This is a genomic window from Mycolicibacterium holsaticum DSM 44478 = JCM 12374 (genome assembly GCF_019645835.1).
Taxonomy (GTDB): domain Bacteria; phylum Actinomycetota; class Actinomycetes; order Mycobacteriales; family Mycobacteriaceae; genus Mycobacterium; species Mycobacterium holsaticum.
This window is the reverse complement of record NZ_CP080998.1, coordinates 285,222-511,365: the sequence shown is the minus strand read 5'-3', so window position 1 is coordinate 511,365 and position 226,144 is coordinate 285,222. Positions and strand designations below refer to the sequence as shown.

220 protein-coding genes, 6 tRNA genes, 1 other RNA gene and 2 pseudogenes (2 of these 229 only partly in view) are annotated in these 226,144 nt (G+C 67.8%); 101 read left to right on the top strand and 128 right to left on the bottom strand.

All coding sequences use genetic code 11. From position 1 onward, the window contains the following. The 4 genes from ponA2 to K3U96_RS02505 all read left to right on the top strand — a co-directional run. Positions 1 to 2,358, top strand: the 3' portion of a protein-coding gene (ponA2, locus tag K3U96_RS02520; RefSeq protein WP_220691970.1) for a transglycosylase/D,D-transpeptidase PonA2. It extends 102 nt beyond the left edge of the window; only the last 2,358 of its 2,460 coding nucleotides appear in the window; its start codon lies beyond the left edge, outside the window; the stop codon is at positions 2,356 to 2,358. Between the two features lie 74 nt (positions 2,359 to 2,432). Next, positions 2,433 to 3,401 carry a metallophosphoesterase gene (locus K3U96_RS02515; RefSeq protein WP_220691969.1) on the top strand — a complete coding sequence of 323 codons (969 nt, stop codon included), beginning with the start codon at positions 2,433 to 2,435 and terminating at the stop codon, positions 3,399 to 3,401. Positions 3,402 to 3,469: 68 nt separating this feature from the next. Next, positions 3,470 to 4,564 (top strand): L-cysteine desulfhydrase Cds1, encoded by a 1,095-nt coding sequence (cds1, locus tag K3U96_RS02510; RefSeq protein WP_220691968.1) that lies wholly within the window; start codon positions 3,470 to 3,472, stop codon positions 4,562 to 4,564. Positions 4,565 to 4,848: 284 nt separating this feature from the next. Then, positions 4,849 to 4,922 (top strand) — tRNA-Pro (locus tag K3U96_RS02505). 42 nt (positions 4,923 to 4,964) lie between these two features. Here K3U96_RS02505 and K3U96_RS02500 read toward each other — a convergent pair. From K3U96_RS02500 to K3U96_RS02415, 18 genes are all read right to left on the bottom strand, one after another. Further along, a complete protein-coding gene (locus K3U96_RS02500; RefSeq protein ID WP_220691967.1) occupies positions 4,965 to 5,582 on the bottom strand; it encodes a hypothetical protein in 618 nt (205 codons plus the stop codon). Positions 5,583 to 5,713: 131 nt separating this feature from the next. Further along, positions 5,714 to 6,313, bottom strand: a complete 600-nt coding sequence (locus K3U96_RS02495) for a sigma-70 family RNA polymerase sigma factor (protein ID WP_220691966.1) — start codon at positions 6,311 to 6,313, stop codon at positions 5,714 to 5,716. Positions 6,314 to 6,365: 52 nt separating this feature from the next. Beyond that, entirely contained in the window at positions 6,366 to 6,866 is a 501-nt protein-coding gene (locus K3U96_RS02490; RefSeq protein WP_220691965.1) for a DoxX family membrane protein, read from the bottom strand. Beyond that, positions 6,863 to 7,135: a DUF6510 family protein gene (locus tag K3U96_RS02485; protein ID WP_220691964.1), complete on the bottom strand. Its 273-nt coding sequence runs from the start codon at positions 7,133 to 7,135 to the stop codon at positions 6,863 to 6,865. Before K3U96_RS02485 ends, K3U96_RS02490 begins: the two co-directional genes overlap by 4 nt. A 17-nt stretch (positions 7,136 to 7,152) precedes the next feature. Then, positions 7,153 to 7,890, bottom strand: a complete 738-nt coding sequence (locus tag K3U96_RS02480) for a ferredoxin reductase (protein WP_220691963.1) — start codon at positions 7,888 to 7,890, stop codon at positions 7,153 to 7,155. Positions 7,891 to 7,893: 3 nt separating this feature from the next. After that, complete coding sequence (locus tag K3U96_RS02475) at positions 7,894 to 8,493, bottom strand: molybdopterin-dependent oxidoreductase (RefSeq protein WP_220691962.1); 600 nt, start codon at positions 8,491 to 8,493, stop codon at positions 7,894 to 7,896. A 40-nt stretch (positions 8,494 to 8,533) separates the two neighbouring features. Further along, positions 8,534 to 10,264 (bottom strand): aa3-type cytochrome oxidase subunit I, encoded by a 1,731-nt coding sequence (ctaD, locus tag K3U96_RS02470; protein WP_220691961.1) that lies wholly within the window; start codon positions 10,262 to 10,264, stop codon positions 8,534 to 8,536. Continuing rightward, on the bottom strand, positions 10,261 to 11,406 hold the full coding sequence (gene tal / locus K3U96_RS02465) for a transaldolase (protein WP_220691960.1): 1,146 nt from the start codon (positions 11,404 to 11,406) through the stop codon (positions 10,261 to 10,263). The genes ctaD and tal overlap by 4 nt, the downstream gene beginning before the upstream one ends. Further along, positions 11,403 to 11,558 (bottom strand): hypothetical protein, encoded by a 156-nt coding sequence (locus tag K3U96_RS02460; protein WP_220691959.1) that lies wholly within the window; start codon positions 11,556 to 11,558, stop codon positions 11,403 to 11,405. The genes tal and K3U96_RS02460 overlap by 4 nt, the downstream gene beginning before the upstream one ends. Further along, entirely contained in the window at positions 11,551 to 12,096 is a 546-nt protein-coding gene (gene msrA / locus K3U96_RS02455) for a peptide-methionine (S)-S-oxide reductase MsrA (protein WP_220691958.1), read from the bottom strand. The genes K3U96_RS02460 and msrA overlap by 8 nt, the downstream gene beginning before the upstream one ends. Beyond that, positions 12,093 to 12,572, bottom strand: a complete 480-nt coding sequence (gene msrB, locus K3U96_RS02450) for a peptide-methionine (R)-S-oxide reductase MsrB (RefSeq protein ID WP_220691957.1) — start codon at positions 12,570 to 12,572, stop codon at positions 12,093 to 12,095. Before msrB ends, msrA begins: the two co-directional genes overlap by 4 nt. A gap of 34 nt (positions 12,573 to 12,606) precedes the next feature. Further along, positions 12,607 to 13,383 carry an SDR family NAD(P)-dependent oxidoreductase gene (locus tag K3U96_RS02445; protein WP_220691956.1) on the bottom strand — a complete coding sequence of 259 codons (777 nt, stop codon included), beginning with the start codon at positions 13,381 to 13,383 and terminating at the stop codon, positions 12,607 to 12,609. Positions 13,384 to 13,571: 188 nt separating this feature from the next. Continuing rightward, positions 13,572 to 14,027, bottom strand: a complete 456-nt coding sequence (locus tag K3U96_RS02440; protein WP_220691955.1) for a DUF5709 domain-containing protein — start codon at positions 14,025 to 14,027, stop codon at positions 13,572 to 13,574. 82 nt (positions 14,028 to 14,109) lie between these two features. Then, positions 14,110 to 15,099 carry an NAD(P)/FAD-dependent oxidoreductase gene (locus tag K3U96_RS02435; RefSeq protein ID WP_220691954.1) on the bottom strand — a complete coding sequence of 330 codons (990 nt, stop codon included), beginning with the start codon at positions 15,097 to 15,099 and terminating at the stop codon, positions 14,110 to 14,112. Next, positions 15,099 to 15,563 carry a hypothetical protein gene (locus K3U96_RS02430; protein WP_220691953.1) on the bottom strand — a complete coding sequence of 155 codons (465 nt, stop codon included), beginning with the start codon at positions 15,561 to 15,563 and terminating at the stop codon, positions 15,099 to 15,101. Before K3U96_RS02430 ends, K3U96_RS02435 begins: the two co-directional genes overlap by 1 nt. Positions 15,564 to 16,190: 627 nt before the next feature. Further along, the gene (locus tag K3U96_RS02425; RefSeq protein WP_220691952.1) at positions 16,191 to 18,482 is read right to left on the bottom strand and encodes a winged helix-turn-helix domain-containing protein; all 2,292 of its coding nucleotides are present in this window, start codon (positions 18,480 to 18,482) and stop codon (positions 16,191 to 16,193) included. A 323-nt stretch (positions 18,483 to 18,805) separates the two neighbouring features. Then, positions 18,806 to 18,958 carry a hypothetical protein gene (locus K3U96_RS02420; protein WP_220693715.1) on the bottom strand — a complete coding sequence of 51 codons (153 nt, stop codon included), beginning with the start codon at positions 18,956 to 18,958 and terminating at the stop codon, positions 18,806 to 18,808. Between the two features lie 74 nt (positions 18,959 to 19,032). Next, positions 19,033 to 21,819 carry an ATP-binding protein gene (locus K3U96_RS02415; RefSeq protein WP_220691951.1) on the bottom strand — a complete coding sequence of 929 codons (2,787 nt, stop codon included), beginning with the start codon at positions 21,817 to 21,819 and terminating at the stop codon, positions 19,033 to 19,035. A gap of 346 nt (positions 21,820 to 22,165) precedes the next feature. Between K3U96_RS02415 and K3U96_RS02410 the strand changes: the two genes are divergently transcribed. The 5 genes from K3U96_RS02410 to K3U96_RS02390 all read left to right on the top strand — a co-directional run bounded on the left by K3U96_RS02410 (position 22,166) and on the right by K3U96_RS02390 (position 27,009). Then, positions 22,166 to 23,953, top strand: coding sequence for a sigma-54-dependent Fis family transcriptional regulator (locus tag K3U96_RS02410; RefSeq protein ID WP_220691950.1), 1,788 nt, complete (start codon positions 22,166 to 22,168; stop codon positions 23,951 to 23,953). 166 nt (positions 23,954 to 24,119) lie between these two features. Beyond that, a complete protein-coding gene (locus K3U96_RS02405; protein WP_220691949.1) occupies positions 24,120 to 24,491 on the top strand; it encodes a hypothetical protein in 372 nt (123 codons plus the stop codon). A gap of 205 nt (positions 24,492 to 24,696) precedes the next feature. Further along, the gene (locus K3U96_RS02400) at positions 24,697 to 26,178 is read left to right on the top strand and encodes an NAD(P)/FAD-dependent oxidoreductase (RefSeq protein WP_220691948.1); all 1,482 of its coding nucleotides are present in this window, start codon (positions 24,697 to 24,699) and stop codon (positions 26,176 to 26,178) included. A 48-nt stretch (positions 26,179 to 26,226) separates the two neighbouring features. After that, entirely contained in the window at positions 26,227 to 26,460 is a 234-nt protein-coding gene (locus K3U96_RS02395) for a DUF8691 family protein (protein WP_220691947.1), read from the top strand. An 87-nt stretch (positions 26,461 to 26,547) separates the two neighbouring features. Beyond that, positions 26,548 to 27,009: an OsmC family protein gene (locus K3U96_RS02390; RefSeq protein ID WP_220691946.1), complete on the top strand. Its 462-nt coding sequence runs from the start codon at positions 26,548 to 26,550 to the stop codon at positions 27,007 to 27,009. Positions 27,010 to 27,015: 6 nt separating this feature from the next. Here K3U96_RS02390 and K3U96_RS02385 read toward each other — a convergent pair whose 3' ends face one another. From K3U96_RS02385 to K3U96_RS02375, 3 genes are all read right to left on the bottom strand, one after another. Further along, positions 27,016 to 27,624 carry a GNAT family N-acetyltransferase gene (locus tag K3U96_RS02385; protein WP_220691945.1) on the bottom strand — a complete coding sequence of 203 codons (609 nt, stop codon included), beginning with the start codon at positions 27,622 to 27,624 and terminating at the stop codon, positions 27,016 to 27,018. A gap of 107 nt (positions 27,625 to 27,731) precedes the next feature. Further along, positions 27,732 to 29,141, bottom strand: a complete 1,410-nt coding sequence (lpdA, locus tag K3U96_RS02380) for a dihydrolipoyl dehydrogenase (RefSeq protein ID WP_220691944.1) — start codon at positions 29,139 to 29,141, stop codon at positions 27,732 to 27,734. 72 nt (positions 29,142 to 29,213) lie between these two features. After that, on the bottom strand, positions 29,214 to 29,744 hold the full coding sequence (locus K3U96_RS02375; RefSeq protein ID WP_372514902.1) for a YkgB family protein: 531 nt from the start codon (positions 29,742 to 29,744) through the stop codon (positions 29,214 to 29,216). Between the two features lie 360 nt (positions 29,745 to 30,104). Between K3U96_RS02375 and K3U96_RS02370 the strand changes: the two genes are divergently transcribed. Genes K3U96_RS02370 through K3U96_RS02360 form a run of 3 tightly spaced genes read left to right on the top strand, consistent with a single transcriptional unit; the run spans position 30,105 to position 31,703 of the window. After that, a complete protein-coding gene (locus K3U96_RS02370; RefSeq protein WP_220691943.1) occupies positions 30,105 to 30,347 on the top strand; it encodes a DUF8691 family protein in 243 nt (80 codons plus the stop codon). Next, complete coding sequence (locus K3U96_RS02365) at positions 30,347 to 31,267, top strand: NADP-dependent oxidoreductase (protein ID WP_220691942.1); 921 nt, start codon at positions 30,347 to 30,349, stop codon at positions 31,265 to 31,267. Before K3U96_RS02370 ends, K3U96_RS02365 begins: the two co-directional genes overlap by 1 nt. 31 nt (positions 31,268 to 31,298) lie before the next feature. Next, positions 31,299 to 31,703 (top strand): cupin domain-containing protein, encoded by a 405-nt coding sequence (locus K3U96_RS02360; RefSeq protein ID WP_230982341.1) that lies wholly within the window; start codon positions 31,299 to 31,301, stop codon positions 31,701 to 31,703. 34 nt (positions 31,704 to 31,737) lie between these two features. On the opposite strand, the gene K3U96_RS02355 is transcribed toward K3U96_RS02360, so the two are convergent. After that, a complete protein-coding gene (locus K3U96_RS02355; RefSeq protein ID WP_220691940.1) occupies positions 31,738 to 31,983 on the bottom strand; it encodes a hypothetical protein in 246 nt (81 codons plus the stop codon). Positions 31,984 to 32,098: 115 nt separating this feature from the next. Between K3U96_RS02355 and K3U96_RS02350 the strand changes: the two genes are divergently transcribed. Then, positions 32,099 to 33,112, top strand: coding sequence for an iron-containing redox enzyme family protein (locus tag K3U96_RS02350; protein ID WP_220693366.1), 1,014 nt, complete (start codon positions 32,099 to 32,101; stop codon positions 33,110 to 33,112). On the opposite strand, the gene K3U96_RS02345 is transcribed toward K3U96_RS02350, so the two are convergent. After that, positions 33,092 to 33,322 carry a CDGSH iron-sulfur domain-containing protein gene (locus K3U96_RS02345; protein ID WP_220691939.1) on the bottom strand — a complete coding sequence of 77 codons (231 nt, stop codon included), beginning with the start codon at positions 33,320 to 33,322 and terminating at the stop codon, positions 33,092 to 33,094. The two genes, K3U96_RS02350 and K3U96_RS02345, sit on opposite strands and share 21 nt — an antisense overlap. Beyond that, entirely contained in the window at positions 33,319 to 34,008 is a 690-nt protein-coding gene (locus K3U96_RS02340; protein WP_220691938.1) for a HemK2/MTQ2 family protein methyltransferase, read from the bottom strand. Before K3U96_RS02340 ends, K3U96_RS02345 begins: the two co-directional genes overlap by 4 nt. Before the next feature lie 116 nt (positions 34,009 to 34,124). Between K3U96_RS02340 and K3U96_RS02335 the strand changes: the two genes are divergently transcribed. Continuing rightward, on the top strand, positions 34,125 to 34,796 hold the full coding sequence (locus K3U96_RS02335; RefSeq protein ID WP_220691937.1) for a phosphodiesterase: 672 nt from the start codon (positions 34,125 to 34,127) through the stop codon (positions 34,794 to 34,796). A 6-nt stretch (positions 34,797 to 34,802) separates the two neighbouring features. On the opposite strand, the gene K3U96_RS02330 is transcribed toward K3U96_RS02335, so the two are convergent. After that, positions 34,803 to 34,955 (bottom strand): hypothetical protein, encoded by a 153-nt coding sequence (locus tag K3U96_RS02330; RefSeq protein ID WP_165614106.1) that lies wholly within the window; start codon positions 34,953 to 34,955, stop codon positions 34,803 to 34,805. A gap of 129 nt (positions 34,956 to 35,084) precedes the next feature. Between K3U96_RS02330 and K3U96_RS02325 the strand changes: the two are divergent. Next, positions 35,085 to 35,483: pseudogene (locus K3U96_RS02325) on the top strand (hemerythrin domain-containing protein); the annotation flags it as partial. Positions 35,484 to 35,531: 48 nt separating this feature from the next. On the opposite strand, the gene K3U96_RS02320 reads toward K3U96_RS02325, so the two are convergent. The 3 genes from K3U96_RS02320 to K3U96_RS02310 form a co-directional block, all read right to left on the bottom strand. Then, positions 35,532 to 36,425, bottom strand: coding sequence for a manganese catalase family protein (locus K3U96_RS02320; protein ID WP_220691936.1), 894 nt, complete (start codon positions 36,423 to 36,425; stop codon positions 35,532 to 35,534). A 68-nt stretch (positions 36,426 to 36,493) separates the two neighbouring features. Beyond that, positions 36,494 to 37,480 (bottom strand): LLM class F420-dependent oxidoreductase, encoded by a 987-nt coding sequence (locus K3U96_RS02315; protein ID WP_220691935.1) that lies wholly within the window; start codon positions 37,478 to 37,480, stop codon positions 36,494 to 36,496. A 38-nt stretch (positions 37,481 to 37,518) separates the two neighbouring features. Continuing rightward, positions 37,519 to 37,992 carry a GatB/YqeY domain-containing protein gene (locus tag K3U96_RS02310; protein WP_069404549.1) on the bottom strand — a complete coding sequence of 158 codons (474 nt, stop codon included), beginning with the start codon at positions 37,990 to 37,992 and terminating at the stop codon, positions 37,519 to 37,521. Positions 37,993 to 38,071: 79 nt separating this feature from the next. On the opposite strand from K3U96_RS02310, the gene K3U96_RS02305 reads away from it, so the two are divergent. From K3U96_RS02305 to K3U96_RS02285, 5 genes are read left to right on the top strand one after another with little or no spacing between them, the layout of a single operon-like run. Further along, positions 38,072 to 39,280, top strand: a complete 1,209-nt coding sequence (locus tag K3U96_RS02305) for an ABC transporter ATP-binding protein (RefSeq protein WP_220691934.1) — start codon at positions 38,072 to 38,074, stop codon at positions 39,278 to 39,280. 1 nt (position 39,281) lies between these two features. Further along, complete coding sequence (locus K3U96_RS02300; protein WP_220691933.1) at positions 39,282 to 39,938, top strand: DUF4129 domain-containing protein; 657 nt, start codon at positions 39,282 to 39,284, stop codon at positions 39,936 to 39,938. Continuing rightward, positions 39,935 to 41,092, top strand: a complete 1,158-nt coding sequence (locus tag K3U96_RS02295) for a DUF4350 domain-containing protein (protein ID WP_220691932.1) — start codon at positions 39,935 to 39,937, stop codon at positions 41,090 to 41,092. Before K3U96_RS02300 ends, K3U96_RS02295 begins: the two co-directional genes overlap by 4 nt. After that, on the top strand, positions 41,089 to 42,063 hold the full coding sequence (locus K3U96_RS02290; RefSeq protein WP_069404552.1) for an AAA family ATPase: 975 nt from the start codon (positions 41,089 to 41,091) through the stop codon (positions 42,061 to 42,063). Before K3U96_RS02295 ends, K3U96_RS02290 begins: the two co-directional genes overlap by 4 nt. Next, positions 42,063 to 43,385, top strand: coding sequence for a DUF58 domain-containing protein (locus K3U96_RS02285; protein WP_220691931.1), 1,323 nt, complete (start codon positions 42,063 to 42,065; stop codon positions 43,383 to 43,385). The genes K3U96_RS02290 and K3U96_RS02285 overlap by 1 nt, the downstream gene beginning before the upstream one ends. Before the next feature lie 73 nt (positions 43,386 to 43,458). Here K3U96_RS02285 and K3U96_RS02280 read toward each other — a convergent pair whose 3' ends face one another. After that, positions 43,459 to 44,451 (bottom strand): stage II sporulation protein M, encoded by a 993-nt coding sequence (locus tag K3U96_RS02280; RefSeq protein WP_069404554.1) that lies wholly within the window; start codon positions 44,449 to 44,451, stop codon positions 43,459 to 43,461. Positions 44,452 to 44,479: 28 nt separating this feature from the next. On the opposite strand from K3U96_RS02280, the gene K3U96_RS02275 reads away from it, so the two are divergent. Beyond that, positions 44,480 to 45,328 (top strand): RDD family protein, encoded by an 849-nt coding sequence (locus tag K3U96_RS02275; RefSeq protein ID WP_220691930.1) that lies wholly within the window; start codon positions 44,480 to 44,482, stop codon positions 45,326 to 45,328. Between the two features lie 9 nt (positions 45,329 to 45,337). On the opposite strand, the gene K3U96_RS02270 is transcribed toward K3U96_RS02275, so the two are convergent. Next, complete coding sequence (locus K3U96_RS02270) at positions 45,338 to 46,669, bottom strand: carotenoid oxygenase family protein (RefSeq protein WP_220691929.1); 1,332 nt, start codon at positions 46,667 to 46,669, stop codon at positions 45,338 to 45,340. A gap of 78 nt (positions 46,670 to 46,747) precedes the next feature. Between K3U96_RS02270 and K3U96_RS02265 the strand changes: the two genes are divergently transcribed. Both K3U96_RS02265 and K3U96_RS02260 read left to right on the top strand, forming a co-directional pair. Then, positions 46,748 to 47,275, top strand: coding sequence for a PadR family transcriptional regulator (locus K3U96_RS02265; RefSeq protein ID WP_220691928.1), 528 nt, complete (start codon positions 46,748 to 46,750; stop codon positions 47,273 to 47,275). A gap of 17 nt (positions 47,276 to 47,292) precedes the next feature. Then, on the top strand, positions 47,293 to 48,129 hold the full coding sequence (locus K3U96_RS02260) for an oxidoreductase (RefSeq protein WP_069407419.1): 837 nt from the start codon (positions 47,293 to 47,295) through the stop codon (positions 48,127 to 48,129). Between the two features lie 45 nt (positions 48,130 to 48,174). Here K3U96_RS02260 and glpK read toward each other — a convergent pair whose 3' ends face one another. Next, positions 48,175 to 49,692, bottom strand: a complete 1,518-nt coding sequence (glpK, locus tag K3U96_RS02255; protein WP_220693365.1) for a glycerol kinase GlpK — start codon at positions 49,690 to 49,692, stop codon at positions 48,175 to 48,177. Between the two features lie 51 nt (positions 49,693 to 49,743). Between glpK and K3U96_RS02250 the strand changes: the two genes are divergently transcribed. After that, the gene (locus K3U96_RS02250) at positions 49,744 to 50,514 is read left to right on the top strand and encodes a class I SAM-dependent methyltransferase (RefSeq protein ID WP_220691927.1); all 771 of its coding nucleotides are present in this window, start codon (positions 49,744 to 49,746) and stop codon (positions 50,512 to 50,514) included. 141 nt (positions 50,515 to 50,655) lie between these two features. Here K3U96_RS02250 and K3U96_RS02245 read toward each other — a convergent pair whose 3' ends face one another. Together K3U96_RS02245 and K3U96_RS02240 are read right to left on the bottom strand one after the other, a co-directional pair. Continuing rightward, entirely contained in the window at positions 50,656 to 51,819 is a 1,164-nt protein-coding gene (locus K3U96_RS02245; RefSeq protein ID WP_220691926.1) for an acyltransferase family protein, read from the bottom strand. A gap of 104 nt (positions 51,820 to 51,923) precedes the next feature. Next, positions 51,924 to 52,025, bottom strand: a pseudogene (locus tag K3U96_RS02240) (MBL fold metallo-hydrolase); the annotation flags it as partial. Positions 52,026 to 52,102: 77 nt separating this feature from the next. On the opposite strand from K3U96_RS02240, the gene K3U96_RS02235 reads away from it, so the two are divergent. Beyond that, on the top strand, positions 52,103 to 53,578 hold the full coding sequence (locus K3U96_RS02235; RefSeq protein WP_220691925.1) for a glutamate-cysteine ligase family protein: 1,476 nt from the start codon (positions 52,103 to 52,105) through the stop codon (positions 53,576 to 53,578). On the opposite strand, the gene egtE is transcribed toward K3U96_RS02235, so the two are convergent. The 9 genes from egtE to K3U96_RS02190 all read right to left on the bottom strand — a co-directional run bounded on the left by egtE (position 53,575) and on the right by K3U96_RS02190 (position 62,122). Further along, a complete protein-coding gene (egtE, locus tag K3U96_RS02230; RefSeq protein ID WP_220691924.1) occupies positions 53,575 to 54,699 on the bottom strand; it encodes an ergothioneine biosynthesis PLP-dependent enzyme EgtE in 1,125 nt (374 codons plus the stop codon). The genes K3U96_RS02235 and egtE overlap by 4 nt on opposite strands. Beyond that, on the bottom strand, positions 54,696 to 55,661 hold the full coding sequence (gene egtD, locus K3U96_RS02225) for an L-histidine N(alpha)-methyltransferase (RefSeq protein ID WP_220691923.1): 966 nt from the start codon (positions 55,659 to 55,661) through the stop codon (positions 54,696 to 54,698). The genes egtE and egtD overlap by 4 nt, the downstream gene beginning before the upstream one ends. After that, positions 55,658 to 56,365 carry an ergothioneine biosynthesis protein EgtC gene (gene egtC, locus K3U96_RS02220; protein ID WP_069407411.1) on the bottom strand — a complete coding sequence of 236 codons (708 nt, stop codon included), beginning with the start codon at positions 56,363 to 56,365 and terminating at the stop codon, positions 55,658 to 55,660. The genes egtD and egtC overlap by 4 nt, the downstream gene beginning before the upstream one ends. After that, positions 56,365 to 57,666: an ergothioneine biosynthesis protein EgtB gene (gene egtB, locus K3U96_RS02215; protein WP_220691922.1), complete on the bottom strand. Its 1,302-nt coding sequence runs from the start codon at positions 57,664 to 57,666 to the stop codon at positions 56,365 to 56,367. The genes egtC and egtB overlap by 1 nt, the downstream gene beginning before the upstream one ends. Then, on the bottom strand, positions 57,663 to 58,940 hold the full coding sequence (gene egtA / locus K3U96_RS02210) for an ergothioneine biosynthesis glutamate--cysteine ligase EgtA (RefSeq protein ID WP_220691921.1): 1,278 nt from the start codon (positions 58,938 to 58,940) through the stop codon (positions 57,663 to 57,665). Before egtA ends, egtB begins: the two co-directional genes overlap by 4 nt. Positions 58,941 to 59,053: 113 nt before the next feature. Next, a complete protein-coding gene (locus K3U96_RS02205; RefSeq protein WP_220691920.1) occupies positions 59,054 to 59,692 on the bottom strand; it encodes a sensor domain-containing protein in 639 nt (212 codons plus the stop codon). After that, the gene (locus K3U96_RS02200; protein WP_205871006.1) at positions 59,692 to 60,120 is read right to left on the bottom strand and encodes an organic hydroperoxide resistance protein; all 429 of its coding nucleotides are present in this window, start codon (positions 60,118 to 60,120) and stop codon (positions 59,692 to 59,694) included. Before K3U96_RS02200 ends, K3U96_RS02205 begins: the two co-directional genes overlap by 1 nt. Positions 60,121 to 60,170: 50 nt before the next feature. Then, on the bottom strand, positions 60,171 to 61,619 hold the full coding sequence (locus K3U96_RS02195; protein ID WP_220691919.1) for a catalase: 1,449 nt from the start codon (positions 61,617 to 61,619) through the stop codon (positions 60,171 to 60,173). 143 nt (positions 61,620 to 61,762) lie between these two features. Continuing rightward, complete coding sequence (locus K3U96_RS02190; protein WP_220691918.1) at positions 61,763 to 62,122, bottom strand: hypothetical protein; 360 nt, start codon at positions 62,120 to 62,122, stop codon at positions 61,763 to 61,765. 149 nt (positions 62,123 to 62,271) lie between these two features. Here K3U96_RS02190 and K3U96_RS02185 point away from each other — a divergent pair, with 149 nt between their 5' ends. Together K3U96_RS02185 and K3U96_RS02180 are read left to right on the top strand one after the other, a co-directional pair. Then, on the top strand, positions 62,272 to 63,492 hold the full coding sequence (locus tag K3U96_RS02185; protein ID WP_220691917.1) for an oxygenase MpaB family protein: 1,221 nt from the start codon (positions 62,272 to 62,274) through the stop codon (positions 63,490 to 63,492). Between the two features lie 47 nt (positions 63,493 to 63,539). Further along, positions 63,540 to 64,256: a spermine/spermidine synthase domain-containing protein gene (locus K3U96_RS02180; protein ID WP_220691916.1), complete on the top strand. Its 717-nt coding sequence runs from the start codon at positions 63,540 to 63,542 to the stop codon at positions 64,254 to 64,256. 4 nt (positions 64,257 to 64,260) lie between these two features. Here the strand turns inward: K3U96_RS02180 and K3U96_RS02175 are convergent, their stop codons facing one another. The 5 genes from K3U96_RS02175 to K3U96_RS02155 form a co-directional block, all read right to left on the bottom strand. Continuing rightward, positions 64,261 to 65,376 carry a DUF4185 domain-containing protein gene (locus K3U96_RS02175; protein ID WP_372514911.1) on the bottom strand — a complete coding sequence of 372 codons (1,116 nt, stop codon included), beginning with the start codon at positions 65,374 to 65,376 and terminating at the stop codon, positions 64,261 to 64,263. Between the two features lie 65 nt (positions 65,377 to 65,441). Beyond that, the gene (locus K3U96_RS02170; RefSeq protein WP_220691914.1) at positions 65,442 to 66,488 is read right to left on the bottom strand and encodes an aspartate-semialdehyde dehydrogenase; all 1,047 of its coding nucleotides are present in this window, start codon (positions 66,486 to 66,488) and stop codon (positions 65,442 to 65,444) included. Between the two features lie 32 nt (positions 66,489 to 66,520). Then, positions 66,521 to 67,786, bottom strand: coding sequence for an aspartate kinase (locus K3U96_RS02165; protein ID WP_069404957.1), 1,266 nt, complete (start codon positions 67,784 to 67,786; stop codon positions 66,521 to 66,523). Positions 67,787 to 67,893: 107 nt separating this feature from the next. Further along, a complete protein-coding gene (locus K3U96_RS02160) occupies positions 67,894 to 68,877 on the bottom strand; it encodes a bile salt hydrolase (protein ID WP_220691913.1) in 984 nt (327 codons plus the stop codon). Positions 68,878 to 68,900: 23 nt separating this feature from the next. Beyond that, positions 68,901 to 69,356 carry a hypothetical protein gene (locus K3U96_RS02155; protein ID WP_230982339.1) on the bottom strand — a complete coding sequence of 152 codons (456 nt, stop codon included), beginning with the start codon at positions 69,354 to 69,356 and terminating at the stop codon, positions 68,901 to 68,903. Positions 69,357 to 69,554: 198 nt separating this feature from the next. Here K3U96_RS02155 and leuA point away from each other — a divergent pair, with 198 nt between their 5' ends. Both leuA and K3U96_RS02145 read left to right on the top strand, forming a co-directional pair. Then, on the top strand, positions 69,555 to 71,417 hold the full coding sequence (leuA, locus tag K3U96_RS02150; protein ID WP_220691912.1) for a 2-isopropylmalate synthase: 1,863 nt from the start codon (positions 69,555 to 69,557) through the stop codon (positions 71,415 to 71,417). A gap of 85 nt (positions 71,418 to 71,502) precedes the next feature. After that, entirely contained in the window at positions 71,503 to 71,760 is a 258-nt protein-coding gene (locus tag K3U96_RS02145; RefSeq protein ID WP_069404961.1) for a hypothetical protein, read from the top strand. Positions 71,761 to 71,768: 8 nt separating this feature from the next. On the opposite strand, the gene K3U96_RS02140 is transcribed toward K3U96_RS02145, so the two are convergent. Next, positions 71,769 to 72,788 carry a DEDDh family exonuclease gene (locus tag K3U96_RS02140; protein ID WP_230982338.1) on the bottom strand — a complete coding sequence of 340 codons (1,020 nt, stop codon included), beginning with the start codon at positions 72,786 to 72,788 and terminating at the stop codon, positions 71,769 to 71,771. A 100-nt stretch (positions 72,789 to 72,888) separates the two neighbouring features. Here K3U96_RS02140 and K3U96_RS02135 point away from each other — a divergent pair, with 100 nt between their 5' ends. Together K3U96_RS02135 and K3U96_RS02130 are read left to right on the top strand one after the other, a co-directional pair. Beyond that, positions 72,889 to 74,181: a Mur ligase family protein gene (locus K3U96_RS02135; protein WP_220691910.1), complete on the top strand. Its 1,293-nt coding sequence runs from the start codon at positions 72,889 to 72,891 to the stop codon at positions 74,179 to 74,181. Then, the gene (locus tag K3U96_RS02130; RefSeq protein ID WP_220691909.1) at positions 74,174 to 74,890 is read left to right on the top strand and encodes a type 1 glutamine amidotransferase; all 717 of its coding nucleotides are present in this window, start codon (positions 74,174 to 74,176) and stop codon (positions 74,888 to 74,890) included. Before K3U96_RS02135 ends, K3U96_RS02130 begins: the two co-directional genes overlap by 8 nt. 28 nt (positions 74,891 to 74,918) lie before the next feature. Here K3U96_RS02130 and K3U96_RS02125 read toward each other — a convergent pair whose 3' ends face one another. The 3 genes from K3U96_RS02125 to K3U96_RS02115 all read right to left on the bottom strand — a co-directional run bounded on the left by K3U96_RS02125 (position 74,919) and on the right by K3U96_RS02115 (position 76,877). Further along, positions 74,919 to 75,785: a type IV toxin-antitoxin system AbiEi family antitoxin gene (locus K3U96_RS02125; RefSeq protein WP_220691908.1), complete on the bottom strand. Its 867-nt coding sequence runs from the start codon at positions 75,783 to 75,785 to the stop codon at positions 74,919 to 74,921. A 147-nt stretch (positions 75,786 to 75,932) separates the two neighbouring features. Next, positions 75,933 to 76,544, bottom strand: a complete 612-nt coding sequence (gene recR / locus K3U96_RS02120) for a recombination mediator RecR (protein WP_069404966.1) — start codon at positions 76,542 to 76,544, stop codon at positions 75,933 to 75,935. Further along, on the bottom strand, positions 76,545 to 76,877 hold the full coding sequence (locus K3U96_RS02115) for a YbaB/EbfC family nucleoid-associated protein (protein ID WP_069404980.1): 333 nt from the start codon (positions 76,875 to 76,877) through the stop codon (positions 76,545 to 76,547). 114 nt (positions 76,878 to 76,991) lie between these two features. On the opposite strand from K3U96_RS02115, the gene K3U96_RS02110 reads away from it, so the two are divergent. Next, positions 76,992 to 77,741 (top strand): Rv3717 family N-acetylmuramoyl-L-alanine amidase, encoded by a 750-nt coding sequence (locus K3U96_RS02110; RefSeq protein ID WP_069404981.1) that lies wholly within the window; start codon positions 76,992 to 76,994, stop codon positions 77,739 to 77,741. Between the two features lie 88 nt (positions 77,742 to 77,829). Here the strand turns inward: K3U96_RS02110 and K3U96_RS02105 are convergent, their stop codons facing one another. Beyond that, entirely contained in the window at positions 77,830 to 78,270 is a 441-nt protein-coding gene (locus K3U96_RS02105) for an SRPBCC family protein (protein WP_069404967.1), read from the bottom strand. Between the two features lie 61 nt (positions 78,271 to 78,331). On the opposite strand from K3U96_RS02105, the gene K3U96_RS02100 reads away from it, so the two are divergent. Then, complete coding sequence (locus tag K3U96_RS02100; RefSeq protein ID WP_220691907.1) at positions 78,332 to 79,729, top strand: FAD-binding oxidoreductase; 1,398 nt, start codon at positions 78,332 to 78,334, stop codon at positions 79,727 to 79,729. Beyond that, positions 79,726 to 81,039, top strand: coding sequence for a class I SAM-dependent methyltransferase (locus K3U96_RS02095; protein ID WP_220691906.1), 1,314 nt, complete (start codon positions 79,726 to 79,728; stop codon positions 81,037 to 81,039). Before K3U96_RS02100 ends, K3U96_RS02095 begins: the two co-directional genes overlap by 4 nt. Before the next feature lie 28 nt (positions 81,040 to 81,067). On the opposite strand, the gene K3U96_RS02090 is transcribed toward K3U96_RS02095, so the two are convergent. The 3 genes from K3U96_RS02090 to ffs all read right to left on the bottom strand — a co-directional run bounded on the left by K3U96_RS02090 (position 81,068) and on the right by ffs (position 84,357). Next, on the bottom strand, positions 81,068 to 82,921 hold the full coding sequence (locus K3U96_RS02090) for a DNA polymerase III subunits gamma/tau (RefSeq protein ID WP_220691905.1): 1,854 nt from the start codon (positions 82,919 to 82,921) through the stop codon (positions 81,068 to 81,070). Between the two features lie 10 nt (positions 82,922 to 82,931). Beyond that, positions 82,932 to 84,221: an aspartate aminotransferase type Ic gene (locus K3U96_RS02085; RefSeq protein ID WP_069404971.1), complete on the bottom strand. Its 1,290-nt coding sequence runs from the start codon at positions 84,219 to 84,221 to the stop codon at positions 82,932 to 82,934. Between the two features lie 41 nt (positions 84,222 to 84,262). After that, an RNA gene (ffs, locus tag K3U96_RS02080) (signal recognition particle sRNA small type) lies at positions 84,263 to 84,357 on the bottom strand. Positions 84,358 to 84,425: 68 nt separating this feature from the next. Between ffs and K3U96_RS02075 the strand changes: the two genes are divergently transcribed. The 3 genes from K3U96_RS02075 (at position 84,426) to K3U96_RS02065 (ending at position 86,485) form a co-directional block, all read left to right on the top strand. Further along, positions 84,426 to 84,511 (top strand) — tRNA-Ser (locus tag K3U96_RS02075). Positions 84,512 to 84,591: 80 nt separating this feature from the next. Beyond that, entirely contained in the window at positions 84,592 to 85,431 is an 840-nt protein-coding gene (lucA, locus tag K3U96_RS02070) for a lipid uptake coordinator LucA (protein WP_220691904.1), read from the top strand. A 28-nt stretch (positions 85,432 to 85,459) separates the two neighbouring features. Continuing rightward, entirely contained in the window at positions 85,460 to 86,485 is a 1,026-nt protein-coding gene (locus tag K3U96_RS02065; RefSeq protein WP_220691903.1) for a S1C family serine protease, read from the top strand. A gap of 10 nt (positions 86,486 to 86,495) precedes the next feature. Here the strand turns inward: K3U96_RS02065 and K3U96_RS02060 are convergent, their stop codons facing one another. Beyond that, positions 86,496 to 87,164, bottom strand: a complete 669-nt coding sequence (locus tag K3U96_RS02060; protein ID WP_069404974.1) for a TetR/AcrR family transcriptional regulator — start codon at positions 87,162 to 87,164, stop codon at positions 86,496 to 86,498. A gap of 87 nt (positions 87,165 to 87,251) precedes the next feature. On the opposite strand from K3U96_RS02060, the gene K3U96_RS02055 reads away from it, so the two are divergent. Then, a complete protein-coding gene (locus K3U96_RS02055) occupies positions 87,252 to 88,319 on the top strand; it encodes an NAD(P)H-dependent amine dehydrogenase family protein (protein ID WP_069404975.1) in 1,068 nt (355 codons plus the stop codon). Here K3U96_RS02055 and lipL read toward each other — a convergent pair. From lipL to K3U96_RS02030, 5 genes are read right to left on the bottom strand one after another with little or no spacing between them, the layout of a single operon-like run. Next, positions 88,316 to 89,593 carry an esterase/beta-lactamase LipL gene (lipL, locus tag K3U96_RS02050; protein ID WP_220691902.1) on the bottom strand — a complete coding sequence of 426 codons (1,278 nt, stop codon included), beginning with the start codon at positions 89,591 to 89,593 and terminating at the stop codon, positions 88,316 to 88,318. The two genes, K3U96_RS02055 and lipL, sit on opposite strands and share 4 nt — an antisense overlap. Before the next feature lie 51 nt (positions 89,594 to 89,644). Next, positions 89,645 to 90,091 carry a hypothetical protein gene (locus K3U96_RS02045; protein WP_069404982.1) on the bottom strand — a complete coding sequence of 149 codons (447 nt, stop codon included), beginning with the start codon at positions 90,089 to 90,091 and terminating at the stop codon, positions 89,645 to 89,647. 33 nt (positions 90,092 to 90,124) lie between these two features. Beyond that, the gene (locus tag K3U96_RS02040; protein WP_220691901.1) at positions 90,125 to 91,180 is read right to left on the bottom strand and encodes a DNA polymerase domain-containing protein; all 1,056 of its coding nucleotides are present in this window, start codon (positions 91,178 to 91,180) and stop codon (positions 90,125 to 90,127) included. Position 91,181: 1 nt separating this feature from the next. Then, entirely contained in the window at positions 91,182 to 92,234 is a 1,053-nt protein-coding gene (locus K3U96_RS02035; RefSeq protein WP_220693364.1) for an ATP-dependent DNA ligase, read from the bottom strand. A 30-nt stretch (positions 92,235 to 92,264) separates the two neighbouring features. Then, a complete protein-coding gene (locus K3U96_RS02030; protein ID WP_220691900.1) occupies positions 92,265 to 92,891 on the bottom strand; it encodes a TetR/AcrR family transcriptional regulator in 627 nt (208 codons plus the stop codon). A gap of 84 nt (positions 92,892 to 92,975) precedes the next feature. Here K3U96_RS02030 and K3U96_RS02025 point away from each other — a divergent pair, with 84 nt between their 5' ends. From K3U96_RS02025 to K3U96_RS02010, 4 genes are all read left to right on the top strand, one after another. Then, positions 92,976 to 93,593 carry a VOC family protein gene (locus K3U96_RS02025; protein WP_220691899.1) on the top strand — a complete coding sequence of 206 codons (618 nt, stop codon included), beginning with the start codon at positions 92,976 to 92,978 and terminating at the stop codon, positions 93,591 to 93,593. Next, positions 93,590 to 94,006, top strand: a complete 417-nt coding sequence (locus K3U96_RS02020; protein WP_069408121.1) for a DUF1801 domain-containing protein — start codon at positions 93,590 to 93,592, stop codon at positions 94,004 to 94,006. Before K3U96_RS02025 ends, K3U96_RS02020 begins: the two co-directional genes overlap by 4 nt. 94 nt (positions 94,007 to 94,100) lie before the next feature. Continuing rightward, entirely contained in the window at positions 94,101 to 95,165 is a 1,065-nt protein-coding gene (locus K3U96_RS02015; RefSeq protein ID WP_220691898.1) for an ATP-dependent DNA ligase, read from the top strand. A gap of 59 nt (positions 95,166 to 95,224) precedes the next feature. Continuing rightward, on the top strand, positions 95,225 to 95,650 hold the full coding sequence (locus tag K3U96_RS02010) for a hypothetical protein (protein ID WP_220691897.1): 426 nt from the start codon (positions 95,225 to 95,227) through the stop codon (positions 95,648 to 95,650). Here the strand turns inward: K3U96_RS02010 and K3U96_RS02005 are convergent. From K3U96_RS02005 to K3U96_RS01980, 6 genes are all read right to left on the bottom strand, one after another. After that, positions 95,647 to 96,276: a TetR/AcrR family transcriptional regulator gene (locus tag K3U96_RS02005; protein WP_220691896.1), complete on the bottom strand. Its 630-nt coding sequence runs from the start codon at positions 96,274 to 96,276 to the stop codon at positions 95,647 to 95,649. The genes K3U96_RS02010 and K3U96_RS02005 overlap by 4 nt on opposite strands. 18 nt (positions 96,277 to 96,294) lie before the next feature. Next, entirely contained in the window at positions 96,295 to 99,168 is a 2,874-nt protein-coding gene (locus tag K3U96_RS02000) for an MMPL/RND family transporter (RefSeq protein WP_220691895.1), read from the bottom strand. After that, positions 99,165 to 99,599: an MmpS family transport accessory protein gene (locus K3U96_RS01995; RefSeq protein WP_230982337.1), complete on the bottom strand. Its 435-nt coding sequence runs from the start codon at positions 99,597 to 99,599 to the stop codon at positions 99,165 to 99,167. Before K3U96_RS01995 ends, K3U96_RS02000 begins: the two co-directional genes overlap by 4 nt. Positions 99,600 to 99,773: 174 nt before the next feature. Beyond that, the gene (locus K3U96_RS01990; RefSeq protein WP_220691894.1) at positions 99,774 to 100,271 is read right to left on the bottom strand and encodes a DUF3830 family protein; all 498 of its coding nucleotides are present in this window, start codon (positions 100,269 to 100,271) and stop codon (positions 99,774 to 99,776) included. Continuing rightward, a complete protein-coding gene (locus K3U96_RS01985; protein WP_220691893.1) occupies positions 100,268 to 101,680 on the bottom strand; it encodes an amidase in 1,413 nt (470 codons plus the stop codon). The genes K3U96_RS01990 and K3U96_RS01985 overlap by 4 nt, the downstream gene beginning before the upstream one ends. Beyond that, on the bottom strand, positions 101,677 to 102,744 hold the full coding sequence (locus K3U96_RS01980; protein WP_372514905.1) for a D-2-hydroxyacid dehydrogenase: 1,068 nt from the start codon (positions 102,742 to 102,744) through the stop codon (positions 101,677 to 101,679). Before K3U96_RS01980 ends, K3U96_RS01985 begins: the two co-directional genes overlap by 4 nt. 78 nt (positions 102,745 to 102,822) lie before the next feature. Between K3U96_RS01980 and K3U96_RS01975 the strand changes: the two genes are divergently transcribed. The 3 genes from K3U96_RS01975 (at position 102,823) to K3U96_RS01965 (ending at position 105,020) form a co-directional block, all read left to right on the top strand. Next, positions 102,823 to 103,560, top strand: a complete 738-nt coding sequence (locus K3U96_RS01975; protein ID WP_205870931.1) for a maleate cis-trans isomerase family protein — start codon at positions 102,823 to 102,825, stop codon at positions 103,558 to 103,560. Between the two features lie 90 nt (positions 103,561 to 103,650). Further along, complete coding sequence (locus K3U96_RS01970) at positions 103,651 to 104,370, top strand: maleate cis-trans isomerase family protein (protein WP_220691892.1); 720 nt, start codon at positions 103,651 to 103,653, stop codon at positions 104,368 to 104,370. Continuing rightward, positions 104,367 to 105,020, top strand: coding sequence for a GntR family transcriptional regulator (locus K3U96_RS01965; RefSeq protein ID WP_220691891.1), 654 nt, complete (start codon positions 104,367 to 104,369; stop codon positions 105,018 to 105,020). Before K3U96_RS01970 ends, K3U96_RS01965 begins: the two co-directional genes overlap by 4 nt. 3 nt (positions 105,021 to 105,023) lie before the next feature. Here K3U96_RS01965 and K3U96_RS01960 read toward each other — a convergent pair whose 3' ends face one another. Then, positions 105,024 to 106,484 (bottom strand): NAD-dependent succinate-semialdehyde dehydrogenase, encoded by a 1,461-nt coding sequence (locus K3U96_RS01960; protein WP_069403426.1) that lies wholly within the window; start codon positions 106,482 to 106,484, stop codon positions 105,024 to 105,026. Positions 106,485 to 106,556: 72 nt separating this feature from the next. Here K3U96_RS01960 and K3U96_RS01955 point away from each other — a divergent pair, with 72 nt between their 5' ends. Next, positions 106,557 to 107,807, top strand: a complete 1,251-nt coding sequence (locus K3U96_RS01955; protein WP_220691890.1) for an aspartate aminotransferase family protein — start codon at positions 106,557 to 106,559, stop codon at positions 107,805 to 107,807. Position 107,808: 1 nt separating this feature from the next. Here K3U96_RS01955 and K3U96_RS01950 read toward each other — a convergent pair whose 3' ends face one another. Continuing rightward, entirely contained in the window at positions 107,809 to 109,209 is a 1,401-nt protein-coding gene (locus K3U96_RS01950; protein WP_069403424.1) for an MFS transporter, read from the bottom strand. Positions 109,210 to 109,435: 226 nt separating this feature from the next. Between K3U96_RS01950 and gluQRS the strand changes: the two genes are divergently transcribed. Then, positions 109,436 to 110,311, top strand: a complete 876-nt coding sequence (gluQRS, locus tag K3U96_RS01945; protein WP_220691889.1) for a tRNA glutamyl-Q(34) synthetase GluQRS — start codon at positions 109,436 to 109,438, stop codon at positions 110,309 to 110,311. Positions 110,312 to 110,330: 19 nt separating this feature from the next. On the opposite strand, the gene K3U96_RS01940 is transcribed toward gluQRS, so the two are convergent. Together K3U96_RS01940 and tgt are read right to left on the bottom strand one after the other, a co-directional pair. Beyond that, positions 110,331 to 111,536: a saccharopine dehydrogenase family protein gene (locus K3U96_RS01940; protein ID WP_220691888.1), complete on the bottom strand. Its 1,206-nt coding sequence runs from the start codon at positions 111,534 to 111,536 to the stop codon at positions 110,331 to 110,333. Positions 111,537 to 111,580: 44 nt separating this feature from the next. Continuing rightward, complete coding sequence (gene tgt, locus K3U96_RS01935) at positions 111,581 to 112,864, bottom strand: tRNA guanosine(34) transglycosylase Tgt (protein WP_220691887.1); 1,284 nt, start codon at positions 112,862 to 112,864, stop codon at positions 111,581 to 111,583. 17 nt (positions 112,865 to 112,881) lie between these two features. Here tgt and K3U96_RS01930 point away from each other — a divergent pair, with 17 nt between their 5' ends. Further along, positions 112,882 to 113,313, top strand: a complete 432-nt coding sequence (locus K3U96_RS01930) for a lipoprotein LpqH (protein WP_220691886.1) — start codon at positions 112,882 to 112,884, stop codon at positions 113,311 to 113,313. 159 nt (positions 113,314 to 113,472) lie between these two features. Next, positions 113,473 to 113,937 (top strand): lipoprotein LpqH, encoded by a 465-nt coding sequence (locus K3U96_RS01925; protein WP_069403419.1) that lies wholly within the window; start codon positions 113,473 to 113,475, stop codon positions 113,935 to 113,937. Between the two features lie 51 nt (positions 113,938 to 113,988). On the opposite strand, the gene K3U96_RS01920 is transcribed toward K3U96_RS01925, so the two are convergent. Beyond that, a complete protein-coding gene (locus K3U96_RS01920; protein WP_220691885.1) occupies positions 113,989 to 114,333 on the bottom strand; it encodes a DUF732 domain-containing protein in 345 nt (114 codons plus the stop codon). Between the two features lie 55 nt (positions 114,334 to 114,388). On the opposite strand from K3U96_RS01920, the gene K3U96_RS01915 reads away from it, so the two are divergent. Continuing rightward, complete coding sequence (locus K3U96_RS01915) at positions 114,389 to 114,754, top strand: hypothetical protein (protein ID WP_069403417.1); 366 nt, start codon at positions 114,389 to 114,391, stop codon at positions 114,752 to 114,754. 3 nt (positions 114,755 to 114,757) lie between these two features. On the opposite strand, the gene proS is transcribed toward K3U96_RS01915, so the two are convergent. Then, entirely contained in the window at positions 114,758 to 116,164 is a 1,407-nt protein-coding gene (proS, locus tag K3U96_RS01910; RefSeq protein WP_220691884.1) for a proline--tRNA ligase, read from the bottom strand. Between the two features lie 109 nt (positions 116,165 to 116,273). Here proS and K3U96_RS01905 point away from each other — a divergent pair, with 109 nt between their 5' ends. Further along, the gene (locus tag K3U96_RS01905; protein WP_220691883.1) at positions 116,274 to 116,732 is read left to right on the top strand and encodes an ATP-binding protein; all 459 of its coding nucleotides are present in this window, start codon (positions 116,274 to 116,276) and stop codon (positions 116,730 to 116,732) included. On the opposite strand, the gene K3U96_RS01900 is transcribed toward K3U96_RS01905, so the two are convergent. The 6 genes from K3U96_RS01900 to K3U96_RS01875 form a co-directional block, all read right to left on the bottom strand. Then, entirely contained in the window at positions 116,705 to 117,148 is a 444-nt protein-coding gene (locus tag K3U96_RS01900) for a response regulator (protein WP_069403414.1), read from the bottom strand. The two genes, K3U96_RS01905 and K3U96_RS01900, sit on opposite strands and share 28 nt — an antisense overlap. Beyond that, positions 117,145 to 118,716, bottom strand: a complete 1,572-nt coding sequence (locus K3U96_RS01895; protein ID WP_220691882.1) for a sensor histidine kinase — start codon at positions 118,714 to 118,716, stop codon at positions 117,145 to 117,147. The genes K3U96_RS01900 and K3U96_RS01895 overlap by 4 nt, the downstream gene beginning before the upstream one ends. Then, positions 118,716 to 119,930 (bottom strand): PP2C family protein-serine/threonine phosphatase, encoded by a 1,215-nt coding sequence (locus tag K3U96_RS01890; protein WP_372514907.1) that lies wholly within the window; start codon positions 119,928 to 119,930, stop codon positions 118,716 to 118,718. The genes K3U96_RS01895 and K3U96_RS01890 overlap by 1 nt, the downstream gene beginning before the upstream one ends. Positions 119,931 to 120,063: 133 nt before the next feature. Beyond that, positions 120,064 to 120,154 (bottom strand) — tRNA-Ser (locus K3U96_RS01885). A gap of 67 nt (positions 120,155 to 120,221) precedes the next feature. Next, positions 120,222 to 120,698: a nucleoside deaminase gene (locus tag K3U96_RS01880; protein WP_220691881.1), complete on the bottom strand. Its 477-nt coding sequence runs from the start codon at positions 120,696 to 120,698 to the stop codon at positions 120,222 to 120,224. Positions 120,699 to 120,752: 54 nt separating this feature from the next. After that, positions 120,753 to 121,271 (bottom strand): tRNA adenosine deaminase-associated protein, encoded by a 519-nt coding sequence (locus K3U96_RS01875; RefSeq protein WP_069403410.1) that lies wholly within the window; start codon positions 121,269 to 121,271, stop codon positions 120,753 to 120,755. Positions 121,272 to 121,365: 94 nt separating this feature from the next. On the opposite strand from K3U96_RS01875, the gene K3U96_RS01870 reads away from it, so the two are divergent. Next, entirely contained in the window at positions 121,366 to 122,346 is a 981-nt protein-coding gene (locus K3U96_RS01870) for a prephenate dehydrogenase (protein WP_230982335.1), read from the top strand. Here the strand turns inward: K3U96_RS01870 and K3U96_RS01865 are convergent. From K3U96_RS01865 to K3U96_RS01845, 5 genes are read right to left on the bottom strand one after another with little or no spacing between them, the layout of a single operon-like run. Continuing rightward, positions 122,288 to 122,839 carry a putative glycolipid-binding domain-containing protein gene (locus K3U96_RS01865; RefSeq protein WP_205871074.1) on the bottom strand — a complete coding sequence of 184 codons (552 nt, stop codon included), beginning with the start codon at positions 122,837 to 122,839 and terminating at the stop codon, positions 122,288 to 122,290. The two genes, K3U96_RS01870 and K3U96_RS01865, sit on opposite strands and share 59 nt — an antisense overlap. A 44-nt stretch (positions 122,840 to 122,883) precedes the next feature. Next, positions 122,884 to 123,678, bottom strand: coding sequence for an ABC transporter permease (locus tag K3U96_RS01860; RefSeq protein WP_220693361.1), 795 nt, complete (start codon positions 123,676 to 123,678; stop codon positions 122,884 to 122,886). A 5-nt stretch (positions 123,679 to 123,683) separates the two neighbouring features. Beyond that, the gene (locus K3U96_RS01855; RefSeq protein ID WP_069406544.1) at positions 123,684 to 124,358 is read right to left on the bottom strand and encodes an ABC transporter permease; all 675 of its coding nucleotides are present in this window, start codon (positions 124,356 to 124,358) and stop codon (positions 123,684 to 123,686) included. Beyond that, positions 124,358 to 125,455 carry an ABC transporter ATP-binding protein gene (locus K3U96_RS01850; protein WP_220691879.1) on the bottom strand — a complete coding sequence of 366 codons (1,098 nt, stop codon included), beginning with the start codon at positions 125,453 to 125,455 and terminating at the stop codon, positions 124,358 to 124,360. The genes K3U96_RS01855 and K3U96_RS01850 overlap by 1 nt, the downstream gene beginning before the upstream one ends. Beyond that, positions 125,452 to 126,402, bottom strand: a complete 951-nt coding sequence (locus K3U96_RS01845) for an ABC transporter substrate-binding protein (protein ID WP_220691878.1) — start codon at positions 126,400 to 126,402, stop codon at positions 125,452 to 125,454. The genes K3U96_RS01850 and K3U96_RS01845 overlap by 4 nt, the downstream gene beginning before the upstream one ends. 84 nt (positions 126,403 to 126,486) lie before the next feature. On the opposite strand from K3U96_RS01845, the gene K3U96_RS01840 reads away from it, so the two are divergent. Then, positions 126,487 to 126,861 (top strand): LapA family protein, encoded by a 375-nt coding sequence (locus tag K3U96_RS01840; RefSeq protein WP_069406547.1) that lies wholly within the window; start codon positions 126,487 to 126,489, stop codon positions 126,859 to 126,861. A 184-nt stretch (positions 126,862 to 127,045) separates the two neighbouring features. Here K3U96_RS01840 and K3U96_RS01835 read toward each other — a convergent pair whose 3' ends face one another. Together K3U96_RS01835 and K3U96_RS01830 are read right to left on the bottom strand one after the other, a co-directional pair. Further along, positions 127,046 to 128,071, bottom strand: coding sequence for a phosphotransferase family protein (locus K3U96_RS01835; RefSeq protein ID WP_220691877.1), 1,026 nt, complete (start codon positions 128,069 to 128,071; stop codon positions 127,046 to 127,048). A 44-nt stretch (positions 128,072 to 128,115) separates the two neighbouring features. Further along, positions 128,116 to 128,724 (bottom strand): histidine phosphatase family protein, encoded by a 609-nt coding sequence (locus K3U96_RS01830; protein WP_220691876.1) that lies wholly within the window; start codon positions 128,722 to 128,724, stop codon positions 128,116 to 128,118. A 17-nt stretch (positions 128,725 to 128,741) separates the two neighbouring features. On the opposite strand from K3U96_RS01830, the gene K3U96_RS01825 reads away from it, so the two are divergent. Beyond that, complete coding sequence (locus K3U96_RS01825; RefSeq protein WP_220691875.1) at positions 128,742 to 129,515, top strand: SDR family NAD(P)-dependent oxidoreductase; 774 nt, start codon at positions 128,742 to 128,744, stop codon at positions 129,513 to 129,515. An 8-nt stretch (positions 129,516 to 129,523) separates the two neighbouring features. Here the strand turns inward: K3U96_RS01825 and K3U96_RS01820 are convergent, their stop codons facing one another. Then, a complete protein-coding gene (locus tag K3U96_RS01820; RefSeq protein WP_220691874.1) occupies positions 129,524 to 131,401 on the bottom strand; it encodes an alkyl/aryl-sulfatase in 1,878 nt (625 codons plus the stop codon). 51 nt (positions 131,402 to 131,452) lie between these two features. On the opposite strand from K3U96_RS01820, the gene K3U96_RS01815 reads away from it, so the two are divergent. Then, the gene (locus K3U96_RS01815; RefSeq protein ID WP_220691873.1) at positions 131,453 to 131,998 is read left to right on the top strand and encodes a cupin domain-containing protein; all 546 of its coding nucleotides are present in this window, start codon (positions 131,453 to 131,455) and stop codon (positions 131,996 to 131,998) included. Positions 131,999 to 132,004: 6 nt separating this feature from the next. Here K3U96_RS01815 and K3U96_RS01810 read toward each other — a convergent pair whose 3' ends face one another. The 6 genes from K3U96_RS01810 to K3U96_RS01785 form a co-directional block, all read right to left on the bottom strand. Continuing rightward, positions 132,005 to 132,418: an MmcQ/YjbR family DNA-binding protein gene (locus K3U96_RS01810; RefSeq protein ID WP_069405172.1), complete on the bottom strand. Its 414-nt coding sequence runs from the start codon at positions 132,416 to 132,418 to the stop codon at positions 132,005 to 132,007. Then, entirely contained in the window at positions 132,411 to 132,914 is a 504-nt protein-coding gene (locus tag K3U96_RS01805; RefSeq protein ID WP_220691872.1) for a metallophosphoesterase family protein, read from the bottom strand. Before K3U96_RS01805 ends, K3U96_RS01810 begins: the two co-directional genes overlap by 8 nt. A gap of 9 nt (positions 132,915 to 132,923) precedes the next feature. Next, positions 132,924 to 133,901 (bottom strand): IS481 family transposase, encoded by a 978-nt coding sequence (locus K3U96_RS01800; protein WP_220693360.1) that lies wholly within the window; start codon positions 133,899 to 133,901, stop codon positions 132,924 to 132,926. A gap of 105 nt (positions 133,902 to 134,006) precedes the next feature. Next, a complete protein-coding gene (locus K3U96_RS01795; RefSeq protein ID WP_069405174.1) occupies positions 134,007 to 135,017 on the bottom strand; it encodes a prenyltransferase in 1,011 nt (336 codons plus the stop codon). Between the two features lie 92 nt (positions 135,018 to 135,109). Beyond that, positions 135,110 to 135,182 (bottom strand) — tRNA-Arg (locus tag K3U96_RS01790). Positions 135,183 to 135,199: 17 nt separating this feature from the next. Beyond that, positions 135,200 to 135,288, bottom strand: a tRNA-Ser gene (locus K3U96_RS01785). Positions 135,289 to 135,371: 83 nt separating this feature from the next. Between K3U96_RS01785 and hisC the strand changes: the two genes are divergently transcribed. Then, positions 135,372 to 136,427 (top strand): histidinol-phosphate transaminase, encoded by a 1,056-nt coding sequence (gene hisC / locus K3U96_RS01780; RefSeq protein WP_220691871.1) that lies wholly within the window; start codon positions 135,372 to 135,374, stop codon positions 136,425 to 136,427. Positions 136,428 to 136,436: 9 nt separating this feature from the next. On the opposite strand, the gene K3U96_RS01775 is transcribed toward hisC, so the two are convergent. Beyond that, the gene (locus K3U96_RS01775) at positions 136,437 to 137,018 is read right to left on the bottom strand and encodes a TIGR03086 family metal-binding protein (RefSeq protein ID WP_220691870.1); all 582 of its coding nucleotides are present in this window, start codon (positions 137,016 to 137,018) and stop codon (positions 136,437 to 136,439) included. 41 nt (positions 137,019 to 137,059) lie between these two features. On the opposite strand from K3U96_RS01775, the gene K3U96_RS01770 reads away from it, so the two are divergent. Both K3U96_RS01770 and K3U96_RS01765 read left to right on the top strand, forming a co-directional pair. After that, positions 137,060 to 137,494, top strand: a complete 435-nt coding sequence (locus tag K3U96_RS01770) for a hypothetical protein (RefSeq protein WP_069407961.1) — start codon at positions 137,060 to 137,062, stop codon at positions 137,492 to 137,494. A gap of 19 nt (positions 137,495 to 137,513) precedes the next feature. Continuing rightward, on the top strand, positions 137,514 to 138,338 hold the full coding sequence (locus K3U96_RS01765) for a crotonase/enoyl-CoA hydratase family protein (protein ID WP_069407960.1): 825 nt from the start codon (positions 137,514 to 137,516) through the stop codon (positions 138,336 to 138,338). A 1-nt stretch (position 138,339) separates the two neighbouring features. On the opposite strand, the gene K3U96_RS01760 is transcribed toward K3U96_RS01765, so the two are convergent. From K3U96_RS01760 to K3U96_RS01745, 4 genes are all read right to left on the bottom strand, one after another. Further along, the gene (locus tag K3U96_RS01760) at positions 138,340 to 139,251 is read right to left on the bottom strand and encodes an NAD-dependent epimerase/dehydratase family protein (RefSeq protein WP_220691869.1); all 912 of its coding nucleotides are present in this window, start codon (positions 139,249 to 139,251) and stop codon (positions 138,340 to 138,342) included. Beyond that, positions 139,251 to 139,661 carry a hypothetical protein gene (locus tag K3U96_RS01755; RefSeq protein ID WP_220691868.1) on the bottom strand — a complete coding sequence of 137 codons (411 nt, stop codon included), beginning with the start codon at positions 139,659 to 139,661 and terminating at the stop codon, positions 139,251 to 139,253. Before K3U96_RS01755 ends, K3U96_RS01760 begins: the two co-directional genes overlap by 1 nt. Before the next feature lie 112 nt (positions 139,662 to 139,773). Then, positions 139,774 to 139,860: transfer RNA gene (locus tag K3U96_RS01750), tRNA-Ser, on the bottom strand. Positions 139,861 to 139,882: 22 nt separating this feature from the next. Beyond that, positions 139,883 to 140,395: a MarR family winged helix-turn-helix transcriptional regulator gene (locus K3U96_RS01745; protein WP_220691867.1), complete on the bottom strand. Its 513-nt coding sequence runs from the start codon at positions 140,393 to 140,395 to the stop codon at positions 139,883 to 139,885. A 78-nt stretch (positions 140,396 to 140,473) separates the two neighbouring features. Between K3U96_RS01745 and K3U96_RS01740 the strand changes: the two genes are divergently transcribed. Next, on the top strand, positions 140,474 to 141,460 hold the full coding sequence (locus K3U96_RS01740) for an NAD(P)H-quinone oxidoreductase (RefSeq protein WP_220691866.1): 987 nt from the start codon (positions 140,474 to 140,476) through the stop codon (positions 141,458 to 141,460). On the opposite strand, the gene K3U96_RS01735 is transcribed toward K3U96_RS01740, so the two are convergent. Beyond that, positions 141,452 to 142,648, bottom strand: coding sequence for a cysteine desulfurase-like protein (locus K3U96_RS01735; RefSeq protein ID WP_220691865.1), 1,197 nt, complete (start codon positions 142,646 to 142,648; stop codon positions 141,452 to 141,454). The two genes, K3U96_RS01740 and K3U96_RS01735, sit on opposite strands and share 9 nt — an antisense overlap. A 367-nt stretch (positions 142,649 to 143,015) precedes the next feature. On the opposite strand from K3U96_RS01735, the gene K3U96_RS01730 reads away from it, so the two are divergent. From K3U96_RS01730 to wzm, 4 genes are read left to right on the top strand one after another with little or no spacing between them, the layout of a single operon-like run. Continuing rightward, positions 143,016 to 143,522, top strand: a complete 507-nt coding sequence (locus tag K3U96_RS01730) for a bacterial proteasome activator family protein (protein ID WP_220691864.1) — start codon at positions 143,016 to 143,018, stop codon at positions 143,520 to 143,522. 9 nt (positions 143,523 to 143,531) lie between these two features. Continuing rightward, positions 143,532 to 144,323, top strand: coding sequence for a galactan export ABC transporter ATP-binding subunit Wzt/RfbE (gene wzt, locus K3U96_RS01725; RefSeq protein ID WP_069407782.1), 792 nt, complete (start codon positions 143,532 to 143,534; stop codon positions 144,321 to 144,323). Further along, complete coding sequence (gene glfT1 / locus K3U96_RS01720) at positions 144,320 to 145,306, top strand: galactofuranosyltransferase GlfT1 (protein ID WP_220691863.1); 987 nt, start codon at positions 144,320 to 144,322, stop codon at positions 145,304 to 145,306. Before wzt ends, glfT1 begins: the two co-directional genes overlap by 4 nt. Next, a complete protein-coding gene (gene wzm, locus K3U96_RS01715; protein ID WP_069407784.1) occupies positions 145,303 to 146,133 on the top strand; it encodes a galactan export ABC transporter permease subunit Wzm/RfbD in 831 nt (276 codons plus the stop codon). Before glfT1 ends, wzm begins: the two co-directional genes overlap by 4 nt. A gap of 53 nt (positions 146,134 to 146,186) precedes the next feature. Here wzm and K3U96_RS01710 read toward each other — a convergent pair whose 3' ends face one another. After that, complete coding sequence (locus K3U96_RS01710; RefSeq protein WP_220691862.1) at positions 146,187 to 146,645, bottom strand: carboxymuconolactone decarboxylase family protein; 459 nt, start codon at positions 146,643 to 146,645, stop codon at positions 146,187 to 146,189. A 49-nt stretch (positions 146,646 to 146,694) separates the two neighbouring features. Here K3U96_RS01710 and pdxR point away from each other — a divergent pair, with 49 nt between their 5' ends. The 12 genes from pdxR (at position 146,695) to K3U96_RS01650 (ending at position 166,476) form a co-directional block, all read left to right on the top strand. Further along, positions 146,695 to 148,113 (top strand): MocR-like pyridoxine biosynthesis transcription factor PdxR, encoded by a 1,419-nt coding sequence (pdxR, locus tag K3U96_RS01705; protein ID WP_230982333.1) that lies wholly within the window; start codon positions 146,695 to 146,697, stop codon positions 148,111 to 148,113. 42 nt (positions 148,114 to 148,155) lie between these two features. Next, entirely contained in the window at positions 148,156 to 148,551 is a 396-nt protein-coding gene (locus K3U96_RS01700) for a GtrA family protein (RefSeq protein WP_069407789.1), read from the top strand. 115 nt (positions 148,552 to 148,666) lie between these two features. Further along, entirely contained in the window at positions 148,667 to 150,028 is a 1,362-nt protein-coding gene (gene dprE1 / locus K3U96_RS01695; protein ID WP_069407787.1) for a decaprenylphosphoryl-beta-D-ribose oxidase, read from the top strand. A 13-nt stretch (positions 150,029 to 150,041) separates the two neighbouring features. Further along, the gene (gene dprE2 / locus K3U96_RS01690; RefSeq protein WP_069407788.1) at positions 150,042 to 150,824 is read left to right on the top strand and encodes a decaprenylphospho-beta-D-erythro-pentofuranosid-2-ulose 2-reductase; all 783 of its coding nucleotides are present in this window, start codon (positions 150,042 to 150,044) and stop codon (positions 150,822 to 150,824) included. Continuing rightward, complete coding sequence (locus K3U96_RS01685; RefSeq protein WP_220691860.1) at positions 150,824 to 152,749, top strand: galactan 5-O-arabinofuranosyltransferase; 1,926 nt, start codon at positions 150,824 to 150,826, stop codon at positions 152,747 to 152,749. The genes dprE2 and K3U96_RS01685 overlap by 1 nt, the downstream gene beginning before the upstream one ends. Next, a complete protein-coding gene (locus tag K3U96_RS01680) occupies positions 152,746 to 155,952 on the top strand; it encodes an arabinosyltransferase domain-containing protein (protein ID WP_220691859.1) in 3,207 nt (1,068 codons plus the stop codon). The genes K3U96_RS01685 and K3U96_RS01680 overlap by 4 nt, the downstream gene beginning before the upstream one ends. A gap of 48 nt (positions 155,953 to 156,000) precedes the next feature. Next, positions 156,001 to 159,288: an arabinosyltransferase domain-containing protein gene (locus K3U96_RS01675; RefSeq protein ID WP_220691858.1), complete on the top strand. Its 3,288-nt coding sequence runs from the start codon at positions 156,001 to 156,003 to the stop codon at positions 159,286 to 159,288. Between the two features lie 8 nt (positions 159,289 to 159,296). Next, positions 159,297 to 162,515 (top strand): arabinosyltransferase domain-containing protein, encoded by a 3,219-nt coding sequence (locus tag K3U96_RS01670; RefSeq protein ID WP_230982332.1) that lies wholly within the window; start codon positions 159,297 to 159,299, stop codon positions 162,513 to 162,515. A gap of 89 nt (positions 162,516 to 162,604) precedes the next feature. Beyond that, positions 162,605 to 163,513: an MBL fold metallo-hydrolase gene (locus K3U96_RS01665; RefSeq protein WP_069407929.1), complete on the top strand. Its 909-nt coding sequence runs from the start codon at positions 162,605 to 162,607 to the stop codon at positions 163,511 to 163,513. Between the two features lie 139 nt (positions 163,514 to 163,652). Continuing rightward, the gene (gene folE / locus K3U96_RS01660; RefSeq protein WP_069407930.1) at positions 163,653 to 164,276 is read left to right on the top strand and encodes a GTP cyclohydrolase I FolE; all 624 of its coding nucleotides are present in this window, start codon (positions 163,653 to 163,655) and stop codon (positions 164,274 to 164,276) included. A gap of 5 nt (positions 164,277 to 164,281) precedes the next feature. Continuing rightward, positions 164,282 to 165,724 (top strand): DHA2 family efflux MFS transporter permease subunit, encoded by a 1,443-nt coding sequence (locus K3U96_RS01655; RefSeq protein ID WP_230982331.1) that lies wholly within the window; start codon positions 164,282 to 164,284, stop codon positions 165,722 to 165,724. Then, positions 165,721 to 166,476 carry a dihydrofolate reductase family protein gene (locus K3U96_RS01650; RefSeq protein WP_220691856.1) on the top strand — a complete coding sequence of 252 codons (756 nt, stop codon included), beginning with the start codon at positions 165,721 to 165,723 and terminating at the stop codon, positions 166,474 to 166,476. Before K3U96_RS01655 ends, K3U96_RS01650 begins: the two co-directional genes overlap by 4 nt. 12 nt (positions 166,477 to 166,488) lie before the next feature. Here K3U96_RS01650 and K3U96_RS01645 read toward each other — a convergent pair whose 3' ends face one another. The 13 genes from K3U96_RS01645 to glf all read right to left on the bottom strand — a co-directional run bounded on the left by K3U96_RS01645 (position 166,489) and on the right by glf (position 187,310). Beyond that, positions 166,489 to 168,063, bottom strand: a complete 1,575-nt coding sequence (locus tag K3U96_RS01645) for an acyl-CoA carboxylase subunit beta (RefSeq protein WP_220691855.1) — start codon at positions 168,061 to 168,063, stop codon at positions 166,489 to 166,491. Beyond that, complete coding sequence (gene pks13 / locus K3U96_RS01640) at positions 168,060 to 173,543, bottom strand: polyketide synthase Pks13 (RefSeq protein WP_220691854.1); 5,484 nt, start codon at positions 173,541 to 173,543, stop codon at positions 168,060 to 168,062. The genes K3U96_RS01645 and pks13 overlap by 4 nt, the downstream gene beginning before the upstream one ends. Before the next feature lie 19 nt (positions 173,544 to 173,562). Next, entirely contained in the window at positions 173,563 to 175,452 is a 1,890-nt protein-coding gene (fadD32, locus tag K3U96_RS01635; protein ID WP_069406279.1) for a long-chain-fatty-acid--AMP ligase FadD32, read from the bottom strand. Positions 175,453 to 175,660: 208 nt separating this feature from the next. Further along, complete coding sequence (gene culp6 / locus K3U96_RS01630; protein ID WP_220691853.1) at positions 175,661 to 176,668, bottom strand: carboxylesterase Culp6; 1,008 nt, start codon at positions 176,666 to 176,668, stop codon at positions 175,661 to 175,663. A gap of 19 nt (positions 176,669 to 176,687) precedes the next feature. Continuing rightward, complete coding sequence (locus tag K3U96_RS01625; protein WP_069406277.1) at positions 176,688 to 177,107, bottom strand: DUF732 domain-containing protein; 420 nt, start codon at positions 177,105 to 177,107, stop codon at positions 176,688 to 176,690. Positions 177,108 to 177,217: 110 nt separating this feature from the next. Beyond that, positions 177,218 to 178,105 carry an alpha/beta hydrolase-fold protein gene (locus K3U96_RS01620; protein WP_069406276.1) on the bottom strand — a complete coding sequence of 296 codons (888 nt, stop codon included), beginning with the start codon at positions 178,103 to 178,105 and terminating at the stop codon, positions 177,218 to 177,220. 142 nt (positions 178,106 to 178,247) lie between these two features. After that, complete coding sequence (locus K3U96_RS01615) at positions 178,248 to 179,309, bottom strand: esterase family protein (protein ID WP_069406275.1); 1,062 nt, start codon at positions 179,307 to 179,309, stop codon at positions 178,248 to 178,250. Positions 179,310 to 179,438: 129 nt separating this feature from the next. Beyond that, on the bottom strand, positions 179,439 to 180,503 hold the full coding sequence (locus K3U96_RS01610; protein ID WP_220691852.1) for an alpha/beta hydrolase: 1,065 nt from the start codon (positions 180,501 to 180,503) through the stop codon (positions 179,439 to 179,441). Positions 180,504 to 180,599: 96 nt separating this feature from the next. Continuing rightward, positions 180,600 to 182,672 (bottom strand): terminal beta-(1->2)-arabinofuranosyltransferase, encoded by a 2,073-nt coding sequence (gene aftB, locus K3U96_RS01605; protein ID WP_069406273.1) that lies wholly within the window; start codon positions 182,670 to 182,672, stop codon positions 180,600 to 180,602. Continuing rightward, positions 182,650 to 183,612: a decaprenyl-phosphate phosphoribosyltransferase gene (locus tag K3U96_RS01600; RefSeq protein ID WP_069406272.1), complete on the bottom strand. Its 963-nt coding sequence runs from the start codon at positions 183,610 to 183,612 to the stop codon at positions 182,650 to 182,652. Before K3U96_RS01600 ends, aftB begins: the two co-directional genes overlap by 23 nt. Then, positions 183,609 to 184,133, bottom strand: coding sequence for a phosphatase PAP2 family protein (locus tag K3U96_RS01595; RefSeq protein ID WP_220691851.1), 525 nt, complete (start codon positions 184,131 to 184,133; stop codon positions 183,609 to 183,611). The genes K3U96_RS01600 and K3U96_RS01595 overlap by 4 nt, the downstream gene beginning before the upstream one ends. After that, positions 184,126 to 186,048 carry a glycosyltransferase gene (locus K3U96_RS01590; protein WP_069406270.1) on the bottom strand — a complete coding sequence of 641 codons (1,923 nt, stop codon included), beginning with the start codon at positions 186,046 to 186,048 and terminating at the stop codon, positions 184,126 to 184,128. The genes K3U96_RS01595 and K3U96_RS01590 overlap by 8 nt, the downstream gene beginning before the upstream one ends. Beyond that, positions 186,045 to 187,310 carry a UDP-galactopyranose mutase gene (glf, locus tag K3U96_RS01585; protein ID WP_110917360.1) on the bottom strand — a complete coding sequence of 422 codons (1,266 nt, stop codon included), beginning with the start codon at positions 187,308 to 187,310 and terminating at the stop codon, positions 186,045 to 186,047. Before glf ends, K3U96_RS01590 begins: the two co-directional genes overlap by 4 nt. Before the next feature lie 219 nt (positions 187,311 to 187,529). On the opposite strand from glf, the gene K3U96_RS01580 reads away from it, so the two are divergent. The 3 genes from K3U96_RS01580 to gjpA all read left to right on the top strand — a co-directional run bounded on the left by K3U96_RS01580 (position 187,530) and on the right by gjpA (position 191,902). Then, complete coding sequence (locus tag K3U96_RS01580) at positions 187,530 to 188,450, top strand: hypothetical protein (protein ID WP_220691850.1); 921 nt, start codon at positions 187,530 to 187,532, stop codon at positions 188,448 to 188,450. Between the two features lie 145 nt (positions 188,451 to 188,595). Further along, on the top strand, positions 188,596 to 190,209 hold the full coding sequence (locus K3U96_RS01575; RefSeq protein WP_275085688.1) for an N-acetylmuramoyl-L-alanine amidase: 1,614 nt from the start codon (positions 188,596 to 188,598) through the stop codon (positions 190,207 to 190,209). 202 nt (positions 190,210 to 190,411) lie between these two features. Next, complete coding sequence (gjpA, locus tag K3U96_RS01570; RefSeq protein WP_220691848.1) at positions 190,412 to 191,902, top strand: outer membrane porin GjpA; 1,491 nt, start codon at positions 190,412 to 190,414, stop codon at positions 191,900 to 191,902. 121 nt (positions 191,903 to 192,023) lie between these two features. Here gjpA and K3U96_RS01565 read toward each other — a convergent pair whose 3' ends face one another. From K3U96_RS01565 to K3U96_RS01555, 3 genes are read right to left on the bottom strand one after another with little or no spacing between them, the layout of a single operon-like run. Further along, positions 192,024 to 192,842, bottom strand: coding sequence for a Cof-type HAD-IIB family hydrolase (locus tag K3U96_RS01565; RefSeq protein ID WP_069403528.1), 819 nt, complete (start codon positions 192,840 to 192,842; stop codon positions 192,024 to 192,026). Continuing rightward, positions 192,839 to 193,606 (bottom strand): lysophospholipid acyltransferase family protein, encoded by a 768-nt coding sequence (locus K3U96_RS01560; RefSeq protein ID WP_220691847.1) that lies wholly within the window; start codon positions 193,604 to 193,606, stop codon positions 192,839 to 192,841. Before K3U96_RS01560 ends, K3U96_RS01565 begins: the two co-directional genes overlap by 4 nt. Continuing rightward, a complete protein-coding gene (locus K3U96_RS01555) occupies positions 193,606 to 194,382 on the bottom strand; it encodes a lysophospholipid acyltransferase family protein (protein WP_069403526.1) in 777 nt (258 codons plus the stop codon). The genes K3U96_RS01560 and K3U96_RS01555 overlap by 1 nt, the downstream gene beginning before the upstream one ends. 94 nt (positions 194,383 to 194,476) lie before the next feature. Between K3U96_RS01555 and K3U96_RS01550 the strand changes: the two genes are divergently transcribed. The 3 genes from K3U96_RS01550 (at position 194,477) to K3U96_RS01540 (ending at position 197,158) form a co-directional block, all read left to right on the top strand. Further along, entirely contained in the window at positions 194,477 to 196,039 is a 1,563-nt protein-coding gene (locus K3U96_RS01550) for an MBL fold metallo-hydrolase (RefSeq protein WP_220691846.1), read from the top strand. Next, a complete protein-coding gene (locus K3U96_RS01545) occupies positions 196,036 to 196,371 on the top strand; it encodes a PH domain-containing protein (protein ID WP_069403525.1) in 336 nt (111 codons plus the stop codon). Before K3U96_RS01550 ends, K3U96_RS01545 begins: the two co-directional genes overlap by 4 nt. A 100-nt stretch (positions 196,372 to 196,471) precedes the next feature. After that, the gene (locus K3U96_RS01540) at positions 196,472 to 197,158 is read left to right on the top strand and encodes a hemerythrin domain-containing protein (protein ID WP_220691845.1); all 687 of its coding nucleotides are present in this window, start codon (positions 196,472 to 196,474) and stop codon (positions 197,156 to 197,158) included. Positions 197,159 to 197,161: 3 nt separating this feature from the next. Here K3U96_RS01540 and K3U96_RS01535 read toward each other — a convergent pair whose 3' ends face one another. After that, a complete protein-coding gene (locus K3U96_RS01535) occupies positions 197,162 to 200,461 on the bottom strand; it encodes an ATP-binding protein (protein ID WP_220691844.1) in 3,300 nt (1,099 codons plus the stop codon). Positions 200,462 to 200,473: 12 nt separating this feature from the next. Beyond that, positions 200,474 to 201,733 (bottom strand): serine--tRNA ligase, encoded by a 1,260-nt coding sequence (gene serS / locus K3U96_RS01530; protein WP_220691843.1) that lies wholly within the window; start codon positions 201,731 to 201,733, stop codon positions 200,474 to 200,476. Positions 201,734 to 201,878: 145 nt separating this feature from the next. Between serS and K3U96_RS01525 the strand changes: the two genes are divergently transcribed. From K3U96_RS01525 to K3U96_RS01515, 3 genes are read left to right on the top strand one after another with little or no spacing between them, the layout of a single operon-like run. Continuing rightward, a complete protein-coding gene (locus tag K3U96_RS01525) occupies positions 201,879 to 203,288 on the top strand; it encodes a septum formation family protein (protein WP_220691842.1) in 1,410 nt (469 codons plus the stop codon). Between the two features lie 4 nt (positions 203,289 to 203,292). Then, positions 203,293 to 203,643 carry a metallopeptidase family protein gene (locus K3U96_RS01520; RefSeq protein ID WP_069403520.1) on the top strand — a complete coding sequence of 117 codons (351 nt, stop codon included), beginning with the start codon at positions 203,293 to 203,295 and terminating at the stop codon, positions 203,641 to 203,643. A gap of 49 nt (positions 203,644 to 203,692) precedes the next feature. Continuing rightward, entirely contained in the window at positions 203,693 to 203,887 is a 195-nt protein-coding gene (locus K3U96_RS01515; RefSeq protein WP_069403519.1) for a hypothetical protein, read from the top strand. On the opposite strand, the gene K3U96_RS01510 is transcribed toward K3U96_RS01515, so the two are convergent. Together K3U96_RS01510 and pheA are read right to left on the bottom strand one after the other, a co-directional pair. Then, positions 203,867 to 204,559 (bottom strand): histidine phosphatase family protein, encoded by a 693-nt coding sequence (locus K3U96_RS01510; protein ID WP_220691841.1) that lies wholly within the window; start codon positions 204,557 to 204,559, stop codon positions 203,867 to 203,869. The genes K3U96_RS01515 and K3U96_RS01510 overlap by 21 nt on opposite strands. Beyond that, positions 204,556 to 205,482: a prephenate dehydratase gene (pheA, locus tag K3U96_RS01505; protein ID WP_069403517.1), complete on the bottom strand. Its 927-nt coding sequence runs from the start codon at positions 205,480 to 205,482 to the stop codon at positions 204,556 to 204,558. The genes K3U96_RS01510 and pheA overlap by 4 nt, the downstream gene beginning before the upstream one ends. A gap of 107 nt (positions 205,483 to 205,589) precedes the next feature. On the opposite strand from pheA, the gene K3U96_RS01500 reads away from it, so the two are divergent. The 3 genes from K3U96_RS01500 (at position 205,590) to K3U96_RS01490 (ending at position 208,425) form a co-directional block, all read left to right on the top strand. Next, a complete protein-coding gene (locus tag K3U96_RS01500; protein ID WP_220691840.1) occupies positions 205,590 to 206,396 on the top strand; it encodes a DUF2470 domain-containing protein in 807 nt (268 codons plus the stop codon). Positions 206,397 to 206,426: 30 nt separating this feature from the next. Next, on the top strand, positions 206,427 to 207,194 hold the full coding sequence (locus K3U96_RS01495) for a CPBP family intramembrane glutamic endopeptidase (protein ID WP_220691839.1): 768 nt from the start codon (positions 206,427 to 206,429) through the stop codon (positions 207,192 to 207,194). Positions 207,195 to 207,411: 217 nt separating this feature from the next. Next, positions 207,412 to 208,425: an LCP family protein gene (locus tag K3U96_RS01490; RefSeq protein ID WP_265415459.1), complete on the top strand. Its 1,014-nt coding sequence runs from the start codon at positions 207,412 to 207,414 to the stop codon at positions 208,423 to 208,425. On the opposite strand, the gene K3U96_RS01485 is transcribed toward K3U96_RS01490, so the two are convergent. Together K3U96_RS01485 and K3U96_RS01480 are read right to left on the bottom strand one after the other, a co-directional pair. Beyond that, entirely contained in the window at positions 208,422 to 209,273 is an 852-nt protein-coding gene (locus tag K3U96_RS01485) for a glycerophosphodiester phosphodiesterase (protein ID WP_069403514.1), read from the bottom strand. The two genes, K3U96_RS01490 and K3U96_RS01485, sit on opposite strands and share 4 nt — an antisense overlap. Next, positions 209,270 to 210,292 (bottom strand): DUF4328 domain-containing protein, encoded by a 1,023-nt coding sequence (locus tag K3U96_RS01480; protein WP_220691838.1) that lies wholly within the window; start codon positions 210,290 to 210,292, stop codon positions 209,270 to 209,272. The genes K3U96_RS01485 and K3U96_RS01480 overlap by 4 nt, the downstream gene beginning before the upstream one ends. A 390-nt stretch (positions 210,293 to 210,682) precedes the next feature. On the opposite strand from K3U96_RS01480, the gene K3U96_RS01475 reads away from it, so the two are divergent. Further along, positions 210,683 to 210,841, top strand: coding sequence for a hypothetical protein (locus K3U96_RS01475; RefSeq protein WP_165614081.1), 159 nt, complete (start codon positions 210,683 to 210,685; stop codon positions 210,839 to 210,841). Between the two features lie 70 nt (positions 210,842 to 210,911). On the opposite strand, the gene sodN is transcribed toward K3U96_RS01475, so the two are convergent. Then, positions 210,912 to 211,334, bottom strand: coding sequence for a superoxide dismutase, Ni (sodN, locus tag K3U96_RS01470; RefSeq protein WP_069403512.1), 423 nt, complete (start codon positions 211,332 to 211,334; stop codon positions 210,912 to 210,914). Between the two features lie 23 nt (positions 211,335 to 211,357). Between sodN and K3U96_RS01465 the strand changes: the two genes are divergently transcribed. From K3U96_RS01465 to K3U96_RS01450, 4 genes are all read left to right on the top strand, one after another. Continuing rightward, the gene (locus K3U96_RS01465; RefSeq protein WP_069403511.1) at positions 211,358 to 211,699 is read left to right on the top strand and encodes a S24/S26 family peptidase; all 342 of its coding nucleotides are present in this window, start codon (positions 211,358 to 211,360) and stop codon (positions 211,697 to 211,699) included. Positions 211,700 to 211,769: 70 nt separating this feature from the next. Then, the gene (locus tag K3U96_RS01460; RefSeq protein WP_069403510.1) at positions 211,770 to 212,303 is read left to right on the top strand and encodes a peptidase; all 534 of its coding nucleotides are present in this window, start codon (positions 211,770 to 211,772) and stop codon (positions 212,301 to 212,303) included. A 266-nt stretch (positions 212,304 to 212,569) separates the two neighbouring features. Then, positions 212,570 to 213,265, top strand: a complete 696-nt coding sequence (locus K3U96_RS01455; RefSeq protein ID WP_220691837.1) for a TMEM165/GDT1 family protein — start codon at positions 212,570 to 212,572, stop codon at positions 213,263 to 213,265. A 335-nt stretch (positions 213,266 to 213,600) separates the two neighbouring features. Further along, on the top strand, positions 213,601 to 213,999 hold the full coding sequence (locus K3U96_RS01450) for a helix-turn-helix domain-containing protein (protein ID WP_069403535.1): 399 nt from the start codon (positions 213,601 to 213,603) through the stop codon (positions 213,997 to 213,999). Between the two features lie 46 nt (positions 214,000 to 214,045). Here the strand turns inward: K3U96_RS01450 and K3U96_RS01445 are convergent, their stop codons facing one another. After that, the gene (locus tag K3U96_RS01445) at positions 214,046 to 215,239 is read right to left on the bottom strand and encodes a hypothetical protein (RefSeq protein WP_220691836.1); all 1,194 of its coding nucleotides are present in this window, start codon (positions 215,237 to 215,239) and stop codon (positions 214,046 to 214,048) included. Continuing rightward, positions 215,236 to 215,727, bottom strand: coding sequence for an ImmA/IrrE family metallo-endopeptidase (locus K3U96_RS01440; RefSeq protein ID WP_069403507.1), 492 nt, complete (start codon positions 215,725 to 215,727; stop codon positions 215,236 to 215,238). Before K3U96_RS01440 ends, K3U96_RS01445 begins: the two co-directional genes overlap by 4 nt. A 209-nt stretch (positions 215,728 to 215,936) precedes the next feature. On the opposite strand from K3U96_RS01440, the gene K3U96_RS01435 reads away from it, so the two are divergent. The 7 genes from K3U96_RS01435 to rraA all read left to right on the top strand — a co-directional run bounded on the left by K3U96_RS01435 (position 215,937) and on the right by rraA (position 220,293). Further along, positions 215,937 to 216,593, top strand: a complete 657-nt coding sequence (locus tag K3U96_RS01435) for a DUF6474 family protein (RefSeq protein ID WP_220691835.1) — start codon at positions 215,937 to 215,939, stop codon at positions 216,591 to 216,593. 1 nt (position 216,594) lies between these two features. Next, positions 216,595 to 217,137, top strand: a complete 543-nt coding sequence (locus tag K3U96_RS01430; RefSeq protein ID WP_308206804.1) for a hypothetical protein — start codon at positions 216,595 to 216,597, stop codon at positions 217,135 to 217,137. Between the two features lie 39 nt (positions 217,138 to 217,176). Beyond that, positions 217,177 to 217,806, top strand: a complete 630-nt coding sequence (locus tag K3U96_RS01425; protein ID WP_220691834.1) for a YcnI family copper-binding membrane protein — start codon at positions 217,177 to 217,179, stop codon at positions 217,804 to 217,806. After that, entirely contained in the window at positions 217,803 to 218,312 is a 510-nt protein-coding gene (locus K3U96_RS01420) for a copper resistance CopC family protein (protein WP_220691833.1), read from the top strand. Before K3U96_RS01425 ends, K3U96_RS01420 begins: the two co-directional genes overlap by 4 nt. Further along, complete coding sequence (locus K3U96_RS01415; RefSeq protein ID WP_069403503.1) at positions 218,288 to 219,232, top strand: CopD family protein; 945 nt, start codon at positions 218,288 to 218,290, stop codon at positions 219,230 to 219,232. Before K3U96_RS01420 ends, K3U96_RS01415 begins: the two co-directional genes overlap by 25 nt. A gap of 90 nt (positions 219,233 to 219,322) precedes the next feature. Next, positions 219,323 to 219,817: a hypothetical protein gene (locus tag K3U96_RS27020; protein ID WP_220691832.1), complete on the top strand. Its 495-nt coding sequence runs from the start codon at positions 219,323 to 219,325 to the stop codon at positions 219,815 to 219,817. Next, positions 219,814 to 220,293 carry a ribonuclease E activity regulator RraA gene (gene rraA, locus K3U96_RS01405; protein ID WP_220691831.1) on the top strand — a complete coding sequence of 160 codons (480 nt, stop codon included), beginning with the start codon at positions 219,814 to 219,816 and terminating at the stop codon, positions 220,291 to 220,293. The genes K3U96_RS27020 and rraA overlap by 4 nt, the downstream gene beginning before the upstream one ends. A gap of 23 nt (positions 220,294 to 220,316) precedes the next feature. Here rraA and K3U96_RS01400 read toward each other — a convergent pair whose 3' ends face one another. Next, complete coding sequence (locus K3U96_RS01400; RefSeq protein ID WP_220691830.1) at positions 220,317 to 221,786, bottom strand: flavin-containing monooxygenase; 1,470 nt, start codon at positions 221,784 to 221,786, stop codon at positions 220,317 to 220,319. Positions 221,787 to 221,862: 76 nt separating this feature from the next. Here K3U96_RS01400 and K3U96_RS01395 point away from each other — a divergent pair, with 76 nt between their 5' ends. Together K3U96_RS01395 and dinB are read left to right on the top strand one after the other, a co-directional pair. Next, a complete protein-coding gene (locus K3U96_RS01395; protein ID WP_220691829.1) occupies positions 221,863 to 222,510 on the top strand; it encodes a TetR/AcrR family transcriptional regulator in 648 nt (215 codons plus the stop codon). Between the two features lie 30 nt (positions 222,511 to 222,540). Continuing rightward, a complete protein-coding gene (gene dinB / locus K3U96_RS01390; protein ID WP_069403498.1) occupies positions 222,541 to 223,755 on the top strand; it encodes a DNA polymerase IV in 1,215 nt (404 codons plus the stop codon). Here the strand turns inward: dinB and K3U96_RS01385 are convergent. Further along, positions 223,752 to 224,183: a hypothetical protein gene (locus K3U96_RS01385; RefSeq protein ID WP_069403497.1), complete on the bottom strand. Its 432-nt coding sequence runs from the start codon at positions 224,181 to 224,183 to the stop codon at positions 223,752 to 223,754. The genes dinB and K3U96_RS01385 overlap by 4 nt on opposite strands. Positions 224,184 to 224,241: 58 nt before the next feature. Beyond that, positions 224,242 to 226,144, bottom strand: the 3' end of a protein-coding gene (locus K3U96_RS01380) for an Ig-like domain-containing protein (protein ID WP_220691828.1). It continues 3,323 nt past the right edge of the window; 1,903 of the gene's 5,226 nt are visible here — the last part of the coding sequence; the start codon falls outside the window, past its right edge; the stop codon is at positions 224,242 to 224,244.

The following is a 226,144-nucleotide window of genomic DNA, read 5'->3' as shown; positions in this document are numbered from 1 at the left end:
CCCGTGGTCGGCGGCATCGGTCTGGTCTCGAACCGGGCCTCCGATGTGGTGGCCAACGGATCGGCACAGTTGGTCGAGGGTGAGGTCCCCCAGGTGTCGACGATGGTCGACGCCAAGGGCAACGTCATCGCGTGGCTGTACTCGCAGCGCCGCTTCGAGGTGTCCAGCGAGGACATCGCCAACACCATGAAGCTGGCGATCGTGTCCATCGAGGACAAACGGTTTGCCGAGCACAACGGCGTGGACTGGCAGGGCACCCTGACGGGCCTCTCGGGTTATCTCTCCGGAAACCTCGACACCCGCGGCGGTTCGACGATCGAGCAGCAGTACGTGAAGAACTACCAGCTGTTGGTGATCGCGCAGACCGAGGCCGAACGCCGCGCGGCCATCGAGACCACCCCGGCGCGCAAGCTGCGCGAGATCCGGATGGCGTTGACGCTGGACAAGACGTTCACCAAGCCCGAGATCCTGACCCGCTACCTGAACCTGGTGTCGTTCGGCAACGGGGCGTTCGGTGTCCAGGACGCCGCACAGACCTACTTCGGCGTCGACGCCTCCGACCTGGACTGGGAGCAGGCGGCGCTGCTGGCCGGGCTGGTCCAGTCGACCAGCACGTTGAACCCGTACACCAACCCCGACGGCGCGCTGGCCCGACGCAACGTCGTGCTCGACACGATGATCGAGAACATCCCCGAAGAGGCCGCCGCGTTGCGGGCGGCCAAGGAGAAACCCCTGGGCATCCTGCCGCAGCCCAAGGAACTGCCGCGCGGCTGCATCGCCGCCGGTGACCGCGCGTTTTTCTGCGACTACGCGCTGGAGTACCTGGCCCGGGCGGGCATCAGCAAGGAGCAGGTCGCCAAGGGCGGCTACCTCATCAAAACCACGCTCGATCCCGACATCCAGGCGCCGGTGAAGGCAGCGGTCAACCAGTTCGCCGATCCCGAACGCGCCGGTGTCGCCAGCGTGATGAGCGTGATCCGGCCGGGCAAGGAGTCCCACCCGGTGCTGGCCATGGCCAGTAGCCGGACCTACGGCCTGAACACCGACGCCGAGGAGACCATGCAGCCGCAGCCGTTCTCCCTGGTCGGCGACGGTGCCGGGTCGATCTTCAAGGTCTTCACCGTCGCCGCCGCGATGGAGATGGGCATGGGCATCAACGCGCAACTGGACGCACCGGCCCGGTTCCAGGCCAAGGGCCTGGGGACCGGCGGGGCCAGGGGCTGCCCGCCGGCGACATGGTGCGTGGAGAACGCGGGCAACTACCGCGGCAGCATGAACGTGACGGACGCGCTGGCCACCTCCCCCAACACCGCCTTCGCCAAGCTGATCTCGCAGATCGGGGTGCCGCGGGCGGTCGACATGGCCGTCAAGCTGGGCCTGCGGTCCTACGCGCTGCCCGGCACCGCGCGTGATTACGACCCCGAAAGCAACGAGAGCCTCGCCGATTTCGTCAAGCGGCAGAACATCGGGTCGTTCACCCTGGGGCCCATCGAGGTCAACCCGCTGGAGTTGTCGAACGTCGCCGCGACCCTGGCCTCCGGCGGGATGTGGTGCCCGCCGAACCCGATCGCCGAGGTCGTCGACCGGCACGGTGAGCAGGTGTCGGTGACCACCGAGACATGCGAGCAGGTGGTGCCCGACGGGCTGGCCAACACCCTGGCCAACGCGTTGAGCAAGGACGACCAGGGCGCGGGCACCGCGGCGGGCGCCGCGGGCTCGGTGGGCTGGAACCTGCCGATGTCGGGTAAGACCGGCACCACCGAGGCGCACCGCTCGTCGGGCTTCCTCGGCTTCACCAACCATCTGGCCGGCGCCAACTACATCTACGACGATTCGTCGTCACCGGGCTCGCTGTGTTCGTTCCCGCTGCGCAAATGCGGCGGTGACGGCAACCTCTACGGCGGCAACGAGCCCGCACGGACGTGGTTCGCGGCGATGAAACCGATCGCCACCATCTTCGGCGACGTCAACCTGCCCCCGACCGATCCGCGCTACGTCGACGGCGCGCCCGGATCCAGGGTGCCCAGCGTGGCGGGCCTGTCCCAGGACACCGCCCGGCAGCGGCTGCGCGACGCGGGTTTCCAGGTCGCCAACGACGCGACGCCGGTGAACAGTTCGTCGTCGTACGGCACGGTGGTCGGCACGTCGCCCGCGGGGCAGACGGTGCCGGGTTCGATCATCACCCTGCAAATCTCCAACGGCATTCCCCCGGCCCCACCGCCCGCACCTGAGGGCCCGCCGGGCATTCCGGGGTTGCCGGTGCCGGTCGGCGAGACCGTGGTGCAGATTCCGGGTCTGCCGCCGATCACGGTTCCCGTGCTCGGCCCGCCGCCTCCGGCACCGCCGCCACCACGGTGAGCACGGCTGTGCGGTTGCCCACGCCATGCTGTGGAAAGCGGTAACCGCAGGCAACTGGCAGTAGGCTCACATGCATGCCCGCTCGTTCCCCCCATTCGACGACCCTGAAGAACACCGCCGCGGTGACCGCGGGTGCGTTGGCAGCCGGCATCGCGTACGCCTCGGTCATCGAACGCAACGCCTTCGTGCTGCGCGAGGTGACCATGCCGGTGCTCTCGCCGGGGACGTCGCCGCTGAAGGTGCTGCACATCAGCGACATCCACATGCGGCCCGGCCAGCGCCGCAAGCAGGCGTGGCTGCGCGAACTGGTGGCGCTGGAACCGGACCTGGTGGTCAACACCGGCGACAACCTGGCTCACCCGAAGGCCGTTCCGGCCGTGGTGCAGTCGCTGACCGAACTGCTCGCCGTGCCCGGGGTGTTCATCTTCGGCAGCAACGACTACTTCGGCCCGCGCCCGAAGAACCCGCTGAACTACCTGGCCAAGCCCGGCCACCGGGTGCACGGCGAGCCGCTGCCCTGGCAGGATCTGCGGGCGGCGTTCTCCGAACGCGGCTGGCTGGACCTGACCCACAACCGCCGCGAGTTCACCGTCAACGGGCTGCGGATCGCCGCCGCTGGTGTCGATGACCCGCACCTGTCGCGGGACCGGTACGAGACGATCGCCGGCCCAGCGCCCGCCGCGGCCGATCTGAAGCTGGGGCTGACGCATTCGCCCGAGCCGCGGGTGCTCGACCGCTTCGCCGCCGACGGCTATCAGCTGGTGATGGCCGGCCACACCCACGGCGGGCAGCTGTGCCTGCCGTTCTACGGCGCCCTGGTCACCAACTGCGACCTGGACCGGTCGCGGGCCAAGGGGCCGTCGCGGTGGGGTGCACGCATGCAGCTGCACGTATCGGCGGGTATCGGCACGTCACCGTATGCGCCGCTGAGGTTCTGCTGCCGCCCGGAGGCCACGCTGCTCACGCTGGTGCCTGCGCCGACCGGCGGCCGCGACGTGGGCAGCCGGATGGGCCAGTCCCATCCGAGCGTGTCCGTGCGGTGAGCCTTGCCGAGTGTCAGCGTGACGCACGCGCTTCGGCCACCGGCGTGGCCTGACCCGACACTCGACCGATGACCGTCTCGGCCCGGGACCGACCACGCGGGTGGGTCGACAACGCCGTGCGGCTGATCGAGGCCGACGCGCGGCGCAGCGCCGACACGCACCTGCTGCGTTATCCGCTGCCGTCGGCGTGGCGTGACGGCTGCGACGTGCACCTGTACCTGAAAGACGAGTCCACCCACATCACCGGGAGCCTCAAGCACCGGCTCGCGCGGTCGCTGTTCCTGTACGGGTTGTGCAACGGCTGGATCGACGAGAACACCACGATCATCGAGGCGTCGTCGGGGTCGACGGCGGTGTCGGAAGCCTACTTCGCCGCGCTGCTGGGTCTGCCGTTCATCGCGGTGATGCCGGCCTCGACCAGTGCGAGCAAGATCGCTCTCATCGAATCCCAAGGCGGGCGTTGTCATTTCGTGGCCGAGTCGGCGCAGATGTATGAGGAGGCCGAGCGACTCGCCGCGCAGACCGGCGGTCACTTCCTCGACCAGTTCACCAACGCCGAGCGGGCCACCGATTGGCGTGGCAACAACAACATCGCCGAGTCGATCTTCGACCAGATGCGCGACGAGACGCACCCGATCCCGGAGTGGATCGTCGTCGGTGCGGGTACCGGCGGAACCAGCGCGACGATCGGCCGCTTCATCCGCTACCGCCGCCACGCCACCCGGTTGTGCGTGGTGGACCCGGAGAACTCGGCGTTCTTCCCGTCGTATGCGGAGGGCCGCGGGGACGTGGTGACCGGAATGTCCTCGCGCATCGAAGGCATCGGCAGACCGCGGGTCGAGCCGTCGTTCCTGCCCGACGTGGTCGATCGGATGGTCATGGTTCCCGACGCGGCTTCGGTGGCCGCCGCGCGTCATGCCAGCGCGGTGCTGGGCCGCCGGGTGGGCCCGTCGACCGGGACCAACCTCTGGGGCTCGTTCGGGTTATTGGCGGAAATGCTGGCCGAGGGCCGCAGCGGTTCGGTGGTGACCCTGCTGGCTGACAGCGGGGATCGCTACGCCGACACCTACTTCTGCGACGAGTGGCTGACCAGCCAGGGGCTGGACCCCTCGGACGCGGCGTCGCTGCTGGTGGACTTCGAGCGCTCAGGTCGCTGGCCCTGATCGTCGGACCGGCTGACCAGCGGGCCTTCTGAAGTCAGGAACAGCCACAGCGCGGCCAGGGCGAAAAAGCCCACGTAGATGGATGCGCCTAAAACGGTCATCGCATGCCTCGCTTCTTTGTCTCTGTCGTTAGTGTGCATAACGCCACCGACAACGACATCCATCCCGCGGCGTGTCGCGGCCCCCACACTTGGCCCGCCCTGTCGCGGAAATCCGGGCCCGCCGGCAGGGGTGAGCGTTTGGCTTCGCACCCCACCGGTGCGATACGCTGTCGTGGCTTCACGCGGGGTGTGGCGCAGCTTGGTAGCGCGCTTCGTTCGGGACGAAGAGGTCGTGGGTTCGAATCCCGCCACCCCGACATATGTGATCTCAGGTGAGACGCCTGGCTGGTTATCCAGCCCTACGCAACTTGCAACTTCGCCACCTGGTCGTTGAAGGCTTTCACCACGGCGTCGACCATGCCGGGGGTCAGGTTCCCGTCGGGCTGCCAGTACAGCGCACGCACCAAGACACCGCGGTAGAGCCCGGCGGCTACAACCGAGGGATTTATCGGCGGTGGCGAATTCAGGCGCATCGCGACGGCCCAGTCGGGTAGGTCCGCCGCGTCCACCCGTTCGGCAGTCGCCGTCACGGAGTTGGCGGTGTCGACGATGGTCCCGCACTTGTTCACGATGCCGGCCAGGTCGGGGCGTTCGGGCGTCAGCAGAACGTCGACCGTCATCGTCCATTGGTCTCCGCCGGCCACGGCCTGACCGATCTCGGTGAAGGGCACCTGCCCGATGAGGGCAGAGCATTCTGGTGGCTGCGACGGTATCGCGGACCGTTCGAAGCGGGAGACCCCGCTGCTGAACTGGCCGTCTTGCACGGGTGGAAACGCCGTCTCATCAACCAGCATGGCGTCGGTCAGGGTAGTGATATCCGGCTTGCCGACGGCCTGGCGGGCAGGCTGGCCGACGCCGGGTGAGGAACAGCCGAGCGTGCCTCCTGCGGCAACCGCGACCACGAGTCCTGATGTCATCCACTGCCGAAGCCCCATGCGTCCCCCACGAGAAAACAAGCCCCGCCGCCGAACAACGGGCGGTTCGCCCAGTGAACAACACCGCCGACGCCGGTGGTCGCATTTCCTTGCGAACGCGCGTGTCCTGGCGCTCAGGCCCCGTCGTGCTGGCTGGCTTGCAGAAGGGTTCGCAACCGTTCACGGCCCCGGTGCAGACGTGACATGACGGTGCCCTCGCAGCACGCCATAATCTCGGCGATCTCTCGGCAACGGAAGCCCGCGACGTCGCGGTAATAGATCGCCAGTTGGAACTGCAGCGGCAACGTCGCCAACGCGGCGGCGATCTCGCTATCGCCCAACAACTCCAGTGCATCCAGTTCGGCCGATCGTGCCCCGTGTGAGGTGTGTCGGTCCTGGGCGGCCAGTTGTCGGTCGGTGATGTGGTCGCTGAGGTACTCGCTCGGTCGGTGTTGCGCACGGCGCAAACCGTTGATGTACGTGTTGGTCATGATGCGAAACAGCCATCCCCGAATGTTGGTGCCATCGGCGAAGGTGTGGAATCCGGAGTAAGCCCTCAGCATGGTTTCCTGCACCAGGTCTTCGGCGTCCACGGCGCTGCCGGTCATTCGGCGGGCGCGGCTGTGGAGATGGCTCATATGTGGCAGCGCGTCGTTGACGAACCGTGCCGTGAGCTCTGGATCACGCGATGCCAGCGGCGATTTCCATTTCGCTTGTGCGTCAACATTTGCCATGGACACATGCTGGCGCTGTTCGGGGTGAGTTGTCGTCGTCCGGTCTGTCGATTCACCCGGGTGAATCCGCGCCGACGGGTGTGCGCCCGCTTACGAGCAAACGGTCGAGACTGAAGGTGTGGCTCGCCGGCGGCGTCAGCGTGAGCAGTAGCGCCGCCGCGGCAGCAGTGAAAACCGATGCGCTCAGTGGGGTCTCGAAGCCGGAAAAGACGAACATTGACACGGCGAACACAAGCAGCGTCGCAGCGCTGCCGAGTGCCGCCCACCGAATCTTCACCCCGACGAGCAGGGTGACGCCCAGCAGAACCTCGATGACGGTAACGCCCCAGGCCGTAGCAGTGACCGATGCGGTAGGCAAATACGGGGCAAGGGTCTGCACATACCGGGTGAACGCGTCGAAGTTTCCCCAGCCGACCTGGTTGGTCCCGGCGTCTCCCCAAAGCCCGAAGCGATCGGCTACGGCCGACAGGAACCCCGCTGCGAGCGCTAGTCGTGCGAAAACGGTTGCTGCTGTGCAGATCATCGACCTGGTGCCATTGAAGGGCTCGGTCACCGGGCTGGCAGGGGGATGCGCCAAGACTGGGTGCCTCGCAGGTCCAGCCACACCACGGTCGGGGTCTGCACTAACCGGGCCAGTATGTGCTCGCAGCCTGGGCAGCGCGCCACGATGCCGGGAGCACGTTCATAGACGTGGCTTTCGGCGAAGGCTGCGGCGCGACCGCAGCCTTCGCACGTCAGCATCGCGGTGGTGACGTCGAAGCCCAGGATGTCGGTGAAGGCTGCCGCGACGGCGTTACCGTCGACGTGTATTGGTGCGGTCATTGCTCGTACTCCTTCGATCAGCCACTTGGCCCGAACCGCTCGGTCCTGATGACCGATGGTGAATACCCCTGCCCGATGAGCTTGTTGGTCACCGCCTCCACGAAACCTGTTGGGCCGCAGATGTAGGCGCGCACATCTTTGGGTGGTGCCCACCCGGGCACCACCAGGTCACCAACATCCACACGGCGCGGCGGTCTGGCTGCCGGCGGCGATATCCGGGTGTAGACGACGGCGACCTGCAGCCAGTCACAGTCACGTTCGAGCTCGGCCAACTCCTTGGCGTAGTACACATCGGCGGGCGTGCGCACCGAATAGACCAGCCGGAACTCGGCGCTACCTACCGATATCCGTTGCCGCAGCATGGCCATCAGCGGCACGATGCCCGATCCTCCCGCGACCAACAGCACCCGGTCCTCCTCAGCAGGCCGCCAGACAAACCAGCCGCCGATGGGGCCACGGAGTTCGATCATGTCGCCGGGACGCATTCCCATGAGATAGGGCGACACCTCCCCGTCGGTGATCTGCTGCACGGTGATCTCGATGCGCTGGTAATCAGCCGGTCTGCCAAGCGAATAGCTACGTTGCGCGCTGTACCCGTCCTCGGCGGTCAGCTTCAGGTCGATGTGCTGGCCGGCCAGGTGACCGCCCCAGCCGGGTACGGAAAGCCCGATCGTGCGCGCGGATTCGGTCTCGGGTGTGGAGTCCACCACCCGCGCGACCCGCCACTGCAGCTTCGGTGCCAACGCGTCGTCCACGAGTCAGTCTCCGGAGTAGCGTTGTTCCCGCCACGGGTCGCCGTAGTTGTGGTAACCGAGGTGCTCCCAGAATCCGGCGGTGTCGCTGTCGTGCAGCTCGATGGAGCGCACCCACTTCGCGGATTTCCAGAAGTAGAGGTGAGGCACCAGCAGGCGCGCCGGTCCGCCATGGATGGGCGCCAGCGGTTCGCCGTCGAAGCCGTAGACGATCCAGGCTTTACCGCCGGTGAGGTCGGCCACGGGGATGTTGGTGGTGTATCCGCCGTAGGAGCCGACCAGTGCGAAGTCGGCTACGGTGTCGATTGATTCGAAAAGCGTGTCGAGCGCGACGCCTTCCCAGTGAGTGTCCAGCTTGGACCAACTGGTGACGCAGTGGATGTCGACGGTGATGTGCTCGCTGGGGAGTTCCTGAAGCTGGGACCACGTCCAGCCGTGTTGGGCCCCTATCTCGTTTCGGATGGTGAATCGCCAGTCGTCGAGTTCGATGCTCGGCGTCGGTCCTGCTTGCAGGACCGGGAAGTCCGCGGTCAGATGTTGGCCCGGGGGCAGCTCGCGGGGTGATTCGTCGCTTCGCCTGCGAAACCCCTTGTTGACGATGGTCATTGGCGCTCCTTGTTGTAGTGATGAGCTATGCGTAGGTATTTCAGGTGAGCGCCGCGTCATCGTGATGCGGCTCGCCGCGACCGAGGCGGACGTGGGATTCGGCGCGTAGCCGCTCGATCATGTGGGGGTAGTGCAGTTCGAACGCGGGCCGTTCCGAACGGATCCGCGGCAGTTCGGTGAAGTTGTGCCGCGGCGGCGGGCTCGATGTCGCCCACTCCAGCGAGTTGCCGTAACCCCACGGATCGTCGACGAGCACCGGTTCCCCGTAGCGCCAGCTCTTGAACACATTCCACCCGAACGGCAGCACCGACACCCCCAGGATGAACGCACCGATCGTGGAGGCCACGTTGAGCGTGGTGAACCCGTCGGAGGGCAGATAGTCGGCGTAGCGGCGCGACATGCCGGCCGCGCCGAGCCAGTGCTGCACCAAGAACGTGGTGTGAAAGCCGATCAGGGTCAGCCAGAAGTGCAGCTTGCCCAACCGCTCATCCAATAGCCGTCCGGTCAGCTTGGGGAACCAGAAATACACCCCGCCGTACGTGGCGAACACGATCGTGCCGAACAGCACGTAGTGGAAGTGCGCCACCACGAAATAGGAGTCAGTGACGTGGAAGTCGACCGGTGGGGACGCCAGCAGCACGCCGGACAGACCACCGAGCAGGAACGTCACCAGAAACCCGACCGAGAACAGCATCGGCGTCTCGAACGTCAACTGGCCCCGCCACATGGTGCCGATCCAGTTGACGAACTTGATCCCGGTGGGCACCGCGATCATGAACGTCATGAACGAAAAGAACGGCAGCAGCACCGCACCGGTGGCATACAGGTGGTGCGCCCACACCGCGATCGACAGCGCCGCGATGCTGATGGTGGCGTACACCATCGTGATGTAGCCGAACACCGGCTTGCGGCTGAAGACCGGGATGATCTCGGTCACGATGCCGAAGAACGGCAACGCGATGATGTACACCTCGGGATGGCCGAAGAACCAGAACAGATGCTCCCACAGCATGGTCCCGCCGTTGGCCGGGTCGAACACGTGGGTGCCCAGGTGGCGTTCGGCGGCCAGCCCGAACAGCCCAGAGGTCAGCAACGGGAACGCGACCAGCACGATCACGCTGGTGACCAGGATGTTCCAGGTGAAGATCGGTAACCGGAACATCGTCATTCCCGGGGCGCGCATGCACACCACCGTGGTGATCATGTTGACCGCGCCCAGAATGGTGCCCAGGCCGCCCACGATCAGACCCAGAATCCACAGATCCCCGCCCGCGCCCGGGGAGTGCATCGCGGTCGACAGCGGGGTGTAGGCGGTCCAGCCGAAGTCCGCAGGCCCGCCGGGGGCAGCGAACCCGCCCAGCGCGATCAGTGCGCCGAACAGGAACAGCCAGAACGACAAGGCATTCAGGCGCGGAAAGGCCACATCGGGGGCGCCGATCTGCAGCGGCAGCACGAGATTGGCGAACCCGAACACGATCGGGGTGGCGTAGAACAGCAGCATCACCGTGCCGTGCATGGTGAACAGCTGGTTGTACTGCTCATTGGACAAGAACTGCAGCCCCGGCGCGGCCAGCTCGGTACGGATCAACAGCGCCATCAGCCCGCCGATGAAGAAAAAGGCGAAACAGGCAACGCAGTACATCATGCCGATCAGCTTGTGATCGGTGGTCGTCAACAACTTGTAGAGCAGCGTGCCCTTGGGGCCCAGCCGGGCCGGGAACGGACGCTGCGGCGGCCGTAATGCTCCGATAGCGGGCGCGTGCGCGGTCAACGGTCCGGTTCCCCTTCGGGCGTGTGGGGTTGGGCGGCCTGTGCTGATGTGGAGTAGGCGTCGAGCAGTTCGCCCCATGCGGTGGCGAACTTGGCGACGCCGTCGTTTTCGAGCATCGCGAAGACATCGGCGAGGTCGACGCCGACCGCGCTGACGGCGTCGAGCACCGCCTGGGCGTGCCCGGCGGTGCCGGTGACGGAGTCACCGCCGATGACGCCGTGCTCAGCGAACGCCTCCAGGGTGTGCTCCGGAATGGTGCTCACCGTGTTTGGTGCGACCAGCGCGGTGATGTACATCGTGTCGGGGTACGCAGGGTTTTTCACCCCGGTGGATGCCCACAGCGGCCGCTGCACGTGGGCGCCACTGTAACTTAGTGCGGCATAACGTTGTCCGGCTTCGAACACGTTCTGGTATGCCGCGTACGCCAGGCGAGCGTTCGCGATCGCCGCCTGCCCCCGCAGGGCCCTCGCCGCGTCGGTACCGACCTCCGCCAGCCGCCGATCGACTTCGGTGTCGACCCTGGAAACGAACAGCGAAGCCACCGAGTGGATTGCGCTGAGGTCGCGACCGGCGCGTTGCGCGGCTTCCAGGCCGGCCAGATAAGCCGCCATCGCCTGGCGGTGGCGTTCGACGGAGAAGATGAGCGTCACGTTGACCGAAATACCTTCGGCCACTGTGGCGGTGATCGCCGACATCCCGGCCGTCGTGGCGGGAATCTTGATGAACAGGTTGGGTCGGTCGACGATCTTCCACAGCTCGACGGCCTGGTCGACCGTCGCGTCGGTGTCATAGGCCAGCCGCGGATCAACCTCGATCGATACGCGCCCGTCCACGCCGCCGGAGGCTTCCCACTGCGGGCGCAGCACGTCGCAGGCCGCGCGCACGTCGTCGGTGATGATGGTGCGGATCGCCGACTCGTCGTCGGCGCCGCGTTCGGCGAGTTCAGTGAGTTGCGGCGTGTAGGCCGTGCCGTGGGAGATCGCGTGTTGGAAAATCGTCGGGTTCGTGGTGACGCCGACGACGCTTCGGGTGTCGATCAACTGCTGCAGGTTGCCCGATGTCAGGCGGTCACGGGACAGATCGTCCAGCCACACCGACACCCCCGCCGCCGACAGCGCGCTCAAGGCCGGGTTCTGCGTCATCGCCGAGTTCCCTGCGGTTGACGTCCGCGAGCCCAGAAGTGCACCGCGAACGTCGCGACGACCAGTCCGATAACCGGCAGGTACGCGGCGGTGAGCATCTGCCGGTCGCGCGCCGGTATGCGACCCCGCCGAGCATCGGGGTGTTCAATCATGGCGGCTCCCCTCAAGCGTCGGCTGCGGGTCACCAGATCGGCTGGGGACAGCGAGTTTCCACTCCGGTCGCACGTAGTGGCAGGTGTATCCGCCGGGGTAGCGCTGCAGGTAGTCCTGGTGTTCTGGTTCGGCTTCCCAGAAGGCACCGGCCGGCGTCACCTCGGTGACGACCGCGGCGGGCCACAACCCGGAGGCGTCGACGTCGGCGATCGTGTCGAGCGCGATGCGCTTCTGCTCGTCATCGAGGTAGAAGATGGCCGACCGGTAGCTGCTACCGATGTCGTTGCCCTGACGGTTTCTCGTCGTCGGGTCATGGATCTGGAAGAAGAACTCCAGCAGCGCGCGGTAATCGGTTTGCGCTGGGTCGTAGGTGATTTCGACCGCCTCGGCGTGACCCGGATGATTCCGATAGGTCGGGTGGTCGTTGTGGCCGCCGGTATAGCCGACGCGGGTGGAGATCACTCCGGGCAGCGCCCGGATGAGGTCTTGGACGCCCCAGAAGCATCCGCCGGCCAGGATCGCGGTATCGGTGTTCATCGCAGCGGCTCCGTGAGTTCGGATCCGTCTGCGGTTTCGAACAGGTGTAGATACTTTCCGTACCCCTCGGCCTCGAGGTCGTCACGGTGAACGAAGCGCAGCGCCGCGGAATTGATGCAATAGCGCAGACCGCCGTCGGCGGCGGGCCCGTCGGTGAAAACGTGCCCGAGGTGGCTGTCACCGTGTCGCGAGCGCACTTCGGTACGCACCATCATGTGGCTGCGATCCGACTTCTCGACGATGTGTTCGCCGTCGAGAGGCCTGGTGAAACTCGGCCAGCCGGTACCGCTTTCGAACTTGTCGACCGAAGCGAACAGCGGCTCACCGGACACCACGTCGACGTAGATGCCGGGCTCGTGGTTGTCGAGGTATTGGCCGGTGAAGGGTCGCTCGGTGCCGCTTCGCTGGGTGACGTTGTACTGCTCGGGGGTCAACGCGTCGATCGCGGCCGGGTTCTTGTGGTAGTCGTGGCTCATTGATGCTCCTTGTGTGGTGAGTGCGCGAGCGGGTTCAGTTGCGGCCGGCCATGATGCCGCCGTCGACGTTGAGAATGGCGCCGGTGATCCAGCCGGCGTTCTCGGAGAGCAGGAACGTGATGGCGTTGGCCACGTCGGTCGGTGTGCCGACCCGACCCAGCGGGTGCAGCGGCGCGAACGTCTTCAGCGTGGCGTCGATCTCTTCTTTTGGGATAAACCGTTCGTAAAGCGGGGTTTTCACCACCGCTGGCGCGACGGCATTGACGCGGATCTGGTGGTCGGCCAGTTCGATCGCGAGGTTGTGGGTGAGGGCGTGCAGTCCGGCCTTTTGCATGGAGTAGACCGAGGACGGTGTCAGGCCGATGGCCTGATGCGCCCACATGGAGCCGATATTGACGATCGAGCCACCGGCACCGTTGGCGATCATGCCCGTGACCACCGTCTGGGTCAGGAAGAACAGCGCGTAGTTCAACTCTTGATACGAGTCGTAGACCTGGGCGTCGTAGTCCAGGAACGGTGTGGGGACGAAGAAACCGGCGGCGTTGACCATCAGCGTTGCGTCGCCGTGGTGCTCGGCCAACGTGTTCTGAACTTCGGTGACCACAGACCGGTCGGTCAGTTCGGCAGCGATGCCCCAGGCTTTCCCACCGCGGTCAGTCAGTTCGGCCACGGTGTTGTCCACACGATTCTTCGACCGTCCGATGACCACCGCGCTGCCACCACGGTCGACGACATCGAGTGCGGCTCGGCGTCCCATCCCGGCGCTACCGCCGACGACGACGATCTTCTTACCGTCGAACTGTGCATCCATACGGTGATCTGCCTTTCCCGAATCTCTTCAGCGGGTCTCCCGCGCTGAATGTTTGGCTGTACGGTCGGAAGTCAGCCTGGCCCGCCCACGGGTGAGCTGTCTTCACCCCGCGACACCATTCACCCGGGTGAGGGCGCAGCCCACGCAGTGTTCATCGATTGTTTGCGCTGAGCGGCTTTCCGAGGCGGTCACCACAGTTCCCACCGCCGGCTGGCGATGGTGTCCTCGTCGGCGATGACATGTATCGCCGCCTCCTCTGCCGACGCGGCTCCGCCGTCGATCCCCACATCGTGGGCGCGGTAATCAGACGTGGGATCGGTGGGGTCCAGGCCGACGGCGACAAGCCGCCCGGCGCGGTCGTCACCGACCTGGTCATCGACGGGCTCACCGTCGCTGTCAGCGCTGTCACCGATCCCGTCGCCGTCCCACCGATCGGTCACGTCGGGCACCTCGCGGGCCAACCGGCGCGCCAGGCTTTCATGGACGCGCGCTTCGTTGGCGGTCAGTCCCCAGCTGCCCAGTTCCCTCGGGCTTTCCGGGGGTGAATAGCCTTCGTCCAGGTCGATACCCGTCTGTTCTGAGTCAAGGCTTTCTTCTGGTTCAAGCAGATGGGCGGTGACGTCATCGAACTCAGAATTCTCCATCAGTGCAAACTCCGTTCCCTGCCGGCTTGTCTCGGTGAAAAAGGATGCCGCGCAACGGGGCGAGCCGTCCTCGCCCATCGAGTCATTCACCCGGGTGAGACGCACGCGGTCCTGACGACGAGGACAGTGGCTGTCGCAGCGTGGATCGAGCGAGCCAGCGCTGCGCGTCGAGCGCGGCTCGGCATCCGCTGGCCGCGGCGGTGACCGCTTGGCGGTACCGGCGGTCGACCAGGTCGCCGGCGGCGAAGACCCCATCGACGCTGGTCTGGGTGCCCTCGTCGCGGGTCACGACATAACCGCGGGCGTCGAGATCGACCAGTCCCACCAACAGATCGGATCGAGGGGCCTGACCGACGGCCACGAATACCGCGGCCAGGCCAATGTCGTACTCGACCGCGGTGCGCAGCGTGCGTAGCCGCAGACCGGTGACGCGGTGCCTGCCCGTGACCGCGAGCACTTCGGTAGATACCCGGACAGCCACATTGGGCGCAGCGCGTAGCCGGTCGACCATCGCAGCCGATGCGCGCAGGCGGGGTCGATGGTGGATGACGGTCACGCGGCGGGCCAACTGCGCCAGAAACAGGGCCTCCTCGAGCGCGCCGTCTCCCCCGCCCACGACGGCGACCTCGCAGCCGGCGAACCGGTGCCCGTCACGTTTGGCGCTGGCGCTGACGCCAAAGCCGCGCAGTTCTCGTTCGCCGGGCACGTTGAGCGCCCGGTCGAGGCCGCCCATCGCAAGGATCAGCGCGGAACTTCGGCGTATCTGCTGGTCGACCACGACCGCCTTGACCGCACCGTCGAGGTCGAATCCGTGTGCGTCACCGGCGTGGAAAGCCGCGCCGAACCGGTGCGCTTGTGCGCGCATCGCGCTGGCCAGGTCGGGCCCGCGCACGGGCTGCGGAAAGCCGGGGTAATTGGCCATCGGTCCTGCCGCCATGAGGGCACCACCGCACAGTTGGCCTTCGACGACCAGGGTGTCGAGTCCGGCTCGCGCGGCGTAGATCGCCGCGGTGTAGCCGGCCGGTCCTGACCCGACGATCATGGCGTCATGAACCCGCCCGGACACCTGCATCAAGGCGTAACGCTGTGCGCTGGCATAGCGGTGCTGTGTGGTTTGACGCGGTGCACCTGTGGGGAGCACGAGGCAATTGGTTCGAGTTGACGCGCCCGAATCTCGGCAAGTTGTGTCCGCAGCCGCGGTTCCTCAGGGCTGCCGACATACCCGGCCAGCCAGCGGCTGAGCGCATCGAGTACGTTCTCTGGCAATGTCATCCGGCAGGACGGAACCGCGTCGAGGATCCGGTTGATCACGAGATGGTATTCCTGGCAGCCTAATTCGACGAACGTCATGGTGCGGTCATGACCTGTCAGACAGTGAGCCGCCGTATCGGCGAGTAACCACGCCATATCAGCGTCGGAGACGATGGCCGGTTTGACCGTTGCCGATCGGCGGCCAACGGCGGACCCGGGTGTCTCCCGACGCATGCCGTGGGTATGCAGCCACGAGTTCATCCCGGCGGCCCACGTGTTCGGCATCAGAGGGTCACCACGGCTTGCAGGATGTCGGATACGTTTTCAAGCGTTCTGCCACACGATGGACATCGAGCGACCCGTTTGAACAGTCGCCGAAGAGCCGTCGGCTGTATCTCTTCGGCCACGCACTGCGCCGTGTACTCCAACGCATCTAGGTGATCCGCGCACACGAAACCGCAGGCGTTGCCGTACGCGTCGCAGTCGAAACGCCGGCAGTGCCCGACCATGTGGAATTCCACGTACGCCGCAACCGACAGATCGCAGCGGAACCCGTTGTCGAGAAATCCGAGCTCGCATTGCGCGGCACGTTCATCGCGCTCTACCGCGGCGCAAACAGCGCTGGGGCTATTCATTAGCAGAGCCCTGTTCGACGTTCGCACCGGCGCGGCGATCCGGTCTTAGCTTGTGAACCCATGTCCTGATTCCTTCCCGCACTTGACGAATCGCGACGGATGCGTCGTCGTGGTGTGCGGCAGCCATGCGCTTGTTGTGCGAATCTGGCGACGAGTAGGCCCACGGCTGCTTCCGCCAGACTTCCGGCGAACGGGGTGACCGGTCATCACCCTTAGCGCCTGTTCACCCGGGTGATCGGTGTGAAATTCGTGCCGCGGCGTGGTGGGATCGAGATGGTCAGAGCAGGCCGAGCTCGCGAGCGCGGGCCACCGCCGCACTGCGGGTCTCGACGCCCAGTTTGCGGTACAGCGCGCGTTGGTGGGTTTTGACGGTGTTCAGGGAGACATAGAGCCGCTGGCCGATCTCACGGCGCGACAATCGGGTGGCCAGCAGCCGCAGGACCTCGTGTTCTTTGGCGGTGAGCTCGTCGGTGTACGTGTCCACCCGGCTGCGGGGACGCACCGCGACGGCCTTGCTGGGCCGGGCCGCGATGAGCAAGGTCTGTGCCGCCCCGGCGTCTGCGCACCCTTGCAGCAGCACGCCCGCCTCGTCCCGGTTGGCCACCGCGGTGTCGTGTTCGCCGAGGTCCTCCAGGATCTTGGCGCTGACCAGCAGGGCCTTGGCGACTTCGAGGATTCCTGCGCTCTTACGGGCCAGGCTGACGGCGAGCCGGGCCGCGTCCGCGGCCGCAGCCCTGTCGCCGCGCACCTCGAGGACGGTCGCTGCGGCCAGCGGCACCATCGCATTGACGAAGTGTTCGTTGAGGATGTGGTCGCCGTCCGTCGGGTCAGACCCGAAAGCGGTGGCCAGGCGTATCTGGCGCTCGGCATCGGTGAGCTGACCGGATTCGGCCGCGATCAACGCGAGGTAACCCAACGCATAGCTCCTGCGGCGCCGGTCGCCGAACTTTTCGGCCAGCGCTACGGCTTGCCGGAAGGTCGCTTTCGCCTCATCGATGCTGCCCGAGAAGTACAGCGCGGAACCATAGACCGAGCAGGCAGCCGACTGGGCCTGCCCTGCGTCGTCGAAGTCGAGGGTGATCGCACGGCCAGCCGCCTGGAGCGCCGCGGCGAGGTCACCGGTCTTGAACGCGTGGGTCTCGCGCAGTGCGACAAGCTGAGCGTCGAGGCTGGGATACTCCATGTCGGCCGCCGCGGACCCGGCTTCGACCGTCTCAATCCACGAGCGCGCGTCGTCGAACTGGTTGACGGTCAACGCGATCCAGGCCCGGGCCGCGCTCAGGCGCGGATCTCGTGACACGGTCTCGCCGGGAAGGAGGTCGAGCCATCCGGAGATGGTGGACAGGCCCCCGCCGTTGAATTCGTTGACCCAGTCCGCGGCGATCAGATCCGCAGTGCGCTCGGTGTCGCCGGCCGCGGCCAGGTGGCGCACCGCCTCATCGACGAGATCCTCTGCCTCAAACCAGTCCGCGGCCCGCCGGTGCAGACCTGCGACCAGTTCGGGCTCGCTGCGATGTAGCTCGGCGCGCAGCAACTCCCCGAACAGGTGGTGATACCGGTACCAGTGACGCGACATGTCCAGCGGTACCAAGAACAGGTTCTCGCGGTCAAGCTTCTCCAAAATCTGTGCCGACCCGCTGCGTTGCAGCATCGCGTCACACAACGGACCGCTGAGTCTTTTCGAGACCGAAGTGCGTAGCAAAAACTCACGCATTTGCGGTGATTGGCCGTTGAGCACCTCGGCCATCAGATAGTCGACGATATGACGGTTATCGCCGGCGAACGTCCTGATGAACTCCGCGGGATCAGATCGGCCGGTAAGTGAGAGCGCAGCAAGGTAGAGGCCCGCAGCCCACCCTTCCGTCCGCTGTTGCAGCAGGTGAACGTCTTCGTCGGCCAGGTCCAACCCGAGCACGCTGTTGAGAAGTTGGGCTGCCTCATCTGCCCCGAAACACAGGTCTTGGCTTCGTATTTCGGCAAGATCGCCGCTGGCCCGCAACCGGGCCAACGGTAACGCCGGATCCGAGCGGGTGGCCAACACCAGGTGCAGATTGGCCGGCATCCGGCTGATGAAGAGTGCCATCTGCTCATGAACCGCTGCGTTGACCACGAGGTGGTAGTCATCGAGGACCAGGACCATCCGGCTGGCGAATGTGTCCAGATCGTTGAGCAGCCTGGGCAGGACGATCTGGAGAAGGTCGGCGCCCATCGTCAGGAGATCGACTGCGCGGGTCCCCACGCCCGGGCTGATCTTCTGCAGTGCCGCGATCACGTACATCCAGAACCACACCGGGTCGTTGTCCGAAGAATCCAGCGACAGCCAGCCGAATCGCCCGTCGGCGTCGGAGTCGGACACCCACTGCGCCAGCAAGGTCGTCTTGCCCCAGCCCGCGGGCGCGCTCAACAGCGTCAGTTTTTGGCGGCGCCCCGCCGACAGGACGGCGAGCAGGGCAGACCGGCGGACGAGCGCGCTTCCCACCGTGGGGACGTGCAGTTTGGTCGCAAGCAGAACTGCGCGCTCAGCGCCGTCTCCGGCACTGTCGTCGCTACGTCCGTCTGAGCTGACCACTGTTGAAATTGAATCAAATGCGTGCTGCGCGGTCGTCGCATGCGTATGCGTGCGTTGCTCCTGTGGGCCGGCCGGCCCGTATCCAGCCAACGGGCCACAGTGTTTCTCGTGGGCCGCGCTCATCCGGTGCGCAATCACCGTCTTCCTCCTCTTCGTCCCGTCGATGCATTGGCTCCTGCAACGACTTCTGCAACCCATGACACCGCCGCGCGGGCCTGGTGAACGTCTCAACGTGAGGTGAGTGGTCGTCTCAAAGTGAGACGTCGTGGGGCGTGGTGGGCCGGCCCGTCGTCGCCTTCGGGTAGCAGCCGAAGCCAGCACAGTCATGGCCGGCGCGACACCAGCGCGTACCCGCCGACGGCGAACACCACCGGCATCATGATCAGCATTCCGAGCACCGTGTTCATCGCCGTTCTTTCCGTTGTGCGGTTGCTCTGGGGCGCCGGTTCGGGCTTGGCGAGGAGTCCAAAGCTCACCGACTACGTTGCCGCGCCGGCATCGCCGCCACCATCGCCCAGCGGATGATCTCTAAGGGCGAACCGGTGTATGCCTAGGTGCCCATGTGCTGTCGCAGTTGTGCCCGCGAACTGATCCCGAGCTTGCCGAAGGCATGGTGGATATGTGTTTTCACCGTGTGCGGGGAGAGGTGCAGTTGCTGCGCGACGGAACGGTTGGTCGCGCCTTCGGCGATCAGGCTGATCACCTTGAGTTCGGCATCGGTGAGGCTCTCCCAACCCGTTCTCGCCCTCGGGCGCATGACAATGCGCCGCTCCACACCCAACCGGCGCAGCGCGCGGCCGACGCGGCGGGCATCGGCGATCGCCTCGCAGTCGGTGTAGGTGTCGAATGCCGCGTTCAACTGGTCGAGCGCCTCAGCGTTGCGTCGTGCACGACCGAACTCGATACCGGCGGCCTCGGCAGCGCTTGCGTAAAGAAGTGGCCGCGAGGACGAGTGAAGCGCGCGCGCCGACGCGGCCAACGCATCGTTATCGCGCTCGAGTAGGCCGCGGATGTGCCGCGCGACTGTCGCGAATAGCAGAACTGCCGGCCGCTCGTGCTCGAGCACGTCGACGGCATCCAGGAGACGCGCACGCAGGCCGGCATCACCCGCAGCTGACGCCACCCTTGCGGTCAAGGCCAGCTGATCCAGGACGGTCGGCAAGATTGGTGTCACAAGTAGCGGGATATCACCACCCAGCCACCGCGCCGCTTCGTGAATGTCGTCGCGCTGCCACGCCGCCAGCCCCAGCACCCCCGCCGCCCCGCGGCGCACGGCAGGCGAACCGTTGGAGTAGGCATCACGCGCTTCACTCACCGTCTCCAGCAACAACGTTCGGTCGTCGGTGTGCGCCGCCACCTCTGCCAGGGTGAACATGCGCATCGCCGTTACAAAGGTCGAGCCCGTTCGCTCCGGCGTCGGCAGCTTCTCGGTGATGGCGCGCGCAGCCGACAACCGGCCCGCAGCCACCTGCACCACCCCCGATGTCAGAGCCCAGATATGCAACGCCATGCCATCGCGTTCCCGTTGCGATTTCTCTGTGCAGGTCGCGATCAGGGCCGCAGCATCGTCCAACCGGCCCACCACGGCAAGCAGGTTGGCCAGGTGGCACGTGGCGAGGTTATGTGCCGTCATATCACCGGCAGGGGTCAGGCGTTGGAGTTCCTGAACACGACGCAGGGCGCGGGCTGGATACCCGTTCGCGCAGTCGAGGCAGGCAAGGGCTACTCCGGACAGCATGGTCGACTCGGGATCGCCTGAGGAGGCGGCGGCCGCCGCCTCCCTGGCTGCCGCGATGTCGTGTCCCTGTTGGCCATACATCGCCATGTTGTATGCCAGCCAAGCCCGATGGCGCGCCTGGGTGACATCACTGAGGTGAGGCAACTGAAGCGCGCGGCGGTTGTCCTCGATGTGTTGCGTTGTGGTATCGGTGATTGGCGTCCGGAGCCGGAGCAGTATTTCGGCTTCTTCTTCGGGGGCCAGCACGGCAGAAAGTGTGGTGCTGGCCAACCTTTCCGCCTCCTCGTACCGCGTGGCCCGATTTAGCAGCACGATCGTTTCCGTCACGAGTGGCGCGCGTCCTGAGTCCTGTGCGGGCTGGAGCTCTAACGCACGTTTGCTCAAATCCGACGCAGCGCTCGGATCGCTATAAGCCAGAGACCGTGCGGCGTCACGGAGTGCGGCAACCGCGGCTTGATCGCCGACCTCAGCGCTACGGGCGAGCTGGGTTGCGACCTCCTCGGGCGCCGCGCCCATCTCCAGCATCACGGTCGCCGATTGCCGCTCCATCGCTCGGCGCAGCGACTGGGGTAGAGATTGTCGTGTCGCTTCGCGCAGTAGATCGTGGCGAAACCTCATCTCGTCACCGTCTTCGATGAGCAGGTCGGCGCGGACTGCCTCTTCTACAGCCGATACCAGCGCGGCCGGTGGACGTTCCAGCATCGCGGCGAGCAGCCGGGCCGAGAACCGGTCCGGCAGCACTGCCGCTATCCGCACAACTTGGCTCGCCGGGTTGGAGAGCTGGTCAAGTCGTTGCTGCATGGTGTCGGTGAGCCGTCGCGGCAATTTGTCGCCCGTGGCGACCGCGCGGCCGCCGCTGATCTCGAGCCGGCCCTCCTCGTCGAGTCCGCGTAGCAGCTCCGCCAGCAGGAACGGGTTGCCGTGCGCCTTGTCGGCCAGGCTCAACAGCGACGCGTCGGCGTTGGACCGCACGGCGTCCTGCACGATGTCGGCGATCGCGCTCGGTGTCATGGCCCTCAACCGCAGAAACGTGGCCTCCTCGCGCTCCAGCGAATTCAACGTCTCGCGGACGGCCGGCCCTCCGGCGCCGGTGCGCACGGTAAGCACCCACAGCACCGGCGTTTCGGGCCGTGCGTCGGCCAGCGACCGTAGAGCAAGCAGGGTGGCGTTGTCGGCCCAGTGGATGTCCTCGAGGACGATCACCAGGGGTTTTCGGGACGCGGCCGCGTGTATGGCGGTCTGCAGATCGCGCACCACCCAGTACCGAAGATCAGCCGAGCCGCCCAAGCGGCGCAACGCCTCCGCATCGCCGACCGGGGGATCGGCGCGCAGGGTCGCCATGAACAGCGAGAAGAACGGCACCGTCTGCTGGTACTCGAACGCCTCACCGAATAGTGGCCGCACACCTGCCTTTTCGGCTTGCGCCAGCACCTCGGTCAACAAGCGGCTCTTCCCGATCCCCGGCGGTCCCTCGATGACCAGCACGCCCCCGCGCCCGCCGGCGACCGCCGCGACCAGCGCGCAGATCACGTTCACCTCGTCCGCGCGCCCCCGAATCGGAGGGATGCGAACCTTTCCTGACGCTCTCGCGGTGATCACCCGAAACACCGCCCGCCGACTGGCAGTCCCACCAACGGTTCAGAGATCTCCTCGTGAAGCGCGCTCACCAGGTGCCCGACCACGGTGTTTCTCCTCTTCGCTTCAACCATCGACTGTCCTCTGCGACGTATGACACCGCCTCGCGCGCGAGGTGAACGTCTCAATGTGAGACGCGCGGCCGACCCGCCGGCGCTTTCCCTGGCCGGTTACTGGCAAATGGGTTGGTTCGCCTCACCACCGATGACGCCGCGCGGGGGGTAAAGTCGAAAAACGCTCAGGTCACCCGAGACGGGGAGGGGTTGCCCGCCGGCATTCGCAGCAGAGCCGGCGCCGAGGTAGTGAGACGATGAGTTCGCAGGCCAGCGACTTGGTCGAAGTCGAGCGGGCCAGGGAAAAATTCCTGTCCGCGGGGATCCTTGACGCCGGCGAGTCGATGGATGCCGGCGTTCTGCCCGCCAATATCGTGGAGTCCTGGCGTCGGTCCCAGTTCCTGCGCGTATGCCCTGACCGGGTCGAACTGCCCTACGTGGGCGAACCCGACAAGGATTCACGGTTGGCCTGTGCGGCCGCTCCGGTGCTGCAGAGTGTCACCGACGATCTGGCTGCGCAGGCGGTCAGCGTCGTCTTGACATCCACCAACGGTGTGGTCCTCGAACGGAGCGCCGCAGAAGTGTCCATCCTTCACGCGCTGGACAAGGTCGGTCTCGCACCGGGCTACAGCTTGGCGGAAGACGTGGCGGGCACCAACGGGATTGGCACGACGTTGGAGACTGCGCAGCCCGCCTTCATCCGCGGAGGTGAGCACTACGTTGCGATGTTCACCGGATTCACGTGTGCGGGGGCGCCGATCCGGGACCCCGTGACGGGCAGGCTGATCGGTGCGCTCAATTTGAGTTGTCTCGCCAGGCAATCAGATCCGGTGTTGCAAGCGTTGGCTACCAGCGCCGGTCGCCAGATCGAGGACCGTATGCGGGAGGTGGCGCGCGAGACAGAGACCGCGCTGTTGGAGGCATACCTGCGGCAGACGCGACGATCGTCTCGCGGCGTGCTCGCGATGGGCGGCGACGTGGTGTTGATCAACCCCTACCTACGTCGGGTACTCGACGGTAACGAGCAGGCCGCGCTGGTCGAGCACGGCGCCGATCTGCTGACCTCCACGCTGTCGCGCGCCGCCCTTGCGGTGCTGCCGAGCGGGCGCATCGCCAAGCTCACCGCCGCTGATCGCACGACGCTGCGCGACGGGCGCGCCAACGTCGTGTTCCACGTCGACCTTTCCGCCGAAGCCGGCTCGCCCACTTCACGAGCCGGCCACCCGGCACGCACTCACATCCCTGGGCTGGCAGGTCGCAGCGTCGCATGGCTGCGCTGCTGCGAGCAGGTGCGGCGATGCTGTCAGAACCAGGACTGGGTGATTGTGGAAGGAGAAAAGGGATCCGGTCGCTCGCGGCTGGCTCAGGCGGTGGGACAGCACGTCAAGCCGGGCCGAACCGTTCGGGTCATGCGCGCCGGGACGTTCCCCAACGCGGCCAGTTTCGTCGCCGAACTGGCCGCCCAGTCCTGCGACCAGGACTTCGCGGTGGTGATCGCCGACGTGGACGACATCGACAAGGACACGCTCGAGCCGATCACGTCGATGCTGGCCGCGCGCGCTGGCCACGGCTGGATCGCGGCTACCACCAGCGGCGCGACGCCCGCGGCGGCAATCACGAAACTATTGCTGCCATTGTTCACCCACACCGTCAGGGTGCCTGCGCTGCGACACCGCATCGAGGACCTCGAAGAACTCGTGCCGCTGCTGCTGCGCGACATCAGCCGGGGTGCTGATGTCAAGATGGCTCCCGAAGCCATGCACCAGCTCAGCAGGCTGCCGTGGCCGGGCAACGTCGCCCAGCTTCGGCGGGTGCTGACCGAAACCGTTGCCCGCCAACGATCCGGCGTCATCAACGCGGACATGTTGCCGCCGGAGTGCCGCTCCGTCACGCGGCGCAAGCTGAGTCAAATGGAAGCCCTGGAGCGCGACGCGATCGTCCGGAGCCTGCGGGACAATGGCGGAAACAAGCAAGACGCGGCGCGCACCCTGGGAATGTCACGCGCCACCATCTACCGCAAGATCAACGACTACGGCATCGCATGACCTCTCGTGCCGGTCCGATGGGGCGATCGGCTGTGCTCACGGCCGTCTCGCCGCAATCACCCGGGTGAATCGGCGCTGCGGGCGATGACAGCTGTCCCGATCCTGGACAGGGTAGAGCCCACGCGCCATTAGGCGGGGTCACCCGCAACCTGACAGGAGAGAACAGATGGGCATCAAAAGCTTTCGCGAGGTCGTCGACATCCTCGACGCGGCCGTCAATGGTCCAGAAACTGAGGTGGGCCCCCCGCACTACGCATTCTGGCGCGGTGTCACCCGGGACGAATTCGTCGCTACCAAGTTGCTCGGACGGCCGATCCTGGTGCGCGGCGATGGAGCGCACTCGAATTTGATCTTGTCCTTGAAAGGCGAGCCGCCCTTCGGCTCCGGTCCCGATGCCGAGATCCCTCGCATGCCAGTTGGTTTCGACCCCATCCCGGAAGACTCCATCCGGTTGATCGAGCGGTGGATCGACGACGGCTGCCCAGACGAGTCAGATGTCCCCGAAACCGCGAAGCAGGTCCACCAACGTCAGGCCTGATCTCACCGACAGCGGTGTTTGCCGTCGTCGTTGTGAGCTGGACGCGGCGAAGCAATGACTCCTCGGTGCACCCCGGACACATTTCACCCGGGTGATCCCGATGCGCGGGTGATGTCAAGACCCCCTGCCCGACGTCAGGCTCGATTCACGCAGCTAGCCGCGCGCCGCAGGGTCGTTTCCTCGACCCGCGACCAAAGGAGATCACATGCGTCCAATCCGAACACATGCTGGTTCGGTCACCAACCACCGCGAGGGCCCGGCGTCGCAACCGCCCTCAATCGTCATCGTCGGCAGCGGATTCGCCGGTTTTGAGTGTGCGCGACACCTCAGCAAGCTGCTGCAGCGGCACCGCTCGGATGCCACGATCACCTTGGTCTCGCCCGTCGACTACCTGCTGTACACCCCTCTGCTGCCCGACGTCGCAGGTGGAGCGATCGACCCACGATTCGCCACGGTGCCGTTGATCGACATCCTGCCGGGAGTTCGGTTGCTGCGGGCCTACGTCGACTCGGCGGACTTGTCCGCTCGTTCGCTGCAATGTCGCGACCAGGAGGGTACCTGTCACGTGTTGTCCTGGGATCGGCTGGTTTTGACACCCGGTTCGATCAGCCGCCTGTTCGACATTCCCGGACTGGCCGAGCACGCGCGCGGCCTCAAGTCGACTGCGCAGGCGCTCTTCCTCCGAGACCACATCCTCGAGCAGTTCGAACTGTCGCGCACGGACAGTGACCACGAGCGCGCAGCGGCGCGCAGAACCGTCGTGGTCTTCGGATCCTCCTACTCCGGAACCGAACTCATCGCTCAGCTCTGCGCGTTGGCCGCGATGGCCGCGCGCCATTTCAAGTTCGAACCCGGCGAAGTCCGGTTGATACTCGTCGAACGCTCGGGACGGCTGATGCCCGAACTCGGCCCCGAGTTGGCGGCCCGAGCCGAGCGGGTGCTGCGGCGCCGGGGCGTACAGGTCGTGGTCGGCGTGACCCTTTCCCGGGTGGCGGCCGATCACGTCATCCTCAGCGACGGAACCCGCATCGGGACCTACACCGTCGCCTGGGTGACCGGCGTGGTCGCGAACCCACTTATCGCGTCGCTGGGGCTGCCCACCGAGAAGGGCCGACTCAAAGTCGGAGCAGATCTACAGGTGCCCGGTTTCGCCGGTGTCTACGCAGGCGGTGACGCCGCGGCGGTGCCCGATTCCACCAACCCGGGAAAGATCACGCCCCCGACAGCCCAACACGCCAACCGGCAGGGCAAGGTTCTGGCCCGAAACGTCGCCGCCAGCCTCGGCTACGGTCGCGCGGCCGAATACCGACACCGCGATCTGGGCACCGTCGTCGACCTCGGGCCCGGGTTCGCTGTGGCGAATCCACTGAATATTCAGCTTTCGGGATTCGCCGCCAAGTTCGTGACCCGGCTCTACCACCTGTATGCGATCCCGCGAAACGCCAACCGATGGGCCGTCGCACTGGGGTACCTCACCAACGCGTTGTTCGGTCGCCCGCTGGTATCGATCGGGTTTGCACAATCCTCGTTGGCACGGTTCTCGGTCAGCGAAGAATTCATGTCGGCATCCGCCATGATGCACGCCAGTGACGCAGAAATGTATGCCGACGAACTGCGCTACCAGAAAGCCTCCCCGGGGCCGACTGCGGTGCGGCCGGACAGCGACCGGCAGGATGAAAGCCAATAGCTGAGCCGCCGCCGAACACCGTGCCGGCCACCGAGGGTTGAGCGAAGCATGGTTTACGAGATCTGTGTCCGGGGCCGCTTGACCGAGCGGCTGTCGACAGCACTTGGGGGCATGACCCTGCACGCCAGCGACGGCGACTCCGTCTTCACCGGAGAGATCACCTGCCAATCGCAGCTGTACGGCCTCCTCGAACGACTGCGCGACCTCGGCATCGAGCTGATCAGCGTACAGCCGCAGCCCGAGGCCGATCGTCTGGCTGAAACGGATGCGCCGATGCGCTGACTCGGGTTCGTCGGGGGACCGGCCCGGTGTGCAACCCTTCAGAGACGGCCCCACTATTCGAGGTTCACATCACCAGGGAGAATGGCCATGGCAACACACGAGAACGGCTCTGACACAGCGCAGTCCGAGGGCACCGTGACCGTCGCAGAAGCCGGATCTGGCACCTACACACAGCAGATCGACGCCGGACACCACCGGATTTTCGCTGACGAGCCGCGCCCGATCGGCGACGACGCGGGTCCGACACCCTACGATCTATTGTTGGCCGCGCTCGGCGCATGTACGTCGATGACGGTCCGCATGTACGCCGCCCGCAAGGGCTGGCCACTTGAACAAGTTCGCGTGACGTTGCGGCACAGCCGTATCCACGCCAAAGACTGTGCGGAATGCGAAACCACCACCGGACTGATCGACCATATCGATCGGGATATCGAACTCGTCGGCGCCCTGGACGACGAGCAACGACAACGGCTGCTCCGCATCGCCGAACGTTGCCCTGTTCACCAGACCTTGACCTCGGAGGTCAACATCGCAACATCGTTGCGGTGACCCGGGCTACGTTGTCGGCTCCGTGACATCGGCGCAGGCCGGCTCCGGAAGATCCAGATCCGCCTTCCTCAGTCGATAGACGTGCAGGGATAACCCGTAGTACTTGGTGGTTTCGCCGACCCATTCCATCCCCACGCGCCGTGCCGTGGCCACCGCACGGCGATTGTCGGGCCGCACGACCGCGAACACCTCACTGAGGCCGGCGTTTTCAAACGCCTGGTGTGCGACTGCGTGACCGGCCTCCGCGCCGTACCCATGACCCCACATCGCCGGGGCGATCTGCCAACCGATCTCGAGGTCGCTACAGCCCGGTGGCAGCGGCAGCAGCGCCACTCCCCCGAGCACCTGTCCAGATCGCTTGTCGGTGATCGCCCACCGACCCAACGGCAGCCCGGCCGCGTCGCTTTCTGCCATCCAGGCGCTCAACATGCGTCGCATGTCGCCGCGATCGACCGGGCCGGGCAGTGCCGGGCACAACCAGCGGGCTACCTCGTCGACGCCATATATTGCGCACGCGGCGATATCGTCGTCAAGGCGCCATGGCCGCAGCAGCAGTCGGCGGGTCCGTATATGTCGTGACACGGGGTCGATGTCGACGTGACGATGCTCAACCATGCCGAGCCGCCAATGCGATCAACGGTTTTGGTTGCTCCGGGTTGTTGTCGTTTACCGGTGACACAGCTCCTCCTTGATTCGCTGTCTGATCGCGTGCCGAGGTCGCCCTACAGGTTGATGGCCCCCTCGGTCAGGGCGTGGAAGCATTCCTGGAGCCCTTCACCGAGGGTGGGATGGGTGTGTACGTTTCGTGCCAGTTCGGTGACGGTGAGATCCCACAGCCGGGCCAGCGTCAACTCGGGGAGGAGTTCACTGACCTCGCTGCCCACCAGATGCGCGCCCAGCAGCTCACCGTGTTCGTCGTCGGCGATCATCTTGATGAAACCGCCGCGCTCTCCGAGGCCGTGCGCTTTGGCGCTGGCCCGCATCGGGAAAGTGGCGACCCGGATGCGGTGACCTGCCGCACGGGCCTGCTCTTCGGTGAGCCCGAAGCTGGCGACTTGCGGCTGGCAGAACGTCACTCGCGGCATCATCGGGTAGTCCAAGGGCATTGTCTGCACGTTGCCGATGGTTTCGGCGGCCACCACGCCTTGTGCGGACGCGACGTGGGCGAGTTGCACTTTGGCGGTCACGTCGCCGACGGCGTAGATATGCGGGGCGGACGTACGCATGTAGTCGTCGATGTCGACAGCGCCGGCCGCGGTGACACGCACTCCAGCGACATCGAGACCGATTCCTTCGACGTTGGGACAGAACCCGATACAGATGAACGCCCGCGCAGCCTTGGTGGTGGCGTACGTGCCGTCAACGCCGGTGTAGCTGACGGTGACGCACTCACCGTGGTCGGTGACGGTGGCCACACGGGTGGACGTGTGAATGGTTATCCCGCGCCGCCGAAAGTGCCGCTGTAGCTCAGCTGACACAGCGGCGTCCTCGTTGGGAAGGGCGCGGTCGGCGAATTCCAGGATCTCGACGCGTACGCCGTAACTGTGCAGGATGTAGGCGAACTCCATACCGATGCCACCCGCGCCGATGATCACGATGGACTCGGGCAGATCGGCGCGCAGAATCTGCTGTTCATAGGTGACGATGTTGTCGCTGAGGACAACGCCGGGCAGCATCCGCACGCGTGACCCCGTCGCGATGACAGCGTGGTCGAAGCTCAGGACCCTTTTGCCTCCGTCACGCAGGTCTATTTCGATCCGGTGCGGGCTGATGAAACGGCCGTGGCCGTCGATCTCGGTGATGTTGTTCTTGCGCATCAGGAAGTGCACTCCGCGGACCCGGGCCTCGGCGACTTCGCGGCTGCGTGAAACGGCGCGCGCATAGTCGAGGCTGATGTGACCGGAAATGCCGAAGAGGGCGGGCTGCTGGGTGACGATGGCGGCGATTTCGGCGTTGCGCAGCAGCGCTTTTGACGGGACACACCCGGTGTTGAGACAGACCCCGCCCCAGTAGCGCTCCTCCACTATCCCGACGGTCATGCCGAGTTGGGCGGCGCGGATAGCCGCGACATATCCACCGGAGCCGCCACCGACGACGATGAGGTCGTAATGGTCTGACGCTGACGGTGTCATGTCAGGCCCTGCGCTGCCCTTGTGTGCGGCAGGAGGAGCGCATGGACGCCGTCCTCTTCGTCGTACGCGGCATCAGCGGGAGATGCCGGCATGTTCGGCGGTGGTGGTTTTCTGTCGGCGTGCTGCCTCGAACGCGTCGGCGAGCAACCACAGCGACAGGCCGAACAGTGCGATGTCTTTCATCAGGAACTGGCCGTTGGCCGACAGGATAGGGAAGCCGCCTGCGGACGCTTCACCGATGCCGGGGGTGGTGATCATGGTGCTCAGGGTGGTCAAGAAGAACAGCGATGCGATCAGGCCGCCGAGTACCGATGCCTTGGGGTACCAGGGTTTGACGGCGAGCAGCGCCGCGGTGATCAGCTCCACCGGTCCCAGGAGCCGACCGAAGGCGCTGATCGAGATGATGTCGTAGATCCAGCTCATGAAGGGGCTGTTGGCGACCAGTGGCGAGATGCCGTGGGATTCGTAGTAGGTGAATTTCATCAGGCCGAACCAGGCGATGACGATGACCAGGCAATAACGGGCGACCAGCGCCGCGATCGTCGTGGTCCGGGAGCCGGTGGACGCGTCGGCCATCGTGCCGGTGCCCAGGTTGCGTGACATGGGGTCTCCGTTCGTGTCTCGATGTCGCCGTGGGCTCTGTCAACGATTCAGTCCATGGCGGCGTGGATCAGCGACCACTATCTGGCCGCGCCGGGTGAGTTGTCGTCATCCGGGCGCCGAATTCACCCGGGTGAGGGATCAGGCGAGAAGTGCTCTGTGGCACGGTTTCTCGCCGACCCGTACTCTCGGTCACACAGGCAGGGGACGCGCTTGGCGATCCCGCGCGTGAGTCTGAGGCCGAGACCGCGGGCCGCTGCCCCACCGGCCGGGCTCCTCACCCGGGTGAATCAGCCGTCGGGTGATGACACCTCACCCCACCGCCGTACATGCTCTCTGCAGCAGATGGCGAGCGGAGGATCGATGCAACCCACGATGTACTGGATCTGCATTCGCGGCGGGCCCACCGAGCGCCTCGAGTCCGCATTCGAAGGAATGCGTCTTGAGACCAGCGCGACAGAAACCGTGTTCACGGGTCTGATCCGGGACCAGTCACAACTGCACGGACTCCTCGACCGGGTCCGTGACCTGGGGCTGGAGCTCGTCAGCGCACGTCCGCAACCCCCTGCGGACCTGGCAACCAACAACCCTAGGAAGGACGTCTGATGCGAGCCATCGCTGTTTCAGATCGTGACGCCGGAGTCGCCGGCCTGTCGCTGACCGACCTGCCCTATCCCCAGACCGGCGAGAACGACGTCGTCGTTCAGGTGCACGCCGCAGGCTTCACGCCCGGTGAGCTTGACTGGCCGCACACGTGGATCGACCGCGCGGGCCGCGACCGCACCCCCAGCGTGCCCGGCCACGAGTTATCGGGCGTCGTGGTCGAGTTGGGATACGGCACCACCGGTCTGAGCATCGGGCAGCGGGTGTTCGGGCTGGCCGACTGGGCCCGCAACGGCTCGCTGGCCGAGTACACCGCGGTGGAAGCCCGCAACCTCGCACCGCTGCCGATCGACATCGACCACACCATGGCCGCCGCCTTGCCGATCTCGGGTTTGACCGCCTGGCAGGGCCTGTTCGATCACGGCCGCCTCGCCACCGGGCAAACGGTCCTGATCCACGGCGCGGCCGGTGCCGTCGGGTCGGTCGCGGTGCAGCTCGCGCGTGAGGTCGGCGCCCGCGTCATCGGCACCGGCCGCGGCGCACATCGGGACCGTGCGGCCGCGCTCGGCGTTCACACCTTCTTGGACCTGGAGACCGAAAACCTGGAGGACGCCGGAGAAGTCGACCTCGTGTTCGACGTGCTCGGCGGCGAGGTCCTCGCCCGCTCGGCGGCGCTGGTACGCGCGGGCGGCACACTGGTCACCGTCGCCGAGCCCTCAGAAACGCGGCCGCGCGACGGGCGGACAGTATTCTTCGTCGTGGAGGCCGACCGCGCCCAGCTCACCGAACTGGCCGCGCGAGTACGCGATGGACGCCTCACACCGCCGGTCAGCGCCGTGTTGCCATTGGCCGAAGCCCCCGCGGCGTTCGCTCCGGCCAAACGTGTCCCCGGCAAGACGATCCTGCGCGTAACCGAAGGCTGAACCAGTGTCGCTGAGAATATTCATCGTCGCAATGACGGCCGCCGCGATGGTCACGCCTGCGGCCCACGCAGAGCCGACATCGCAGAATTCAGACCCAAATGTGTTGGTCGACACCGTTTTCAACGAACCCACCAATGTGGCGGGCAAATCGCTTGAAGCAGTGCGGGTCAGCTATCCGCCAGGCGCCAAGAGCCCGGCTCATCACCACGCGAAGTCGGCGTTCATCATGGCCTACGTGCTTTCCGGAGCGATCCGCAGCCAGGTCGACGGCGAGCCGGCGCGGGTCTATCACGCCGGTGAAACGTGGCGAGAGGCCCCGGGCGCGCACCACGCGGTCAGTGAAAACGCCAGTGCCACCGAACCCGCGGAACTGCTCGCGGTCTTCCTGCTCGACACCGGAGACAACCCACTCACCACCGATGACATCCCCCGCTAGAGAATCGGGCTCCGGGGAAAAGCAGTCGGGACGCCTATGCGAGCACGCCGATCTCCGGTGTCGTCTTTCCACCGACCTTGGTCAACACGACGATGGAACTGGCTTCCACCACGCCGACGAGCAGCAGCGGCCACAGCGCACCACCGATGACACTGACCCCCAGCGCGGGGGGCGGCGCTGTCCCGCGTTCAGCCAGCCGCTTTGCTGCAAGGTACAGCCCGAGCGTGACGACGACCCAGCCGCAGAAATAGACCGCCAGAAGCACATCCAGCTCGAACATCTTCCCATCCCCTCGACCCGCGGCCAGTGCAAGTCGGCTACCCGGTCACTTGCGTCTTTAAACGGGTTTGACCGGCGGCGATGCGGGGAATGAAAGGGCCGTGACCACGTCTTCCATGCCTTCGGTCTTTGTCGAACCTGCGCTGCCCCAGGCCGTCGGGCCGCTGTCCGCCACGATCATCGACCTGCTGCGCCGGGACCGGCCCGCGCTGCACGTGCGGCCGATCGACGTGCCGGTCGCCGAGGCCGCACCGTACGGGCTGGACATGCAACTGGCACTGTATGTCTGCTACGAGTTGCACTACCGCGGCTTCGCCGGGGTCAGCCCGCGTTGGGAGTGGAATCCCTCGCTGCTACATCTGCGTGGCCGCCTCGAAGAGGCGTTCCTCGGCGCGGTGCGCCAGGACGTCGGCCCCATTTCGGCCGACGACACCGCCGCGGCCGAGATGGACAAGCTGTCGGTCGAACCGGTCGACGGTGACGGCCCGTCCTACTACCTGCGCGACAAGGGCACCTGGGAGCAGATGCAGGAGTACTTCGTGCACCGCTCGGTCTACCACCTCAAAGAGGGCGATCCGCACGCATGGGCGATCCCCCGGCTGGCCGGCCACGCCAAGGCGGCCTTCGTCGCGGTCGAATTCGACGAATTCGGCGGCGGCCGTGGCGATCACGTCCATCAGCACCTGTACGCCGAGCTGATGGATGCCGCGGGTCTGGACCGGGCGTACCTCGGTTACCTCGACACGGTTTCGGCCGAAGCCCTGGCCGCAGTCAACCTGATGTCGCTGTTCGGGTTGCACCGCGAACTACGCGGGGCGACGATCGGGCATTTCGCGGCCACGGAGATCACGTCTTCACCGGGTTCGCGACGGCTGGTGCAGGCCCTCGAGCGGATGGGCGCTCCCGAACCGTGTGTGGCTTTCTACCAGGAGCACGTGGTGGCCGATGCCGTTCACGAGCAGGTGGTGCGCACCGACGTGGTCGGCGATCTCGTCGCCGGCGAACCACAGCTGGAACGCGATGTCGTGTTCGGGATGCGGGCATGCGAGGTCGTGGAGGAACGGCTGGCCAACCACCTGATGGAGTGCTGGACCGATGACCGTTCGTCGCTACGCCGACCGCTTGTCTGACGACTTGGTGGGCGACTCGGCGCGGCGCCGGCACCGGTGGCTGGTGTCGCACAGCGGGTAGTTCTTGCTGCGCTTGCACGCACAGATCGCGACCATGAACCGGTCGGATTCCACCACGCTGCCGTCGGGCATCTCGATGCGCACCGGGCCCTGCACCAGCACCGGACCTGATGGCACGATCCGCACCGTGCGCGGCTGCGCGTCGCTCATGGCTTGTCAGCCCGGATGACGACGAGCTCCTCTTCACGGCGACCCGGGTCGAGGCGGCCGGTGTGCTCCAACCATTCGGCCCGTGACGTGAGCACGGGACCAAACGGAATCCATTGGTAGGCGACGATTTCGGCATCCAGGCCGGCGGCTGCCAGCGCACCCAGCGTCTGGCGCGGGCTGGCGAACTCCGACTGCACGACCAGGAACGAACCACCGTCGGCGAGCAGCGCAGGCACCGCCGCGCACAGCGGATCCAGGACAAGGCGCCCGTCGAAACCGGCATCCCAGGCCCTGGCCGGCCCGACGTGTGACGGCACCGCGCCGTCGAGGCTCGGGTCGTGCGGCACGTACGGCGGATTGCAGATCACCAGGTCATACGGCCCGAACTCGACCGCACGCGCCCACGAGCCCAGGTGCACGTCGACGTCGACGCCCGCGGCTGCAGCGTTGGTGCGCGCGCAATGCACCGCACGCGGACAGATATCGAAGGCGGTGACCACCTGAGCGTCCTGCTCGCAGGCCGCGATGGCTGCCACCCCCGAGCCGGTGCACAGGTCGGCGACCCGCTGCCCCAGCGCCAGGCCGGTTTTCTCCATGACATCAATGAGCAGTTGGGAGTCCTCTTGCGGGGCGTAGACACCCTCGGCGACGACCGGGCTACTCAGGTCGGTGTACGCGGTAGTCACATCGGCCTTTCGACAAAGTTCGCTGCGGCGTCGCAGCACTAGCGGTGAATTAATGCCCTGTCTGGGGCCGGTTAAAACCCGGTTTTGTCCCCGCACCGCGCGGGCACACCATCTGCGTGCGTACTTCTGACATCGCCGCGTTACCGGTCCGGCTCGGGGCGGCCCTTCGCGGCCGCCGGTTGTTCCACCCCAACGGCGTGATGGCCGAGGGTCTTCTCGAGCGAATCGCCCCGGAGGGCGAGGGCCTGCCGATGACATCGTGCGACGTGATCGGCAGGGTGTCCAAGGGCGTCGGTTTGCCCGGCGCGCTGCCCGACGTCGCGGGCCTGGCGTGGCGGATGCCGCCGCCGCAGGATCTGCGCGGTTGCGGGCCGTGGGATGTGCTGTTGGCCTCGACCGTGGCCAACAGCCGCATCGTGCTCTCGCCGGTGACCGCGTGGCAGGGCGCGACGTTTTCGAGCCTGATGCCGCTGCAATACCAGGATTCGGCGTGGTGGGTGCGGGCACGTCTAACCACCGAGTTCGAAGGGCGTGGCTTGTCGCTGGACACGATCAGTGAGCAAATCGATTCGGACGGACTGGTTTTCGATATCGACCAGGCCGCGGGCACCGGCGAGTTCAGGCCGCTGGCACGGCTGACGCTTCGGCACGCCGACCCGAGCAGCGACGACGTCGCGTTCGATCCCACGATGCACAGCGACCCCGACGTCACGCTGCTTCCCCGCTGGCTCGGGGAGTTTCGGCGCGCGGCCTACCGGCGTAGCCGCCAGGGCCGCGACGCGCAGTGACGACGCTCAGGCGGTGGGTTCCTCACCGGATTCGGCGACGTCCGGCGCGTTTTCGCGAGTAGCCATACCGCCTTCGCCGCCTTCGTCTTTCGGGCCTGGCCGACCGCCCTTGGGCTCGTCGGCGCCTTCGTCGTCGTAAATCCCTTTTCCGCGCGGCATCGAAGTCCTTTCCTCATCGGTCGAACTACCCGCCGCGGGGCTGTTTCAACCGCCTGGCCCCGGGTATGCGCAGCGGACTGTGACTCTCGAAAGGCAAGAGGCAAAAGATGGACGCACTGACGTTTCTGCGACGCGCTGGAAGACGGTGACGAACTTGCCGACAAGGCGGTCGACCAGGAGCAGGCCGGCAAGGAACTTCTGCAACGCCTCGAGGACGGCAAGCCCGGTCAGCAGGACTACCACCAGGCGCTGCAGGAGTTCGTCAAGCTCGGACGTGAGCACATCCGTTACGAGCAGGAGGTGGTGTGGCCGAAGTTCGAGGCCGCGGTGAGCCGCGAAGATCGCGAAAAGCTCGGCGACAAACTGGAAGCGGCCAAGAAGGTGGCGCCGACGCGCCCACACCCGGACACCCCCGCCAATCCGATCGTGCAGAAGACGATGGGAATGGGCGCTGCGATGGTCGACCACATCCGCGACGCCGCCAGCGGCCGGGAAGCCGAGAACCCGCCCGACCCCCAGATCAAGTAGAGACGTGAAAAGGCCGGTGCCCGTTGGGCACCGGCCTTTCACCGTCGGTCAGGAAGTCGCTGTGTGTTGCTCGTGGGTGAACGGCTTCTCGCTTTGCACCGCGGGCTGACCCTCAGGGCACCGCTGGTCGCCCTTGTTCTCCCGCTTCTTGGTGCCGAGCCACTGGTCCTCCGGCTTCTCCACGTACTCCCATTTCATGCCCTCTGGCCACGGTCCCTGGCCCTCGTTCCACTGTCCGCGTACCGAGCCCGCGCCGTTGGACATGTTGAAGGCCACGTTCTGGAAGCGGTCGTCGCCGGGCAGCTGCCCGGGCGGGAAGTTCACCGGCAGTTCGTTGAGCGCGGCGGTGAACTGCTGGAAGTGGGCGACCTCCCGTGTCATCAGGAACGTCAGAGTGTCCTGCACACCGGGGTCGTCGGTGAACTGCTTGAGGTACTCGTAGACGATCTTCGCGCGCGATTCGGCCGCCAGGTTGCTGCGCAAATCGACGGTGGGATCTCCGTTGGCGTTGACGAAGGTGCCCTGCCACGGGACACCGGCGGAATCCTTCACGTCGGGTCCTCCTCCGCTGAGCGTGAAGAACAGCGGGTTGACCGCGACGCTGTGGATGATCTCGTCGCGACCGTCGCGGCTGGCCACCGCGGGCATCCAGTCACAGCGTTCGTTGGCCATCTTCAGGTCGTCGTTGAGGCCGTCGAGCAACATCGTGATCATCGAACCGACCATTTCCAGGTGGCTGAACTCCTCGGTGGCGATGTCCATGAACAGGTCGTACATCTTCGGGTTCTTCTGGCGCAGCACGAACGCCTGGGTGAAGTACTGCATCGCGGCCTTGAGTTCGCCATTGGCGCCGCCGAACTGCTCCTGGAGCAGCGTCGCGAAGCGAGGGTCTGGCCTTTCGACCCGAACCTCGAATTGGAGATCTTTGTTGTGTACGAACATGGGCGCCTCCCGGCTTGTGGATGTTCAGGTCGGGCCCGGGTACCCCGGGCCGACCCAGCCAAACAGGCTCAGCCCGATGCGTTTCGCAACTTTTCCAGCAGCGGTCCGGCCGCCTCTGTGAGGAACAGGTCCTGGTTCTCGTCGCCGATCTGCACCATCGCGATGTCGGTGAATCCGGCCTCCCAGTACTTGCTCACCGCGTCGACGATCGCGTCGAGATCCGGTCCGCACGGCATCGATTCGGCGACGTCCCCGGGCCGCACGAACTGCGTCGCACCGTCGAACCCGGCCGTCGTCGGCAGATCGGAGTTCACCGCCCAGCCCCCGGCGAACCAGCGGAACTGGTCGTGGGCGCGCTGCACGGCCGCGTCGCGGTCGGGATCCCAGCAGATCGGGATCTGCCCGACGACGCGCACGTCGCCTGGCAGGCCGGTGGCGCGCCGGGCGTCGTGCCAGGCGTCGACGAGGTCTTTGTTGGGTTCGACCGCGATCAGATGGTCGGCCAGCGGGGCGAACGTCTCCACGGACCGCTCGCCGGAGACGGCGGCGGCGATGCCCACCGGTGTGTCGGGCACGTCCCACAACCGCGCCGAGTCGACCTCGAAGTACTCCCCTTTCCAGTCGACCATCTCACCGGTGAACAGTTCCCGGATGATCTGAATGGCCTCGCGCAGCATTTCCTGGCGTCGGGCCACCGTCGGCCAGCGTTTGCCGACCACGTGCTCGTTGAGGTTCTCCCCGGTGCCCAGCCCGAGGGTGAACCGCCCGTCGGCGAGGATCTGCAGCGTGGCGGCCTTCTGCGCGACGATGGCGGGGTGGTAGCGCATCGTCGGGCAGGTGACGTAGGTGAACAACTCCACCTTCTCGGTGGCGTGCGCGACGGCACCGAGCACCGACCACGCGTACGGCGCGTGGCCCTGCGAGGACAGCCACGGGAAGTAGTGATCGGAGCTCACTTCGAAGTCGAAACCGGCATGTTCCGCCGAAACGGCGTAGTGGACAAGCTCTTTGGGACCGCTTTGTTCTGTCAACAGGGTGTATCCGAACCGCGTCATGACATAACGGGTACCCGGTGGACCAACCGGAAAACGGGCTACAGCCTGGCTTTGACCGCCGCCGAGAGCCGCGCGCCGTCGGCCTTACCCGCGGCGATGGCCGTCGCGGCCTTCATGACCTGGCCCATCTGTTTCATGGTGGGCCGCTCCCCGATGGCCTCGGCGACCTGCGCGATCGCGGTGTCGGCGACGTCGGCCAGTTCGGCCTCGGTGAGCGGGGTGGGCAGATACTCGTCGATGACCCGCGCCTCGGCGTGTTCGTTGGCGGCCAGTTCACCACGCCCGTTCTGGGTGTAGATCTCGGCGGCTTCACCACGCGTCTTGGACTCTTTGGCGAGCACCTTGAGCACCTCGTCGTCGGTCAACTCCCGCGCCTGTTTGCCCGCCACCTCCTCTTTTCCGATCGCCGCGAGCACCATCCGCAGCGTCGCGGTGCGCAGTTTGTCCTGTGCCTTCATCGCGGCCGTCAGGTCCGCACGCAACCGATTCTTCAGCGAGGGGCTTTCCGGCATGGGCCAAACCTACGCCGGATGGCTGGCCGACGCCCCGACGACGTTGTCAATTCGCGCCTCGGCCGACAGGATGGTGGCCATGAGTACCGATGCCGGTGGTTTCGCCATGCCTGGCCCACCGGCTCCGGGTTACCAGGGGTCCGGCTATCCCCCGCCCGGATATCCGCCGCCGGGTTACCCGCCGCCGGGCTATCCCCCTCCCCCCGGCTACCCGCCGCCCTACGGTGGCCCGCCCGGATATCCGCCGCCGGGTTACGGCCCGGCGGGTTACGGCCCGGCGGGTTACGGCCCGCCAGGTTACGGCCCGCCGCCCCCGCTCAAGCCCGGCGTCATTCCACTGCGGCCGCTGACCCTTGCCGACATCTTCAACGGCGCCATCACCTATATCCGCGCCAATCCCAAGGCCACCCTCGGTCTGACCACCGTGGTGGTGGTGATAACCCAACTGCTCGCCCTGGCGCTGTCGGTGGGTCCACTCGCCGTCGCGGGGAAACTCAATCCGACACTGAGCGGCGAAGAAGTGTCGACCGACTTGCTGCTCGGTTCGACGTTGTCGAGCGTCGCCGGGGGCGTTGCCACCGGGTTGTCGGCGATCCTGCTCAGCGGCCTGCTCACCGTCGTCGTGGGCCGTGCGGTGTTCGGCGCGGGCATCACCATCGGTCAAGCCTGGCAACGACTTCGGGGACGGCTGTGGGCGTTGATCGGCTTCTCGGTGCTCGAAGTGCTGGGCGCCGTCTTGTTGATCGCCGCGGTGGTGGGGATCATCGCCTGGATCGGCTACGCGGTCGGCGGCCCGGCGGCGGTCGTGCTGGGCGTCCCATTGGTGTTCGCGCTCATAGCGGCGCTGATCTACCTCGGCACCATGCTGACCTTCGTGCCCGCGATCATCGTGCTGGAGCGCTACGGCGTCGTCGCGGCCGTCCTGCGGTCGTTTCGGTTGGTCAAGCCGAACTTCTGGCGGGTGCTGGGCATCCGGCTGCTGGCCACCGTCGTCGCCCAGATGATCGCCGTGGCAGTCACGGTCCCGTTCAGTGTCGGCGGTCAAATGCTCATGATGGCTGCCTCGTCCACGGCGATGGCATTGATCGCGTTGGTGCTGCTGTCCGTCGGCGGCGCGATCAGCCAAATCATCACCGCGCCGTTCAACGCCGGCGTGGTGGTGCTGCAGTACACCGACAGCCGGATCCGTACCGAGGCGTTCGATCTGGTGTTGCAGACCGGCGCCGGCTACGGCCCCGGCGCCCCACCCGAGTCGACCGACCATCTGTGGCTGACCGGCCAGAACTGACGTGCCGACAATAGACATCGACCGCGATGCGGCCCACGAAGCCGCGCAGCGCGAACTCGCAAAGCCCATCTATCCCAAGGCCTCACTGTCCGAGCGCCTGGGCGACTGGTTCAACGATCTGCTGAACCGGTTGGTCAGCGACGCCTCGTCGATACCGGGTGGCTGGTTGACGATCACCGTCCTTGCCATCCTGCTGGCGGTGGCGGTGATCGTCGCGGTGCGGATCCTGCGGCGCACCATGCGCACTGCCCGCGGCGGCGACTACGCGGTGCTTGCAGAGCACGACCTGAGCGCGGCCCAGCACCGGGCCACGGCCGAACAGTTTGCCGCCGCGCGCAATTGGGCCCCGGCGATCCGTCACCGGGTGCGTGCCGTCGCGCGTCAACTCGAGGAATCAGAGGTGCTCGACCCGGTCCCCGGCCGAACGGCCACCGAACTCGCCCGTGATGCCGGCCGGGCGCTACCGGAGCTCGCCGACGAACTGCGCACCGCCGCAACCGCCTTCAACGACGTCACCTATGGCGAGCGACCGGGAACCGAGGACGCCTACCAGGCGACCGTCGACCTGGACAACCGGCTCAGACGCGTCCGACCCGCGTCAGGCGCCGACGGGCCGGCGACGCCGACAACCTCCGACAGCTGGGCGGAGGTGCGATGACCACCGGCCGGGCCGGGACCGATACCGCGGTGGCGCCGACGGTGCGCCAACGGTTGCGCAATGCCCGGTGGGTGGTGGTCGCGCTCCTGGTCATCGTCGCCCTCGCGCTGCTGACCACGTATCTGACCACCCCGACACCGGGTGGGCGGATGGATCCCACGTCCACATCGGCCGACGGCGCGCGGGCCTTGGTCACCCTGGTGCGCGAACGCGGTGTCGACGTCGTCGAGGCATCCGACATCGCCGCGGTGGAAGCCGCGGCCCGGCCCGACACGCTGATCGTGGTAGTGCAGACCTATTTCCTGGTCGACAGCGACATCCTGCACCGGCTGGCCGACCTCCCCGGCGATCGGCTTGTCGTCCAACCGATATCGCGGACCCGCGAGGTCCTGGCTCCGCAGGTCGAACGCAGCGGAACGACGGACTACGGCAGCGATCAGCCCGACTGCGACCTGCGGGAGGCCACCCGCGCCGGGGCAGCGCAGTTCGGCATCAGCGATACCTACGACGCGTCCGGCGACGTCGCGGTGACCCGGTGCTACGACGGCGCGCTGGTGCGCTACACCGACGACGGACGCGACATCACCGTGGTCAGCACCGCCGACTTCATGACCAACTCGCAGCTGCTCAAAGAAGGCAACGCCGCGCTGGCGATGAACCTCGTCGGCACCAATCCGCGGATGATCTGGTATGCCCCGCAGCACCCCGAAGGTGAATCCGACGGGGCAGCATCGATTTTCGACCTGATCCCGGACCGGGTGAACTGGATCGTATGGCAGCTGTGCCTGGTCGTGGTGCTGCTCGCGTTCTGGAGGGGCCGGCGCATCGGCCCGTTGGTCGCGGAGAAACTGCCTGTGGTGGTGCGCGCCTCAGAGACCGTCGAAGGCCTCGGCAGGCTGTACCGCTCGACGCGTTCGCGGGACCGCGCCGCCGAAGCGCTGCGAACGGCCACCCTGCAGCGGGTCGTGCCCCGGCTCGGTCTCGCCCACGAAGCCGATCCGCCCGCGGTCGTGCAGACCATCGCCGAACGCTGCGCGCTGGCACCGCAGTCCGTCGCGCACACGCTGTTCGGGCCGCCACCGGCCGACGACACCAACCTGGTAAACCTCGCTCGTGAACTCGACAACATCGAAAGGCAGGTCGCACAGTCGTGACTCAGCCAGCTAGCCCGACGGCCGCATCCGAACAAGCACGCAACGCGCTGCTGGCGCTGCGCACGGAGATCGCCAAGGCCGTCGTCGGGCAGGACGCCGTCGTCAGCGGACTGGTCATCGCGCTGCTGTGCCGCGGGCACGTGCTGCTCGAAGGGGTGCCCGGCGTCGCCAAGACCCTGTTGGTGCGCACCCTCGCGTCGGCCCTGCAGCTCGACTTCAAACGCCTTCAGTTCACCCCGGACCTGATGCCCGGTGACGTGACGGGTTCACTCGTATACGACGCCCGCACCGCCGAATTCGAGTTCCACTCCGGGCCGGTGTTCACCAACCTGTTGTTGGCCGACGAGATCAACCGGACCCCGCCCAAGACCCAGGCCGCCCTGCTGGAGGCCATGGAGGAACGTCAGGTCAGCGTCGAAGGCCAAGCCCGGCCGCTGCCCGACCCGTTCATCGTCGCGGCCACGCAGAACCCGATCGAGTACGAGGGCACCTACCAGCTGCCCGAGGCGCAGCTCGACCGGTTCCTGCTCAAGCTCAACGTTCCGCTGCCCGGCCGTGAACAGGAGATCGCGATCTTGGACCGGCATGCCCGCGGTTTCGACCCGCGCGACCTGTCCGCGGTGCGCCCCGTCGCCGGTGCCGCTGATCTGCGCGCCGGGCGCGAAGCGGTGCAGCAGGTGCTGGTGGCCGATGAGGTGCTCGGTTACATCGTCGACATCGCGGCGGCGACAAGGCATTCACCGTCGCTACAGCTGGGCGTGTCACCGCGCGGCGCGACGGCGCTTCTGGCGACCGCTCGGTCGTGGGCCTGGCTGTCCGGGCGCAACTACGTGACGCCCGACGACGTGAAGGCGATGGCACGGTCGACGCTGCGGCACCGGATCCAGCTGCGCCCGGAGGCCGAACTCGAGGGCGCAAGCCCCGACGGTGTGCTGGACGGCATCCTGGCAGCCGTGCCGGTACCGCGCTAGTGGTTCTCACCGGCCGCGCCGGCCTGGTCGCACTTCTCTTGGTTCTGCCGATCGCATTTTCCCCGTGGCCGGCAGCGACTTTCGTGGTACTGCTGACCGCGTTGGTCTTGGCGGTGGGGATCGACGTCGCGCTGGCGGGCAGCCCGCGTCGACTGCGCTTCGAACGGTCCGGCGATGCGGCGGCGAGGTTGGGTCAGTCGGTGGACGCCGTATTGCTGGTCGAGAACCTCGGCGGGCGCCGGCTGCGTGGTGCGATCCGCGACGCGTGGCCCCCGAGCGGGCGCGCACACCCCCGCGCCCATGCTGTGGATGTGGCGGCGGGGCAACGGGTTCGGCTCACCACGACACTGACACCGGTGCGTCGCGGCGATCAGAATTCGGATCTGGTCACCGCGCGCTCGGTGGGACCGCTGGGGCTGGCGGGCAGACAGGGGTCGCACCGGGTGCCCGGGCAGATCCGGATCCTGCCGCCGTTCCTTTCACGCAAGCACCTCCCGTCGCGGCTGGCCAGGCTTCGTGAGTTGGAAGGCAACACCCCGGTGCTGATCCGCGGGCAGGGCACCGAGTTCGACTCGCTGCGTGAGTATGTCATCGGCGACGACGTCCGCTCGATCGACTGGCGGGCCACGGCCCGGCGCGCCGACGTGGTGGTGCGCACCTGGCGCCCGGAGCGCGACCAGCGGGTGGTCATCGTGCTCGACACCGGACGCACGTCGGCCGGCCGCGTCGGGGTGGACCCGACCGCGAACGATCCCGCGGGCTGGCCCCGGCTGGACTGGTTCATGGATGCCGCGCTTCTGTTGGCGGCGTTGGCTTCTCGGGCTGGTGACCACGTCGACTTCCTGGCCCACGACCGGGTGACCCGCGCCGGTGTCTTCAACGCGTCGCGCACCGAACTGCTCGCCCAATTGGTCGAGGCGATGGCCCCGCTGGAGCCGGCCCTGGTCGAATCCGACGCTCGGGCAATGGTTTCAGCGGTACAGCGACGGGTACGCCGTCGTGCCTTCGTGGTGTTGCTTACCGATCTCAACGCCTCGGCGCTCGACGAGGGGTTAATGGGCATCCTGCCGCAGTTGGCGGTCAAACACGAGGTGCTTCTCGCCGCGGTGGCCGATCCGCGGGTGGAGAAGCTGGCGGCCGGACGTGCCGACGCAGCGCAGGTGTACGACGCGGCTGCCGCGGAGCGGGCCCGCAACGACCGGCGCTCGATCGCGGCCCGGCTGCGGCGCACCGGCGTGGACGTCGTCGATGCACCTCCCGAGGACCTGGCACCGGCGCTGGCCGACCACTACCTCGCGATGAAGGCCGCGGGCCGCCTGTAACCCTTCTCGGCGAGCAGACACAAAGTCGCGTGCGCCCGCTGCAGAACGTGCGATATCGCTTCTGCACGCGCGACTAGCGGATGGGGACGACGTCGGGGGCGTCCTCGAGGTCACCGGTCTCGCCGGCGCGTGCGGCCTTTCGACCGAAATGGACGATGTAGGCCAGGAACGCGACTTCGACTGCGATCCCGATGCCGACACGGGCGAACGTCGGCAGCGGCGAGGGTGTCACCACCGCTTCGACCAGCCCGGCGACCAGCAGCACGGCCACCAGACCGACGGCTGCCGCACCGACCGCGCGGCCCTGTTCGGCCAGCACCTGCGACCGGGGCCGGTTACCAGGAGCCACCACCGACCAACCCAGCCGCATCCCGACGGCCCCGGCCAGAAACACCGCGGTGAGTTCGATCAACCCGTGGGGCGTGATGAGCCCGAGGAAGATGTCACCCTTGCCCGCCCCGAACATCATGCCGGCGGCCATCCCGAGGTTGGCGGCGTTCTGGAACAGGATATAGGGAATCGGGATGCCGAGAAGGATTGCAAACGCTATGCACTGCACGGCAATCCATGCGTTGTTCACCCACACCTGCAGCGCGAACGAGCCGGCCGGGTTCTCGCTGTAGTACGCCGCGAAGTCGTTGTTGACCAGTTGCTCGATCTCACTCGGCGTTCCGATGGTGGCCCGAACTTCGGGGCTGCCGGCCACCCAGACCGCGATCACCGCGGCGACGATGAAAAAGGTCACCGCGGTGGCCAGCCACCAGCGCCACGACCGGTAAGCCACCACCGGGAACGACACCGTCCAGAACCGGGCGAACTCGCGCCACAGCGGTGCGTGCGCGCCCGTGACCACCGACCTGGCCCGCGCCACCAGGCTCGACAGCCGCCCGATGAGCACCGCGTCGTTGGAGGCGGTCCGCACCATCGACAGATGCGTCGACACCCGCTGGTAGAGGTCGACCAATTCGTCGACCTCGGCGCCTGTCAGCTTGCGACGCCGCTTGACCAGTTGCTCGAGCCGGGCCCACGTCGGGCGGTGCGCCTGGACGAACGCGTCGACATCCACACCGCGAATCCTAGTAGCGTTGCCAATTATGGTCGGCCAGCAACAACCCGTCGTCGTCACCGGCGATGCCGTGGTCCTCGACGTTCAGATCGCCCAGCTACCGGTCCGGGTGGCATCGGCGCTCATCGACCTGACAGTCGTCGTGATCCTCTACATCACCGGTGTGGTGCTGTGGGCCACCACGGTGGACCGGTTCGACCCGGCGTTGTCGGGCGCGGTGCTGATCATCTTCACGGTGCTCACGCTGGTGGGCTACCCGTTGGCCTGGGAGACCGCGACGCGCGGTCGCTCGCTGGGCAAGCTGGCGATGGGGCTGCGGGTGGTGTCCGACGACGGCGGTCCGGAGCGTTTCCGCCAGGCGCTGTTTCGAGCATTGTCCGGTGTGATCGAGATCTGGATGCTCACCGGCGGCCCGGCGGTGATCTGTAGCCTGTTGTCGCCCAAGGGCAAGCGGATCGGCGACATCTTCGCGGGCACCGTCGTGGTCAGCGAACGCGCAGCGCGGCTAGCACCGCCGGCGGTGATGCCGCCTCACCTGGCGTGGTGGGCGTCGTCGCTGCAGTTGTCCGGCCTGCGCCCCGACCAGGCCGAGCTGGCCCGCCAGTTCCTCAGCCGCGCACCACAATTGAACCCGACGGTGCGCGACCAGATGGCCTACCGGATCGCCGGTGACGTCGTCGCGCAGATTTCTCCGCCGCCGCCGCCCGGAACGCCCCCGCAGCTGGTGCTGGCCGCGGTGCTCGCCGAACGGCATCGCCGCGAGCTGGCCAGACTGCAGCCGTCGGCGCCCGCTGCACACCCGCAGTGGCCCGGTCAGCAACCGCCACCTGCGCCGCCGTCGTCGCCGCCGCCCGGCGGGTTGACGCCGCCCAGCTAGCGCCCACACTCACAGGGCTGCGCTGATCCAGTTGCCGTGGAAGCCGAACGGAACCCGCTGTGGCAGCTTGATTCTGGCGACGGGCGCTCCGGTGAAATCGGTCGCGTCGATGATGACGAGGTCGCTGCCGTCGCGCGCCGGATCGTAGACGTAGCCCACGTACCAGCCGCTGCTCTCGTCGGCAGGGCCTGACGTCGACGGTACGAACACCGCCTCACCGGGAACGCCGGGCGTTTCGGCGGTGCCGAAGGCGTGTTCGACGGCGTCGCCGGTGCTCAGGTCGTGGCGCACCAGCCGGTTATCGCCGACCGAGACCGCATAGCGGGCCGGCAGCGTGGCCAGGCGGTCGTCGATGCGGGGAAATTCCACGGCGCGGTCGTCGAGCTGGCGCTCGGTGACGGCGCCGGCCGACAGGTCGATGGTCCACCTCCACAGCACGCCTTCGGCGTCGAACCCGCCGTTGTCGCGCCACAACTCGGGATAGCGCACCGCGGTCAACTCGATTCTGCCGGCCGTGTCGAAGGCGTTGGCGACGTGGAACACGTAGCAGGGGTCGATGTCGAACCAGCGCACCTCGCCATGCGGATCGTCGCGGCGCAGCACCCCGAAGCGGGCGCCGTAGTTGTCGTCCCAGCGGTAGGGCATGTCGGTTTCGGCCTTGATCGCGATGTCGAGGTTGAACACGATCGGCAGATCCATGAACACGACGTAGTTGGCGGTCACCGCGAAGTCGTGCATCATCGTCAGCGCAGGCACGTCCAGCGGCCGGTTGACGGTCAGCTCACCGTCAGCGTCGGCCCGGTGGTAGGTGACGTGCGGCGCGAAAATGTTGCCGTAGCCGAAGAAGTGCATTTCCCCGGTCGTCGGGCAAATCTTCGGGTGCGCGGTCATCGAGTCGACCAGCTTGCCGCCGAAGTCGTAGGCCCCCAACGTTTCCAGGTCGTTGGTGATCTCGTAGGGCAACGACGATTCGACCAGCGCCAGCGTCTTGCCCGCGTGGTTGACGACATGGGTGTTGGCCACACTCGAGCGCAGGTTGCGGGTGCCGTCGGCGTTGTAGACCGGAAAGTCGTTCTCGAAGCTGTCGGTACGCACCCAGCGGTTGCGATACCAGGCAGCGCGGCCGCCTTCGATCCGGATGCCGTGGATCATCCCGTCACCGGCGAACCAGTGGGCCGTGGCCTGCCGCGGGTTGGGCCCGTTACGCAGGTACCAGCCGTCGAGTTCGGGCGGGATGGCCCCTTCGACGGGCAGGTCGAATTCGGCGAGCTCATCGGGGACGGGTGCGTAGTTGCCCCGCAGGAAGAACTGGTCGGTCGAGGCCTCTGAGGTGTCGGTCATCTGCATCTCCTAACGCGCGACGGGGTCTACGTTCACATGTCTGTAGTGACATGTCAATAGTGGAGGTACTATCGCTTCGTGAGCCTGCGGATTGCGGCGTTGGGACTGCTGGCCCAGCAGCCTGGCAGCGGATATGACCTGCTGCGACTCTTCGAAGAGTCGATGGCGAACGTGTGGCCGGCCACCCAGAGCCAGCTCTACGGCGAGCTCAACAAGCTCGCCGCCACCGGGCTCATCGAGGTGTCCGACATCGGTCCGCGCGGGCGCAAGGAGTACCGCATCACCGCCGCCGGCCGCGAGGAGCTGCGCCGCTGGGTGACCAACCCGCAGGACGATCCACCGTTTCGCAGCGCCGCGTTGCTGCGGGTGTTCTTGCTCGGGGAGATCCCGCCGGAGCAGGCGCGCGCACAGTTGAGCGCGCTGGCCGATAACGCGGCCACCGAGATCAAGCGACTGGAAGAACTTCGGGACTCCGTCGACTGGGGTGAGGACGACGCATCGTTCTATTCGTACGCCGCCCTGGAATACGGCTTGCGCACCCACGAAATGCAGAAGCAATGGGCGCAATCGGTGATCGAGGCGTTGGACCGACGGCAGACCCGCTGAGGCGGTAAGCATGAAGTATGCAGACATTTCCGCTGGGCTCGTTCCATGTCGGTCGCGTCGGCTTCGGTGCGATGCAACTTCCCGGGCCGGGAGTCCTCGGCCCACCACGCGACCGCGATCAGGCGCTTGCCGTGCTGCGGCACGCAATCGAGTTGGGCATCAACCACATCGACACCGCACAGTTCTACGGACCCGACGTGGCCAACGAGCTGATCCGCGAGGCACTGCACCCGTACCCCGCCGGTCTCGCGCTGGTCAGCAAGGTCGGCGCGCGTCGTGACGACGCCGGAGCGTGGCTGCCCGCACAGGAGCCCGACGAGCTGCGCGCCGACATCGAGAAGAACCTCGCAACGCTGGGCACCGACCGCCTCGCCGCGGTCAACCTGCGCGTGCACGACCTCGAAACCGACCCCAACTCGAGGGCGCCACTGAACCGCGAGTTGTTCACCCGGCAACTCGACACCATGATCAAGGCTCGCGACGAAGGCCTGATCGGCGGAATCGGGTTGAGCAGCATCACAACTGAGCACCTGAGCATCGCGTTGGACCGCACCGAGATCGTATGCGTGCAGAACCCCTACAACTACGTCGACCGCAGCTCGCAGCCGGTGCTCGACGCGTGCACCGAGCGCGACATCGCGTTCGTGTCGTTCTTCACGCTGGGCTCGGGGTTTTTCGCCGACAACCCCGTGCTCGGGCACCCGGATATCAAGGCTGAAGCCGAGCGTCTCGGCTGTTCGCCCGCCCAGGCCGCGCTGGCGTGGGCGTTGTCGGTCGCGCCGAACGTGTTGGTGATACCCGGCACGTCGTCGGTGCGTCACCTCGAGGAGAACACGGCCGTCGCCAACATGTGATTTCGGTGTACTTGGTCACGCTGAGCGTGACGAACTACACCGAAATCACTCGACGTCCACCCAGTCCAGCGTGCGCTGCACCGCTTTCTGCCACCCGGCATAGCCCTCGGCGCGCTGCTCGTCGCTCCATGCCGGCGTCCAGCGCTTGTCCTCCTGCCAGTTGGACCGCAGGTCGTCGAGGTTCTCCCAGAACCCGACGGCCAGACCGGCGGCGTAGGCGGCGCCCAGCGCCGTCGTCTCGGCGATGACGGGTTTGACGACGTCGACGCCGAGCACGTCGGCCTGGATCTGCATGCACAGATCGTTGGCGGTGATGCCGCCGTCGACCTTGAGCACCTCCATGTGCACGCCGGAGTCGGCTTCCATCGCGTCGACGACGTCGCGGCTCTGGTAGCAGATCGCCTCCAGCGTCGCGCGGGCCAGGTGCGCGTTGGTGTTGTACCGCGACAGCCCGACGATCGCGCCGCGGGCATCCGAGCGCCAGTACGGCGCGAACAGCCCGGAGAAGGCCGGCACGAAGTACACCCCGCCGTTGTCGGGCACCTGACGGGCCAGCGCCTCGCTCTGGGCGGCGCCGCTGATGATGCCGAGCTGGTCACGCAGCCACTGCACCGCCGACCCGGTGACCGCGATCGAACCCTCAAGGGCGTAAACGGGTTTCGCGTCGCCGAACTGGTAACACAGCGTGGTCAGCAGGCCGTTCTCGGAGCGCACGATCTTCTCACCGGTGTTGAGCAGCAGGAAATTGCCTGTGCCGTAGGTGTTCTTGGCCTCACCGGCATCGAGGCAGACCTGCCCGACCATCGCGGCCTGTTGATCGCCGAGGATGCCGGTCAACGGCACCTGACCGGCGACCGGGCCGTCGTCTCGGGTGATGCCGAACGACTCCGGGCACGACGACGGCCGGATCTGAGGCAGCATCTGACGCGGAATCCCGAAGAACGACAACAGTTCGTCGTCCCAGTCGAGGGTTTCCAGGTTCATCAGCATGGTGCGGCTGGCGTTGGTCACATCGGTGGCGTGCACGCCGCCGCGGGTGCCACCCGTGAGGTTCCACAGCACCCAGGTGTCCGGGGTGCCGAACAGCGCATCGCCGTTCTCGGCGTCGCGACGCACTCCGTCGACGTTGTCGAGGATCCACTGCACCTTGCCGCCGGAGAAGTACGTGGCGGGCGGGAGCCCTGCCTTGCGGCGGATCACGTCACCGCGGCCGTCGCGCTCCAGGGCCGAGGCGATGCGGTCGGTGCGGGTGTCCTGCCACACGATCGCGTTGTAATACGGTCGCCCGGTGCGCCGGTTCCACACCAGCGACGTCTCGCGCTGGTTGGTGATGCCCAGCGCCGCCAGATCGGTCGCCGACAGGTTCGTCTTGTTCAGCGCCGACATGATCACCGCCGCCGTCCGTTCCCAGATTTCGACCGGGTTGTGCTCGACCCAGCCGGCCTTGGGCAGGATCTGCTCATGTTCGAGCTGGTGGCGGCCGATCTCGGCGCCGCCGTGGTCGAAGATCATGCAGCGGGTGCTGGTGGTGCCCTGGTCGATGGCGGCGACAAACTCAGCCAACGTCATGCTCCTCTCGGTCCACCTGGTTGAGGGCGGTCGCAATCGTCCATCATGGTCTACATGACCCGTTCAGTCGCCGACATCGCCCGCATGCCACGCGGCGGCCCGGACGCGTCGTGTGTGGATCGGCTCCTTCAGACCGACCGGCTGGAATACCTCGACCGCGACACCGCCGCAGGTACCGCCGGTGAGGCCCGCAAGCGCGATGTCATCAAGGCGTTGGAGTGGACGGGCCAATTCTTCGGTGAGACCGAGCATTTCGCCCGGCTGGCCCTCGAGGAGGTCGCCGACGTGGCCGATCCGAAGATCCTCGAACTCGGCGCCGGGCACGGCGGGCTGTCCCGCAAACTGCTCGAGTGGCATCCCACGGCCGACGTGACGGTCAGCGATGTGGACGCGGTGTCGGTGAAAGCGCTGGCGGCGGGTGATCTGGGCGCGCACCCGCGGGCGTCCGTGCGCCAGCTGGACGCCACCGACATCGACGCGCCCGACCGCCAGTTCGATCTGGCGGTGTTCGCCCTGTCCTTTCACCATCTGTCGCCGCCGCAGGCGGCGCTGGCGTTCGCCGAAGGCACCCGGGTCGCGGACAAGCTGCTGATCATTGACCTGCCACGGCCCCCGTCGCCGCTGCATCTGCTCCGGCTCGCCGTGATGTTGCCGTTGGCGCCGCTGGTGCCGTTCCTGCACGACGGGGTGATCAGCTCGTTGCGCTGTTACAGCCCGTCGGCGCTACGCGCTCTGGCGGCGCATGCCGACCCGGGGATCGAGGTGCAACTGCGCGGCGGGTTGATGAGCCCGCAGATTGTGGTTGCCCGTCGTTGATCGCCGCGAGTGCTCGACGTAGGCGCCCACCACCGCATGCAGGATGTCGTACACCTGCGGATGCGCCGCAAGGTAGGTCAGCACTGCCCGTCGCGCTGTGGTCACAGCCCGGGAGTTCCCGGCCGGCGGCGGTTTAAACCGTCACCGGCGGGCCCGTGGCCTGGTCAGCCGGTGCAGCAGCCACGCGACCGGGATGGTGAACGCCAGCGTCGCGGCGAACAGCCCCGTCACCGAACCCGTGTAGACGGGCCAGCGCAGCACCGCCACCATCACGATCTCCATCACGATGACGTGCACCAGGAAGATCTCGTAGGAGATTTCGCCCAGCCACACCATCACCCGGCTGCCCATCACCCGCTCGTAGCGGCTCTGCCGGTCGACCTGTTGCCCGCTGAGCGCCAGGGGCGCGACCACCAACGTGGCGATCGCGGCGTAGAACAGCACCTTCGCCACGTCCTGACCCAAATCCAATGCGGGAGCATCGGTTCGGCCGGCGATCGGCGTCGCCACCACCAGGTAGGACACCACGGCCACCGGCAGCGCTGCGACCGCGTAGCACCGGGCCCCGGTGACCGCCAACACGGCAAGGACCATGCCGCCGACAAACCACACCAGGTAGTGCGGCAGCCACAGCCCCGCCCCGTTGGGCAACCAGTCGGTGGTGTGTATGACGACCAGCCACAGCGGGCTCAGCGCGCCCAGTGCGGCCAGGCCGATCAACAGCAGCCCGGGCCGCCACCGGCGCCGGCACAGCGCCACCAACAGTAGGTAGGCGAGCAGCGGCAGCGCGGCGTAGAACGCCACCTCGACAGCCAGGCTCCACATCTGCGTCAGGCCCTGATGCATGTAGGCGGTCAGGTAGTTGCCGCTGTAGATCTGCGTCAGGGTCAGGTTGCGGAGCAGCCCGTGCCAGGTGTGGCCGGGGTTGGGTGCGATCGCGCGAAATTCGTAGACCACGTATGCGATCAGCACCGTCACCACGTAGGCCGGCATGATGCGCCGCACCCGGTTGCGCGCGTAACGGGTCGCCGACGGTGGGCTGGTTCCTGCGGCCGCCGCACGCACCCACCCGCCGAACAGCAGAAACCCCGACAGCACAAAGAAGATCGCGACGCCGATCTCCATGCGCGCGAACACCAAACCGACGTATCCGCGGTTGTAGGTGCCGGTCCCGTAGGCGGCGTGGGTTGCCATGACCAGCAGGGCCGCCACAGCGCGCACGCCGGTGAGCGAGGCGACGCGGTCGACGCTGGCTACCTGCTCCAGCCCGCCCTGTTCGACGTCGTCAATCGCCGGCCCGCTCACCCGGCCAGTATGCGGAAACTCCGCTGCGGTGCTGCGGCCTTCGGCGGGTTTCCGCGGCTTTCCGCCCTGGGCGCGGCAGCGTCAGCCGTTCGGCGAGGTCGGCGCCGCTGGCCCGCGTGCGGGAAGTTGGGGTCGGTCAGCAAGGTGATCTCGCCCGCGGCGATCAGCGTGGTCGCGTTGCCGATGAAGGCCACGGTGATGTCCACGCCCAGGGCCTACCCCGCCCGGCGCGGTTCACGCGTGATACTTGCGCAAGCGTCACCGACGCTGAACCATCGGCGGTGTGGGCGAAGACCTGAAGCAGACCGAGTTCAGCCGCGCGCACCGGCGGGAGTACCGGCGCAAGGTGCAGCAGTGCCTCGACATCTTCGAAACCATGCTCAACCAATCCAGTTTCGAGTTCGAGCGCCCGTTGACGGGCATGGAGATCGAGTGCAACCTGGTCGACTCCGCATATCAGCCCGCGATGACCAACCAGGAAGTCCTCGAGGCGATCGCCGATCCCGCGTACCAGACCGAATTGGGTGCCTACAACATCGAATTCAACGTTCCGCCGCGGCGGTTGCCGGGCCGGGCGGCGCTCGAGCTGGAGAACGACGTGCGGGCCAGCCTCAACGCCGCCGAGCAGAAAGCCAACGACCACGACGCGCACATCGTGATGGTCGGCATCCTGCCCACACTGATGCCCGAACATCTGTCGGGCAGGTGGATGAGCGAATCGACCCGTTATCAAGCGCTCAACGATTCCATCTTCACCGCGCGCGGCGAGGACATCCTCATCGACATCACCGGCCCGGAGCGGTTGAGCCTGCAGACCGAGTCGATCGCCCCGGAGTCGGCGTGCACCAGCATGCAACTGCATCTTCAGGTCTCCCCCGCCGAGTTCGCGCAGAACTGGAACGCCGCACAGGTGCTGGCAGGCCCGCAGCTGGCGCTGGGCGCCAACTCCCCGTACTTCTTCGGCCACCAGCTGTGGTCAGAGACCCGCATCGAACTGTTCGCGCAGGCCACCGACACCCGTCCCGACGAACTCAAGGCGCAGGGGGTACGGCCCCGGGTGTGGTTCGGCGAGCGCTGGATCACCTCGATCTTCGACCTGTTCGAGGAGAACGTGCGCTACTTCCCCTCGCTGCTGCCTGAGCTGTCCGACGAAGACCCCGCCGACGAACTCGCCCGGGGACGCACCCCGCGGCTGGCCGAGCTGCGGCTGCACAACGGCACCATCTACCGCTGGAACCGGCCGGTGTACGACGTGGTGGACGGCCGTCCGCATCTGCGCGTGGAAAACCGGGTGCTGCCGGCCGGACCGACCGTCGTCGACATGATGGCCAACGCCGCGTTCTACTACGGTACGCTGCGCACCCTGTCCGAAGAGGACCGCCCGCTGTGGACGAAGATGAGTTTCGCTGCGGCCCAACACAATTTCCAGGAGTCGGCGCGCAACGGCATGGACGCGCGGCTGTACTGGCCCGGGCTGGGCGAGGTGACGCCCGACGAACTGGTGCTGCGTCAACTGCTGCCGATGGCCGACGAGGGTCTGCGCCGCTGGCAGGTGGCCGGCGAGGTGCGCGACCGCTACCTCGGGGTGATCGAGGGCCGCGCCAAGACCGGCCGTAACGGGTCGGCCTGGCAGGTGGCCACCGTGGGGGCCCTGCAGGAGCGCGGGCTCAGCCGGCCCAACGCGCTGGCTGAGATGCTGCGGCTGTACTGCGAGCGCATGCACAGCAACGAGCCGGTGCATACCTGGGACGCGCCCTAGACGTCGGCGGTCGCGGCTGCCAGCGCCTCCGCGAACTGCGCGAGCTCATCGGAAGTCGCGTCGACGTGCGGTGAGACCCGCAGCACCGGGGTCGTCATCTCGAACGGCGCACGCTGCACCTCGGCATATGTGGTGACCACAGCCCGGTGCGCGATGAGCCAGGCCCGCACCTTCTGCGGGTCGGCCCCCTCGGTGGGTGCCAGGGTGGTGATCGCGGTCGGCTCGTCGAGCGCTTCGACCACCCGCCACCCCGTCACGTCGCTGAGCGCCTCCCGGGTGCACCGGCCGACTTCGGCGAGCCGGGCGCGCACCTGTTCGGGGCCGGCCGCCAGGTGTTCGCCGACGGCAACCGAAAACCCCACGCGGGCAGCGACATTGGCCTCACCGTGTTCGAGGAGCTGGGTCACCGCCAGCGGCAGGTTCCAGTCCGGTGGTGGCAGCCGCGGCCGGAGGCGCTGCACCAGATCGGGGTGCACAGCCAGCACACCGACACCGCGCGGGCCTGCGAGCCATTTGCGCGACGAGCCGTACACCGCTGCGGGGCGCACCGCGCAGTCGAGGTGACCGAGGGCCTGCGCGGCGTCCACGACCAGCGGAACACCGAGGGTCCGGCACACGTCGGCCAGCCCCGCCAGCGGCTGCGCCAGGCCACGGTGGCTGGCCAGCGCGGTCAGGTGCACGACGGCAGGCGGATCGGCGACCAGTTGGCGGGCGGCGGCGTCGACGTCGAGGCGCCCGTCACCGTCGACGGGAAGGGCCCGCACGGCAAAACCGTTCGCGGCCATGATTGCCAGGTTGGGCCCGTACTCCCCGGGCAGGCAGGCCAGCGTGCGCTCACCCGGCCAGCTGGACAGCAGCAGATCGAGCGCGTGGTTGGCGCCGGTGGTGAAGACGACGTGGTCGGCGGCCAGACCGGTCAGGGCGGCGACGGCGGCGCGTCCGGCGTCCAGCACCGGTGCCGCCGCGTCGACGGCGACGTATCCGCCGACCTCGGCTTCGTGGCGTGCGTGTTGCGTCGTGGCGTCGATGACCGCGAAGCTCTGCCGTGAACACGCCGCGCTGTCCAGATGCAGCCCGGCGACCTTGGGGCGCGCCGACCGCCACTGCTCGCCGAGGCTCATTTCGCCGAGAGCGACAGGCCGAAGTCACCTGCGGGATCGGTCCACCAATGGGTGCGCCGCAGGCCCGCGGCGGCCAGTTCCGCGGTGACCCCGTCCGGGCGGAACTTGCACGAGACCTCGGTGAGCATCTCTTCACCGTCGGCGAAGTCGACCGCCAGATCCAGGTCGCGCACATGCACCCGCTGCGGACCGCGGGCCCTTAGCCACATCTCGATGCGCTGCTCGGCGCAGTTCCACCGCGCGACGTGGTCGAACGCCTCCAGGTCGAAGTCGGCGTCCAGTTCGCGGTTGACGACCGCCAGCACGTTGCGGTTGAACCGTGCCGTCACCCCGACGCTGTCATCGTAGGCGCGGACCAGGCGCTCGGGGTCCTTCACCAGATCGGTGCCCAGCAGCAGGGTGTCGCCGGGTCGCATCGTCTGCGCGAGCGCGGCCAGGAACTGGGCGCGCGGTTGCGGTGTCAGGTTGCCGATCGTCGAGCCGAGGAAGGCCACCAGGCGCCGACCGACCCGGGGGATCTCGCCGAGGTGCTCCTCGAAGTCGCCGCACACCGCGTCGACCTCGACACCCGGGTATTCGTGCTGGATCGCTGTCCCCGCGGCGCTGAGCACCCCGGCGTCCACGTCGAACGGGATGAACCGTCGCAGGGTGCCGTTGTCGCGCAACGCGTCCAGCAGCATGCGGGTCTTCTCGGAGGTTCCGCTGCCCAGCTCCACCAGGGTGTCGGCATCGGAGGCCTCGGCGATTTCGGCGGACCGGGTCCGCAGGATCTGCGCTTCGGTGCGGGTCGGGTAGTACTCGGGTAGCCGGGTGATCTGGTCGAACAGGTCGCTGCCGACCGAGTCGTAGAACCACTTGGGCGGCAAAGCTTTCGGTGTCTGCGCCAGGCCGTCGAGGACGTCGCGGCGCAGCGCCCGCGCGGCCGAGTTGGCCGGCAGGTGGTTCGACAGCGAGACGGTCATGACGATCCTTTCAGCGGGATCAGCTCGACGTCAGCGCTGCCGACGACGGATACCAGGTGACGATCGGGCAGCTCGCGCCAGCGCGGGTCGTCGTCGTAGGGTTCGCTGGCCAGCACGGTGCCGTCGTCGCGGCGCAACACCGACAGCGTGTCGCCCCATGTGGTGGCGATCAGCTGAGAACCGTTGCCGGCCAGGATGTTCAGCCGTGCGTTGGGGTCTGCCGAGGCGACCCCGGCGACGGTGTCGGCGAGGCGGTCCAGGCCGCGTTCGAAGATCAGCGCGGCGAGCAACGCGCTGTCGTTGGTGGACTCGGCGCGCGTCGACAACGGCAGCACGGCCCGGTCGACCAGCCCGTTGTGCGACAGCAGCCATCGCCCGTCGGTGAACGGCGCGGACGCGCTCGCCTCGATCGGCATGCCGACGCTGGCCGACCGCACGGCCGCGACGATGCAGCCGCCGCGCAGCGCGGGCGCCACCGACGCGAACGACGCGTCACCCCACAGCGGCGTGGCGCTGCGCCACCGGCGGGGCGTGCCGTCGGGCACATCGGAGGAGAAGAACCCGACACCCCACCCGTCGGCGTTCATCAGGCCGTGCTTCTGGCGCCGCGGCGCATACGACTGCACCACAAGGCCGTTGGCGGGCTCCAGCACCAGCGAGGCCACCGATACCGGGTCACCGAGCCAGCCGAGGTGCCTGCACATCAGGCTTGACCCTCCTCAACGGACCAGGCCAGGCGCACACCCGAGAAGATCTGGCGCCGGATCGGGTGATCCCAGTTGCGGAAGCTGGGCCGCAAGATGTTGGCCGCCACCGCCCACGACCCGCCGCGCAGCACCTTGTAGTCGCCGGCCCCGACACCTTCGAAGAACGGCTGCGAGTAGCGCTGGTAGATCATCGGCGTGAAGCCCGGCCACGGCCGCAGCGGCGAGGCGGTCCACTCCCACACGTCACCGAGTAGTTGTTCGGCGCCGTAGGCCGACGCCCCCGCGGGGTACGCCCCGACCGGGGCGGGCCGCAGCGCGTCGCCGCCGAGGTTGACCAGGTGCGCCGTCGGTTCCGATGCGCCCCACGGGTAGCGCCGGCGCGCGCCTGCCCCGGGATCCCACGCGCAGGCTTTCTCCCACTCCAGTTCGGTGGGTAGCCGGGCGCCTGCCCACGCCGCGTACGCCTCGGCTTCGAAGTACGTGACGTGCTGGACGGGTTCCTCGGCGGGGATGTCCTCGACGTGGCCGAACCGGATGCGGGTGCCGTCGGGGTTCCAGAACTGCGGCGCGGTCAGCCCGGCCGCTAGGCGGTGCGACCAGCCGGCCTGCGACCACCACCGCGGTTGGTGATAGCCGCCGCCGTCGACGAACTGACGCCACTCTCCGTTGGTGACCGGGACTCGGCCGATGCGAAACGACGGGATGTCGACGACGTGTGCGGGGCGCTCGTTGTCCAGCGAGTGCGGTTCGGTTGCCGCGTCGACGCCGAGCACGAACTCGCCGCCGGGCACCAGCACCGAGGTGCCCGCAACGCCGGGGCGACCGGCGGGCAGCGCTGCGCCGCCGTCGAGAAGGGGCGGTCCGACCCGCAGGTTCAACGCCTGCAGCATGGTCTCGTCGTGCTGGTTCTCGTGGCTGATCACCAGGCCGAAGTTGAACGCCGAACCGTCTTCGGGCAGGGCGTCGAGCACATCGAGCGCCTTGTTGCGCACCGTGCTGCAGTAGGAGCGGGCGTCGGTCGGCGGCAACAGCGGAAGCTCGGCGCGGCTGGCGCGGGAGTGCACGAACGCGTCGTAGAGACGTTCCACGTCGGGGGCCAGCATGCCCGGCCGGTCGGGGTTGCCGTCGCGCAACAGCCACAGCTCTTCCTGCTGGCCGATGTGCGCGAGGTCCCACACCAGCGGGCTCATCAACGGGTGGTACTGGCGGCCGAGTTCGGCGTCGTCGAAATCGACCAGCCGCAGCGTGCGGTCCCTGGCGGCGGTCAGTTCACGCGCGAGATCCTCGCGTACCGTCACGTCCCTCCTTGCGCCAGTTGCGTGACCACGGGTGCGATCCCGTGTGCGACGACCCGGTCGGCGAAGTCGTCCGCCGGAGCCCTGCCCTGTTCGACCGAACGCATCAACCGCTGCATCGATTCCTCGAGTTCGGCGGGCGCGCGTTCGGCGGCGGCCTGTACGCACCGCACGGCGGCCCGCTGCAGGCGTAGATCACCGAGGCCGAGGTGCGCCGCGCGATCCCACGCGGTGGCGACCGGTTCGGTGACCTCCGCGGCGACGTCGGCGGCCGCGGGATCGTCGAGCAGCGTGACGAGCGTGAACACCACGGCAGGCCACACCGCGTCGGGCACGCTGTCCAAATAGCGGATCTCCAGCCATCCGCGGGGCCGTACCGGAGGGAACAGCGTGGTCAGGTGGTAGTCGAGGTCGGCCTCGGTGGGTCGGCGGTCGCCGAGCATCACCCGTCCGTCGGCCCACTCGGCGAACGGCACCCACTGGGTCACCGGGACGACCTGCGGCGTGGTCAGCAGCATCACCGGCGCCTTGAGCGCATACCGCGCCCAGTCGCTGGCCGGGTCGTCACCGCGTGCGCCCAGCACCGGGCCGCAGCGCGCGGAGTCCAGCTGGCTCCACACGCGTTGGCGCGCCGAACGCCAGCCGCAGAACTTGCCGCCGAGCAGCGGTGAGTTGGCGGCGACGGCGACCATCGTCGGGCCGAGCGCATGCGCGAGGCGCACCCGCTCCGCCCAGCCGCCCTGCGGCCCGGCGTCGAGGTTGATCTGCACCGACGCCGTCGACGTCATCATGGCCGCGCCGGCCGCACCCGTGTGATCGGCGTGAAAGAACGTTTCCATGGCGGCGTAGCGCGGCCCGGGGTTGACCCGTTCGGCAGGTCGCAGCGGGTCGGCGCCGAGCAGGACCAGCCCGAGCCCCGCGCGGGCGAACGCGTCGCGCAGCACGGCGCGGTCGGCCGTCATCGCGGCGATGGCAGGCAGCGGCCCGTCGGCCGGCGGACCGGACAATTCGACGGCGCCGCCGGGTTCCACGGTCACCGCGCTGCCGCCCGGCAGCGGTGGAAGACCGGCGATGACGGCGCTCAGCTCGGCCCAGCCCGGCCGTCGCATCGGATCGGTCAGATCAAAGCAGTGCGCCTCGACCTCCAGGCCGACCCGGCCGATCTCACCGTCGCGCAGGCAGCTGGCCCCAACGTGCACCGCAGCGCGTTTTGCGCTGGTCAGCTCCGGCGACTGCGTGCGCGCGTCTCCTCTCGCGGACGTGATGGTCAAGGTCATTTCCCATCCCCTTCCGGGTCCGGCGCGATCGCGGCCTTCACACCATCTTGGGGGAGTGCACTGACAATTCCCGAGCCCTTTTTTGGGAACCAGCGGTTAACCCGGGCGCGGCATTATTGGCCGAGCGTGTTCTGCATCGCCCCGGCCAGCACATTCACCGCGGGACCGCCGTTGCCGGCTTGGCACACTTTCGCCTGTAGCAAAACATTTTCCCGCTTGCGGGTGGTGACAAAGCAGCGTCGGTCGGTGCCGGCTTCCTGTTTGACCCAGTCCGCGTCGGTCGCGGTGGTGGCCCCACCGGTGAACGTCCACACCTGCGTGGTGCGGTTGTCGAGGTGCATCGCGGTGGTCTGGCCGTTGCAGCCGGCGGTGCGGTCGACGACCCGGCGGAAGGCACGCTCGGCGGCGTCGGTGTCGGCGTACACCCCCACCGCCTGTTTGACGAAGTGGGTCTGATCGTCGGGCGCGGTCTGGGCCACCGCGCCGTTGAACGACGCCAGATCGGGGTCGGCGTAGACGTCGGGCAGCCCGATGTCGGCCCAGTTGTTGCAGGCCGGGTTGTCGACGTAGAAGGACTGGAACGGATCGGCGAAGGTCCACTCGAACCGCATCGTGGTGCCGACGATGTTGCCGACCGACCCCTTGGGTAGCACCGCGTAATTGACGACGCCCGGGTCGGACGGACGCGCACCGGCCGGCGCCGCCAACGTCAGACCCACGAGGGCGACGCCGACGGCGGCGGCGATCCGCATCAGACCTTCGCCGACAGCTTGACGTCGATGTTGCCGCGGGTGGCCTTGGAGTACGGGCACACCTGATGTGCGTTGTTCATCAGGTCGTCGGCGGCGCTCTGCTCGAGGCCGGGCAGATAACCGATCAGGTGGGCGTTGATGCCGAAGCCGCCCTCGGGGTCCTTGCCGAAACTGACCTGCGCGGTGATGGCGGTCGCATCGTCGAGCTTGATGTCGTTGTTCTTGGCCACCAACCGCAGCGCGCCGAGGAAGCAGGCGGCGTAACCGGCCGAGAACAACTCCTCGGGGTTGGTACCTTCGCCGCTGCCGCCCATTTCCTTCGGGTGGTTGGTGTTCAGGTCGATCTTGCCGGTCGACGACTTCACGTGGCCTTCGCGGCCGCCGCCGGTCGCCGTGGATTCCTGGGTGAATACGACTTCGATGCTCATGGCTCTGATCATGCCAGCCAAGCCGGGAACGGCAAGACCGCCGTCCGCGATCACCCGCCCTTGGCGCGCACCCCCTCTTCGACCCGCTTCCCCAGATCCGGGTCCACCCGCGTCCAGTACTCGAAGACCCGCGACAGCACGGGTTCCCGAACACCGTCCGAGACATGGCCGATGATGTTGTGCGCCAAGCGTTCCCGAGCGTCGTCGTCGAGCACCTCGCGCACCAGTGTCCCGGCCTGACCCCAGTCGTCATCGTCTGGTCGCAGGGTGTAAGCCGTGCGCACCATGTCGCCGTCGGACATCCAGTGCACCTCGGCGGCGCGTTTGGCATCGGCCGCCGGACCGCCCATCGAGTTCGGCGCGTACACCGGGTCGGTGACGTTGTGGATGCGCATCGCGCCGTCCTTGGTGTACGCGCGCACCTCGTTCCTGGGTTCGTTGACCGGTATCTGCTTGTAGTTGACCCCGAGCCGGGCGCGGTGCGCGTCGGCGTAGGAGAACCCGCGGGCGATCAGCATCTTGTCGGGGCTCAGCCCGGTTCCGGGCACGAGGTTGTTCGGCTCGAACGCCACCTGCTCCATCTCGGTGTGGTAGTCGGTGACGTTGCGGTTCAGCGTCATCTTGCCGACCTCGTGCAGCGGGTAGTCGCCGTGCGGCCAGACCTTCGTCAGGTCGAACGGGTTGAACCGGTAGGTCTTGGCCTCCTCGAACGGCATGACCTGCACATGCAGCGTCCAGCTGGGGAAGTTGCCGTCTTCGATCGAGGAGTAGAGGTCGCGCTGGTGGTAGTCGCTGTCCTCCCCGGCGAGGCGGTCGGCATCCTCCTGGGTGAGGAAATCGATGCCCTGGTCGGTCTTGAAGTGGTACTTCACCCAGAACAACTCGCCGGCCGCGTTGAGCCAGCTGTAGGTGTGGCTGGAGTAGCCGTTCATGTGCCGCCAGGTCTTCGGGATACCGCGGTCCCCCATCAACCAGGTGACCTGATGGGCACTTTCAGGTGAGAGGGTCCAGAAGTCCCACTGCATGTTGTGGTCGCGCAGATTGTTGGCCTGCAAGCGCTTCTGGCTGCGGATGAAGTGCTGGAACTTCATCGGGTCCCGCATGAAGAACACCGGGGTGTTGTTGCAGACGAGGTCGAAGATGCCGTCGTCGGTGTAGAACTTCAGCGCGAAGCCGCGCGGGTCGCGCCAGGTGTCTGGGCTGCCGCGCTCGCCCGCGACGGTGGAGAACCGCGCGATCATCTCGGTTTTGGCCCCCGGCTGGAACATCGCCGCCGACGTGAACTGGCTGACGTCCTGGGTCACCTCGAAACGACCGAACGCACCGCCACCCTTGGCGTGCGGCTGACGTTCGGGTATGCGTTCCCGGTTGAAGTTGGCCATCTGCTCGATCAGGTAGTGGTCCTGGAGCAGGATCGGGCCGTCGGGACCGACCGTGAGCGAGTGCTCGAGACTGGGGACAGGGTTGCCCGCGTCGTTGGTCGTGTAGTTCTCGGTCATCTGGGCTCATCTCCTCGGCTGGCGGCAACTGGCTGAGCCGCCTACGAAGCGGAGTCCCCCGATGGGGACCGGTTCCAAACGTCAGATGACGGCGCCGGACCCGCGTTCTGGGCCCAGCCAGAACGCGGGGCCTGGCATCGGGGTCAGGGCCGCGCGGGAGCCGTCGTCGGCGCTTCAGGTGATCCGGGCGCCTGCGGCGGCGCCATCGGACCGCCCGGCGGGCGTTGAAACTGACCTCGCGGACCCATCGGGGACATCGGCGGCGGTCCGCGATGGAAGATCGCCGCGTCACGGTCGCCGTGATGGCCGCCCCGGTGGGCGCCGCCGGAGTGCGCGCCGAGCACGAAGCCGGAGAAGAAGATCACCGCGACGATGAAGACGATGCCTGCGATGATGCCGACGACGGCGGCTGCCGAGGTGAGCCGGTTGCGCCGCGGTTCATGCGCCGGGGGTTGCGGCGGCGCAACAGGGGTGGTCGGGATTTCAGATGTTGGTTCGGTCATGACATCGATCATCTCCCCGGGTGTTCTGTGCCGGTCATGTCACGGCTATGAATCCGCTGTGAAAGGCCACTTTTGACATCGCTGCGGCCGCCGCTTAGATTTTTGACTATAAGCGTTGTCAGAATTCGCTCGAAGGGGTTGCAGAGGCGATGAACAGGCCGATCCCGACGCGTCATCCGGACCGTCCCCGACCGGTGCCGGCCGCGATCAGGCTGATGGCCACCGCGATGGGCATCAGCGCGCCGACCCAGGAGCAGTGGCGCAGGTTGGGTGAGCGGCTGACGGTCGGCGACGAGCCGATGGACCGTCTCGTCGAGTGGATGTGCGGCGTGGGCCTCAAAGAGACGCGGCCGCTCTTCGACCGTGCGCTCGCCGAGGGCATCGACGCGGTGTCCGACGCACCCGAACCGCTGGTCGAGTTCTTCCGAGATGCCGAAACGGTGCCCCCGTGGGTCGACCGCACGATGCTGGAGCGCGGTCAGCGCGCCTTGCGCCGCGGTGGCGCCGACGGGATGTACATCGCCCGCGACGTGTCGCTGCTGGGCGGCTACCAGTTCTCCGGCTTCAACAAGACGCTGCTGCGCACCGGCGCGCTGGAGAAGGGGTCCAACAAGCGCTTCGCCGAAACCATGCAGTGGGCGATGGATGTCATCGCCGAAGGCGGTCTGGAGGTGCTGGGCTCGGGTTATCAGTCGACGCTGCGGGTTCGGTTCATCCATTCGCTGGTACGCAGGCATGTGGGCGCGATGCCGGATTGGCGCGCCGACGAGTGGGGGGTGCCGGTCAACCAGACCGACATGGCGGCGACGCTCGTCGGGGCGCTGGTCGCCCCGTCCGTCGGCGTGGCCGGCATGGGAGTTGTGTTGCGGCCCAAGGACTATGCCGCCGTCGCGCACCTGACTCGCTATGTCGGCTGGCTGATGGGCGTCGAAGACGAGTGGCTGCCGCGCGACTTCCGCGACAGCATCCGGGTGCTGTACCACACGCTGGGCGCACTGGCCGAGCCCGACGAATCGTCGAAACAGTTGGCGATGCCGATGATCGACGACCCGCTGATCTGGCACTACGACACGATGGCGGCGCTCCGGCGTCGCTTCGCCCGCGCGCAGCATCTCTCGGTGACCAGCGGGTTCCTCGGCCCGCGCACCATGGCCGCGTTGGGTCTGCCGCGTTACGTGCCGCCGTGGTATCCGCTGCTGCGACTGCCGGTGAACCTGGCCCGCAGCGTGACCGCCGTCGTCCGTCGCGACGGCATCGCCCGTGCGGCCAAGCGCGGTGACCGTGAACAGAAGGCGTTGATGCGCACGATCATCGGCGATAGCGGCGCCACCATCGGCGAGTCCGCCCGACACGTCAGCAGCGTCGCCTGACCGAACGCGGGTGTCGCTGCCCGTCCCGGTCAGCTAACGTCGCCTCGATGAGCGCACGCTTCGAGGAGTTGGGGTGGCGGCAGACGCCGATGGGTGTCATCAGCCTGCGACGTCGCTTCGATCTGACCGTGCGCGCCGACGTGTACGAGGTCAAACTCGACGACGAGCACGTGATGTCGAGCCTGTTCACCGTCGCCGAACGCGAGTTGGCGCGGCTGGGTCTGGCGCGGACCCCCGGAACCGGTCTCGACGTGGTCATCGGCGGGCTGGGGCTCGGATACACCGCCCGAGAAACGTTGGCGGACAGCCGGGTTCGATCGATCACGGTGGTCGAGTACTCAGATGCGGTCATCGACTGGCACCAGCGCGACCTGCTACCCGATACGGTCGGCCTCGCCGCCGACCCGCGCGTCACGCTGGTGTGCGCGGACTTCTTCGCCGCCGCAACGGATGCGGCCGGATTCGATCCCGAACGTCCGGGCCGGACCTACGATGCGATCCTGTTGGACATCGACCACTCGCCGCGTCACGTGCTGCACGATCCGCACTCCGCCTTCTACACCGTCGGCGGCCTGCGGGCGGCGTCGGCACATCTGTCCCCTGGCGGGGTGTTCGCGATGTGGTCCGACGACGCACCCGACGACGAGTTCGGCTCCGTCCTCGAATCGGTCTTCACCGACGTTGCGGCCCAGCAGATCTGGTTCGACAACCCGATTACCCGGGGCCGGTCGGCGGCCACCGTTTATCTCGGCACCCGAACGTGAGCGCTCACGGCTTGTACGGGTTGACCGCGAACTGGATCACCCGGTACGGCGCGCCGCCGCGCGGTCCGGTGTTCCACTGGCTGACGAACACCCGCACCTCGTCGATCGTGGAACCCGGCGAGATGTAGCCGCCGTAGGGCTGGGCGAGCCGGTTGTTCTCCGGTGGCCCAAGGTTTTCCACGGGGGTGGGCCAGTCGGTGGCCACGACGACCGTCGTCACCGGCGCGGCGCCAAGGGCCGCGGGGTCGTTGGCGACGCGCACCTCCATGTTGCCGGTGGTGGCGTTGAAATACGACAGCACCGTCTTGCCGTCGATCTGACGGATGCTCATCTCGCCGACGTGGTCGGACCACAACGGGGTGGGCGGATGTCCCCAGCCCAGCGTCGACGACCAGCCCTGCCAGCTGTCCCGGTCGGTGAAATCCTGTGGGGCGACGCGGTAGAGCACCACGGGTCCGGTGCGGTCGAAGTTGTTGGCGACGATGTAGACGAAGCCGCGCGGCGAGTCCGGCCGCGGGATCGGATCGTAGTATCCGCTGATCTGCGACTGTCGCCACTGTTGGTAGTCCGCCGGTCGCTGCGAGCCCGGCACCGTCTGCCAATTGCCGCGCCCTGGTTCGGCTTTCACCAGCCGCGACGTCTGCGGATCCAGGTCGCGCACCGTGGTCACCAGCATGTAGTTCTCGCGGTTGATCTGCACGACCCCGGCAGGCAACTGTGAGGCGCCCGGCGGGGTGGGATCGGCCAGCAGCGGCTTGTCGATGCCGGTCACGCCGTCGTATCGCACACCGCCCTGGTCGTTGATCGATGCGGTGTCGACGTGCAGCGCGATCGGCGAGTACCAGCCGCCGTAGCCGACGCCCTGGCCCGCGAAACTATCACCGCACACCTGCAGGATGCCGCTGGGGAACTCCATGAACTCGCACAGGTCGGTCGCACCGATACCGTAATCCCCTGTGGGCGTGCCGGTTCCAGCCGTCGGGCCGATGCGGATCACCTGTCCGGGAGCCAGCGGCGGCAGCACCGGGTCGGGGATGGGCGCCGGCTGGGCGACGGCGCCCGGGGCGGCCAGCACGCCAGCCGCCAGCGCCCCTGCAGCCAGCGCCGAGATCGACGAGATGGCGAAAACTACTCGCACTTTCCCGCCCGAATGTCCCTTTCGGCGCATGGGAGCGGTGCGCAACGTCAGAGCTCGGCGGCCAGCAACTCGGCGATCTGGATCGTGTTGAGAGCCGCGCCTTTTCGCAGGTTGTCACCCGAGACGAACAACGCAAGCCCCCGCCCGTCGGGCACGCCGGGATCCTGGCGGATACGCCCGACCAACGTGTCGTCGATACCGGCTGCAGCCAGCGGCGTGGGCACGTCGACCAGCTTCACCCCCGGCGCTTCGGACAGCAGCTGTGAGGCGCGCTGCACCGAAAGCGGCTGGGAGAACTCCACGTTGATCGACAGCGAGTGCCCGGTGTACACCGGCACCCGCACGCACGTGCCGCTCACCGCGAGGTCGGGGATGCCGAGGATCTTGCGGCTCTCGTTGCGCAGCTTCTGGTCTTCGTCGGTCTCACCGGAGCCGTCGTCGACATAGGAACCCGCCAGCGCGACCACATTGAACGCGATCGGCGCGACGTACTTGTCCGGCGCCGGGAAGTCCACCGCGCCGCCGTCGTGCACCAGGTCGCGGCTGCCGGCGATGACGGCCTGCGCCTGACCGTAGAGTTCCTCGACACCGGCCAGCCCGCTGCCCGACACCGCCTGATACGTCGAGGCGATCATCCGCACCAGACCGGCTTCGTCGTGCAACGGCTTGAGCACCGGCATCGCGGCCATCGTCGTGCAGTTCGGGTTGGCGATGATGCCCTTCGGCAGGCTGCGCGCGCGCCCGGCGACCTCACGCGCGAAGTTGACCTCGCTGACCACCAGCGGCACGTCGGGGTCCTTGCGCCAGGCCGACGAGTTGTCGATGACGACGGCGCCGGCCTGCGCGAATCGCGGCGCCTGCACCCGCGACATCGTGGCCCCCGCGGAGAACAGCGCGATGTCCAGCCCGGACGGATCTGCCGTCGCGGCGTCCTCGACCTCGATCTCCTGGCCGCGGAACGGCAGCTTCTTACCCTGCGAGCGCGCCGAGGCGAAGAACCGCACGCTGGTCGCGGGAAAATCGCGCTGCTCCAGCAGGGTGCGCATGACCTGGCCGACCTGGCCCGTCGCGCCGACCACACCGATCGCCACCATTTATCTCTCCCGTCGCTGCGCTCGCCCCACGGTTACCGCCCCGTTCCCGCGTAGACCATGGCCTGCTCATCGCCGCCCAGCCCGAACGCCTCGTGCAGCGCCGACACCGCCTTGTCCAGTTCGGTGTCCTTGATCAGCACCGAGATGCGGATCTCAGAGGTGGAGATCAGATCGATGTTGACGCCGACCTCGGCGAGCGTCTCGCAGAACTTCGCGGTCACCCCGGGATGGCTCTTCATCCCGGCGCCGACCAGCGAGACCTTGCCGATGTGGTCGTCGTAGAGGACCTTGGTGAACCCGATCTCCTTCTGCAGCGCGGCCAGCGTCTCCACCGCGGTGGGCCCGTTGTCGCGCGGACAGGTGAACGTGATGTCGGTCTTGCCGTCCTCGACCTTGGAGATGTTCTGCAGCACCATATCGATGTTGATGTCGGCGTCGGCGACGGCGCGGAACACCTTGGCGGCGTAGCCGGGTACGTCGGGGATGCCGACGACGGTCACCTTGGCCTCACTGCGGTCGTGAGCGACTCCGGTCAGGATGGCGTCTTCCATGGCAATGTCCTCTATCGATCCGGTCACCAGCGTGCCGGGTTTGTCCGAGTACGACGACCGGACGTGGATGGGAACGTTGTAGCGACGGGCGTATTCCACGCAGCGCAGCATGAGCACCTTGGCCCCGCACGCCGCCATCTCGAGCATCTCCTCGAAGCTGACCTGGTCGAGGTGGCGGGCGTTGGACACGATGCGCGGGTCGGCGGTGAAGATGCCGTCGACGTCGCTGTAGATCTCGCACACGTCGGCGTCCAGCGCCGCGGCCAGCGCGACGGCGGTGGTGTCCGAGCCGCCGCGGCCCAGCGTGGTGACGTCCTTGCTGTCCTGGCTGACGCCCTGGAACCCGGCGACCAGCACGATGTAGCCCTCGTCGAGCGCATCGCGCAGCCGGCCCGGCGTGACCTCGATGATCTTGGCCTTGCCGTGGACGCTGGTGGTGATCACCCCGGCCTGCGATCCGGTGAACGAGCGGGCCTGCGCGCCCAGCGAGTCGATGGCCATCGCGACCAGCGCGTTGGAGATCCGCTCCCCCGCGGTCAGCAGCATGTCCATCTCGCGCGCCGGCGGCGCCGGGCACACTTGCCGGGCCAGATCCAGCAGGTCATCGGTGGTGTCACCCATCGCCGAGCACACCACGACGACGTCGTTGCCGGCCTTCCTGGTCTCCACGATGCGCTCGGCGACGCGACGGATCCGCTCGGCGTCCGACAACGAGGATCCGCCGTATTTCTGTACGACGAGCGCCACTGAACAAGCCTTTCGAAGTTCGGGGGAGGTTCTCACCCAGGATAAGGGGTGCGTCGCATCCGTTTTGTGCCCCGGTAGCGGCGCCGACTCTAGCCCCGGCAAGGGCGCTACGCCACGGACAGGAACGTGAACGGCTCAGCCTGCGCGAACCCGGCGCTGGTGTCCCCGGCGTACACGGTTTTCTCGGCGTCACCGAGGTTCAGCCGCTTCGCCGGCGCCCCCTCGGAGAAGTCGAGGTTGGCCAGGTCGACCCAGAACGTGTTGGGCGAGAGCGCGGACTCGAAGAAGTAGCGCAGCGACGTGTGGTCCACGGCGGTGCGCCACCGCGTCGAGGAGATGTTGGGTTCGTCGGCGGTGGTGATGCCGTAGGGGACCGAGACGTTGCGCACCACGCTCAACACCACCGCGACCGCCTCGAGCGGATCGGCGGTCTTGGGCACCGCGTCGATGTAGAACGCCGCCCGCACGAACCGGTCGGCGGCGCGGTTGGTGCCGGGCAGCATCACCGTTCCACCGATCTGCTGCCAGTACTCGGTGATCGCGAGCTGCTTGGAGAAGATCGGCGAATTCGTCATCACCTGATATTGGCGACCGTGATGGATGACCTGTTCACCGTCGATGTACTCGACGATCGCGCTGTCCCCGCTGGCATCCGAGATGGCCAGGTGCAGGGTGGCCAGCCGGTTTTGGCCCGGCACTTCAGCCGTCACCACCCGCAGCGGGGTGGCCGTCAGCGCGGCGACGGCCTCGGCCACGGTGGCGAAGTTGTCAAGGACGTACTGCGCCCACAACGACAGCGCGACGGCGGGCCGGTCCCCGGTGTTGGCCGGGTACTGCGATTCGGCCAGCCACAGCAGGTTGGCGGCCAGCCCAGCCTCGTTGACGCCGTCGGTAGTGCAGATGTCGTATCCGGTGGCCACCACGCTGCCGTACTTCGCCGTCCACGCCGCCGAATCGGGACCCGCCTGCCCGGTGCGCTTCACCCCGCGGGGCAGCGCCCACAAATTGGTGCCGATCTCGAACTTCCAATCCATCGACCGGCCCGTGACGATCCGTTCACCGGTACCGAGGTAGACCACACGAGTGCACATAGGCATCAACCCTATGGGCCGGGTCAACCTCCGCAAACCTCCGACAGATGCGCGAGTTTCTGGCTGATCTGCGCGTTGATCGCGGCCATTTCGAAATACGTCGGCGGCGCCGGGGCGCCGGGCGCGCGCGATTCGGCCTCTGCGCGCACCTTGGACATCTTCCCGACGAACTCGTTGGCGAGGCTGGCCAACTGTGAGCTTGTCCACTCCAGGTCGGGTGCGCTTCGGCTGACCTTCTGCGCCCGTTCGGCCAGCCCGTCGGCCCACGCCCGGTACGCGGTCTCTTCTGCCAGCGTGGGCAGGCCGTCGCCCTCGGCGGATTTGGATTCGATGAGGGCGGCCTGAGACTGGTTGTACTCCAACAACTCTCGCACCGCATCGCACTCCTGCGGCGGTCGGTTGAACATGCTGTAGACGAGGGCCCCGATGACGATGACCACGATCACGATGGCGATCCACCATCGCCGATCAACTCTCACCGCCAGAACTCTAACCATCCCCTGCGCGGCGGGGCACCACCACGGGTTTTCTCTGCACCCTCGAGCTTGATAGAGTGGCCGGGTGCAGCGGGTGCTCCTTCTCGGCAGCCGCGACGGGGTCTGATCCAGACCGGCTTCCCGTCGCGGGTGTTCGACGATGCGCCGGTCGACTTCTACTCATAGCCCGGAGCACCCAAAGTGACTACTTTCTCGAAATCTTCTTCTGATTCGCCTGACGCGTTCGCTTGGACGTCTGAGGCACGCACCATCACCACGCCCGCAGGCCCGCCCCACCCCGCACAGCCCGGCTGGAACACCCAGCGCGGCTCGTCGATGCCGGTGCATCGGTACCGCAGCTTCGCCGACGAGGTGCCCGGCGGGAGCCCGACGTCAAGCCCGGCGTCGATTCCGTTTGACCGCACTTGGCCCGACCGGGTCATCGACACCGCGCCGATGTGGTGTGCGGTGGACCTGCGCGACGGCAACCAGGCGCTGATCGACCCGATGAGCCCGGCCCGCAAACGCCGCATGTTCGACCTGCTGGTGCGGATGGGCTACAAGGAGATCGAGGTCGGTTTCCCGGCGGCCAGCCAGACCGACTTCGACTTCGTCCGCGAGATCATCGAGCAGGGCGCGATTCCCGACGACGTCACCATCCAGGTGCTCACGCAGTGTCGCCCGGAGCTGATCGAGCGGACGTTCCAGGCGTGCGAGGGCGCACCGCGCGCGATCGTGCACTTCTACAACTCGACGTCGATCCTGCAACGGCGGGTGGTATTCAAGGGCGACCGGGAGGCCGTCAAAGCCATCGCCGTCGACGGCGCGCGCATGTGCGTCGAGGAAGCCAAGAAGTACCCCGGCACCCAGTGGCGATTCGAATACTCGCCGGAGTCCTACACCGGCACCGAGTTGGTGTACGCCAAAGAGGTCTGCGACGCGGTCAGCGACGTCGTCGACCCGACGCCGGAGTGGCCGCTGATCGTCAACCTGCCCGCCACCGTAGAGATGGCCACCCCGAACGTGTACGCCGACTCGATCGAGTGGATGAGCCGCAACCTGAACCGGCGCGACAGCATCGTGCTGTCGTTGCACCCGCACAACGACCGCGGAACCGCCGTCGCCGCAGCGGAATTGGGCTATGCGGCTGGCGCGGACCGGATCGAGGGCTGCCTGTTCGGCAACGGCGAACGAACCGGCAACGTGTGCATCGTGACGCTGGGCATGAACCTGTTCTCCCGTGGCGTCGATCCGCAGATCGACTTCTCCAACATCGACGAGATCCGCCGCACGGTCGAGTACTGCAACCAGCTGCCGGTGCCCGAGCGTCACCCCTACGGCGGTGACCTGGTCTACACCGCGTTCTCCGGCAGCCATCAGGACGCCATCAACAAGGGCCTGGACGCGATGAAGGTGGCCGCCGACGATGCCGACGCCGACGTCGACGATCTGCTGTGGCAGGTGCCCTACCTGCCGATCGATCCGCGTGACGTCGGGCGCACCTACGAAGCTGTGATCCGGGTGAACTCGCAGTCCGGCAAGGGCGGGGTGGCCTACATCATGAAGGCCGACCACGGCCTGGCGCTGCCGCGGCGGCTGCAGATCGAGTTCTCCCAGGCGATCCAGAAGATCACCGACGGCGAGGGCGGCGAGGTGTCGCCGAAGGAGATGTGGGACGTCTTCTACGAGGAGTACCTGGCGCCGGTGCGGCCGCTGGAGCGGATCCGCCAGAAGGTGACCGCCGCCGAGGTCGACGGCGGCACCGACACGGTGGAGGCCGTGGTCGCGCTCGACGGTGTGGAGCACGAGATCGTCGGCGCGGGCAACGGTCCGCTGGCGGCGTTCGTCGACGCGCTGGGCGCGATCGGTATCGAGGTCAACGTGCTGGACTACTCCGAGCACGCGATGTCCTCCGGCGAAGAAGCCAAGGCCGCCGCGTACGTCGAGGCGTCGATTGACGGCAAGACGGTCTGGGGCGTGGGGATGGCGACGTCGATCACGGTCGCCTCGCTTCGCGCCGTGGTGTCGGCAGTGAACCGGGCCGCGCGCACCACGCAATCCTGAAAACCTCCACACGCTCTGTTGCCGGACCGTAATCTGCACTTCTTGCTGATAGAAGTTGCCAGGGAAAACAAACAGAGAGTGGCCGGTGAAGAAATTGCTTACGGCTGGCACGTTGGTGCTGGGCACGGTGACGGGTACCGCCGTCGCGTATGCCGACGACATCGTGCTCGGTGATGAGAACGGCGTGGCGTGGAGTTGGGCCACCGAAGCCGACTGCATGCGCGACGGACCGGATATGGCGCTCGACAACGCCGCGGACGAGGCGCGGTACCGCTACTGGTACTGCTCTATCGGCGATGACGGGCTGTGGTATCTGCACAACACCGACACGCCCACTGGTTAGCCTGCGGTTCAGAACAGCGCGAACTGCTCGCCGGCTGCCCTGGTGTCGCTGAATTCCTCGATGCCGGTTCCGGCGATGACGGCGTCGAGGTAGCTCAGGAACTCGGTGTCGCCGAGCAGCGGAACGCCCAGTTCGGTGGCCTGGTAGCCCTTGCCGTGCTCGGGTGCGGGTTCGTTGCAGATCATCAGCGACGTCTCGACGTCAACGGTGTCGGTGTAGGCCAGCCCGGCATGCAGGATCCGCTCGATGAGCTCTTCGTGGGTGCGTTCCACCTCGGCTGACAACGCGACGCGCATACCCGCCACCAGCGGCCTGCCGCGCACGTAACGGCCCGGGTTGAGATTGGCACACGGCAGCCGGGAGGCCAGCATCTTCAGCGGGCGCAGTTCGTCGTGGGTGACCTGGCCGTTCGGCCAGCGTCGCCGTGTCACCGGGCGCACCGGCAGCCACACCTTGCGTTCGCGCGCCCGCATCAGCACGGGCTTGAGGATCTGGGCGAGCACCAGCGCATCGTCGAGCGCATCGTGCGGCTTCATCTGCGTGACGCCCCAGTGCGCGGCCAGGGTCTCCAGCCGCAGGTTCTCGGTGCCCAGGTCGAGGCGGCGCGCCAACTCCACGGTGCACATCACCGTGTCGGTCGGCAGTTCCTCGCTGACCAACTCGGCCTCGGCGGCCAGAAACGAGTAGTCGAAACCGACGTTGTGGGCGACCAGGGTGCGACCGTCGAGCAGGTCGATCAGGGCGCCGACGATGTCACCGAAACAGGGCTGGCCGACCAGCATCTCGGCGGTCAGGCCGTGCACGTGGGTGGGGCCCGGATCGACGCCGGGGTTGAGCAGGCTGTAGAGGCTCTGCTCGACGTTGCCGTCGTCGCCGAGGGCGAGGGCGGCGATGCTGACGATACGAGCCTGGCCGGGGCGGAAACCCGTGGTCTCCACGTCGACGACCGCCCAGCCGGCACCGGCCTCGTGTGCCGGTCGGCCCCAGGAGCCGCCCGGCCGGCGACATCCAGCATCAGCGTGGCTCACGATTCGAGGATGGCACGGTAGTCCGACAAACCAGGGACCTCGCTGGATCGCTGCGCAGCGTGTCGTGCCCCACTTTGTGAGCCCTTTTAGACTGCCGGGAGTGGTCACCATACGAGGACGCGTCGCGCTGGCGGCCGGTGCCGCGGCGCGCTGGGCGTCGCGGGTCACCGGGCGCGGTGCGGGCGCGATGATCGGTGGCCTCGTCGCCCTGGCCCTGGACAAGTCGCTGCTCGGCCAGCTCGGCCAGGGCCGTCGCACCGTGGTGGTGACCGGAACGAACGGCAAGTCCACCACCACCCGGATGATCGCCGCAGCGCTGCGCACGGTCGACGCCGTCGCGACCAACGACACCGGCGCGAACATGGACGCCGGCTTGGTGGCCGCGCTGGCCGCAGCCCGCGACGCGCCGCTGGCCGCGCTGGAGGTCGACGAGATGCACGTGCCGCATGTGGCCGACGCCGTCGACCCGCAGGTGGTCGTGCTGCTGAACCTGTCCCGCGACCAGCTGGACCGCGTCGGGGAGATCAACCACATCGAACGCACGTTGCGCGCCGGCCTGGCGCGCCATCCGTCGGCGGTGGTGGTGGCCAATTGCGACGACGTGTTGATGACCTCGGCGGCCTACGACAGTCCACACGTGGTGTGGGTGGCCGCAGGCGGGGGCTGGGCCAACGATTCGGTGAGCTGTCCGCGTTCCGGTGAGGTCATCGTGCGCGACGGCTCGCACTGGTATTCCAGCGGAACCGATTTCAAACGGCCCGACCCGCAGTGGTGGTTCGACGAGACGAACCTCTACGGCCCAGAAGGCATCACGATTCCGATGACGCTGGCGCTACCCGGGTCGGTCAACCGCGGAAACGCCGCGCACGCGGTGGCGACGGCGGTGACCATGGGCGCAGATCCGGTTGTGGCGGTGGCTGCGGTGTCGACGGTCGACGAGGTGGCGGGACGTTACCGCACCGTGCGGCTCGGCGAGCACACCGTGCGGGTGCTGTTGGCCAAGAACCCCGCCGGGTGGCAGGAGGCGTTGTCGATGGTCGACAAACACGGTGCGGGCGTGGTGATTTCGGTCAACGGTCAGGTCCCCGACGGGGAAGATCTGTCCTGGCTGTGGGATGTGCGTTTCGAACATTTCGACGACACCCATGTGGTGGCGGCCGGTGAACGTGGCACCGATCTGGCGGTGCGGCTCGGATACGCACGCGTCGAGCACACGCTGGTACATGACACCGTCGCCGCGATCGCGTCGTGCCCGCCGGGGCACGTCGAGGTGATCGCGAACTACACCGCGTTCCTGCAGTTGAACCGGGCATTGGAGCGTCGTGGTCCCAGGGGGCAGGAGCGTTGGGCCCACGTCCGCAGGACAGGGGACGACCGGGGGGAAAATGGCTGAATCGAGGGTGCGGATCGGGTTGGTGCTGCCCGACGTGATGGGCACCTACGGTGACGGCGGCAATGCGGTGGTGCTGCGGGAGCGGTTGCGGCTGCGTGGTTTTGACGTCGAGATCGTCGAGATCACGTTGGCCGATCCGGTGCCCGCGGAGCTGGACCTGTACACGCTGGGCGGTGCCGAAGACTACGCTCAGCGGCTGGCCACCAAGCACCTGTTGCGCTATCCCGGTTTGCAGCAAGCGGTTTCCCGTGGTGCGCCGGTGGTGGCGATCTGTGCGGCCATCCAGGTGCTGGGGCACTGGTATGAGACGTCGTCGGGTGAGCGGGTAGAGGGGGTGGGGCTGCTGGATGTGACGACGTCACCGCAGGCCACCAGGACGATCGGCGAGGTGGTGTCGCAGCCGCTGCTGCCGGAGTTGTCCGAGCGGCTCACCGGATTCGAAAACCACAGGGGCGGAACCGTTTTAGGGTCGTCGGCCCGGCCGCTCGCACGGGTGGTCAGCGGGGCGGGCAACCGGGACGGCGACGGGATCGACGGCGCGGTGCAGGGCAGCGTCGTCGCGACCTATCTGCACGGACCGTGCCTGGCGCGCAATCCGCAGCTCGCGGACTACCTGTTGTCCCGTGTCGTCGGCGAACTGGGGCCGTTGGAGCTCAGCGAGGTCGAGCAGCTGCGGAAGGAACGGCTGGCCGCACCCCGCCGCGCCTAGGCGCGAGTGCGCTTGGGAGGCGGCAGTGTCACGGATATCGAGGCGGGGACGTCGGCCGCCAACCGCGGGACACCATCGCGTCCCAGGCCCGTTTGATGATCGCGCCGTCGCGGTCCTCCTTGATCACCTGATCGACGATCCAGCCGAGACCCCTCGCTTGCCGCAAAGCACGAATGTCTTTCGCATATTGCCGACGAGCGCGATGCTGATCCCCGTCGTACTCGGACACCACCATGTAGTCGTCCCAACCCATGTCGGCCCAGCGGATGACTTGGGCATTCGCGCCGACAATCGGAATCTGCGTGGCGGGCTTGGGCAATCCCGCATCGATGTACAAGAGCCGAAGCCAGGTCTCCCTTGGCGAGGCCGCCCCGCCATCGACGAGCGGTAGCGCGATACGCAACGCTTTGAGGCCGCGCGCACCGCAGTAGCGTTTGGCAAGTAGCAATACGTCCTCGGTGGAAAACGGTGCGGCCCGTGTCAGCGCATCGAGTCTGGCGACCGCCTGACCTCTGGGGAGATATCGGCCTAGGTCGAATGCCGTTCGCGCAGGTGTGGTCACAGGTAACCCCGCGATTTTGGTGATTTCATCAGGCGCCACCGTCTCGTTGCGCACCACAAGTCCCTGCTGGGGGCGTAGACGTGGCGATATCAGCTCGATCGGCGTATCGACGTCCACCCATGAAGCACCGTGCAGAGCCGACGCCGCGACGCCGGAGATGACGCCTTTACGATGCGATCGCAGCCATGCGCCCCTTATCCGATCTCGCAACGCGAGTTCGGAGTCCTTCGAGATGTACACATCGCGGAAGACCGTCCGATACCACCGACGCAGTTGGTGCTCGGTGAGCTCGCCTTTTGCGAGGGCTTCGCTGCCCAGAAAGACGTCCCCCATGGGCGAATACTGCATCCGCGCACCGACACGTTCGCGAGATGTACGTTAACGAGGAAAAGTGCGAGAGGCGGCCGCGCTAACGTACGTTTCGCGGAAAACACGCGAAACACGCGGAAACCCGCGGACCCCTGCGGAAACCCGCCGGCGCTAGGCCATCGCGCGGCGGCCTGCCAGCGCCCGGCCCAGCGTCAGTTCGTCGGCGAACTCCAGATCGCCGCCCATCGGCAGGCCCGACGCGATCCGCGTCACCGTCAGCCCCGGGATATCGCGCAGCATCCGCACCAGATACGTCGCGGTGGCCTCACCCTCGGTGTTGGGGTCCGTCGCAATGATCACCTCGGTGATGTCGACGCCGTCGACGCGTTCACCGATCCTGTTGAGCAGCTCACGAATCCGCAGTTGCTCCGGCCCGACACCCGACAGCGGATCCAACGCCCCGCCGAGCACGTGGTAGCGGCCACGGAACTCCCGGGTGCGTTCGACGGCCTGCACGTCCTTGGGCTCCTCGACCACGCACACCACCGAGCCGTCACGGCGGGCATCCGAGCAGATCCGGCACCGGTCGTCGTCGGACACGTTGCCGCACACCGCGCAATGTTTCACACCGTCGCGCACCTTCGACAACGCCGCGGTCAACCGGTCGATGTCTGGCGGCTCGACCGACAGCAAGTGAAACGCGATCCGCTGCGCACTCTTCGGCCCGATACCGGGCAGCTTGCCGAGCTCGTCGATCAGATCCTGGACGGGGCCTTCGAACAATTACATTCCCGGCAGACCGAGGTCACCCATGCCGCCGGCGAGCGGCCCCAGCCGATCGTGGGCCAGGATGGTGACCTGCTTGGCCGCGTCGGCGATGGCGCCGACGACGAGGTCTTGCAGAGTTTCGGGATCCGCCGGATCGATCACCTTCGGATCGATCGCCACCGCGACCACCTCGCCGCTGCCCCTCATCGTGACTTGGACCAGCCCGCCGCCGGCCTGGCCGTGCACCTGCGCATTGGCCAGCGCCTCCTGCGCCTCCATCAGCTGCTGCTGCACCTGCTGCGCCTGGGCGAGCAGTGCCGACATGTCGGGCTGGCCTCCGGGCTGCATGCCTCCGGGTTGCATGACGGTCCCCTTGCGTATTGGTATCGACTTGGTTGCTGTCGCCCGCATGGGGCGGTTTGGCCTTTCAGCGTAGTCGCGCTCGAGGCTACGGTGACGCCCGTGCCTGCCCGCCTGCGTGTCGGCGCCGCCGTGGCCGCCGGTCTGATCGTCGCCGCGTCGACGCTCATCATCCCTGCCAGTGAAGTCCGCGCCGCTCCGTCCAACATCGCCGGGAAGATCGTGTTCCTCGATCCCGGCCACAACGGCGCCAACGACGACTCGATCGGCCGCCAGGTGCCGACCGGCCGCGGCGGCACCAAGGACTGCCAGGCCAGCGGCACGTCGACCGACGACGGCTACGCCGAACACACCTTCGCCTGGGACACCACCCTGCGCATCCGCCAGGCGCTGACCAAGCTCGGTGTGCGCACCGCGATGTCCCGCGGCAACGACGACGCGCTCGGCCCGTGCGTCGACGAACGCGCCGCGCTGGCCAACTCGCTCAAACCCAATGCGATCGTGAGCATCCACGCCGACGGCGGACCGCCGACGGGCCGCGGGTTCCACGTGCTGTACTCGTCACCGCCGCTCAACGAAGCGCAGGCCGGCCCGTCGCCGCGGTTCGCGCAGATCATGCGTGACCAGCTCAAGACCTCCGGCTTCGTGCCCGCTACCTATATCGGCTCGGCCGGGCTCAATCCGCGCTCGGACATCGCGGGCCTGAACCTCGCGCAATACCCGTCCATCCTGGTCGAGTTGGGCAACATGAAGAACCCGGTCGACTCGGCGCTGATGAAGACGCCCGAAGGGCGGCAGAAGTACGCCGACGCCGTGGTGCGCGGCATCGCGGGATTCTTGGCCACCAGCTAGCGCCTGCCCGGCTCCCCAGCCCGCCGAGGTCGACGTCTTGGCGGATTTCACGCACTTTTCGTGCGAAATGTCCCTTTGGGCGAAACTTCTATCCGCGCTCGAGGTGGGTTTTGAGATTGCCCAGCACCTCGTCCTGGATCTTGCGCAGGCCCAGCGGTGCGAACGTCTTCTCGAAGAAACCCCCGATGCCGCCCGCACCCTGCCAAGACGTCTTGACGGTGACCGACGAACCGGCACCCGCCGGTGAGACGGTCCAGTTCGTGATCATCGACGAGTTGGCGTCCTTCTCGATCACGGTGTGCCCCGCGACGTCGACGTTGGCCTTGACGTCACGCACCCGCGACTTGGTGGCCTGCAGTTTCCACGACGCGACCGTGCCCGCGCCCTGCCCGCCCTCGAGCACCCGGTAGTCCCGATAGTGCGCGGACAGGATCTTGGGGCGCACGGTCGAATAATCGGCGATCGCGGCCAACACCGTCTCCGTCGGCGCGTCGATCAAGACCGTGCTGGATGCGCTGACCTGTGCCATCTGACTCTCCTGGTTTCGCTGTGCGGTCGCATCGGCCGCGGACGCGGACTAGCGTATATCCGTGTCTGCTGACAAGACCGACGCACGTTCTGCTCACGTGGCGGGGGTCCAGCGGCTTCTGGCCAGCTACCGGGCGATCCCGCCGGACGCCACCGTACGTCTTGCCAAACCGACCTCGAATTTGTTCCGGGCGCGCGCCAAGACCACGGCCAAAGGACTGGACGTGTCGGGTTTGACCGGCGTGATCGACGTCGACCCCGACGCCCGCACCGCCGACGTCGCGGGCATGTGCACCTACGAGGACCTGGTCGCGGCCACGCTGCCGTACGGGCTCTCGCCGCTGGTGGTGCCGCAGCTCAAGACGATCACGCTGGGCGGGGCGGTCACCGGGCTGGGTATCGAGTCGGCATCGTTCCGCAACGGGCTGCCGCACGAGTCCGTGCTGGAAATGGACATCCTGACCGGTGCCGGTGAGGTCCTCACCGCGTCGCCGCAACGGCATGAGGAACTGTACCGAGCATTCCCGAACTCCTATGGCACGCTTGGCTATTCGGTGCGGCTCAAAATCGAGCTGGAAAGTGTCAAACCGTTCGTCGCGCTCCGGCACCTGCGTTTTCACACGCTTGAGGACCTGGTCGCCGCGATGGACCGCATCATCGAGACCCGCGGCCACGACGGGACGCCGGTGGACTACCTCGACGGTGTGGTGTTCTCCGCCGGCGAAAGCTATCTGACGCTGGGCACCCAGACCTCGACCCCGGGACCGGTCAGCGACTACACCGGCCAGCAGATCTACTACCGCTCCATCCAGCACCCCGGTGAGGGTGCCGAGAAGCACGACCGGCTCACCATCCACGACTACCTGTGGCGGTGGGACACCGACTGGTTCTGGTGTTCTCGGGCATTCGGAGCGCAGGATGCGCGGATCCGCCGGTTCTGGCCTCGACGCTACCGGCGCAGCAGCTTCTACTGGAAGCTCATCGCGTACGACCGGCGCTACAACATCGCCGACCGCATCGAAGCACGCAACGGTCGTCCGCCGCGCGAACGGGTCGTCCAGGACATCGAGGTGCCGATCGTACGCACCGCCGAGTTCCTGCACTGGTTCCTGGACAACGTTCCGATCGAGCCGATCTGGTTGTGTCCCTTACGACTTCGCGGCGACCAGACCTCCGGCAACACCTGGCCGCTGTACCCGATCCAGCCCAACCACACCTACGTCAACGTCGGCTTCTGGTCGTCGGTGCCGATCGGCCCGCAGGAGGGTCACACCAACCGGCTGATCGAACGCAAGGTCAGCGAACTCCACGGGCACAAGTCGCTGTATTCCGATGCGTATTACAGCCGTGAGGAGTTTGACGACCTGTACGGCGGTGAAACCTACAAAACGGTCAAGAAGAGCTACGATCCCGACTCACGTCTCCTCGACCTGTATGCGAAGGCGGTGCAACGACGATGACGACGTACAAAGATCACCCGACTCACACCTCCAACCGCAAGCTCACGCTCGCCGAGATACTGGAAATCCTCGCCGGCGGCCAATTGCCGCTCCGGTTCAGCGCCTACGACGGCAGCACGGCCGGACCCCAGGACGCATCGCTGGGCCTGGAGCTGCTCTCACCGCGCGGCACAACCTATCTGGCGACCGCACCCGGCGATCTCGGCCTGGCCCGCGCATATGTGTCCGGTGACCTGGAGGTCCGCGGTGTGCATCCGGGCGACCCCTACGAACTGCTCACGGCGCTCGCGGACAAGATGGACTTCAAGAGGCCGTCGCCGCGGGTGCTGGCCAACATCGTGCGGTCGTTGGGCTTCGAGCACCTCAAGCCGATCGCTCCGCCCCCACAGGAGGCGCTGCCGCGGTGGCGTCGTATCGCAGAAGGGTTGCGGCACAGCAAAACCCGTGACGCCGAGGCGATCCATCACCACTACGACGTGTCCAACAGGTTCTACGAGTGGGTGCTCGGCCCGTCGATGACCTACACCTGCGCGTGCTACCCGCACGCCGGCGCGACGCTGGAGGAAGCCCAGGACAACAAGTACCGGCTGGTATTCGACAAGCTGCGCCTGAAGCCCGGTGACCGGTTGCTCGACGTGGGCTGCGGCTGGGGCGGCATGGTGCGCTACGCGGCGCGCCACGGCGTGTCCGCCATCGGCGTCACCCTGTCCAAAGAACAGGCGATGTGGGCGCAGAAGGCCATCGCCGAGGAAGGGCTGAGCGACCTCGCCGAGGTCCGCCACGGTGATTACCGCGACGTGCGCGAATCCGGCTTCGACGCGGTGTCCTCGATCGGGCTGACCGAGCACATCGGCGTGCACAACTACCCGGCATACTTCCGGTTCCTGCGGTCCAAGATGCGCACCGGCGGCCTGCTGCTGAACCACTGCATCACCCGCCCGGACAACAGGTCCGCACCGACCGCAGGCGGTTTTATCGACCGCTACGTCTTCCCCGACGGGGAGCTCACCGGTTCGGGCCGCATCATCACCGAAGCCCAGGACGTCGGTCTCGAGGTGGTGCACGAGGAGAACCTGCGCAACCACTACGCGCTCACGCTGCGCGACTGGTGCCGCAACCTCGTCGAGCGCTGGGACGAGGCCGTCGCCGAGGTCGGCCTGCCCACCGCCAAGGTGTGGGGCCTGTACATGGCCGGCTCCCGGCTGGGCTTCGAGACCAACGTGGTTCAACTGCACCAGGTGCTGGCGGTCAAGCTGGACGACCACGGCGACGACGGCGGCCTCCCACTGCGTCCGTGGTGGACGGCGTAGCCGGCGTCAGCTCCGGCCTGGCCGAACGCTAGCCGTCGATCCGGCGCGCGCCCAGTTCGGTCTGCAACAACTCGAGCGCGGCTTCCTCGGGGTCGCGACGCGGCGTCTCGGTGGTGTCGGCGCTGGCCTCGGCCAGCATGCTCTCCTCGTCGTCATTACGCTGCGCAGGCGCCGGGGATGCTGCGTCGGATCTGGCCGCCGCGGGCGGCGGCGCCGCGGCTCCCGCTTCGCACCGGATCTTCCAGTCCACTCCGAGGACATCCTTGAGCGCTTCGCGGATGATCTCTGAATTCCGCTGCTCGACAAGACGTTTCGCCAACGGTGCGGACGGGTGACTGAGCACGAGGGTGTCGCCTTCGACGGCGAGCACCGTGGCGCCATCCAGCATGACGTCGGTCGGACGCCGAAGGTTGCGGACCTTGTCCCGCACCGTCGTCCACACCCGGCGCACCGCGGCGGCGTCCAGACCGGTGGCCGCCGGCGGTGGGGCCGCCACGACCGGGTCTGACGGCGGGCGCACCGGGGGCGGCGCGGGGGGCGCCGACGCGGGCGCCGGCGCGGGAACCGCCGTGGGCGCAGGCTCCGGTGCGGCTGCGGGTTCTGGTGCCGGTGCGGGTTCTCCCGCGGGCTCCGGTGCGGATGGCTGCGCGGTGTGGCTCTTGCGCACGAACTGCTTGGGCGCCGGCGAGCCCACCGCATCCGAGTCCGGTATCGACACGTCCAGGCGCTTCTCGATGCGCTCAACGCGTTGCAGCAGAGCCGATTCCGTGTCGGCGGCCGACGGAAGCAGCAGCCGTGCGCACACCACCTCGAGCAGCAGCCGCGGCGCGGTGGCACCGCGCATCTCCCCCAGCCCGGCGTGCACCACCTCGGCGTAGCGGGTCAGCGTCGCGGTGCCGATCCGCTCAGCCTGCTCGCGCATCCGGTCCAGCACGTCCTCGGGCCCGTCGACCACGCCGCGGGCGACCGCGTCGGGCACGGCCTGCAACACGATCAGATCGCGGAAGCGCTCCAGCAGGTCGTTGGCGAAGCGGCGGGGGTCGTGCCCGGCGTCGATCACCGCCTCGACGGCACCGAACAGCGCCGCGGCGTCGCCGGCGGCCAACGCGTCGACCGCGACGTCGATGAGCGCGACGTCCGTCGCGCCCAGCAGCGCCAACGCCCGCGGATAGGTGATGTGGTTTCCGGTCGCGCCTGATTCGGATCCGGCCAACAGCTGATCCAGCACCGACAACGTGTCGCGTGGTGACCCGCCGCCCGCCCGGATGACCAGCGGATAGACGGCGTCGTCGACCTGGACCTGCTCCTGCGCACAGATCCGCTCGATCAGCCCCCGCATGATCCTCGGCGCCAGCAGCCGGAACGGATAGTGATGGGTGCGCGAACGGATGGTCGGCAGCACCTTTTCCGGTTCGGTGGTGGCGAACACGAAAATCAGGTGGTCGGGCGGTTCCTCGACGATCTTCAGCAGCGCGTTGAAGCCCGCGGTGGTGACCATGTGCGCCTCGTCGACGATGAAGATGCGGTAGCGCGACTGCGCGGGGGCGTAGAACGCGCGGTCGCGCAACTCACGGGTGTCGTCGACCCCGCCGTGGCTGGCCGCGTCGAGTTCGACGACGTCGACGCTGCCCGGACCGTTCGGTGCGAGCGCCACGCACGAGTCGCACACCCCGCACGGTGTCGGGGTCGGGCCCTGCGCACAGTTCAGCGAGCGGGCCAGGATGCGCGCCGACGACGTCTTGCCGCAGCCCCGCGGCCCCGAGAACAGATAGGCGTGGTTGATGCGCCCGGCCGTCAGCGCCGTGCACAGCGGCTCGGTGACGTGCTCCTGGCCGACGACCTCGGCGAAGGTCGCGGGTCGGTACTTGCGGTAGAGCGCCACGCTTCGCAGGCTACCGAGCCGCGGCGACAAGCGCCTCGGTGGCCGCCAACAGCACGCAGGTGGCCAGGCCGTCCATCGCCTCGCGCAACTCCGGCTCGGCGGGGAACGTCGGCGCGATCCGAATGTTTTTGTCGTCCGGATCTTTTCGATACGGGAACGTGGCACCGGCCTCGGTCACGGCGATACCCGCGTCCTTGGCCAGCGCGACGGTGCGACGAGCCGTGCCGGGCAGCACGTCCAGGCTGATGAAGTAGCCGCCCCTGGGCTCGGTCCACGATGCGATCTTCGACTCCCCCAGCCGGTCCTCGAGGATCTCCAGCACGGCGGCGAACTTCGGGGCGAGCAACTGCTGATGGCGCTGCATCTGCAGCCGCACCCCGTCGGCGTCGCCGAAGAAGCGCAGATGCCGCAACTGGTTCACCTTGTCGGGGCCGATGGACTTCTTCTCCGAGTACTGCAGATACCAGGCGATATTGCCCAGCGAGCCGCCGAAGAAGCTGACCCCGGCGCCCGCGAACGTGATCTTGCTGGTCGACGCGAACACCAGCGGGCGGTTCGGGTTGCCCGCGGCCTCGGCCAGGCCCAGCACGTCGATGTTGCGCTCGAAGTCGTGGGTCAATGTGTGCACCGCATACGCGTTATCCCACATCAACCGGAAATCGGTTGCCGCCGTGCGCATCTGGACCAGTCGGCGCACCGTCTCCCAGGAATACGTCACGCCGGTCGGGTTGGCGTAGACCGGCACACACCACATGCCCTTGATCGCCGGGTCGGCGGCAACCAGCTCCTCGATCAGGTCGACGTCCGGGCCGTCCTCGTTCATCGGCACGGTGATCATCTCGATGCCCAGGGTCTCGCAGATCGCGAAGTGCCGGTCATAGCCCGGTGCCGGGCAGAGGAACTTGACCACCGGTTCGGCGGCCCACGGCCGCGGCGAGTCCACACCGCCGTGCAGCATCGAGAACACCACGACGTCGTGCATCAGTTCCAGGCTGGCGTTGTTGCCCGCGATCAGGTTGGGCACGCCGATGCCGAGCAGCTCGCCGAAGATCGCCCGCAGTTCGGGCAGCCCGTGCAGCCCGCCGTAGTTGCGGGTGTCGGTGCCGTTGGAATCCCGGAAGGCGTCGGGCCCCGACCCGGGCAGCTCCAGCAGGGCGTTGGACAGATCGAGCTGCGCAGCAGACGGCTTGCCGCGGGTCAGGTCCAGCTTGAGACCCTTGGCCTGCAGCTCGGCGTAGTTGCGCTGCTGCTGCTCATGCTGTGCGGCCAGCTCGTCACGGCCGAGCGACTGAAACGACACCGTGCGCCTTTCACTTCGAGCCATGGACAGAGTGTGGAAAAAGAAGGGGACCCCGCGCACCCGCCAGAGCCCATTGACCCTTGCTGCCTTCCGGCCCTGGGGGAGTTCACAGGATGGACGCCACGCGGGGTCCGAGGCGAGTCTAATACCACTGCCCCGAACAACATGGCGGCCATATCAGCCAGGTCGGTTACCATGGCCCGCGGAGGATTCGCCTAGTGGCCTATGGCGCTCGCCTGGAACGCGGGTTGGGTTAATAGCCCTCGCGGGTTCAAATCCCGCATCCTCCGCAGCGGACCGGGGTGCGACCGTTCGGTCGCACCCCGGCCACAACAACACCGATCAGCGCTCCCGAGCGCGTAGGAGGGGCATGAGCCGCACCATCGCGGTGATCTGGCACGCGTCGTTCTCTCTCATCGCCGGTGTGCTGTATTTCTTCTTCGTGCTGCCGCGGTGGTGGGAGCTGATGGGTACCACCTCGCACACACTGGGCACAGTGCTGCGCATCGTGGTCGGCGTGCTCATCGCCCTGGCGGCGCTGCCTGCGGTGTTCGAGGGATTGCGTACCAAAAAGCCCGAGTTGCGCACGCCGCAGTTGGCGTTGCGGCTGCGGACCTGGGCCGCCGTGCTGCACGTGGTGGCCGGGGTGCTGATCCTCGGCGCGGCGATCAGCGAGATCTGGCTTTCGCTGGACACCGCCGGCCAGTGGCTGTTCGGCATCTACGGCGCCGCGGCCGCCATCGCGTTGCTGGGTATCTTCGCCTTCTACCTGGCCTACGTGGCCGAGCTGCCGCCGCCGCCGCCGAAACCGCTGAAGGCCAAGAAGCAAGGCCGGCGCCGCGGCCGCAAGAAAGCCGGCGAGGCCGAAACTGAGGCCGACGCCGACGCCCAGGCCGATACTGACGCCGACGCCCAGTCCGATACTCAGGCCGACGTTGAGGCCACCGAACCGGCTGGGGACACGTCCGAGGACGCCGCCGAGGACACCGCTGGCGATGCACCCGCCGAAGTCACCGCAGAAGAGCCGGCCGCCGAGGAGTCCGGCGAGGACAGGTCCGCCGCAGACGAAGCGTCACCGGGCGACGACGACGAGTCCGCGCAAGACCCGTCCACCAACGGCAAACTGCGCAACAGACGCCCTTCTGGCAAATCCGAACCGACCCGTCGGCGGCGCAGGCGGCTGCGCGGCGGCGTGGCACTCGACGATTAGCGGGGCACTTTTCGGGCAATATGGGCGCATGGGCAAATACCACGTCCGCCGCCCGCTGCCGGTGCTGCTGGTTGCGTTTGCCGCGATCCTGGCGCTGGTGACGCCGCTGAGCCCGGCGACGTCCGTGGCCGCGCCCGCCGATCCCCTCGCCGCAGCGGCCCAGGTCGAACCGGCCGTCGTGCGCATCGACACCGAGATCGACTACCAGAACGCGATCGGCAACGGCACCGGGATCGTGCTCGACCCCGACGGTCAGGTGCTGACCAACTTCCATGTCGTCTCCGGGGCCGACCGCATCAACGCTTCCGTCGCCGGCCGCACCTACCCCGCCGAACTGGTGGGCTACGACCGCGGCCGCGACATCGCGGTGCTGCAACTGATCGGTGCGATGGGTCTGCCACCCGCACCGATCGGTGACTCCGCGGCGCTGGTCAGCGGTGAGCCCGTCGTCGCGCTGGGCAATGCGCAGGGCACCAACCAGCCGTTGACCCGCGAGGTCGGCACCGTCACCGGCTTCGGTCGCACCGTCAACGCCGAGGACACGCTCACCGGAAGCAAGGACGAACTCAGCGGTCTGATCGAGTTCGCGGCGCCCGTCGTCGCGGGCGACTCCGGCGGACCCGTGGTGAACGGAGCCGGCCAGGTCGTCGGCATCACGACGGCGGCGTCGGTGAACTATGTGCTCGGACCCGGCGGCGAAGGCTACGCGATCCCGATCAACGATGCGATGGCCATCGCCAACCAGATCCGCGCCCGGGTCCCCTCTGACAACGTGCACATCGGGCCCCCGGTCCTGCTCGGCGTCGGCGTGCGGACCGCGCAGCGCGGCCCCGGGGTGTTCATCGCCGAGGTGCTGCGCGGCGGACCCGCCGAGCGTGCGGGGCTGGTCGACGGCGACATCCTGCTCGTCCTCGACGGTGTCTCGCTGGACTCGGCCACCACCTTGACCTATGTGCTCGACCGGCACTACCCCGGTGACGTCCTCGACCTCACCTGGCTGGACCGCAACGGCCAGCAACGCACCGGAAAGGTCGCGCTGACCCCGACCCTCTGAGCGGGCCCGCTCACTGGCTTTCGACGGCTTCCAGGATCCGTTCCACCCCGGCGATCAGCAGTCCCAGCTCGAAGTCGAACTGGGTTTCGGCGTCGCGACCCGTCCGCTGCGCCGCCTCGAGCACCCGACGCAGCGCCGGATAGGTGTCCAACGGTTGATTCTCCAGCGCGGCGGCCGTCTCGGCCCGGTGATGATGCACGCCCGCCGCGGTCTGAACCGCACCGCTCTGCGCGGCGGACTGCGCGATGTTGGACGCCGCGGTCAACGCGAGGCGCGCGCTGTCGGGGTCAAGGCCCGCGGCGAGCAGTGTGTCTAGCAGCCGGTCAGCCAGAAACAGCGCCGCATCCGCGCTCAGCCCCCGCAACTGCGTGAAGTCGGTGGCCATCCCGACCTGGATCAGCGCGTCCCGAAACGCGACCGCGTAGGCCCGCAGCACCACACGCCAGTCGCCGTCGACCGGCAACTCGACGTGGTCGAGTTCACGTTCGAACCGGTCGAGCAACACCAGCGTGAGCAGTCCCTCCCGATCGCCGACGTAGTAGTGCAGCGCCTTGCGGGTCACGCCGAGTTCGTCCGCGACGGCCTGCATGGTCAGGTCTTGGGTCCCAAGGCTACGGGCCACCAAGACGATCTTCTGGCGGCTGATCCGTGGCGGTCGCCCCCTGGCTCGAGCGCTCATCTCAGCAGCCTAAGCGGTATGACGATGATTTTCGCCGCTCGGTAAAAAACGCTGCGTCGGAGCACCCGCCAACCTTATGCTGTGCAAGTGCCAAACACTTCTTATCGCGTCGTCCAGTGGACCAGCGGCAACGTCGGCAAAAGTTCGGTCGCCGCGATCGCCAAGAACCCGAACTATGAACTTGTCGGCCTGTACGCGTGGTCGGGCGACAAGGCCGGCCAGGATGCCGGCGCGCTCGTCGGCATCGAGCCCCTCGGGGTCAAGGCCACCAACGACGTCGACGCGCTGCTCGCGCTGAAGCCCGACGTCGTGGTCTACAACCCGATGTGGATCGACGTCGACGAGCTCGTGCGCATCCTGTCGGCGGGGATCAACGTGGTGTCCTCCGCGTCGTTCATCACCGGACACAATCTGGCCGCCGACCGTGACCGGCTCGAAAAGGCATGCAAGGCGGGCGGCGCGACGCTGTTCGGGTCCGGTGTCAGCCCGGGTTTCGCCGAACTGCTTGCCATCGTCGCGGCCACGGCGTGCGACCGCGTCGACAAGATCACCATCGCCGAATCGGCTGACACCACGCTCTACGACTCCCCCGACACCGAGCGGCCCGTCGGTTTCGGCACCGCGATCGACGATCCGGGGTTGGCGCCGATGGCCGCCAACGGAACCGCGGTGTTCGCCGAGGCCGTCCAACTGGTCGCCGACTCGCTGGGTGTCGAGCTCGACGAGATCAAGTGCGTCGCCGAGTACGCGCAGACCACCGAGGACCTGGTGATGGCTTCATGGACCATCCCGGCCGGTCACGTGGCGGGCGTCTTCGCCAGCTGGCAGGGCCTGGTCGACGGCAGAGCCATCATCGAGATCAGCGTGCGGTGGAAGAAGGGCCAGACGCTCGAACCCGACTGGGAGATCGACGGCGACGGCTGGAAGATCACCATCGACGGGCGTCCCACGGTCAACATGTCGGTCGGTTTCTTGCCGCCTCAGGACATGATCGAACAGGCCAAGACCATCGAGGACTTCTTCGAGCTCGGCCACATCATGACGGCGATGCCGCCGATCCACGCAATCCCGGCCGTCGTCGCCGCCGCACCCGGGATCGCGACCTACAACGACCTGCCGCTACCGCAAGCACGCGGCGTCGTCCCGGCGAACTAAGGTCGGCCACTGGCCTTGGCCACCGAATCACGGTAGCGCGCACCGTATTTCGGCACCGCGGTGGGGCCGGCGTGCCGGGCGGCGTTGGTCGCGTTGCGCAGCGGTCGGGCCAGACCCGCGAACGACGCCATGTCGAACACCATCGGCGTCAGCAGCCGGTTGTGCACGAAGGCGAACGCGCTGCCGCTCTGCGGGTCGGCCCAGCCGAGCGTTCCACCGAGACCGATGTGACCGAATCCCTTGAGCAGACCGGGAATCGGTGATTCGTGGTAGCCGAGGTGAAAGGGCATCGGAACGCCGACGTTCAGATCCGGCCACGGCTTGGGCTTGCCGATCAGCCCGCGAGTCAACTCCTCGGACAAGAACTGCGTACCCTCGATGCGGCCGCGATTGGCGATCGCCGCGTACATCTTGGCCAGTGCCCGCGCGGTCACCACGCCGTTCGCGGCGGGCACTTCGCCGTCGAGGAACGGGATATCGCCCTGGACAAAGGACTTGATGCCGGGGAAGAACATCGCCCCGAATGCTCCGGAAAGCGGCAGCCCGGCCACCCTGGGTGCGACGAAGTTGAACACCGGGTTGGCCCGGCTGCCCTGCGGCGCCAGGATCTGGGCCACCTTGGTGGGCGCGTCGGCCGGCGGACGACCCAGGTGCAGTCCGTCGGTGTTGAGCGGGCGCGCCACCTCCTCGCGGATCAACTCACGCATGCCGCGTCCGGTCACCGCGCGGGCCAGGCCGGACAGCAGCCAACCGTAGGTCAGCGCATGGTAGGCCGGCCTGCCGCGCAGGTAATCGGGCGAGGCCGCGGCGAGCTTGGCCTCCATCACCTCGCGGTCCAACAACTCGTCTTTGGTGAGGCCGCCGGGCAGGTGGGATAGCCCGGCGCGGTGGCGCAACACGTCGCGCACGGTGATGTCGCCCTTGTTGTTGGCGCCGAACGCCGGCCAGTACGTCGCGACCGGCTCGTCGTAGTCCAGCAGCCCCCGGTCGGCGAGCCGGTGGATGACGGTGGCCGTCACCCCCTTGGTCGCCGAGAACACCATCGCGCCGGTATCCGCCGTCCACAACCGCTCACCAGTGCGGTCGGACCAGCCCGTCCAGATGTCCACGACGGGTCGGCCGTCGATGTAGACCGCCAACGCCCCGCCCCCGAACCGTCGACCGGGAAACATCCCGGCGAAAACCCGCACCACGGTTCCGAACCGATGGTCCGCAGCGCCCGCCACACCGCGCGGCAGCCCCTCGTTGGCCCGCAGCAGTGCCGCCTTCGTCATAGCGCTAACAATGCGTCGAAGACGGCACCACCGACGCCGAACCGCGAAAATTCAGCCGGTCACTTGCAGGACGTGGGCGTTGAGCTGCGCTGCCGGAGGCCCTTCCAGCGTCACGTCCTTGAGGATCTTGGCCTGGTCCTTGTGCACGGTGAACTCGCCCTTCTGAGGCTCATTTCCGCCGATCACCTCGTAGAACACCGTGAACGGCGTCTCGGGCAGCGGATGCAGGCCAATGTATTTCGGCTGGATCGTGTACTTGTATGTGCAGCCTGCGCCGGGTTGGCACTGTTGGTCGGTGACGACCACCTCGACGTTGAACTCCACCGGTGTGGGCATTTTCGGCGCCGGCGGGGCGAGCGTGGTGCGGGGCGCGGCCTGCGACGCCGGTGTCGAGGACATGTCGCCGGTGATCACCACCGCCGCGATGCCGATGCCACCGGCGACCATCGCCACCAGGGCCAGCGCGGCGAGCCACTTGCGAAGCGCCGAAACCGTCATGTGCATAGCAAACCTTGTGCGGTGAGGTCGCGTCTAGCCGCCCTTGATCGGGTTGCCGTGCTCGTCCCAGTGGGCCGCGACTTTCTTGCTGGGCTGGACCCGCGGGGGCTCGCCGGGCATTTTCGGATAGCTCGGCGGATAGGGCAGGTCGCCGAGACCGCGTTCTTCGTCGGCCTCGACCATCTCCAGCAGTGGTTTGAGCGATTGCGCCTTCTTGTCGATGTCGGCCCACGGGTCGTCGCGTTCAGACACCAGCTTGGGCACGGTGGACATCGTGTAATCGTCGGGATCGGCGCCGCGCAGATCCTCCCACGCCAGCGGGGTGGACACCGTCGCGATTGGCGTCTTGCGCACCGAGTACGCCGACGCGAAGGTGCGGTCGCGGGCATTCTGGTTGTAATCGATGAAGATTCGTTTACCGCGCTCCTCTTTCCACCACGACGTCGTAACCGCGTCTGGTGCGCGTCGCTCCACCTCGCGGGCCAACGCGATCCCCGCGCGCCGCACCGCGATGAAGTCCCAGTCCGGTTTGATCCGCAGGAACACGTGCACGCCCCGGCCGCCCGACGTCTTGGGATATCCGACCATCCCGAGCTCGTCGAGCAGCGGCTTGAGCACGTCCACCGCCACCGATGCGGCTTCGGCGAAACCCGTGCCCGGCTGCGGATCCAGGTCGACGCGCAGTTCGTCGGGGTGTTCGGTGTCCGGACACCGTACCTGCCAGGGGTGCAGGGTGATCGTGCTCATCTGCGCGGCCCAGATGATCGCCGACGGGTGGGTGATCTTCAACGCCTCCGCGGTGCGCCCGGAGGGGAACGTGACGACGCACGTCTGCAGATAGTCGGGATGTTTCTGCGGCACCCGCTTCTGGTAGATCTCCTCACCGTCGATGCCGTCGGGGAAGCGCTGCAGGTGCGTCGGCCGGTCCCTCAGCGCCGCCAGCATCGGACCGCCGGCGACGGCCAGGTAGTAGTCGACCAGCGTGCGTTTGGTCCCCTTTTTGCCCAGCTTCGGGAAGTACGTCTTGTCGGGGCTGGTCAGCCGGACCTTCACTCCGTCGACGTCAAGTTCCTCTGCCGCAGTTGCCATGTCAAGCCTCCAGGACGTCGTACAGGTCGTAGTTGATCGGCACGTCGAGCTGATCGAACGTGCAACTGCGCGGATCGCGGTCTGGACGCCAGCAGCGGAACTTCACGGCGTGGCGAAACCTCCTGCCCGCCTCGGTGCTTCCCTCCATTTGGTCATAGGCCACCTCGCACACCTTCTCCGGCCGTACTGGAATCCAGCGTTTATCGGCTGCGGAGTTCCACCGGCTCGGATCACCTTCACGCAGGTCGTCGCCTTCGCGTAGAGGTTCCAGGTCGGCCAACAGTTTGAGCCTGTCCTTGGCGGTGAAAGACGCTGCGCCACCGACCATCTGCAGTTCGCCGTCGTCGCGGTACAGCCCCAGCAGGATCGATCCGATACCCTCGCCGCTTTTGTGGATCCGGTAGCCCATCGCCACGCAGTCGGCGTCGCGGGCGTACTTGACCTTGACCATCTCCCGTTTACCCGGCAGGTACGGGCCGTCCAACCGCTTGGCGATGACACCGTCCAGGCCCGCGCCCTCGAACTCCTCGAGCCAGCGCCCGCCGAGCTTCGGGTCCTCGGTGGTGCCGGTGACGTGGCACCACTGCTTGGTGTGCACCGCTTCTGAGAGCGCCGCACGGCGCACCCGGAACGGCTCCTTCATCAGCGACGCGTCGCCGGTGGCCAGCGCGTCAAAGCCGATGAAGTGCGCCGGAGTCTGCGCAGCGAGCATCGTGATGCGGCTGACCGCGGGATGCACGCGCTGCGACAGCGATTCCCAGTCCAGCCGGGTCCGGCCGTCGATCTCGCGGGGCACGACGATCTCGCCGTCAAGAACGCACCGATCCACCAGTTCGTCGCGCAGCGCCTCGATCAGCTCCGGGAAGTAGCGGCCGAGGTCCTTGCCGTTGCGCGAAAGCAGCACCACGTCGTCGCCGTCGCGGAAGACCAGCGCCCGGAAGCCGTCCCACTTGGGTTCGTAGGACCAGACCCCGGCCTCGTCGGGAACTTTGGCCTGCGCTTTGGCCAGCATCGGCTCGATCGGCGGCAGCACGGGGAGGTCCACAGGTTCCATACTCACGTAGACCGCCCACGCCGAGCAATGTCATCGCGCGAGGAGTCCCTCGACGAGCAACTGGCTGAGCCAGCGCTCGTAGCGCTTCGGCGACCAGTTCCTGTCGATGACGAGTAGCCGGTAGACCTCCGGAGACATCAGCGCATAAATGCTGTCGGCGGCATCGCTCTCCCGAAGACCCGGGCGCAACGCGCCGGCCCGGGCCAGCGATCGCGCCAGGTGCCCCTGTCCGGCGCGGCGTTGACGATTGAGCTCCTCCAGCAGCGCGGCGGCATCGCTGTCCGAACTCGCCGCGCCGACGAGGATGCGGTAGACCGCCGCGGTGCGCGAGTTCACCTCCGATGCGATCTTCACAAAGCCTGCCACCTGCTTTTCCGGGTCCGGATCGGCGAGCAGTGTTTGAACCCGCGGGCGTTGCGGCAACGCAACAGGTTGGTCGTCGCCAGCGATCGACACGTCGAGGATGGCCTTGAGGATGCCGCGCTTGGACGAAAAGAGCCGGTACACGGTGGCCTGCGGCACGTCCGCAGCGCTGCTGATGGCCTCGATCGTCGTCGCCGCGTAACCCCGTTCGGCGAACAGCGTGCGGGCCGCGCCGATGACGGCGGCCCGCGCTAGTCGGGTTCTCGCCTGGCCAGGCCGTCCGGTGCTCGCCACGGATTGAGTCTATCCCTCTCAAATCGAGAGTGCTACTCTCACTTTGAATAGGAACTGTGAGACACACCGGAAGGACCAATTGCCATGACCGGCATCGAAACTGTCATTCTCGAAGCGCCCGACCCGGCGGGCGTCGAGGCGTTCGTCGCGGCCGCCTTCGGTCCAGAACTGCCGGTGCGCGCGCGACCCGGTGAGGCAGCGACGACGGGGTTTCGCGGGTTCACGCTGTCACTGGTGGTGTCACGGCCGTCCACCGTCGACGCGTTCGTCGAGGCAGCCCTGAAGGCAGGCGGGAGCGAACTGACGCCGCCCAAGAAATCGCTGTGGGGCTACGGTGGCGGCGTGACCGGACCCGACGGAACGATCTGGACGGTCGCGTCGTCGTCGAGGAAGGACCGCGACCCCAAGGCCGATCAGCGGGTCCATCAGATCGAGGAGTTCGTGCTCCAGTTGGGCGTCGACGACGTCGCGGCCAGCAAGCGCTTCTACGTCGAACGCGGACTGCAGGTGGCGAAAAGCTTTGGCCGTAAGTATGTTTCGTTCGCTACTGGTCCGATCACCCTGGCGCTGCTGAGTCGCCGTGCGCTGGCCAAGAACGCCGGAGTGTCCGCGGACGGCACAGGGTCGCACCGCATCGTCGTCAGCAGTCCGGCCGGCACCTTCACCGATCCCGACGGGTTCACCTGGGAGACAGCCCGATGACCGAACACAAGAAGCCCAAACTGTTGTCCGGCGGTAATCCGCAGATCCCCAAGGGTGAGGGAAACGGGCCCGTGCAGGATTACATCGCGGCCATGCCCGGCTGGAAACGCGACGTGGGCGAACGGCTCGACGGGCTGATCGACCGCGCGATCCCTGACGTACACAAGGCCGTGAAATGGAATCAGCCGTTCTACGGACGCCGCGATGAGGGCTGGTTCCTGTCGTTTCGCTGCTACACCAACTACGTGCAGATCGCGTTCTTCAAGGGTGCATCGCTGGATCCTGTGCCGCCGAAGGCCTCCAAGCACGACGAGGTGCGTTACCTCGACATCCGTGAGGACGACGAACTCGACCAAGACCAACTCCGCTCGTGGTTCCAGCAGGCCAGCCGGCTGCCCGGCGAGAAAATGTGACGACCGGACCGCCTCGAGTGCGCGATTGGGCAGCCAAAGCGGCGGAAACGGCCTGCACAAGTTCGGCCTCGGGGCGTAACGCCACAATGAACTGATGGACCTGCCCGTGATGCCGCCGCTGCGCCCGATGCTGGCCAAATCGGTCGCCGCGATCCCACCCGGTGCCTCGTACGAGCCGAAATGGGATGGCTTCCGGTCGATCTGCTTCCGCGACGGCGACGAGGTCGAGTTCGGCAGCCGCAACGAGCGGCCGATGACCCGCTACTTTCCCGAACTGGTCGCCGCGGCCGATGCCGAACTGCCAGATCGGTGCATCGTCGACGGCGAGATCGTCGTCGCCACCGACCACGGTCTGGACTTCGAGGCGCTGCAGCAGCGCATCCACCCGGCGGCCAGCCGCGTCAACATGCTGGCCGAGCAGACACCGGCGTCGTTCATCGCGTTCGACCTGCTCGCCCTGGGCGACGACGACTACACCGGGCGTCCGTTCACCGAACGTCGCGCCGCACTCGTCGAAGCTCTCGCGCGCTCGGGCCCGTCGTTTCACGTGACGCCGGCGACCACCGACGTGACAACCGCCCACCGGTGGTTCGACGAGTTCGAGGGTGCCGGCCTCGACGGGGTGATCGCCAAACCGCTGACGCTGACTTACCAGCCGGACAAGCGCGTGATGTTCAAGATCAAGCACGAGCGCACCGCGGATTGCGTCGTCGCCGGATACCGGCTACACAAGTCGGGTGCCGACGCCATCGGCTCGCTGCTGCTCGGCCTGTACCACGACGACGGCACGCTGGCCTCTGTCGGCGTGATCGGCGCGTTCCCGATGGCCACCCGGCGGCAGTTGTTCACCGAATTACAGCCGCTGGTCACCACATTCGACGGACATCCCTGGGACTGGGCCGCGCACCTGGGCGGTGACCGCACCCCGCGCCGCAACGAGGGCTCACGCTGGAACGCCGGCAAAGACCTGTCGTTTGTGCCGCTGCGCCCCGAGCGGGTGGTCGAAGTCCGCTACGACCACATGGAAGGTCAGCGGTTCCGGCACACCGCCCAGTTCAACCGCTGGCGGCCCGACCGCGACCCGCGCTCGTGCACTTACGAGCAGCTCGAGCAGCCGGTCTCGTTCAAACTGCGTGACATCGTGCCGGGGCTGGGCTGAGCGACGGACTTTTCGGCAACTCGGCGATGCCCGCGGCCCGGACGTGTGATGCTGCCTTCATGGTGATCACACGCGCGACGGTTGCCGCGGTGGCGCTCATGGGCGCCGCCGCCGGACTGGCCGGCCCGGCATGGGCCGATGGGCGACTCGACGGCGAGTACCGGTTCATCAACGGCGCGACGATGAACACGTGGGCGATCACCACCCAGTGCAACCCCGAAGATTTTTGTGGCGGAACGGTTTCGAGCTCTACCGGGTTGATCGCTCAGATCAGTAAGCAGACGGACGGCCCGTGGCTCATCGAGCGCCACGACGTCTTCAACGGACGGTTGTGCGGTGACGGCAGCACCGGCCCGGCCGATCTGACGTACTCGTTTGATCCGGCGAGTTTGACGGGAACTCTGCGCTACACGTGGAAACCCGGAACCTGCAACGACCCCAACCCCGGGCAGAGCGAGGAACCGATAAGCCTTCAACTGCTTTAGTCAGCGTCTTCTGGCACCGCCAGGTGGTTGATCGCCGGCATCACCAGGGTGTCGATCACCTGGCGGACGAAGGCCGCGTCGACACGCTGCCCACGCACCACCTGCAGCAGGCTCATGGCGGTGGTGATGTCGGCAATGAACGACCAGTCGCGGTCGCGGGCGATCTCACCGCGGTTGGCCGCTTGAGTCAGGATCGCCGAGAAGACCCGTCGTCCCCGAAACAACATCAGATCGTCGAGCGCCGCCGCCAGCTCAGGGTCTTTCGCGGCCTCCAGCGCGACTCGCAGGATCAGGTCCGTGGACACCAGCGAGTCGTCGTTTCGCTTGACGCGTCCGACGACGGCGTCCAAATCGCCGCTGAGGCTTCCGGTGTCGGGCGCATCGTTTTCGAGGAGATCGGGCCGCCAGTAGACGAGGGCGTCGGCGATCAACGCCGCCTTCGACGACCAGCGTCGGTAGATCGCGGCCTTGCCGACGCCGGCGCGCTCGGCGATGTCGTTCATGTTCGTGGCGTCGTAGCCGTGCTCGGTCAGCGCCGCCAACGCCGCGTCGAGGATCGCGGGATCACGGGATCGGTCCAAGCGCCCCTCGGTGCGCTGGCGCAGTTTCGACTCTGAAGCTGCCACGACGACGAGTCTAGGTTTTCACGGGATCGCCGGCTGCGCGATGGGTGCGGTATCGACCTGCTGCTGACGGTGCAGGCGATAGCGGTCGATGATCTGGAACGTGTTCAACGGCCACCAGAACCAACGGCCCAGCGCCGCGGCGATCGACGGGGTCATGAACGACCGTACGATCAGCGTGTCGATCAGCAGCCCGATCCCGATGGTCATCCCCAGCTGGCCGATCACCCGTAGATCGCTGACGATCATCGACATCATCGTGAACGCGAACACCAATCCGGCGGCGGTCACCACGCGCCCGGTTGCGCCCATCCCGCGGATGATGCCGGTATTCAGCCCGGCGTGGATCTCCTCTTTGAGCCGAGACACCACCAACAGGTTGTAGTCCGAACCGACGGCCAACAAGATCACCACCGACAGCGGCATCACGATCCACTGCACACCCAGACCCAGGATGTCCTGCCACAGAAGGACCGACAGCCCGCAGGCGGTGCCCAAGGATGCGGCGACAGTGCCGACGATGACCAATGCGGCGACGACGCTGCGGGTGATCAGCAGCATGATCGCGAAGATCAGGATCATCGAGGCGATGACGGCGATCGTCAAATCGACGACGACACCGTTCTGCATGTCGTTGTAGAGCGACGCGGTGCCGGCCAAGGACACCTTCGCGTTCTCCAGCGGGGTGCCCTTGACCGCGTCGGCGACGGTGTCCTTGATCCCTGCTACGTGATCGATGCCCTCCACCGATGCGGGATCGCCCTGGTGGGTGATGATCATCCGGACCGCCTTGCCATCCGGTGACACGAACATCTTGAGTCCCCGCTCGAAGTCCGGGTTTTGGAAGACTTCCGGCGGCAGATAGAACGAGTCGTCGTTCTTGGCCTGGTCGAAGTACAGGCCCATCTCCGTAGCGCCCTGCGCAAGCTCTTGAGAATGCGCCTGGATGCCCGCCATCGTGCTGTGCGTGGACAGCATGAAGTTGCGCATCGTCTTCATCGACTCGATTGTCGGCGGGATCGTCGCCAGCATCTGCGGCATCAGCTGATCCAGTTGGTCGAGGTCACCGGTGATGCCCTGCAGTTTGTCGGCCAGTTGGTCGATCCCGTCGATGGAGTCGAATATCGACCTCAAAGACCAGCAGATCGGAATGTCGAAGCAGTGCGGTTCCCAGTAGAAGTAGTTGCGAAGCGGGCGGAAGAAGTCGTCGAAATTGGCAATGCTGTCGCGTAATTGGTTGGTGGTATCCACCATGTCGTGGGTCCGGCCGACCATGTCGTGAGTGGTAGCGGTGATCTGTTGCATGAGGTTGAACATGCGCTCGAGGTTGGCGATGGTGGCGCCCAGTTCGTCGGCCTGCTCGAGCATCTGGGCGGTGTTGTCGTTCATCACCTTGGCGGTCTGCAGCGTTCCGGAGTTCTGCATCGCGATCTGGAAAGGGATGGAGCTGTGCTCGATCGGGGCACCGAGCGGTCGGGTGATGGTCTGTACCCGCTCGATACCGCGTAAGTGGAAGACGCTCTTGGCCACCCGGTCGATGACCAGCATGTCGGCCGGGTCGCGCAGGTCGTGGTCGGCTTCGAGCATGAGCAACTCGGGGTTCATCCGGGCTTCGGAGAAGTGCCGTTGCGCCGCCGCCATCGAGACGTTGGCGGGCATGTCGGCGGGGGTGAACTTGTCGTCGTTGTACTGCGGGATGTAGGTCAGCAGGCTGACGAAGCCGATGATGGCGATCAGGGCGGCGACGGTGATGATCGGTTTGGGCCAGCGCACCACGGCCGTGCCGACTTTGCGCCAACCGCGCGTGGACAGTTCACGCTTGGGATCGAACAGGCCGAACCGCGAGCCGGTCACCAGAATCGCGGGCGCCAGCGTCAGCGCCGCGGACACGATGACCAGGAGCGCTATCGCACACGGCAACGCCATGGTCTGGAAATACGGCAGCGTGGTCATGGTCAGGCACAGACACGCACCTGCGATGGTGAGACCAGACCCGAGGATGACGTGTGAAACCCCTTGGTATGCGGTGTAGTACGCCTCTTCCCGGTTGAGGCCGGTGGCCCGCGCCTCGTGGTAACGCCCCAGCAGGAAGATGACGTAGTCGGTGCCTGCGGCGATGGACAGCATCGTGACCATGCTCACCGCGTAGGGGGTCAGACCGATCAGGTCGAGGTTGCCTGCGGTGGCGGTGACCCCTTGGGCGGCAAAGAGTTCAATGCCCACGATGAGCAGTGCGAGCACCGTGGTCACGATCGAGCGATACACCAGCAGCAGCATCAGCAGGATGACGACGATGGACACCAGCGCCATCGTCGCCATGCTCTTGTGCCCGGCGATACTGGTGTCGACGTTGAGCACCGTGTTGCCCGCGACGTAGGCCTTCACCCCCGGCGGCGCCTGCACCGATGCGACGATGTCGCGCACCGCGGCCACCGACTCGTGGCTGGGCGTCGTGCCCTGCGCGCCTTCGAGAAAGACCTGAACGTAGGCGGCCTTGCCGTCCGGGCTCTGTGAGCCCGCAGCCGTCAGCGGGTCACTCCAGAAGTCCTGGGTGAACTGGACGTGGGCGCCGTCGGCCTTCAGCTTGGCCACGATCTGGTCGTAGTACTCGTGGGCGCTGTCGCCGAGCTTGTCCTGGCCTTCCAGCACCACCATCGCCGTGGAGTCCGAGTCGAATTCCTTGAACACCGCTCCGATATTCATCATCGATTGGAAGGCGGGTGAACGCTGCGGGGCCAGCGACACCGAGTGGGCGTCGGCGACGGTGTCCAGGGACGGGGTGAGCGCACCGAGGACGACCGCGAGAAGCACCCAAAACAGGATGATCGGCAGCGCCATGGTCCGCACCACCCGGGCGACCAGTGGGCGGCCCGGCTTGGAACGTGTTGTGCTCATACGGACTTCACCAGGCAGTAGACGAACGGCTGAAATTCGTCGCTGCTGCGGTCGTCGCGTACCTGACCGTCGACCACGACGCGGCAGCGCAGTTTGTCGACGTCGGAGTCGCCCTGCGCGACGATGTTGGCCGACATCGAGGGCAGCGTCGTCACGATGGTGAACGACCACGGCAGGGTGGCTGCGTCGATGCGGTGCGGCTGACCGTTTTCGTCCAGGTAGTCGAGATCGACGTGGCCGGCGGGCCCGGTCACCTCGTACGTGATGTGCTTGGGATTGAACGGTTCGGTCAGCCCGGAGTTCGTGTCGGCGGCCGTGGCCGCCTGCCCGGTCGCGACCGTGTCACGGATGCGAACCACGGCGTATGCGCCGATCATCACCACGCATACCAGCAGCAGCGGCATCCATGCCCTTGCCAACAGTCGGAGCACCTATCCGCCGCCTCCAGTCCTGCGCCCATCGGCGGAACCCGAGTTCCGTCACGGCAACGGGAGAACTTTACCTCTCCGGAAGGCCGGTCCGTTCACCGGGTTTTGCTGCCGCGAGTGTGCAGTCTGATACGCCGGGCACGGCGCGTCGCGTATGAAACCGCACACTCGGCGAAGTCAAGCGCGGGCGAAGCTCAGCGTCTCGCCGCGCACCCCACCCATCCACAGGTCCTGGCAGGCGGCGGCCATCTCGTCGAGGCCGTCGATCACCGCGCCGAACACGTTGCCGGGCACCCAACCCTGGTCGCCGTTGATCAGTAAGTTGTTGCGCCCGTAGAACAACGCGAGGTCGACGATCGCACCGGTGGTCCCGGTGCCGGTGGTGTTCTCGTAGCCGTAGGCGGGGTTGCCGAGTTGGTCCGAGTCGAACGAGAACCAGCACAGGTCACCGGGAATCGGTGTCACCGTGGTGTTCTCCCGGCCGGGGTCGACGGACGCGAACTCCGGTAGCAGCGTGTAGATCTCGTTGCGCGCGTACTTGCCGTGGTACACCTGCGCGCAGACCGGCAGCGCGTTCCACACCGCCGCGCAGGTGCGCGGCGCGGCGTCGTCGAGCAGCCGGGCCACACAGCTGACGCCGCGCTTGTCCAGGGACACCGTGATCAGCCTGCTCATCGAACTCCTTGTGCGATCAGTTCCGGGGTGCGCCGGTGCCAGTCGGTGGCCGCCTCGTACGCGCGCCCGACGCGCAGCACCCTCGCATCGGCATGCCGGGGTCCCACGATCTGCAGCCCGACCGGTAGCCCGGCCGAGGTGAAGCCGCACGGCACGCTGAGCGCGGGCTGCTGGGTCATGTTGAACGGATAGGTGTACGGCGTCCAGCTGGCCCAGTCCGGCGACGGCCAACCGTCGGGCACATCGCAGCCTGCGGTGAAGGCGGGCAGCGGCAGAGTCGGTGTGACCAGCACGTCATAGCTCTGGTGGAACCGGCCCATCAGCTCGCCCAGGTGCATGCGCACCGCCGTCGCGTCCAGGTAGTCCGACGCCGAAAAGCCCGCTCCGGTCGCGGCGATGCGGCGCAGCCCAGGATCCACCCGATCCGCCCACGCGCCGTCGAGTTCGCCGTAGGCCGACAGCACCTTGGCCGAGCCCGAGAACCACAACACCTGAAAGGCGTCCAGCGGGTCGGCGAACCCGGGGTCGACCTGCTCGACGTGGGCGCCCGCGTCGGCCAGCACGGCCACCGCCGCCCGGACGGCGGCGTCGACCTCGGGGTCGTTGCGCACGAAGCCAAGGTTCAGGGAGAACGCGACGCGCAGACCCGCGACACCGTCGTCAAGGCCGTCCAGATACGACGACGACGGGGTCGGCATCGCCGCCCAGTCCCGCGGGTCGAATCCGGTGATCACATCCATCAGCGCCGCGGTGTCGGCCACGGTCCTGGTCATCGGGCCGGGGTGGGCCAGGGTGCCGAACGGGCTCGGCGGATAGTGCGGGATCAGCCCGTAGGTCGGCTTCAGCGCGACCGTCCCGGTGAACGCCGCCGGGATGCGCACCGATCCGCCGGCATCGGTGCCGACCGACCACGCCCCCATGCCCAGCCCGACGGCCGCCGCGCTGCCGCCGCTGGATCCGCCCGCGGTCTTGGTGGGATCCCACGGGTTGCCGGTCGCCCCGTACCGCGGTGAGTCGGTGACGCCCTTCCACGAGTACTCCGGCGTCGTCGTCTTGCCGAGCAGCACGGCACCGGTTTCGCGCAACCGCGCGACGCTCGGCGCGTCCTCGTCCCACGGGCCGGCGCCGTCGATGAGCCAGCTGCCGCGCAGGGTCGGCCAGCCGCGCGTCCACAGCGCGTCCTTGATCGACGTCGGCACCCCGTCGCCGGGGCCGAGGGGCTCTCCGGCATACCAGCGCGCCTCCGACGCCGTGGCCGCAGCCATCGCCGCCTCGGCGTCCACCAGCACGAACGCATTCACCGCGTCATCGTGAGATTCGATGGCGGACAACGCTTCTCGGGTGGCCTCCACCGGGGAGATCGTCTTGGCGCGGTATCCCTGCACCAGCTCGACAGCGGTCGGGATCATCGCGCATCACCTGAACCTGATGTCGCCGGCCTTCCGGCTCCGGAGGGCACGTAGCCGAGTTTCTTGTCCACCACGTTTTCCAGCGGCTCGCCGGCCAGCCAGCGCCGCAGGTTCTGCCCGAACTGCTCGGCCAGCGTGTCGCGCCAGCCGGCCACGTCACCGGACATGTGGGGGGTGATGGTCAGGTGAGGGGCGTCCCACAGCGGATGGTCGGGTGGCAGCGGCTCGGTGTCGAACACGTCGAGCGTCGCGCCGCCGATCGCGCCCTGCCTCAGCGCGTCGAGCAGGGCCGACTCGACCACCATCGGGCCGCGGGCGATGTTCACCAGGTGCGCGTCGGGCTTCATCGCGGCCAGCACCGCCGCGTCGACCAGCCCGCGCGTCGAGTCGGTCAGCGGCGCCGCGAGCACCAGGTGATCGCACCAGCCGACGTCGGCGGCCAGGTTCGCGCTCGCCACCACGTCGCCGAAGTCGGGGTCGTCGGCGGCGGCGACGCGGCCCGCGCCACGCACCTGCATACCCGCCGCGCGCAACAGCCGCGCGATCGCGCGGCCGATGGCGCCGGTGCCGACGACGAGGGCACGGGTCCCGGCGATGCCGCGGGTTTCCCGGTGGCGCCAGCGCCGGTCGTGCTGCAGCGCGAAGCTGGTGCGGCTGTCCTTGGCGTGCGCGAGGACCGCGCCGAGCACGTACTCGGCGATCGGACGGTCGAAGACACCGCGCGCGTTGGTGACCACGACATCGGAGTCGCGAAGTTCGTCAAACAGCAGCGTGTCGACGCCGGCGGCGGTGACGTGAATCCACTCCAGCGTGCCCGCGTGCGCCCACACCTGGCGCACCGCGGTGGAGAAGTAGTCCCACAGCAGCAGGACCCGTGCCCCCTCGATGGCCTCGGTGAGGTCGGCGGTGGTGCAGAACCGGACCTCGACGGGCAGCTCGCCCAGACCCGGGGGGCGATCGGATTCATCGGCGCACAACACCGCGAGCACGGGCGGATCGGGTCTGACCTGCCCGGATGAGCCGACCCGCAGACCGGTCGGGTCGCTCTCGCGGGGGGTCGGCACGCCCCGAAGGCTAAGGACACGCCGTATGATTGTCAACAATCTATTGCCGGTTTGCCTATCTGGCCTCACACTGTGGAAATGACGCTCGGGGATCTGGTGCCGCCCCCACCATTGCAGCAGGTCGGCGTGGGTGTTGTGACGCCCTATGACTTCGCCCTGGACCGCGAATTGTGGCGCTGGGTGCCCGACGACGTCAGCCTCTACGTGACCCGGCTGCGGTACGCCCCGCTGCCGGTGACCGTCGACATGGCGGTGCACGTCTCGGACGCCGACAACGTCGTCGCCGGTGCCGCCAACGTGCTGGCGGTCGCGCCGCTGGTGACCGCCTACGCGTGTACGGCGGGCAGCTTCGTCAAGGGGATGGCCGGCGAGGCCGCGCTGGTCGCGGCGATGCAGGCCGCCGGTGCGCCCGCCGCGGTGACGACGAGCGGTTCCATGCTCGCCGCGCTGCGGCACCTGGGCGTGCACCGCGTCGCCACCGTCACCCCCTACACCGCGGATCTGACCATCGGGCTGACGAGCTACCTGATGGAGGCCGGCCTGGAGGTGGTCTCGACATCCGGGCTCGGGCTGACCTCCCACATCTGGGCGGTGCCGTACGAGCAGACCGCCGAGCTGGTCCGCAGCACCGACGTCCCCGAGGCCGAGGCCATCGTCGTCAGCTGCACGAACCTGCCCACCTACGACCTGATCGCCAGGTTGGAAGCCGAGCTGCACAAACCGGTCGTCACCGCGAACCAGGTGACGATGTGGGCGGCGCTGCGCGTGGCCGGCCGCAAAGCCGTGGGCCCGGGCCAGCGCCTCATTGAGACGTAACGAATCCGCCTCGAAGCAGCAGCGGGCAAAGAACGAGCAAGGCCGGTTGTTAACATTGTCGACAATCTGCCCATCGACGGAGGGGCTCGTATGGCGACGGTAGGACTGCTCTATCCCGGGCACAGCGCCGAAGACGACTTCGAAACGCTGGTGGCTCTGGCGGGTGATGTGCACCTGCCGGTGGTCATCACCTCCGTCGGCGAGGACGCCCACCGGGTCGATGCGCTGCTGGACCTCGGCAGCACCGAACGCCTCGCTGACGGGGTCAGGCAACTCGCCACCTCGCACCCGCAGGCGGTGATGTGGGCGTGCACGTCGGGCAGTTTCGTGTTCGGCCCTGACGGCGCGCGCCATCAGGCCGCGAAAGTCGCTGCGGCGGCGGGTGTTCCGGCGTCGTCGACGTCGATCGCGTTCGTCGACGTGCTGCGTCACCTGCACATCCGGCGGGTCGCTGTCGCCGCGTCGTATCCGCACGACGTCGCCGAGCACTTTGTGGGGTTCCTGGCCGCCGACGGCGTCGACGTCGTGGCGATGGGCAGCCACGGCATCGTCACCGCCGCCGAGGTCGGCACCCTGGCGCCGCAGCGGGTGGTCGACATGGTCACGGCGGCCGATCATCCCGACGCGCAGGCCGTGCTCGTCCCCGACACCGCGATGCACACGCTGGGCATCATCGATCGCCTCGAGGCCGCCGTCGGCAAGCCGGTGCTGACCGCCAACCAGGTCACGGTGTGGAAGGGCCTGCAGCTGATCGGCCGGACGCCGGTGATTCCCGGGATGGGCCGGCTGTTCCAGGAGGAGATGCAGTGACCGAGTTCATCGCACCCGTCGAACAGGAGTCCACGCCCAGCATCGTCGCCGACAAGCTGCGCCAGGCCATCGCGCATGGCGAGCTGGCGCCGGGCACGCAGCTGGGCGAGGCGGAGTTGGCCCGCAAGCTCGGCGTCAGCCGCGGGCCGCTGCGCGAAGGCATGCAACGCCTGACCCAGGAGGGGCTGCTCATCGCGATCCGCAACCGCGGTGTGTTCGTCATCGACATGACCCCCGACGAGGCCTCCGACATGTACCTGGCCCGTGAGGCGATCGAACGCGCCGCCACCCGACGGATCCTGCAGCGCGACTACGCCGCCGCCGGTGACGAGCTGCTGGCCATCGTCGAGGAGATGGCCGAGGCCACCGACGTCGACGAGGGCAGCGAGGCCGATATCCGTTTCCACGAACGGCTCGTCGAGCTGGCCGACAGCCCCCGGTTGTCGCGGATGCACCAGACCTACCTCGTCGAGACGAGGATGTGTGTGCACGCGCTGGCCGACACCTACGACAACCCCACCGACCGGGTGATGGAGCACCAGGCGCTGGCCAGCGCGATCCGGGCGGGCGACGTGCAGCTGTCCGACAAGCTGCTGATCGCGCACATGGAGGACGCGATCGACCGCCTGATCGAGCGGCTGGCCCGGTAGTCGCTACGTCAGGGCGATACCGATGTACTTGGTCTCCAGGAACTCGTCGATCCCCACGGCCCCGCCCTCGCGGCCGAGCCCGGACTGCTTGACGCCGCCGAACGGTGCTGCGGGGTTGGACACCACACCCTGGTTCAACCCGACCATCCCGGTCTCCAGCGCCTCGGCGACCCGCAGGGCGCGCCGCAGGTCGTTGGTGAACACGTAGGCCACCAGACCGTATTCGGTGTCGTTGGCGGCGGCGATCACCTCCTGCTCGGTTTCGAACGGGGTGAGCGGGGCGACGGGGCCGAAGATCTCCTCACCGGCCATCTTCGCGTCGCGCGCGACGTGGGTGAGCACGGTCGGCGGATAGAAGAAGCCGGCCCCGCCCGTCGGCGACCCGCCGGTGAGCACCCGCGCGCCGCGCCCGACCGCGTCGTCGACCAGGGCCGCCACCTTGCGCAGCGCGGCCGCGTCGATCAGCGGGCCGACCTGCACTCCGTCGTCGGTGCCACATCCCACGGTCAGCGCGGCCATGCGTTCGGCCAGGCGCCGGCCGAACTCGTCGATGACCGACGCGTGCACGTAGATCCGGTTGGCCGCCGTGCAGGCCTCGCCCATATTGCGCATCTTGGCCGCGATGGCGCCGTCGACGGCTTCGTCGAGGTCGGCGTCGGCGAACACGAGAAACGGGGCGTTGCCGCCGAGTTCCAGCGAGGTCCGCAGCACCTTCTGGGCACACTGTTCGAGCAGCACCCGGCCCACCCGCGTCGACCCGGTGAACGACAGTTTGCGGGCCAGCCCGGAGCGGATCATCGGCTCCATGACCGCACCGGCGCGCGCCGTCGTCACGCAGTTGACCGCACCGGCCGGCACGCCGGCCTCCTCGAGGATTCCCATCAGCGCCAGCATCGACAGCGGCGTCTGATGCGCGGGTTTGATCACGCTGGTGCAGCCCGCGGCGATCGCGGGTCCTAGCTTCCTGGTGCCCATCGCCATCGGGAAGTTCCACGGGGTGACGAGCAGGCACGGCCCGACGGGCTGGCGGGCAACCAGGAACCGGGAACCCCCGGCAGGGGCGGTCTGATAGCCGCCGTCGATGCGGGTGGCCTCCTCGGCGAAGTGCCGGAAAAACTCTGCGGCGTAAGCAATTTCACCACGTGACTCGGCCAGCGGTTTGCCCATCTCCAGCGTCATCAACCGCGCGAGGTCGTCGACGGCCGCATGCAGCAGTTCGAAGGCGGCCATCAGCATGTCGGCGCGCGCCCGCGGCGGCGTCGCGGCGAACTCCGCCTGGGCGTCGACCGCGGCCTGCAGCGCGGCCATGCCGTCGGCGGGGTTTGCGTCGGCCACCGCGCAGAGCACCTCGCCGGTGGCGGGGTCGATGACGTCGAAGGTGGCGCGCCCTGCGGCGTCGACCCATTTGCCGTCGATGAACAGTCGCTTGTCGACGGCGTCGATCACGGTTTGCAGCGCGGTCACGCGATTCCCTTTCGCCAATGCCACCCGGCGGATAGTCTGATTGTCGACAATCTACCGGTAAGGGGCGCGCTCGTGGCAGAACTCTCGCAAATCCTCAGGCAGGCCACCGGCGTGCTGGCCGCGCGCGGTGCGGGCGTGCAACTGTTCGACGAGCAGGAGCGCCGCTATCTGGACTTCACCGCCGGTATCGGCGTGACCAGCACCGGCCACTGCCATCCGCGGGTGGTGGAGGCCGCCCAACGCCAGGTCGCCACGTTGATCCACGGTCAGTACACGACCGTGCTGCACCGGCCGCTGCTCACCCTCGTCGAACGGTTGGGTGAGGTGCTGCCGCCGGGCCTGGACCGGGTGTTCTTCGCCAACTCGGGCAGCGAGGCAATCGAGGCGGCGCTGCGGCTGTCCCGGCAGGCCACCGGCCGGCCCAACGTCATCGTGTTCCACGGCGGTTTCCACGGCCGCACCGTGGCCGCGGCGTCGATGACCACGTCGGGCACCAAGTTCCGGTCCGGTTTCGCGCCGCTGATGGCCGGTGTGCACGTGGCGCCGTTTCCCGACCCGGGCCACTACGGCTGGCCCGTCGAGCAGGCGACCGACTTCGCGCTTTCCCAACTCGACTACGTGTTGCAGACGTTGAGCGCACCCGCCGACACGGCCGCGTTCTTCGTCGAACCGGTCCTCGGTGAGGGCGGCTACGTCCCGGCCAACGAGCGTTTCTTCGCCGGTCTGCGCGAGCGCGCGGACGCCTACGGCATCCTGCTGGTGGTCGACGAGGTGCAGACCGGGTTCGGCCGCACCGGCCGGTTCTGGGGCGGTGAGCACTTCGACGCCCACCCCGACGTCGTCGTCACCGCGAAGGGGCTGGCGTCGGGCTTCCCGCTGTCGGGCATCGCCGCGCCGTCGGCGCTGATGGACAAGGCGTGGCCCGGTTCGCAGGGCGGCACCTACGGGGCCAACGCCGTGGCGTGCGCGGCGGCGGTGGCGACCCTGGACGTGATCGCCGACGAACGCCTGGTGCAGAACGCGGCCGAGCGCGGCGAGCAGTTGCGGGAGGCGTTGCGCACCGTCGCGGACAAGTACGACGCGATCACCGACGTGCGCGGGCTGGGCCTGATGATCGGCGTCGAATTCCGCGACGGCGCAGGCCGACCCGACGGCACGACGGCGGTGGCCGTGCAGCAGGAGGCCGCCCGGCGTGGCCTGCTGCTGCTGACGTGCGGCGCGTGGGGCCAGGTGGTGCGGTTCATTCCGGCGTTGGTGGTGTCGGCCGACGAGGTCGACGAGGCGGCGGGTGTGTGGTCCGACGCTGTGAGCGCGGTCCTCTAGCTCAGGTGCGGGTGAGTTCGCGGTCGTAGTCCACCGGCGGTGGCGCCTCGGGGGTGCCGGGGATCTCGGTACCGCCGATCGGGCAGCGCGCGGTCTCGGGCAGCTTGAGCAGCGCGAGCACCCCGATCAGGCAGGCCGCCATCATGTAGAACGCGGGCATCAGGTTGTTGCCGGTTTGCACGACCATCCAGTCGTTGAACGCCGGCGCGGTGCCACCGAAGATCGACGTCGACACGTTGTAGGCGATGGCGAACCCGGCATAGCGCACCTGGGTCGGGAACATCGCGGGGAACGTCGCCGAGATCGTCGCCAGCTGCGGCACGTACAGCAGGCCCAGCACGGCAAAGCCGATGACCGCGCCGAGCACGCCGGTGGACATCAGCATGAACATCGGCACGACCATCACCAGCAGGCCCACCAGCGAGATCCACCACAGCGGTTTTCGGCCGAACCGGTCCGAGGCCAGCCCGGCGAACGGCAGGAGCACCATCATCGAGATCATCCCGATGATCGGCACGATCAGCGACATGTCGGTGGACAGGCCGATCGCGGTCTCCAGATAGGTCGGCATGTACGTCAGCAGCGTGTAGTTGACGACGTTGAGCGCCACCACCAGCCCGCCCAGCCGCACAATCGGGCCCCAGTATTGGACGAGCAGGTCCTTGAACTCGGTCCCGATCCCCTTCTCTTCCCTGCCTGCGGCCTCCAGCTCTTTGAAGACCGGCGTCTCTTCCAGCCGGGTGCGCAGGTAGAGGCCGATGAGCCCGAGCGGGGCGGCGATCAGGAACGGCAGCCGCCAGCCCCAGGTGCCCATCTGGTCATCGTTGAGCACCAGCGAGAAGCCCAGCATCAGCAGTGCGCCCGCGGAGAAACCGGCGAGCGTGCCGAACTCCAGGAAGCTGCCGAGCAGCCCGCGTCGGCGCGCAGGGGCGTACTCGGCCATGAACGTGGCGGCGCCGCCGTATTCGCCGCCGGTGGAGAAGCCCTGGATCATCCGCAGCAGCACCATCAGCGCCGGCGCCCACATCCCGATCGCGGCGTACGTCGGCACCAGCCCGACGCACAGCGTGGCGCCCGCCATCAGCAGGATGGTGATCGCCAGCACCTGCTTGCGACCGAACCGGTCGCCGAGCGGTCCCCAGAAGAACCCGCCGAGGGGGCGCACGAGGAACGACACCGCGAACGTCATCAGCGCGAGCAGCGTCGCGGTGGCGCCGTCGCCGGGGAAGATCGCCGCGGAGATGTAGGTGACGCCGTAGGCGTAGAGGCCGTAGTCGAACCACTCGGTCGCGTTGCCGATGGCCGAGGCCGCGATGGCCTTTCGGACGATGGCGGGCGGCTGGTCCTTTTCGGCGGCTTGCTGCGGCGGATGCGCGGAGGATTCGGCTTCTCGGGCGTCCATGAGCTCTCTCGTCTCCGTCGACACGGCTCCCGGTGCACTACTTCGGCAAAGGCTGGCTTCGTCGCACACCGCAGGGCCAGGCCGTTGTTTTGTTGGCTGTCCATCGCTGGACGTCAATCGTTCATACCCCAATTGCACGCGCGTCACTCCCGTTACGCCGACGAAAGCAAAGATTGCTTCTCCGCACGGACGCTTGGGGCCTGGCGCATCTGGATAGATTGCACGGATGACCGCAGGCAGGTTCGCCCCGAGCCCGTCGGCCGACCTGCACATCGGCAACCTGCGCACCGCGGTGCTCGCCTGGTTGTTCGCGCGCTCCACCGCGCGCCGCTTCGTGATGCGGGTGGAGGATCTCGACGACCGGACTTTCGCCGACATCGCCGAACGGCAGCTGTCGGACCTAGCCGCGATCGGGGTGACCTGGGACGGTCCGGCCGAGTGGCAGTCCGCGCACGCACAGCGCTACGACGCCGTCGTCGCCGAGCTGGACGCTCGCGACTTGCTGTACGAATGTTATTGCAGCAGAAACGATATCGCTCAGGCACCGCGCGCTCCGCACGCACCCCAGGGCGCCTATCCCGGCACCTGCCGCGACCTCACCGATGCGCAGCGACGGCAGCGACGCGACGAGACCGGCCGACCGCCGGCGCTGCGGCTGCGCACCGACGAGATCACCTACACCGTCGAAGACGTGCTGCACGGGCGCTACACCGGCATCGTCGACGACTTCGTGGTGCGGCGCGGGGACGGCGTCGCGGCCTACAACCTGGCCGTGGTGGTCGACGACGCCGCGCAGGGTATCGATCAGGTGGTGCGCGGCGACGACCTGTTGTCGTCATCCCCGCGGCAGGCGTATCTGGCCCGGCTGCTCGGGTATCCCGAGCCGACGTACGCCCATGTGCCGCTGGTGCTCAACGAGGACGGGGCGCGGCTGGCCAAGCGCGACGGCGCGGTGACGCTGGCCGAGATCGGCGTGCCGCGCGCGCTGGCTGCGATCGCGGCGTCGTTGGGCTGGCCGACGGCGACGGACCTCGACTCGCTACTGGAAGTGTTCGATCCGGCCCGGTTGCCGCGGCATCCGTGGATCTACCGCCCCTCCTGAGGAGTCGGCGCGCCGCGTCTCAGAGTTCCTGTTGTCCCCACGGTGAGCCGTAGGCCGTCAGCAACTCCAGAAACGGCGCCGCGTCGAACGCCTCGGGCCCGAGCACACCGCTGCCACCCCAGGTGCCGTCGGCCAGAAGTTCAAGGGCAACAACGGGATTGATCGCGGTCTGCCAGACCACACACTGGTGGCCGTACTCGGCCATCGACCATTCGTTGTCGACGACGTGGTACAGGTAGGTCGATCGGGGGTTGCCGTCCCTGCCGGTGCCGGTCACCCACAGCCCCGCACACGTCTTGCCGCGCATCTTGGGGCCGAGCGCGGCCGGGTCGGGCAGGCAGGCGGCCACCACGTCGCGCGGGCTGACCTCGACCGGACCGACCTTCACTGTCTCGGTACGGTCCAGGCCGAGCTTGTGCAGTGTTTTGAGCACGCCGATGAACTCCTCGCCGAGGCCGTACTTGAACGTCGCGCGTCGGCATTTGACCCAGCGCGGCATCAGCAGCACCTCCTCGTGCTCGACGTTGACGCATTCGACGGGCCCGATGCCGTCGGGAAAGTCGAAAACCTCTGGCTCACTGAAGGGTTCGGTGGTGAACCAGCCGCGGTCGGCTTCCCAGATGACCGGTGGGTTCAGGCATTCCTCGATGGTGGTCCAGATCGAGAACGACGGCGCGAAGTCGTAGCCGGCTACGGTCAGGTTCGACCCGTCCCGGGTGCCCAGTTCGTCGATGTCGGTGAACAGATGATCGGCGGCGTATCGCGCGAACACGTCCGAGAGGCCGGGCTCCACGCCGATCCCGACGAGGGCGAGCCGGTCCGCGTCGCGCCACTGGGCGTCCTGGGCGAACTGCGCGTCGCCGAGTTTGACGCCGGTCTTTTCGAACGGCCGCTCGGGATGGCGTTGCGAGAGGCTCATCGCCATGTCGAGGTAGTGCGCGCCGCCGGCCAGCGCTCCGGTGAAGATCGGCAGCACGAACCTCGGGTCGACGGCGTTCATCACGTGGGTGATGTCATGGCCCCGCACGAGTTCGGTCACCGCGTCCGCGGACGACGCGTCCACGTGCACGGCGCTGAACCGTGGATCGGCGACCGCGTCGGCGGCCTGGCGCGCCCGGGTCTGGTCGTAGTCACCGACCACGACCCGGTCGAAGAAGTCGCGTCGAGCGGCGATCGCGCAGAACGCCGCCCCGACGCCGCCGGCGCCGATCAGCAGGATTCGCATGCGCTGACGCTACCGGCGCGCCGAGATCGACGAAACGGCGAAAACTACTCGCACTTTCCCGCCCGGTTGTCCCTTTCGGCGTAAAAGCGGCCCAGTGTGTGCGCGCGGAGTTCGTCGAACTCCCCCGCCCGGATCGCCGCGCGGATCTGGTCGACGAGCCGGACGGTGAACCGCTCGTTGTGGATCGTGCACAGCGTCGCGGACAGGATCTCCTTGGCCTTGAACAGGTGGTGCAGATAAGCCCGGGTGTAGTGCGCGCAGGTGTAGCAGTCGCACTCCGCGTCGATCGGGGTGAAGTCGCGGCGGTACCGCGAGTTGGTGATGTTGAACCGCCCGGTCACCGAGTACACCGCGGCGTTGCGCGCCACCCGCGACGGCGACACGCAGTCGAAGGTGTCCGCGCCGGCGGCCACGGCGGCGAACAGGTCGTCGGGCTCGCTGATGCCCAGCATGTGGCGGGGTTTGTCGTCGGGCAGTTCGCTGCTGACCCAGCCGACGATGGTGGCCAGGTTCTGCTTCTCCAACGCGCCGCCGATGCCGTATCCGTCGAAACCGGCGCCCTCGTCGTCCACGATCGTCGTCAACCCGCGCGCGGCCTGCCTGCGCAGGTCCTCGTATTGGGCGCCCTGCACGACGCCGAACAACGCCTGGCGCGGCTGGTCCGGATCCGCGGCGGCCAGCCTGCGGTGTTCGGCCAGGCAGCGCACCGCCCACGCATGCGTGCGCTGCACCGACTGTTCCTGGTAGCCGCGGGTGTTGACGAGCGTGGTCAGTTCGTCGAACGCGAAGATGATGTCGGCGCCGAGCCGGTGTTGGATCCCGATCGACACCTCGGGGGTGAACCGGTGGGTGGAGCCGTCCAGATGCGACCGGAACGTCACGCCGTCATCGTCGACCGCGGCCAGCCGTTCCTTACCCTCGGCGATGATGTCGTCGGCCTGCACCCGTTCGGTGTCCATCGCGAGCACCTTGCGGAACCCGGCACCCAGCGACAGCACCTGGAACCCGCCGCTGTCGGTGAACGTCGGTCCCGGCCAGTTCATGAACGCACCCAGCCCGCCCGCCGCGGCGACGATGTCGGGACCCGGCTGCAGATACAGGTGATAGGCGTTGGCCAGGATGGCCTGCGCACCGAGCTCTTTCATGGTTTCGGGCAACACCGCCTTGACGGTGGCCTGGGTGCCGACCGGGATGAACGCCGGGGTGTGGATGTCACCGTGCGGGGTGCGGATCGTGCCCGCGCGGCCCAGCCGGCCGGGCAGTTCGGCCTCGACGGTGAAGAACCGCGCCGGCGAGTCGCTCGGACGGGCAGTATTCGGCGCGGTCACGCCGTAGATTCTGCACTGTGAGAATCCTGTGGCTTTTCGGTGCGGTCGTGCTGGTGCTCGCCGGGTGCTCGTCGGGCCCGCCGGAGTATCAGCCAGGACCCGGCGAATTGGTCGCCGGCACGGCGGAAGTGGCGGTCAACGGCCAGGAACCCGAGACCACCGCGGCCGTGCGGTGCGACTCGACCGGTCCGTTGACGACGATCACCACCGGCAACGAGACGTCGGGGGTGACGGCCATGGTGTCCAACGAGGACGCGCTGAAGGCGGAGAGCATCCGCATCAACGAGGTCGGCGGTTTCACCGGCAGCTACAACGCCGGGCTGGGCGACCCCGCCGATGTCACGATGACCGGGCGCACGTACGAGATCACCGGAACCGCCGAGGGATTCGACACCGACAACCCGAGTTTCCGGGTCCCCGGCACCTTCGCGATCCGGGTGTCCTGCTGACGCACGCACCCCGGTCCCGGCGACGTATCTGCTGGTCAACAGTCGAGATCTGACGGTTTTTTTCGGCGAAACGCGACAATCGGGCTGTTGTCGCGAACCATACTGACCGAGATGATCCGCCGATCTTGACGGGTCGCGACAACACAAAGGAGAACTGTCGTGAAGGTTGGATTAGTGGTTGCCGTCGGTGGCGCGGCCATCGTCATCGCGGGGCTTTCCGGCTGTGGGTCGGGCGACAAGAAGTCCGAGACCACCGGTGAGACGTCGACCGCTGCGGCGGCCCAGGGCAAGACGACCGTCACCATCGACGGCCAGGACCAAGAGGTTCAGGGCACCGTCGTGTGTAGTTCCATGGGCGGCAACACCAACATCGCGATCGGTGATGCGACCACCGGTATCGGCGCGGTGGTCAGCGAGGGCGATTCGCCGACGGTCCAGTCGGTGGGGCTGGGCAACGTCAACGGTGTCACGCTCGGCTTCCAGCAGGGCGCGGGTCAGGGTGACGCCAAAGCGGAGAAGGACGGCGACACCTACAAGATCAGCGGTACCGCGACGGGTGTGGATATGGCCAACCCGATGCAGCCGGTGAACAAGCCGTTCGAGATCGAGGTCACCTGCCCGTAAGCATTTTCGACCAGGCGGCGGCGTCCCGACGGGGCGCCGCCGTTCGTCGTATCAGGCCGGCAGCGTGTAGCCGGCCGCGGACTGACGCAGCTGCCAGATCTGCGCGGGGCACAGTTCGTTGACGGCCTGGTTGATCAGGTAGGCGCCCTGGTAGTAGTCGGCGGTGTGGAAGTCGGCCTTGACCTGGTCGACGAGCTCCCCGTAGCTCATCTTGGCCGCGACCCGGTCACAGATGGTGTTGCCGTAGCCGATGGCGGCATCGGCGTTGGGAAAGTTGTACCCCGGCCGCACGTGCACGTTGACGAGATACGCGACGGCGTCGGCGTTGGCGACAGGCACAACGACCATCGCGGCAGCGGCTCCCGCGGTGGCGATGGCGGCAATGGCGAACTTCATGGGTAGTGAGCCTATTCCGTTCCCCCCGACTGTGTGCTGCACATACGCTAAACCCATGAAGCTGATGGCTGCAGTGGCGATGGCGTGCGGGTTCGTGGCGGCACCGTTGATGACCGCGGCGACGGCACCGGCACTACCGCAGGTGTGCGACGGCGCCGGTTGCGTGCCGTACGTCGATCACACCGCCGTGGAGGGGCAAGCCTGCGTACAGAACACCCGCTACAACTTCGGCATGGACGCCGCGGGCAACACGCTCGCGTGCAGCGCGGAACGCACCTGGGTGGCGTCGCCGCCGTTGGTGGGTGTGCGGCCGATCCGGCTGCCGTGCGGGGAAGACCAGGGCGTCGCACAGTCACCCGACGGAGTTCCGCTCAGCTGCGTCGGCGGGGCGTGGACCTCTGACTACAGCGCGGCGTTCTAACGCTCAGTAGGCGCGCGCGGCGTAGGCCAGCGCGCCTGCGTCGTCATCCGCGTCGGGCAGTGACCCGTCCTCACGTTGCAGGCACCGGACCGTCACACCCGAAGCGGCCAGATCCTCTTCGCCGCCGGGACCGACCACCTCCCATGGCACCCGGGCGACGCCGGTCTGCGCGGCCTCGCGCGCCTCGTCGAGGGTCGCGCAGTCGGTGATCCGCGCCTCGGTGCGGGCGCCGGCCGCCGCGAGCATGTTCTGCTGGATGTCCCCGAGCAACCGCAGCACCGCGTCGACGACGCCGTCGAGGCCCACCGTGGTCTTCTCGCGGGTGTCGCGCCGGTAGAGCACCGCCGCGTTGCCGTCGAGGTCGCGGGGGCCGAGTTCGACGCGGATCGGCACGCCCTGCAGATCCCAGTCGGTGGCACGCCAGCCGAACGCCTGCTCGACGTCGGCGTCCAGCCTCACCCGCGCCCCGGCGGCCCGCAGCCGCTCCGCCAGCGCCGAACCGGCCCGGGTGACCGCGCCGTCGATGTCCTTGACCACCACGACCGCGACCTGCACCGGTGCCAGCGCCGGTGGGACGACGAGCCCGTGGTCGTCGCCGTGGCACATGATCAGGCCGCCCAGCATTCGCGTCGACGCACCCCATGAGGTGGTCCAGCACAGCTCGGTGGAGCCGGTCGCGCTGGCGTAAGTGATGTTGAAGGCCCGGCTGAAGCGCTGCCCGAGTTCGTGCGAGGTGGCCATCTGCAGCGCCTTGCCGTCGCGCATGATGCCCTCGCACGTCATCGTGTTCGCCGCCCCGGCGAAGCGCTCCCTGGCGGTCTTGCGCCCCACGAGCACGGGCACGGCCAGCACATTGCGCAGGAAGTCGTGGTACACGTCGCGCAGGATGGTGCGGGCGTAGTCGCGCGCGTCGTGTTCGTGTGCGTGCGCGGTGTGACCTTCCTGCCACAGAAACTCGGTGGTACGCAAGAAAGTTCGCGGCCGCAGTTCCCACCGCACGACGTTGGCCCACTGGTTGAGCAGCAGCGGCAGGTCGCGGTAGCTGTCGACCCACTTGGCCATGTACTCACCGATCACGGCTTCACTGGTCGGGCGGATCGCCAGCGGCTCGGCCAGCTCCTTGCCGCCGCCGTGGGTGACGACGGCCAGCTCGGGCGAGAAGCCTTCGACGTGCTCGGCTTCGCGTTCGAAGAAGCTCATCGGGATCAGCAGCGGGAAGTAGGCGTTCTGCGCGCCTGCCGCCTTGATCCGCGCGTCGATCTCGGCCTGCATCCGTTCCCAGATCGCGTAGCCGTTGGGCCGGATCACCATGGTTCCGCGCGCCGGACCGTTCTCCGCCAGCTTGGCCTTGGTCAGCACGTCCTGATACCAGCGGGGGAAGTCGTCGGCCGCAGGCGTCAGCACCGGCATCTGGTTTGCTCTTCCGTCGTCGGTATTTTTCGGGGTTTGCAGTGTCGAGATCGACAGCGTACGCGTGGCCTACGTGAGTTATCGGTCCAAGACGGGTACAACCACGGGCGTGGGCATCGAGGCGCAGCGTCGGCGGCCGGATCCACTGCGGATGGAAGTGCCGGCAACCGCGGATCAACTGGCCGAGATCCGTCGTCGCGTGTCGAGTTGGCTCGAGCCGCTGGTGTCGGGGGCTGCTGCCGCCGACATCGTGCTCGCCGTCAACGAAGCCTGCAGCAACTGCATCGAGCATGCGTACCGCGACGGCCCACCCGGCCTGATCGAGGTCGAGGCCTCGGTCGAGCCCGATTCGTCCGGCTGGCAGGTTGCGATCTGCGTCGCAGACTTCGGCACCTGGCGCGCCCCGCCCAGCCAGCCGACCACCCGCGGCCGGGGCCTTGCGATCATGTCGGCGCTCAGCGATGACGTCGACCTCGAGCGCACATCGGCGGGCACGACGGTGCGCATCACCTTCGCGCTGGCCGCGGTCGGCGGGGACGGTCAGCGGCCGGGCAGCCGCACCACCTGAACGAAGAACTCGTCGATCTGGCGCACCGCGTTCATGAACTGGTCCAGGTCGACGGGCTTGGTGACGTAGGCGTTGGCGTGCAGCTTGTAGCTGCGCAGGATGTCCTCTTCCGCGGAGGACGTGGTGAGGATGACGACCGGGATGTGGCTGAGGTCAGGGTCGGACTTGATGGTCTGCAGCAGCTGGCGACCGTCGTATTTGGGCAGGTTCAGATCCAGCAGGATGAGGTCCGGCCGCGGCACGTCCTGGTAGGGGGCGCGGCGGTAGAGGAAGTTCAGCCCCTCTTCGCCGTCGTGCGCGACGTGCAGATTGTTCTTGATCTTGTTGTGCTCGAACGCTTCTCGGGTGATCAGCTCGTCACCCGGATCGTCCTCGATCAGCAGCACGTCGATGGCGCGACCGTCTTCGGTGGTCATTGGGTGGATCCTTCCATGCTGGCTGCGACGGGTTCGTCTACAGCGACGGGGATGGTGAAGCGAAATCGCGTGCCGCCGGTGAAGGAGGTGTCGATCCAGATGCTGCCGCCATGGTGTTCGACGATCTTCTTGCACAACGCGAGCCCGATGCCGGTTCCGGTGTAGACGTCGCGGCCGTGCAGGCGCTGGAAGATCACGAACACCTTGTCCGCGAATTCCTCTGGGATACCGATCCCGTTGTCGGTGACCGTGATCAGCCAGGTGTCGTCCCGGTCGCCTGCACCCACTTCACACTCGACGATGATGCGCGGCGTCAGCCCTTCACGGTGAAACTTCACCGCGTTGCCGATCAGGTTCTGCCACAGCATCGTCAACAGCGTCGGGTCCCCGGTGACCCGCGGAAGCGGCTGTCCCCGACGCTCGATCTGGGCCCCGGATTCCTCGATGATGGTGGACAGGTTGCCGAGCGCGACGTCCAACGTATCGCTCAACTCGACCACATCGGATGTCGCGTTGAGCCGGCCCACCCGCGAGAACGTGAGCAGATCGTTGATCAGGACCTGCATCCGTTTGGCGCCGTCGACGGCGAACCCGATGTACTCCATGCCGCGTTCGTCGAGCTTGTCGCGGTAGCGCTTTTCCAGCAGCTGGCAGAACGCGGCCACCTTGCGCAGCGGCTCCTGCAGATCGTGTGACGCGACGTAGGCAAACTGCTCGAGTTCGGCGTTGGACCGCTGCAGGTCGAGGGCCTGCTCTGCCAGCTGCGTGCGGGCCGAGCGGGTGGTGTCGAGTTCGGCGATGATCCGCTGGCGCATGTCCTCGACGTCCGACGCGATGGCACGGATGTCCCTGGGCCCGCGCGGCACGATCTTCTCGTCGAAGTTGCCGCTGGTGATGACCCGGCACGAGCGCGCGAGCGCGTCCAGCGGACGGGTGACCGCCGCGCGCACCAAAAGTGCCAGCACGATGACGGTCAGCAGGATCGCCGCGACCACGGCGAGCAGGATTCCGTCGCGCCACATCTGCATCTGCTCGATGCGGTCGACGGCCGCTTGCCGGGTCTCGGCCAAATGCTGGTTCTGCACGTCGAACAACCCTCGAAGCGCGTCGAACTGCGCCTTGCCGCCCTCGGCCAACACGGTGTCGGGCACGTTCAGCGCGCCGGGCCGCACGCTGTTGATGAGCGGCTCTACATACGACGACCGCCACGCCGCCGCGGCCTGTTCGACAGCATCGAGATCGGCGAGAAGTTCGGCGCGGTTCCCCAAATATCGGCGAATGTCTTGTGCTGCAGCGAATTCAGCGTTCTGCCCGGTGTAGTACGGGTCGAGGAACTGGGGGTTGGCCGCGATGGTGTAGCCGCGCACCGCGGTTTCCTGATCGCGCAGCGCGGCCTGCAACTGGTAGGCCGCGATGCGTGCGGGTTGGATCTCGTCGGTCAGTCGCCACGATGCGTCGTCAGTGCGGTCGAGCAGCAGCACAACGCCGATCGCCCCGCCGAGTACCACGATGCCCATGATCGACAGCACCAGGTTCTGCCAGCCCTGCACCGTCGGCTGCCATCTCATCAGCTAGCCGTTCGCGCGACCCGTACGACCGCGATGTCGTCGCTGATGCCGCCGACGGACTGCGCGCGCTGCTCGACGTCGTCGATCAGCGCGCTGACGAACTCGGCGGGCGGCAGATGTGCGTAGCCCCGCGCCAGCTCGAGCAGCCCTTCTTCGCCGAGGCGCTCTCGGCCGCGCCCGGAGCGGCCCTCGAACAGGCCGTCGGTGAGCAGCACCAGACCGTGGCCGTCGGGCAGTTGGTAGCGGTTCAGCGGCCATTCGTAACCGTTGAGCCCCAGCGCGGGTCCGCACTCGGGCTGGATCCACTCCACCGTGCCCGGCCCGTGCAGCAACATGCCGGGGTGGCCGGCCGACACCACGTCGTAGCCCAACCCGTCAGGTTCCATCGCGACCGACACCACGGTGGCGAAGATGCTGGAACCGGGCCGTTCGGTGCTCAGAATTCGTTCGAGTTCACGCATCCGTCTGTTGCCGCGCAGCCCGGCGAAGGTCAACGCGCGCCAACCGATCCGCAGCGCCACGCCCAGGGCGGCCTCGTCGGGGCCGTGCCCGGCCACGTCGCCGACCATGACGTGCACGGTGCGGTCCGGGGTCTGGATGAAGTCGTAGAAGTCGCCGCCGAGCAGGGCGTGCTGACGGCTGGGTCGGTACTGGGCGACGATGTCGACCCCGGGTTGGTCCGATAACAGCGGTGAGGGCAGCAGGCCGCGCTCCAGCCGGGCGTTCTCCTCGGCCCGCAGCTCGCTGGCGTGCAGTTCGACGGCGGTCAACTCGGCGCGTTTGCGTTCCATCGCATAGAGCAGCGCGCGGTGCAACGCCTCGGGTTCGACCCGGCCCTTGACCAGATAGTCCTGGGCGCCGGCGGCCAGCGCGGACACCCCGAAGTGTTCGTCGTTCAGGCCGGTCAGCACGACGATCGGCAGCGTGGCGTCGTGTTTGGCGATCCGGTCCAACGCCTTGATGCCCTCGGCGTCAGGCAGGTTCAGGTCCAGCAGCACGCAGTCGGGCCGGCCGACGACAAGTTCCTGCTCGGCCTGTTCGATCGATTTGGCCCACGTCATTCGAATCGCGGCGTCGGCGTCGCTGACCAGTTCCTGGACCAACACCGCGTCAGCTCGGTCGTCCTCGACGAGGAGCACTGAGAATGGCCGGCTGCTGCCGCCCGTCGAAATCACATCGCCACCCGCTGACTCGGGGTCGTAAAGCGCACGCACCAGTAACCAGGCCTCCCACGTTGGTCACCGTGGTCGCCCTGACCCTTCTTTAGTGACGTTTCAGACAATAGCGGGCCTTCCCCACACCCGCCGATAAGTACGGTTTCCGTCCGGTCGGCGCTGGGGAGGGCGTTGGCGGTGGCGGAGGGATTTGAACCCTCGGACGGGGGTTACCCGTCACACGCTTTCGAGGCGTGCTCCTTAGGCCGCTCGGACACGCCACCGCGTTGCAGCTTACCGACCAGCGCACCGACAGCCCAAATGCGGCGGCTTGGGTGTGATTTCTTTCGCTCAGCGAAAGTTTTCACGCCCGAATCGCTGCCCAGCGAAGAACTGCTCGAGCGGCGCGGCGCACTCCTCGGCCAACACCCCGCCGCGCACCTGCACGCGATGCGTCAACCGCCGGTCGCGGACCACGTCCCACAATGAGCCCGCCGCCCCCGTCTTCGGTTCCCAGGCCCCGAACACCAGCCGCGCCACCCGCGCCATGACCAGCGCTCCCGCGCACATCGTGCAGGGCTCGACGGTGACCGCGAGCGTGGTGCCCGCCAGCCGCCAGCCGTCGCCGAGGGCAGCCGCGGCGGCCCGCATCGCGACGATCTCGGCGTGCGCGGTCGGGTCACCCAGCGCTTCGCGGGCGTTGGCGGCGCGGGCCAACTCGGCGCCGTCGGGCCCGATGATCACCGCGCCGATCGGCACGTCACGGGGTCCCGCACCGCGCGCGGCATCGAGCGCGGCGCGGATGAGCTCTTCGTCCGTCGTCCTCACGATTTGTGTGCGCTTACGAGCGGTACGCGCAACAAAACGCACACAAATCGCACGTCATCGGCCCAGGCGGTCGAGCACCTTCGACAGCTCATCGGCGAAGCCCATCTCGCGGGCGATCCGGCCCAGCTGCTCGTCGGCGTACAGGTCGGTCTCGTCGAGGATCACCCCGAGCACCCCGTCGGGGAGGCCGACGTCGGACAGCAGGCCCAGGTCGCCTTCCTCGAAGGGTTCGGCTTCGTCGAGGTCCTCCGGGCCGATGTCGGCGTCCAGCTCCTCGAGCACCTCGGCGGCGATGTCATAGTCCAGCGCGGCGGTGGCGTCCGACAACAGCAGCCGCGTGCCTGCCGGGGCGGGCCGGACGATCACGAAGAATTCGTCGTCGACGTCCAGCAACCCGAAGACCGCTCCGGCGCTGCGCAATTCGCGAAGTTCGGTCTCGGCGGCGGATAAGCTCGTCAGAGCCGCTCGACGCATCGGTGCGCAACGCCACTTACCGTCTTCACGCACGACCGCGACACCGAAGCCGTCCGGCGTATCGGTTTGCTCTCGTGCCGGCGCACGCTGTGCTCCCATGTCGGCTTACGGTAGTCGCCGACCAGGCCATTTACCAGGAGAGCACCTGGAGCCTGACGTCGGGCGATGCCACGAGATGTGCCAACCTGAACAGGTGACGAAAGCGCCGGTATGCGTGGTCGGCCTGGGATTGATCGGCGGCTCGGTGATGCGCGCCGCCGCGGCCGCCGGGCGGGAGGTTTTCGGCTACAACCGCTCGGTGGAGGCCGTCGCGGCCGCCAGCGCCGACGGCTACGACGCCACCGACGACATCGACGCGGCGCTGGCCCGGGCGTCTGACAGCAAGGCGCTCATCGTGCTGGCCGTTCCGATGCCTGCGCTGCCGCAGATGTTGGGCCACGTCACCGAGACCGCTCCCGAGTGCCCGCTGACCGACGTCACCAGCGTGAAAAGTGCTGTGCTGCAAGAGGTCCAATCTTTCGGGCTGCTCGACCGCTTCGTCGGCGGCCACCCGATGGCCGGCACTGCGCACTCGGGCTGGGCGGCCGGCGACGCCAGGATGTTCGTCGACGCGCCGTGGGTGATCAGCGTGGACGACCACGTCCGGCCCGACGTCTGGGCCCAGGTGATGGAGCTGGCGCTGGACTGCGGCGCGTTCGTCGTACCCGCCCGTTCGGACGAACACGATGCGGCGGCCGCCACGATCTCGCATCTGCCGCATCTGCTCGCGGAGGCGCTCGCCGTCACGGCGGGTGAGGTTCCGCTGGCGTTCGCGCTGGCCGCCGGGTCGTTTCGGGACGGCACCCGCGTCGCGGCCACCGCGCCGGACCTGGTGCGGGCGATGTGTGAGGCCAACGCCGAACAGCTGGTTCCGGTGCTGGACCGCACGCTGGAGCTGCTGAGCCATGCCCGCGACGCGCTGGTCGCCAAGAACCCGCTGAGCGATCTGGTCGACGCCGGTCACGCCGCCCGGGTGCGCTACGACAGCTTCGGCAGGCCCGAGATCGTGACGATCGCCATCGGGGAAGAGCGCTGGCGTGAGGAACTCGCCGCCGCGGGCCGCGCAGGGGCGGTGATCAGATTCGCTCTGCCAACCCTGGATAGTCGAGGGGGAAGCCCTCGGCGTCGACGGTGATCGTGGTGTCGGCGACCGGCGAGTGCAGTTTGATCCCGTCGGCCGCGCTGCTGTAGCTGATCATCGCGGTGGCCACCGAGACCTCCGGCAGCCGCACGTAGACCACCGGGCAGGTCACCGAGTCCGAGCGCTGATGCAGCCCGGTGCGCCGGATCGGCAGGGCGTTGAAGAACGGGCTGAAGACCACGTCGACGTCGAGTGCGCCGTCGAAGGCAGAGCGGGTCGACTGGCCGGTGTGGTCCTGCACCAGCCACATGTTCTCGTCGTCACGGGCGATCGACAGCTGGCGTTCCCGCTCGGCGAGGGTGACGGTGAGCGAGAGCCGGTTCGTTGCTCCGGCCTCGTCGGTCACCAGGTTGTAGGACGCGGAGAACGCCGGATGCGACGCGGTCGCAGCCGAAACGATCCGGCCGTAGGCCTTGATCCGGTTGCCGGCCAGCTGCACCCGCACCGACTCCATGCGCGCCACATCGTGGGCCTGCCACGTCAACATCGCCGGCCATGCGTTCTGGGCCGCATCGGTATTGCCTGCGTCGCTCACCCCTCTACGGTAAGCGACGGGTCCCCTCGCCCGTAGCGCGGCTCCGAACCACCGGTCGCGGGCACCCGCTGCCGGGATTCGAGCGCGACCTCGTCGTCGAGCAACGGCTGTGGCATGCGACGCAGTTTCTGTAACCGCCCGGAACCGGGCACCGACACCCAGACAGCGAACGCCAGCGCGGCGTCGAAAATCAGCGCCAGCGCGGTGACCATCAGCGCGCCGACCAACGCGATGTGGAACTGGCGCACCTTGATGCCGTCGATCAGGTAACGGCCCAGGCCGCCGAGGCTGGCGTAGGCCGCGACGGTCGCGGTCGCCACGATCTGCAACGTGGCGGTGCGCAACCCGCCCAGGATCAGCGGTAGCGCGTTGGGCACCTCGACGCGCAGCAGCACCTGCCGTTCGGTCATGCCCATCGAGCGGGCCGCGTCCACGACGGTGGGCTCCACGTTGGCGATACCGGCGTAGGTGCCTGCGAGCAGCGGCGGGATGCCCAGCAACATCAGCGCGACGGTCGGCGGGACCAACCCGAGGCCCCACAGCAGTACCCCGAGCAGCAGCACCCCCAGCGTGGGCAGCGCGCGCAACGCGTTGACGCCGGTGACGATGACGAACGTGCCCCGCCCGGTGTGCCCGATGAGCATCCCGATCGGGACCGCGATCAGCACCGAGAAGACCACCGCCAGCACGGTGTACTCCACGTGCTCACCGATGCGCGCGGCGATGCCCGCAGGCCCGCCCCAGTTGGCGGCGGTGAAGATGAACGACAGCGCGTCGGAAAGAAAGTCCATCGGGCTCATCCGGCGACCGCCTTGATCCGGTCGGCGCGGCTGATCCGCGCGGTGCGGGTCCAGGGCGTCGCCGCCCGGCCGGCGAGCATGATCAGGGTGTCGACGACGATGGCAAGCAGGAAGATCGCGATGATGCCCGCGATGATCTGATCGCTCTTGTTGGACTGGTAGCCCTCGGTGAACCAGGTTCCCAGCCCGCCGATGCCGATCACCGACCCGACCGACACCATCGAGATGTTGGTCACCGCGATGACGCGCAGGCTGGCGACGAGCACCGGAATCGACAACGGTAGTTCGACCTTGAGCATCCGGAACAGCGGGCGGTAGCCGACCGCGGTGGCGGCGTCGCGCACCGCCTCGGGCACGGCGTCGAGCGCTTCGGGCACCGCGCGCACCAGCAGCGCGCAGGTGTAGAGCGTCAGCGCGACGATGACGTTGGCCTCGTCGAGGATCCGGGTCGGGATGATCAACGGCAACACCACGAACAGCGCCAGCGACGGAATGGTGAAGATGATGCTCGCCGTCACGGTCGTCAACCGCCGAAGGTAGGCGGTCCGCTGCACCAGCGCGCCCAACGGCACGGCGATCAGCAGCCCGAGCACGATCGGGATCAACGACAGCCGCACATGGATCACCGTCAGAGCCCAGGCCGCGTCGAGATGGGTCAGCAGGTAGCGCACTAGCCGGCCCGCTGTTCCTTCAGCGCCGCCAGCACGTCGTCGGCCAGCACACCGCCGATCGGCTTACCGTCGGCGTCGACGGCCACCCCGACGCCCGACGGCGCCGACAGCGCGGCGTCGAGCGCCTGACGCAACGAGTCCTCGGGGGTGAACAGCGATCCGCCCGCGGTGGTGCTGTCGTAGAGCGAGCTGCCGTTGCGGTGCAACTGCACCCCGTCGGCGTCGATCCATGCATACGGGGTGCCGTCGGGCTTTTTGACCAGCACCCAGTCGCCCGGGCCCAAGGCGAGCGCGTCGACCTCCGCTTCGGTGACGGACCGGATGTCATGCAGCGGAAGGCCGGTGGAGTGACGGAACTGCAGGCCTCGGTAGCCGCGGTCGGCACCGATGAACCCCGCGACGAAATCGTTGGCCGGATTGGACAGCAGCCGGGCCGGTGCGTCGTACTGCTGCAACACGCCACCCCGACCGAATACCGCGACCTTCTCCCCGATCTTGATGGCCTCGTCGATGTCGTGGGTGACGAACACGATCGTCTTCTGCAGTTCGCTTTGCAGCCGCAGGATTTCGGTCTGCAGCTCTTCGCGGACCACGGGGTCCACCGCGCTGAACGGCTCGTCCATCAACAGGATCGGCGGGTCGGCGGCCAGCGCCCGCGCCACCCCGACCCGCTGCTGCTGGCCGCCGGACAGTTGGGCGGGATAGCGGTTGGCCAGCGCGGGATCCAGCCCGACGCGTTCGAGTACACCGAGTGCGGCTTTGCGTGCGGCGCGCCGGGATTCGCCTTTGAGCACCGGCACCGTTGCGACGTTGTCGACGACGCGTTGGTGCGGCATCAGGCCCGCGCTCTGGATGACGTAACCGATGCCCAGCCGCAGCTTCACGGGGTCGACGGCGGTGACGTCGTCGCCGTTGACGGTCAGCGTGCCCGACGTCGGGTCGATCATCCGGTTGATCATCCGCATCGAGGTGGTCTTACCGCAGCCCGACGGCCCGACGAACACCGCGAGCGTGCCCGTCGGCACCTCCAGGGTCAGATCGTCGACGGCGACGGTGCCGTCGGGATACCGTTTGGTGACGCCGTCGAAGACGATCATCCGCTGACCGGCTTGTCGAAGCCGTTGTCCTGGACCCATTTTCGGGCGGCCTCGTCGGGATCGACGCCGGCGTTACCCGAAACCGCGCTGTTCATCTCGATGAGCGCCTCGGTGGTGAGTTTGGCCGAGACCGCATCGAGCACGGTCTTGAGCTCGTCGGACTTCTTCTGCGAGCTGACCAGCGGCATGACGTTGGCGGCCGGGAAGTTGTTCTTGGGATCCTCGAGGACCACGAGGTCGTTCTGCGGGATCGCCGGTGCGGTGCTGAAGATGTTGGCGGCGGTCACGGTACCGTCGACCAGCGCGCGCACCGTCGCCGGGCCGCCGCCGTCGTTGATCGAGACGAAGTTGCCCCGCGGGATATCGAGGCCGTAGTTCTGTTTGAGCCCGGGCAGGCCCTCGGCGCGGTCGAGGAATTCCGAGGGCCCACCGAACTTGACCTCGGCGGAGTGCGCGGCGAGATCGCCGATGGTCTTGAGGTTCCACTTCTCGGCGGTCTCGCGGGTGACGGCGACGGTGTCCTTGTCCTCGGCCGGCGAGGGCGGCAGCATCGACAGGTCACCGGGAAGCACCCGCAGCAGGGCCAACTCGATCGCGTCGGGTTTCGTCACGGTCGACGTCGGGTCGAAGTAGTTCAACAGGTTGCCGGTGTATTCGGGGATCAGGTCGATGGAGTGGTCCCGGACCGCCGGGACGTAGGTTTCGCGGCTGCCGATGCCGAATTGGCGGGAGATCGTGAAGCCGTTGGCTTCCAAGGCCTGCGCGTAGATTTCGGCGAGGATCTTGCTCTCCGGGAAGTCCGCGGAGCCGACGGCGATCGTCTTGAGGTCCCCGGACACCGTTCCGCCGCCCAGCGGATTGGAGCTGCCGCAGGCGGTCAGCGCGGTGCCCACCAGCCCGAGCAGCAACGCCAGCACGGCCACCTTCCACCTGGCGACGTTGCCCATGCCTGGAGTCCTTTCGGCGCACTTGTCTGCCGACACTATCGACTGGTGGTTTCATTCGCCGTACGAAAGGGTCAAGATGGATCCATGACCAGCGATCCCGCGCGGCAGCCGGTACCCGAACCTGCCCGCGAGCCCTCAAGGGGAACCCCGCCTGAGGCGACCGGCACCGCGGGTGAGTACCTGCTGCACCCGGAGTCCGCGGTCAAGTTCACCCGCGCCGCGGCGCTGTGGTCGGCGTTGATCACCGGGTTCGTGATCCTGATCGTGCTGCTGGTGTTCATCATGCAGAACACCGACTCGACCACGATCAATTTCTTCGTGTGGGAGTGGAATCTGCCTGTGGGCGTGGCGATTCTGCTGGCCGCGGTGTGCGGCGGGCTGTTGACCGTCGCGATCGGCACCGCCCGCATGGTTCAGTTGCGCCGGGCGGCCAAGAAAAACCTAGGCGCCCGCGGCTAGTTCTGGCGTTTCCCCAGCGAGCTTGCCTTTGGCGAGTGCTTCGCTGCCCAGAAAGACGTCTTCCACGCGCGAATATTGCATCCGCACACCGACACGTTCGCGAGATGTACGTTAACGAGGAAAAGAGCGAGAGGCGGCCGCGTTAACGTACGTTTCGCGGAAAACCTGTGGCAACCCGCCGCGCTTAGGCCAGCGTCTTGAGGCCCTCGGCGATCAGCGGGCCGACCGCTTCGTCCACCTGCCCCGCATCGTCGGCGACGCCGCCGCCCATCCGGGCGCGGTAGGCGATGCCCGCGGCGATGATCGCCACCTTGAAGCACCCGAGCGCCAGGTAGAAGTCCCAGTTGTCCAGCGACTGACCCGACGCCGCCGCGTACCGGTTGGCCAGGTCGTCGACGTCGGGCATCAGCGGTGACGCCCACGCCGAGCTGGCGTGGATGACGTTGAACATCGGGTGGCGGTACACGCACATCAGCGCGGCATCGCTGATCGGGTCGCCGAGGGTGGACATCTCCCAGTCCAGCACCGCCAGCACCTTCGTGGCGTCGTCCGCGTCGAGCATCGTGTTGTCGATGCGGTAGTCGCCGTGCACGATCGAGCTGCGGCTCTGCGCGGGGATCGCCTCGGCCAGGACGCCGTGCAGGCGTCTGACGTCGGCGTCGTGGGGGTCGTCGTCCCGGCGCACCAGCTCCCACTGGCCGCCCCAGCGCCGGACCTGACGTTCCAGATATCCGCTGGGCTTGCCGAAGTCGCCGAGCCCGACCGCCTCCGGGTCGACGGAGTGCAGGTCGGCGAGCACCTTGATCAACGCGTCCACGCAGTCGCTGATCGCGGTCTTGTCGCCGAGCTGCTCGAGCTCGCTGGCGTAGCGCACCACCCGCCCGGACACGTACTCGACCATCTGGAACGGCGCGCCCAGCACGGCGTCGTCGTCGCTCATCGTCACCGCGGGCGCCACCGGGACCGGGGTGTCGGCCAGCGCGGCGACCACCCGGTACTCGCGGACCATGTCGTGTGCCGACGGGGTCAGGCCCTGCAGCGGCGGCCGTCGAAGCACCCACTTCGACGCGTCGTCGCGCACCAGGAACGTCAGGTTGGACCGGCCGCCGGCGATCAACTCGGCGCGCAGCTCACCGGCGCGGGCGATGCCGACCGAACGCAGATGACGGTCCAGTGCGGCGAGGTCCAGTCCCTCCGGGGAAGTAGTCACGGCCTTTGTCTACCACCTGCCTGATGGGCGGTTCGCGCAAGCGCTCACCACCGAAGGTTTCGCGGCAGCAGATCCCATACGTGTTCGGTGCCGTTCACCGACGCCACGTACAGCGGACCCTCGCGGGAGGACAGCAGCCGGGTGACGCCGGCGTAGTCGACATTGACGCACAGCACCTTCTCGGTGCGCAGGATCGTGTGCAGCAGGCCGTTGATCACGCCGCCGTGGCTGAACACCGCGACAGTGTCCTCGTGGCTGCCCGCGGCCACCGCGTCCTGGACGGCCTCGTTGATGCGGGCCAGGAACGCGCCCTCGTCCACGCTGCTGGGCAGGTGTCCGCTGGCCAGCCGGGCCAGCTCCTCGGGGAACTCCGCGGCGATCTGCTCGATCGGGATGTAGTGCGCGAGGTCCCGGTCGTATTCGGCGAGCCGCGCATCGATTTCGACCGGAAGGCCCAGCGCGTCGGCGACCGGCTGCGCGGTCTGGATCGCGCGGCGCTGCGGGCTGCTGAGCAGCCGGGTGATCGGGAACCGTGCCAGTGCGTCGGGCAGCCTCGCCGCCTGTTCGACGCCCTCTGCGGACAGGTCGGGATCGGAGCCCTGCCCCGGTTCACTGCGGTGCGGCAACGCATGCCGGATGAGTAGCAACTGCACCGTGACACCATAGAGCGATGGGATCCGACAAGGGATTTGCAGCTGACCTTTTCGATTTGACCGACCGGGTGGTGTTGGTCACCGGCGGCAGCCGCGGGCTCGGCCGGGAGATGGCGTTCGCGGCCGCGCACTGCGGCGCCGACGTGGTCATCGCCAGCCGCAAATACGACACCTGCGTGGCCACCGCCTCGGAGATCGCCGAGGCGACGGGCCGCAAGGCGTTCCCCTATCAGGTGCACGTCGGCCGGTGGGATGAGCTCGACGGGTTGGTGGCCGCCTCCTACGAGCAGTTCGGCAAGGTCGACGTGCTGATCAACAACGCGGGCATGTCGCCGCTGTACGAATCGCTGAGCTCGGTCACCGAGAAGCTGTTCGACTCGGTGATCAACCTCAACCTCAAGGGCCCGTTCCGGCTGTCGGCGCTGGTCGGGGAACGGATGGTGGCCGACGGCGGCGGGTCGATCATCAACGTCAGCTCCAGCGGGTCGCGGCGCCCGCAGCCCGCGCAGCTGCCGTATTCGGCGGCCAAGGCCGGGCTCAACGCGTTGACCGAGGGGTTGGCGCTGGCGTACGGGCCGACGGTGCGGGTCAACACGCTGATGCCCGGGCCGTTTCTGACCGACATCAGCAAGGCCTGGGACATTCCCGCGACGACGAAGGGTGCGCAGCACTTCGCGTTGAAGCGGCTCGGCAATCCACCCGAGATCATCGGCGCGGCTTTGTATCTGATGTCGGATGCGTCCAGCTACACCTCGGGGTCGATCATCCGCGTGGACGGCGGAATTCCGTAATCGGGCGGTCAGGGCGTGACGATGTTGAACGCCGGATCGGGCCGGTCCACCGCCGCCAGCAGCGACGTCAGCGCCGCACCGTCACCGGTGATCTTTAGGCCGGGCGAATCGTTGTCGCCGGCGGCAAACGCCAAGAGCCGCAACTTGTTCGCAAGCTTGACGGTGGCGTGCGCGGTGGCCTCGTCGGCGGGCACCTTGCGGTGCACCAGCACCCCGTTGCGCAACGTCAACCGGTAGTTCGTACCGGCGTCGAGGAACACCACGTCCACGGCGATGTCCAGATCCCATGCCCGGGGGCCGTTTACGTTGAGGGCGAGGCTGTCGAAGACCTGCTCCGGGGTGAGCTGGGCCAGCAGTGTCGGCGACGTCGACTGGGTGGCGGTGCCGAAGTTACCGTCGCGCAGTTCGGTGGCCCCGGACAGGAAGAAGTTGCGCCACACGGCGTTCTCCGCGCCGTAGGCCAGCTGTTCCAGCGTGTCGGCGTAGAGTTCGCGCGCCCCGCGATGGTTCTCGTCGGTGAAGATGACGTGGTCGAGAAGCGTTGCCGCCCAGCGAAAATCACCGGAGTCGAAGGCTTCTTTGGCGAGCTCGACGACGCGGTCGGCGCCGCCCATCGCCGCCACGTAGCGCGGCCCGATCGCGTCGGGCGGGTGCGGCCACAGCCGGCCGGGATTGCCGTCGAACCAGCCCATGTAGCGCTGGTAGACCGCCTTGACGTTGTGGCTGACCGAGCCGTAGTAGCCGTGGGTGTGCCAGGCCTTGTGCAGTGCGGGCGGCAACTGGAACTGCTCGGCGATCTCGACGCCGGTGAAGCCCTGGTTGAGCATTCGCAGCGTCTGATCGTGCAGATAGGCGTACAGATCTCGTTGCACCGACAGGTAGTCGACGATGCGGTCGTGTCCCCACGTCGGCCAGTGATGCGACGCGAACACGACGTCGGTGCGGCCCGCGAACGTGTCGATCGCCTCGGTGAGGTAGCCGGCCCACACGTGCGGGTCGCGCACCAGCGCGCCGCGCAGCGTCAACAGGTTGTGCAGGTTGTGCGTGGCGTTCTCGGCCATGCACAGCGCGCGGTAGCGCGGAAAGTAGAAGTGCATCTCGGCGGGCGCCTCGGTGCCCGGGGCCATCTGGAACTCGATCTCGACGCCGTCGACGGTGTGGGTCTCGCCGGTGTGTTTGATGTCGACGGTCGGCACGATCAACGCGACCTCACCGGTCGAGGTGCGTTGGCCGAGGCCGCAGCCGACCTGGCCCTGCACGCCGATCGGCAACGAGGTGCCGTACATGTAGGTGGCGCGCCGGGCCATCGCTGTTCCGGCATAGACGTTCTCCTGCACGGCATGTTCGGTGAAGTGCTCGGGTGCGATGACCGCGACCTTGCCCGCGTCGACGTCGGCCTGGGTGGTCACGCCGAGCACACCGCCGAAGTGGTCGACGTGGCTGTGGGTATAAATGACCGCGAGGACGGGCCGATCACCGCGGTGCGCGCGGTACAGGGCGAGCGCGGCGGCCGCGGTTTCGGTGGAGATCAGCGGGTCGATGACGATGACGCCGCTGTCGCCCTCGATGAAGCTGATGTTGGACAGGTCGAATCCGCGTACCTGGTAGATGCCCTCGACGACCTCGTATAGCCCTTGCTTGGCGCACAATTGGCTTTGCCGCCACAGGCTGGGGTGCACCGAGGTCGGCGCGTCGCCGTGCAGGAACGCGTAGGCGTCGTTGTCCCACACCACCCTGCCATCGGCGGCGGTGATCACGCACGGGCTCAGCGCCGCAAGGAATCCGCGGTCGGCGTCGTCGAAGTCTGCGGTGTCGCCGAACGGCAGGTCACTGAAGTGTGCGCGGTGCGCGGATTCGATGACGGCGGTCGGCGGCTTCTGTGTCATCCCGCCACGATATGCACCCGTCGACCGTGGCGGAGGTGGTTCACTGCACCCATGCAGATACGCCGAGTGGTCACCGGACACGACGCCGCAGGAAAGTCGGTGTTCGTCAGCGACGACACAGTGCAGCCCGCCCGCCCGGGGTTGATGCCTGGCGCCGAGTTCCATCAGTTGTGGGGCAGCGACAAGGCGCCAGAGTTTCCCGACGACGGCTCGATGCCGCAGTGGCACAGTTACTTTCCGCCCATCGGTGGCTTTCGCTTCGCGATGCTCACGCTGCCGCCGTCGCGCGGTTCCTCCGAAGCCCGGGCGGTGGACATGGAGAAGGCGCTCGCCGAGATCGAGGACCTGCTGCCCGGGATGCTCGGGTACATGGATCCCTCGGATCCCGGCATGCACACCACCGACACGATCGACTTCGAGGTGGTGTTGGAGGGCACCGTCGTCCTCGAACTCGACGACGGCGCCGAGGTGACGCTGCGGCCGGGCGACACCGTCGTACAGAACGGCACCCGGCACCGCTGGCGCAACCCCGGTGACATCCCCGCGCGGATGGCGGTGTTCATCTGCGGCGCCGCGCACGCCAGCGTGGCGCGCTGACCCGCACTATCCCCCGTGTTCTGCCAGCCAGCGTTCGGCGCGCCGGTTGGATGCGCGCGACAACCAGGCGTCCTGGATGAGTTCGGTCAGCTCGACACGGCCGATCTCGCCTAATCGGCTGGCGCGCACCAGAACCGACAGATGCCCGTCGAAGCGGTCGGTGGTGAAGAACGGTGAGTTGGGGTCCTGGACCAACGCCAGCTTGTCGGCCTCCGACTCCACCCAGATCATGATCACGTCGGGGTAGCGTTCACCGGTCTGCGGATCCTCGGCGTCGGGCTGCGGCGTGCGGAAGAACACGAACGACTTGCCGCCGACCTGGTAAATCGCGTTACCCTTCGGCCCTTCGATGCGGGTGGTGTGCGGCATGCCCGCGGCGATGTCGTGGACGTCGGCGACGCGGGCCGGCCGGTCACGCATGACGCTCGAGCGGGTGCACCAGCACATCGGACAGCGCCCCGTTGGCGACGGTTGCGGTCATGTAGGTGCAGAACGGTTGGCGCCGACGATCGGTGGGTGAGCCCGGGTTCAGCAGGCGCAGCCCGGTTTTCGCGGTGGTGTCCCACGGGATGTGGCTGTGGCCGAACACCAGCACGTCGGTGTCGGGGTACTGCTTTGCCATCCGCGCTTCGCGGCCGGTTGCGGCGCCGGTCTCGTGCACGACGGTGAAGCGCAGCCCGCCGAGGGTGACGTCGACGCGTTCGGGCAGCCGGCGGCGCAATTCGGCGCCGTCGTTGTTACCCCAGCACGCCACCAGATGCTTGGCCCGTTTCTCGAGCTTGTCCAGCAGCGAAGCCGCCACCCAGTCGCCGGCGTGCAGCACGACGTCGGCCTTCGACACTTCGTCCCACACGGTCTCGGGCAGATCGCGGGCCCGCTTGGGAACGTGAGTATCTGCGATCAGCAGGAGCCGCACGCCTCCAAGCTAGATGTTCTTCGCGGGGAGGTTGTGAACGTCGAGGCGTTCGATAGGTGTCTTGCCCTTGATGCCGGTGTGGGGTCGGTGGTGATTGTAGTGGTGAATCCATGCCTGGTAGGTCGCTGCGCGGGCCTCGTCGGTGAGGTAGGTCTGGGCGTAGGCCCATTCCTGGTTGAGGGTGCGGTTGAATCGCTCGACTTTCCCGTTGGTTTGCGGCCGGTACGGGCGGGTCTTCTTATGCTTGACATCGGAACCAAGCGCTTGGGCGAAAAGCTTTGAACGGTAACAGGATCCGTTGTCAGTCAGCACCGCTTTGATGACGATGCCATGCTCGGCGAAGGATTGTTTGGCCCGCTGCCAGAAGGCTACGGCGGTTTCCTTGCGCTCGTCGTCGAGAATCTCGGAGTAGGCCAACCGGGAGTGGTCATCGACGGCGTGATGCAGATAGGCATAGCCGCGGCCGTGCTTGTTGTTGTGCCGGTTGCCGATCGTGCGACCGAGTTTGCGATGCCCGCCACCATCGGGGATACGACCAAGCTTTTTGATGTCCACGTGCACCAGATCCCCCGGCGCCAGATGTTCATACCGGTGCGGGGTCGGCCGACGTACCGCCAGGCCGGTGTTGTGATCCAGATGGCGCAGCAGCGGCATCCGGTGACGGCGCAGCACCGCCTGCACCGTCGAGCGCGATAGGTGCAGGTGATAGGCAATTCGATGTGGTCCCCACCGGCGCGTGAAACGCAGGTTGATGATTCGACGCTCGGTCTTCTTCGGAGTCCGGTTCGGGCTGACCGACGGACGGCTGGAGCGATCGACCATCGCCGCCACGCCGCCGACGCGATAGCGCTCCGCCCACTTCTTCGCTGTGGTCGGTGAGCATTGGAACCGCTCAGCAGCCCGGCGCAGCGGCCAACCCTGATCCACGACACAGCGGGCCAGGCGCAGTCGCCCCTTCGGGGTCAACAAGGCATTAGCGTGAGACATGAGGACCTCTCGGTGATCGATGTGAGTGTGGTAACCACACCGATACCGGAGGTCCTCACCTACTTCCTCACGCCACGCCGTCCACAACCTGCCTGGTCATTACAGCTAGACGACGCGAAGCACGGCGCCGATCGCGAGGCCGACGACCAGCAGCGCACCGGCCAACCGCACGTGCACCCATGCCAGCGCGGCGTACCACAGCGGCCACACCGGGAAGTTGGGCGGCGGCTCGTCGGGCGGCGGGCGGCGGAAGTACGGCCACAGCTTGACCAGACGGGGCAGGGCGAGCAGGACCAGCAGCGCCGGCCACGGCATCGCGCCGAGTGCCACCGCGACGGCGACCAGAACGTAGAAGCCCACGAGCATCGCGAGGGTGGTGCTGCGGGCGCGGGTGGCGCCGAGCATGACGGGCAGGGTGCGGATGCCGCGGGGTTCGTCGTAGGGGATCTTGTCGATGTGCTTGCCCATCAACACGGTGGTGCACAGCAGGCCGTAGGGGATGGCAGCCAGCACGATGTCCCATCCGACGGAGCCGACAGCCGAGTAGTAGGTTCCGCAGACCATCAGCGGGCCCCACACGATCAGCACGTCGGGTTCACCGAGACCGCGTTTCTTCAGACGCAGGGGCGGCGCGGTGTAGGCGACGCTGAGCACGAAGCCGGCCAGCCCGAATGCCAGCACCGGCCAGCCGCGCGCCCAGGTGAGCACGACCAGGATCGCGAGGTCGGCGACGTTCACCGCGAGGATCGACAGCACCAGGGTGCGCTTGCTGACCAGTCCGGACAGCACCGGGTGCGGGGCGTACAGCGCCCGCGGATAGGTGGCCTCGTCCAGGCCGGTGCTGGTGTCGTAGAGGTCGTTCATCAGGTTGTTGGCGATGTGCGCCAGCACGATCCCGACGATGGCCAGGGTCAGCCAGCGCCAGTCCAGGCCGGGCTGCCCGACGGCCAGCAGCGCCGCGACGAGCCCGGCGAACAGGGTCATCGGCAACACCGCCGCGCGGGTGACTACCAGCCAGCGGGTGACGAAATCGATGCGCCCGTCCGGCGGCGGGTTGGTGGTGCGCAGCGCGTACATCCACGAACTCAGCCGCGAACGCGATCGGACCTCGGCCATTTGTCGATGGTAACGCGCCCCGAAATAGCACATACGGCTGTTCTGATGACGCCGCAACAGCCTTGGCTGCTATTTCGCGGCCGGAAGAAGAGCGCGCCCGAAGGGATTCGAACCCCTAACCTTCTGATCCGTAGTCAGATGCTCTATCCGTTGAGCTACGGGCGCATGTGTTCAATTGTTCGCGGAGGCGAGAGGATTTGAACCTCCGGTCGCCTTTGAGGGCGACAACTCATTAGCAGTGAGCCCCATTCGGCCGCTCTGGCACGCCTCCTGACGTTTACCGCCGATCCGACAGAGTACACAGCCGCAATAGCGGGAGGCAAAGCGCAGGTGGGTGCCCCATAGACTGGTCCGGTGCCCGCCCGTCTGCGTCCCGAGCTTGCCGATCTGCCCGCATACACTCCGGGCAAGACGGTGCCGGGTGCGATCAAGATCGCCAGCAACGAGACCGTGCACGGGCCGCTGCCCAGCGTGCGCGCGGCCATCGACAAGGCCATCGACACGATCAACCGTTACCCCGACAACGGCTACTTAGCGCTCAGGGAACGGCTGGCCGAGCATGTCGGCTTCGCCCCTGAGCACATCTCCGTCGGCTGCGGATCGGTGAGCCTGTGCCAGCAGTTGATCCAGATCACCTCGACCGTCGGCGACGAGGTGCTCTACGCCTGGCGCAGCTTCGAGATCTATCCCCTGCAGGTCCGCACCGCAGGAGCCACCCCGGTGCAGGTGCCGCTGACCGACCACACCCACGACCTCGACGCGATGCTGGCCGCGATCACCGACCGCACCCGGTTGATCTTCGTGTGCAACCCCAACAACCCGACCAGCACGGTCGTCGACCCGGACAAGCTGGCCCGCTTCATCGCCGCGGTGCCGCCGCACATCCTGATCGCCATCGACGAGGCCTACGTGGAGTACATCCGCGAGCCGTTGCTGCCCGACAGCTTCGGATTGGTCCGCGCGCACCGCAATGTCGTTGTGCTGCGGACGTTTTCGAAGGCCTACGGGCTGGCGGGACTGCGGATCGGGTATGCGGTCGGCGATCCGGACATCGTCACCGCGCTGGGCAAGGTCTATGTGCCGTTCACCGCGACGAGCATCTCCCAAGCCGCGGCCATCGCGTCGCTGGACGCCGCCGACGAGCTGCTGGCCCGCACCGACGCCGTCGTCGCCGAACGCGCCCGGGTGACGGACGCGCTGCGCGACGCCGGTTACCTGGTGCCGCCGTCGCAGGCCAACTTCGTGTGGCTGCCGCTGCCCGGTCGCGCCCGGGAATTCGCCGAAGCGTCCGCGGAAAGCCGCATCATCGTGCGGCCCTACGGCGACGACGGTGTGCGCGTCACCGTCTCCTCCGCAAAGGAGAACGACGCGTTCCTCGAATTCGCCCGACGCTGGAACGACGACCGATGACCGCCGGTGCTAGCCCGGCCGCCGACCGGTGAACGCGATCAGCCGGTCCAGCGCGGACGCATTGTCGGGCAACTCGACCGGATCGTCGAAGCCCGCCGTGGTGCGGCCCTGCGGGGTGATGATCTTGCGCGCCGTCCCGAGCACGTAGTCCGACAACGAATCCGGGGCAGTCACCTCACGCCCGACGGCCGTGGCGTAATCCCACGCGTGCACCAGGAACTCCAGCGACAGCACGCCGACCATGACGCCGGCGGGCGCCTCGTTGCCGCCGAACGGGACGGTGCCGTCCAGGCCGCGGCGGTGCCACGCGTCCAGCGCGGTGCGCGCCGCCAGCACGACCTGCTGCTCCACCGGGTCGTCGCGGTCGCGTTCGGGGAACTCGGCTCCGGCCATCGCACCGATCGTGGTGATCGAGTTCATCAGGTGATCGGTCAAGGCTGCCACGTCGAAGTCCCGGCACGGTGTCTGCTTGTGCAGGTCATCGGCGGCGATACCGTGCAGCACGTGCTGCAACGCGGCGAACGCCAGCTCGGCGCCGCGCAGCGGGTCGGTCGGCGGAGAATCGGGTCCTTGGCGCAGGTCCTCGGGCATGCGTCTCACGCTACGTCGCGTCTGCGCATATCGTTGCGCAGATGAAGACGCATGTGCGGCTGACGGCCGCGGCGCTGATCCTGCTCGGCGTGACGACGGCATGCCAACGCACCACCGAAGGCACCGTCGCGCAGACCACCCAACCCGGGCCGCCGATCACCACCACCACACGTCCCCCGTCGACGGGGCTGCCCGGCCTGCCGGGTCTTCCGATCCCGCAGTTCCCGCTGCCCGGCCGCAACACCGACGTCCCGCAGGTCCCGCCGCCGCCGAACGCGCTCACCATGACGTGCAAGGAGTTCACCGGCCTCGACGAGGCCAGCCGGCTTGCGGTGATCCGCGAGATCCTCAAACAAAAGAACAACCCGCTGGGTCCCGACGGCGAGACGATCGGGCAGATCCTGGTCGAAGCCGCCTGTCAGTTCCTGCCCTCGGCGACGGTAAACGACGTCCTGCTGGGTGGGGGCCCGCCGTAGAACGCTAGCCTTCTGCACCATGGGCCAGACCTATGAGTCCGTCACCGTCGACATCGCGGATCACGTCGCCACGGTGACGTTGATCGGTCCCGGTAAGGGCAACGCCATGGGGCCGGCGTTCTGGGCGGAGATGCCGGAGGTGTTCGCCGAGCTCGACGCCGATCGCGACGTGCGGGCGATCGTGTTGACCGGGTCCGGCAAGAACTTCAGCTATGGGCTCGACGTGCCGGCCATGGGCGACACGCTGTCCGGTGTGCTGACCGACGGGGCGTCAGCGCGGCCGCGGGCGGACTTCCACGCCACAGTGCTGCGGATGCAGGGCTCGATCAGCGCCGTCGCGGATTGCCGCACCCCGACGATCGCCTCGGTGCACGGCTGGTGCATCGGCGGCGGGGTGGACCTGATCTCGGCCGTCGACATCCGGTACGCGAGCGCGGACGCGAAGTTCTCGGTGCGGGAGATCAAGCTGGCGATGGTCGCCGACGTCGGCAGCCTGGCCCGGCTGCCGCTCATCCTCAACGACGGTCACCTGCGTGAACTCGCCCTGACGGGCAAGGACATCGACGCCGCGCGGGCCGAGCGGATCGGCCTGGTCAACGACGTCTACGCCGATGCCGAGGCGTCGCTGGCCGCCGCGCACGCCACCGCTGCGGAGATCGCCGCCAACCCGCCGCTCACGGTCGCCGGGGTCAAGGACGTGCTCGACCAGCAGCGCATCGCGCGCGTCTCGGAGAGCCTGCGGTATGTGGCGGCGTGGAATTCGGCGTTCCTGCCGTCGAAGGACCTCACCGAGGGCATCAGCGCGGCATTCGGGAAGCGGCCGCCGAACTTCACCGGCGAATAGTTCAGACCCGGGGACGCGGCGTCCAGCCGAGTTCGGCCTTGGCCTTGGCGTTGGACAGCGGCAACCACGTGTCGCCGAACGCGGCCGCGCCGTAGGGCGCGATCAACCCGAACACCCGCGGCGAGATCGGCAGCGGCCGCGGCCGATGCAGCCCGGCCGCCATCTCGCGCACGTAGTCGCCGAAGGACTGCGGCCGGTCGTCGACGATGTTGTAGAGCTGTCCGCCCCGGCCCCTGTCCACGGCATCGGCGGTCGCTGTGACGACATCGTCGATGTGGATCCACGACACGACGCCCGAGCCGGTGACCGCGGGCAGCAACCACCATTTCACCAGCCGGGTGAACATCTTGGTGTGCGGTACGTCGGGCCCGTAGAAAACGCCGTAGCGCAACACGATTCCCTCGGTGTCGCTGTGCTCACCCGACGTCAGCACGGTCTGTTCCATGCCGCGAAGCGCGTTGAGCATGTCGGCTCCACCCGGCGGCGGCGGGCCTGGATACGGATCGGTTTCGTCGATCAGCGCCGGCCCGGTCGAACCGTATCCGTACGCGAACAGCACCGACTCGGCGACCACGCGTCGCACACCGGCGCGCTGGGCGGCGCGCACCAGATTCGGTGCACCGCTGCCCCACAGCTTCCGCGCGGGCTCGAAGTCCTTGACCCGCATGGGTCCTCGCTTCGGCAGCGTGGTCAGCAGGCTGATCACCACGTCGGGCCGAAGGTCGGCGACCACCGCGTCGATCTGGGCCGGGCCGAACACATCGCCCACCACCGGTCGCGCGCCGGTCGCCGCGATCTCGGCCGTCTTGGCCGAAGACCGGGTCATGCCGACGACGTCGTGACCGCGGGCACCCAGTTCACGCAGCAGCGGAAGTCCCGGCACGCTCGTCGCACCGGCGACCAACACGCGCATCAGCCCGTCCTTGCGGTAACGATGCTGGCGCGCAACGCAATCGCCAGAATCACCGTGGTGACCGCCAGGCCGCCGGCCTCCAGCCACCCGATCCAGTCGCCCGCGCCGTGATGCGGGTCGACGACGTGGCTGATCGTGTGCAGCGCCCAGTGCAGGGTCGCGAACGCCAGCGCGGGAACCCGCCACGTCCGCCAGCGCAGCGCCGCCAACAACATCAGGCCCTGGGGCACCTCGAACGTCGCGTTGTCGAAGATGTAGTGGTCGTTGCGGATTCCGAAGGTGCCCAGCGTGTCGAAGAACGCTCCGGGGGCGAACATCATGAACAGCCCGATGGCCAGCGAGTAGAGACCGAACACCACCAGGGTTACCTCGACGAACCCGACCGTGGTGCGCGCCGGCGACGTCGTCATAGGGTCACGCTAGTCCGCGGTTGACCGCCGAACGTGGGCTACCCGCACGTTTTCGCCGCGGAAGCGTGACACAATCCCACACTCGCCGCCGAGACCCGCCGATGAGGTACCGCGGTGGCGGAGGGATTTGAACCCCCGGACGGTGTTAGCCGTCTCTCGCTTTCAAGGCGAGTGCATTAGGCCGCTCTGCCACGCCACCGCCGACAAGGTTACGGGGCCGGTTACACCCGGCCGAGTTTGGCCGGTGGCGCACCGCTCTTGAGTGCCACGCTGATGCGCCGGCAGTTCTCCCCCATCGCGGCGACCTGCGGGCGCGACAGCCGGCCGAGGAAGTGCACGCGCACCCCCTCGCCGTAGGTTTTCAGCGCTTCGCGCACCGCCGTGCGGCCGTCGTCGGTGATGGTGGCCAGCACGCCGCGCCCGTCGTCGGGGCTGGCGCCGCGGCGCACCAGACCCTGCAATTCCAGCCGCCGGATCTGCCGCGTCACCCGGCTCGGAAGCGACATCAAACTGTCGGCCAGATCCCCCATGCGCGAGGACCCGGTCGCGGATTTGTCGAGAATGTCGAGCAGCCGCACATCGTTCAGCGTGAGGTGGTGTGCGTCGACCAGAGATCGGTTCAGCGTCGCGTACAACCGCAGCGCCGAATCCAGAAAGTTTTGCCACGACCGTTGTTCAGCGATGTCGAGACCCGGCATATCACTGGCAGTACGTCCCCCGATGATCCCCTCCATTCCGCCATAGTAAACATTCGTTTTATTGCTGGGAAGGTATCGGCGATACTGTTTTCCCAGCGTAGTAGCGTTATTTGAATGCATGCTGTCTTGGCCGAAACCGAAAATCGACTGACCTGGCAGGAAGTACCCGACATCGAGGCCGGTGACGGGCAGGTCCTGGTGAAGGTGGACACCGCCGGGATCAACCGCGCCGACCTGCTTCAGGCCGCAGGCAAGTATCCGCCGCCGCCCGGCGCCAGCGAGATCCTGGGCCTCGAGGTCTCGGGCACGATCGCCGCGGTCGGCGACGGTGTCACCGAATGGTCCGTCGGTCAACAGGTCTGCGCTTTGCTGGCGGGCGGTGGTTACGCCGAGTTCGTCGCGGTCCCGGCCGGGCAGGTGATGCCGGTTCCCGCCGGGGTGAGCCTGCACCACGCCGCCGGGCTGCCCGAGGTCGCGTGCACGGTGTGGTCGAACCTGGTGATGACGGCCGGCCTGCGGTCCGGCCAGGTGGTTCTCGTGCACGGCGGCGGAAGCGGCATCGGTACCCACGCCGTGCAGGTCGGCCGGGCGCTCGGCTGCCGGGTCGCGGTCACCGCGGGATCGCGCAACAAGTTGGACCTGTGCTCGGAGTTGGGCGCCGACATCACCATCAACTACCGCGACGAGGATTTCGTCGAACGCATCCGCGCCGAGTCCGACGGCGCCGACGTGATCCTCGACCTCATGGGAGCGGCCTATCTCGACCGCAACATCGACGCGCTCGGGCCCGACGGCCGGCTGGTGATCATCGGCATGCAGGGCGGCGCGAAGGCCGAGCTGAACATCGGCAAGCTCTTGGGCAAGCGCGGCGGGGTCTTCGCCACCGCGCTGCGGGCCCGCCCGGTCAGCGGCCGGGGCAGCAAAAGCGACGTCGTCGCCGAGGTGATCGCCAACGTCTGGCCGATGGTCGAAAGTGGTCAGGTGCGACCGATTATCGGCGCCGAGTTCCCCATTCAAGAGGCCGGCGCCGCACACGAACTGCTGGCATCCGGTGACGTCGCAGGCAAGATTCTGCTGCGCGTCGACGACAGCTCAGCCTAGCGAGGCCAGCGCCCGCACCAGCTGATCGACTTCGGCCAACGTGGTGTAGTGCGCCAGCCCGATGGTGACCGCGCCGCCGATGTCGTTGACGCCGATGACGTCGAGCACCCGCGAGCTGGCGTTGGAGATCGCCAGGATGCCGTTGTCGGCGAGCCGCTGCACCACCCGTTCGGCGGGTACGTGGGTGACCGCGAAGCTGAGCACCGGAACCCGGACTTCCGGGCTGCCGATGACCATCACCGCCGGCAGCGACCGCAGCGAGGCCAGCAGGTACTCGAACAGCCGGTCCATGTACGTCGCGGCCGATTGCATTGAGACCGCGAGCCTTTCGCGGCGGGTGCCGCTCGCCGATTCGTCGAGTGCGGCCAGATAGTCGATGCTGGCGACGACGCCTGCGAGCATGCCGAACTGATGGGTGCCGACCTCCAGCCGCTCCGGCCCGGTAGCGTGCGGGTTCAACGACACCGAGTGGAACGAGTCGATCATCGACGGATCCCGGAACACCAGCGCGCCGATCGGCGGACCGCCCCACGCGACCGCGTTCAGGGCCACCACGTCGGCGTCGATCTCGTCGATGTCGATCAACCGGTACGGTGCGGCCGCGGAATGGTCGACGACCACCAGCGCGCCGATATCGTGGGCGAGTTTGGTGACCGCGCGCAGATCGGTGACCGTGCCCAAAGTCGAAGAGGCCGAGGTGATTGCGACCAGCCGGGTGGGCCGGGTGATCAGGCTTTCCCACTGCCAGGTAGGCAGTTCGCCCGTCTCGATGTCGACCTCGGCCCACTTGGTCTTGGCGCCGTAGCGGTTCGCGGCGCGCAGCCAGGGGGCGATGTTGGCCTCGTCGTCGAGCCGGGTCACCACGATCTCGTAGCCAAGGCCGACCCGCGACGACGACGCGTCGGCCAGCGCCGTCATCAGCACCGCGCGGTCGGGGCCCAACACCACCCCGCGCGGATCGGCGTTGACGAGGTCGGCCACCGCCTGGCGCGCCGCGCTGAGCACTGCGGCGCTGCGCTGAGCCGACGGATGCGGCCCCACCGGGGTCGGCATCGACCCGCGGAAGGCGGTGGACACCGCCCGGCCGACGGTGTCGGGCAGCAGCATCCCGTGCTGTGCGTCGAAATGCACCCAGCCGTCGCCCAGAGACGGGTGCAAGCCCCGCACCCGGGCGACGTCGTATGCCATGCCAGCCCACCTTTGACCGTGTGTGAAATCACAACCGACACGAAACTTCGGTCGATGCCGGCCCCACCCGCCCTGCCGGGCTGGGTCGCCTGCGAGGCCATAGTAGTCCAGTGAGCTAGCGCTGCGGAGTCCTAATTGCACAGGCGTTGCCCGCCTCAAATTGCGGTGCGCCGGTGCGTGACCCGCAGGCTGCTCGCATGCCGAATTCCGGGCGCCGCCAGCACTTGCATTCCGATTTGCTACAAGTAGCCGCTGTCCGGCCGTGCCCGGCGCAAACCCGTGCACGATGATCGAAGGGCTACTGTCGCCAGATAAGTTACGAACGGCGCGAACCCATAACACGGCCATTACAGGGAACTTCACGGAGATGACCACGAACAGCGACGACGACAACATCGAAATCATCGGCGGCGATCCCACGGCGGCCGATCAGGAATCCGACGGCAAATCGCTGACCGACCTCGTCGAACAGCCCGCCAAGGTGATGCGCATCGGCACCATGATCAAGCAGCTGCTCGAAGAGGTGCGGGCCGCGCCGCTGGACGAGGCCAGCCGCAACCGGCTGCGCGAGATCCACCGGACCAGCATCTCCGAACTGGAGGACGGCCTGGCGCCCGAACTGCGCGAGGAGCTCGAGCGGCTGACGCTGCCGTTCACCGACGATGTCGTGCCGTCCGACGCCGAACTGCGGGTCGCGCAGGCACAGCTGGTGGGCTGGCTGGAGGGGTTGTTCCACGGCATCCAGACGGCGCTGTTCGCCCAGCAGATGGCGGCGCGTCAACAACTCGAGCAGATGCGTCAGGGCGCGCTGCCGCCCGGGATGGCCGGCCCGGCGGGTCCGCGCGGCGGGCACGGCACCGGACAGTATCTGTAGGAGCCGGTATTGGTCCCGCGTATCGAGACCCGCAATGCGTGGGTGGAATTTCCCATCTTCGACGCCAAGTCACGCTCGTTGAAGAAGGCTTTCCTCGGCAAGGCCGGCGGCGCCATCGGACGCAACGAGTCCAACGTCGTCGTCATCGAGGCGCTGCGCGACATCACCATGTCGCTGGAACTGGGTGACCGCGTCGGGCTGGTGGGCCACAACGGCGCGGGCAAGTCGACGCTGTTGCGGCTGCTGTCCGGCATCTACGAACCCACCCGTGGCGTCGCGACGGTGACCGGTCGGGTGGCGCCGGTGTTCGACCTCGGCGTCGGGATGGACCCCGAGATCTCGGGGTTCGAGAACATCATCATCCGCGGGCTGTTCCTCGGGCAGACCCGCAAGCAGATGCTGGCCAAGATCGACGAGATCGCCGAGTTCACCGAGTTGGGTGACTACCTGTCGATGCCGTTGCGCACGTACTCCACCGGAATGCGCGTGCGCCTGGCGATGGGCGTGGTGACCAGCATCGACCCCGAGATCCTGCTGCTCGACGAAGGTATCGGCGCGGTGGATGCCGAGTTCTTGAAGAAGGCCCAGTCACGGCTGTCGGCGCTCGTGGAGCGCTCCGGCATCCTGGTGTTCGCCAGCCACTCCAACGAATTTCTGGCCCGGCTGTGCAATACGGCGATGTGGATCGACCACGGCACCGTCAAGATGACCGGCGGCATCGAAGAGGTGGTCCGCGCCTACGAGGGTGAGGACGCCGCCCGGCACGTCCGCGAAGTGCTCGAAGAAACGCGCCAGCGATGACCGAGACGGTCTGCGCCGTGGTGGTCACCCATCGGCGCGTCGACGAGCTGGCCAAGTCGCTGGAGGCGGTGACGGCCCAGACCCGCGCACCGGATCACCTGATCGTCGTCGACAACGACAACGACCCCCGGGTGGCCGAACTGGTGGCCGGCCAGCCGGTGCCAACGACATATCTGGGTTCGCGCCGAAACCTCGGTGGCGCAGGCGGTTTCGCGTTGGGGATGCTGCACGCGCTGGCGTTGGGTGCGGACTGGCTGTGGTTGGCCGACGACGACGGGCGCCCCGCGGACTCCGAGGTGCTTGGCACCCTTGTGGCATGCGCGAAAAGGCACGCCCTGGCCGAGGTGTCGCCGATGGTGTGCGACCTCGACGAACCGGACCGGCTGGCGTTTCCGTTGCGCCGCGGCGTGGCGTGGCGGCGACGGGTCGAGGAGTTGCGCACCGACGCCGGGCAGGACCTGCTGCCGGGAATCGCCTCGCTGTTCAACGGGGCGTTGTTCGCCGCGTCGACGCTAGAGGCCGTCGGGGTACCGGATCTGCGGCTGTTCTTCCGCGGTGACGAAACCGAATTGCACCGCAGGCTGGTGCGTTCCGGCCTGCCGTTCGGGACGTGCCTGACCGCGGTCTACCTGCACCCGCAGGGCGGCGACGAGTTCAAGCCCATCCTCGGGGGCCGGATGCACACGCAGTATCCGGAAAGCGCTGCTAAACGTTTCTATACGTACCGCAACCGCGGTTACCTGCTGTCGCAGCCAGGGCTTCGGCGGCTGCAGTTTCAGGAGTGGGCCCGGTTCGGCTGGTACTTCCTGGTGTCGCGGCGCGACCCCGCCGGGCTGATGGAGTGGATACGGCTGCGGCGCTCGGGCCGTAAGGAGAGGTTCGGCAGGCCCGCACACCTGGACGAGCGATGGGGGCACCACCCGCCCGATGGGCCCACGCGCGCAGCGCAGGGGAGGCTGGGGAACGACGGGACAAAGAGATGACGTTCACCGACGCCGCCGCGCAGTCGAAGACATTCGGCCGCGCGTGGGGCGACCTGGTCGCCGGTTTCGCCAAGCGCGAGCTGTGGCTGCACCTGGGCTGGCAGGACATCAAACAGCGGTACCGCCGCTCGGTGCTGGGGCCGTTCTGGATCACGATCGCCACTGGCGCCACCGCCGTGGCGATGGGCCTGCTGTATTCCAAGCTGTTCAAACTCGAACTGTCCGAACATCTTCCATACGTCACGCTCGGGCTGATCATCTGGAACATGATCAACGCGTCGATCCTCGAGGGCGCCGAGGTGTTCATCGCCAACGAGGGTCTGATCAAACAGCTGCCGACCCCGCTGTCGGTGCACGTGTACCGCCTGGTGTGGCGCCAGATGATCCTGTTCGGGCACAACATGATCATCTTCGTGATCATCGCGATCATCTTTCCCAAACCGTGGTCGTGGACCGCGCTCGCGGTGATCCCGGCGATGGGTTTGATCGTGTTGAACTGCGTGTGGGTGTCGTTGTGCTTCGGCATCCTGGCCACCCGCTACCGCGACATCAGCCCGCTGCTGGTCAGCCTGGTTCAGTTGCTGTTCTTCATGACGCCGATCATCTGGAACGAGTCCACCCTCAAACAGCAGGGTGCCGCGGACTACCTCAAGATCGTCGAGTTGAACCCGCTGCTGCACTATCTGGACATCGTGCGCGCCCCGCTGCTAGGCGCCGACCAAGAGCTGCACCACTGGGTGGTGGTGATCGTGTTGACCGTGATCGGCTGGATCCTGGCCGCGTTCGCGATGCGCCAGTACCGTGCCCGCGTCGCGTACTGGGTCTAACGGGCCGGCCGGACGGGCGAGGTCCCACACCGGGTCCGCACACCTCGACGGTATTACCGCTTGGGCACGGGGAGGCGGGTCGTCACGCCGATACGGTTCCACGCGTTGATGGTCAGCGCCATCGCGATCACTTGACCGAGTTCGCGTTCGGAGAACGCGGCCGCCGCCCTGGCGTACACCTCGTCGGCGACATGCCGGTGGGTCAGGTCGGTGATCTCCTCGGTCAACGCGAGCGCGGCCTGCTCCTGCTCGGTGTAGACGCCCTCGGCCTCTGCCCACGCGGGCAGCAGGGTGATCTTCTGCTCGGAGATGCCGCGTCTGCGTGCGTCGGCGGTGTGCATGTCCAGGCAGAACGCGCAGTGGTTCAGCTGCGACGCGCGGATCTTGATCAGCTCGGCCAGGTCGGGGTCGAGATCCTTGGTCGCGGCGTTGTTCAGCGCGATCATCGCCTCGTACACCTCGGGCGACACCTGGTTCAGGTTGATCCGACGGACTTTCTCGATGGTTGTCATACCGCCAACGCTAGTGCGTAATGTCCCGCCTGCATGGTTCAATACACCGGTGGCTTCATGGGCCAATGCGGGGCCGTGGGATCTGCACCTCGACCTGAAGCAGGCCATTACCCCCGGGGCGCGCGGTGCGCGGGAAACGCTGCTCACCGCCCTGCGCGACGCCGTGCGGTCGGGCCGGCTGGCGCCCGGCACGATGCTGCCGCCGTCGCGCAGCCTGGCCGTCGACCTCGGATTGGCCCGCAACACCGTCGCCGAGGCGTATGCCGAACTGGTCGCCGAGGGCTGGCTGGCGTCGCGGCAGGGTGCGGGCACCTGGGTGGTGAACGCGGCGGGCACGCAGGCGCCTGCCCGCCCGCGCGGGGTGAAGGTGGTGCCGACGCACAACCTGATGCCCGGTTCACCCGATGTCGCGGAGTTCCCGCGCAACGAATGGGTCGCCTCGATGCGCCGCGCGCTGGGCCGCGCACCGACCGAGGCGCTGCGCATGGGCGACCCGCGCGGGCGCCAAGAACTGCGCGAGGCGCTGGCGCAGTACCTGGCACGGGTGCGCGGGGTGCGCACCTGCGCGGAGTCGATCGTGATCTGTGCCGGTGTGCGCCACGGCGTGGAAATCCTCACCCGGGTGTTTTCCGGTCAGCGCCCGATCGCCGTAGAAGCCTACGGGCTGTTCATCTTTCGCGATGTCATCGCGGCGATGGGGATGGCGACGACCCCGATCGGTGTCGACGAGCGTGGCGCGGTGGTGGGCGAACTCGACACGCTCGACGTGCCCGCGGTGCTGCTCACCCCGGCGCACCACAGCCCGTTCGGCATGCCGCTGCATCCGACGCGGCGCACCGCGGTGGTCGACTGGGCGCAACGCACCGACGGGTACGTCCTCGACGACGACTACGACGGCGAACTGCGCTACGACCGCCAGCCGGTGGGCGCGCTGCAGGGGCTGCACCCGGACCGGGTGGTGTATCTGGGCTCGGCCAGCAAGAGCCTGTCGCCCGCGCTGCGGCTGGGCTGGATGGCGTTGCCTGCCGACCTCGTCGAGCCGGTCATCGGTGCCGCGGGCGGATCGCAGTTCTATGTGGACGCGATCTCGCAGCTGACGATGGCCGACTTCATCGCAGGCGGCGGCTACGACAAGCACATCCGGCGCATGCGGCTGCGGTACCGGCGCCGCCGCGACACGCTCGTCGATGCGCTGCAGCCGTTTTCCATCACTCTCAGCGGGCTCAACGCGGGGCTCAACCTGCTGTTGACCCTGCCCGACGGCGCCGAACCGGAGGTGCTGCGCCGCGCGGCCGACACGGGTCTCGCGCTGGAGGGGCTGTCGATGATGCGTCATCCGCTCGCCGGGCCGCACGTGCCCCGCCCCGACGGCGTCATCGTCGGGTTCGGGACACCCGCCGAACACGCTTTCGCCGGATGCGTCCAGGCCCTGTGCGACGTGCTCGAGTCCAGCGGCCTGCGGCGCTGACGAGCGGGCGACCCGTAAGCTGCTGCGGTGGCCGAGCCCCCCATGCAACCGACCCTGAGCCTGGGCACCCAGGTTTGGCGGTTCATCGTGACCGGCGGGCTGTCGGCGATCGTCGACTTCGGCCTGTACGTGGCGTTTCTGGCGGTCGGGCTGCACGTGAACGTGGCCAAGACCCTCAGCTTCATCGCGGGCACCACCACGGCCTATCTGATCAACCGCCGATGGACTTTTCAGGCGCCGCCGAGCACAGCGCGGTTCATCGCGGTATGCGCGCTCTACGCGGTGACCTACGCCGCGCAGGTCGGCATCAACTACCTGCTGTACGTGGCGTGGGAGGACAAGCCGTGGCGGGTGCCGGTCGCGTTCGTCATCGCCCAGGGCACCGCGACGGTGATCAACTTCGTCGTGCAGCGCGCGGTCATCTTCCGGCTGCGCTGACCCGCCCCCGGCCGCGCAATTTGGCGTTGAGGGTCGTTGTGCGGCCCAATCGATGGCCCTGTACGCAAAATTCAGCGGTGATGACGCGCGCGGGCCGCACGGTACCCTCGTCACGATGTCCGAGACCACGACACGACGCCTGACCGGCTGGGGACGCACCGCCCCGTCAGTCGCGCAGGTGTTGTCGACACCGGATGTCGAGGTCATCGCGCAGGCGGTGGCGACGACGGGCCAGCGCGGCGTCATCGCCCGCGGGCTCGGCCGCTCCTACGGCGACAACGCCCAGAACGGCGGCGGCCTGGTGATCGACATGACGGCACTGAACCGGATCCACTCCATCGTCGCCGAGACCCGCATCGTCGACGTGGACGCGGGCGTGAGCTTGGACACGCTGATGAAGGCGGCGTTGCCGTTCGGGCTGTGGGTGCCGGTGCTGCCCGGCACCAGGCAGGTCACCGTGGGCGGGGCGATCGCCTGCGACATCCACGGCAAGAACCATCACAGCGCCGGCAGTTTCGGTAACCATGTCCGCTCGATCGACCTGCTGACCGCCGAGGGCGAGATCCGGCGGCTGACCCCCGACGGGCCCGAAAGCGAACTGTTCTGGGCGACCGTCGGCGGCAACGGGCTTACCGGCATCATCCTGCGCGCCACGATCGAGATGACGCCGACCGAAACGGCGTACTTCATCGCCGACGGCGACGTCACCGCGAACCTGGACGAGACAATCGCGTTCCACAGCGACGGCAGCGAGGACAACTACACCTACTCCAGCGCCTGGTTCGACGCGATCAGCGCGCCACCCAAGCTCGGCCGCGCCGCGATATCACGCGGCTCACTGGCCCGGCTGGACCAGCTGCCCGCCAAACTCCAGCGCGACCCGCTGAAATTCGATGCGCCGCAACTGCTTACCTTCCCCGACATCTTCCCCAACGGGCTGGCCAACAAGTACACGTTCGGGCCGATCGGGGAGCTGTGGTACCGCAAGTCGGGCACCTACCGCGGCAAGATCCAGAACCTGACGCAGTTCTACCACCCGCTGGACATGCTGGGCGAATGGAACCGGGCATACGGGCCCGCGGGTTTCACCCAATACCAGTTCGTGGTGCCCACCGAAGCGGTCGACGAGTTCAAGGCGATCATCGTCGACATCCAGCGGTCGGGCCACTACTCGTTCCTCAACGTGTTCAAGCTGTTCGGCCCCGGAAACCAAGCGCCGCTGAGCTTTCCGATCCCCGGCTGGAACGTCTGTGTCGACTTCCCGGTCAAGCCGGGGCTGGGTGAATTCTTGACCGACCTGGACCGTCGGGTGCTGGAGTTCGGCGGCCGGCTCTACACCGCCAAGGACTCCCGCACCACCGCGGAGACCTTCCACGCCATGTACCCGCGAATCGACGAGTGGATCGCCATGCGCCGCAAGGTCGATCCCAACTCGGTGTTCGCGTCCGACATGGCCCGACGTTTGGAGCTGTTGTAAATGGTGCCCGCACATGGTTCTTGATGCCGTGGGAAACCCCCAGACCATTCTGCTGCTCGGCGGCACGTCCGAGATCGGGCTGGCCATCTGCGAGCGGTATCTGCGCGACGCGCCGGCGCGCGTCATCCTGGCCGAACTGCCGAACCACCCGGGCCGTGACGCCGCCGTCGCCCAGCTACAGGCCGCAGGCGCCAAATCCGTCGAGCTGATCGACTTCGACGCCCTGGACACCGCGAGCCACCCTGCGGTGATCGACGCCGCGTTCAGCCACGGCGATGTCGACGTCGCGATCGTGGCGTTCGGCCTGCTCGGCGACGCCGAAGAGCTGTGGCAGAACCAGTCCAAGGCCGTGCAGATCGCCGGAATCAACTACACCGCAGCAGTTTCGGTCGGTGTGCTGCTCGGCGAGAAGATGCGCGCCCAAGGCTTCGGCCGGATCATCGCGATGAGCTCGGCGGCCGGTGAGCGGGTACGGCGGTCCAACTTCGTGTACGGCTCCACCAAGGCCGGACTCGACGGGTTCTACCTCGGGCTCGGCGAGGCGTTGCGCGAGTCCGGGGTACAGGTACTGGTCATCCGGCCCGGCCAGGTGCGCACCCGCACCACGATCGAGCACTGGAAGGCCACCGGCAGCAAGGAAGCGCCGTTCACCGTCGACAAGGAAGACGTCGCCGAACTGGCGGTCACAGCATCGGCCAAGGGCAAGGAACTGGTATGGGCACCGGGGGTGTTCAGGTACGTGATGATGGTGTTGCGGCACATTCCGCGGCCCATCTTCCGCAAGCTCCCCATCTGATGCGCGGCGCACTGGCCAGCCCGACCAAGGTCGTCGGCCAGCTGGCGGCCGGCGCGGCCGTGGCGATCGTCGTCACGGTGATCTCGCTGATCGCGATATCGCGGGTGGACTGGCCGGCGTACAACTCGTCCAACCAGCTGCACGCGCTGACCACGGTCGGCCAAGTCGGTTGTCTGGCAGGGTTGTTGGCATCGGGATGGGCGTGGCGGCGCGGCAGACGCTTGCTGGCGTGGGGCGGTGCGACGGCGTTCCTGTCGGCGTTCTCGGTGGTGACGCTGGCGATGCCGCTGGGCGCCACGAAGCTTTACCTGCACGGCATTTCGGTCGACCAGCAGTTCCGCACCGAGTACCTGACCCGGCTCACCGACACCGCGGCACTGCACGACATGACGTATTACGGGCTACCGCCCTTCTATCCACCGGGCTGGTTCTGGATCGGCGGCCGGCTGGCCGACCTGACCGGCATCCCGGGCTGGGAGATGTTCAAACCGTGGGCCATCATCTCCATCACCATCGCGATCACCGCCGCGTTCGTGTTGTGGGCGGCGATGATTCGCTTCGAATACGCGCTGATCGTCGCGACGGCCACCGCCGCGGCAACGCTCGCCTACGCACCGGCCGAACCGTACGCCGCGATCATCACCGCGCTGCTGCCGGCGGTGTTCGTGCTGGCCTGGTCGGGGCTCCAGGGCGCCACTAGGGCCGGTGGCTGGGCCGCGGTCATCGGCGTCGGGCTCTTCCTGGGCATCACCGCGCTGTTCTACACCCTGCTGTTCGGCTACGCCGCGTTCACGCTGACGCTGATGGCGCTGGTAGTGACAGTGGCGCGCTGGAGCCGCTCCGGCGGCGACATTAAGCCAAGACGCGCCGAACCGCTGCTGCGGCTGGTCGTCATCGGTGCGCTCTCCGGCGCGATCGCGCTGATCGGCTGGGCCCCGTGGCTGGCCGCCGCGATCCGCGGCGAGCCGGCCGACTCGGGCACCGCGCAGCACTATCTGCCGTCGGTAGGCGCCGAACTGGAATTCCCCATGCTGCACTTCACCCTGCTGGGCGCGCTGTGCATGCTGGGCACGCTGTGGCTGGTCTGGCGCGCGCGGTCATCGACCCGCGCGGGCGCGTTGGCGATCGCCGTGTTGGCTATCTACGCGTGGTCGCTGCTGTCCATGCTGACCACGCTGGCCGGCACCACGCTGCTGTCGTTCCGGCTCAACCCGACGCTGACCGTGCTGCTGGCCGCCGCGGGCGCGTTCGGCTTCATCGAAACCGCGTCGGCGATCGCCGCGCGCTACCGCCCGGAAATGAGCAGGCGCGTGGTCGCCGCGGCCGCCACGATCGGCGCCATCGGCGCCGTGACGTACAGCCAGGACATCCCCGACGTGCTGCGCCCCGACATCGCGGTGGCCTACACCGACACCGACGGCTACGGCCAACGCGCCGACCGGCGACCGCCCGGTGCCGAGCGCTACTACCGCGAGATCGACGGGAAGATCCGCGACGTGACGGGGCTGCCGCGCAACGAGACCGTGGTGATGACCGCCGACTACAGCTTCCTGTCGTACTACCCCTACTACGGGTTCCAGGGGTTGACGTCGCATTACGCCAACCCGCTCGCACAGTTCGACAAGCGGGCCGATGCGATCGAGAACTGGGCCACCCTGACCGACGCCGACCAGTTCATCGACGCCCTCGACGCGCTGCCGTGGAAACCGCCGACGGTGTTCCTGATGCGCAGTGCTGGTTCGGGGGGCGCGGGCGACTCCTACACGCTGCGGTTGGCTTCCGACGTCTACCCCAACCAGCCCAACGTGCGCCGCTACCACGTCGAGCTCGACGAAGCCCTGTTCGACGACCCGCGCTTCGACGTCTCCGAGATCGGACCGTTCGTGCTGGCCATCCGGCTGCCCAATTACGATCAAGCCCCGTGACTGGCCAAGTCGGGGCGAACCACCGGACCGCGCGGCTGATCGCCGTCGTCGCCGGGTTGCTCGGCGCGGCGCTCGCGATCGCGACCCCGCTGCTGCCGGTCAAGCAGACCACCGCGGAGCTGAACTGGCCGCAGAACGGGGTGCTGCAGAGCGTCAACGCGCCGCTGATCGGCTACGTGGCCACCGACCTGACGATCACGGTGCCGTGCCGCGCGGCCGCTGGCCTGGCCGGACCCGACAACGAGGGCCGAACGGTGCTGTTGTCCACGGTGCCCAAGCAGGCGCCCAAGGCCGTCGACCGCGGCCTGCTCATCGAGCGGGTCAACAGCGACCTGCTGGTCATCGTCCGCAACACCCCGGTGGTCAGCGCGCCGCTGGCGGCGGTGCTCAGCCCGCAGTGCGAACGGCTGACGTTCACCGCGCACGCCGACAAGGTCACCGGCGAGTTCGTCGGCCTGGTCGAAGGCCCGGACAGCGAGGATCCCGGTGCGCCGCTGAGCGGCGAGCGCAGCGGCTACGACTTCCGCCCGCAGATCGTCGGCGTGTTCACCGACCTGTCCGGGCCCGCGCCGCCCGGCCTGGAGTTCTCGGCCACCATCGACTCCCGCTACAGCAGTTCGCCGACGCTGCTGAAACTGCTCGCGATGATCCTCGGCGTGGCGATGACGGTGGTCGCGCTCGGCGCGCTGCACGTGCTCGACACCGCCGACGGCCGCAAGGTCAGGCGCTTCCTGCCGCCGCGGTGGTGGTCGTTCGGGCCGCTCGACGGGGTGGTCACCGCCGTGTTGGTGTGGTGGCACTTCGTCGGCGCCAACACCGCCGACGACGGCTACATCCTCACCATGGCCAGGGTGTCGGAGCATGCCGGCTACATGGCCAACTACTACCGGTGGTTCGGCACCCCCGAGGCGCCGTTCGGCTGGTACTACGACCTGCTGGCGCTGTGGTCACACGTCAGCACCCACAGCGTGTGGATGCGGCTGCCCACGCTGGTGATGGCGCTGGCCTGCTGGTGGCTGATCAGCCGCGAGGTGATCCCGCGGCTCGGGCACGCGGTCAAGTCCAGCCGCGCCGCGGCGTGGACGGCGGCCGGACTGTTCCTGGCGTTCTGGCTGCCGCTGAACAACGGGCTGCGACCCGAGCCGATCATCGCGCTCGGCATCCTGCTCACCTGGTGCTCGGTCGAACGCGGGGTGGCCACCAGCCGGCTGCTCCCGGTGGCGGTCGCGATCATCATCGGCGCGCTCACCCTGTTCTCCGGCCCGACCGGCATCGCCGCGGTCGGCGCGCTGCTGGTCGCCGTCGGTCCGCTGAAAACGATTGTGGCCGCGCATACTTCGCGGTTCGGCTACCTGGCCCTGCTGGCGCCGATCCTGGCCGCGGCCACGGTGACGATCATTCTGATCTTCCGCGACCAGACGTTGATCGGCGAACTGCAGGCCAGCACGTTCAAGTCGGCGGTGGGCCCCAGCCTGTCCTGGTTCGACGAGCACATCCGCTACGAGCGGCTGTTCACCACCAGCCCCGACGGTTCGGTCGCCCGCCGGTTCGCGGTGCTGACCCTGCTGCTGACGTTGGCGGTTTCAGTGGCGATGGCGTTGCGCAAGTTCAGGATTCCCGGCACCGCGCTGGGGCCGAGCCGGCGCATCGTCGGGATCACGATCATCTCGTTCCTGGCGTTGATGTTCACCCCGACCAAGTGGACCCACCATTTCGGCGTGTTCGCCGGGTTGGCCGGATCGCTCGGGGCCCTTGCCGCCGTCGCGGTCAGCGCCGCCGCGATGCGCTCGCGGCGTAACCGGTCGGTGTTCACCGCGGCCGTGCTGTTCGCCACCGCGCTGTCGTTCGCCACCGTCAACGGCTGGTGGTACGTCTCCAATTTCGGTGTGCCGTGGTCGAACGAGTTCCCGGAGTGGCGGTTCGGCTTCACCACGATGCTGCTCGGGCTTTCGGTGATCGCCCTGCTGGTGGCGGCGTGGTTCCACTTCTCCGGCCGCGACGCGTCACCGCCGGGCGAACCGCGGCGCTGGCAGCGGGTCGTCCAGGCGCCGTTGGCGATCGCCACCTGGGCCCTGGTGGTGTTCGAGGTGCTGTCGCTGACGTTGGGCATGACCGACCAGTATCCGGCGTGGAGCGTGGGCCGCTCCAACCTCGAAGCGCTGACCGGCAAGACCTGCGGGCTGGCCGAAGACGTGCTCGTCGAACAGAACGCCAACGCGGGCATGCTGGCGCCGGTGGACAGCCCCGTCGGTGAGGCGTTGGGCGCCGAAACGTCGGACGGCTTCGGCCCCAACGGGATTCCGTCGGACCTGTCCGCGGACGAGGTGATGGGCGGCCCCGGCACCGCGACGAACTTCGCCGATACCCCCGAAGGCGACGACACCGCAGGCGAGGCCGGCACCGAGGGCGGCACCACCGCGTCTGCGGGGATCAACGGATCCCGCGCGCGGCTGCCGTTCGAGCTGAACCCGGCCACCACGCCGGTGATGGGCAGCTGGCGCAGCGGCACACAGCAGCCGGCGTCGCTGCGCTCGGCGTGGTACCGGCTGCCCGCACGCGACGAGACCGGCCCGTTGCTCGTGGTGGCCGCGGCCGGACGCTTCGATCCGGGCGAGGTCCTCGTGCAGTGGGCGGGCGACGAGGGCGACGACGCGGCGGGCAGCGTGGTGTTCGGCGACGTCGGCGCGTCCCCGGCCTGGCGCAACCTGCGGGTGCCGATGGACGCCATCCCCGACGACGCCACCCGGGTGCGGCTGGTCGCCACCGACGACGACCTCAACCCCGAGCACTGGATCGCGCTCACCCCGCCGCGCATCCCCGAACTGCGCACGCTGCAGGACGTCGTCGGCTCGGCCGACCCGGTGCTGCTGGACTGGCTGGTCGGCATGGCCTTCCCCTGCCAGCGGCCGTTCGACCACCAGAACGGCGTCATCGAGGTGCCGAAGTGGCGCATCCTGCCCGACCGGTTCGGCGCAGAGGCCAACTCACCGGTGATGGACAACCTGGGCGGCGGACCGCTGGGCATCACCGAGCTGCTGGTGCGCGCCACCACGGTGCCGTCGTATCTGTCCGACGACTGGTTCCGCGACTGGGGCGCCCTTCAGCAGTTGACCCCGTACTACCCGGACGCGCAGCCGGCGCGGATCGATCTCGGTTCGGCGACGCGTAGCGGGCTGTGGAGCCCGGCGCCGCTGCGTCATTAGCTTCGTCGCCTACCATCGACCCTCGTGCCCAGCGACCCGTCTCATCGCATGACGCGACTGATCGCGGCCGTCGCGGGCATCGCGGGCGTCCTGCTGTGCGGGCTGGCCCCGCTGCTGCCGGTCGCGCAGACCACCGCGACCATTCTGTGGCCGCAGGCCGCCGACCCCGACGGGTTCGTCTCCGATATCACCGCCCCGCTGGTGTCCGGCGCACCGCTCACGCTCGACATCTCCATCCCCTGCCAGGCCGTCGCGACGCTGCCGGACGACGGCGGGCTGGTCCTCTCCACGGTGCCGCCCGCAGGCATCGACGCCAGCCGCAACGGGCTGTTCGTGCGGGCCACCTCCGATGTCGTCGTCGTCGCGGTGCGCGACTCGGTCGCCGCGGTGGCCCCCAGGCCCGCGGTGCAGGCCGGGGCGTGCAGCACACTGCACATCTGGGCCAACCCCGGCGAGGTGGGCGCCGACTTCGTCGGTATCCCCGGCGCGGCGGGCACCCTGTCCGCCGATAAGAAACCCCAGGTCGCGGGGGTGTTCACCGAGCTCGAGATACCTGCGCAGGCCGGAGCCGCCGCGGCGGCGACATCCAGCCCAGAGCTGTCCGCGCGGATCGACGTCGACACCCGGTTCATCACCTCCCCGACCGCCCTCAAGCTCGCCGTGCTGGTGCTCGGGGTGCTCTGCGTGATCGCGTCGATCGTCGCGCTGGCGGTGCTGGACCGCACCTCCGGACGCCGGGTGCCCCGCGGATGGCGCCGGTTCTGGCGCGTCGGGGGGTGGCACCGGCTGGCCGACATCGGCGTGGTCGGCACGCTGCTGCTGTGGCATCTGATCGGAGCTATCTCCTCCGACGACGGCTACAACCTGACCATCGCCCGCGTGGCGAACGAGGCCGGCTACACCGCGAACTACTTCCGCTACTTCGGCGCGACGGAGGCCCCGTTCGACTGGTACCAGTCCGTGCTGTCGCAGCTGGCGACGGTCAGCACCGCCGGGGTGTGGATGCGGCTGCCGGCAACCCTGGCCGCGGTGGGCACGTGGCTGCTGATCAGCCGCTGCGTGCTGGCCCGGCTGGGCCCCGGTAAGGCGGGCCTGGCGGGTAACCGGGTCGCGGTGTGGACGGCCGGTGCGGTGTTCCTGGCCGCGTGGCTGCCGTTCAACAACGGGCTGCGCCCCGAACCGCTGATTGCGTTCGGCGTGGTCGCGGCCTGGATGCTGGTCGAGAACGCGATCGGCACCCGGCGGCTGTGGCCGGCGGCGCTCGCGATCGTCGTCGCGGTGTTCACCGTGACGCTGGCGCCGCAGGGTCTCATCGCGCTGGCGCCGCTGCTGGTGGGTGCCCGCGCGATCGCCAGAGCCATCCGGGCGCGCCGCCCCGTCGACGGTCTGGCGGCCCCGCTGGCCGCGCTGGCCGCGTCGGCCGCCCTGATCTTCGTGGTGGTGTTCCGCGACCAGACGCTGGCCACCGTCGCCGAGTCGGCCCGCATCAAGTACAAGGTCGGCCCCACCATCGCCTGGTATCAGGACTTTCTGCGCTACTACTTCCTCACCGTGGAGGACAGCGTCGACTCGTCGCTGACCCGGCGCTTTGCCGTGCTGGTGATGTTCTTGTGCCTGTTCGGCATGCTCGCGGTGCTGTTGCGCCGCAGCAGCGTGCCCGGGATGGCGAAGGGCCCGGTGTGGCGGTTGATCGGCGTGACCGCGGTGGGCCTGCTGCTGCTGACGTTCACCCCGACGAAGTGGGCGGTGCAGTTCGGGGCGTTCGCGGGCCTGGCCGGTGCGCTCGGCGCGGTCACCGCGTTCGCGTTCGCGCGGGTCGGGCTGCACAGCCGACGCAACCTCGCGCTCTACGTCACCGCGCTGCTGTTCGTATTGGCCTGGGCCACTTCCGGTATCAATGGCTGGTTCTATGTCGGCAACTACGGGGTGCCGTGGTTCGACAAGCAGCCCGTGCTGGCCGGTGTCCCGGTGATGACGATCTTCCTCGTGCTGGCGATCGCGACCGGCCTGCTGTCGGCGTGGTTGCATTTCCGCATCGACTACGCCGGGCACACCCAGGTGGCCGACACCCGCCGCAACCGGGTGCTGGCCTCCACACCGCTACTGGTGGTGGCGATCATCATGGTGGTGCTCGAGGTCGGTTCGATGGCCAAGGGCGCCGTGCAGCGCTATCCGGTCTACACCACCGCCAAGGCGAACCTGTCGGCGTTGACTGGTTTCGTCGGGATGAATTCGACACCTAGCTGCGCGATGGCCGACGACGTGCTGGTCGAACGCGACACCAATGCCGGTCTGCTGCAACCGGTTCCGGGGCAGCGCTTCGGAGAATACGGCCCGCTCGGCGGTGCGGACCCGGTCGGGTTCACCCCCAACGGGGTCAGCGACACCCTGGAACCCGCCGAACCGGTCACCGCCAATCCCGGTCTGGTCAACTCCGACGGCTCACCGAACGAGCCCAACGTCGGCATCGGCTACGCCGCCGGTACCGGCGGCGGGTACGGGCCCGAGGGCATCAACGGATCCCGGGTGTTCCTGCCGTTCGGGTTGGACCCGGACCGCACGCCGGTGATGGGCAGCTACGACGAGAATGACGTGGCGGCGACGGTCACCTCGGCGTGGTATCAGCTGCCGCCTCGCACCCCCGACCGGCCGCTGGTGACGGTCGCCGCAGCCGGTGCCATCTGGTACTACGAGGAGGACGGTTCGTTCAACTACGGACAGTCACTGAAGCTGCAGTGGGGCGTGCACCACCCCGATGGCAGCTATCAGGCGCTTGGTGAGGTGCAGCCGATCGACATCTTCCCCCAAAAGGCTTGGCGCAACCTGCGATTCCCGCTGTCGTGGGCGCCGCCGGAGGCCAACGTCGCGCGCATCGTCGCCGACGACCCCAACCTGTCGACCGATCAGTGGTTCGCGTTCACGCCGCCGCGGGTGCCGGTGCTGGAAACCGCGCAGGAGTTCCTCGGCTCGCAGACCCCGGTGCTGATGGACATCGCGACGGCCGCGAACTTCCCCTGCCAGCGGCCGTTCGCCGAGCGTCTCGGCATCGCCGAACTGCCCGAGTACCGGATCCTGCCCAACTTCAAGCAGGTGGTGTCGTCGTCGAACATGTGGCAGTCCGCCCAGGACGGCGGCCCGTTCCTGTTCATCCAGGCGCTGCTGCGCACCTCGACGGTTCCGACGTATCTGCGCGGTGACTGGTACCGCGACTGGGGTTCGATCGAACGCTACGACCGGGTGGTGCCCGCGTCGCAGGCACCGCAGGCCGCCGTCGAACAGGGCACGCAACGCGTCTTCGGGTGGAGCCGCAACGGACCGATCAGGGCGCTGCCATGACGCGGGCCATGACCGAGACCGAGACCGTGACCCGCGCCGCGACGAGCCGTGACGTGACGATCGCGCGCTGGGTGGCCACCGTCGCCGGGCTGATCGGCTTCGTGTTGTCGGTCGCGACCCCGCTGCTGCCGGTGGTGCAGACCACCGCGACCCTGCAGTGGCCGCAGCACGGTCAGCTCAACAACGTGACCTCGCCGCTGATCTCGTTGACGCCGGTGTCGATGACCGCGACCGTGCCCTGCGCGGTGGTCCGCTCGATGCCGCCGTCGGGTGGCGTGGTGTTCGGCACCGCACCCAGCGACGGTAAGCAGGCCGCCCTGCAGTCGCTGTTCGTCAACGTGTCCGACGAACGGGTCGACATCACCGACCGCAACGTGGTGGTGGCCAGCGTGCCCCGCGCCGAGGTGGAATCGGCTGCCTGTCAACACATCGACATCACGTCGACCGAGGAGGGCACGTTCGCGACGTTCGTCGGGCTGACCAAGTCCGACGGCTCCGAACAGCGCAGCGGGTTCACCGACCCGAACCTGCGCCCGCAGATCGTCGGCGTGTTCACCGAGTTGACCGGTCCCGCACCGCCCGGGCTGTCCGTATCGGCCACCATCGACACCCGGTTCTCTTCCAAGCCAACGCCGTTGAAGCTGACCGCAATGGTGCTGGCGATCCTTTCCACCGTGCTCGCGCTGCTGGCGTTGTGGCGGCTGGACCGCCTCGACGGGCGGCGGATGCACCGGCTGATCCCGCAGCGGTGGCGCACGTTCACCGCCACCGATGTCACCGTCGTCGGCGGATTCCTAATCTGGCATGTCATCGGGGCCAACTCGTCTGACGACGGCTACATCCTGGGCATGGCCCGCGTCGCCGGGCACGCCGGGTACATGTCGAACTACTTCCGCTGGTTCGGCAGCCCCGAGGACCCGTTCGGCTGGTACTACAACCTGCTGGCGATGATGACCAGCGTCAGCGACGCCAGCATCTGGATCCGGCTGCCCGACCTGGTGTGCGGAATCCTGTGCTGGCTGTTGCTGTCTCGCGAAGTGCTGCCCCGGCTGGGCCCCGCGGTGGCGGCCAGTAAACCCGCGCTGTGGGCGGCCGGCCTGGTGCTGCTCGCGGCGTGGATGCCGTTCAACAACGGCCTGCGTCCCGAGGGCCAGATCGCCACCGGCGCGTTGATCACCTACGTGCTGATCGAACGCGCGATCATCTCGGGCCGGTTGACCCCGGCCGCGCTGGCGACGCTGACCGCGGCGTTCACGCTGGGCATTCAGCCGACGGGGCTGATCGCGGTGGCCGCACTGCTCGCAGGTGGCCGCCCGATCCTGCGGATCCTGGTGCGGCGGCGGAGTCTGGTCGGCACCTGGCCGCTGGTGGCGCCGATGCTGGCCGCGGGCACCGTCATCCTGGCGATCGTCTTCTTCGACCAGACCTTGGCGACCGTGCTCGAGGCGACCCGTATCCGCACCGACATCGGGCCCAACCAGGAGTGGTACACCGAGAACCTGCGGTACTACTACCTGATCCTGCCGACGGTCGACGGTTCACTGTCGCGGCGGTTCGGCTTCCTGATCACCGCGCTGTCGCTGTTGGTGTCGATGTTCATCATGATGCGGCGCAAGCGAATTCCCGGTGTCGCCCGGGGTCCGGCGTGGCGGTTGATGGGTGTCATCTTCGGCACCATCTTCTTCCTGATGTTCACCCCCACCAAGTGGGTGCACCACTTCGGGTTGTTCGCCGCGGTGGGCGCGGCCATGGCGGCGCTGGCCACCGTGCTGGTATCGCCTGCCGTGCTGCGCTGGTCGCGCAACCGGATGGCGGTGCTGGCCGCGGTGCTGTTCCTTCTGGCGCTGTGCTTTGCCACCACCAACGGCTGGTGGTACGTGTCGAGTTTCGGTGTGCCGTTCAACAACGACATGCCCGCGATCGGCGGCGTCACGGTCAGCACGGTGTTCTTCGCGCTGTTCGCGGTCGCTGCGCTGTATGCGATGTGGCTGCACTTCGCGGCCCGTGACCGCGGCGAGGGCCGCATCACCCGGGCGTTGACCGCCGCGCCGATCCCCGTCACCGCCGGGTTCATGGTGGTGGTGTTCGTCGGTTCGATGCTGGTGGGCGCGATCCGGCAGTACCCGACCTACTCCAACGCGTGGGCGAACCTGCGGGCCTTCGCCGGTGGCTGCGGGCTGGCCGACGACGTGCTCGTCGAACCCGATCCCAACGACGGCTTCTTGACGCCGCTGCCGGGCGACTACGGCCCGCTGGGTCCGCTGGGCGGGGTCGACCCGGTCGGCTTCACCCCCGACGGCGTGCCGGAAAAGATTGTCGCCGAGGCGATCCGGATGAACCTGCCGATGCCGGGCACGGACTACGACTGGGATCATTCCACCGAGCTCGACAGCCCCGGCGTCAACGGGTCCACGGTGCCGCTGCCGTATCAGCTCGACCCGGCCAGGGTGCCGCTGGCCGGGAGTTACGCCACCGGCCCGCAGCAGGAGAGCCTGTTGACCTCGGCGTGGTACGAGCTACCGCCGCCCGACGATGCTCATCCGTTGGTGGTCGTCACCGCCGCGGGCACCATCACCGGGGACAGCGTGTTCAACGGGCGCACGGAGGGCCAGACCGTCGTCCTCGAGTACGCCACGGCCGGCCAGGACGGCGCACCGGTGCCCGCGGGCCGGCTGGTGCCCTACGACCTCGGCCCGATCCCGTCGTGGCGCAATCTGCGGTTCGCCCGTTCCGACATCCCCGCCGATGCGGTCGCGGTCCGCGTCGTCGCCGACGACGACTCGCTGACCCGCGGTGACTGGGTGGCGGTCACCCCGCCGCGGGTACCGGAACTGCGCTCGGTTCAGGAGTACGTCGGCTCCGACCAGCCGGTGCTGATGGACTGGGCGGTGGGCCTGGCGTTCCCGTGTCAGCAGCCGATGCTGCACGCCAACGGTGTCACCGAGATCCCCAAGTTCCGGATCACACCGGACTACAACGCCAAGCGCAAAGACACCGACACCTGGCAGGACGGCCTCAGCGGCGGGCTGCTCGGCATCAGCGATCTGCTGTTGCGCGCGCATGTGATGGCCACTTACCTGTCGCAGGACTGGGGCCGCGATTGGGGTTCGCTGCGCAAGTTCGAGCCCACCCCCGAGGCGCGCGAGGCACAGCCCGCCGAGCTGGAGTTCGGCACCGCCACGCACAGCGGGCTGTACTCCCCCGGCCACATCCGGATCAAGCCGTAGCCCCTTTGCGCGGGCGTGTGTGTTTGAGGGCGACACGCCGGGGTTTTGCCGAAGTTTACGCACGCTCGCCGTCACCTAGCCTGAGGTTCGTGGACCAGGTCCGGCTCGGCAACGCGACGCTCACCCGCGTCATCGAATGGCAGGTCGACGACCTCCCCACCGCGGTGTTCCCGCACACCCCGGCGCAGGCTTGGCGCGAACACGCCGACGAGTTCGCGCCGACGTTCTGGACCGACGCCGGCTGGCGCATCGCCCTGCAGGTCTGGGTCATCGAGGTCGACGGGCTGACCGTGCTGGTCGACACCGGCGCGGGCAACGGCAAGGCCCGGCCGCGAATGGCCGTGTTGGACAACCTGCAGACGGACTTCCTGCAGACACTTCGCAACGCCGGCTTCGACCCGGGCGTCGTGGACGTCGTCGTCAACACCCATCTGCACTTCGACCACGTCGGCTGGAACACCATGCGCGACGGCGATGACTGGGTGCCGACCTTCCCCAACGCCCGCTATCTGGTGCCCGAGGCCGACTACCGGCATTTCGCGCCGGACGGGCCCGCGCAGACGTCGACCCCGCGCACCGAGGATGAGGAGTCGGCACAGCGTCATGTCCGAACGGTGTTCGGGGACAGCGTTTCTCCGGTCGACGATCAGATCGAGCTGTGGTCGGACGACCACCAGCTCAGCGAGTCGCTGTGGCTACGTCCGGCCCCGGGACACACCCCGGGTTCGTCGGTGGTGTGGCTCGACGCCGGCAAGCCCGCCGTGTTCGTCGGCGATCTGACGCACTGCCCGATCCAGATCGCCCGGCCGGGTGATCCGTGCGGATGGGACGAGGACTTCGAGGCGGCGGCGGTGACGCGGCGACGGATTCTCACCGAGGCCTCGCGGCGGCGCGCCGCGGTCATCCCGGCGCACTATCCGGGCCACGGCGGCGCGAGGGTCGTCGCCCGCGGCGACGCGTTTCAGGTCGACGGCTGGCTCGAACTGCCGCCGATCTGACCGCCACCCACAGAGCAGGCCACACCGCGAATTCTCCAAAACAACTGACGGTGACGTAAATGCTCTGCTATTAGTTTGGCTATACCTGCGCAATTCCTGGAGAAAGCGGCCTTTCTGTATTGCGGCGCGAGGAGGCAATATGTTGCAGTCGCCAGAAGCGCCGCATACTGCCAACGGCAAAGTAAGCCGGGCACAGTTATTCGATCAGGCGGCCGTTGAAGCCGCCATTTTCGACTTGCTGGTCGCCGTCGGAGAAGATCCGTACCGAGATGGTCTGCGCGACACTCCGGCCCGCGTCGCACGGGCATATCGCGAGATATTCGCCGGTCTGTACAGCGATCCCGACGACGTGCTGACGGCGATGTTCGATGAACAACATGACGAGCTCGTGCTGATCAAGCAAATTCCGATGTACTCCACGTGCGAACATCACCTGGTTTCATTCCACGGAGTGGCCCATGTTGGCTATCTTCCCGGCGAAGACGGCCGGGTAACGGGATTGTCCAAAATCGCTCGATTGGTCGAGTTATACGCCCGGCGTCCGCAAGTGCAGGAACGGCTTACCGGACAAATCGCCGAGGCGATTATGAATAAGTTGAATCCGCGCGGCGTCATTGTTGTCGTGGAGGCCGAGCATCTCTGTATGGCGATGCGCGGAGTGCGTAAGCCGGGGGCCATCACGACGACTTCCGCGGTTCGGGGTCAGTTCAAAACCGATGCGACGTCGCGGGCTGAGGCGCTGCATCTGCTGTTACGACGGTGATCGACGTGCCCACGCCGACGAGCAGTCAGCCGTTCCGCGCGGTGTGGGCGATGATGGTCGGCTTCTTTTTGATCGTCGTCGATTCGACCGTCGTCGCGGTCGCCAACCCGGCGCTCAAACAGGAGTTCGGCGCGGGCTACGAAGCGGTGATCTGGGTGACCAGCGCCTACCTGTTGATGTTTGCCGCATTCCTGCTGATCGGCGGACGCCTCGGCGACCGGTTCGGGCCAAAGACCGTCTACCTCATCGGCCTGGGGATCTTCACTGCCGCGTCGTTGTGGTGCGGGCTGGCCGAGTCCATCGGCATGCTGATCGGCGGACGGGTCGCCCAGGGGATCGGCGCTGCGCTGCTGACGCCGCAGACCTTTTCGGTGGTCACCCGCAGCTTCCCTGCCCAACGCCGCGGCGTCGCGATGAGCATCTGGGGGGCCACCGCGGCGGTGGGTATGTTCACCGGTCCGCTGCTCGGCGGTGTGCTCATCGACGGGCTGGGCTGGCAGGGCATCTTCCTGATCAACGTCCCGATCGGCGCGCTGGGGTTGGTGTTGGCGCTACGGCTGGTACCCGCGCTACCCGGCAGGCGGCATCGCTTCGACGGCGTCGGGGTGCTGCTGTCCACCGTCGGGATCTGTTTGATCGTGTTCGGTTTGCAGGAGGGCCAGAACCACAGCTGGGCGCCCGGCATCTGGGGGCTGATCTTCGGCGGGCTGGCGCTGCTTGCGGTCTTCGTGGTCTGGCAGTCGGTGCAGCCGCATGAGCCGTTGGTTCCCCTGACGTTGTTCCGCCACCGCGATTTCGGCCTCTCCAACGTCGGCATCGCGCTGACCAGCTTCGCGGTCGTCGCCTTCGCCGTTCCGTTGATGTTCTATCTACAAGACACGCGGGGCCTTTCGGCCACCCAGGCGGCGTTGCTGACGCTGCCGATGGCCATCGCAACCGGCGTGCTGGCCCCGATTGTCGGCATGCTCGTCGACCGCGTCCATCCGCGGGCCATCGTCGCTCCGGGCTTTGCGGCTATGGCGCTCGCCCTCGGCTGGCTTGCGCTGGAGATGAACCCGTCCACACCCGTCTGGCGGTTGACGTTGCCGCTCACAGTGATCGGTGCCGCCGGCGCGTTGACGTGGGAACCGCTGGCTGTCATCGCATCCCGGACGGTACCGGCCGACCTGGCGGGTGCCGGCTCGGCGGTGTTCAACACGATCCGGCAGGCCGGGGCGGTGCTCAGCAGCGCCAGTATCGCCGCGTTGATGACAGCGCTGCTGCACGGCAGACCCGGTGGCCCCGCGACACCGTTTTACGATGCGATGTCGCAGTCGATGCTCTTGCCGGCGTTCGCCGCCGGTTTGGGCGTGATCACCGCGCTGTTCTTCGTCGACCGCCCGCGGCCGGCGGAGCGCGCGGTGACGGTCAGATACCAACCGCAGACGAATGTGAGCACCGCGCTATGACCGCTGTCGCCTCGATATCGCGCTCGACCGTGCACGAACCCGATACGCTGACCGACGACGCTTTGCGCGACCTCTTCGCCTACCCCGACAGGCTGTCCCGGCCACGTCTTCGCGCGAATTTCATCACTAGCATCGACGGGGCCGTGACGCTCGAAGGTGCCGGCAGGAAGTTGGGCACGGATACGGACCGGCGGGTATTCAAGCGGTTGCGTGAGGTTGCCGACGTGATCCTCGTCGGGAGCACCACCGCGGCGTCGGCGCCCTATGCCGACATCCAGGTCGCCGCCGACGCGCAACCGTGGCGTTGTTCGCACGGGTTGTCGCCGGCCCTGCGGCTCGCGGTGCTGTCCAGCCGCGCCGTGATCCCGCCGCATCTGTTGGCCGATGCGGCCACACCACCGATCGTGTTCGTCTCCGCGAGTGCACCCAACGGGGCGCGGCGCAGCCTTGCCTCGGCCGGCGCGATCGTGCGGGAGGTAGCGACCGGTCAGAACCTTTGCAGCACAATACGCAAAGCTTTTGCCGATCTGGGGCTGAACCGAGTCCTCGTCGAGGGCGGCCCCACCCTGTTCTCCGGCCTGGTCGCGGTCGACGAGATCGACGAACTGTGTCTAACCACCAGCCCGATGATGGTGGCCGGACCCGCACGGCGCATCGCCGCCACGTCCGAGCATGTCGAGATCCGGATGCGGCGCAAGGACATTCTGCTCGGCAGCGACGGAACCGTCATCGTCCGGTGGGTTCGGCCCTGACCTTCGGCCGCCCTAGATCGGGGTGAGGCCGTGCTTGCGCTGCACACGCTGAATCTGCTTGCCGCGCAACAGGTTCAATGATTTACGCAGCAGCAGCCTGGTTTCGTGCGGTTCGATCACCCCGTCGATGTAGCCGCGCTCGGCCGCGATCCACGGGGTGGCCATGTTGAGGTTGTAGCCCTCGATGAAGTCCGCCCGGATCTTCTGCACCTCCGGGGCGGTGGGGTCCGGGAACCGCTTCACCAACAGCTGCGCGGCGCCCTCGGCGCCGATCACCGCGATCCGGGCGGTGGGCCACGCGAAGTTCAGGTCGGCGGAAAGCTGCTTGGAGCCCATCACCGCGTACGCGCCGCCATAGGACTTGCGGATCGTGATCGTCACCTTCGGCACGTCGGCCTCGACGACGGCGTTCAGGAAGCGGCCGCCGCGCTTGATGATGCCGCCCTTCTCCTGCTCGACGCCGGGCATGAAACCCGGGGTGTCCACCACGAAAACCAGTGGCAGGTTGTAGGAGTCGCAGAACCGGATGAAGCGGGCGGCTTTGTCGGAGGCTTCGTTGTCGATCGCGCCGGACATGTGCATCGGCTGGTTGGCGATCACCCCGACCGGGCGGCCGTCGACGCGGGCGAACGCGGTGATGATCGCCGGACCCTGCTGCTCTGCGACGTCGAACACGTCGCCGTCGTCGAAGATCCGCAGCAGGATCTCGTGCATGTCGTAGGCCATGTTGTCGCTGTCGGGCACGATCGAGTCGAGTTCATAGTCGTGCGGTGTGATCTCGGGCTCCATGCCCGGGTTGACGATCGGCGGGTCGTCAAAGGTGTTGGCGGGCAGGAAGCTCAGGTAGTCGCGGACGTAGGCGAACGCCGCGGCTTCGTCCTCCACCACCTGGTGGATGTTGCCGTAGCGGGCTTGGGCGTCGGCGCCGCCGAGCTCGTCGAGCGACACGTCCTCGCCGGTGACGTCTTTGATCACGTCCGGGCCGGTGACGAACATGTAGCCCTGATCGCGTACGGCCACCACGAGGTCGGTCTGGATCGGTGAATACACTGCGCCGCCAGCGCATTTGCCGAGGATGATGGAGATTTCGGGCACCAGGCCGCGCAGCAGTTCGTGGCGGCGCCCCAGCTCGGCGTACCACGCCAGCGAGGTCACCGCGTCCTGGATCCGGGCCCCGGCCGAGTCGTTGATGCCGATGATCGGGCAGCCGACCATGGCCACCCACTCCATCAGTTTGGCGACCTTGCGGCCGAACATTTCCCCGACCGAGCCCTGAAAAACGGTCTGGTCGTGGCTGAACACCCCGACCGGCCTGCCGTTGATCCGGCCGTGCCCAGTCACGACGCCGTCGCCGAACAGCGCGTCGGGATCACCGGGTGTCTTCGCCAGGGCGCCGATCTCGAGGAAGCTGCCCGGGTCGAGTAGCGCGTGGATGCGCTCACGGGCGCTCGGAATGCCCTTCTTCGCGCGCTTGGCGACTGCCTTCTCACCGCCGGGCTCCTTGGCTAGCTCCAGCTTTTCGCGCAGCTCGGCCAGTAGTTCAGCGGTGGTCTTTGTGCGGGTGGGTGGGAGAGATTCAGTGGTCACTTCGCCTGCTTCTCCTCGGACTCGATCCGGCTGATCGCCTCGCTCATATGGGCGCCGACCTTCGCAATGTACGGCTCGTCGATCGCCTGGATGTGTTCACCCCCGATGGGCACGACCTCGAGGTCGGAAACGAACTCGCCCCAGCCGCCGTCGGGTGCGCGCGTCGCGTAACGCGGCTCGAAGTAGATGGCGTCGTCGTGGTAGCGGTCGGCCATGTAGAGGGTGACCGCGCCGTCGTACGGCTTGATCTCGGCGGTGTCGATCGCCCGCTGATCCAGATACGACGTGCGCTGGTGCTCGATGATCCCGCCGGGGATCTGCACCCCGCTCTGGCTCACCACGTCCAGCACGAACCGCACCTGTCCCTCGTCGTCGAGCTTCTCCAGCTCCTCGTAGGGGATCGCGGGCACTTCGACGTTGAAGGTGCGCTCGGCGAAGCGGGCGTAGCGATCCCAGCGCGCGCGGGTCTCTTCCTGCGTCTGCGGGATCTCCTCACCCGGGCGCACCGCGTCGATCAACCCGACGAACCGGACGTCGGCACCCGCCTCCTTGAGCCCGATCGCGCACGCGTAGGCCAGCACCCCGCCCAGCGACCATCCGGCCAGGACGAACGGCCGGCCCCGCTTGGCCCCATCGCCCGCCCAGCCGTTGAGCTCCAGCAGCTTCGGCACGTACTCGCGGGCGCGCTCCTCGATGGAGCCCTCCACCCGCTCGATGCCGTACATCGGGGTGTCCGCCGGCAGCCGCTTGAGCAGCGGCTCGTAGACCACCGTCGATCCGCCCGCGGCATGGAACACGAACACCGGGACCTGGTCGGACCCTTCCTTCGGCGCGCGCAGGACCCGCACGAAGCCGTCGACCTTGCCACCCTCGAGGTACTCACGGACCGTGCTGGAGAGCTCTTCGATGGTCTTGGCCGCGCGGATGTCGTCGACGGTGACGGTGCCCTCGTCGACGCGTTCGGTCAGCCGTTCGGCGATCTTGGTCGCGGTCGCGTCGTCGATCGCGGGCAGTTCGTTGAAGATGCCGCCCGGTGACTTGCCGGTGACGATCGCCCACGTCGCGAACGTGACGCGCTCGGCGGCGTCGCGCGGGGGCACATCGGAGCCCAGCGCCTCGGTGACCGCCTCCTGGGTGAGCAGCTTGGAGGCGGCCGCCACCGTCGACTGCGATGGCCCGCTGGGATCGGTCGGCGGGGGCGGGATGTCGGGACCCGCCGGGTTGTTCGGCGGCGGAATGTCGGTCGGGGTCGCGGTGCCCGCGCTGGTCAGCGGGGATTCCCCGGTCCGCTCGGCGAGCACCTGCTCGAGTTCGGCGACCGTGGTCGCACCACCCATCAACTCGGCCTGCTCGGCCGCGATCTCCTCGGCGGTCTTGGTCTTCTGGTGCTCGGCGATCTGGTCCACCTCGTCGCGGTGCTCGATCGCGTACTGGATGAGCTTCTCGACGGCATACAGGTTGGCGTCGCGCACCGCGGTCAGCTGAATCGGCGGCAGGTCGAAGTCGTATTCGACGCGGTTCTTGATCCGCACGGCCATCAGCGAGTCCAGGCCGAGCTCGATCAACGGCACCTCCCACGGCAGGTCCTCGGGCTCGTAACCCATTGCGCCGCCGACGATCGCGCCCAGCCGGTCGTGGATGGTCTCCCCGGAATCCGGTGACCACTTCGCGAAGCCGGCGGCCAGCCCCGCACCGGCGGCCAGGTTGTCCTGCAGGATCTCCGGAGCCGCGTCAGCGGCGACATCGGGTGAAGCGGAGTCGTCCGCAAGGACCTGGCCGGACCCCACCGCCGCACCCGTGGCCATCGCCATCGGCAGCGCGCCTGCGGCGCCGCCGCGGCTCACCACCGCGTCGTAGACCAGCGTGAACGACTCCTCGATCCGCGCGTGCACCTGCACACTGGCCCCGCCGGGATGACGGGTCAGCGTGGTCACCAGCCGAGCGCCCTCGCCGGGCACCGCGCGCTGTTCGGAGGCGACCAGTTTGGCGTCCGGAAGCACCTGCACGGCAGCGGCTTTCACCAACGCCGCGAGATCGGGTTCACCCTTGGGTGAGAACTCCCACACGTGTCGTCCGTCGGGCGTGGCGACGTGGTTGCCCGGCATCATCGTCGAGCTGTCGCCGGTGAACCGCGCCTCCAGCCAGTGCGGTTTGCGACGGAACCGGGTGGGCGGGATGTCGGCGTACTCGCCGCGCTCAAACAAAGTCCAGATGTCCAGATCGTGGCCGTGCACGTAGAGCTGGGCCATCGCGGTGATCATCGAGTCGACTTCGTCCTGCTTGCGCGCCAGCGTCGCGATCAGCTGCGCGTCGTGCAGACCGGCCGCGGCCGTGGTGAGGCCGACCTGCATGAGCGCCACCGGGTTCGGCGCGAGCTCGAGGAACGTGGTGTGGCCGTTGTCGACGGCGTTACGGATGCCGTGGGTGAAGTAGACGCTGTGCCGCAGCCCCTTCTTCCAGTAGTCCACGTCGTGGATCGTCTCGCCGGGTCGGATGTAGTTGCCCTCGTGCACGGTGGAGAAGTAGCCGATGCTCAGCGGATGGGCTTCGATACCGACCAGTTCGGCGGCCAGTTCACCCAGCAGCGGATCCATCTGCGAGGTGTGGCTGGCGCCCTTGGTCTGGAACTTGCGGGCGAACTTGCCCTCGGACTCGGCGCGTTCGATGATCGCGTCCACCTGCTCGGGCGGCCCGCCGATGACCGTCTGGGTGGGCGCGGCGTAGACGCACACCTCCAGATCGGAGAAGGCTTCATCCCCCTTGAACACCGTCTCGATCTCCTCGGCCGAATACTCGACCAGCGCCATCAACCGGATCCACTCGCCGAACAGCATGGCCTCGCCCTCACCCATCAGGTGCGAGCGTGAGCAGATGGTGCGGGTGGCGTCCTCCAGCGAGAGCCCGCCGGCGAAGTACGCCGCGGCGGCCTCGCCCAGTGACTGGCCCACCACCGCAGCGGGTTTCGCGCCGTGGTGCTTGAGCAGCTCGCCGAGCGCGATCTGGATCGCGAAGATCGTGATCTGGGTGGTCTCGATGCCGTAGTCCTGCGAATCGTCGAGGATCAGCTCGACGATCGAGTAGCCGCGCTCGTCCTGCACGTGGGCGTCGACCTTGTTGATCCAGTCGGCGAACACGTCGTTGCGCAGGTACAGGCTCTTGGCCATCTTGCGGTGCTGCGCACCGAATCCGGCCAGCACCCAGACCGGTCCGTTGGTGACCGGGCCGTCGGCGCTGAACACGATCGGGCTCTGCTTACCCTCGGCGGCCGCCCGCAGCCCCTTGACGGCCTCGTCGTGGTCGTGGGCGAGAACCACTGCGCGCGAACGGCCGTGGTTGCGCCGCGACAGAGCGCGCCCGATCGACTCCAGCGAGGACGCGCGCCCTTCCGGGCTGTCGATCCAGTCCGCCAGCTCAGCGGCGGTGGCCTTCTTGCGCGACGTCAGGAAGCCGGAGACCGCCAGCGGCACCACCGGAGTCGGCTGTTCGCCCGACTCGAGTTCTTCACGGGCCACCGCCAGCAGGCGCAGCGCTTCGTCGGTCAGCCCGGGCAGCTCGGGTTCGTCGTCGGCGACGTGCACCGGCCGATCCAGCCCGTCGTCGTCATCGTCGTCATCGTCGTCGAAGCCTGATTCTCTTCGCGCAAGCGGCTCATCGACGAACTCGCCGTACTCGTCCATCCGCACCCCGCCCACATAGACGGCGTTGGCCTCCGAAGCCGCCGGCTTCTCGGGCTCGGGCTCCGGCTTGGGTTCTGGCGCAACAAGATCCGACGGCAGCACCTCGCGAAGCACCAGGTGCGCGTTGGCGCCGCCGAAGCCGAACCCGGAAACGCCGGTGATCGCGCGCCCGCTGTAACGCGGCCAGTCGGTGACGGTGTCGGCGACCTTCAAATGCACGCCGTCGAAGTCGATGTAGGGGTTGGGTCCGGCGTAGTTGATCGACGGCGGGATCTTGCCGTTGCGCAACGCCAGCGCCATCTTGGCGAGGCTGGCCGCGCCCGCTGCCGACTCCAGGTGTCCGACATTGGATTTCACCGCGCCCAGCAGTGCGGGCTTGTCGGCGGTGCGCCCCCTGCCCACGACGCGGCCCAGCGCGTCGGCCTCGATCGGGTCGCCGAGGATGGTGCCGGTGCCGTGGGCCTCGATGTAGTCGACGTCGCGGGGGTTGATGCCGGCGTCCTTGTACGCCTTGCGCAACACGTCGGCCTGCGCATCCGGGTTGGGCGCGAGCAGACCGTTGGACCGTCCGTCGTGGTTGACCGCGCTGCCCGCGATGACGGCGATGATGTCGTCGCCGTCGCGGCGCGCGTCGCCGAGCCGCTTGAGCACCAGCATGCCGCCGCCCTCGGAGCGGGCGTAGCCGTCGGCGTCGGCGGAGAACGATTTGATCCGGCCGTCGGGCGCCAGCACCCCGCCGACCTCGTCGAAGCCGACGGTGACCAGCGGCGTGATCAACGCGTTGACACCGCCGACGATCGCGACGTCGGCCTCGCCCGACCGCAGGGCGCGCACACCCTGGTGTGCGGCCACCAGCGAGCTCGAGCACGCCGTGTCGATCGAGACCGACGGTCCGCGGAAGTCGTAGAAGTAGGAGACCCGGTTGGCGATGATCGAGCTGGCGGTCCCGGTGATCGCGTAGGGGTGCGCGATCGACGGGTCCGACATCGCCAGGAAGCTGTAGTCGTTCAGCGAGCTGCCCACGTAGACGCCGACGTTCGCCCCGCGCAGGCTCGACGCCGGAATGCGGGCGTGTTCCAGTGCCTCCCAGGTCAATTCGAGCGCCATCCGCTGCTGCGGATCGATGTTGTCGGCTTCCATCTTCGACAGCGCGAAGAACTCGGCGTCAAAGCCCTTGATATCGCTGAGGTAGCCGCCGCGGGTGCGCGCCTTGGCGACGCGTTCGGCGATGCGCGGCTCGCCGAGGAACTCCTCCCAGCGTCCCTCGGGCAGGTCGGTGATCGCGTCGCGGCCGTCGATCAGGGCCTGCCACGTCTGATCCGGGGTGTTCATGTCACCCGGGAAGCGGGTGGCGATACCGACGATCGCGATGTTGGCGACGTCCTCGTCGACATCGCGAGCCCAGTCCTCGTCACCGTCGGCGACCTCGAGTTCCGGTTCGCCCTCGACGATCACCGTGGCCAACGACTCGATGGTCGGATGCCGGAACGCCACCGTTGCGGTCAGCGTGACGCCGGTGAGGTCCTCGATGTCGCTGGCCATCGCGACAGCGTCGCGCGAGGACAACCCCAGCTCCACCATCGGGGTGGAATCGTTGATGGTGTCGGCGGACTGGCCGGTGGCGTTGGCGATCCAGTTACGCAGCCAGCTGCGCATCTCGCCGACCGTCATGTCGGTGCTGGGGGCGGCCTTCGGAGCCGCTTCGGCGGCGACATCGGATTCCAGCGGCTCGGGTGCCGGCTGGATCTCAGGTGTCGCGTCGTCGGAGCCCGTGGGCTGCGGGTCTTCGTGTGTATCAGCCATGTTCAGGGAAAGTCAGCCGTCAGTCGGTTTCGTCGGGGAAGGCGTTGGCAATCTTGCCGCTGCGCAGGGTGCCGTCCAGATACGCGGCGCGGCAGGCGCGTCGGCCGATCTTGCCGCTGGAGGTGCGCGGAATGGCGCCCGCCGCGGTCAGCAGCACGTCGCGCACCGTGACACCGTGGCGGACGGCGATCGCGGCGCGGATGTCGTCGGCGATCGGGCCCATGTCGAGCTTGTGCGCACCCGGTGCCCGCTCACCGACGATGACGAGCTGTTCGGAAGTGTCGTCGGGATCGCGTTTGAGCCCAGCGTGCGCGTTCTCGAACACCTCGTCGGGCAGTTGGTTCGCCGGTACCGAGAACGCGGCGACGAACCCGGTGCGCAGCGCCTTGGTCGCTTCCTGCGCCGAGTACTCGAGGTCCTGCGGGTAGTGGTTGCGGCCGTCGATGATCACCAGATCCTTTGTCCGCCCGGTGATGTAGAGCTCGCCATCGTGGTAGGCGCCGAGGTCGCCGGTGCGCACCCACGTCGCGGCGTCGGTCGCCCCCTCGGCGTGTGAGGGGTTGGTGCGCGACTTCAAGATGTTCTGGAACGTCTCGCGGGTGGCCTCTTCTTTACCCCAGTACCCGGTGCCCATGTTCTGGCCGCTGATCCAGACCTCACCGATGTGCCCGTCGGGAAGTTCGGTGGCGGTGTCGTTGTCGACGATGACGGCCCACTCGGCCAGGCCGACCTTGCCCGCGCCGGCCTGGGCGACGGCCTTCGGCGAGTCCTCCGGCACTGGGACGAAGCGGTGGTTGTTCAACTCGTCGCGGTCGACGTGGACGATCGTGGGCTCGGCATCCATCGGGGTGGTCGACACGAACAGCGTCGCCTCGGCCAGGCCGTAGGACGGCTTGATCGCCTGCGGCTTGAAGCCGAATGGACCGAACGCCTCGTTGAACCGGCGCACGGTGGCCGCGGAGATCGGCTCGCTGCCGTTGAGGATGCACTTGATGTTGGACAGGTCCAGCGGCGCCTCGCCGTCCTTGGGCACGCCACGCGCGGCAGCGTGGTCGAAGGCGAAGTTCGGGGCCACCGAGATGGTTCCGCCGGTGTCCCCCTCCTTGCGGGCCATCTCGCGGATCCAGCGGCCGGGGCGCCGCACGAACGCGGCCGGGGTCATGAACGTGATGTAGTGGCCGAGCATCGGCGACAGCAACACGGTGATCAGCCCCATGTCGTGGAAGAACGGCAGCCAGGACACGCCCCGGTCGCCCTCCTCGCCGTCCAGCGCTTCGATCACCTGGACGACGTTGGTGGCCAGGTTGAGGTGCGTGATCTGCACACCGGTCGGGATGCGCGTCGAACCGGAGGTGTACTGCAGGTAGGCGATGGTGTCGTGCTCCACCTCGACCGGCTCCCAGGTGGCGCCGACTTCGTCGGGCACCGCGTCGACCGCGATGACGCGGGGACGCTCCTTGGCGGGGCGGGTGCGGAAGAACTTGCGCACCCCTTCGGCGGCGTCGGTGGTGGTCAGGATGGCCGACGGATGGCAGTCGTCGAGTACGGCGTGCAGCCGTCCGACATGGCCCGGCTCGTTGGGGTCGAACAGCGGGACCGCGATGCGCCCGGAGTACAACGTGCCGAAGAACGCCACCAGGTACTCGAGGTTCTGCGGGCACAGGATGGCGACCCGGTCACCGGGCTCGGTGACCTGCTGAAGGCGTGCGCCCACCGCGCGGTTGCGCGCGCCGAAATCGGCCCAGTGCAGATCGCGTGCGACGCCGTCACGCTCGGTGGAGAAGTCCAGGAAGCGGTAGGCGACCTTGTCTCCACGCACCTTCGCCCATCGTTCGACGTGCTTGACCAAACTGCCGTTGTCCGGGAACTTGATCAATCCGTCTTTGATGAACGGGTTGTGGAAAGCCATCTCATACTCCTGTCAAGAACCACTCGCATCGACGCCGTTGATCACGCCCCCCGCGCGACCCCAAACCCCCAGATCGTAGCGGGTTACCGACCCGCGCCACGTGGGGCGCTCTGAGCTGCAGGTTCGGGCGTGCCGACGCTCGCTGGTCTTAGTTATTTCTTAATGTTAGGCGACCGCTGGTCACTCGCCAAATCTGTTCGGTCACAGGTCAGCCATGTTTCGGGTGCGGAGCGTTATCGATCACGTTCTGCGCCCAATTCAGGGTCCACTGCGTGGACGGCATCCCGTCGACGTTCCAGAATTCCGGGGTGGCGTACATCGCGTGGATCGGCTGGCCGGCCCCACCGGACAGCACCTCCAGCGTCTTGGGCAGCTGGGTGATGTTGAACGCCGACTGCGGTGCCGAACAGATCAGGTCGCCGCGCGCGCAGATCTCGTACGTGCGGTCGTTGAGCAGCCCGAATCCGCCGGGCCGGGGTCCGGTCATATCCAGGCCGAACTCGTTGAGCAGCGGGATCTCGTCCAGCGTGATCTCGGCGCCCACACCTTCAGGGGTGGGCCCGACGTCCTGGCCGACGCCGGTCTGACGGCGGCCGTCGGCGATCAGCGCCACGCCCAGCACCAGATCCTCGTCGACCGGCCCGCGGCCGTTGCCGACGTCGCTGGCGATGTCACCGGCGATCACCGCACCCTGGGAGAAACCCACCAACACGTAGCTGGTCAGCGGGCAGCGCTCGGTCATCTCGGTCATCGCCGTCACCGCCTTGTGGTAACCCTCGGCGCGGCTGTCGTTGTAGGACATCTGGTTGTCCGACGAGAACGGATTGTGGAACTGCGCGGTGTACGGAACGGTGTACACCTCGAGGCGGTCGGCGCCGAACTGTGCCCGGATCGGGTTGGTGACGTTGAGCAGCAACGCCATCGGGAACTGCGCCGGGTTGTACGGGTCCATCTGCGGTGAGGATTCCCAGGTCCCCGGAATCGAGATGAGCTGGACGTCGGGGCAGCTGGCGTCCTGGAACTCCGGGCGCGGCTTCTTCGTCGGCGGCACCACGCCGGGGGGCACGGAGGTGGGCGGGACGGCGGTCGGCGGCGTCTCGGGTGCGCGCTGCCACACCCACACCAGAATCGCGATCAACACCACCACGAGCGCCATCGCCCCGGCCGCGATGAGCGCGAGGATGCGATGGCGTTTCCGCCGATTGGACTTGGCCATGAATGTCTCGGGTCTCCCGCTAGCAGAGTCGTTGTGTCGCGATGCGAATGTAGTCGGCGGTCGTCGCGTCGACATCCGCGTCCGATGGCGGCGGCGCCGCGGACAGTTGGTCGCTGTCGGCGTCGCTGCGCACCAGCGGATGGACGATGTCCCACACCGCCTGCTCGGTGTGCTTGGCCGCGCGCGCCTGGCACACGTAGGAACCGATGTTCAGCGCCATCAGGTCACTGGACGGTTCGACGCCTGCGGCCGCGAGCGCGTCGAGGTAGCCGCGTTGCCGGTCCGTCACGACCAGCGCATTGGACTTGCCACCCGCGGCGGGCGGGCCCGGGGCCGCGGCGCCGGCGTGGCCGTGCACCGTCGCCGTCTCCGAGGTGGGTTGGCCGATCCCGATCACACCGTCGCCCGAGCACCCGGCCAGCAGCAAAGCCGCGGACATCACAAGTAGCACCTGCAGCGCTGCCGCCGCCGTCCTCGTTCCCGCTTGCTGCACTCCTCCAAGGTACCGGCTGCATCCGGCCCCACCCGGCCAGCGCGGCAACGGTTCGGCTACTTGATCGTGGTGACCAGTTCACCCGTCATCGCGGCCAGCTGCGCGCTCCAGTTGCCCCAGTCGTGGTTGCCGGAGGTCGGGAAGTCGAAGTGCCCGTTCTTCCCGCCCACCCCGCGATAGTGCTGGTAGAACTCACGATTGGTGCCCTGGGCGATGTCGCAGTAGCCAATCATCGCGGCCGGGTCGGTGCAGCCACCGGCGGGCGGGCTGAACACCCACAGCCGGGTGTTGTTGTCGGCGAGCAGTTGCACGTGCACGTTGGGCGAATGCCACTTCCAGCGACCCAATTGTGGCAGGCCCCACATATTGCGGGTTTCGACGCCGCCGTACTGGGCCAGGCCCGCGGTGATCGCGCCGTCGACCCCGGTCCGTTCGGGGGTCAGAAAGCCCGACAGCGAACCGGCGAAGCGGTAGCGGTTCGGATGGAACGTGGCCATCGCCATCGCGCCGTAGCCGCCTTGCGCGGCGCCGACGATGCCGTGCCCGCCGGGCGCAAGGCCCTTGTTGGCGGCCAGCCAGTTCGGCAGCTCATCGGCCAGGAACGTCTCCCACTGCTTGCTGCCGTCCAGCTCCCAGTTGGTGTACATGCTCCACGCCCCGCCGGCGGGAGCGACCACCGAGATGCCTTTACCGGCGAGGGTGCCCATCGCGTTGCCTGCGGTCACCCAGTTGCTGACGTCGGGTGCAGCGTTGAAGGCGTCGAGCAGCACGACGGCGTGCGGGCCGCCTGCCAGGAACGAGACCGGGATGTCGCGGCCCATCGCGCCCGACGGCACCATCAGCATCTCGACATCGGCCCTGGCGTCGGGCGCCATGGACGTTCCGGCGGTCCACATGCCCATCATCAGCGCCGCCGTCAGAATTCCTCGGATCAAAGCACGCATCAACTACGCCACCTCACGTTCGTCTGATGTCCCCGCGCGAGGTAGTCAATCACACCGGCAGGCTGGAACCTCCCGAAATGGCTGACGGCGGCGACCCCGTGAGGGATCGCCGCCGTCGGCGAGGTGTCGTGAAACGGCCGCGTTAGTTGCCGGTCTCCGCGCTGACCGAGGCCTCCGTGGCGATCGGAGTGGACGGCTGCGGGGTGGCACCCAGCACGCGCTGGATGTCCGGCTTCATCTGCTGCAGCTGCTGACCCCAGTACGGCCAGTCGTGCGTGCCGCCCGCCGGGAAGTTGAACACGCCGTTCTTACCGCCGGCAGCGAGGTATTCCTCTTGGAACGTCTCGTTGGTCCGCAGCGTGAAGCTCTCCAGGAACTTCGCGGGCATGTTGTCGCCGGCCACCCGGCCGTTGATCTCGGCAGGCTTGCCGTTACCGCAGAACACCCAGATCCGGGTGCCGTTGGCGACCAGCTTGTCGATGTTGACCATCGGGTCGTTGCGCTTCCACGCGTTGTTGGGGTCTTCGGTGCGGCCCCACATGTCGTTGGCGTCATAGCCGCCGGCATCGCCCATCGACATGTTGACCAGCATCGGCCACCAGCCCTCGGACAGGTTCAGGAAGCCCGACAGCGACGCGGCGTACTGGAACTGCTGCGGGTAGTAGATCGCCAGCGTCAGCGCGGCCGATCCGGCCATCGACAGGCCCACCGCGGCGTTGCGGTTGGGGTTCACGCCCTTGTTGGCGGCCAGGTAGGCGGGCAGTTCCTGGGTCAGGAACGTCTCCCACTTGTAGGTGGAGCAGCCGTTGTTGCCGCAGGCCGGCTTGTACCAGTCGCTGTAGAAGCTGGACTGGCCACCCACGGGCATGATCACCGCGAGGCCGGAGTCCAGGTACCACTCGAACGCGGCGGTCTCGATGTCCCAGCCGTTGAAGTCGTCACGGGCGCGCAACCCGTCAAGTAGGTAAACCCCTGGCGCGTTGGGGCCGCCGTTCTGGAACTGCACCTTGATGTCGCGTCCCATCCCCGCGGATGGAACCATCAGGTACTCGACCGGCAGGCCCGGACGAGAGAAGGCCTCAGCGGTCGCCGAGCCTCCGACGGCGCTGACGAAACCGGGCAGCACGGCTGCCGCAAGGGCCGCAACCGTGAGCCGGCGCGGCAGTGTTCTCGCCGCACGCCGGATTTTGCCAACGAACTTCATGCTTGATCTATCCCATCTGTCGTATGCCGCACGCGGATGATGCCCACCAGGCCGTGCCGCGTTGCTCCTGCAGTCAACCACAACTTGCTGTAATCCTTCTATTTCGCAGGTATCGTGCCTGGTCACTCCTTAGCCGTTGAGGGTCGCGATCAGGTCTGGCTTCATGGCTTGTAGCTGCTCACCCCAGTACGCCCAGGCGTGATTCCCGGCGGGCGGGAACTGGAACGTGGCGTTGGTGCCGCCGGCCGCCGCATAGGCCGCCTGAAAGTCCTTATTGCTCTTCAGCGCCATGGTTTCCAGGCTGTGAGCTGTGAAAACCTGGTTGGGGTCGGCGTTCACGTCCAGCGGCGTGACACCGCCGGGCGCGCAGTAGATCCACAGCCTGGTGCCGTTGGCGACCAGCTTGCCGACCTGCACGATCGGGTCGTTTCGCCGCCACGCGCCGTCCCACGGCGCGCCCCACATGTTGTCGACGTTGTAGCCGCCCGCGTCGAGCATCGCCACCCGGATGGCCTGTTGCATGAACAGCGCCGACGGGTTCAGGAAGCCCGATAGCGATGCGGCGTAACGGAATTGGGCGGGGTGGTACGCGGCGAGGATCAGCGCGGCGCTGCCCGACATGGACAGCCCCACCACCGCGTTGCCGGTGGTGGAGATCTGTTTGTGCTCTGCCAGCCACTGCGGCAACTCACTGGTGAGAAACGTCTCCCATTTATAGGTATAGGGCTGGTTGTTGAAGCTCGACGCGCCGTACCAGTCGGTGTAGAAGCTGGATTGCCCGCCGACGGGCATCACGGTGGCGATTCCGGACTCGTAAAACCACTCGAACGCCGGGGTTTCGATGTCCCACCCGTTGTAGTCGTCGCGGGCCCGAAGGCCGTCGAGCAGGTAGACCGCCTTGTTCCCGCCACCGTTTGATGTCGGCGCCGCCGCGCCTCCCCCGTTGAATGTCGGCGCCGCCGCGCCTCCCCCGTTGAATGTCGGCGCCGCCGCGCCTCCGGGCTGGAACTGGACCCGCACATTGCGCCCCATCGCCGTCGAGTACACGTCGAGGTATTCGACGGGCAGGCCGGGCCGGGAGAACGCCTCAGCGCTCGGCGCCGCGCCGGTCACCGCCGCCAGGCCAGGCAGCACGACGACGGCTGCGAGGGTCGCCAGCGTGCGGCGTAGCCAGGTTCGCACAGGTCTTACCATCCGTTCGGGTGTCCGGCGCCGCACGAAAGGCGCTCCGCGACAGGTTTATCGCCGAAACCGGGCTGCGGTGTTACCGGGCGTCTCCGATCGGCGCGGCTAGGGCCCGGTCGCCGGCATGCCGGTGTAGGGGGGCACCGTGGATTCGGGCACCTCCAAACCACACCGAATCAGTTCGTAGCGCGGCACCCGGTCGATCCGGTACTGGGTGAACTGGTAGGCGTGCACCAGGTTCGACAAGAACCGCCGCGGTCCCATCGGCGCGCGCACCGAGTTCAGCATCGCTTCGGTCGCCGGACATTCCAGTGCGGCCTCGGCCTGGGCGACCCAGTCCTCGTCGAGGTAGCTCGGAATCCACGGCGATGTCTTAAGGAACGGACCCTCGGCCACTGCCCAATCCGGGAAGAGGTTCTTGTCGTGGCCGATGCGGCCGTCCTCGAGCCGGTCGGAGTGTGCGGCCAACGGATTCGCCAGACCGATCTGGTCGATGACGCGCACATCCAGGCCGACGTTCATGCCGAGCATGCCCAGGTTGGTGAAAAAGACCGTATGTGGCCCCTTTTGGTTCTTCACCTCGGGCGGGGCGTCGGGCGGCGGCGGTATCGCGGGCACCACATCCCACTGGTCGTAGTTGCCCGCCGGCAGCAGCAGCGCGCCGTCGGGCGTGTCGTTGAGCGCCCGCAGCACCGCGCGCATCCGCGGATAGTCCAGATAGTCGGCCGCGGTGAGCGGGTGCGCGTGACCGGTGGCCTGGCTGTAGAACCGCCGCTCGTCGACGATGCCGGAGTAGGTGACCCGGGTGGCGTCGGCGCCCAGCCCGCTGGAGTTCGCCGCCCACAACGCCCAACCCGCCACCGCGAGCCACAGCACGCTGGTGGCGCCGACGAACAGATACCCTGCGCCGCGGGCCATCCGAGTGGTGTCGGGCAACACGATCGGAATCACCGCGATCGGCAGCAGCATGCAGAACATCGGCGCCAGCAGCACCCGGCCGTGCATGAAGTCACCGCCCTGCCGGATCCAGTACAGCGCCTGCAGAAGCCCGCTGGCGATGAAGAAGATCACCACCGCGGCGGGGCTCTGCACCATCCGCGCCAGCCATCCGTAGCCGGGCGCGGCGGCCCGGTGCGTCCACCACGGCCGCCCACGGGTCACCAGTACCACCGCCGCCAGCCCGGCGAGCAGGATCGCGGGCGCCCACAGCAGGTAGGGCTGGTTGAAGTTGGCCAGGTAGGTAAAGCCTTGCGCCCATTTCGAACCCGAGGCCTCTTTGGCCACCGCGGTACCCGGAAACAGCAGCGCGTAGTAGCCCATGCGGAAGATCTGGTACAGCACCGGCACGAGGCCGCCCGCGAGCACGATCAGCCCGCGGCGGCGCCAGTCGCGGGCGGCGATGAGCATCATCACCAGCGCGCCGCCGCCGATCAGCGCCAACTCCGGGCGCACCAGCACGCTCATGCCGGCAACGAAAGCCAGTGCGCCGTCGAAGAACCCGCTGACCGCGTGCCGCTCCTGCGGGCCGGCCGAGGCGCCGAGCGGTTGTCTGCGAATGCTCGGCGCACCGTCGCGCGGTCCCGGTCGCCGCGCGGGACGGTTGGCATGAAACGCCTGCGACCAGCACACCATCATCCACCACAGCAGGCCCAGATAGGCCAGCACCAAACCGTTCTCAAGTCCCGAGGTGGCGAAGTCGCGGGCGGGTGGCACCGCGATGTAGACGAGCACACCCGCGGGCAGCATCAACGCGCGCCTGCCCTGCAGGCTCGGCGCGTACAGGCGGCCGGCGCCCAGCATCGCCAGCACCACGCCGGCCACGCTGAGCGTGAGCGCCAGCGCCAGCACCACATACTCCAGCCGCACCGGACCGCCGATCACGCTGCCGAAATAGACCAGGTACGTCCACAGCGTCGACGTGTTGGCCTCGACCCGCTCGCCGGCGTTGAACACCGGGCCGTTGCCTGCCAATAAGTTCCGCACCGTGCGCAACACGATCAGGCCGTCGTCGGCGATCCAGCGGCGCTCCCATGCACCCCAGGTGAACAGGGCCGCGACCACTAGGACGCTGGCCCACAGGCTGATGCGAACGGTCTTGTCGTAGGCAAACCGCGGCCCGCGCGCCACCAGGCGCGCAGCCGTCAGGCCGGCCTGCTCAACTGAGGAAGACTGCGGCACCGAGGGTTCCGATCCACGCGACGGCCAGCAGCTGCAGCACCCGGTCCTTCAACGCGATCTCCTCCGGCTCACCGGCAAGGCCGCCGTCGACGTCGACGGCGTAGCGCAGGATCGCGATCGTGAACGGAATCATCGACACCACGAACCACGATGTTCCGCCGGTGCCGTCACGCTCGAAGGCCCACAGCCCGTAGCACAACACCAGCGCGGTCGCCGACAGCGTCCACACGAACCTCAGATAGGAGCTGGTGTAGCTCTCCAGTGACTTGCGGATCTTGGCCCCCGTGCGCTCGGCCAGCTGAAGCTCCGCGTACCGCTTGCCCGCCGCCATGAACAGCGAGCCGAACGCCATCATCAACAAGAACCATTGCGACAGAGGCACATCGGCGGCGACACCGCCGGCGATGGCCCGGATGAGAAAGCCTGACGACACGATGCAGATGTCGATGACCGGCTGGTGTTTGAGACCGAAGCAGTAGGCCAGCTGGATACCGATGTAGATCGCCATCACCAACGCCAGGTTGGGCGTCACCACCCAGGAGATGACCAGCGAACCCGCGGCCAGCACGATCGCCAGGGTGTAGGCCAGCCACTCGGGCACCACGCCCGCCGCGATCGGCCGGTACCTCTTGGTCGGATGCGCGCGGTCGGCCTCCACGTCGCGGGAGTCGTTGACGAGGTAGACCGCCGACGCCGCGAGGCTGAACACCACGAACGCCAGCAGCACCTTGACCAGGACTTCGCGGTAGTCGTAGGCGTACCGCTCGTCGCCAAGCGCGGCCAGCGGCGCGGCGAAGACCAGGACGTTCTTCACCCACTGCCGGGGCCGGATGGCCTTGACGATGCCGGTCACCACGTTGCGCGGCGGCCCCTTGCCCGGTGTGGGATCTTCGCTGAACTGCGAAGCGCCCCCGGCGCTGCTTTCCTTCGAGATGCTCATCGGGCCCCTTCCCTCCGGTCGGCGACCGTGCTGACCGCCTTCGCGACGGCTGCCCCGACCGCGACGCCGGTGAGGACGTCGGTCGGGTAATGCACGCCGAGCACCAACCGTGACAACGCCATGGGCGGCACCAGAAGTGCCGGTAGCGGCAACCCCGTGGCCCGGGCCAGCAGCAGCGTCGCCGCGGTCGTCGACGTCGCGTGCGCCGACGGGAAGCTCAGCCGGCTCGGGGTCGCGACGTTCACCGCGATCGCCGGGTGATGCGGACGCTCACGCCGCACCACCCGCTTGATCAGCACCGCCGCGGCGTGCGCGAGAAACGCGCCGACGCCCGCGGTCACCCAGGCGCGTCGGCGCCGCGGCCACAGCAGCGCCCCCAGCGCGGCCACGCCCAGCCAGCCGAGGCTGTGCTCGCCGAAGTGGCTCAGCGCCCGCGCACCGGCCAGCGCGCCGGGCCGCCCGGCCAGCGCGCGCTGAACGGCCACCAGCACGGCCTCTTCGCCGTGAACCGAGTCAGGCATGCGGTGTTGCCTCGAGCAGCACCGACTCCCACTTCTGCTTGCTGGTGAGCACCGGCAGCGCTTCGCGGTAGACCTTGCGCATGCGGTTGAACTTGCGGGCGATCCGCAGTTGGCGCTGCAGCGAATGCCTCAGCAGGGCAAACATTTTCGCACGGTCTCGCTGGCGGTACACCACGCCGCGGCCGTCGGCGGTGGTGACGGTGACCCCGTCGACCACACACAGCGAGAACCACCTGGCGTCCTGGGTGGCCACGTTGACCTGCGGACGCTCGTGGTGCTGCGGATCGTGCGGTTTGAGTTGGTGGATGACCCCGCGGCTCAGCCGCATCGAGATCGCCAACGGGTTGGTGGGGATCTTCACCTTCTTGCGCAGCTTGTCCGACGCCGGTGGCAGGGCGGTGGCGCCCGGCAGCACCACGGCGTCGGGATACTGCTGGCGCATGGCGCGCACCTCGGGCAGCGCGGACTCCAGGATCGAGAACAGGTTCTCGGGTCCGGCCAGGAAGTCGTCCATCGCCTTGTTCTGGATGGCCACGGTCGAATATTCAAGGCACAGCAGATGTTTGATCGTCGCCTTCAGGTGGCTGGCCAGCAGGCCGCGGACGTTGCCGTCCCAATGCATGGCCGCGACCACCAAGCGGTTGCGCAGGTGGAAGTATGCCTGCCAGTCGATGGCATCGTCCTTGTCGCTCCACGCCATGTGCCAGATCGCCGCGCCGGGCAGCGTCACGGTGCCGTATCCGTGCTCGGCGGCGCGTAACCCGTAGTCGGCGTCGTCCCATTTGATGAACAGGGGCAACGGCTGACCGAGTTCCTCGGCGACCTGCCGCGGGATCATGCACATCCACCAGCCGTTGTAGTCCACGTCGATGCGGCGGTGCAGCAGCTGGCTTCGGGGCTCTTCCTCGTCGCTGAGCGGAAACTTCGCGAAGTTGTGGTCGTACTCGGTGTTGACGGCGTTGGTCCACATGAAGTTCTCTTGGGCGACCATCTCCCCCATCACGTGCAGGTGCGACGGCTCCTGCAGGTTGAGCATCTGGCCGCCGACCAGGGTGGGCGCCTTGGCGAACCGGTTCATCGCCAGCGCCCGCAGGATCGAATCGGGTTCGATGCGGATGTCGTCGTCCATGAACAGGATCTGTTCGCAGTCGGTGTTTTTCAGCGCCTCGTACATCACCCGGCTGTAGCCGCCGGATCCGCCGAGGTTGGGCTGGTCGTGCACCGACAGCCGGTCCCCGAGCGCGGCGGCGGCCGCCGCGAAACCCGGATGGTCCTTGGCCTTGTCGGTGCCCTGATCCGACACGATCACCGCGCCGATCACCTTGTCCACCAGCGGATCTGCGGTCAGCGCGGCCAACGCGTTGACACAGTCGGACGGTCGGTTGAACGTGGGGATGCCGACCGCGACGTTGGCGCGGCCCGGCGCCGGCGACGGCGCGTACCAGCCTGCGCTGTGCACCGTGGTGTTGGTGTCGGTGGTGATGTCGAACCAGATCCAGCCGCCGTCTTCGAATGGCGACAGGTCGATCTCGAACTCGACAGAGGCGTGCTCACCGCTGACCGGGGCGCCGCCGACGGTGATCCTGGCGCCGGTGGCCTTCGAGCGGTACACGTCCACACGCCCGCCGCCGGTGAGCTCGATGCGCAGCACCACCGTGTCCAACGTCGACCAGCGCCGCCAGTAACTGGCCGGGAACGCGTTGAAGTACGTCGCGAACGACACCTCGGATTCGGCGCCGATCTCCAGGGTGGTGCGGGTCGGTGCGTGCGCGCGACGCGAATTCGTGGTCGCTTCCTCGATGTAGAGCTTGCGGACGTCGTGCGGTTCACCCGGGCGCGGCGAGATGATGCGCGCCAGCAGGCTGACGGCTCTGGATTCTGCGGCGTCGAGCGCGCCGGACGGGATGTCACTCATGCGCTGCTGCTTTCTGTGCCGTTGCTTAGCGGCGCGCCGTCCCGCAGGTGCGGCGCGAGGATGTTGTCGTACATGTTCAGTGCGCTGGCGATGGCCATGTGCATGTCGAGGTACTGGTAGGTGCCCAGCCGGCCGCCGAACAACACGTTCGCCGATGCCGTTTCGGACTTCGCCCTGGCCCGGTACCCGGCCAGCATGTCACGGTCGGACTCGGTGTTGATCGGGTAGTAGGGCTCGTCGTCGTCATCGGCGAACCGCGAGAACTCCCGCATGATCACGGTCTTGTCGGTGGGATAGTCCCGCTCGGGATGAAAGTGCCGGAACTCATGAATACGCGTGTGCGGGACATCCAGGTCGTTGTAGTTCATCACCGGGGTGCCCTGGAAATCTCCGGTCGGCAACACCTCGAGCTCGAAATCCAGGGTGCGCCAACCTAATCGACCCTCGGTGTAATCGAAGTAGCGGTCGAGCGGGCCGGTGTAGACCACCGGGGCCGACGGGGACTCAGCGCGCAGCTCGTCGCGCACGTCGAACCAGTCGGTGTCCAGCCGCACCTCGATGCGGTCGTCGGCGGCCATGTTCTGCAGCCACGCGGTGTAGCCGTCGGCCGGCAGGCCCTCGTAGGTGTCGTTGAAGTAGCGGTTGTTGAACGTGTAGCGCACCGGGAGCCGGGTGATGTTGGAGGCCGGCAGCTCCTTGGGGTCGGTCTGCCACTGTTTGGCGGTGTATCCCTTGACGAACGCCTCGTAGAGGGGACGCCCGATCAGCGAGATCGCTTTCTCCTCCAGGTTCTGGGCGTCTTCGGTGCTGATCTCGGCGGCCTGCTCCTTGATCAGCGCCCGGGCTTCGTCGGGGGTGAAGTAGCGCCCGAAGAACTGCGACACCAGGCCCAGCCCCATCGGGAACTGATAGGCCTGCCCGTTGTGCATGGCGAAGACGCGGTGCTGGTATCCGGTGAAGTCGGTGAACTGGCGCACGTAGTCCCACACCCTCTTGTTGGAGGTGTGGAACAGGTGCGCACCGTAGCGGTGCACCTCGATGCCGGTCTGCGGCTCCGGCTCGGAGTAGGCGTTGCCCCCGATATGCGGGCGCCGCTCGATGACCAGCACCCGCTTGTCCAGCTGCGTCGCGACGCGCTCGGCGATCGTCAGGCCGAAGAATCCGGAACCGACGACAAAGAGGTCATAGCGGGCTCCGGAGGGCGGGGTCCCCTCCCGACTGGCAGGGGAGAGCGGAGCGACCGGGGGAACAGAGGTGGTCATCGGCAGCAAGGGTATCCGAACAGGCGTACCCCACCCGAATCCGACAAGCCTGCGGCGGGCGGCCGAAGGTTGCGATCGGCTCACGATTACATATCGTCACTTTTGCCTCAGTAGTCACACCAGTAACGTCGTTCACGTCGGTCCTCCGCCGACAGCGCGAGACCTGGGTTGTTCACCAGAGCGCCCACCCGACGTAGTCCATATATTGAGGAGACTTCCGTGCCGAACCGCCGACGCCGCAGGCTTTCCACAGCCACGAGCGCAGTCGTGGCCCTGGCAGTCGCGAGTCCAGCTGCAGTGATCGCCGTGACCGACTTGTCCGCGAGCACCGATCCCGCGCCAACGCATCGCGAGTTCGTGCAGGCCGCGATGATCACCGACCTGCCTGGCGAGATCATGTCCGCCCTCTCGCAGGGGCTGTCGCAGTTCGGCATCAACCTGCCGCCGATGCCGACGGGCCTGCTCACCGGCACCGGTGCCACGTCACCCTCCCTGACCTCACCCGGGCTGACCTCGCCCGGCCTGACGTCGCCCGCGCTGACCTCGCCGGGGCTCACGGCGCCCGGGCTCACCACACCGGGGCTGACCGGACCGACCCTGGACGTGCCCGGCGCCACAGTGCCCGGGTTGACGGCGACCGCACCCGCCCTCACCGATCCGGCGCTGGCCGATCCCTCGTTGACCAACCCCGCGCTGACCACGCCGGGGCTGACGACCCCCTCGCTGACCAGCCCGACGGCCGCGACGCCGGGGCTCACCACGCCGGGGCTCACCACGCCGGGGCTCACCACGCCGGACCTCACCACGCCGGGGCTGTCGACACCGCCGGCCCTGACCGATCCGGCGCTGGCCACCCCGGTCTCCACCGGGCTGACCGGTGAGGTGCCGATCTCGGCGCCGATCGGGCTGGACCCCGCCGCGGGCACATATCCGATCCTCGGCGATCCCACGCTGGCGACGATGCCCGCGAGCACCGCAGGCAGCGGCGGGATCATCGGCGATCTGTCCAGCATGGCCAACCAGCTGGGTGCCGGGCAGGCGATCGACCTGCTCAAGGGCATGGTGATGCCGGCGATCATGTCGGCCGTCAAGCCGCCGGCGCCACCGGTACCGGCTCCCGCGCCGGCCCCACCGGCCTAAGCCTGTTCCTGACGGCACCGCAGAAGCCGATTTGGGCTCTGCGGTGCCGTTACAGGTCGGTCACTTTCCCGCCCTGCAGGCCGTGTCGAAACATTAGTAACAACTGACACATGCGTAACATCGCCCTGTGTCGTGCCGCCGTCCCATGCCGTCGTTGCTGTTCACCGCTGTCGCGGCGACGATCGTCATGCTGCCGTTGGCGATCTACGGCCTGCCCGACGGCGACGACGAACGTGCGCCCGCACTCGAGGCGCCCAAGATGGCCGAGCAGCCGCTGACCGACCTCGGCGGCGGCGAGACGATCCGGGAGATCCACCAGGACACGCCGTTCGCGATGGTCGCGCTCACGGCATCCGACCTCACCGGCACGTCGGCCAGAGTGCGCGCCAAGAAGGCCGACGGCGCCTGGGGGCCCTGGTACGACGTGGAACCTCTCGAGGGCGTGGGCCCGGACGACCCCGGTGCGGGCGGCCCCCGAGGCACCGAGCCGGTGTTCGTCGGGCGCACCACCACGGTGCAGATCGCGGTCACCCGGCCCGCCGGCGCGCAACCGACTGCGCCCCAACATGTTTCCGGCGCTGACACCCCCGAACTGGGTTACGTGCCCGCGAACGTCGAGCAGCCGTTCGGGCAGAACCTCAACGCGGTGCTGATCAGCCCGCCGCAGGCGCCGGTGGACAACCTGCCGCTGCCGTCGGCGGTGAACAGCCCCGGGGTGCCACCGGTCATCATCAGCCGCGCGCAGTGGGGCGCCGACGAATCGATGCGATGCGGAGAACCGCGGTACGACAACGGGATCCGGGCCGGCATCGTCCATCACACCGCGGGCAGCAACGAGTACGCGCCAGAGGATTCGGCCGGTATCGTGCGGTCGATCTACGAGTACCACACCCGAACGTTGGGCTGGTGCGACATCGCCTACAACGCGCTGGTCGACAAGTACGGCCAGGTGTTCGAAGGGCGCGCGGGCGGGATGACCAGACCGGTCGAGGGCGCCCACACCGGCGGCTTCAACCGCGACACCTGGGGCGTGGCGATGATGGGCAACTTCGACGCGGTTCCGCCCACCCCGATCCAGTTGGGCACCACGGGCCGGCTGCTGGGGTGGCGCATGGGCATGGACCACATCGACCCGAGGGGCTCCGTGGTGCTGGCCTCGGCGGGCAGTTCGTTCTCCAAGTTCCCGTTCGGTTCCGCCCCGACGTTGCCGACGATCTTCACCCACCGCGACGTCGGCGTGACCGAATGCCCGGGCAATGCGGCCTACGCGCTGATGGACCAGATCCGCGACATCGCTGCGCGGTTCAACAGTCCCCCGGGACCCGCCGATCTGGTGGACACGCTGCGCGGCGGCGCGATCTTCGCCCGCTGGGTATCGATGGGCGGGCCGACCAGCCCGCTGGGTAATCCGACGTCACCGGAGGCCTCCGGCCACGACGGCACCCGGTATGCGACGTTCGAGCGCGGCGCCATCTACTGGTCGCCGCCCACCGGCGCCCAGCCGCTGACCGGGGAGATCTACAAGGCGTGGGGGTCGCTGGGTTTCGAGCGCGGCGCGCTGGGCCTGCCGACCAGCGGCGAAATCCACGAGCCGCTGTGGATCGTGCAGAACTTCCAGCACGGCACGCTCAACTTCGACCGCGAGACGGGCGGCGTGACGCGGGTGGTCGACGGCATCGCGGTCGACCTGCCGTCGAACTACGTCGACCATGCGCCGACCCAGCTGGAGCGGTTCACCCCTCCGATCAGCCCCACCTGAGGCATTCGATTTACTTTGCTTTCACCGGGTGCCGTCCTCGAGGCAGCCACCTGACGCCTTGGCGACAAAGCCGAAGCCTTCTTGATCGGGCCCGAGCCGCAACGTGTTCATAATCACATCCCGTGAAGTTACTTGACAGTAGCTTACCGTGTAGTAAGTTTTGCTGATCACTCTTCAACATAACTTGACTTAGGGAGTATCTATGCAGGTAGCACCGCGTTCGCGGCTGACGGTCGGCCTCGCTCTGGCAGCTGCCAGTGTCGTCGCCGTCAATCCCTTGACGGTGCCGACGTCCGTGCCGTCGCCCCCTGCGGTCAGCTCGGCTGCCGTGCAATTGGCGGCCAGCTACAACCCCTTGCAGCCGTGGCTGGAGGCGTTCCAAACGGCATCTGCCAGTGCCACCCAGATCGGCGACACCTTCTCCCAGGCCCCCGCCGTGCTGCTGCAACAGATTCTGGCGAACCAGGCCGGTTACCTGAGTGAGGTGCTGAAGAACCCGGGCAGCATCGGCACGGTCCTCGGGCAGATGGTGGCCAACGTGCAGGCCGCGTTCACCGCCGCCACCCTGCTCGGCATCGATGCCACCATCAATCCCTTTCCGAGTCAGGAATCGCTGGACGGGTGGCACTCGATCCTGTTGCAATCGATTCCCAAGTTGCTGCGGGCGGGTACCCCGCCGCAGGCAGTCGCGGTGGTCAAGGAACTCCTCAACGTTCTCTCCTCCCCGGTCAGTGGCATCGTGTTCGGGTTTGCCGGGCCGGTGATCAGTCCCGTGGTGGCGGTGGTGAACAGCGTGCACAACATCGTCAGCGCGCTGGTCGCGGGAGACTTCGCAACCGCGATGCAGGGCGTCATCAACATCCCCGCCGACATCGTGGGTGCGGTGCTCAACGGCGCCAACTTGAACCTCGACGGCCTGGTCCCGGTGCTCAACAACGCGGGACTGCTGTCGCCGGGCACCACCCTGCACAACCTCAACATCCAGTTCGGTGGGCTGTTCAGCCCGGGTTCCACGGGTGTGGACCCAATGACTGGCGAGCCGGTTGGCATTGGCGGTTCGATCTTCAACTCGATCGGAATGACCACCACCACCGATTTGATGGGATTCCCGCTCACGCTGGAGATTCCCGGTATCGGAATCGGGCCGATCGGGGCACTGGTGGCCTTCGGTCAGATCATCGCCAAGGCGATCGGGTGGAGTGGCGTCGGCAACCCGCTGGCCGAATTGTCCAAGGCCCCGGCGGCGGACACCGCCCCTGCCACCACACTGGTCACCAAGACGGCGTTGACCAACGATTCGCCGGCAGCGATTCCGAGCACTTCGGCCGCCACGTTCAACATCTCCTCGGGCGGGACAGCTTTCGAGTCGCCTTTGAAGACCACAGAAGCCGCGGCAGGCACGCCGGTCGCGGCAACGCCGGACGAAACCGGGGCCGCTGACGAGAGCACCAGCGATCCGACGGCGGACGACGACGACGCCAACGACGGAACCGAGGTCACTGACGCGGACGCCAGCGACGCGTATACGGATGCGGAGGAGGCGGCCGACGCCGACGAGGCTGACAGCGCGGATACCGATACGGATACCGATACCGACACCGATATCGACACCACGTCGAAGACGACCGGCGCCGGTGAGGGCAGCACCGACAGCGGCGACGGTACGGACTCCGTGAGCGGCTCGCAGGAGTAGCTCTGTCCGACCAGTGGGCCCTCGCGATGCGGGGGCCCACTACGTTTCGCTCTAGATCAGTTCGATCGCGCCATCGACGCCGACGGCGTCGTCCGAGGTGTTGGCTCGTCTAGCCCGAAACCTACCGGCCCCACCAGCGTTCCAGCACGTGGGCCACGCCCTCCTGATTGTTGGTCAACGTGACCTCGTCGGCGGCGGCCAGCGCTTCAGGGTGGGCGTGGGCCATCGCCACCCCCAGCCCGGCCCACCGCAGCATCGGAATGTCGTTGGGCATATCGCCGAACGTCACCACCTCGTCGGCGGCGATCCCCAGCGGGCCGGTGAGCTCCTCGATGCCAGAGGCCTTGCTGATGCCCAGCGGCATCACCTCGATCAGACCGTTGTTCGTGGAGTAGGTGATGTCGGCGAGCTCCGCCAGGGGTTCGGCCAGCACAGTGGCCATGTCGGCGCTGCGGGCACCGGCCTTGCGCACGAGCAGCTTGATCGCCGGCGCGCTGAGCAGGTCGGCCATCGACACCTCGGTGTTGTCCGGGTTGAGCCAGGCGTGTTCGTAACCCGGTGAGCTGACGAACTGCGGTGTCGCGGCGTCGTGGGCGCTGTCGCCCACCCGTTCGACGGCCAACCCCGCGCCGGGGATGGCCGTGGTGGCGATGTCGGCGAGTTCGGCCAGCAATTCGGTCGACAACGTGCGCGCGGAGATGATGCGGTCGGTGGCCGGGTCGTAGATCACCGCGCCGTTGGCGCAGATCGTCACCGGCGCGAACCCGAGAGCGTCGACGACCGGTTGCACCCACCGCGGCGGACGGCCGGTCGCCAGCACGAACCGCGCGCCGTCGTCCACGGCGGCGTGCACGACGGCGCGGGTGCGCGGGTTGACCTTCTCGTCGTCGTCGAGCAGCGTGCCGTCCACATCGGAGGCGATCATCGCGGGCCGGTTCATCGCGAGCTCTTGTCTTCGCGCTGCGCTCGGCGTCTGGCCCGCTCCGCGAGTTCGGCTTCGTCGAGCCGCCTGGCCTCTTCCGGTGTCGGCGCGCTGCCGCCCAGCCGGCGCGGCACCCAGAACGTGCCGGGCGGATGCGGGTATTCACGCTGCACTTTGTCCAACAGCGCGCTCATCGAAGCTCGCAGCTCGGCCAATGTCTGCTCCATGCTCTCAGCGGCGCGCAGCGGCGCACCGACCTCGACGGTGATCGGAATCTTGGTGCGGCCCAACCGCCTTGGGTGATCCTTTGTCCACATCCGCTGCGCACCCCAGACGATGAGAGGGATCAGCGGAGCGTCGGCCTCACGGGCCATCCGGGCCGCGCCGGTCTTGAACTCCTTGAGCTCGAAGCTGCGGCTGATGGTGGCCTCGGGATACACGCCGACCAGCTCACCGGCGCGCAGCCGGTCCACCGCGACCGCGTAGGCGCCTGCTCCGGCACGACGGTCCACCGGGATGGTGCCGGTGCGCTTGATGAGGAAGTTGATCGGCTTCACTTCCTGCATCTCTTCTTTGATCATGAAGCGCAGTCGCCTGCTGCGGTAGTGCGCGGCCAGCGCGGCGGGCAGCCAGTCGATGTAGCTGGTGTGGTTGATGGCGATCACGGCGCCGCCGTTGGCGGGGATGTGCTCGAGGCCGGTATAGGTGATGCGGATCCCGTTGACCCTGACCGCCGCCTTGACGAGAACCTCAAGCGTCCGGAATACGGGTTCCTTCGGCACTACCCCGGCGCCCCCGTCGCACCGGGATGCTGCGCGCGCCGTGCGGCCTTCGCGGCGGCCTCCTCGGCGTCCATCCGGGCGGCCTCGGCCAGCGTCGGCGCGCCGCCGCCGAGCCGGTGCGGCACCCAGTACTCGCCGGGCGGATGGGGACCGTAGGCGTCCTGCACGCGTTCGAGCAGGTGCTGCATCCGCGAATGCAGCAGCGCGGTCAGCTCCGCGGCCGGCAGCGTCGGGGCGATCGGCTCGCCGACCGCAACCGAGATGGGCACCTTCGGCCGCCACAGGTTCTTCGGGTGGCCCTTGGTCCAGATGCGCTGCGCACCCCAGACGATGTGCGGCACGATCGGCACGTCGCAGGCGATCGCCATGCGCGCCGCACCGGACTTGAGCTCCTTGATCTCGAAGCTGCGGCTGATGGTGGCCTCCGGATAGACGCCGACCAGCTCGCCTTCCTTGAGCCGCTGACAGGCCAGGTCGAACGACTCCGCACCGCTGTTGCGGTCCACCTCGATGTGGCGCAGGCTGCGCATCAGGGGTCCGCCGACCTTGTGGTCGAAGACCTCTTTCTTGGCCATGAACCGCACCTTGCGTCCGCGCCCCTGCCGGTAGGCGGGCAGCCCGGCGAAGGTGAAATCGAAGTAGCTCGTGTGGTTGATGGCCACCACCGCCCCGCCGGTGACCGGCAGGTTCTCCACGCCGGTGACGGTGAAGGTCAACCCCTGCGCACGCCACAACAGCCGCGCGAGTGCGATGACGGTGCCGTATACCGGTTCCACAACCGCCAGCGTAGTGTCCCCGCGCGGATGCGACTTCCGCCGTCTGCTGCCGTTAAGCTCGAAGGGTCACATACGTCGCGGAGAAAGGGTGTTGGTGCAGGTCACAAGCGTCGGGCATGCGGGTTTCCGCATCGACACCAAGGCTGGCAGCATCCTGTGCGACCCGTGGGTGAACCCGGCGTACTTCGCGTCGTGGTTCCCGTTCCCGGACAACAGCACGCTGGACTGGGACGCCCTCGGTGACTGCGACTACCTCTACGTCTCGCATCTGCACGCCGACCACTTCGACCCGAAGAACCTGCGCGAGCACGTCAACAAGGACGCGGTGGTGCTGCTGCCCGACTTCCCAGTGCCCGATCTGCGCCGCGAACTCGAGAAGGCCGGATTTCACCGGTTCTTCGAAACGACCGATTCAGTCAAACACCGCGTCAGCGGCCCCAAGGGTGATCTCGATGTGATGATCATCGCGCTGCGCGCCCCCGCCGACGGACCGATCGGGGACTCCGGTCTGGTGGTCGACGACGGCGAGACGGTCTGCTTCAACATGAACGACGCCCGCCCGGTGGACCTGGACGTGGTGCACGCCGATTTCGACCAGGTCGACGTGCACATGCTGCAGTACTCCGGGGCGATCTGGTATCCGATGGTCTACGACATGCCGGCGCGAGCCAAGGAAGCGTTCGGTATCCAGAAGCGCCGGCGACAGATGGACCGCTGCCGGCAGTACATCGCCCAGGTCGGGGCGAGGTGGGTCATCCCCTCCGCGGGCCCACCGTGCTTCCTCGATCCCGAGTTGCGCCACCTCAACGACGACTCCGGCGATCCGGCCAACATCTTCCCCGACCAGGTGGTGTTCCTCGAGCAGATGCGTGCGCACGGACACGACGGCGGGTTGTTGATGATTCCGGGGTCGACGGCGGAATTCACCGGCTCACAACTGGATTCGCTTCGCCACCCGATGTCCGATGACGAGGTGCAGGCCATCTTCACCACCGGCAAGGCCGACTACATCGCCGACTACGCCGAGCGGATGGCGCCGGTGCTGGCCGCCGCGAAGGCCAGCTGGGCGCGCGCGGCCGGTGAGCCGCTGCTCGAGCCGCTGCGCGCGGTGTTCGAGCCGATCATGATCCAGAGCGATCAGATCTGCGACGGTATCGGCTACCCGGTCGAGCTTCGGCTGAACGGTCGTGATCATCACGAGACCGTGGTGCTGGATTTCCCGAAACGTGCTGTGCGTGAACCAATTCCCGACGAGAAGTTCCGCTACGGGTTCGAGATCGCCCCCGAGCTGGTGCGCACCGTAGTGCGCGACAACGAGCCGGACTGGGTCAACACCATCTTCCTGTCGACGCGCTTTGCGGCATGGCGGGTCGGCGGCTACAACGAATACCTGTACACCTTCTTCAAGTGCCTCACCGACGAACGCATCGCCTACGCCGACGGCTGGTTCGCCGAGGCCCACGACGACACCGCCTCGATCGCCTTGGACGGCTGGGAGATTCAGCGCCGTTGCCCACACCTGAAGGCCGACCTGTCGAAGTTCGGCGTGGTGGAGGGCACCACGCTGACGTGCAACCTGCACGGCTGGCAGTGGAACCTGGAGAACGGTCGGTGCTTGACCAGCAAGGGCCACGAGTTGCGGTGCCGCAAGCTGTGAGCGCCCCGCAGCAGTACTACGACGACGGCCTGATCCAGCTGGATCGCGAGGCGATCACGTTGCGGCGCTACCACTTTCCGTCGGGAACCTCCAAGATCATCCCGCTGACGGCGATCCGTGGCTACCAGGCCGAGCCGCTGGGGATGTTCACCCACCGGTTCCGCCTCTGGGGCAGTTCGGACCTGCGCCGCTGGCTCCCGCTGGATGTGGGCAGACCGCGCAAGAACACCCTGATCACCCTCGACGTCGCGGGTAACCGGTGGCGGCCGGCCTTCACGCCTTCTGATCCCGAGAAGTTCACCGCGATGCTCGATCAGCTGCTGGAGGACTAGCGGCGAAACCGCCGGCCCGGCAAGCCGGCGTTAAGTCGTTCTTAAGTGCCTGCCCGCACAGTCGTCGCAACACCCGATCAGCGACGAAGGAGCATCCGACATGAGTTCGACGACCGACCCGACCGTCACCCCCCGCCGAGCCGACGACCCGGAACCGGACCTGACCGGCATCAGGCTCTCGCACCGCTCGATGGTCCGCGACTGCCGACGCATCGCCGATACCGTGACGGCGCTCGCCGAGGGCCGCGAACGATGCACACCATCACGCGCCCGTGCCATCAGTCGGTACGTGGAACTGTTGTGTGAGTCGATCCATCACCACCACAGCACCGAGGATCTGGTGGCGTGGCCGGTGATCGAGGCCAGCGCGGGCAGCCACGTCGACCTGACGGAGCTGACCGAAGACCACGCCGCGCTCGATCCACGATTGGATCAGTTGCGTGCCAGGGCCGCGGCGTTTCGCGTGTCAGGTGGCGATGCGCCGACGGCAGCCGCCATGGCCGCCGAGCTGAGCGACCTGCACACGCTGATCAGCGAACACATCGCCGAGGAGGAGCGCGAGATCTTCCCGGTGATCACCGCGCACGTGTCGGTGGCGGATTGGGAGGCCGTCGAGAAGACCGCGCAGAAGGGTGGCCGGATGTCGTTCGACGCGCCGCGGCATCTGGCGGTCATGACCGATGACGAGCGCATCCGCTTGGGTGCCACGGTGAACCCGCTCTTGCGTGCGCTGTTCGCACTGTTGGCGGTGCGCCACCGGCGCCTCGAACGCGCCGTGTTCGGCTGAGCCTCAGCTGATCAACCGTGCCGCGTCGGCCGCCAGCTTCATCCGCAGTGCGTCGGCGGCTGCGCGGTGCGCCTGCGCCTTGACCGTCTCACCGAGCAGATCCTCGACGGCCGCGAGCGCCGCGTCCACCGGTCCGGTGAGCAGGCTGCCGTTGTCCAACCCGGCCATCCGGCCGCTGTAGGGGGCGAGTTCTTCAGCGCAGCAACGTGCTTCGTCGACGTCACCGAGAAGCGCGGCCGCGTGTGCGCGCAGCGTCGTCATCGCCAGCCAGTAGTAGGACCGTTCCACGGGGTCACGTCCTGCCCACAGCCGGCGCGCCTCATCGGTTCGGCCTGCCGCGATCAGAGCGAGCACCGCGGCTTCGCAGACGGACGTCGACACCCGCTCGTGGACGAGCAACAGCTCGTCGGCGAGCGGGCTGGGATCACCGCGCGCCAACGCCGCGGAGATCCGGCCGATCACCGCGAGGTGGGCGCCGTTGACCGCGCCGTGTTCGGCCAGCCGGGCCGACCCCTGCAGATAGCGCTTCTCCCCATCGTCCGGCCGGCCGGCGAGCACCGTCAGCTGCGCGGTGAAGATGTCCAGCACCGTGAGCAGGTGCCCCAGCTGACCCGTGCCTGCGCGCGCGACGGCGAGGTCGACGTGGCGCTGGGCGGCGACGAGGTCGGAGCGCGACGCGGCCGAAAGGAACACCAGCCAGTGCGCGACCGCCTCGTAGTCGGCTTCACCCGACGATTCGGCATACCGGAGGAACTCGGCTGCCGTGCTGTCACGCTTGGCCGCATCGTCGGGCCCGAGCGCGCAGTATGCGGCCGCGTTGAGCGCCGCGCACACCAACCTGCGGGCCGTCGGCTCGGCGTCCTCGACGCGACGTGCCAGGGCCACGGCCTCCGCGGCGGCGGCCACGGCCGCGTCCGGATCGGCGCCCTCGACCTCGGCGAACAACGTCACCAGCAACCGGGCGCGTACCGCGTCCGGCAGGTCGGTCCCCAGTACCCGCCGCAGCGGGTCGACCACGTCGAGTTCCAGACGTTCGGTGGACCGGACCCGCCACACCAACGGCGCGTCCCACGCCAACAGCACCCGCAGCGTCATGTCATCGCGGCCGTGCACCACGGCCAGCGCCCGTTTGAGTTCGCTGCGGGCGGTCACCGCGTCTCCGGCGCGCGCCAGCGAGGACACCAGCCCGCAGCGGGCCTCGACGACCGCGTCCAGCTCGACTGCCGATGCGTTGGACTGCCGCGCCAGATCCAGCATCTGCAACGCACTACGCCACAGTCTCGCCGCTTCGACGGGTGCGCAAGCGTTGTCGGCGTCACGTGCTGCCGCGATCGCGAATGACGCTGCCTCTACGGCTGTTTCGCTCGTAGCAGCCGCCACGGCGTGGTGGGCGAGTTCGGCGGAGTCGGCGGCGCGGCCAGGACTGCAGAGCATCGCGAGGGCCGAGGCGTGCAGCCGGGCGCGGCGCAGCAGCGAGGTGTCTTCGTAGAGGGTGTCGCGGATCAGCGCGTGCGCGAACCGTATCCGTGATGGTGCCGGCTCGTCGAGCAGTCCGGCCAGCACCGCGGGTTCCAGCGCATCGAGCAGATCGTCGACGCCGCGGCCGCTGAGCTCTGCGAGCACGTCGACGTCAACATCGCGTCCCAGCACCGCGGCCTGCCGCAGCGCCGTCACGGTCGGCCCTGGCAACCGGGCCAGCCTGCGCCGCAGAACATCTCGTACACCGACGGGCACCGTACCGACCGCGGTTGCCCCCTCGGCCGTCAGCAGCCGGGCCATCTCGCGCACGAACAGTGGGTTTCCGCCGGTGCGTTCACGCAGTGTGCGCAGCACCTCGCCGCTGGAAGCCGCCAACCCGCAGTCGGCCACCAGGGCCGCGACCGCCGCCGCGTCCAGCCCACCGAGCAGCAGGTGCGCCGATGTCTGCGAGATCAACGCAGCTCGTGCGGTTTCGAGTTCGGCGCCTGACTCCGACGGCCGATAGGTTCCGATCAGCAACACCGCCGTGTTCTCGAGGCGGTCGGTGACCAATCGCAACAGCTCCAGGGTGAGGCCGTCGGTGCGGTGCAGATCGTCGAGGACGATCGCAAGCGGCCGTCGAGCGGCCGCGTCCTGTAACGCGGCGGCCAATGCGGTCGCCATCCAGAACGGTCCCGACTCACCGGCAGGGTTGCCGTCGTGGAGCAACGGTGCGAGCGCATCGTGCTGCAGTGCCGACCCGCCGTCGCGCGCGAGATCGCGCAGAACCTCGGTCCACGCCCAACCAGGTGGCGCACCATCGGTTTCCGGACAGCTGCCGACACTGACGTCGAAGCCGGCTCTCCGCAACCGCTGCGCGGCCGCCCGCGCCAGCGCCGACTTGCCCGCACCCGCTTCGCCGCCGATCCAGACCAGTCGGCTGCGTCCCGTCAACACCTCTCGGGCCGCCTGCTCGATCACCGCCAACTCGTCGTCGCGTCCACGCAGCGGCGGCAGTGGCGGCTGCGGATGCACCGGCGCCTCGGCCGTGGGCGTGGGCGGTGGAGCGGGAACGGCCAACCGGTCGGCGTGGCGCAGGATGTCGGATTCCAGGTCTCGCACCGCACGTCCGGCTTGCAGGCCGAGTTCGTCGACGAGGTACTGCTTGACGCCGCGTAGCACGTCCAACGCCGCCGCCTGGTTTCCCGTCCGGTACAGCGCGGTGGCGAGCAGACACGCGGCGCCCTCCCGGCTGGGATGCCGGGTCACGTGGCTCTGCATCGCCGCGATCACCTGGCTGTCGTGTCCGAGCGCGAGCCGGGTTTGCGCGATCGCTTCCACGGCGACGAGGTGCAGTTCGTCGAGACGAGCGACTTCCGGGGCCGCCCACAGCGCGTCGCGCACCTCGAGGAACGGATCACCGCCCCACAACGCGACGGCCTGCTCGAGAAGAACCAGACGCTGGCGTGGTTGCGGTTCCTGTTGAGCCTGTGCGAGTTTGGCTTCGAAGTGCCAGGCGTCGACGTGTTCGACGGGCAGCGTCAGGCAGTAACCCGGCGCGGCGCTCACGACCACCGTCGCGGCCGCGCGCCTGGGCCGATCGGGTTCCAGCGCCCGTCGCAGGTGCGACACGTAGACCTGCAGGGCGGCAAGGGCTTTCGGTGGCGGTTCGCCGTGCCACAGATCGTCGGCCAGCCGATCGACCGACACCACCTGCCCCTTCGCCAGCACCAACCGGGCCAGCAGCGCGCGCTGGCGTCGACCACCCACGTCGACGATCTCGTCCGCGATGAACGCACGCATCGGGCCCAGCACGGCAAGGCGCACGGACGCTGGCGCGGACATCGACCGGTCGCGTTACTTTTTCGGTTCGAGCACTTCGGCACCGACGAACGGCACCAACGCTTCTGGTACCCGCACGCTGCCGTCGGGCAGCTGGTGGTTCTCCAGGATGGCCACCAACCAGCGGGTGGTGGCCAACGTGCCGTTGAGCGTCGCCGCAATCTGCGGCCTGCCGTTGTCGTCGCGGTAGCGCACCGCCAGCCGACGGGCCTGAAATGTCGTGCAGTTCGACGTCGAGGTCAGTTCGCGATACGTCTGCTGGGTGGGAACCCATGCCTCGCAGTCGAACTTGCGCGCCGCTGACATCCCCAGATCCCCGGCGGCGATGTCGATTATGCGGTACGGCACGTCGATCAGGGCCAGCATCTCGCGCTGCCAGCCCAGCAGCCGGTCATGTTCGGCTACGGCTTGGTCCGGGGTGCAGTAGATGAACCCCTCGACCTTGTCGAACTGGTGCACGCGGATGATGCCGCGGGTGTCCTTGCCGTGGCTGCCCGCCTCCCGGCGAAAACACGACGACCAGCCCGCGTAGCGCAGCGGACCGGCGGACAGGTCGAGGATCTCGTCGGCGTGGTACCCGGCCAGCGGCACCTCGGAGGTGCCGACCAGATACAGGTCGTCGGATTCGATCCGGTAGATCTCGTCGCTGTGCGCGCCGAGGAAGCCGGTGCCCGCCATCACCTCGGGGCGCACCAGCACCGGCGGGATCATCAGGGTGAACCCGTTGTCGGTCGCCAGCCGCGCGGCAAGCTGCAGCAGGCCGAGTTGCAGCAGCGCACCCGCGCCGGTGAGGAAGTAGAACCGCGCGCCGGACACCTTGGCGCCGCGCTCCAGATCGATCAACCCCAGCGATTCGCCGAGCTCGACGTGGTCCTTGGGGTTGTCGATGGCTCGCGGTTCGCCGACCGTTTCGAGCACGACGAAGTCGTCCTCGCCACCGGCCGGCACCCCGTCGAGGATGACGTTGGCGATCGCCATATGCGCTGCGGTGACGGCCTTTTCGGCCTGGCCCTGCTCGACTTCGGCGGCCTTGACCTTCTCGGCCAGGCTCTTGGCCTGCTCGAGCAGCGCCGGGCGGTCATCCGGCGATGCCTTGCCCACCTTCTTGCTGGCGGCTTTCTGCGCGGCGCGCAGGTTGTCGGCGGCCGACACCGCGGCCCGCCGCGCGGCGTCGCACTCCAGCAGGGCATCGACGAGGCCGGGATCCTCGCCCCGAGCACGTTGCGACGCGCGGACGGCATCCGGGTTTTCGCGCAGCAGCTTGAGGTCGATCACGGGCGCAACACTACTTTCGGCCCGCGGCACCGGGCATGGCGACCTCGACGCCGGCGGTGCAGAAGTCGCGGGCGGCCTGGCCCAGGCACAACCACGTAACTTTACAAACGCATCACTTGTCACACATCCCGACACGCCTGTCACAATGGAGCAGATGTCGGAGGTACCCGAGCGCGACGAGCAGCCGCAGCGGGCGGCGTGGTGGAAGAGTTTGCATGCCACGCCGACGCGCCGCGGGCTGCTGCTGACCGCACTTGGCGCCCTGCTCATCGCGGGTCTGATCACCGCGGTGCCGCAGCGGGACGGCGCCAGCGGCCTCACCGCCAGCACGATCTCGCTGGGCCCGCGCGGCAACGAGACGTTCGAGCACGCGACGGCCGGTGACTGCCTGAACTGGCCGGATCGCACGCCGGACGCCGCCGAGATCGTCGACTGCAAAGACGACCACCGCTTCGAGGTCGCCCAGTCGGTGGACATGCGCGCCTATCCGGGCAGCGAGTACGGGGCCGACGCCGAGCCGCCGTCGCCGACCCGGATCCAGCAGATCAGCCAGGAGCAGTGCGCGACGTCGGTGCGGCGCTACCTCGGCGCCAACTACGACCCCAACAGCCGCTTCACCGTGAGCATGCTGTGGTCCGGTGACAAGGCGTGGCGCAATCAGGGCGAGCGCCGCATGCTGTGTGGCCTGCAGCTGCCGGGGCCCAACAACCAGCAGCAGACGTTCAAGGGCAAGGTCGCCGACATCGACCAGTCCAAGGTCTGGCCCGCCGGCACCTGCCTGGGGATCGACCCGTCGACCAACCAACCGACCGACGTGCCCGTCGACTGCGCCGCGCCACACGCGATGGAGGTGACGGGATCGGTCAACCTGGCCGAGAAGTTCCCCGAGGGACTTCCGCCCGAACCTGAGCAGGACGCCTTCATCAAGGACGCGTGCACGCAGATGACCGACGCCTACCTGGCACCCATCGAGCTGCGCAGCACCACGCTGACCCTGATCTACAGCACGATCTCGCTACCGAGCTGGTCGGCCGGGAGTAAGCAGGTGTCCTGCAGCATCGGAGCCACGCTGGGCAACGGAGGCTGGTCGACCCTGCTCAACAGCGCCAAGGGCCCGCTGATGATCAACGGTCAGCCGCCGATTCCCCCGCCCGACATCCCCGAGGAGCGGCTGAACTTCCCGCCGATCCCGATGCCCGAGCTCAGCTCGTCGGCGGTGACCAGCGACCAGTCCTACAACAACAGCGGCAGCAGTAGCAGTAGTAACAGCAGCAGCGGGAGTAACAGCAGCAGCACCGACTCCACCCACCACGGCCCGTCACAGCCCGCCGAGCAGACCTCCGAGGCCACGGAACCCGAACAGCCGGGCAACACCTTCCTCAACGGGCCACCGGCCCCGGGTGCGCCGCCGCCACCGCCTGCCCCGGGCGTGCCGCCGCCGCCACCGCCGCCGGGTCTCCCACCGCCGCCACCTCCGCCGGTGCTTCCACCGCCACCGCCACCGCCCGCACCTGCCCCCGCGCCGCTGCCGCCTCCGCCGCCACCGGTGCCGTAGCGGCGTGGCCGTGCGGATGAGCCCGCAACGCTTCGACGAGTTGGTCTCCGAGGCGCTCGATCTCATACCTCCCAAGCTCGCGGACGCGCTCGACAACGTCGTCGTGCTGGTCGGGGACCGCAACGAGGAGGAGCCCGACCTGCTCGGCCTGTATCACGGCGTCGCGCTGACCGAACGCGACTCCTGGTATGCCGGTTCGCTGCCGGACACCATCACCATCTACCGCGGCGCGCTGCTGGACAGCTGCGAGACCGAGGAACAGGTGATCGAAGAGGTGGCGATCACCGTGATCCACGAGATCGCCCACCACTTCGGCATCGACGACGAACGCCTGCACGAACTGGGTTGGGGATGAGCTGGCGCGGCACCCACGAATTGTCGGCGCGCAGTGCTATGAACGGGCGATGAGCAGTGACTGCCGCGAGTGTCGAGCGGGGTGCGAACACTGCCACGGCACCGTCATCCACCACGCGGCCGACCGCGCCGAGTGCACCGAACCCGACTGCGTGATGCCGGAGGTGGCCCACACGTTCCGGATCGACTGCGAAGCGATCGGCTGCACGTGCGGCGTGCTGGTGTCAGCCCATCGGATCAGCTGACTGCAGCGCGTCCTCGACCGGTCGCACGTTTGGCTCCGGGTAGAACGGCGGTGTCAGCGCACCCCACTGCACACAACTCCAGCGCCCGTCGGTGATCGGCGACAACACGATCGATTCGGCGTTGCCGAGGTGATGGTCGAGCGCGAAGCTGCTGTCCACGCCCGCCAGCACCGCCGACACCAGTCGTATCGCCGCACCGTGGCTGACCACGACGATGTCGCGGTGCCACGACGCGTCGTCGAGGTGGCGCAGCCGCAGGTCGGTGATCGCCGGTAGGTACCGGTCCAGCACCTCACGACCCGACTCGCCGTTGGGCATCGACACCTGCAGGTCGCCCTGGTGCCACTGCTGGTAGACCGCCTCGAACTCGGCGATCGCCGCATCGTCGTTGCGGTTCTCGAGGTCACCGACCTGGACTTCGTGGATGCCGTCGAACTCGTAGGTGTCCACCCGCAGTTCGGCCGCGATCTCGTGGGCGGTCTGGCCGGCCCGCACCGCCGCGGAGTGCGCGAGCAGCCCCGGCTGGACCGTCGACGCGGCGCGCCGGGCGAACGTGCGCGCCTGGTTGCGCCCCAAATCGGTCAGCGCGGCCCCCGGTGGCCGGGTGTCCAGACGCCGTTCGACGTTGGCGTGTGACTGTCCGTGCCGAACCAGCACCAGCCGCCCGCTCACTGCTTGCCCTCCCGTAAACGCGTCAGCCAGCGCGATGCCTCGTCCAGTTGCGGCGGCACCGCGCCGGCGGCCGATTCCGTCGGCCAGGAACCTAGATAACGCACATCCGCGCAACGTCTGTGCAACGCCTTTAGTGCCTCGGCGACCGCGGCGTCTTCGATGTGTCCGACGCAGTCCAGGAAGAACACGTAGGTGCCCAACTCGGTTCTGGTGGGCCGTGATTCGATGCGGGTCAGGTCGATGTCGCGCACCGCGAACTCGGTCAGCGCCGAGACGAGCGCGCCGGGCACGTTGTCGAGCCGCAGCACCACCGAGGTGCGGTCGGCGCCGGTGCGTTGCGGCGGCGACGCGGGCGGACCGGCCAGCACGAACCGGGTGCGGGCGTTGGCCTCGTCGACGACGCCGGCGGCCAATGCGGCCAACCCGCAGCGTTCGGCGGCCAGCGCCGTGCTGACCCCGGCGTCGGCGCGTCCCTCGGCCACGTCGTGCGCGGCCGCGGCGTTCGAATAGGCCGGCACCACTTGTGCTGTGGGCAGCTGGTCCGCCAGCCAGTGGCGCACCTGCGCGGCCGCGACCGGAAACGCCGCGACGGTGGCCACGTCGGCGGCCGCCGTGCCCTGCCGCACGACGATGGTGAACTTCACGTCCAGGGTGTGTTCGGCGAAGATCTGCAGCGGCGTTCCCGCGGCCAGGCTGTCGAGGGTCGGCAGCACCGCACCCTCGATCGAGTTCTCGATCGGCACACACGCGAAGTCGGCCTCGCCGGAGCGGACCGCGGCCAGCGCGGCCCCCGCGCTGTCGAACGGCACCGGGATCGTCTCGCCCGACGCCGCCTTGCCGGGGAGCATGCCGGAGGCCGCCATTTTGTGCAGCGCCACCTCGGTGAAGGTTCCTTCGGGTCCGAGGTAGGCAATGCGTGGCACGCCTCAACCCTATCGGTTCACCTCGGTAATCCCGTTCCGCAGCACGTAGGCCTTGCGCGCGTCCAGAACGGCTAGTTAAGTTAGGCTCACCTAATCTAAGGAGGGATATGACGGCGACGACGATTACACCGACGGCGGCTGAGCGGATCCGCAGCGCATGCGCGAGAGCGGGTGGTGCAATGCTCGCGGTCGACGGCATCACCCCCGCTGAAGACCCCACTGAATCCCCCGTGCATCACCTGCTGTCCGACGGCTCCTTCGCGGTGACGGTTCCGCTGGGCGGCGCGCTGGCGGGCCGGGTGGCCACTGCGGCGCCGACCGGCGTGCCCGCGGTCCTGGAGATGACCGACTACGCGCCGCTGCCGCTGCGTGAGCCCGTGCGCGCGCTGGTGTGGGTCCGCGGCCGCCTGCTCCACGTCCCCGGCGCCGAACTGGCGGCCCTGCTGGACTTGATCGCCTCCGAGGATCCCAACCCCGCTCTGCTGCAGGTGAACTCCGGGGCGCCCCGTGACGAGCGCGATATGCGCTACGCACTGCTGCGATTGGAGGTCGACTCGGTGGTGGCCGCCGACTCCACCGGCGCCGAATCCATCGGCGTGAGCGAACTGCTGGACGCGCAACCGGATCCGTTCTGCGCCATGGAGTCCAGCTGGCTTCGGCACATGGAGGCCGCACACCGCGACGTGGTGGACCGGCTCGCCAGCCGCCTGCCGCTGTCGCAGCGTCGCGGCCGCGTCCGTCCCCTCGGGCTGGACCGCTACGGCGTGCGGCTTCGGGTGGAAAACGACGAGGGCGATCACGACGTGCGGTTACCGTTCGCCAAACCGGTCGACGACGTCACCGGCCTGAGCCAGGCGATCAGGGTGCTGCTGGGCTGCCCCTTCCTCAACGGGCTGCGCGCGCGCCGGCCCTGACGCATTGCGGCGCCCGCTAGCGTAGCTGCGGTGACTGGCGGCGCAGACGAACTGAGCGGACCGCAGCGACGCGCGCTGCGCATCGAGGTCGCCGTCGTGCTGGCGGTGACCTTCGCCCTCTCGGCCTACACCGCGCTGCTGCGCCTCATCGAATCGGTTCTGCTCGGCCTCGCCGGCCAGGTCGTCGCGCTCAACCCGCGCCGCTCGCAGTTCGACCTGATCGACCTCGGCCTCAACCTGGCCGGGGTGTTCCAGCTGCTGGCCTGGGGTGCGCTTGGCGTATACCTGTTGTGGCGCAGCGGTTTCGGACCCGACCGGATCGGTCTTGGCCTGCCGCGGTGGCGTCCGGACGTGGTCGGCGGCCTCGGTCTGGCCGCGCTGATCGGGGTGCCGGGCCTGGCGCTGTACCAGATCGCCCGCATCCTCGGCCTCAACGCATCGGTGGAACCCGCCGAACTCTATGACACGTGGTGGCGCATCCCGGTGCTGCTGCTGGTGTCCTTCGCCAACGGCTGGGCCGAGGAAGTGATCGTGGTCGGCTTCCTGCTCACCCGGTTGCGTCAACTGCGCGTGCACCCGGCGATCGCCGTGGTCGTCTCCAGCGTGCTGCGCGGGCTCTACCACCTGTACCAGGGTTTCGGCGCCGGCCTGGGCAATGTCGCGATGGGCCTGGTGTTCGGTTACGTGTACCTGCGCACCGGGCGGTTGTGGCCGCTGATCATCGCGCACGCGTTGATCGACGCGGTGGCGTTCGTCGGGTACGCCCTTGCCGCGGGGCACCTGAGCTGGCTGCAGTGAATACCGGCGGGCACCACGTAGATTTCTTCCTGTGACCGACCAGCCGCGACCGCCCCGGGGTGTGGACCCCCGGGACCGTCGGGAGCCGTCACAGGTGATCCGCCGAGACCCCAACTACCGCCCTCCCCCGTGGCCCCCCAATCCGCCGACCCCCCAACGCAGGCCCCCGCCCCCGCCGGTGGTGCGGCAAAACCCGCCGCCTCGCAAGCCGCCTCCGGTGGTGCGTCGTCAACCGTCGCCGCCTCCGGCCCCGCCGAAGGTCAAAAAGCCACGGCGCAAACGGCATTGGGGCCGGATGCTGATGGCGTGCGTGCTGGTCGCGGTCGTCGCGGTGGTGGCCACCGGGGTCTGGCTGGATCGCTCGCTGCACCGCATCCCGGTGCTGCCGAACTACGGCGACCGTCCCGCCGCAGGAGCAGGCACCACCTGGCTGCTCGTCGGATCCGACAGCCGCCAGAACCTCACGCCCGAACAACAGGCCGACCTGGCTACCGGCGGGGACGTCGGCGAGGGCCGCACCGACACGATCCTGTTGGTGCACATCCCGGCGCCATGGTCGAGCGCCCACACCACGATGGTGTCCATTCCGAGGGACTCCTACGTCGAGGTGCCCGGCTACGGCAGCGACAAGATCAACGCGGCGTTCACGTTCGGCGGCGCACCGCTGTTGGCCCAGACCGTCGAACAGGCCACCGGGCTACGGCTCGACCACTACGCCGAGATCGGGTTCGACGGTTTCGCGGTGATGGTCGACGCGGTGGGCGGCGTGACGATGTGCCTCGACGAACCGATCCATGATCCGCTCGCGGGTATCGAGCTGCCGGCGGGATGTCAGAAACTCGACGGCCGCAGCGCGCTCGGTTACGTCCGCACGCGCGCCACACCGCGCGCCGACCTGGACCGGATGCTGCACCAGCGCGCCTTCATGGCCGCCCTGTTGCACCGCGCCTCCAGCCCCGCGGTGCTGCTCAACCCGCTGCGCTGGCAACCGCTGCTCGACTCTGTCGGCAAGGCCGTCGCCGTCGATCAGGGCGCACACATCTGGGACCTGGCGCGCCTGGCGTGGGCGCTGCGCGGAGACGTCACCACGGTGACCGTGCCGATCGGCGAATTCACCGGCAGCGACTCGGGTTCGGTGGTGATCTGGGACAGCGCCGTGGCCTCTCAGCTGTTCGACGCCATGCGAACCGACTCGGCGGTGCCCCAGGACGTCCTCGACGCTCAGCCCTAGCGTCCGGCGCCGGTCAGCCCGTTCTGCAGCCAGATCTTGGTGCGGCCGGGATGGTTGGTGGCGACCCATGCCACCCCGAGGTCGCGGCAGTAGCCGACGTCCTCGAAATGGTCGACGGTCCAGCAGTACATCGCCCTGCCCTGCGCGGCGGCCCGGTCGACGAGTTCGGGGTGCTGGCGCAGCGTCATGATCGACGGCCCGACGGCGGTGGCCCCGACCGTGGTGGCGGCGCTGCCGCCCAAAAACCGTGACGTGTCGCCGAGCAGCACGGTCGGCAGCATCGGCGCGGCACGGCGGATGCGCCACACCGCGGCCGCCGAGAACGACATCACCACGGCACGGGCCAGATCGGCCGATGCGGGTGCGGCGATGCCGTAGCGGTGCAACACGGCGAGCACCTTGCTTTCCACCAGCGCGCCGTAGCGCACGGGGTGTTTGGTCTCGATGAAGAGCTTGACGGGCCGGTTCCAGTCCAGCACCAGCGAAACCAGCTCATCGAGGGTCAACAGCCCGGTCTCGCCGTGGTCGGCGTCCCTGCGCCAGCTGGGATGCCATGAGCCGTAGTCGAGTTCCCGCAGTTGCGCCAACGACATCTCGCTGACGATGCCGGTGCCGTCCGAGGTGCGGTCGACGCGACGATCGTGCAGGCACACGAGGTGCCCGTCGCGGGTCAGCCGCACGTCGCACTCGACACCGTCGGCACCTTCTTCGAGCGCCAGCTGGTAGGCGGCCAGGGTGTGTTCGGGTCGATCGGCCGATGCGCCGCGGTGCGCCACGACGAACGGGTGGCCGCCGGGCTCCGGTGCGGAACTCGCCGATGCGGCGGCCCCGCCTTCGCCCGAGCTCATACCGCCGCGGTCGCCGGGCTCGGTGCCGAACCCTCGACCTCGGTTGCGGTTCCGGGCTCCGACACCACCACCCAGCGTTTGGTCGGGCGTTCCACCGGTTGTCTTTCGAAGCCCTCGAAGACCTTGTACGCCAACAGCATCGCGGCCAGAGCCAGCAGGTAGGCGACGGTCGTCGTCACGGTGTTGTCCGCGATGCCCTGCACGTCCTGGGTGAAGCTGGTCGCGATGGACCAGATCGACACGGCGTAGCTGGCCAGCCACACCAGCCACCACACCACCACGGGCCTGCGCAGCCACGTCAACCGCTCCTCTACGCCGGCGAGTTCGAGCACGAATACCGGTGCCCACGCCAGGTTGGCGAAGGGCACCAGACATCCCGCACGCAGCGCCCAGCCGGCCCGGGGGTCCTCATGCCCACGATGGGCGAATGCGGCGGCGCGCCGGGCGACGAGCCAGTCGGCCAGCACGACGGCGCTGCCCACCACCATGAACATCGCGATCACGCTGATGCCGACCCCCACCCACGTCGCCGACCCCGCGATCCAGGGGTTGAGCAGCGTGCTGCGGTTGATGATCAGCAGCGCGTAGCGCACCAGGTGGATCAGCGCCGCAGCACCGAGCACGATCATGGTCGCGACGAGCAGGTTGCGCACCCGGGCGGGCGACGGCCCGCCGCGCGGCGCCGACTCCTGCTGGTCGACGTGCTCGAAGTGCTCGGTCAAACCCCACCGCGGAATGACCGAATACCGCGGGGTGGGTCCCAGCGGTCTGCGCCCGCGCCGCGGGGGCGGCGGGGTACCCGGGCGCACCGCGATCCAGCGAAAGCCGGCAGGCAACCGCTGCGGCGTCGCGCCCCGCGTCGACGGGCGCACCGGCGCGGCCATGGCCGGCGCGCTCCACTCAGCGCCCGATTCCGGGCCCGCGGGCGCCAGAAGTGTGCCGTTGCACCGCGGGCACCAGACCCGGCGCCGGTCGCGCACGTTCCACCGCGTTCCGCACTGGGAACACACCTGGATCATTCGACCAGACTAGCGACGAAGTACCACGCCCTCGCAGGTGCGGCCCCCGTCTGCGGGATCAGCAATTTCGACCTATCCACAGTTTCCACAGGTTCATCCACAGGCCCATGATCGGGCGATACCCCTCGTGAGCCGCCTAATCTGTGTGGCCGCTGAAGATCACTGTGGATAACCTGAGCGGTCCGGGATGGCCACCGGGCAGAGCCGAGCGAAATGCATAGCTGGACTAACTCCGGGCTGTCCGCTGTTGTTGTGCACAGTTGCTCGGCGGACGTGTCGACATGCGATTTCACCACGTCGAGCACAACAGCTATGATCGGCGTCACAACTTCGCGCTTGTGACAGGGCTCACTGAGCAGAACTAGCGAACGTGCAGGTCAGGAGTATTTGATGGGGTCATATCCGATGGGTCCGGGATCCGCGGTGCCGCCGTCTGAATGGCAGTCCCCCTCGAACGTTTACAACCGCGCGCAGATGATGGCGTGCGTCCGCGCCGGCGTGATCGCGCTGGTGCTGCTGGGCATCCTCGCCCTCATCGTGCTGTTCTGAGACGCGACCCACGAAAGAGCCGCCGAACCCGACTGGTTTCGGCGGCTCTGTGCGTGGATGGGCGGACGAATCAGGCGGGCGGATAGACGCCCATGTTCTTGGCCTTCTCGGTCTGCCAGAAGATGTCGGCGATCTCGTCGATGGTCGCGAGCAGTTTCTCGGCGACGGCGACGTCGGTGGACTTCTTCACGTCACCGGCGCCGTGCACGCCGTCCCAGAACAACTGGTGCAGGTTGGGGAACTGCTCGAAGTGCTCCTTGGCGAAGAAGTCGGCCCACAGCACCATCAGGTGATGCTTGACCTCCTCGGCCCGCTGCTCCTTGATGATGACGCAGCGGGTGCGGAAGTGCTCGTCGTCTGAGTCGTGGTACTTCTGCAGCGTCTTCAGACATGAGAGCGCTTCGATCTTGGCCTGGGCGGGGTCGTACACGCCGCAGTACAAATCGCAGTGGGCATGGGCAGGGGTTGCGTTGGCGAACAGTCGATGCAGCATGGCCCCTAACTTACTCTTCCGGGATGGGCCGCAACCATGGACTACGCAGTTGGCCGCTACGTCGTTTCACCGTCGTCGAGGATTCGATGCGGCCTGCGCTCGCGCCCGGTGACGGACTTCTCGGATTGCGGTGCGGAACTCCGCGGCCCGGGCAACTGCGGGTCTTCCGCGATCCGCTGCTGTCTTCGCGCTGGCTCGTCAAACGGGTCGGCGGGGTGCGCGGGACCGGCCGCACTGCCACTTTCGAGGCCCGCTCCGATAATTCAGGTGCGCCGGGGGCCGTGGATTCGCGCGACTTCGGCTGGGTGCCCGCAGCCGAGTCCTACCGTGTGGTGTGCACAGTTCGGCGGAAAGTCGGCGGTTAGCACTCGTGTCGTCTTGTGTGCCAAGCGTTTGCAACGCATCCTGAGCCAATAACAAAGGCGCGGAGGCACGATGGAGAAAAGTTCCGGGCGAGCGATCGAAATCGCCCCCTTTCATTCCCGAGGTGCGCTCAAGGGCTTTGTCATCTCGGGTCGTTGGCCGGACTCCACCAAAGAATGGGCCCAGCTGTTGACGCTGGCGGTGCGCGTCGCGTCGCTGCCGGGCTTGCTGGCCACCACAACGATTTTCGGGGCGCGCGAAGAGCTACCCGACGAACCCGAACCCGACACCGTCGGCCTCGTGGTGGCCGAGGGCACGGTTGTCGGCGAGTCGGCGGTTACGCCAGGACATTTCGCGGCGCGCCAGCCGCCGGCGCTGCTGATGCTGCACCCGCCGTCGGAAACGATGCCGTCACTGCCGGAATGCGCGGGCGCCGCATCGGGCTGCGTCCTGCTGCCCGGACTTCCGCACCTTGGCCTCGAGCATCGCGCCGCATGGGTGGAGGCCGAAGCCGACGGCACCGTGACGTCGATGGTGAGCCGCGTCGGTGTCGATCCGATCAGCCATCCCGACACCGCCATTCTGGCGATGCTGCTTGCGGCGTAAGGGTTTTCAAAGCATTTGATTCGGACGCCTGAACGCTTGTTTCGGGCGTCCGAAATCACCGCGGCGGGTGGCGCGCCGGCCCCGACGTCGCTATGGTCGGTGAAGTCAGCGAAGGGGAGTAGCCCCCAATCGTCCGGTCGACATACTGGCGCAAGCCCGGCCGGCGAACCGCTCCTCACGAAGGGCGGTGGGCGAGACCTTCGACCGAAGCCTGACGGACCGCTGGGCACGCAGTCGGTTGGGCGACGCGTCGAAAGGTCGTTCTCATGCTCACCGCGGTAGTCATCAGCCTCGTCGTGGTGTTCGTAGCCGAACTGGGCGACAAGTCGCAGCTGATCACCATGACCTACGCGCTGCGCCATCGGTGGTGGGTGGTGCTCACCGGCGTCGGCATCGCCGCGATGCTGGTGCACGGCCTCTCGGTGGCCATCGGCCATTTCCTCGGGCTGACGCTGCCCGAACGGCCGATCGCGTTCGCCGCGGCCGTCGCCTTCCTGCTGTTCGCCGTGTGGACCTGGCGCTCCGGGGCCAGCGGCGACCACGGTGACATCCGCATCGCCGAACCGCGCTTGGTCGTCCCGGCGATCGTTTCGTCGTTCGTCCTGGCCGAACTGGGTGACAAGACCATGCTCGCCACGGTGGCGCTGGCCAGCGACCACAACTGGGCAGGCGTGTGGGTCGGCGCGACGATCGGCATGGTGGCCGCCGACGGGGTGGCGATCGCGGCGGGCGCGTACCTGCACCGGCGGTTGCCCGTGCGCTTTCTGCACAATCTCGCGAGTGTGCTGTTCCTGGCGTTCGGATTGTGGATCCTCTTCGATACCGCGCTCGGGATGCGGTGGGCGGCGGTGACCGCCACGGCGTCGGTGGCCTTGATCTTCGCCGCCGCGCTGACCATCAGCGTCATCCGGCGTCGCAGCGCATCGGCGCCGGACGCGTCTACGCCGACAGCGAAACTTTAATAAGCCCGGCTTCCTAACAGCAAACCCTCGCGGCTCCCGGTGCCAGGCGTGATGGACGTTGCCAGTGAGCTTCAGCGCCACTACTGAGGCGCCGGTGCCGACCGGGCTGGCAAATCAAATACAACGCGAGCGTTATTATTTGCCAGATCGCCCCACAGGCCCGGCTGGTAGGCATACCCTACAAGGGTCGCCACCGCCCGTGGCGGCTATCGAAACCGACAAGGTGGGTCAACTTTTAAGCGGTTTGCACTTGGTTGTCAGCACATCACTCGCTACGATAATCAGCAAATACGCCGCCAAAAAACCCGCTCGTCACCCATGTGGAGGTCATATCGATGAGCACGACGTTCGCCGCCCGACTAAACCGCCTGTTCGACACGGTTTATCCGCCCGGCCGGGGTCCGCACACGTCGGCTGAAGTGATTGCAGCGCTCAAGGCAGAGGGCGTCACCATGTCAGCCCCGTACCTGTCTCAGCTTCGCTCAGGCAACCGCACCAACCCGTCCGCAGCGACCATGGCCGCCCTTGCCAACTTCTTCCGTATCAAGCCGGCGTACTTCACCGACGACGAGTACTACGAGAAGCTCGACAAGGAACTGACCTGGCTCGCCAACATGCGCGACGAGGGCGTCCGCCGTATTGCGGCACGCACCGTCGGCCTGTCCGCCGAAGCCCAGCAGGACATCGCGCAGAAGGTGGATGAGTTGCGTCGCCGGGAGCACCTGGACGATTAGCCCGCTGCTCGCCGGGCCGTAGCGCCCGGCGAATTGCGGAGTTGAGCTACAGCGGCGCCGGTTGCGGCGGGGCGTTCCCGGACGGACCGTCCGAGCCGTTTCCAGCGCGGGTCAGCGCGCGGTATTGCTGCGCGATCTCAAGGATCCATTCGCGGTCTGAGTACGTCTCCGGCTGGCGCAGCCAGCCCCGTCCGGGGAAGGCCGACCTCCCGATCTCCGGGGCGTCCTCACGACCGGTGTAGATCCAGTCCGCGATGGCTCGCGCCTGTTCGCCCGGCGGCACGTCCGGCGTCTCGATCTCCTCGCCGTCGACGTCGGAACCGGCCCCCGTGCCATCGACCCGGGCATCGACGCGCAGCTTGCGTTTGTGGTCGGCGGCGGTGGCCTCCAGGAACAGCGCGTCAGAGATCAACGACATGCGTTCGGCGACCCGGAACACCAGCGGACCGCGCGGGCGCACGCCGATCCCGATGTCGGGATGCCGGCGTCCCAGTTCGGACAGCAGCGGCTGGATGTCCCGCAGTTCGCGGCGCGCGCCGAACCAGTCCTCGATGCTGGGCAGCAGCGATCCGGCCGCGACGACGAGCATGGCGCAGCCCAGCAGCGTCGCGGCGGTCCGCACCCCCACCGGTCCGCTGTCCCCGACCACCTGCAGGAAGAAGAACCCGGAGGCGGCCACGATCAGCACGATGCCGACCGTGAAGACGAACAGCGCGCGGCCGCGCCTGCTGCGGTTGGAGTAGCGCATCCCCGCCCACGACACCAACGACAGCGCCAGCAGCACGTACAGCAGCGGCAGCAGCCACGGCAACGAGTTGCCGCCGGAGTTGAGGTTCTGGCGCAGGTATTCGTCGGGCGCCATCTCCGGCTGCTGGCCGGCGCCGAAGAAGGCCACCAGGCTCACCGCGGCGATCACCGCGGCGACGCCGTACTGCACCGTGGCGATCTTGCGGATGGTGGTGGGTTTACGGCCTGACGAGACGGTGGTGATCATCACGCAGCTGCCCGCCGCGCAGCCGATGAGCGCGACCTGCGTCAACCCCATCGAGGTGTTCGGCCAGTGCAGCGCCGTGTCGATCAGCACGGTCAACGGCGGCCAGTTCAGCGCGGCGACCAGCCCGAGGCTGCCCAGCGCCAAGATCATCGCGGTGCTCACCAGGGACTGCTTGTTGACCAGCGCCCAGCCGATACGCAGTCCGGTGGCCAATCCGAGCAGACCGGCGATGACCCAGACGATCAACCAAATGCCTCTCCGAGCCGTACCTGGACGATCGAGGAGCGGTCGGACGGCAGCCGGCCCAGCCGGTACAGCAGCAGGGCCGCGAAGTCCTCGGCCTCCTGCTCGGCGTCCTCCCCCGCCGGCCCCATGCAGCCGGTCCGTTGGTTGAGCATGTATCCGATGAGGTCGAAGCTGGCCACCTCGACGTTCTCGCGGGCCGCCTCGACCACCGGCATGCCTTCGTGGCCCAGCACCAGATGTCCGAGTTCGTGGGCCAGCGTCCGGTCCCAGGCGGGCAGACCCTTCTGGATCAGGAACTCGTCGCGGTCGGCGTACTGCCGCCACTGCCCGCACACGCCGGGCGGCAGATCGGCCATCTTCAGCTCGATCGGACGGCCGCGGTCCTCGCTGACCGCGTCCACGAGCCGGGTCAGCGACACCTCTCCGTGTCGTGGGGCCAGGTCCAGGACCGCAGCGACGGCGCGGGTGACACGACGGCTGGCAGGCATACAAACCCCCTTCAACGAGTCCACTATGCGCGCTCCGCCCCGTCCGGGCGGGCGGTTTTCCTCAGTTGATCAACCTTGCGGTTCCCCCAGTGGGTCCAGCATGCCCGCAACGCGTGGTACTGCCAAGGCCACCACCTTCGACCGGAACGCGCCGGACGATAGTGTTGGGCTGCACCGCAACCAGAACTGAGAGCCGGGAGGCCGTCGGGATGAGCCCGTTCAAGCGACGCAAAACTCGCGCCACCCGCCGCGCCGAGGCGCGCGCCATCAAGGCCAAGGCCAAGCTGGAGGCCAGGCTGGCCGCCAAGAACGACGCGCGTCGCTACAAGGCCGAGCGCAAGGCGGAGGCCAACGCGCTCAAGGCGCAGTTGAAGGCGCAGCGCGACAGCGACAGGGCCGCGCTCAAGGTTGCCGAGACCCAGCTGAAGGCCGCACGCGAAGGTAAGGTCTTCGCCCCCGGCCGGATTCGCCGCCTGCTGACGGTGACCCGGCTGCTCGCCCCGGTCGTGGTGCCGCTCGCCTACCGCGCCGCGACCTCGGTGCGCGGCGTGCTCGACGAACGTCGCGCCGAGCGGCTCGGTGTCCCGCTCACCCAGCTCGGCCAGTTCTCCGGCCACGGCGCCGAGCTCTCGGCGCGCATCGCGGGCGCGGAGAACTCGCTGCGGCTGGTTGCCCAGAAGAAGCCGAAGGACGCCGAGACCAAGCAGTTCGTGGCGGCCATGACCGAGCGGCTCAGCGACCTGTCGGCCGCGGTCACCGCCGCCGAGCACATGCCGACGCCCCGGCGGCGCTCCTCCCACGCCGCGATCGCCCGCCAGCTCGATGGCATCGACGCCGATCTGATGGCACGGCTTGGCGTGAGCTGAGGTGGCAGCAGAGGTGCCGATGTCGCAGGCACGCGTCGCGGCCCGCATCCGCGGGCTGTCCTGCGGTCTGCTGACCGGGACGCTTGCGGTCGCCGCGCACGGGGCAGGCAGCGGCACGCCACCGACCGGAGCATCGGCGGCCCAGCTGGCCGTGCTCGCCGCGACCGTCGGCGCGGTGGCCGCAGTGCTGCCGCGCGCCGGCGAGATCCGGGTCCTGATCGGGCTGCTGGCCGTCGGACAACTTCTCGGGCACCTGATGTTCGCCGCCGGTCACGACCACGCCCACGGCGCCGCCCAACCGGCCTGGGTCATGCTGGCCGCCCATGTGACGGCCGTCGGCGTCGGCGCCGTGCTGATCGCGACGGGCGAGCGGTTGTGTCGCGCCGCCTCGCGGGTGGTGCGGGCGGTCGTGCGTGCCGCGCACCCGCCGGTGGCCGCGACGACGGTGGCCGCGGTTCGCCGTGCCGAGCAGCCGCTACGTTCTGCACTGTTGCTTGCCGCTTCGGTGTCACATCGGGGCCCACCGGTCCGCCTCAACTACTGACCGAACCCCCGAAACCGACACCCAGAAAGCACCAAACACATGAGTTCCTTTGCCAAGGCGTCCTCGCGCGCCCTCATCACCGTCGCCGCCGCTGCCTCGACCGTGCTGGTCGGCGGGTTGGCGACCGCTGCGACGGCGTCGGCGCACGTGCATGCCGATGCCGAGCACGCCGCGCCGGGCAGCACCGCGATCGTCACGTTCCGTGTGCCCGGCGAGTCCGAAACCGGCGCGCTGACAACAGAGTTGAGCGTCAAGCTGCCCGATGTCACGTCGGCGCGAACCGAGGTGATGCCGGGTTGGTCGGCGCGGCTCGACCGCGATGTCGCCGCGGGCACCGTCCAATCGGTCACCTGGACCGCGGCGCCCGGCACCGGTATTTCCTCTGACCAGTTCGCCCTGTTCCAGATATCGGTGAAGCTGCCCGAAGGCGAATCGGTGAGCTTCCCGGCCACCCAGACCTACTCGGACGGCACGGTGGTGCGCTGGGATCAGCCGCCGCTGGCCGACGGTGGGGAGCCCGAATACCCTGTGCCCGTGCTGGAGTTGACCGAGCCCGATGCCGCGCAGCCGGCCACGGCCGACGTCACGGCGCGCTGGCTGGCCGGCGGGGCGCTGGCGCTGGCCGCGGCCGCGGTGGCAGCGACGGTGCTGACCAGGCGGCGGTCATGAAACGGGTCGTCGCGACGGCGCTGCTGACGGTCGGGCTGGTGGCCGGCTCGCTGGCCGGCGCCGCGGGTGCGTCCGCGCATGCCACCCGCATCGCCACCGACCCGGCCGACACCGCCGAACTGACCCAGGCGCCGACCACCGTCAGCGCGACGTTCAACGAGGCGATGCAGCCGCAGTTCGCGGCCATGACGGTGGTGGGACCCGACGGCAACCTGTGGTCGACCGGAGAACCGAAGGTCGAAGGTGCGATCGTCAGCGTCGGCGTGCGCCCGCTCGGCCCGACCGGCACCTACACCGTGAACTACCGGGCCACCTCGGCCGACGGGCACGTCGTCTCGGGGTCGTGGACCTTCGAGCTGACGGTGGCCGGCACCGGAACGCCGGGGCCGTCGGCGACCACCGCGGACGAACCGGCCGACGACGCGGTCCCGCTGTGGCCGTTCTACGTCGGCGCGATCGTCATCGTCGGCGCGGGCGTCGTGTGGGCGGTGCGGCGCCGCACGTGACGCGTGCCAGAACGGCGGCCGGCGCGACGCTGGTCGTGGCGGCCGCGTCGGTGCTGGCGTGGGCCTTGGCGTACCCGCACGCGTCGCTGACCGTGACGCTGGTGCGCGCGGTCTCGGTGTGCGCGGCGGTCGTCACGCTCGGTTTGGCGGCCGTGCCGATGCTCGACGGGGAGCGGCACCGCGACGAGCTGATGGACCGGGCCGCCACGCCGCTGGCCGCCGCCGCCGCGGTCTGGCTGCTGTCCGAGCTGACCCGGTTGGTGGTGGCCGCAGCGCAGACCGCCGGTGTCGGGGTGTTGCGGCTCGACGTCGGCACGGTGACCGATTTCGCGATCGCGACGACGCCGGGGCGATCCGGGTTGGTGGCGCTGGCCGCGGCGGCGGTGGTCTGCACGGGGGCGCTCGCTGCGCCGCGGACGGCGTCGACCGTCGCGGTGCTGACCGGGGTCGCCGCCATCGGCGTGGTGGCGCGGCCGCTGACCGGCCATTTCTCCGAGAGCGCGCTGGGCGGGCTGGCGGTGGCGGTGCACATGCTGGCGGCGGCGCTGTGGTGCGGCGCGCTGGCCGCGCTGGTGCTGACCGTGCAGCATCGCGGCCAGTGGGCCCGGATGTTGCCGCGGTTCTCGGCGCTGGCGCTGGGCTGTGTGCTGGCGCTGGTGGCCGCCGGGGTGCTCGCGGCGGCGCTCAGGCTGGAGTCGGCGGCAGATCTGTACGCCACCGGATACGGCCGGGTGCTGTCGGCGAAAATCGCGGTGACGGCCGCGTTGGTGGCGCTGGCCTGGCGCAACAGGACGATGTGGCTACCGGCCGCGCGTTCGCACCGGGCCACCGCTGTGGTGTCGCGGGCACGGTCGATGGTCGAATTGGCGATGATGGCCGTCGCGCTGGCGCTGGCCGCCGGACTGGCCGTCACCGGTTAGCGCATGGCCGACCTGGCATGATGGGACCGTTGCCGGGTCCCGCGCCCATGCCCACAGGCCCAGACATAGAAACTGCAAAGGAGCAGCCCGATGGCAGACCAGCAGGACCGACCCGACGAGAAGCCGGACGCCGCGTCACCGGCCGCCGAGTCGGGACCGCCGGTGCCGGACGCGCAGTCCCCCCAGCCTCCGGCCAAGAAAGCCCCTGCCAAAAAAGCGGCCAAGAAGACCCCCGCCAAGAAGGCGGCCAAGAAGGCGGCCCCGGCAAAAGGCGCCGCCGCCAAGAAGGCACCTGCCAAGAAAACCCCCGCCAAGAAGGCACCAGACGCGCCGGTGGCACCCGCGGCGCCGAAGCCGCCCAGCCCCGACGACAGCCTGACGTCAGCCGCGAAAGTCACTGCGGCACAGGCGAAGGCGACCGTGGCGACCGCGAGCAACCCGGTTTCGGGGCCAGAACCGGTGCCACCGCCCGGCCCGGAGTCGTCGAGGCTGCCTGTCGCGGCCGCCATCGCCGCCGGCGTGCTGGCCATCCTGGTGGTGTTGCTGGTGCGCCGCGGCAGCGCTAAGGACAGCATCAAGCGGTGAGCATCGAGCCCCGCCCAACCGCAGACCTGGTCGACGAGATCGGCCCCGACGTCCGCAGCTGCGATCTGCAGCTGCGCCAGTACGGCGGACGCGCCCAGTTCGCCGGGCCGGTCTCCACCGTCAAGTGCTTCCAGGACAACGCGCTGCTGAAGTCGGTGCTGTCCGAACCCGGACGCGGCGGGGTGCTAGTGATCGACGGTGACGGCTCACTTCATGCGGCGCTGGTCGGCGACGTCATCGCCGGCCTCGGTGTCCAGAACGGCTGGGCCGGGCTGATCATCAACGGCGCCGTGCGCGACGCCGCGACGCTGGGCACGCTCGAGATCGGCGTCAAGGCGTTGGGGACCAATCCGCGCAAGAGCACCAAAACCGGTGCGGGGCAGCGCGATATCCCAGTCGGCTTCGGGGGTGTGGTGTTCACCCCCGGCGACGTCGCCTACAGCGACGACGACGGCATCGTCGTGGTCACCCCTTAGCGCGCGCTCTCCCCAAGCGCGAACTAGACCGTCACCGGCGCCCGCTGTTTGGTGAACTTCAGCGCCGCGTCGTCGACCTTGCCGTGGCGGATCAAGCGCAGGTCGAGCAGGTAGTTCTGCTTGAGCCGCCACGGGGCGACGTGACCGGCCTTGGGCAGGTAGTCCAGCGCGCGCAGCACGTAGCCGGGGGTGAAGTCCATCAGCGGGCGTTCGTCGACGCTGTTGCCGGGGTGCTGCGGTTCGACGGTGTCGTAACCCTTGGCAGCCATGTGGTTGAGGACGCGGCAGACGAACTCCGACACCAGATCGGCCTTCAGGGTCCACGAGGCGTTGGTGTAGCCGATGGTGAACGCCAGGTTCGGCATGTGCGTCAGCATCATGCCCTTGTAGGCCATGGTGCTGTTGAGTTCGACCGGTTCACCGTTGCGGGAGATCGACGCCCCACCGAAGAGCTGCAGTTTCAAACCGGTTGCGGTGACGATGATGTCGGCGTCCAGCGCCTCACCGGAGGCCAACCGGATACCGGTCTTGGTGAACCGCTCGATGGTGTCGGTGACCACGTCGGCCTTGCCGCGCCGAATCGCCTTGAACAGATCGCCGTTGGGTGCCAGGCACAACCGCTCATCCCACGGGTTGTACTTCGGGCCGAAGTGCTTGCCGACGTCGTAACCCTCGGGCAGGCGGCGCTGCGCCATCGTCATCAGCAGCTTGCGCATGGCGTTCGGGAAGCGCCTGGCGAACTGGTACCGGAAGGACTGCACCAGAATGCTTTTCCAGCGGTTCAGCACGTAGGCCGGCTTCTCGGGAAGCGTCTTGTTGGTCCGGACGGTGAACTGGTCGACGTCGGGCAGTGAACCGATGTACGTGGGCGAACGCTGCAGCATCGTGACATGTCCGGCACCCGAATTAGCCAGGGCGGGAACGAGAGTCACGGCTGTCGCACCGCTACCGATGATGATGAACTTCTTGCCCTGGTAATCGAGGTCCTCGGGCCAGTGCTGCGGATGGATCAGCGTGCCTTCGAAGTCGTCATAGCCGGGGAAGTCGGGCAGGTAGCCCTCGTCGTAGTTGTAGTACCCGCTGCAGGCGAACAGGAAGGAGCACTTGATCTCGACGTCTTGCCCGTCCCGTTCGATGCGAAGGGTCCAGTTGTTGTCCTCGTCGGACCAGTCGGCGGACAGCATCTTGTGGCCGTAGCGGATGTGCTTGTCGATGCCGTACTCGGCCACGGTTTCCTTCAGGTAGGACATGATCGACGGGCCGTCGGCGATGGCCTTCTCCGATGTCCACGGCTTGAACCGGAAGCCGAGGGTGAACATGTCGGAGTCCGAGCGGATGCCGGGATACTTGAACAGATCCCAGGTGCCGCCCAGGTTCTCCCGGCGCTCGAGCACCAGATAACTCTTGTCGGGGCAGCGGTCCTGCAGGTGCCACGCGGCACTGATGCCGGAGATGCCGGCACCGACGATTACGACATCGACAAATTCAGTCATGCTGTAAAGCTATCAACATGGTGTCGAGTTAGTCAACGGTTCGTCGAAAAACTCGACATCGTGTAAAGTTCCCCAGGTGACCACTACCAGCCAGCCCCGCGCCGGTCGAGCCCGCCGCAGCACCCGGCCCTCCGGCGACGAACGTGAGCAGGCGATTCTGGACACTGCCGAGCGGCTCCTCGAGCAGCATCGGCTGGCGGACATCTCGGTCGACGACCTCGCGAAGGGTGCGGGCATCTCCCGTCCGACGTTCTACTTCTACTTCCCGTCCAAGGACGCGGTCCTGTCCGCGCTCGTCCGGCAGGTGATCGACGAGGCGGACCGCAACGCCGACCAAGCCATGGGCGGTATGGACGCGTCCGTCGACCCCGCCGGCGTGTGGAAGGCGATCAACGCGTTGTTCGAGACCTTCGGTGCACATCGGGCGGTGACGCTCGCCGGCGCGGCGGCGCGCCCGGCGAACCCCGAGATCGGGGCATTGTGGTCGCGGTTCATGCAGAAATGGATCGACCACACCACCGCGTCGATCGACGCGGAACGCGCCCGCGGCGCGGCCCCGCAGACCATCTCCTCGGCCGACCTGGCCACCGCGCTCAACCTGATGAACGAGCGGACGATGCTGGCGGCGTTCGCCGACGAGCAACCGGCCGTCGCGCCCGGACAACTCGTCGACACGCTCGCCCACGTCTGGGTCACCAGCATCTACGGCAATACCGCGCACTGATCCCATCCTGTCGGCCCGTGATGCGAACATATGTTCGTGTCACCGTCGGGCGCGGCCATCCTGCACGCTGACCTCGATTCGTTCTACGCCTCCGTCGAGCAGCGTGACGACCCGGCGCTGCGCGACCGTCCGGTGATCGTGGGCGGCGGTGTCGTGCTGGCGGCAAGCTATGAGGCCAAGGCCTACGGGGTGCGCACCGCGATGGGCGGACGTCAGGCACGGCAGCTGTGCCCCCACGCCATCGTCGTGCCGCCGCGCATGTCGGCATACACCGAGGCCAGCCGCGCGGTCTTCGAGGTGTTCGACGACACCTCGCCGCTCGTCGAACCGGTCAGCGTGGACGAAGCCTTCCTCGACGTCTCAGGGCTGGCCCGGGTTTCGGGCACCCCCGTCGAGATCGCCGCGCGGTTGCGCGCGCAGGTCCGCGAGCGGGTCGGCCTGCCCATCACGGTCGGCATCGCGCGCACCAAGTTCCTGGCGAAGGTGGCCAGCCAGGAAGCCAAACCCGACGGGTTGCTGCTCGTCCCGCCCGATCGTGAACTCGCGTTCCTTCATCCGCTGCCGGTGCGCAGGCTGTGGGGTGTCGGTGCGAAGACGGCCGAAAAGCTGCACACCTACGGCATCGAGACGGTGGCCGACGTCGCCGAACTCAACGAGTCGACGCTGGCTTCGCTGGTCGGGGGCGCCATGGGCCGCCAGCTTTTCGCGTTGTCCCGCAACATCGATCGGCGCCGGGTGGTGACCGGTGTGCGCCGTCGGTCGGTGGGTGCCCAACGCGCGCTGGGCCGGTCGGGCAACACGATGTCGGCCGCCGAGCTCGACGCCGTCGTGGTCAACCTCGTCGACCGGATCACGCGCCGGATGCGCAAGGCCGGCCGTACCGGCCGAACAGTGGTGCTACGGCTGCGGTTCGACGATTTCAGCAGGGCCACCCGTTCGCACACGATGCCGCGGGCCACCGCGTCAACGGAGGTCATCCTGGCCACCGCGCGCTCGCTGGTGGCCGCCGCCGCACCGCTGATCGCCGACCGGGGCCTAACGCTGGTCGGGTTCGCGGTGTCGGGCATCGACCGCGACGGTGCCCACCAGCTGGAGTTGCCGTTCACCGTCGGCCCACCCGCCGACCCGCTCGCGATCGACGCCGCCGTCGACCGGGTGCGGTCACGCTACGGCAACGCCGCGGTCACCCGCGGGGTCCTGCTGGGGCGCGATCCGGGTTTGGAGATGCCGCTGCTACCGGACTAGAAGAACTGCGCGGCAACGAATCCCGCGAGAAGCACCGCGAATCCGCCGATCTCACCGACGATGAGCGCCACCATTCCGGCGTGCAACGCCGAGGTCGGGTGCTCGAACTGGTTGGTGGTGTCGCGGCGGGCGCCGTGGTTGATGTAGCTCGCGATCGCAATGACGAAGAAGAACACCACCACCATGGCCGCGGTCAGGTTCACCCAGGTGGGCCATCGGCTCAACTCGACGAACACGGCCAGAAGCAGGGTGGCGAACGAGTAAAGCAAGGCCGCGCGGTGCGCGATGTCGACGTAGGGGTGCGCCAGGTGGTTCTCCGCAGTCGCCATCTGCCGGTACTTCCATACCCCCAGCACCAGGGCGAGCAGGAAGATCAGTCCCGCGGCCAGCAGGGTGATGGTCGTATCGATACCGAGATCAGCGCGCATGCGCGGAGTCTAAGCCGCCGCGGGGTGTGACCTGGCCGCGGGCCGACCACAGCAATGCCTACAACGGGTTCACTCCGATGAGCGAGTAGATGTGGTCGGTCGGCATGACCGAGATCCCGTCGCGGGTCGTGACATAGACCTCCTGGCTGTTGCGCGCGAAATCGACATCAACCAGACCATCGACCTCAAACGCACCGACCACGCCGAGTTCGAGGCTGATGACCGTGACCTTGTCCTCTGTGGCGGAGGCGACCAGAACCATATCGCCGTACGGCGATGCGGCCACGCTCGTGGGACGCGCCCCAACCTGGTAAACGTCGTAGATCTCGTCGTCATAGGTATTGATGACGGCGACCGTATTGTTGAGTCCGTCTGTCACATAAGCGAAGTCGCGCGTCACGGCGATGCTCAGATCCGCGACGGACGCGGCATCCCAGGCGCCGGCATACACGACTGCGCTGTCCCCCGTTTCGATGTCGACCGCCAGTACCTCGTTGTTGATGAGACCGACATACAGCGTGGAATCGTCCTCGCTCACCGCAATGGCACTGCCCTGCAGAGGCGTAACTATCCGCCGGAACTCCCCTGTCGCCGTGTCGATCACCGAAACGGTGCCATCCTGATAATCCGTGACGTACAGCATTTCGCCATCACGGCTTACTGCCATCGCCGAAGCCTGGCGAACCGCACCGATCGGGGTCGCGGCGCCCGTTCGGAGATCGATCTTTGTGACGGCTGTGGTTTCGCTCTCATCCGCCGACTTGCCGACATAGGCGTAATCCCCGCGGTCACTCACCACGAGACTCCACGGCGTCGCGTCGAGGTCGACGATGTCGATCCGGCCCGTGCGGGTGTCGACAATCCGCAGATCGTTATCCGTCAGCACATAGATGCGAGTCGGGTCGTGGGAGACGAAGGTTTCCGACGGCCGGGCCCCGTCGTCGAACGTGATGGTGTTCGGATCCTTGACCTTGATCGTCACGGTAGCGGAGCCTGTGCCGCCGTTGCCGTCAGCGACGGTATAGGTGAACGAATCGGTCCCGACGAAGCCGGCGTTCGGCCGGTAGGTGACCACGCCGTCGGTCAGCGCGACGCTACCGTTTGACGCCTCTGCCACCTCCAATACTGTCAGCACGTCACCGTCGACGTCGAAATCGTTGGCCAGTACGTCGATCTCGTTGTCTCCGGAATCCCCATCGACCGTGGCGGTGTCATCGACCGCCACGGGGTTGTCGTTGACGGGGTTGACCAAAATGGTGACGGTGGCTGTGTTGCTCTGGCGGCCCTCGGAGTCCACGAGGAAGTAGGTGAAGGTCACAGTTCCAACAAAGTCCGGCGGCGGTGTGTACCTCACCGTGTGAGGCGCAGCGACAGTTTCGATAGAGCCCTCTGTGGGTGAAGCGACTCTGATGCGTGCGATCATGTCGGCGCTGGCGAGGTCGTTGCCTACTAAGTGGATCTCAACGGGTGTGTCTTCGTCGGTGACCGCAAAGTCGTCGTAGGCGAGAAACGGTCGTTCACGCACCTCGATGTGAACGGTTGCGGTTTCACTCACATCGGTGCCGTCGTCGACTCGGTAGGTGAACGAATCCGTACCCACGAAACCGGAGTTCGGGGTGTAGACGACGAGTCCGCCGTCCAATGTGACGCTGCCGTTGGTCGGTGACCCCAACGCGATGACCCTGAGCACGTCGCCGTCGACATCGGTGTCGTTGCCGAGCACGTCGATGAGCACTGGTCTGTTCTGCTCCGTTGACACAACGTCGTCATTGGCGACCGGAGGATCGTTCACTGTCACGCGCACAGTTGCGGTGGCTACCCCGCCGTTGCCGTCGGTAACGGCGTACGTAAACGAGTCCGAACCAACGAAACCCGTGACTGGCGTATAGGTGATCACACCGTCGGACAGGGTGACGGTGCCGTTGTTCGCGGTCCCCACTTCGATCACCGAAAGATCGTCG

Excerpts from the sequence above, each read along its gene's own strand:
- K3U96_RS02515 (WP_220691969.1), top strand. The coding sequence starts at position 2,433 with ATGCCCGCTCGTTCCCCCCATTCGACGACCCTGAAGAACACCGCCGCG.
- cds1 (WP_220691968.1), top strand. The coding sequence starts at position 3,470 with ATGACCGTCTCGGCCCGGGACCGACCACGCGGGTGGGTCGACAACGCC.
- K3U96_RS02500 (WP_220691967.1), bottom strand. The coding sequence starts at position 5,582 with ATGACATCAGGACTCGTGGTCGCGGTTGCCGCAGGAGGCACGCTCGGC.
- K3U96_RS02495 (WP_220691966.1), bottom strand. The coding sequence starts at position 6,313 with ATGGCAAATGTTGACGCACAAGCGAAATGGAAATCGCCGCTGGCATCG.
- K3U96_RS02485 (WP_220691964.1), bottom strand. The coding sequence starts at position 7,135 with ATGACCGCACCAATACACGTCGACGGTAACGCCGTCGCGGCAGCCTTC.
- K3U96_RS02475 (WP_220691962.1), bottom strand. The coding sequence starts at position 8,493 with ATGACCATCGTCAACAAGGGGTTTCGCAGGCGAAGCGACGAATCACCC.
- tal (WP_220691960.1), bottom strand. The coding sequence starts at position 11,406 with ATGACGCAGAACCCGGCCTTGAGCGCGCTGTCGGCGGCGGGGGTGTCG.
- K3U96_RS02460 (WP_220691959.1), bottom strand. The coding sequence starts at position 11,558 with ATGATTGAACACCCCGATGCTCGGCGGGGTCGCATACCGGCGCGCGAC.
- msrA (WP_220691958.1), bottom strand. The coding sequence starts at position 12,096 with ATGAACACCGATACCGCGATCCTGGCCGGCGGATGCTTCTGGGGCGTC.
- msrB (WP_220691957.1), bottom strand. The coding sequence starts at position 12,572 with ATGAGCCACGACTACCACAAGAACCCGGCCGCGATCGACGCGTTGACC.
- K3U96_RS02445 (WP_220691956.1), bottom strand. The coding sequence starts at position 13,383 with ATGGATGCACAGTTCGACGGTAAGAAGATCGTCGTCGTCGGCGGTAGC.
- K3U96_RS02440 (WP_220691955.1), bottom strand. The coding sequence starts at position 14,027 with ATGGAGAATTCTGAGTTCGATGACGTCACCGCCCATCTGCTTGAACCA.
- K3U96_RS02435 (WP_220691954.1), bottom strand. The coding sequence starts at position 15,099 with ATGCAGGTGTCCGGGCGGGTTCATGACGCCATGATCGTCGGGTCAGGA.
- K3U96_RS02430 (WP_220691953.1), bottom strand. The coding sequence starts at position 15,563 with ATGCCGAACACGTGGGCCGCCGGGATGAACTCGTGGCTGCATACCCAC.
- K3U96_RS02410 (WP_220691950.1), top strand. The coding sequence starts at position 22,166 with ATGAGTTCGCAGGCCAGCGACTTGGTCGAAGTCGAGCGGGCCAGGGAA.
- K3U96_RS02405 (WP_220691949.1), top strand. The coding sequence starts at position 24,120 with ATGGGCATCAAAAGCTTTCGCGAGGTCGTCGACATCCTCGACGCGGCC.
- K3U96_RS02400 (WP_220691948.1), top strand. The coding sequence starts at position 24,697 with ATGCGTCCAATCCGAACACATGCTGGTTCGGTCACCAACCACCGCGAG.
- K3U96_RS02395 (WP_220691947.1), top strand. The coding sequence starts at position 26,227 with ATGGTTTACGAGATCTGTGTCCGGGGCCGCTTGACCGAGCGGCTGTCG.
- K3U96_RS02390 (WP_220691946.1), top strand. The coding sequence starts at position 26,548 with ATGGCAACACACGAGAACGGCTCTGACACAGCGCAGTCCGAGGGCACC.
- K3U96_RS02385 (WP_220691945.1), bottom strand. The coding sequence starts at position 27,624 with ATGGTTGAGCATCGTCACGTCGACATCGACCCCGTGTCACGACATATA.
- lpdA (WP_220691944.1), bottom strand. The coding sequence starts at position 29,141 with ATGACACCGTCAGCGTCAGACCATTACGACCTCATCGTCGTCGGTGGC.
- K3U96_RS02375 (WP_372514902.1), bottom strand. The coding sequence starts at position 29,744 with ATGTCACGCAACCTGGGCACCGGCACGATGGCCGACGCGTCCACCGGC.
- K3U96_RS02370 (WP_220691943.1), top strand. The coding sequence starts at position 30,105 with ATGCAACCCACGATGTACTGGATCTGCATTCGCGGCGGGCCCACCGAG.
- K3U96_RS02365 (WP_220691942.1), top strand. The coding sequence starts at position 30,347 with ATGCGAGCCATCGCTGTTTCAGATCGTGACGCCGGAGTCGCCGGCCTG.
- K3U96_RS02360 (WP_230982341.1), top strand. The coding sequence starts at position 31,299 with ATGACGGCCGCCGCGATGGTCACGCCTGCGGCCCACGCAGAGCCGACA.
- K3U96_RS02355 (WP_220691940.1), bottom strand. The coding sequence starts at position 31,983 with ATGTTCGAGCTGGATGTGCTTCTGGCGGTCTATTTCTGCGGCTGGGTC.
- K3U96_RS02350 (WP_220693366.1), top strand. The coding sequence starts at position 32,099 with ATGCCTTCGGTCTTTGTCGAACCTGCGCTGCCCCAGGCCGTCGGGCCG.
- K3U96_RS02345 (WP_220691939.1), bottom strand. The coding sequence starts at position 33,322 with ATGAGCGACGCGCAGCCGCGCACGGTGCGGATCGTGCCATCAGGTCCG.
- K3U96_RS02330 (WP_165614106.1), bottom strand. The coding sequence starts at position 34,955 with ATGCCGCGCGGAAAAGGGATTTACGACGACGAAGGCGCCGACGAGCCC.
- K3U96_RS02320 (WP_220691936.1), bottom strand. The coding sequence starts at position 36,425 with ATGTTCGTACACAACAAAGATCTCCAATTCGAGGTTCGGGTCGAAAGG.
- K3U96_RS02315 (WP_220691935.1), bottom strand. The coding sequence starts at position 37,480 with ATGACGCGGTTCGGATACACCCTGTTGACAGAACAAAGCGGTCCCAAA.
- K3U96_RS02310 (WP_069404549.1), bottom strand. The coding sequence starts at position 37,992 with ATGCCGGAAAGCCCCTCGCTGAAGAATCGGTTGCGTGCGGACCTGACG.
- K3U96_RS02305 (WP_220691934.1), top strand. The coding sequence starts at position 38,072 with ATGAGTACCGATGCCGGTGGTTTCGCCATGCCTGGCCCACCGGCTCCG.
- K3U96_RS02295 (WP_220691932.1), top strand. The coding sequence starts at position 39,935 with ATGACCACCGGCCGGGCCGGGACCGATACCGCGGTGGCGCCGACGGTG.
- K3U96_RS02275 (WP_220691930.1), top strand. The coding sequence starts at position 44,480 with ATGGTCGGCCAGCAACAACCCGTCGTCGTCACCGGCGATGCCGTGGTC.
- K3U96_RS02270 (WP_220691929.1), bottom strand. The coding sequence starts at position 46,669 with ATGACCGACACCTCAGAGGCCTCGACCGACCAGTTCTTCCTGCGGGGC.
- K3U96_RS02260 (WP_069407419.1), top strand. The coding sequence starts at position 47,293 with ATGCAGACATTTCCGCTGGGCTCGTTCCATGTCGGTCGCGTCGGCTTC.
- K3U96_RS02250 (WP_220691927.1), top strand. The coding sequence starts at position 49,744 with ATGGTCTACATGACCCGTTCAGTCGCCGACATCGCCCGCATGCCACGC.
- egtE (WP_220691924.1), bottom strand. The coding sequence starts at position 54,699 with ATGAGCCTCGGCGAGCAGTGGCGGTCGGCGCGCCCCAAGGTCGCCGGG.
- egtD (WP_220691923.1), bottom strand. The coding sequence starts at position 55,661 with ATGACCGTCTCGCTGTCGAACCACCTGCCGGCCAACTCGGCCGCGCGG.
- egtC (WP_069407411.1), bottom strand. The coding sequence starts at position 56,365 with ATGTGCAGGCACCTCGGCTGGCTCGGTGACCCGGTATCGGTGGCCTCG.
- egtA (WP_220691921.1), bottom strand. The coding sequence starts at position 58,940 with ATGACCTTGACCATCACGTCCGCGAGAGGAGACGCGCGCACGCAGTCG.
- K3U96_RS02205 (WP_220691920.1), bottom strand. The coding sequence starts at position 59,692 with ATGCGGATCGCCGCCGCCGTCGGCGTCGCCCTCGTGGGTCTGACGTTG.
- K3U96_RS02200 (WP_205871006.1), bottom strand. The coding sequence starts at position 60,120 with ATGAGCATCGAAGTCGTATTCACCCAGGAATCCACGGCGACCGGCGGC.
- K3U96_RS02195 (WP_220691919.1), bottom strand. The coding sequence starts at position 61,619 with ATGACCGAGAACTACACGACCAACGACGCGGGCAACCCTGTCCCCAGT.
- K3U96_RS02190 (WP_220691918.1), bottom strand. The coding sequence starts at position 62,122 with ATGACCGAACCAACATCTGAAATCCCGACCACCCCTGTTGCGCCGCCG.
- K3U96_RS02185 (WP_220691917.1), top strand. The coding sequence starts at position 62,272 with ATGAACAGGCCGATCCCGACGCGTCATCCGGACCGTCCCCGACCGGTG.
- K3U96_RS02180 (WP_220691916.1), top strand. The coding sequence starts at position 63,540 with ATGAGCGCACGCTTCGAGGAGTTGGGGTGGCGGCAGACGCCGATGGGT.
- K3U96_RS02170 (WP_220691914.1), bottom strand. The coding sequence starts at position 66,488 with ATGGTGGCGATCGGTGTGGTCGGCGCGACGGGCCAGGTCGGCCAGGTC.
- K3U96_RS02160 (WP_220691913.1), bottom strand. The coding sequence starts at position 68,877 with ATGTGCACTCGTGTGGTCTACCTCGGTACCGGTGAACGGATCGTCACG.
- K3U96_RS02130 (WP_220691909.1), top strand. The coding sequence starts at position 74,174 with ATGGCTGAATCGAGGGTGCGGATCGGGTTGGTGCTGCCCGACGTGATG.
- K3U96_RS02125 (WP_220691908.1), bottom strand. The coding sequence starts at position 75,785 with ATGGGGGACGTCTTTCTGGGCAGCGAAGCCCTCGCAAAAGGCGAGCTC.
- K3U96_RS02115 (WP_069404980.1), bottom strand. The coding sequence starts at position 76,877 with ATGCAGCCCGGAGGCCAGCCCGACATGTCGGCACTGCTCGCCCAGGCG.
- K3U96_RS02105 (WP_069404967.1), bottom strand. The coding sequence starts at position 78,270 with ATGGCACAGGTCAGCGCATCCAGCACGGTCTTGATCGACGCGCCGACG.
- K3U96_RS02095 (WP_220691906.1), top strand. The coding sequence starts at position 79,726 with ATGACGACGTACAAAGATCACCCGACTCACACCTCCAACCGCAAGCTC.
- lucA (WP_220691904.1), top strand. The coding sequence starts at position 84,592 with ATGAGCCGCACCATCGCGGTGATCTGGCACGCGTCGTTCTCTCTCATC.
- K3U96_RS02065 (WP_220691903.1), top strand. The coding sequence starts at position 85,460 with ATGGGCAAATACCACGTCCGCCGCCCGCTGCCGGTGCTGCTGGTTGCG.
- K3U96_RS02060 (WP_069404974.1), bottom strand. The coding sequence starts at position 87,164 with ATGAGCGCTCGAGCCAGGGGGCGACCGCCACGGATCAGCCGCCAGAAG.
- lipL (WP_220691902.1), bottom strand. The coding sequence starts at position 89,593 with ATGACGAAGGCGGCACTGCTGCGGGCCAACGAGGGGCTGCCGCGCGGT.
- K3U96_RS02045 (WP_069404982.1), bottom strand. The coding sequence starts at position 90,091 with ATGACGGTTTCGGCGCTTCGCAAGTGGCTCGCCGCGCTGGCCCTGGTG.
- K3U96_RS02040 (WP_220691901.1), bottom strand. The coding sequence starts at position 91,180 with ATGGCAACTGCGGCAGAGGAACTTGACGTCGACGGAGTGAAGGTCCGG.
- K3U96_RS02035 (WP_220693364.1), bottom strand. The coding sequence starts at position 92,234 with ATGGAACCTGTGGACCTCCCCGTGCTGCCGCCGATCGAGCCGATGCTG.
- K3U96_RS02025 (WP_220691899.1), top strand. The coding sequence starts at position 92,976 with ATGACCGGCATCGAAACTGTCATTCTCGAAGCGCCCGACCCGGCGGGC.
- K3U96_RS02020 (WP_069408121.1), top strand. The coding sequence starts at position 93,590 with ATGACCGAACACAAGAAGCCCAAACTGTTGTCCGGCGGTAATCCGCAG.
- K3U96_RS02015 (WP_220691898.1), top strand. The coding sequence starts at position 94,101 with ATGGACCTGCCCGTGATGCCGCCGCTGCGCCCGATGCTGGCCAAATCG.
- K3U96_RS02010 (WP_220691897.1), top strand. The coding sequence starts at position 95,225 with ATGGTGATCACACGCGCGACGGTTGCCGCGGTGGCGCTCATGGGCGCC.
- K3U96_RS02000 (WP_220691895.1), bottom strand. The coding sequence starts at position 99,168 with ATGAGCACAACACGTTCCAAGCCGGGCCGCCCACTGGTCGCCCGGGTG.
- K3U96_RS01990 (WP_220691894.1), bottom strand. The coding sequence starts at position 100,271 with ATGAGCAGGCTGATCACGGTGTCCCTGGACAAGCGCGGCGTCAGCTGT.
- K3U96_RS01985 (WP_220691893.1), bottom strand. The coding sequence starts at position 101,680 with ATGATCCCGACCGCTGTCGAGCTGGTGCAGGGATACCGCGCCAAGACG.
- K3U96_RS01975 (WP_205870931.1), top strand. The coding sequence starts at position 102,823 with ATGACGCTCGGGGATCTGGTGCCGCCCCCACCATTGCAGCAGGTCGGC.
- K3U96_RS01970 (WP_220691892.1), top strand. The coding sequence starts at position 103,651 with ATGGCGACGGTAGGACTGCTCTATCCCGGGCACAGCGCCGAAGACGAC.
- K3U96_RS01950 (WP_069403424.1), bottom strand. The coding sequence starts at position 109,209 with ATGGACGCCCGAGAAGCCGAATCCTCCGCGCATCCGCCGCAGCAAGCC.
- gluQRS (WP_220691889.1), top strand. The coding sequence starts at position 109,436 with ATGACCGCAGGCAGGTTCGCCCCGAGCCCGTCGGCCGACCTGCACATC.
- K3U96_RS01940 (WP_220691888.1), bottom strand. The coding sequence starts at position 111,536 with ATGCGAATCCTGCTGATCGGCGCCGGCGGCGTCGGGGCGGCGTTCTGC.
- K3U96_RS01920 (WP_220691885.1), bottom strand. The coding sequence starts at position 114,333 with ATGAAGTTCGCCATTGCCGCCATCGCCACCGCGGGAGCCGCTGCCGCG.
- K3U96_RS01915 (WP_069403417.1), top strand. The coding sequence starts at position 114,389 with ATGAAGCTGATGGCTGCAGTGGCGATGGCGTGCGGGTTCGTGGCGGCA.
- proS (WP_220691884.1), bottom strand. The coding sequence starts at position 116,164 with ATGCCGGTGCTGACGCCTGCGGCCGACGACTTCCCCCGCTGGTATCAG.
- K3U96_RS01900 (WP_069403414.1), bottom strand. The coding sequence starts at position 117,148 with ATGACCACCGAAGACGGTCGCGCCATCGACGTGCTGCTGATCGAGGAC.
- K3U96_RS01895 (WP_220691882.1), bottom strand. The coding sequence starts at position 118,716 with ATGAGATGGCAGCCGACGGTGCAGGGCTGGCAGAACCTGGTGCTGTCG.
- K3U96_RS01875 (WP_069403410.1), bottom strand. The coding sequence starts at position 121,271 with ATGGGAGCACAGCGTGCGCCGGCACGAGAGCAAACCGATACGCCGGAC.
- K3U96_RS01865 (WP_205871074.1), bottom strand. The coding sequence starts at position 122,839 with ATGTTGACGTGGCAGGCCCACGATGTGGCGCGCATGGAGTCGGTGCGG.
- K3U96_RS01860 (WP_220693361.1), bottom strand. The coding sequence starts at position 123,678 with ATGGACTTTCTTTCCGACGCGCTGTCGTTCATCTTCACCGCCGCCAAC.
- K3U96_RS01850 (WP_220691879.1), bottom strand. The coding sequence starts at position 125,455 with ATGATCGTCTTCGACGGCGTCACCAAACGGTATCCCGACGGCACCGTC.
- K3U96_RS01845 (WP_220691878.1), bottom strand. The coding sequence starts at position 126,402 with ATGGGCAACGTCGCCAGGTGGAAGGTGGCCGTGCTGGCGTTGCTGCTC.
- K3U96_RS01840 (WP_069406547.1), top strand. The coding sequence starts at position 126,487 with ATGACCAGCGATCCCGCGCGGCAGCCGGTACCCGAACCTGCCCGCGAG.
- K3U96_RS01825 (WP_220691875.1), top strand. The coding sequence starts at position 128,742 with ATGGGATCCGACAAGGGATTTGCAGCTGACCTTTTCGATTTGACCGAC.
- K3U96_RS01820 (WP_220691874.1), bottom strand. The coding sequence starts at position 131,401 with ATGACACAGAAGCCGCCGACCGCCGTCATCGAATCCGCGCACCGCGCA.
- K3U96_RS01815 (WP_220691873.1), top strand. The coding sequence starts at position 131,453 with ATGCAGATACGCCGAGTGGTCACCGGACACGACGCCGCAGGAAAGTCG.
- K3U96_RS01810 (WP_069405172.1), bottom strand. The coding sequence starts at position 132,418 with ATGCGTGACCGGCCGGCCCGCGTCGCCGACGTCCACGACATCGCCGCG.
- K3U96_RS01800 (WP_220693360.1), bottom strand. The coding sequence starts at position 133,901 with ATGTCTCACGCTAATGCCTTGTTGACCCCGAAGGGGCGACTGCGCCTG.
- K3U96_RS01795 (WP_069405174.1), bottom strand. The coding sequence starts at position 135,017 with ATGGCCGAGGTCCGATCGCGTTCGCGGCTGAGTTCGTGGATGTACGCG.
- K3U96_RS01775 (WP_220691870.1), bottom strand. The coding sequence starts at position 137,018 with ATGCCCGAGGACCTGCGCCAAGGACCCGATTCTCCGCCGACCGACCCG.
- K3U96_RS01770 (WP_069407961.1), top strand. The coding sequence starts at position 137,060 with ATGAAGACGCATGTGCGGCTGACGGCCGCGGCGCTGATCCTGCTCGGC.
- K3U96_RS01765 (WP_069407960.1), top strand. The coding sequence starts at position 137,514 with ATGGGCCAGACCTATGAGTCCGTCACCGTCGACATCGCGGATCACGTC.
- K3U96_RS01760 (WP_220691869.1), bottom strand. The coding sequence starts at position 139,251 with ATGCGCGTGTTGGTCGCCGGTGCGACGAGCGTGCCGGGACTTCCGCTG.
- K3U96_RS01755 (WP_220691868.1), bottom strand. The coding sequence starts at position 139,661 with ATGACGACGTCGCCGGCGCGCACCACGGTCGGGTTCGTCGAGGTAACC.
- K3U96_RS01745 (WP_220691867.1), bottom strand. The coding sequence starts at position 140,395 with ATGGAGGGGATCATCGGGGGACGTACTGCCAGTGATATGCCGGGTCTC.
- K3U96_RS01740 (WP_220691866.1), top strand. The coding sequence starts at position 140,474 with ATGCATGCTGTCTTGGCCGAAACCGAAAATCGACTGACCTGGCAGGAA.
- K3U96_RS01735 (WP_220691865.1), bottom strand. The coding sequence starts at position 142,648 with ATGGCATACGACGTCGCCCGGGTGCGGGGCTTGCACCCGTCTCTGGGC.
- K3U96_RS01730 (WP_220691864.1), top strand. The coding sequence starts at position 143,016 with ATGACCACGAACAGCGACGACGACAACATCGAAATCATCGGCGGCGAT.
- glfT1 (WP_220691863.1), top strand. The coding sequence starts at position 144,320 with ATGACCGAGACGGTCTGCGCCGTGGTGGTCACCCATCGGCGCGTCGAC.
- wzm (WP_069407784.1), top strand. The coding sequence starts at position 145,303 with ATGACGTTCACCGACGCCGCCGCGCAGTCGAAGACATTCGGCCGCGCG.
- K3U96_RS01710 (WP_220691862.1), bottom strand. The coding sequence starts at position 146,645 with ATGACAACCATCGAGAAAGTCCGTCGGATCAACCTGAACCAGGTGTCG.
- K3U96_RS01700 (WP_069407789.1), top strand. The coding sequence starts at position 148,156 with ATGCAACCGACCCTGAGCCTGGGCACCCAGGTTTGGCGGTTCATCGTG.
- dprE1 (WP_069407787.1), top strand. The coding sequence starts at position 148,667 with ATGTCCGAGACCACGACACGACGCCTGACCGGCTGGGGACGCACCGCC.
- dprE2 (WP_069407788.1), top strand. The coding sequence starts at position 150,042 with ATGGTTCTTGATGCCGTGGGAAACCCCCAGACCATTCTGCTGCTCGGC.
- K3U96_RS01685 (WP_220691860.1), top strand. The coding sequence starts at position 150,824 with ATGCGCGGCGCACTGGCCAGCCCGACCAAGGTCGTCGGCCAGCTGGCG.
- K3U96_RS01675 (WP_220691858.1), top strand. The coding sequence starts at position 156,001 with ATGACGCGACTGATCGCGGCCGTCGCGGGCATCGCGGGCGTCCTGCTG.
- K3U96_RS01670 (WP_230982332.1), top strand. The coding sequence starts at position 159,297 with ATGACCGAGACCGAGACCGTGACCCGCGCCGCGACGAGCCGTGACGTG.
- folE (WP_069407930.1), top strand. The coding sequence starts at position 163,653 with ATGTTGCAGTCGCCAGAAGCGCCGCATACTGCCAACGGCAAAGTAAGC.
- K3U96_RS01650 (WP_220691856.1), top strand. The coding sequence starts at position 165,721 with ATGACCGCTGTCGCCTCGATATCGCGCTCGACCGTGCACGAACCCGAT.
- pks13 (WP_220691854.1), bottom strand. The coding sequence starts at position 173,543 with ATGGCTGATACACACGAAGACCCGCAGCCCACGGGCTCCGACGACGCG.
- fadD32 (WP_069406279.1), bottom strand. The coding sequence starts at position 175,452 with ATGGCTTTCCACAACCCGTTCATCAAAGACGGATTGATCAAGTTCCCG.
- culp6 (WP_220691853.1), bottom strand. The coding sequence starts at position 176,668 with ATGGCCAAGTCCAATCGGCGGAAACGCCATCGCATCCTCGCGCTCATC.
- K3U96_RS01625 (WP_069406277.1), bottom strand. The coding sequence starts at position 177,107 with ATGTCCGCGGCTTTGCTGCTGGCCGGGTGCTCGGGCGACGGTGTGATC.
- K3U96_RS01620 (WP_069406276.1), bottom strand. The coding sequence starts at position 178,105 with ATGCGTGCTTTGATCCGAGGAATTCTGACGGCGGCGCTGATGATGGGC.
- K3U96_RS01615 (WP_069406275.1), bottom strand. The coding sequence starts at position 179,309 with ATGAAGTTCGTTGGCAAAATCCGGCGTGCGGCGAGAACACTGCCGCGC.
- K3U96_RS01610 (WP_220691852.1), bottom strand. The coding sequence starts at position 180,503 with ATGGTAAGACCTGTGCGAACCTGGCTACGCCGCACGCTGGCGACCCTC.
- K3U96_RS01600 (WP_069406272.1), bottom strand. The coding sequence starts at position 183,612 with ATGAGCATCTCGAAGGAAAGCAGCGCCGGGGGCGCTTCGCAGTTCAGC.
- K3U96_RS01595 (WP_220691851.1), bottom strand. The coding sequence starts at position 184,133 with ATGCCTGACTCGGTTCACGGCGAAGAGGCCGTGCTGGTGGCCGTTCAG.
- K3U96_RS01590 (WP_069406270.1), bottom strand. The coding sequence starts at position 186,048 with ATGAGTGACATCCCGTCCGGCGCGCTCGACGCCGCAGAATCCAGAGCC.
- glf (WP_110917360.1), bottom strand. The coding sequence starts at position 187,310 with ATGACCACCTCTGTTCCCCCGGTCGCTCCGCTCTCCCCTGCCAGTCGG.
- K3U96_RS01575 (WP_275085688.1), top strand. The coding sequence starts at position 188,596 with ATGCCGTCGTTGCTGTTCACCGCTGTCGCGGCGACGATCGTCATGCTG.
- gjpA (WP_220691848.1), top strand. The coding sequence starts at position 190,412 with ATGCAGGTAGCACCGCGTTCGCGGCTGACGGTCGGCCTCGCTCTGGCA.
- K3U96_RS01565 (WP_069403528.1), bottom strand. The coding sequence starts at position 192,842 with ATGAACCGGCCCGCGATGATCGCCTCCGATGTGGACGGCACGCTGCTC.
- K3U96_RS01540 (WP_220691845.1), top strand. The coding sequence starts at position 196,472 with ATGAGTTCGACGACCGACCCGACCGTCACCCCCCGCCGAGCCGACGAC.
- K3U96_RS01535 (WP_220691844.1), bottom strand. The coding sequence starts at position 200,461 with ATGTCCGCGCCAGCGTCCGTGCGCCTTGCCGTGCTGGGCCCGATGCGT.
- K3U96_RS01525 (WP_220691842.1), top strand. The coding sequence starts at position 201,879 with ATGGAGCAGATGTCGGAGGTACCCGAGCGCGACGAGCAGCCGCAGCGG.
- K3U96_RS01515 (WP_069403519.1), top strand. The coding sequence starts at position 203,693 with ATGAGCAGTGACTGCCGCGAGTGTCGAGCGGGGTGCGAACACTGCCAC.
- K3U96_RS01500 (WP_220691840.1), top strand. The coding sequence starts at position 205,590 with ATGACGGCGACGACGATTACACCGACGGCGGCTGAGCGGATCCGCAGC.
- K3U96_RS01485 (WP_069403514.1), bottom strand. The coding sequence starts at position 209,273 with ATGAGCTCGGGCGAAGGCGGGGCCGCCGCATCGGCGAGTTCCGCACCG.
- K3U96_RS01480 (WP_220691838.1), bottom strand. The coding sequence starts at position 210,292 with ATGATCCAGGTGTGTTCCCAGTGCGGAACGCGGTGGAACGTGCGCGAC.
- K3U96_RS01475 (WP_165614081.1), top strand. The coding sequence starts at position 210,683 with ATGGGGTCATATCCGATGGGTCCGGGATCCGCGGTGCCGCCGTCTGAA.
- sodN (WP_069403512.1), bottom strand. The coding sequence starts at position 211,334 with ATGCTGCATCGACTGTTCGCCAACGCAACCCCTGCCCATGCCCACTGC.
- K3U96_RS01465 (WP_069403511.1), top strand. The coding sequence starts at position 211,358 with ATGGGCCGCAACCATGGACTACGCAGTTGGCCGCTACGTCGTTTCACC.
- K3U96_RS01460 (WP_069403510.1), top strand. The coding sequence starts at position 211,770 with ATGGAGAAAAGTTCCGGGCGAGCGATCGAAATCGCCCCCTTTCATTCC.
- K3U96_RS01455 (WP_220691837.1), top strand. The coding sequence starts at position 212,570 with ATGCTCACCGCGGTAGTCATCAGCCTCGTCGTGGTGTTCGTAGCCGAA.
- K3U96_RS01450 (WP_069403535.1), top strand. The coding sequence starts at position 213,601 with ATGAGCACGACGTTCGCCGCCCGACTAAACCGCCTGTTCGACACGGTT.
- K3U96_RS01440 (WP_069403507.1), bottom strand. The coding sequence starts at position 215,727 with ATGCCTGCCAGCCGTCGTGTCACCCGCGCCGTCGCTGCGGTCCTGGAC.
- K3U96_RS01435 (WP_220691835.1), top strand. The coding sequence starts at position 215,937 with ATGAGCCCGTTCAAGCGACGCAAAACTCGCGCCACCCGCCGCGCCGAG.
- K3U96_RS01425 (WP_220691834.1), top strand. The coding sequence starts at position 217,177 with ATGAGTTCCTTTGCCAAGGCGTCCTCGCGCGCCCTCATCACCGTCGCC.
- K3U96_RS01420 (WP_220691833.1), top strand. The coding sequence starts at position 217,803 with ATGAAACGGGTCGTCGCGACGGCGCTGCTGACGGTCGGGCTGGTGGCC.
- K3U96_RS27020 (WP_220691832.1), top strand. The coding sequence starts at position 219,323 with ATGGCAGACCAGCAGGACCGACCCGACGAGAAGCCGGACGCCGCGTCA.
- K3U96_RS01400 (WP_220691830.1), bottom strand. The coding sequence starts at position 221,786 with ATGACTGAATTTGTCGATGTCGTAATCGTCGGTGCCGGCATCTCCGGC.
- dinB (WP_069403498.1), top strand. The coding sequence starts at position 222,541 with ATGTTCGTGTCACCGTCGGGCGCGGCCATCCTGCACGCTGACCTCGAT.
- K3U96_RS01385 (WP_069403497.1), bottom strand. The coding sequence starts at position 224,183 with ATGCGCGCTGATCTCGGTATCGATACGACCATCACCCTGCTGGCCGCG.